This is a genomic window from Streptomyces sp. NBC_01429 (assembly GCF_036231945.1).
GTDB lineage: Bacteria > Actinomycetota > Actinomycetes > Streptomycetales > Streptomycetaceae > Streptomyces.
This window is the reverse complement of sequence record NZ_CP109599.1, coordinates 4,464,007-4,694,692: the sequence shown is the minus strand read 5'-3', so window position 1 is coordinate 4,694,692 and position 230,686 is coordinate 4,464,007. Positions and strand designations below refer to the sequence as shown.

Annotated in this window: 195 protein-coding genes, 1 tRNA gene, 3 rRNA genes and 4 pseudogenes (2 of these 203 running past the window's edge); 79 read left to right on the top strand and 124 right to left on the bottom strand. The window is 71.3% G+C overall.

The features are described from left to right. The 4 genes from OG627_RS20535 to OG627_RS20520 form a co-directional block, all read right to left on the bottom strand. Positions 1-131, bottom strand: the start of a protein-coding gene (locus OG627_RS20535; protein ID WP_329067191.1) for a hypothetical protein. It extends 1,114 nt beyond the left edge of the window; only the first 131 of its 1,245 coding nucleotides appear in the window; its start codon is at positions 129-131; its stop codon lies beyond the left edge, outside the window. 246 nt (positions 132-377) lie between these two features. Continuing rightward, complete coding sequence (locus OG627_RS20530; RefSeq protein WP_329067189.1) at positions 378-1,079, bottom strand: histidine phosphatase family protein; 702 nt, start codon at positions 1,077-1,079, stop codon at positions 378-380. Further along, the gene (gene hemL / locus OG627_RS20525) at positions 1,076-2,407 is read right to left on the bottom strand and encodes a glutamate-1-semialdehyde 2,1-aminomutase (protein ID WP_329067187.1); all 1,332 of its coding nucleotides are present in this window, start codon (positions 2,405-2,407) and stop codon (positions 1,076-1,078) included. The genes OG627_RS20530 and hemL overlap by 4 nt, the downstream gene beginning before the upstream one ends. A 169-nt stretch (positions 2,408-2,576) precedes the next feature. Continuing rightward, the gene (locus tag OG627_RS20520; protein ID WP_329067185.1) at positions 2,577-4,334 is read right to left on the bottom strand and encodes a recombinase family protein; all 1,758 of its coding nucleotides are present in this window, start codon (positions 4,332-4,334) and stop codon (positions 2,577-2,579) included. A gap of 178 nt (positions 4,335-4,512) precedes the next feature. Here OG627_RS20520 and OG627_RS20515 point away from each other — a divergent pair, with 178 nt between their 5' ends. Next, positions 4,513-5,181, top strand: coding sequence for a hypothetical protein (locus OG627_RS20515; protein WP_329067183.1), 669 nt, complete (start codon positions 4,513-4,515; stop codon positions 5,179-5,181). 67 nt (positions 5,182-5,248) lie between these two features. Here OG627_RS20515 and OG627_RS20510 read toward each other — a convergent pair. The 3 genes and pseudogenes from OG627_RS20510 to OG627_RS20500 form a co-directional block, all read right to left on the bottom strand. Further along, positions 5,249-5,472: pseudogene (locus OG627_RS20510) on the bottom strand (site-specific integrase); the annotation flags it as partial. A gap of 543 nt (positions 5,473-6,015) precedes the next feature. Beyond that, on the bottom strand, positions 6,016-6,195 hold the full coding sequence (locus OG627_RS20505) for a hypothetical protein (protein WP_329067181.1): 180 nt from the start codon (positions 6,193-6,195) through the stop codon (positions 6,016-6,018). Positions 6,196-6,455: 260 nt separating this feature from the next. Next, complete coding sequence (locus OG627_RS20500) at positions 6,456-6,923, bottom strand: hypothetical protein (RefSeq protein ID WP_329067180.1); 468 nt, start codon at positions 6,921-6,923, stop codon at positions 6,456-6,458. 261 nt (positions 6,924-7,184) lie between these two features. On the opposite strand from OG627_RS20500, the gene OG627_RS20495 reads away from it, so the two are divergent. Next, complete coding sequence (locus tag OG627_RS20495; protein ID WP_329067178.1) at positions 7,185-7,514, top strand: hypothetical protein; 330 nt, start codon at positions 7,185-7,187, stop codon at positions 7,512-7,514. 96 nt (positions 7,515-7,610) lie between these two features. Next, entirely contained in the window at positions 7,611-8,813 is a 1,203-nt protein-coding gene (locus OG627_RS20490; protein WP_329067176.1) for a hypothetical protein, read from the top strand. A gap of 40 nt (positions 8,814-8,853) precedes the next feature. On the opposite strand, the gene OG627_RS20485 is transcribed toward OG627_RS20490, so the two are convergent. The 4 genes from OG627_RS20485 to OG627_RS20470 form a co-directional block, all read right to left on the bottom strand. Continuing rightward, entirely contained in the window at positions 8,854-13,854 is a 5,001-nt protein-coding gene (locus tag OG627_RS20485; protein WP_329067173.1) for a DNA repair ATPase, read from the bottom strand. Between the two features lie 438 nt (positions 13,855-14,292). Further along, positions 14,293-16,386: a flotillin family protein gene (locus tag OG627_RS20480; RefSeq protein ID WP_329067171.1), complete on the bottom strand. Its 2,094-nt coding sequence runs from the start codon at positions 16,384-16,386 to the stop codon at positions 14,293-14,295. Positions 16,387-16,611: 225 nt separating this feature from the next. Next, positions 16,612-17,229 carry a hypothetical protein gene (locus tag OG627_RS20475; RefSeq protein ID WP_329067169.1) on the bottom strand — a complete coding sequence of 206 codons (618 nt, stop codon included), beginning with the start codon at positions 17,227-17,229 and terminating at the stop codon, positions 16,612-16,614. Between the two features lie 551 nt (positions 17,230-17,780). Continuing rightward, positions 17,781-18,794, bottom strand: coding sequence for an aldo/keto reductase (locus OG627_RS20470; protein WP_329067167.1), 1,014 nt, complete (start codon positions 18,792-18,794; stop codon positions 17,781-17,783). A 136-nt stretch (positions 18,795-18,930) separates the two neighbouring features. On the opposite strand from OG627_RS20470, the gene OG627_RS20465 reads away from it, so the two are divergent. Then, entirely contained in the window at positions 18,931-19,830 is a 900-nt protein-coding gene (locus OG627_RS20465; RefSeq protein ID WP_329067166.1) for an AraC family transcriptional regulator, read from the top strand. Between the two features lie 244 nt (positions 19,831-20,074). Here OG627_RS20465 and OG627_RS20460 read toward each other — a convergent pair whose 3' ends face one another. The 3 genes from OG627_RS20460 to OG627_RS20450 all read right to left on the bottom strand — a co-directional run bounded on the left by OG627_RS20460 (position 20,075) and on the right by OG627_RS20450 (position 22,669). After that, positions 20,075-20,551 carry a DUF4260 domain-containing protein gene (locus OG627_RS20460; protein ID WP_329067164.1) on the bottom strand — a complete coding sequence of 159 codons (477 nt, stop codon included), beginning with the start codon at positions 20,549-20,551 and terminating at the stop codon, positions 20,075-20,077. A gap of 231 nt (positions 20,552-20,782) precedes the next feature. Further along, complete coding sequence (locus OG627_RS20455; protein WP_329067162.1) at positions 20,783-21,526, bottom strand: TetR/AcrR family transcriptional regulator; 744 nt, start codon at positions 21,524-21,526, stop codon at positions 20,783-20,785. A 162-nt stretch (positions 21,527-21,688) separates the two neighbouring features. Further along, the gene (locus tag OG627_RS20450) at positions 21,689-22,669 is read right to left on the bottom strand and encodes an aldo/keto reductase (protein WP_329067160.1); all 981 of its coding nucleotides are present in this window, start codon (positions 22,667-22,669) and stop codon (positions 21,689-21,691) included. A gap of 505 nt (positions 22,670-23,174) precedes the next feature. On the opposite strand from OG627_RS20450, the gene OG627_RS20445 reads away from it, so the two are divergent. Then, positions 23,175-23,609, top strand: coding sequence for an SRPBCC family protein (locus OG627_RS20445; protein WP_329067157.1), 435 nt, complete (start codon positions 23,175-23,177; stop codon positions 23,607-23,609). A 14-nt stretch (positions 23,610-23,623) separates the two neighbouring features. Here the strand turns inward: OG627_RS20445 and OG627_RS20440 are convergent, their stop codons facing one another. Continuing rightward, positions 23,624-23,830 (bottom strand): DUF397 domain-containing protein, encoded by a 207-nt coding sequence (locus OG627_RS20440; protein ID WP_329067155.1) that lies wholly within the window; start codon positions 23,828-23,830, stop codon positions 23,624-23,626. Next, a complete protein-coding gene (locus OG627_RS20435) occupies positions 23,827-24,693 on the bottom strand; it encodes a helix-turn-helix domain-containing protein (protein WP_329067154.1) in 867 nt (288 codons plus the stop codon). Before OG627_RS20435 ends, OG627_RS20440 begins: the two co-directional genes overlap by 4 nt. A 201-nt stretch (positions 24,694-24,894) precedes the next feature. Here OG627_RS20435 and OG627_RS20430 point away from each other — a divergent pair, with 201 nt between their 5' ends. After that, positions 24,895-25,332 carry an ATP-binding protein gene (locus OG627_RS20430; RefSeq protein ID WP_329067152.1) on the top strand — a complete coding sequence of 146 codons (438 nt, stop codon included), beginning with the start codon at positions 24,895-24,897 and terminating at the stop codon, positions 25,330-25,332. A 199-nt stretch (positions 25,333-25,531) separates the two neighbouring features. Further along, the gene (locus OG627_RS20425; protein WP_329067150.1) at positions 25,532-25,921 is read left to right on the top strand and encodes a hypothetical protein; all 390 of its coding nucleotides are present in this window, start codon (positions 25,532-25,534) and stop codon (positions 25,919-25,921) included. A gap of 244 nt (positions 25,922-26,165) precedes the next feature. On the opposite strand, the gene cobN is transcribed toward OG627_RS20425, so the two are convergent. After that, positions 26,166-29,813 (bottom strand): cobaltochelatase subunit CobN, encoded by a 3,648-nt coding sequence (gene cobN, locus OG627_RS20420; protein WP_329067147.1) that lies wholly within the window; start codon positions 29,811-29,813, stop codon positions 26,166-26,168. Positions 29,814-30,250: 437 nt separating this feature from the next. Here cobN and cobG point away from each other — a divergent pair, with 437 nt between their 5' ends. From cobG to OG627_RS20405, 3 genes and pseudogenes are all read left to right on the top strand, one after another. Beyond that, the gene (gene cobG, locus OG627_RS20415; RefSeq protein ID WP_329067145.1) at positions 30,251-31,663 is read left to right on the top strand and encodes a precorrin-3B synthase; all 1,413 of its coding nucleotides are present in this window, start codon (positions 30,251-30,253) and stop codon (positions 31,661-31,663) included. Further along, positions 31,660-32,310, top strand: a complete 651-nt coding sequence (locus tag OG627_RS20410; protein WP_329067143.1) for a precorrin-8X methylmutase — start codon at positions 31,660-31,662, stop codon at positions 32,308-32,310. The genes cobG and OG627_RS20410 overlap by 4 nt, the downstream gene beginning before the upstream one ends. Positions 32,311-32,447: 137 nt before the next feature. Further along, positions 32,448-33,953: pseudogene (locus tag OG627_RS20405) on the top strand (precorrin-2 C(20)-methyltransferase); the annotation flags it as partial. A 133-nt stretch (positions 33,954-34,086) separates the two neighbouring features. Here OG627_RS20405 and OG627_RS20400 read toward each other — a convergent pair. Continuing rightward, a complete protein-coding gene (locus OG627_RS20400; protein ID WP_329067141.1) occupies positions 34,087-34,893 on the bottom strand; it encodes a cobalt-precorrin-6A reductase in 807 nt (268 codons plus the stop codon). On the opposite strand from OG627_RS20400, the gene OG627_RS20395 reads away from it, so the two are divergent. Further along, positions 34,892-36,052 carry a cobalt-precorrin-5B (C(1))-methyltransferase gene (locus OG627_RS20395; protein WP_329067139.1) on the top strand — a complete coding sequence of 387 codons (1,161 nt, stop codon included), beginning with the start codon at positions 34,892-34,894 and terminating at the stop codon, positions 36,050-36,052. The genes OG627_RS20400 and OG627_RS20395 overlap by 2 nt on opposite strands. Positions 36,053-36,278: 226 nt before the next feature. On the opposite strand, the gene cobM is transcribed toward OG627_RS20395, so the two are convergent. The 4 genes from cobM to OG627_RS20375 all read right to left on the bottom strand — a co-directional run bounded on the left by cobM (position 36,279) and on the right by OG627_RS20375 (position 39,852). Next, on the bottom strand, positions 36,279-37,061 hold the full coding sequence (gene cobM, locus OG627_RS20390) for a precorrin-4 C(11)-methyltransferase (protein WP_329067136.1): 783 nt from the start codon (positions 37,059-37,061) through the stop codon (positions 36,279-36,281). Then, positions 37,058-38,479 carry a precorrin-6Y C5,15-methyltransferase (decarboxylating) subunit CbiT gene (gene cbiT / locus OG627_RS20385; protein ID WP_329067134.1) on the bottom strand — a complete coding sequence of 474 codons (1,422 nt, stop codon included), beginning with the start codon at positions 38,477-38,479 and terminating at the stop codon, positions 37,058-37,060. The genes cobM and cbiT overlap by 4 nt, the downstream gene beginning before the upstream one ends. 225 nt (positions 38,480-38,704) lie before the next feature. Further along, positions 38,705-39,601: a CbtA family protein gene (locus tag OG627_RS20380; protein ID WP_329067131.1), complete on the bottom strand. Its 897-nt coding sequence runs from the start codon at positions 39,599-39,601 to the stop codon at positions 38,705-38,707. A gap of 23 nt (positions 39,602-39,624) precedes the next feature. Further along, the gene (locus tag OG627_RS20375) at positions 39,625-39,852 is read right to left on the bottom strand and encodes a CbtB domain-containing protein (protein ID WP_329067129.1); all 228 of its coding nucleotides are present in this window, start codon (positions 39,850-39,852) and stop codon (positions 39,625-39,627) included. A gap of 278 nt (positions 39,853-40,130) precedes the next feature. Between OG627_RS20375 and OG627_RS20370 the strand changes: the two genes are divergently transcribed. After that, positions 40,131-40,862, top strand: coding sequence for a histidine phosphatase family protein (locus tag OG627_RS20370; protein ID WP_329067127.1), 732 nt, complete (start codon positions 40,131-40,133; stop codon positions 40,860-40,862). A 61-nt stretch (positions 40,863-40,923) separates the two neighbouring features. Here the strand turns inward: OG627_RS20370 and OG627_RS20365 are convergent, their stop codons facing one another. Next, positions 40,924-41,187, bottom strand: coding sequence for a GlsB/YeaQ/YmgE family stress response membrane protein (locus tag OG627_RS20365; RefSeq protein WP_329067125.1), 264 nt, complete (start codon positions 41,185-41,187; stop codon positions 40,924-40,926). Positions 41,188-41,320: 133 nt separating this feature from the next. Here OG627_RS20365 and OG627_RS20360 point away from each other — a divergent pair. The 4 genes and pseudogenes from OG627_RS20360 to OG627_RS20345 form a co-directional block, all read left to right on the top strand. Then, positions 41,321-41,752, top strand: a pseudogene (locus OG627_RS20360) (helix-turn-helix domain-containing protein); the annotation flags it as partial. Positions 41,753-41,796: 44 nt separating this feature from the next. Next, the gene (locus OG627_RS20355; RefSeq protein ID WP_329067124.1) at positions 41,797-42,375 is read left to right on the top strand and encodes a GNAT family N-acetyltransferase; all 579 of its coding nucleotides are present in this window, start codon (positions 41,797-41,799) and stop codon (positions 42,373-42,375) included. 159 nt (positions 42,376-42,534) lie between these two features. Further along, entirely contained in the window at positions 42,535-43,380 is an 846-nt protein-coding gene (locus OG627_RS20350; protein ID WP_329067122.1) for an NAD(P)H-binding protein, read from the top strand. A 182-nt stretch (positions 43,381-43,562) separates the two neighbouring features. Then, on the top strand, positions 43,563-44,300 hold the full coding sequence (locus OG627_RS20345; protein ID WP_329067121.1) for a Mut7-C RNAse domain-containing protein: 738 nt from the start codon (positions 43,563-43,565) through the stop codon (positions 44,298-44,300). A 72-nt stretch (positions 44,301-44,372) separates the two neighbouring features. On the opposite strand, the gene OG627_RS20340 is transcribed toward OG627_RS20345, so the two are convergent. After that, positions 44,373-44,909 carry a hypothetical protein gene (locus tag OG627_RS20340; protein ID WP_329067119.1) on the bottom strand — a complete coding sequence of 179 codons (537 nt, stop codon included), beginning with the start codon at positions 44,907-44,909 and terminating at the stop codon, positions 44,373-44,375. 95 nt (positions 44,910-45,004) lie between these two features. Between OG627_RS20340 and OG627_RS20335 the strand changes: the two genes are divergently transcribed. After that, complete coding sequence (locus OG627_RS20335; RefSeq protein WP_329067116.1) at positions 45,005-45,358, top strand: YnfA family protein; 354 nt, start codon at positions 45,005-45,007, stop codon at positions 45,356-45,358. Between the two features lie 169 nt (positions 45,359-45,527). Continuing rightward, positions 45,528-46,301, top strand: a complete 774-nt coding sequence (locus OG627_RS20330; protein WP_329067114.1) for an SDR family oxidoreductase — start codon at positions 45,528-45,530, stop codon at positions 46,299-46,301. Positions 46,302-46,370: 69 nt separating this feature from the next. Here OG627_RS20330 and OG627_RS20325 read toward each other — a convergent pair whose 3' ends face one another. Next, positions 46,371-47,564 carry an RtcB family protein gene (locus tag OG627_RS20325; RefSeq protein ID WP_329067112.1) on the bottom strand — a complete coding sequence of 398 codons (1,194 nt, stop codon included), beginning with the start codon at positions 47,562-47,564 and terminating at the stop codon, positions 46,371-46,373. Between the two features lie 187 nt (positions 47,565-47,751). Between OG627_RS20325 and OG627_RS20320 the strand changes: the two genes are divergently transcribed. From OG627_RS20320 to OG627_RS20305, 4 genes are all read left to right on the top strand, one after another. Continuing rightward, on the top strand, positions 47,752-48,660 hold the full coding sequence (locus tag OG627_RS20320) for a DUF3558 domain-containing protein (protein ID WP_329067110.1): 909 nt from the start codon (positions 47,752-47,754) through the stop codon (positions 48,658-48,660). Positions 48,661-48,804: 144 nt separating this feature from the next. Then, positions 48,805-49,641 carry a DUF3558 domain-containing protein gene (locus OG627_RS20315; RefSeq protein ID WP_329067108.1) on the top strand — a complete coding sequence of 279 codons (837 nt, stop codon included), beginning with the start codon at positions 48,805-48,807 and terminating at the stop codon, positions 49,639-49,641. A 141-nt stretch (positions 49,642-49,782) separates the two neighbouring features. Then, positions 49,783-51,273: a DUF2637 domain-containing protein gene (locus OG627_RS20310; protein ID WP_329067106.1), complete on the top strand. Its 1,491-nt coding sequence runs from the start codon at positions 49,783-49,785 to the stop codon at positions 51,271-51,273. Positions 51,274-51,432: 159 nt separating this feature from the next. Next, positions 51,433-52,890, top strand: coding sequence for a cation:dicarboxylate symporter family transporter (locus tag OG627_RS20305; protein WP_329067104.1), 1,458 nt, complete (start codon positions 51,433-51,435; stop codon positions 52,888-52,890). A 90-nt stretch (positions 52,891-52,980) separates the two neighbouring features. On the opposite strand, the gene lysS is transcribed toward OG627_RS20305, so the two are convergent. After that, entirely contained in the window at positions 52,981-54,717 is a 1,737-nt protein-coding gene (lysS, locus tag OG627_RS20300) for a lysine--tRNA ligase (protein WP_329067102.1), read from the bottom strand. A gap of 140 nt (positions 54,718-54,857) precedes the next feature. Here lysS and argS point away from each other — a divergent pair, with 140 nt between their 5' ends. The 3 genes from argS (at position 54,858) to OG627_RS20285 (ending at position 59,127) form a co-directional block, all read left to right on the top strand. Beyond that, on the top strand, positions 54,858-56,702 hold the full coding sequence (argS, locus tag OG627_RS20295; RefSeq protein WP_329067100.1) for an arginine--tRNA ligase: 1,845 nt from the start codon (positions 54,858-54,860) through the stop codon (positions 56,700-56,702). A 428-nt stretch (positions 56,703-57,130) separates the two neighbouring features. After that, positions 57,131-58,189: a methyltransferase domain-containing protein gene (locus OG627_RS20290; RefSeq protein WP_329067099.1), complete on the top strand. Its 1,059-nt coding sequence runs from the start codon at positions 57,131-57,133 to the stop codon at positions 58,187-58,189. A gap of 140 nt (positions 58,190-58,329) precedes the next feature. Further along, entirely contained in the window at positions 58,330-59,127 is a 798-nt protein-coding gene (locus OG627_RS20285; RefSeq protein WP_329067097.1) for a rhamnogalacturonan acetylesterase, read from the top strand. A gap of 64 nt (positions 59,128-59,191) precedes the next feature. Here OG627_RS20285 and OG627_RS20280 read toward each other — a convergent pair whose 3' ends face one another. The 6 genes and pseudogenes from OG627_RS20280 to OG627_RS20265 form a co-directional block, all read right to left on the bottom strand. Continuing rightward, positions 59,192-60,220: a hypothetical protein gene (locus OG627_RS20280; protein WP_329067095.1), complete on the bottom strand. Its 1,029-nt coding sequence runs from the start codon at positions 60,218-60,220 to the stop codon at positions 59,192-59,194. Beyond that, positions 60,217-60,558, bottom strand: a complete 342-nt coding sequence (locus OG627_RS20275) for a PadR family transcriptional regulator (protein ID WP_329067093.1) — start codon at positions 60,556-60,558, stop codon at positions 60,217-60,219. The genes OG627_RS20280 and OG627_RS20275 overlap by 4 nt, the downstream gene beginning before the upstream one ends. Positions 60,559-60,743: 185 nt before the next feature. Continuing rightward, on the bottom strand, positions 60,744-60,953 hold the full coding sequence (locus OG627_RS35550; RefSeq protein ID WP_443073640.1) for a wHTH domain-containing protein: 210 nt from the start codon (positions 60,951-60,953) through the stop codon (positions 60,744-60,746). A gap of 51 nt (positions 60,954-61,004) precedes the next feature. Continuing rightward, a pseudogene (locus tag OG627_RS35545) lies at positions 61,005-61,133 on the bottom strand (wHTH domain-containing protein); the annotation flags it as partial. Further along, a complete protein-coding gene (locus tag OG627_RS35540) occupies positions 61,076-61,288 on the bottom strand; it encodes a wHTH domain-containing protein (protein ID WP_443073510.1) in 213 nt (70 codons plus the stop codon). The gene OG627_RS35540 and the pseudogene OG627_RS35545, both read right to left, overlap by 58 nt. 88 nt (positions 61,289-61,376) lie before the next feature. Beyond that, a complete protein-coding gene (locus OG627_RS20265) occupies positions 61,377-61,637 on the bottom strand; it encodes a hypothetical protein (protein WP_329067089.1) in 261 nt (86 codons plus the stop codon). A 514-nt stretch (positions 61,638-62,151) separates the two neighbouring features. On the opposite strand from OG627_RS20265, the gene OG627_RS20260 reads away from it, so the two are divergent. Further along, on the top strand, positions 62,152-62,787 hold the full coding sequence (locus tag OG627_RS20260; RefSeq protein ID WP_329067087.1) for a DUF4232 domain-containing protein: 636 nt from the start codon (positions 62,152-62,154) through the stop codon (positions 62,785-62,787). Positions 62,788-62,848: 61 nt separating this feature from the next. On the opposite strand, the gene hemB is transcribed toward OG627_RS20260, so the two are convergent. From hemB to OG627_RS20230, 6 genes are all read right to left on the bottom strand, one after another. Next, positions 62,849-63,838: a porphobilinogen synthase gene (gene hemB, locus OG627_RS20255; protein WP_329067085.1), complete on the bottom strand. Its 990-nt coding sequence runs from the start codon at positions 63,836-63,838 to the stop codon at positions 62,849-62,851. A 137-nt stretch (positions 63,839-63,975) separates the two neighbouring features. Further along, the gene (locus OG627_RS20250) at positions 63,976-65,637 is read right to left on the bottom strand and encodes a bifunctional uroporphyrinogen-III C-methyltransferase/uroporphyrinogen-III synthase (protein ID WP_329067083.1); all 1,662 of its coding nucleotides are present in this window, start codon (positions 65,635-65,637) and stop codon (positions 63,976-63,978) included. After that, positions 65,634-66,602: a hydroxymethylbilane synthase gene (hemC, locus tag OG627_RS20245; RefSeq protein WP_329067081.1), complete on the bottom strand. Its 969-nt coding sequence runs from the start codon at positions 66,600-66,602 to the stop codon at positions 65,634-65,636. The genes OG627_RS20250 and hemC overlap by 4 nt, the downstream gene beginning before the upstream one ends. Continuing rightward, positions 66,599-67,954 carry a glutamyl-tRNA reductase gene (locus OG627_RS20240; protein ID WP_329067079.1) on the bottom strand — a complete coding sequence of 452 codons (1,356 nt, stop codon included), beginning with the start codon at positions 67,952-67,954 and terminating at the stop codon, positions 66,599-66,601. The genes hemC and OG627_RS20240 overlap by 4 nt, the downstream gene beginning before the upstream one ends. Further along, positions 67,951-68,817, bottom strand: coding sequence for a redox-sensing transcriptional repressor Rex (locus OG627_RS20235; protein ID WP_329067077.1), 867 nt, complete (start codon positions 68,815-68,817; stop codon positions 67,951-67,953). The genes OG627_RS20240 and OG627_RS20235 overlap by 4 nt, the downstream gene beginning before the upstream one ends. 366 nt (positions 68,818-69,183) lie before the next feature. Continuing rightward, complete coding sequence (locus OG627_RS20230) at positions 69,184-69,462, bottom strand: glutaredoxin family protein (protein WP_329067075.1); 279 nt, start codon at positions 69,460-69,462, stop codon at positions 69,184-69,186. 159 nt (positions 69,463-69,621) lie between these two features. On the opposite strand from OG627_RS20230, the gene OG627_RS20225 reads away from it, so the two are divergent. The 3 genes from OG627_RS20225 (at position 69,622) to OG627_RS20215 (ending at position 73,370) form a co-directional block, all read left to right on the top strand. Continuing rightward, the gene (locus OG627_RS20225) at positions 69,622-70,572 is read left to right on the top strand and encodes an HAD family hydrolase (RefSeq protein WP_329067074.1); all 951 of its coding nucleotides are present in this window, start codon (positions 69,622-69,624) and stop codon (positions 70,570-70,572) included. A gap of 448 nt (positions 70,573-71,020) precedes the next feature. Next, on the top strand, positions 71,021-71,815 hold the full coding sequence (locus OG627_RS20220; protein WP_329067073.1) for an ECF subfamily RNA polymerase sigma factor, BldN family: 795 nt from the start codon (positions 71,021-71,023) through the stop codon (positions 71,813-71,815). Between the two features lie 313 nt (positions 71,816-72,128). Then, positions 72,129-73,370, top strand: a complete 1,242-nt coding sequence (locus OG627_RS20215) for a DUF5667 domain-containing protein (protein ID WP_329067072.1) — start codon at positions 72,129-72,131, stop codon at positions 73,368-73,370. A 141-nt stretch (positions 73,371-73,511) separates the two neighbouring features. Here the strand turns inward: OG627_RS20215 and OG627_RS20210 are convergent, their stop codons facing one another. The 11 genes from OG627_RS20210 to OG627_RS20160 all read right to left on the bottom strand — a co-directional run bounded on the left by OG627_RS20210 (position 73,512) and on the right by OG627_RS20160 (position 85,661). After that, positions 73,512-74,582, bottom strand: a complete 1,071-nt coding sequence (locus OG627_RS20210; protein WP_329067071.1) for a lysophospholipid acyltransferase family protein — start codon at positions 74,580-74,582, stop codon at positions 73,512-73,514. Next, positions 74,575-75,630, bottom strand: coding sequence for an NAD-dependent epimerase/dehydratase family protein (locus tag OG627_RS20205; RefSeq protein ID WP_329067070.1), 1,056 nt, complete (start codon positions 75,628-75,630; stop codon positions 74,575-74,577). The genes OG627_RS20210 and OG627_RS20205 overlap by 8 nt, the downstream gene beginning before the upstream one ends. 129 nt (positions 75,631-75,759) lie before the next feature. Continuing rightward, complete coding sequence (locus OG627_RS20200; protein ID WP_003948845.1) at positions 75,760-75,858, bottom strand: 30S ribosomal protein bS22; 99 nt, start codon at positions 75,856-75,858, stop codon at positions 75,760-75,762. 110 nt (positions 75,859-75,968) lie between these two features. After that, a complete protein-coding gene (locus tag OG627_RS20195; RefSeq protein ID WP_158575903.1) occupies positions 75,969-76,178 on the bottom strand; it encodes a helix-turn-helix domain-containing protein in 210 nt (69 codons plus the stop codon). Between the two features lie 128 nt (positions 76,179-76,306). Next, entirely contained in the window at positions 76,307-77,122 is an 816-nt protein-coding gene (locus OG627_RS20190; protein ID WP_329067066.1) for a phosphatase, read from the bottom strand. 167 nt (positions 77,123-77,289) lie between these two features. After that, positions 77,290-78,462 (bottom strand): acetoin utilization protein AcuC, encoded by a 1,173-nt coding sequence (locus OG627_RS20185; protein WP_329067064.1) that lies wholly within the window; start codon positions 78,460-78,462, stop codon positions 77,290-77,292. Beyond that, positions 78,431-79,717, bottom strand: coding sequence for an MFS transporter (locus tag OG627_RS20180; RefSeq protein ID WP_329067063.1), 1,287 nt, complete (start codon positions 79,715-79,717; stop codon positions 78,431-78,433). The genes OG627_RS20185 and OG627_RS20180 overlap by 32 nt, the downstream gene beginning before the upstream one ends. Positions 79,718-79,760: 43 nt before the next feature. Then, positions 79,761-80,417, bottom strand: a complete 657-nt coding sequence (locus OG627_RS20175) for an HAD family hydrolase (protein WP_329067061.1) — start codon at positions 80,415-80,417, stop codon at positions 79,761-79,763. Between the two features lie 83 nt (positions 80,418-80,500). After that, a 5S ribosomal RNA gene (rrf, locus tag OG627_RS20170) occupies positions 80,501-80,617 on the bottom strand. Between the two features lie 96 nt (positions 80,618-80,713). Next, positions 80,714-83,836 (bottom strand): 23S ribosomal RNA (locus OG627_RS20165). A 299-nt stretch (positions 83,837-84,135) separates the two neighbouring features. Then, positions 84,136-85,661: ribosomal RNA gene (locus tag OG627_RS20160) — 16S ribosomal RNA — on the bottom strand. The 16S, 23S and 5S rRNA genes sit together here, the layout of an rRNA operon. An 874-nt stretch (positions 85,662-86,535) precedes the next feature. Here OG627_RS20160 and trpS point away from each other — a divergent pair. Further along, on the top strand, positions 86,536-87,531 hold the full coding sequence (trpS, locus tag OG627_RS20155) for a tryptophan--tRNA ligase (RefSeq protein WP_329067059.1): 996 nt from the start codon (positions 86,536-86,538) through the stop codon (positions 87,529-87,531). Positions 87,532-87,611: 80 nt separating this feature from the next. Here the strand turns inward: trpS and proC are convergent, their stop codons facing one another. The 6 genes from proC to OG627_RS20125 all read right to left on the bottom strand — a co-directional run bounded on the left by proC (position 87,612) and on the right by OG627_RS20125 (position 91,928). Beyond that, positions 87,612-88,421, bottom strand: a complete 810-nt coding sequence (gene proC / locus OG627_RS20150; protein WP_329067057.1) for a pyrroline-5-carboxylate reductase — start codon at positions 88,419-88,421, stop codon at positions 87,612-87,614. 137 nt (positions 88,422-88,558) lie between these two features. Continuing rightward, complete coding sequence (locus OG627_RS20145) at positions 88,559-89,368, bottom strand: ABC transporter permease (RefSeq protein WP_329067055.1); 810 nt, start codon at positions 89,366-89,368, stop codon at positions 88,559-88,561. Next, a complete protein-coding gene (locus tag OG627_RS20140) occupies positions 89,365-90,132 on the bottom strand; it encodes an ABC transporter ATP-binding protein (RefSeq protein ID WP_329067053.1) in 768 nt (255 codons plus the stop codon). The genes OG627_RS20145 and OG627_RS20140 overlap by 4 nt, the downstream gene beginning before the upstream one ends. 77 nt (positions 90,133-90,209) lie before the next feature. After that, positions 90,210-90,959, bottom strand: a complete 750-nt coding sequence (locus OG627_RS20135) for a class I SAM-dependent methyltransferase (protein WP_329067051.1) — start codon at positions 90,957-90,959, stop codon at positions 90,210-90,212. Between the two features lie 91 nt (positions 90,960-91,050). Beyond that, the gene (locus OG627_RS20130) at positions 91,051-91,569 is read right to left on the bottom strand and encodes a hypothetical protein (protein ID WP_329067049.1); all 519 of its coding nucleotides are present in this window, start codon (positions 91,567-91,569) and stop codon (positions 91,051-91,053) included. A 59-nt stretch (positions 91,570-91,628) separates the two neighbouring features. Further along, positions 91,629-91,928: a hypothetical protein gene (locus tag OG627_RS20125; protein WP_329067047.1), complete on the bottom strand. Its 300-nt coding sequence runs from the start codon at positions 91,926-91,928 to the stop codon at positions 91,629-91,631. 148 nt (positions 91,929-92,076) lie between these two features. Here OG627_RS20125 and OG627_RS20120 point away from each other — a divergent pair, with 148 nt between their 5' ends. Continuing rightward, positions 92,077-94,434, top strand: a complete 2,358-nt coding sequence (locus OG627_RS20120) for a protein kinase domain-containing protein (RefSeq protein WP_329067045.1) — start codon at positions 92,077-92,079, stop codon at positions 94,432-94,434. A gap of 75 nt (positions 94,435-94,509) precedes the next feature. On the opposite strand, the gene ilvD is transcribed toward OG627_RS20120, so the two are convergent. From ilvD to OG627_RS20100, 4 genes are all read right to left on the bottom strand, one after another. Beyond that, on the bottom strand, positions 94,510-96,360 hold the full coding sequence (ilvD, locus tag OG627_RS20115) for a dihydroxy-acid dehydratase (RefSeq protein WP_329067043.1): 1,851 nt from the start codon (positions 96,358-96,360) through the stop codon (positions 94,510-94,512). A gap of 121 nt (positions 96,361-96,481) precedes the next feature. Further along, a complete protein-coding gene (locus OG627_RS20110) occupies positions 96,482-97,093 on the bottom strand; it encodes a TetR/AcrR family transcriptional regulator (RefSeq protein ID WP_329067041.1) in 612 nt (203 codons plus the stop codon). After that, positions 97,090-98,061: a sugar phosphate isomerase/epimerase family protein gene (locus OG627_RS20105; RefSeq protein WP_329067039.1), complete on the bottom strand. Its 972-nt coding sequence runs from the start codon at positions 98,059-98,061 to the stop codon at positions 97,090-97,092. The genes OG627_RS20110 and OG627_RS20105 overlap by 4 nt, the downstream gene beginning before the upstream one ends. A gap of 96 nt (positions 98,062-98,157) precedes the next feature. Next, positions 98,158-99,090, bottom strand: coding sequence for a Ppx/GppA phosphatase family protein (locus tag OG627_RS20100; RefSeq protein ID WP_329067037.1), 933 nt, complete (start codon positions 99,088-99,090; stop codon positions 98,158-98,160). 40 nt (positions 99,091-99,130) lie between these two features. Between OG627_RS20100 and OG627_RS20095 the strand changes: the two genes are divergently transcribed. Next, the gene (locus OG627_RS20095) at positions 99,131-100,006 is read left to right on the top strand and encodes a hypothetical protein (RefSeq protein ID WP_329067035.1); all 876 of its coding nucleotides are present in this window, start codon (positions 99,131-99,133) and stop codon (positions 100,004-100,006) included. Between the two features lie 143 nt (positions 100,007-100,149). Here OG627_RS20095 and OG627_RS20090 read toward each other — a convergent pair whose 3' ends face one another. Then, the gene (locus OG627_RS20090; protein ID WP_329072825.1) at positions 100,150-102,027 is read right to left on the bottom strand and encodes an RNA polymerase sigma factor; all 1,878 of its coding nucleotides are present in this window, start codon (positions 102,025-102,027) and stop codon (positions 100,150-100,152) included. A gap of 209 nt (positions 102,028-102,236) precedes the next feature. Here OG627_RS20090 and radA point away from each other — a divergent pair, with 209 nt between their 5' ends. Both radA and disA read left to right on the top strand, forming a co-directional pair. Continuing rightward, a complete protein-coding gene (gene radA / locus OG627_RS20085) occupies positions 102,237-103,646 on the top strand; it encodes a DNA repair protein RadA (RefSeq protein WP_329067033.1) in 1,410 nt (469 codons plus the stop codon). A gap of 44 nt (positions 103,647-103,690) precedes the next feature. Continuing rightward, a complete protein-coding gene (gene disA / locus OG627_RS20080) occupies positions 103,691-104,815 on the top strand; it encodes a DNA integrity scanning diadenylate cyclase DisA (RefSeq protein ID WP_329067031.1) in 1,125 nt (374 codons plus the stop codon). 118 nt (positions 104,816-104,933) lie between these two features. Here disA and OG627_RS20075 read toward each other — a convergent pair whose 3' ends face one another. Further along, positions 104,934-105,854, bottom strand: a complete 921-nt coding sequence (locus OG627_RS20075) for a hypothetical protein (protein ID WP_329067029.1) — start codon at positions 105,852-105,854, stop codon at positions 104,934-104,936. Between the two features lie 171 nt (positions 105,855-106,025). Between OG627_RS20075 and OG627_RS20070 the strand changes: the two genes are divergently transcribed. The 6 genes from OG627_RS20070 to cseC all read left to right on the top strand — a co-directional run bounded on the left by OG627_RS20070 (position 106,026) and on the right by cseC (position 111,382). Continuing rightward, on the top strand, positions 106,026-106,676 hold the full coding sequence (locus tag OG627_RS20070; RefSeq protein WP_329067027.1) for a phosphatase PAP2 family protein: 651 nt from the start codon (positions 106,026-106,028) through the stop codon (positions 106,674-106,676). Positions 106,677-106,864: 188 nt separating this feature from the next. Continuing rightward, a complete protein-coding gene (locus tag OG627_RS20065; RefSeq protein WP_329067025.1) occupies positions 106,865-107,884 on the top strand; it encodes an A/G-specific adenine glycosylase in 1,020 nt (339 codons plus the stop codon). 160 nt (positions 107,885-108,044) lie between these two features. Further along, positions 108,045-108,674, top strand: a complete 630-nt coding sequence (locus OG627_RS20060; protein WP_329067024.1) for a SigE family RNA polymerase sigma factor — start codon at positions 108,045-108,047, stop codon at positions 108,672-108,674. A 50-nt stretch (positions 108,675-108,724) separates the two neighbouring features. Continuing rightward, entirely contained in the window at positions 108,725-109,333 is a 609-nt protein-coding gene (locus tag OG627_RS20055) for a hypothetical protein (RefSeq protein WP_329072823.1), read from the top strand. A gap of 10 nt (positions 109,334-109,343) precedes the next feature. Then, positions 109,344-110,048, top strand: a complete 705-nt coding sequence (gene cseB / locus OG627_RS20050) for a two-component system response regulator CseB (protein ID WP_329067022.1) — start codon at positions 109,344-109,346, stop codon at positions 110,046-110,048. Positions 110,049-110,068: 20 nt separating this feature from the next. After that, positions 110,069-111,382: a two-component system sensor histidine kinase CseC gene (cseC, locus tag OG627_RS20045; RefSeq protein WP_329067020.1), complete on the top strand. Its 1,314-nt coding sequence runs from the start codon at positions 110,069-110,071 to the stop codon at positions 111,380-111,382. Positions 111,383-111,429: 47 nt separating this feature from the next. On the opposite strand, the gene OG627_RS20040 is transcribed toward cseC, so the two are convergent. Both OG627_RS20040 and OG627_RS20035 read right to left on the bottom strand, forming a co-directional pair. Next, complete coding sequence (locus OG627_RS20040) at positions 111,430-111,879, bottom strand: VOC family protein (protein ID WP_329067019.1); 450 nt, start codon at positions 111,877-111,879, stop codon at positions 111,430-111,432. 164 nt (positions 111,880-112,043) lie between these two features. Further along, positions 112,044-113,669, bottom strand: coding sequence for an MDR family MFS transporter (locus OG627_RS20035; RefSeq protein ID WP_329067017.1), 1,626 nt, complete (start codon positions 113,667-113,669; stop codon positions 112,044-112,046). Between the two features lie 122 nt (positions 113,670-113,791). Here OG627_RS20035 and OG627_RS20030 point away from each other — a divergent pair, with 122 nt between their 5' ends. Next, on the top strand, positions 113,792-114,370 hold the full coding sequence (locus tag OG627_RS20030; protein WP_329067015.1) for a TetR/AcrR family transcriptional regulator: 579 nt from the start codon (positions 113,792-113,794) through the stop codon (positions 114,368-114,370). 87 nt (positions 114,371-114,457) lie between these two features. On the opposite strand, the gene OG627_RS20025 is transcribed toward OG627_RS20030, so the two are convergent. Next, complete coding sequence (locus OG627_RS20025) at positions 114,458-115,123, bottom strand: M23 family metallopeptidase (protein WP_329067013.1); 666 nt, start codon at positions 115,121-115,123, stop codon at positions 114,458-114,460. 504 nt (positions 115,124-115,627) lie between these two features. Between OG627_RS20025 and OG627_RS20020 the strand changes: the two genes are divergently transcribed. Then, positions 115,628-116,005, top strand: coding sequence for a trypco2 family protein (locus tag OG627_RS20020; RefSeq protein ID WP_329067010.1), 378 nt, complete (start codon positions 115,628-115,630; stop codon positions 116,003-116,005). Further along, positions 116,002-119,130, top strand: coding sequence for an NACHT domain-containing protein (locus OG627_RS20015; protein WP_329067008.1), 3,129 nt, complete (start codon positions 116,002-116,004; stop codon positions 119,128-119,130). Before OG627_RS20020 ends, OG627_RS20015 begins: the two co-directional genes overlap by 4 nt. Positions 119,131-119,179: 49 nt before the next feature. Here the strand turns inward: OG627_RS20015 and OG627_RS20010 are convergent, their stop codons facing one another. Beyond that, the gene (locus OG627_RS20010) at positions 119,180-121,702 is read right to left on the bottom strand and encodes an ATP-dependent Clp protease ATP-binding subunit (protein ID WP_329067007.1); all 2,523 of its coding nucleotides are present in this window, start codon (positions 121,700-121,702) and stop codon (positions 119,180-119,182) included. Positions 121,703-122,299: 597 nt separating this feature from the next. On the opposite strand from OG627_RS20010, the gene OG627_RS20005 reads away from it, so the two are divergent. Beyond that, on the top strand, positions 122,300-122,890 hold the full coding sequence (locus OG627_RS20005) for an SCO3374 family protein (protein WP_329067005.1): 591 nt from the start codon (positions 122,300-122,302) through the stop codon (positions 122,888-122,890). Here the strand turns inward: OG627_RS20005 and OG627_RS20000 are convergent. The 11 genes from OG627_RS20000 to OG627_RS19950 all read right to left on the bottom strand — a co-directional run bounded on the left by OG627_RS20000 (position 122,869) and on the right by OG627_RS19950 (position 131,627). Continuing rightward, complete coding sequence (locus OG627_RS20000) at positions 122,869-123,204, bottom strand: histone-like nucleoid-structuring protein Lsr2 (protein ID WP_329067003.1); 336 nt, start codon at positions 123,202-123,204, stop codon at positions 122,869-122,871. The genes OG627_RS20005 and OG627_RS20000 overlap by 22 nt on opposite strands. A 144-nt stretch (positions 123,205-123,348) precedes the next feature. Next, positions 123,349-123,888: an amino-acid N-acetyltransferase gene (locus OG627_RS19995; RefSeq protein WP_329067002.1), complete on the bottom strand. Its 540-nt coding sequence runs from the start codon at positions 123,886-123,888 to the stop codon at positions 123,349-123,351. Positions 123,889-123,897: 9 nt separating this feature from the next. Then, positions 123,898-124,389: a BlaI/MecI/CopY family transcriptional regulator gene (locus tag OG627_RS19990; RefSeq protein ID WP_329067000.1), complete on the bottom strand. Its 492-nt coding sequence runs from the start codon at positions 124,387-124,389 to the stop codon at positions 123,898-123,900. A 189-nt stretch (positions 124,390-124,578) separates the two neighbouring features. Continuing rightward, positions 124,579-124,773, bottom strand: a complete 195-nt coding sequence (locus OG627_RS19985; RefSeq protein ID WP_329066998.1) for a hypothetical protein — start codon at positions 124,771-124,773, stop codon at positions 124,579-124,581. Between the two features lie 14 nt (positions 124,774-124,787). After that, entirely contained in the window at positions 124,788-125,402 is a 615-nt protein-coding gene (locus OG627_RS19980) for a hypothetical protein (RefSeq protein WP_329072821.1), read from the bottom strand. Positions 125,403-125,553: 151 nt separating this feature from the next. Further along, a complete protein-coding gene (locus OG627_RS19975; RefSeq protein ID WP_329066997.1) occupies positions 125,554-126,351 on the bottom strand; it encodes a type III pantothenate kinase in 798 nt (265 codons plus the stop codon). Beyond that, positions 126,351-127,421 (bottom strand): carboxylating nicotinate-nucleotide diphosphorylase, encoded by a 1,071-nt coding sequence (nadC, locus tag OG627_RS19970; protein ID WP_329066995.1) that lies wholly within the window; start codon positions 127,419-127,421, stop codon positions 126,351-126,353. The genes OG627_RS19975 and nadC overlap by 1 nt, the downstream gene beginning before the upstream one ends. Before the next feature lie 2 nt (positions 127,422-127,423). Beyond that, positions 127,424-129,208 carry an L-aspartate oxidase gene (locus tag OG627_RS19965; protein ID WP_329066992.1) on the bottom strand — a complete coding sequence of 595 codons (1,785 nt, stop codon included), beginning with the start codon at positions 129,206-129,208 and terminating at the stop codon, positions 127,424-127,426. Further along, entirely contained in the window at positions 129,205-130,239 is a 1,035-nt protein-coding gene (gene panC / locus OG627_RS19960; RefSeq protein WP_329066990.1) for a pantoate--beta-alanine ligase, read from the bottom strand. The genes OG627_RS19965 and panC overlap by 4 nt, the downstream gene beginning before the upstream one ends. Further along, positions 130,236-131,243: a Rossmann-like and DUF2520 domain-containing protein gene (locus tag OG627_RS19955; RefSeq protein WP_443073509.1), complete on the bottom strand. Its 1,008-nt coding sequence runs from the start codon at positions 131,241-131,243 to the stop codon at positions 130,236-130,238. The genes panC and OG627_RS19955 overlap by 4 nt, the downstream gene beginning before the upstream one ends. 108 nt (positions 131,244-131,351) lie before the next feature. After that, positions 131,352-131,627, bottom strand: coding sequence for a hypothetical protein (locus tag OG627_RS19950; protein WP_329066986.1), 276 nt, complete (start codon positions 131,625-131,627; stop codon positions 131,352-131,354). Positions 131,628-131,744: 117 nt separating this feature from the next. On the opposite strand from OG627_RS19950, the gene OG627_RS19945 reads away from it, so the two are divergent. After that, positions 131,745-132,845, top strand: a complete 1,101-nt coding sequence (locus tag OG627_RS19945) for a DUF5937 family protein (RefSeq protein WP_329066985.1) — start codon at positions 131,745-131,747, stop codon at positions 132,843-132,845. 85 nt (positions 132,846-132,930) lie between these two features. Here OG627_RS19945 and OG627_RS19940 read toward each other — a convergent pair whose 3' ends face one another. Beyond that, positions 132,931-133,605, bottom strand: a complete 675-nt coding sequence (locus OG627_RS19940) for a response regulator transcription factor (protein ID WP_329066983.1) — start codon at positions 133,603-133,605, stop codon at positions 132,931-132,933. Positions 133,606-133,746: 141 nt separating this feature from the next. Beyond that, complete coding sequence (locus OG627_RS19935) at positions 133,747-134,946, bottom strand: sensor histidine kinase (protein WP_329066981.1); 1,200 nt, start codon at positions 134,944-134,946, stop codon at positions 133,747-133,749. Between the two features lie 51 nt (positions 134,947-134,997). Between OG627_RS19935 and OG627_RS19930 the strand changes: the two genes are divergently transcribed. Then, a complete protein-coding gene (locus tag OG627_RS19930) occupies positions 134,998-136,197 on the top strand; it encodes an SAM-dependent methyltransferase (protein WP_443073639.1) in 1,200 nt (399 codons plus the stop codon). Then, positions 136,194-137,345, top strand: a complete 1,152-nt coding sequence (locus OG627_RS19925) for an NADH-quinone oxidoreductase subunit D (RefSeq protein WP_329066979.1) — start codon at positions 136,194-136,196, stop codon at positions 137,343-137,345. The genes OG627_RS19930 and OG627_RS19925 overlap by 4 nt, the downstream gene beginning before the upstream one ends. Positions 137,346-137,443: 98 nt before the next feature. Here the strand turns inward: OG627_RS19925 and OG627_RS19920 are convergent, their stop codons facing one another. The 4 genes from OG627_RS19920 to OG627_RS19905 all read right to left on the bottom strand — a co-directional run bounded on the left by OG627_RS19920 (position 137,444) and on the right by OG627_RS19905 (position 141,096). Then, on the bottom strand, positions 137,444-138,481 hold the full coding sequence (locus tag OG627_RS19920; protein ID WP_329066977.1) for a hypothetical protein: 1,038 nt from the start codon (positions 138,479-138,481) through the stop codon (positions 137,444-137,446). A gap of 152 nt (positions 138,482-138,633) precedes the next feature. Next, positions 138,634-139,614, bottom strand: coding sequence for an ABC transporter substrate-binding protein (locus OG627_RS19915; RefSeq protein WP_329066976.1), 981 nt, complete (start codon positions 139,612-139,614; stop codon positions 138,634-138,636). A 37-nt stretch (positions 139,615-139,651) separates the two neighbouring features. Next, positions 139,652-140,386, bottom strand: coding sequence for an ABC transporter permease (locus OG627_RS19910; protein ID WP_329066974.1), 735 nt, complete (start codon positions 140,384-140,386; stop codon positions 139,652-139,654). Positions 140,387-140,388: 2 nt separating this feature from the next. After that, positions 140,389-141,096: an ABC transporter permease gene (locus OG627_RS19905; protein ID WP_329066973.1), complete on the bottom strand. Its 708-nt coding sequence runs from the start codon at positions 141,094-141,096 to the stop codon at positions 140,389-140,391. Between the two features lie 156 nt (positions 141,097-141,252). Between OG627_RS19905 and OG627_RS19900 the strand changes: the two genes are divergently transcribed. Then, the gene (locus OG627_RS19900; RefSeq protein WP_329066971.1) at positions 141,253-142,425 is read left to right on the top strand and encodes an ABC transporter ATP-binding protein; all 1,173 of its coding nucleotides are present in this window, start codon (positions 141,253-141,255) and stop codon (positions 142,423-142,425) included. Positions 142,426-142,478: 53 nt separating this feature from the next. Here OG627_RS19900 and OG627_RS19895 read toward each other — a convergent pair whose 3' ends face one another. Continuing rightward, positions 142,479-143,594 carry an alpha/beta hydrolase gene (locus OG627_RS19895; RefSeq protein ID WP_329066969.1) on the bottom strand — a complete coding sequence of 372 codons (1,116 nt, stop codon included), beginning with the start codon at positions 143,592-143,594 and terminating at the stop codon, positions 142,479-142,481. A 145-nt stretch (positions 143,595-143,739) separates the two neighbouring features. Between OG627_RS19895 and OG627_RS19890 the strand changes: the two genes are divergently transcribed. The 6 genes from OG627_RS19890 to OG627_RS19865 all read left to right on the top strand — a co-directional run bounded on the left by OG627_RS19890 (position 143,740) and on the right by OG627_RS19865 (position 148,772). Further along, positions 143,740-145,647 carry a phosphatidylglycerol lysyltransferase domain-containing protein gene (locus tag OG627_RS19890; protein WP_329066968.1) on the top strand — a complete coding sequence of 636 codons (1,908 nt, stop codon included), beginning with the start codon at positions 143,740-143,742 and terminating at the stop codon, positions 145,645-145,647. A gap of 78 nt (positions 145,648-145,725) precedes the next feature. Then, positions 145,726-146,586: a dihydropteroate synthase gene (folP, locus tag OG627_RS19885; protein ID WP_329066967.1), complete on the top strand. Its 861-nt coding sequence runs from the start codon at positions 145,726-145,728 to the stop codon at positions 146,584-146,586. After that, complete coding sequence (locus OG627_RS19880; protein ID WP_329066966.1) at positions 146,583-147,041, top strand: nuclear transport factor 2 family protein; 459 nt, start codon at positions 146,583-146,585, stop codon at positions 147,039-147,041. Before folP ends, OG627_RS19880 begins: the two co-directional genes overlap by 4 nt. A gap of 181 nt (positions 147,042-147,222) precedes the next feature. Further along, positions 147,223-147,582, top strand: coding sequence for a dihydroneopterin aldolase (folB, locus tag OG627_RS19875; protein ID WP_329066964.1), 360 nt, complete (start codon positions 147,223-147,225; stop codon positions 147,580-147,582). Then, positions 147,579-148,193 carry a 2-amino-4-hydroxy-6-hydroxymethyldihydropteridine diphosphokinase gene (folK, locus tag OG627_RS19870; protein WP_329066962.1) on the top strand — a complete coding sequence of 205 codons (615 nt, stop codon included), beginning with the start codon at positions 147,579-147,581 and terminating at the stop codon, positions 148,191-148,193. The genes folB and folK overlap by 4 nt, the downstream gene beginning before the upstream one ends. Before the next feature lie 75 nt (positions 148,194-148,268). Next, entirely contained in the window at positions 148,269-148,772 is a 504-nt protein-coding gene (locus tag OG627_RS19865; protein WP_329066960.1) for a DUF3180 domain-containing protein, read from the top strand. 112 nt (positions 148,773-148,884) lie between these two features. Here the strand turns inward: OG627_RS19865 and folE are convergent, their stop codons facing one another. From folE to dacB, 6 genes are all read right to left on the bottom strand, one after another. Next, positions 148,885-149,490 carry a GTP cyclohydrolase I FolE gene (gene folE / locus OG627_RS19860; RefSeq protein WP_329066959.1) on the bottom strand — a complete coding sequence of 202 codons (606 nt, stop codon included), beginning with the start codon at positions 149,488-149,490 and terminating at the stop codon, positions 148,885-148,887. Between the two features lie 123 nt (positions 149,491-149,613). Beyond that, entirely contained in the window at positions 149,614-151,641 is a 2,028-nt protein-coding gene (gene ftsH, locus OG627_RS19855) for an ATP-dependent zinc metalloprotease FtsH (protein WP_329066957.1), read from the bottom strand. Between the two features lie 225 nt (positions 151,642-151,866). Further along, the gene (gene hpt / locus OG627_RS19850; protein ID WP_329072818.1) at positions 151,867-152,427 is read right to left on the bottom strand and encodes a hypoxanthine phosphoribosyltransferase; all 561 of its coding nucleotides are present in this window, start codon (positions 152,425-152,427) and stop codon (positions 151,867-151,869) included. A gap of 68 nt (positions 152,428-152,495) precedes the next feature. Then, entirely contained in the window at positions 152,496-153,536 is a 1,041-nt protein-coding gene (gene tilS / locus OG627_RS19845) for a tRNA lysidine(34) synthetase TilS (protein WP_329066955.1), read from the bottom strand. A gap of 187 nt (positions 153,537-153,723) precedes the next feature. Beyond that, a complete protein-coding gene (locus OG627_RS19840; RefSeq protein WP_329066953.1) occupies positions 153,724-154,854 on the bottom strand; it encodes a zinc-dependent metalloprotease in 1,131 nt (376 codons plus the stop codon). A gap of 71 nt (positions 154,855-154,925) precedes the next feature. Then, positions 154,926-156,404 (bottom strand): D-alanyl-D-alanine carboxypeptidase/D-alanyl-D-alanine endopeptidase, encoded by a 1,479-nt coding sequence (dacB, locus tag OG627_RS19835; protein WP_329066951.1) that lies wholly within the window; start codon positions 156,402-156,404, stop codon positions 154,926-154,928. Positions 156,405-156,581: 177 nt separating this feature from the next. On the opposite strand from dacB, the gene OG627_RS19830 reads away from it, so the two are divergent. Together OG627_RS19830 and OG627_RS19825 are read left to right on the top strand one after the other, a co-directional pair. Beyond that, complete coding sequence (locus OG627_RS19830; RefSeq protein WP_003968257.1) at positions 156,582-157,076, top strand: inorganic diphosphatase; 495 nt, start codon at positions 156,582-156,584, stop codon at positions 157,074-157,076. A 208-nt stretch (positions 157,077-157,284) separates the two neighbouring features. Beyond that, positions 157,285-158,976 carry a threonine/serine ThrE exporter family protein gene (locus tag OG627_RS19825; RefSeq protein WP_329066949.1) on the top strand — a complete coding sequence of 564 codons (1,692 nt, stop codon included), beginning with the start codon at positions 157,285-157,287 and terminating at the stop codon, positions 158,974-158,976. A gap of 24 nt (positions 158,977-159,000) precedes the next feature. Here OG627_RS19825 and OG627_RS19820 read toward each other — a convergent pair whose 3' ends face one another. Further along, on the bottom strand, positions 159,001-160,326 hold the full coding sequence (locus tag OG627_RS19820; RefSeq protein WP_329066947.1) for a DedA family protein: 1,326 nt from the start codon (positions 160,324-160,326) through the stop codon (positions 159,001-159,003). Positions 160,327-160,603: 277 nt separating this feature from the next. On the opposite strand from OG627_RS19820, the gene OG627_RS19815 reads away from it, so the two are divergent. Then, positions 160,604-161,884 carry an ion channel protein gene (locus OG627_RS19815; RefSeq protein WP_329066945.1) on the top strand — a complete coding sequence of 427 codons (1,281 nt, stop codon included), beginning with the start codon at positions 160,604-160,606 and terminating at the stop codon, positions 161,882-161,884. Positions 161,885-161,998: 114 nt separating this feature from the next. Continuing rightward, positions 161,999-163,435, top strand: coding sequence for a glutamate decarboxylase (locus tag OG627_RS19810; protein WP_329066943.1), 1,437 nt, complete (start codon positions 161,999-162,001; stop codon positions 163,433-163,435). 21 nt (positions 163,436-163,456) lie between these two features. Here the strand turns inward: OG627_RS19810 and OG627_RS19805 are convergent, their stop codons facing one another. The 3 genes from OG627_RS19805 to OG627_RS19795 all read right to left on the bottom strand — a co-directional run bounded on the left by OG627_RS19805 (position 163,457) and on the right by OG627_RS19795 (position 166,569). Next, positions 163,457-164,098 (bottom strand): PadR family transcriptional regulator, encoded by a 642-nt coding sequence (locus OG627_RS19805; protein WP_329066941.1) that lies wholly within the window; start codon positions 164,096-164,098, stop codon positions 163,457-163,459. A gap of 59 nt (positions 164,099-164,157) precedes the next feature. Further along, positions 164,158-165,624 (bottom strand): aldehyde dehydrogenase family protein, encoded by a 1,467-nt coding sequence (locus OG627_RS19800; RefSeq protein WP_329066938.1) that lies wholly within the window; start codon positions 165,622-165,624, stop codon positions 164,158-164,160. 63 nt (positions 165,625-165,687) lie between these two features. Beyond that, on the bottom strand, positions 165,688-166,569 hold the full coding sequence (locus tag OG627_RS19795) for a helix-turn-helix domain-containing protein (RefSeq protein ID WP_329066936.1): 882 nt from the start codon (positions 166,567-166,569) through the stop codon (positions 165,688-165,690). Between the two features lie 316 nt (positions 166,570-166,885). Between OG627_RS19795 and OG627_RS19790 the strand changes: the two genes are divergently transcribed. After that, a complete protein-coding gene (locus tag OG627_RS19790; RefSeq protein WP_329066935.1) occupies positions 166,886-167,380 on the top strand; it encodes an ATP-binding protein in 495 nt (164 codons plus the stop codon). A gap of 107 nt (positions 167,381-167,487) precedes the next feature. Here the strand turns inward: OG627_RS19790 and OG627_RS19785 are convergent, their stop codons facing one another. From OG627_RS19785 to rpmG, 5 genes are all read right to left on the bottom strand, one after another. Then, on the bottom strand, positions 167,488-167,730 hold the full coding sequence (locus OG627_RS19785; protein ID WP_329066933.1) for a DUF397 domain-containing protein: 243 nt from the start codon (positions 167,728-167,730) through the stop codon (positions 167,488-167,490). Positions 167,731-168,045: 315 nt separating this feature from the next. Then, the gene (gene rpsR, locus OG627_RS19780) at positions 168,046-168,288 is read right to left on the bottom strand and encodes a 30S ribosomal protein S18 (RefSeq protein ID WP_329066931.1); all 243 of its coding nucleotides are present in this window, start codon (positions 168,286-168,288) and stop codon (positions 168,046-168,048) included. Between the two features lie 5 nt (positions 168,289-168,293). Continuing rightward, entirely contained in the window at positions 168,294-169,469 is a 1,176-nt protein-coding gene (locus OG627_RS19775) for a CobW family GTP-binding protein (protein ID WP_329066929.1), read from the bottom strand. Then, positions 169,466-169,729, bottom strand: coding sequence for a type B 50S ribosomal protein L31 (locus tag OG627_RS19770; RefSeq protein ID WP_329066927.1), 264 nt, complete (start codon positions 169,727-169,729; stop codon positions 169,466-169,468). The genes OG627_RS19775 and OG627_RS19770 overlap by 4 nt, the downstream gene beginning before the upstream one ends. A 24-nt stretch (positions 169,730-169,753) precedes the next feature. Continuing rightward, a complete protein-coding gene (rpmG, locus tag OG627_RS19765) occupies positions 169,754-169,918 on the bottom strand; it encodes a 50S ribosomal protein L33 (protein ID WP_329066925.1) in 165 nt (54 codons plus the stop codon). Positions 169,919-169,970: 52 nt separating this feature from the next. Between rpmG and rpmB the strand changes: the two genes are divergently transcribed. Genes rpmB through OG627_RS19750 form a run of 3 tightly spaced genes read left to right on the top strand, consistent with a single transcriptional unit; the run spans position 169,971 to position 171,085 of the window. After that, a complete protein-coding gene (gene rpmB, locus OG627_RS19760) occupies positions 169,971-170,207 on the top strand; it encodes a 50S ribosomal protein L28 (protein ID WP_329072816.1) in 237 nt (78 codons plus the stop codon). Then, the gene (rpsN, locus tag OG627_RS19755) at positions 170,207-170,512 is read left to right on the top strand and encodes a 30S ribosomal protein S14 (RefSeq protein WP_329066923.1); all 306 of its coding nucleotides are present in this window, start codon (positions 170,207-170,209) and stop codon (positions 170,510-170,512) included. The genes rpmB and rpsN overlap by 1 nt, the downstream gene beginning before the upstream one ends. Positions 170,513-170,551: 39 nt before the next feature. Then, complete coding sequence (locus OG627_RS19750) at positions 170,552-171,085, top strand: hypothetical protein (RefSeq protein ID WP_329066921.1); 534 nt, start codon at positions 170,552-170,554, stop codon at positions 171,083-171,085. Positions 171,086-171,190: 105 nt separating this feature from the next. Here the strand turns inward: OG627_RS19750 and OG627_RS19745 are convergent, their stop codons facing one another. After that, positions 171,191-172,468 (bottom strand): DUF2786 domain-containing protein, encoded by a 1,278-nt coding sequence (locus OG627_RS19745; protein ID WP_329066919.1) that lies wholly within the window; start codon positions 172,466-172,468, stop codon positions 171,191-171,193. A 157-nt stretch (positions 172,469-172,625) separates the two neighbouring features. On the opposite strand from OG627_RS19745, the gene OG627_RS19740 reads away from it, so the two are divergent. Beyond that, positions 172,626-173,186, top strand: a complete 561-nt coding sequence (locus tag OG627_RS19740; RefSeq protein ID WP_329066918.1) for a sugar O-acetyltransferase — start codon at positions 172,626-172,628, stop codon at positions 173,184-173,186. A gap of 88 nt (positions 173,187-173,274) precedes the next feature. Here the strand turns inward: OG627_RS19740 and OG627_RS19735 are convergent, their stop codons facing one another. Beyond that, positions 173,275-173,838, bottom strand: coding sequence for an ATP-binding protein (locus OG627_RS19735; RefSeq protein ID WP_329066917.1), 564 nt, complete (start codon positions 173,836-173,838; stop codon positions 173,275-173,277). A gap of 153 nt (positions 173,839-173,991) precedes the next feature. After that, the gene (locus OG627_RS19730; RefSeq protein WP_329066915.1) at positions 173,992-174,906 is read right to left on the bottom strand and encodes an NADP-dependent oxidoreductase; all 915 of its coding nucleotides are present in this window, start codon (positions 174,904-174,906) and stop codon (positions 173,992-173,994) included. A gap of 152 nt (positions 174,907-175,058) precedes the next feature. On the opposite strand from OG627_RS19730, the gene OG627_RS19725 reads away from it, so the two are divergent. Then, positions 175,059-176,795: a bifunctional 3'-5' exonuclease/DNA polymerase gene (locus OG627_RS19725; RefSeq protein ID WP_329066911.1), complete on the top strand. Its 1,737-nt coding sequence runs from the start codon at positions 175,059-175,061 to the stop codon at positions 176,793-176,795. A 51-nt stretch (positions 176,796-176,846) separates the two neighbouring features. On the opposite strand, the gene OG627_RS19720 is transcribed toward OG627_RS19725, so the two are convergent. Then, the gene (locus OG627_RS19720) at positions 176,847-177,542 is read right to left on the bottom strand and encodes a MerR family transcriptional regulator (RefSeq protein WP_329066909.1); all 696 of its coding nucleotides are present in this window, start codon (positions 177,540-177,542) and stop codon (positions 176,847-176,849) included. Positions 177,543-177,640: 98 nt separating this feature from the next. Between OG627_RS19720 and OG627_RS19715 the strand changes: the two genes are divergently transcribed. From OG627_RS19715 to OG627_RS19680, 8 genes are all read left to right on the top strand, one after another. Continuing rightward, a complete protein-coding gene (locus tag OG627_RS19715; RefSeq protein WP_329066907.1) occupies positions 177,641-178,132 on the top strand; it encodes a DUF6194 family protein in 492 nt (163 codons plus the stop codon). 361 nt (positions 178,133-178,493) lie between these two features. Beyond that, positions 178,494-181,280, top strand: coding sequence for an AAA family ATPase (locus OG627_RS19710; protein ID WP_329066905.1), 2,787 nt, complete (start codon positions 178,494-178,496; stop codon positions 181,278-181,280). Beyond that, a complete protein-coding gene (locus OG627_RS19705) occupies positions 181,273-182,565 on the top strand; it encodes a serine/threonine-protein kinase (protein WP_329066903.1) in 1,293 nt (430 codons plus the stop codon). Before OG627_RS19710 ends, OG627_RS19705 begins: the two co-directional genes overlap by 8 nt. A gap of 7 nt (positions 182,566-182,572) precedes the next feature. Next, positions 182,573-187,249, top strand: a complete 4,677-nt coding sequence (locus tag OG627_RS19700; RefSeq protein WP_329066901.1) for a hypothetical protein — start codon at positions 182,573-182,575, stop codon at positions 187,247-187,249. Between the two features lie 78 nt (positions 187,250-187,327). Further along, positions 187,328-187,771 carry a J domain-containing protein gene (locus tag OG627_RS19695; protein ID WP_329066899.1) on the top strand — a complete coding sequence of 148 codons (444 nt, stop codon included), beginning with the start codon at positions 187,328-187,330 and terminating at the stop codon, positions 187,769-187,771. Between the two features lie 241 nt (positions 187,772-188,012). Beyond that, complete coding sequence (locus OG627_RS19690; protein WP_329066897.1) at positions 188,013-188,453, top strand: hypothetical protein; 441 nt, start codon at positions 188,013-188,015, stop codon at positions 188,451-188,453. Then, on the top strand, positions 188,450-191,077 hold the full coding sequence (locus OG627_RS19685) for an Hsp70 family protein (protein WP_329066895.1): 2,628 nt from the start codon (positions 188,450-188,452) through the stop codon (positions 191,075-191,077). The genes OG627_RS19690 and OG627_RS19685 overlap by 4 nt, the downstream gene beginning before the upstream one ends. Next, positions 191,074-191,523 (top strand): tetratricopeptide repeat protein, encoded by a 450-nt coding sequence (locus OG627_RS19680; protein ID WP_329066893.1) that lies wholly within the window; start codon positions 191,074-191,076, stop codon positions 191,521-191,523. Before OG627_RS19685 ends, OG627_RS19680 begins: the two co-directional genes overlap by 4 nt. Here the strand turns inward: OG627_RS19680 and OG627_RS19675 are convergent. From OG627_RS19675 to OG627_RS19615, 13 genes are all read right to left on the bottom strand, one after another. After that, a complete protein-coding gene (locus OG627_RS19675) occupies positions 191,477-193,612 on the bottom strand; it encodes a CHAT domain-containing protein (protein WP_329066892.1) in 2,136 nt (711 codons plus the stop codon). The two genes, OG627_RS19680 and OG627_RS19675, sit on opposite strands and share 47 nt — an antisense overlap. A gap of 10 nt (positions 193,613-193,622) precedes the next feature. Next, entirely contained in the window at positions 193,623-194,039 is a 417-nt protein-coding gene (locus tag OG627_RS19670) for an effector-associated constant component EACC1 (RefSeq protein WP_329066890.1), read from the bottom strand. A 153-nt stretch (positions 194,040-194,192) separates the two neighbouring features. Continuing rightward, positions 194,193-194,266 (bottom strand) — tRNA-Thr (locus OG627_RS19665). Positions 194,267-194,364: 98 nt separating this feature from the next. Beyond that, positions 194,365-195,924 (bottom strand): alpha/beta hydrolase, encoded by a 1,560-nt coding sequence (locus OG627_RS19660; protein ID WP_329066888.1) that lies wholly within the window; start codon positions 195,922-195,924, stop codon positions 194,365-194,367. A gap of 116 nt (positions 195,925-196,040) precedes the next feature. Further along, entirely contained in the window at positions 196,041-197,246 is a 1,206-nt protein-coding gene (locus OG627_RS19655) for a DNA polymerase III subunit delta' (RefSeq protein ID WP_329066886.1), read from the bottom strand. 223 nt (positions 197,247-197,469) lie between these two features. After that, a complete protein-coding gene (gene tmk / locus OG627_RS19650; protein ID WP_329066884.1) occupies positions 197,470-200,937 on the bottom strand; it encodes a dTMP kinase in 3,468 nt (1,155 codons plus the stop codon). A gap of 235 nt (positions 200,938-201,172) precedes the next feature. Further along, the gene (gene topA, locus OG627_RS19645; RefSeq protein WP_329066883.1) at positions 201,173-204,034 is read right to left on the bottom strand and encodes a type I DNA topoisomerase; all 2,862 of its coding nucleotides are present in this window, start codon (positions 204,032-204,034) and stop codon (positions 201,173-201,175) included. 389 nt (positions 204,035-204,423) lie between these two features. Then, positions 204,424-204,621: a hypothetical protein gene (locus OG627_RS19640; RefSeq protein ID WP_329066881.1), complete on the bottom strand. Its 198-nt coding sequence runs from the start codon at positions 204,619-204,621 to the stop codon at positions 204,424-204,426. Between the two features lie 266 nt (positions 204,622-204,887). Beyond that, entirely contained in the window at positions 204,888-206,393 is a 1,506-nt protein-coding gene (locus tag OG627_RS19635) for a DUF7059 domain-containing protein (RefSeq protein ID WP_329066879.1), read from the bottom strand. A gap of 113 nt (positions 206,394-206,506) precedes the next feature. Next, on the bottom strand, positions 206,507-207,106 hold the full coding sequence (locus OG627_RS19630; protein ID WP_329066877.1) for a small secreted protein: 600 nt from the start codon (positions 207,104-207,106) through the stop codon (positions 206,507-206,509). Between the two features lie 242 nt (positions 207,107-207,348). After that, positions 207,349-209,706, bottom strand: a complete 2,358-nt coding sequence (locus OG627_RS19625) for a sodium-translocating pyrophosphatase (protein ID WP_329066875.1) — start codon at positions 209,704-209,706, stop codon at positions 207,349-207,351. A gap of 331 nt (positions 209,707-210,037) precedes the next feature. Further along, entirely contained in the window at positions 210,038-210,490 is a 453-nt protein-coding gene (locus OG627_RS19620) for an ATP-binding protein (protein WP_329066872.1), read from the bottom strand. Between the two features lie 98 nt (positions 210,491-210,588). Further along, positions 210,589-210,942, bottom strand: coding sequence for an STAS domain-containing protein (locus OG627_RS19615; protein ID WP_329066869.1), 354 nt, complete (start codon positions 210,940-210,942; stop codon positions 210,589-210,591). Between the two features lie 79 nt (positions 210,943-211,021). Between OG627_RS19615 and OG627_RS19610 the strand changes: the two genes are divergently transcribed. Further along, entirely contained in the window at positions 211,022-213,565 is a 2,544-nt protein-coding gene (locus tag OG627_RS19610; protein ID WP_329066867.1) for a DEAD/DEAH box helicase, read from the top strand. Here the strand turns inward: OG627_RS19610 and OG627_RS19605 are convergent. The 7 genes from OG627_RS19605 to ssd are packed head-to-tail and all read right to left on the bottom strand — an operon-like array spanning position 213,453 to position 218,537. Further along, complete coding sequence (locus OG627_RS19605) at positions 213,453-213,899, bottom strand: Rv3654c family TadE-like protein (protein ID WP_329066865.1); 447 nt, start codon at positions 213,897-213,899, stop codon at positions 213,453-213,455. The genes OG627_RS19610 and OG627_RS19605 overlap by 113 nt on opposite strands. Beyond that, a complete protein-coding gene (locus OG627_RS19600) occupies positions 213,896-214,357 on the bottom strand; it encodes a TadE family type IV pilus minor pilin (protein WP_329066863.1) in 462 nt (153 codons plus the stop codon). The genes OG627_RS19605 and OG627_RS19600 overlap by 4 nt, the downstream gene beginning before the upstream one ends. After that, a complete protein-coding gene (locus OG627_RS19595) occupies positions 214,344-214,562 on the bottom strand; it encodes a DUF4244 domain-containing protein (protein WP_443073508.1) in 219 nt (72 codons plus the stop codon). Before OG627_RS19595 ends, OG627_RS19600 begins: the two co-directional genes overlap by 14 nt. Positions 214,563-214,616: 54 nt before the next feature. Beyond that, a complete protein-coding gene (locus OG627_RS19590; protein WP_329066861.1) occupies positions 214,617-215,399 on the bottom strand; it encodes a type II secretion system F family protein in 783 nt (260 codons plus the stop codon). Next, entirely contained in the window at positions 215,396-216,262 is an 867-nt protein-coding gene (locus tag OG627_RS19585; RefSeq protein ID WP_329066859.1) for a type II secretion system F family protein, read from the bottom strand. The genes OG627_RS19590 and OG627_RS19585 overlap by 4 nt, the downstream gene beginning before the upstream one ends. Before the next feature lie 8 nt (positions 216,263-216,270). Continuing rightward, complete coding sequence (locus tag OG627_RS19580; RefSeq protein WP_329066857.1) at positions 216,271-217,434, bottom strand: TadA family conjugal transfer-associated ATPase; 1,164 nt, start codon at positions 217,432-217,434, stop codon at positions 216,271-216,273. Beyond that, a complete protein-coding gene (ssd, locus tag OG627_RS19575) occupies positions 217,431-218,537 on the bottom strand; it encodes a septum site-determining protein Ssd (protein ID WP_329066855.1) in 1,107 nt (368 codons plus the stop codon). Before ssd ends, OG627_RS19580 begins: the two co-directional genes overlap by 4 nt. A 502-nt stretch (positions 218,538-219,039) precedes the next feature. Here ssd and OG627_RS19570 point away from each other — a divergent pair. Beyond that, positions 219,040-219,876 (top strand): HAD family hydrolase, encoded by an 837-nt coding sequence (locus tag OG627_RS19570; RefSeq protein ID WP_329072812.1) that lies wholly within the window; start codon positions 219,040-219,042, stop codon positions 219,874-219,876. A gap of 349 nt (positions 219,877-220,225) precedes the next feature. Here OG627_RS19570 and OG627_RS19565 read toward each other — a convergent pair whose 3' ends face one another. Continuing rightward, positions 220,226-221,104 carry an oxidoreductase gene (locus tag OG627_RS19565; protein WP_329066854.1) on the bottom strand — a complete coding sequence of 293 codons (879 nt, stop codon included), beginning with the start codon at positions 221,102-221,104 and terminating at the stop codon, positions 220,226-220,228. A gap of 102 nt (positions 221,105-221,206) precedes the next feature. Here OG627_RS19565 and OG627_RS19560 point away from each other — a divergent pair, with 102 nt between their 5' ends. Then, positions 221,207-222,193 carry an ATP-binding protein gene (locus tag OG627_RS19560; RefSeq protein WP_329066852.1) on the top strand — a complete coding sequence of 329 codons (987 nt, stop codon included), beginning with the start codon at positions 221,207-221,209 and terminating at the stop codon, positions 222,191-222,193. Between the two features lie 27 nt (positions 222,194-222,220). Here the strand turns inward: OG627_RS19560 and OG627_RS19555 are convergent, their stop codons facing one another. Continuing rightward, positions 222,221-223,516: a hypothetical protein gene (locus tag OG627_RS19555; RefSeq protein WP_329066850.1), complete on the bottom strand. Its 1,296-nt coding sequence runs from the start codon at positions 223,514-223,516 to the stop codon at positions 222,221-222,223. 305 nt (positions 223,517-223,821) lie between these two features. Here OG627_RS19555 and OG627_RS19550 point away from each other — a divergent pair, with 305 nt between their 5' ends. The 4 genes from OG627_RS19550 to OG627_RS19535 form a co-directional block, all read left to right on the top strand. Further along, the gene (locus tag OG627_RS19550; protein ID WP_329066848.1) at positions 223,822-226,533 is read left to right on the top strand and encodes a SulP family inorganic anion transporter; all 2,712 of its coding nucleotides are present in this window, start codon (positions 223,822-223,824) and stop codon (positions 226,531-226,533) included. 181 nt (positions 226,534-226,714) lie between these two features. Then, a complete protein-coding gene (gene acs, locus OG627_RS19545; protein WP_329066846.1) occupies positions 226,715-228,670 on the top strand; it encodes an acetate--CoA ligase in 1,956 nt (651 codons plus the stop codon). 218 nt (positions 228,671-228,888) lie between these two features. Then, positions 228,889-230,292 carry a Na+/H+ antiporter NhaA gene (gene nhaA, locus OG627_RS19540; protein ID WP_329066844.1) on the top strand — a complete coding sequence of 468 codons (1,404 nt, stop codon included), beginning with the start codon at positions 228,889-228,891 and terminating at the stop codon, positions 230,290-230,292. A 133-nt stretch (positions 230,293-230,425) separates the two neighbouring features. Then, on the top strand, positions 230,426-230,686 hold the 5' portion of the coding sequence (locus OG627_RS19535; RefSeq protein ID WP_329066842.1) for a phage holin family protein. Its footprint extends 234 nt past the window's final position; only the first 261 of its 495 coding nucleotides appear in the window; the start codon lies at positions 230,426-230,428; its stop codon lies beyond the right edge, outside the window.

Genomic DNA, 230,686 nt, shown 5'->3' with positions numbered 1-230,686 from the left:
CCCCCGCTGCCGCCCTTCGCCGCGTCCGGGCGACCTGGCTTGCTCTCCGCGGTGGAGCAGGCGGCGAGTCCGAACGCCGCCGCCGCTCCGATGCCCGCTCCGAGCAGACCCCTTCGGCTGATGTCGCGCATACCGCTCCTTCGCGCTCGCTTACACGTATGCCGCTCATATAAGTCTTACAAGCGGCAATACATGAGATGACGTAGCGAACACGGAGGTTCCAGTACTTGTCATACTTTTACTGATGTAACGACAGCTGTGACAAAAGTCTTCGAGATGCGACAGAAACGATCACAGGGGTTGGTTGACCTGCTGTCGCGCTGACCGGATGTCGTGCTGTCGTCACGGTCGCGAGCGCCCCCCGAGGGGCGGGGCGGTCACGCGCCGAAGGCTTTGGCCCCGCCCTTCACGGGCCGCGCGCCCGGCAGGAGATGGGCGGGCACCAGATCGCGGGCCGGCTCGGAGTAGCCGACGGAGACGATCTTGTTGCCCCGGTAGGTGAAGCTGGTCAGGGAAGCGAGCGAGCACTGCCGCCGCCTCGGGTCGTGCCACAGCCGGCGCCGCTCGACGAAGCTCCGCACGATCCAGATCGGCAGCTGGTGGCTGACGCAGACCGCCTCGTGTCCCCGGGCGGCGTCGCGGGCGGCGGTCAGCGCGCCCATCATCCGTACGACCTGATCGATGTACGGCTCGCCCCAGGACGGCCGGAACGGGTTGGTGAGGTACTTCCAGTTCGCCGGCTGACGCAGCGCGCCGTCACCGACGCCGAAGGTCTTGCCCTCGAAGACGTTCGCGGCCTCGATCAGCCGGTCGTCGGTTTCGATGGTGAGCCCGTGGGTCTTGGCGAGGGGGGCCGCCGTCTCCTGGGCGCGCTCCAGCGGGGAGGCGACGACGTGGGTGATGTCGCGGCCCGCGAGGTGCTCGGCGACCCGGTCGGCCATCCGTACCCCCAGCTCGGAGAGGTGGAAGTCGGGGCGTCTCCCGTACAGCACGCCCTCGGGGTTGTGCACCTCACCGTGGCGCATCAGGTGGACGACGGTCATCTCGCTCTGGGCGCTCTGGGCACTGGTGGCACTCATGCGGCGTTCTCCGGCTCGGTGGCTTGGGCCGCGGCGCGGGCGGCGGCGGGCAGGGCGGCGGCGATCCGCTCGACCGCGCGCTCGTCGTGCGCGGTGGAGACGAACCAGGACTCGAAGGACGACGGCGGCAGGTAGACGCCGTCGGCGAGCATCGAGTGGAAGAAGGGGGTGAAGCGGAACGACTCCTGCTTCTTGGCGTCGTCGTAGTCGCGCACCTCGTCGGCCGTGAAGAAGACGGAGAACATGTTGCTCGCCGTCTGCACGCGGTGCGCCACGCCCTCCTTGGCGAGCGCCTCCGTCACCAGCCCCTGGATCTCGCTCGACACCGCGTCGACCGTGGCGTACGCCGCGTCGTCGAGCAGCCGCAGCTGCGCGAGGCCCGCGGCGGTCGCGACCGGGTTACCGGAGAGCGTGCCGGCCTGGTAGACGGGGCCCACCGGCGCGAGCCGGCCCATGACGTCGGCGCGGCCGCCGAACGCGGCGGCCGGGAAGCCGCCCCCCATCACCTTGCCGAAGGTCATCAGGTCGGGCTCGACGCCGTCGATCCCGTACCAGCCGGCCTTCGAGGTACGGAATCCGGTCATCACCTCGTCGGAGATGTAGAGCGCGCCGTCGGCGGCGCAGATCTCCTTGAGCCCGGCGTTGAACCCGTCCCTCGGCGGTACGACGCCCATGTTGCCCGGCGACGCCTCGGTGATCACGCAGGCGATCTCGCCCGGGTGCGCGGCGAAGGCGGCGCGTACCGCTTCGGGGTCGTTGTACGGCAGGACGATCGTGTCCCCCGCCTGCGCGCCGGTCACCCCGGGGGTGTCGGGCAGCCCGAACGTCGCGACCCCGGACCCGGCGGCGGCGAGCAGCGCGTCGACGTGGCCGTGGTAGCAGCCGGCGAACTTCACGATCTTGGCCCGCCCGGTGAAGCCGCGGGCCAGCCGGATCGCGGACATGGTCGCCTCGGTACCGGACGACACGAGCCGCACCTGGTCGAGGGGCGCGATCCGCGCCACCATCTCCTCGGCGAGCGCGACCTCGCCCTCACCCGGCGTACCGAAGGACGTACCGCGGGCGACCGCGGCCTGGACGGCCTCGATCACTTCCGGGCGGGAATGACCAAGAATCATCGGACCCCAGGAACAGACGAGGTCGACGTATTCGCGACCGTCCGCATCGGTGAGGTAGGGACCGTTACCGGACACCATGAACCGGGGCGTGCCACCGACCGCGTTGAAGGCGCGGACGGGAGAGTTCACGCCGCCGGGCGTCACGAGGGCCGCGCGGTCGAAGAGTGCCTGCGAAACGGGTGCGTCATATCGATAAGGGGGTTTGCTCATGACCTGCGGATCCCTCGCGTCGGGAGTGTGAACCCGTCCAGCGTAGGGGAGGCACGCAAAAGCCCCGGTCACCCCCGCGAGGATGACCGGGGCGTGCGAGCGGACAGGGGCCCCGCTGGTCGGCCTCGCTCGGCGGCGGTACCGCTGCCGACCCTCCTTGGCTGTGCGGTCAGGCGCCGTTCCCCTCCGAGGTCGGCCCGGCGGAGGCCATGGTCACCGTGACGCGCTCTTCCGCACGGCATGCGCGCGCCGTGCCTCCCCGGTACGTGGCCTTCGTGACGACGATCTTGTCCACGAAGAGCTTCACGAGCGTGCGCCGTTCAGCGACCGTCGCGCGTCCCCACCACGACTCCTGTCCGATCGGATCCTCATGACCGGCGTCGCCCCACTCCTCCAGTGGAAGCGCGGGAAGCTCCGGGCACCCCACTTCGACGAGGCGACGGCCGAGGGATTCCAGAAGGATCTCCAGTTGTTCTTTCTCGTCCCGGAAACGCGCACGTCCGACGGGGCCGTCGTAGATCCCGGAATTCAGGTCGTCGTACAGCCTCTCCATCGACCGCGTGACCACGGCCCTCGCACTCACGAGGGACGCACGCTCACCACGAATGCTCGGGTCTTCCGAGAATTCCGCGTATCGCAGGGTGGCTTCCGTGATGATGTCCCGTGTTTCGGGGCTGTCCGAGGCACCGAGAATCACCTCCAGAACGCGGCGGGCGACGTGGTCGTCCAATGCGTCCTGGCTGATCGAGTTACCGCCCTCGTGCTGACCGGGCTCCACAACACCCGACGGCCGGCAGCATTTGTAGATGCGCGGGGATCCCGTCATGGGACGCCCGCACTCGCACTCCAGCCGCTCCATGGCGGTAAGCAGATACTCACCCCTGGTGAGTCCTTTTCCGCGGCCCCGTCCGGACAGCCATTCCTGTAGCTCGAACCATCTGGCGGGCGGGATGAGAGCTTCCCCGATGACGAGGGGATCACCGTGCTCGTCACGCAGGATGCGGTACCCGTCGACGGTGCGCGTCGGCCTGCCGTCCGCGCCTGTGCGGTAGACGGTCTTGGCCGCGAACCCTGCCAGCCGAGGGTCGGACAGGACACGCTTGACCGTCGGCGTACGCCACAAGCCTCCCTGCTGGGTCTTGATTCGGCGCTGGTTGAGCCACGTGGTGAGCGAGTTCACCGATCCGGGGTGCGCGTTCTTCTTGCCGTCCCACGGCTTGTCTTTATGCTCGAAGATTCGATCCACCATCGACACGACCACGCCGCCCTGGTCCGTTCCGTCGTCGGACTTGGGAGTGGGGCGCAGAAATCTGGTGGTGATGGTCACCGGCTTACCATCGATCACCCGGGTTGCCTGTTCGGCGTAGCTCTCCATGCCATAGGGAGGCGTCCCGCCGGTCCAGCCCCCGAACCGCCCCGCCGCGCGCTTCGCTCCCGATGCCGTCTCGCTCTTGTTCTCGCTGCTCTGGTAGGCGGCCTGCAACCGGCGGATCAGCATCATGAGTTCCGTGGGTTTGTCCGGCGTGAACGGGCCCTCGGCCACTGACGTGATGGTGACACCGAGGGAGAACAGTTCCAGGACGACCGGAATCATGTCCTTGGGTTCGCGGCGCGAGAAACGGGTTACATCGAAGACGACGATTTCTTGGATCAGACCGTCCCGGCAGTCTCTCATCAAGCGGTCGAAGCCCTTGCGCTCGGCGTTCGGGTCGTATCCGGATACGCCGATGTCCCGGTAATACCCCTTGAAAGAGCAGCCCCTTTCCAGGGCCTTCCTTTCGGTCGCCTCGTCCTGCGCCCGCGGACTCGCTTCCGATTTGTCCGCCTTGGCCTTTGACTGACGGGTATACCCTGCTGCTACCCGCTGATCAGCCAGGAACTGCTCGGCGGTACCCCCGGCATCGTGTAGTTCCAGCGTCCGACTCACACTCTGACGCTACCCCAACTACATGACACCGGGGCGTCATAGGGGAAGTTCACGCAATCCATCGCGTCAGAGGCTCGGACGTTTCTGCGGACTGGTGTTTCACCGGACGTTCGTGGGGGAGGTCACTGTCACGATGATCGGGTTGCGCGGCCGGGGCTGCGAGTGGTCGGGTGGAGATATGCATCGCGGTGGCGGAGTGGGCGAGGGGACCGACGACCTGGGTCCGGAGCCTGCCCGGGGAAAACACCGGCGCCGCGAGCACCGGGACCGCGAGGCGCGTGAGGCACGTGACGCCCGCGAGATGCGCGGCGCGGGCGAGATACGCGGCGGCGGCCGGACCGGCGACGCACGCGCGGCCGATGAGCAGCTTCCGGGGATGCAGCTTCCGGGAATCAGGAGTGGTGGCCGGGTGGGGGTGACCTACAAGTACTTCGGCGCGCCCAACGGAGCCACGGCAGCCCGTGTCCCCATCTCCATGCGCCCGGAGGAACTGGGCGGCGACGAGCTGGGCATGGGCGGGATGTTCTCCAAGATCAAGCCGGAGACGATAGCCGCGATGGTCCTGACGGGCATACAGGGCATGCCCCTGAACAAGGTCCCCCCGCTCGAACTCGTCGTCCTCCACCCGGATTACGCGGTCGTCCGCCTCCCCATGACCGTCGTGGACCCGCTGCGCGACATAGGCGAGGAATCGGTCGGCGCGGCGGCCTTCATCTGGTCGACGGTGCCGGACCGGGGCGGGCCGAGGGACGCGTACAACGTGTACCAACTGCTGCACGAGTGGCAGGACTTCTCGCACCGGCTGCATGAGGCGGGGCATCAGCCTTACTGTCTGGTGTGGCCCTGACCTTGCGTTTGACCTGCGGCGGGCGGGGCCTTCGGGGCCTCGCCCTTTTCGGTACCGTGAAGCGGCGTCAGGCGCCCAGGGCACATTGAGGGCACATGGGTCTCGCTGCGGACACCGAGTGACCTGGCCGGCGACCGAGTCACCCTCATCCTTCGCCCCGGTGTCCGTGAAGGCGTCGTCGGTCGTTTTGCGGGTCCGGGTCTCGCTGGACGGCAACAGGTGCGTGTACGTGCGCAGCGTGAAGCCGGGGTCCGAGTGGCCCAGAAACTCCGAGAGCGCCTTGATGCTCTCTCAGCGGCGGCGAGGGAACTGGGGGCGCTTCCTGCGCGCTCGCCGTACCCAGACCAGCCCCTGGAGTGGCTGCTGGGGAGTTGCCTGGTAGGGGGTAAGCCGGATCGACCGAGCTGCTGCGAGTGAAGAGTCGCCGGGCCGACCGAAGATAAAGCCGCAGGTCACGAAGTATGGTCCCCGCGCACGCGGGGGTGGTCCGGCCCGCGCGTCTCCCTCCGGCGTCAGCCGTGGGTGGTCCCCGCGCCACGCGGGGATGGTCCGGTGACCTACGCACACCGCCTGGCCGCCGAGAGCATGTTCCCTCGCGCGAGGGATGGCCCCGGGCAGAAGCCCTTCCACGCAGGAGAGGGCGGATGGTCCTCGCACACCTCGCGGGGATGCTCCCGGCAACGGCATCGCCAGCCGCCGCGCTCGCGTGCTCCCCGCCTGCCGCGGGGTCGATCCACACCCGAAGCGCCCGCCGGCACCGCATTGCCGGCGGGCGCTTCAGTAGCCACGGTCCGGGATCGCCCGCGTCACGGTCCGGAACGTCATCAGCTCAGCTCACGGGAACATCGCGATCCCCACGACGACGATCAGAAGGACCACCAGCACGATGGCCAACGTCGTCCATCTTCCGCTGTGCGCCAGCGGAGTCTTTGGGCCGCCGCCTCGGGGGCGGTCCTCGGGGAGGGTCGGGTGTGGCGGTCTGTCGTGGGCGTAGAAGTTGCTGCTGTCAGTCATGAGAACCCCCTCACAGAGGTCGGCGCGTCCCTCCCCATGTGGCAGCAGGCGGCCGATATCAGACACCTACTCCCCTTATGCCACAATTGTACGCTTCGGGCGGGACGCCGGCAGCGTCGCCGTTCACGACAGCCAGGACGACAGTCCACCCGACCCGAGCCATGACCAGGGGGCGCCAGTCGACCCGTACAGCCGCACCCCGCCCCCCAGCCACAGCCCCAGCAGGCCCCAACCCCAGCAGCCGGCAACCGGCCGCCGCGTCAGATGCCCATCGACGCCATTTCAATGGCCGAGCGGTAGTTCAACGCGGTCGCGCTCACGCAGGCGCGGTACGTACGGTCCTGGCTGACCACCAGGAAGTAGTCGCGCAGGTTCTTCCAGTAGCTGACCAGGTAGCCCAGCCCCGGGATGAACCCGGCCGGCCTGGGCACCAGGGCGAACGCCTCCGAGCACTTCAGGATCTCGCCCGTGGCCGTCGACAGGATGTCCGCCACGTCGCTGTTCATGTCCCAACCCGCCGCCAGGCTGTCGCCCCAGATCGCCCCCGCGATCGCGCGGAGCCGCTCCTGCTCCTCCGGCGTCGGCGCGGCGCTCACGGCGGCGGCCTCCGCCGACGCCCGCGCGGCACTCCCCCGGTCCGCTCCCGCGGCGCTCCCCGTACCTACGGCACCCGCCGAGCCCGCCGTGACGGCGACCAGCGCCGCCCCGGCGACGGTCAGCGCCACCATGGATCTCCATCTGGACAACCGCTGTTCGATCATGACGTCCACCCCTCTGAAGCCTCCGATTGAAGCCGTCGAAGCCCCTCAGGCCCAGAAGACCCTGAAGTCCCCGGAGCCAGAGGCCCGTAGGCCAATTCCTCACCAAGGGTCAACGCTCTCGCACCCTCCGTCAACAGGGCCTCGACGCCGGGCGGCCGGACTCGATGCCGGGTGACCGAATGCGGCCAAACGCCCCGCAGGCCCCCTTCGCCCTCATACGCTTCGCCGATGGACTATCGGCAGTTCTTCTCCGACGGCGAGGCCAAGCAGGAGTTCTTCGACCGGTTCGACGAGATCAAGGCCGCGGCCGCCACGCTGGGCGGGCTGGAGGGCCTCGATTCCGGATTGCGTATTGATCAAGTGGCCGACACCGTCGAACGCATGACCGAGGGCGTCTATGTCCCCCAGGACACCGCACTGGAAAAGATCATCAACGAATTCTATCGACCGGTTCATCTCATTCAGGGCGGGACTTTTTCTCTGGCCGCCAACGGATTCCCCACCAGCGACGTGCTTTCGGCCCAACTCAAAAGGCTCGCCGCACCCTCGAAGCGGTGATCTCCAGCGTCGGCCGCATCAATCTGCACAACCACCGGCTGAAGTGGATAGGCACCGGCTGGATGATCGCGCCGCAGCTCGTCGTGACCAACCGTCATGTCGCGGAGGGGTTTTCTACGGCAACTGCCCGACGACGCGCCCCTGACCAACGCGAACGTCGCCGAGTGGATCGAGCCGTTCACCAAGTGGCCCGCCTCGGTGCCGGAGACGGCCCTGCTCATGGACCTCCTCCTGCGGATCGGCGCCTTCCCCCGGGCCAAGGAACTGCTGAAGCAGAGCCTGAACCTGGACGCGGAATCGCATGCCCGGCTGCGCGCCGCCACCCTCGAAGCGTTCCGCGCCGCTGTCCCCGACACGCGCCCGGACGCCCTGAGCCACCAGCGGAGAACCCGGCTGAAACACCTGTCCTCCCTCCTCGTACTGCTGGAGCGAACGGACCGGAGCGACCACAACAACAGCAACCACAACAACAGCGGCGCCGACAACAGCGGTGCCGACAGCAGCGGTACCGCCACCATCGCCCCACAGCCCCTCACCTGGGACGAGCTGTCCGGCTGGATCCGCCGTATCCCCGACGAGGAGACGGTGGCCGCTCTCATCGAACTTCTCGGCATCGGGCTGGAGCGGGAAACCCTCCCGGAGCCACTGCCACAAGTGCGGACCCCGCCACCGGCGGCCGCCCTGGGACTGCTTCGCGAACTGTGCGGCGCCGACATTCCCTTTCTTCCTCGCTGTTCATCCAAGGGCTCCTTCCAGGCCCGGCGGTGGTGTCTGTGGTGGTACGCCAAGTACGGCGCGGCGGCCGACGTGGCCGAGATGTTCCGGCTCGCCTTCACGGAGCCGCTCGACGCCACCGGCCTCATCAAGGTCTCCAGTTATGTCTTTCCGGACCGGCGTCAAAGCCCCCTGGCCGAAGGCCAGTCCACGGATCTGCTGCTCTCCATGGGACGCCGCCTCAAGGAGTGCGGTCTCGGGACCGCGCCCCGTAAGGACATCGCCGCCGCCTGGCGGACGGCGATGTGGTCCTTCCTGCCGAGAAGCGGCCGTGCCACCCAGCTCCGTGTCATCGAGGCGCTGCCCGGACTCGACGACGCGTTCAGCGCGCACCTGGTGCAGTGCCTGTCGCCCAGCCGGGGCCCCGAGCTGTGGGCCGCCCTCCAGCGGATCGCCACCGACCCCGGTCTCGGCGCCCGTACCCGGCGCAATGTCGCCGAGATCCCCGACCTGCACAAGCGCCGGTTCTCCGAGGGCGGCTGGCCCGCCCTGTTCGAGGACCTCGACGCCGTGCGCACCCGATAGCCCCTTCCCCGGTGAGACGCCGTTCGTCGGCGGGGCGTGCTCAGTCGGCGAGCCGCGCCCCGTGCCGGCCCGTTCCCGGCCCGCTCCCCTCCCCCGCCGCCCGGGTGATCGCCGCCTCCACCGCGCTCATCCGGTCCGCGAGCAGCCCCAGGGCGGCCACCGCCCGGGTCAGCGGGTCGCCCTCCGGGCCGCCCAGGGTCAGAGTGCGGACATAGCCCGTCTTGATCTCCGTCCAGCGCGCCGCCCCCGGCGGGGTCAACGTGCCCCGCAGTTCGGCGAGTTTGAGGAGATTGGACTCGGCGCCCGAGGTCAGGGTCTGGGCCTCGCCCGTGTAGTGGTCCTCGATCACGGCGGCGAGTTCGGTGTCGTTCATGACGGCGTCGATCCGGGCCGCGATCTTGTTCATGTTGCGGTACGAGCCCTGGAGGAGGAACGGCGGCTCCGTGCGCGTCGCGTCGGACTGGGCCGCCGAGGATATGTACGCCTCGTTGACCGCGAGGACCGTTTCGCGGGCCGTCAGCAGATGGCGCAGGACGGCGAGCACGCGGTCCAGTTCGGCGGGCGGGTAGGGGTGGGTCAGGCGGTCCGTGCGGGCGGTGGGGTCGTCGGAGGCGAGCCGTACGAGGATGTCCAGGTCGGCGCGGTCGCGGGCGGCGAGCGGGGCGAGGACCGGGTGGGTGGTGAGGGCGTTCTCCACGAAGCTGAGCGCGAAGACGTCCTCCTTTCCGGTCAGGACGTCCCCCAGGTTCCACACGTCGGCGCGGTTGGCGAGCATGTCGGGGATACGGAAGCGGTGGCCCGACTCGGTGTACGGGTTGCCGGCCATGCAGACGGCGAAGCGCTTGCCGCGCAGGTCGTACGTCCGCGTCTCGCCGTCCCGTACGCCCTCGATGCGGCGCTGCGCGTCGCACAGCGAGATGAACTGCTGGAGCAGCTCGGGCGAGGTGTGCTGGATGTCGTCCAGGTACAGCAGCGTGTTGTTGCCCGCCGCCAGGGCGAAGTTGATCTTCTCCACCTCCTGGCGGGCGGTCGCGTTCGGTGCCTGGTCCGGGTCGAGCGAGGTGACGGCGTGGCCGAGAGCCGGTCCGTTGATCTTGACGAGGACCAGGCCGAGACGGTCGGCGACGTACTCCATGAGCGTCGTCTTGCCGTAGCCCGGCGGGGAGACCAGGAGCAGCAGGCCGTTGCTGTCGGTGCGCTTGGACTCGCCGGCCGTGCCGAGCTGCTTGGCGAGGTTGTCGCCGATGAGGGGGAGGTAGACCTCGTCGATGAGCCGGTTGCGCACGAAGGAGGACATGACGCGGGGCCGGTAGTCGTCCAGGCGCAGTCGCGCCCGCTCGGCCGTGACGAGGGCGCCGCGCAGGCGCTGGTAGGCGCGGAAGCCGGGGGCCACCCGGTCGCGGAAGTCCGCCGTGCGGGCGAGGAGTTCGTCGAGGCGGACGGTCAGCCGGCGGCGCTCGATCCTCGGGTGGCTGCCGAGCAGGCCCTCGACGGTCTCGGCCCGCGGCGCCGTCACGTCGTACCGGGCGAGGCCGGGGCAGAGTTCGACGGCGGCGGCCTCCGCCAGGTCACCGGGGTCGATGCCGTCCCGGCCGCCGGCCGCCGCGTACGCGGCGAGCCAGTTCTCCACCAGCTGGCGGCGGGCGGTCAGGTCGTCGCCGAGACCGGCGAGGTCCTCGTCGTACGCGGAGCTGCCGGAGTCCGAGGTGCCCACCGCGCGCCGGAACTTGTCGAGCAGCGTCCGCGCGCCCGCGCTGGTGACGAAGCCGTCCGGTCCTGACGTCAGCTCCTCGAAGAGGTACTCGGCGGCCTGCGGGTGCTCTTCGACCCGTCCCATCGCCGTCGCCAGCTCCGCCTGGAGCGTCTCGATGGCGGGTGCCAGCCCGAAGGTGTCCCTGGCCCGCGCCATCGACACGGCCCGCCGGGTCCACGCCTCGCGCGCCTCCGGTGTGGTGCCGTGCGCCCAGAACAGCTGGGCGGCGGCGCGGGCGGCCGGTGCGTAGCGCAGCAGGCCGGCCTCGGCGCGCAGCCGCAGCAGGGCGCGCAGGATCAGGGCGGCGTCGTGGTCGTGGACGCCGCGCTCGTATCCCTCGTCGTACGCCTCCTCCGCCGACTGCCGTACCAGCGCTTCCAGTTCGGCGTAGGACGCCAGCCCGTCGGCCGCGCGGTCGCCGGTCGCCCGGCCGTCCGCAGCGCGCCCCGCGAGCAGCTTCGCCGCCAGATACTCGCCCCGGTACACCTCCGCCGACTCCGACGGCAGCTCCTGTCCCCAGTACGGCCGGGTCGCGGCGAACTCCGGGTCGGTGACAGGGGCCCGGTAGTCGGTGCCGGTGAGCGCGAAGCTCAGCCCGCCCCCGCCACCGCTCCCGTTCCTGTCCCCGCGCACGTCCCCGCCGCTCCCACTCCCGCCGTGGGGTACGAGGGTGAGGTCGAGCGGCTGTGTGTTGACCGCGAAGCTGTGGCGGCCCAGCCGGATGAGCGCGCCGCCGTCCGCGTACAGGTCGGTGCGGTCCCGCAGCGCGCGGGCCGCCTCCTGGCGGGACGCCTTGATCCGGCCGTCCAGCTCCTCCGCCCTGACCCGGTCGCCCAGTTCGCGCAGCTCGGCGACGGTGCGCCGGACCTTGGCGACCATCGGGTCGGAGGCGAAGTACGTGCTGACCTCGTCGGCGGAGTCCAGGGCCGCCGCCCGGCGCGCGACGGTCTCCAGCACCCGGCCCGCCGAGTCGCCCAGCCGCTCGGCGCGCTGCGCGCGGGCGTCCTGGAGACCCTGCTTACGGGCCGAGAACGTCTCGTAGACCTCGGTGCGCTTGCCCGACAGCTCGGCGAGGAAGTCGTCGGACTCCGCGAAGCGGGATTCGAGGTCCTCCAGCCGCAGCAGCAGCCCGGCGAGCTGCTCGTCGCAGGTCTCCGGGGTGGAGGCGGCGGCCAGCGCGCCCGTCACGGCCTGGCCGAGCAGCGCGAACTCCGCCGCGAACCCGGCCCGTCCCTCCTGCGCGCCCAGCTCCCTGCGCCGGGCGTCCAGGGTGGCGCGGGCGCCGTTGACCCCGCCGAGGACCTCCGCGACGCGCTCCAGGATGGACGTACGGACCGTCGCGTCGCCGATGTCCAGGCCCGCGACGACCTCGGTGACCGTACGCAGCCCCGCCGCCAGCTCGTCGAGCCGCTCGGCGACCGGGGCGGCCTCGGCGGCGGTGACGATCGCGTCGGCCTCGGCCGTCAGCCCCCCGATGTCCTCGTGATAGCCGCTGAAGGCGTCCTCGCGGCTCAGGAACCGCACGGCGCGCCGCGCGAAGGCGGTGAGGTCCTCCGCCACCTCGGCGCCCAGGGTGTCGATGCGCTCGGCGTCCGCGTACCGCTGGTCCTTGAGCGTGAGCAAATGGCCGTGCGCACGCCGCAGTTCGGTGAGGCGCTCGACCCAGCCGGCGGCCGACTGCGGTGCCTCGCCCCGGGTCCTGCGCACCAGCGCGGCGATCCGCGCCGCCGACTCCGCGAACGCCTCGGCGGCCTGGCGGGTCAGCGTCTGCACGGTCTCGAACTCGGCGAGCACCTGCTCGGCCGTCGTCCGCACCCCGGCCAGCGGCTCGCGCAGATCGCCCGCTTCGGCGTCGCCCAGCCAGTGGTAGGTGTCGGCGGCGCGGACGCACGCGGCGAGGAGCGTCTCGTACACCCCGGTCGTCGGCGTGCCGGTCTCGGTGACGGCGCGCGCCAGCGACAGGCAGTCGGAGATGCCGCGCACCAGGTCCGCGTTGCCGATCCGGCCCAGCGGCCCGGCGTCCGCCGAGGCGGAAGCGGCGGCGTAGGTGTCGGAGACGTAGGGCGAGCCCCAGATCTGGAGCGGATGGACGCGGGCCGGCTCCTCCGAGTCCGGGGCCCGCAGGACGACCAGCGCGCCGTCCTCGAAGAGCGCGTACCCCTGGCAGGAGAGCGGAGCGGCGACCTCCTTGCGGATCAGGTTGTACGGGAGGAGCAGGCTGCGGCCCTCGGCGCGGGCGTGGAACGCGTACAGCACGTCCTCACCGTTCGGCGAGCGCAGCTCCCGCTCGAACTCCAGGCCGCCGGTGTCGGTGTCGAACGTCTTGTGCGCGCCGGTGGCCAGGCAGTATCCGCCGGGGAAGATGATCCCCTGGTCCTCGGGCAGCCGGCGGCACGCCTGCCCGATGCCGTCGAGCCGCACCACGGTCCGGGTGACGGTGTTGAAGACGAGGTGGCGCCGGGTCTCCTCCTTGTACGGGCGCACCCGCAGCAGGACCAGCGCCCCCGCCCTGGCGTACTCGACCTCGGCGTCCGCCAGCGACTGGAGCGGCTCGTCCACCGGCTCCGCGTGGACACCTTCACCGGACTCGGTGTCGTTCTCCGTCTTCACGGTGAGCGCGCCGCCGACCGTCGAGACGAAGACGGTGTCACCGGCGATCGAGATGTGCGGATGGCGGCCGAGAACGTGGTCCTCCCGGGCCGTGGCCGTCCACTCCACGTCCTGCGAGGCCGGGAAGACATGGTCGCGCTCGCCGCGCGCGTCCAGGAACTCCGCCGTACCGTCCACGCCGATCGCCCAGCGCAGCACCCGGATGTCGTCGGCCGCCGCACCGGTCTGGAAGACGGCCAGGAGCTTGCCCTCGGTGTGCCGCAGCTGGAGCAGCCGGGCATCACGGAAGTAGCGGTGGAGGTCCGCGAACTCCCGTACAAATGCGGGGTCGTCGAGCAGACCCGGGACCGCGTCGTCCGGCAGCCGGTTCAGCTCGCGGTCGAAGAGGGCGAGGACGTCCCCGACGGCGGACGCCGGCTTCGGTCCCGGCGGCACATTGACGCCGAACAGCAACGCCCCACCGACCGCGACGACGTCCCGGGGCACTCGCGGCTGCTCCGTGCGGATGCGCTCCGTACCGGTGAGGGCCAGCTCCATCGAGCCGAACGCCTCGATCCGGCGGGAGTTCAGCTCCTCGGCGCGCCGCGCCAGCTCCCCGGCCTGCGCGGCGAGCCGGTCGCGCAGCACCTCGTACGTACCGGCGTCCACCGAGGCCGCCGCGGCCGCTGCTGTCTCCATCGGACTTCTCGCTTTCCGTACAAGGCCGTACGAGCCATACCAGCTGTACGAGCCATTTGAGCCGTGCCAGCCATACGAGCCGTGCCAGCCCTGCCAGCCCTGCCAGCCCTGCCAGCCGTAACGTCGTGCCAGCCGTAACGGTCGTATCGGTCGTGCGGCTCCTACGAGCCATTCATGTCGTACCGGGCGCCCGGGTTCTCACCTGGGCCCGCGCGCCCGCCTGCGTCTCCCCCGTGCGTCTCCCCCGTGCGTGTCCCCGGTGCGTCTCCCCCGTGCGTGTCCCCGGTGCGTGTCCCCCGCACGTCCCTCACGCGCATCTCTCACTCGCGTCTCTCACCTACTTCACGCCTGAGACCCCCCACGCGTTACAGGCGAGATCCGGAACCACCGACCCCCGTACGGCGGTTCCGGACCCCACGCTCCTTCGGGCGAGCGCCGTCAGGAGGTCTTGGCCGGGGCGGCCCCGGAACCGTTCAGCGCGGCGATCGGCATGTCCGCCAGCCCCAGCCGGTCCGCCTGCTCCAGCAGCTTCTCCAGCTGCGTGGAGCCCGCGACCCCGGACTTCATCAACTTCACCAGCAGCGCGGACACCGTCAGGTTCTGCACATCGGACGTCGACACCGAGCCGAGGATCTGCTTCAGGTCCTCCGGCAGGCTGGCCGAACCGTCCAGCCACGGCTTCGCGAGCGCCTGCGCCGTCTCCGAGTGGGCCATGAAGCCGTCGACGCTCTTGCCGAGCGAGATGGACGACATCAGCCGGTCGAAGAAGATCGAGTCCCCGCCGACGATATTGATGTCGGAGTTCTCCAGCCCGGTGGCGAGCACCGTGGCCTGCGCCTCGGCGACCTGGCGCTGCACGTCGAGACCCGCGAGCCGGATCTCCTTCTCCGCCTGGAGCCGCAGCCGGTACTCCTCGTGCGTCCGGGACGCCTCGTCCAGCGCGGCCATCGCCGCGGCCTTCTCGGTCAGCCCCGCCGCCTCGGCCTTCAGCTTCTCGCCGATCATCGCGGCGTCCGCCGTGGCCTGCGCCTGCGTGCCCTCGGCGGTCGCGAGCGCCTTGAGCCGCGCGCCCTCGGCCTCGGCCCGCAGCCGGGCCTCCATCGCCTCGGCCTCCGCACGGCCGGCCTTCTCGGCGACGTCCGCCTCCTTCTCGCGGACCTGCGCCTCGGCCAGTCCCACCGCGGCGGCCTCGGCCTGGATGCCCTCGGCGAGCCGCAGCTTGGCTCGCGAGTCGAGGTCGGCCGACTTCAGCCGGGCCTCGGCGAGCGTGAGCTGCTCGGCGGCGTTGTGCTTGGCCGCGGCCTCCGCCGCCTCGGCCGCCTTGATGTCCTTGACCAGCTTCTCCTGGGCCTCCGCCTCGGCGCCGATGATCACGGCCTGGCGGGTGCGCTCGGCCTCCTCGACGATGCGGAGCTTCTTGATGGACTCCTCCTGCTCGGCGACCGTACGGTCCACCGCGATCCGCTCGCGGATGACATCGGCGACCTCGCGGCGCTCCGCCTCGACCTCCTTGTCCTTGGACATGCGGCTCATCTCGGTCTCGCGCTCGCGCCCGATGACCTCCAGGAGGCGGTCCTTCTCGATCCGCTCGTTCTCGATGGCGATGACCCGCTCGCGGTTCTTCTGCGCCACCGCGATCTCACGGGCCTGGTTCTCCCGCTGCACCCCGAGCTGCTCCTCCGTACGGAGGAACGCGGTCTGCGCGCCGAGCCGCTCCTCCTCCTGCACCTTGGAGGTCGCCGCCTCCTCCCGCGCCCGCAGCGTCTCGACCTCGCGGCGCTGCTTGATCTCGGCCTCGGCCTGCCGGCGCTCCAGCTCCAGGATGGTCTCCCGGGCGTCCACGTTCTGCCGGGTGATCTCCTTCTGCTCGGTGCGCTGGAACTCGTTCGTACGGACGTGCTCGACCGCCGTCAGCTCGGTGATCTTGCGGATGCCCTGGGCGTCGAGGATGTTCGCGCCGTCGAGCTGGGTCATCGGCGTCTGCTCAAGGAAGTCGATGGCCGCGTCGTCGAGGTGGTAGCCGTTGAGGTCCGTACCGATGACCCGGATGATCCGGTCCCGGAACTCCTCGCGCTTGGTGTAGAGGTCGACGAAGTCGAGCTGCTTGCCGACCGTCTTCAGGGCCTCGGAGAACTTCGCGGCGAAGAACTCCTGGATGGCGATCTTGTCGCTGGCGCGTTCCGTGCCGATCGCCTGGGCGACCTTGATGACGTCCTCGACGGTCTTGTTGACCCGTACGAAGAACGAGATGTGGATGTCGGCGCGGATGTTGTCCTGGCAGATCAGCCCTTCCCTGCCGGTACGGCGGATCTCGATGATCTTCACCGAGATGTCCATGTACTCGGCCTTGTGCAGCACCGGCAGCACCACGGCGCCCGTGAAGGTGACATCCACCTTCTTGGTCTTGGAGATGATCAGCGCCCGGCCCTGTTCCACCTTGCGGAACAACCGGCTGATCAGCAGAAACGTCGCGATGGCGATGAGCAGGACAACGGCGATCAGCACGCCGATGCCCAAGGAGATGGCATCCATGAGGAGTCCTTGAGGAGCGAGAAAGCGAAAGAGCGGGCTCAACGGAGCGGGCGCGTGCCGCCGTCGGCGGGAGCGCGGGCTCAACGGTCAGTGGTCGTACGGAGTCGATGGTTGTGCGGCGTCAGTAGTCGTGCCGAGTCGGTGGTTGTGCGAAGTCGGTGGTTGTGCGAAGTCAGCGGTCGTGCGCAGTCGATGGCGGTACGGCGTCGTGTCGGCGGTACGGACTCAGCCGGCGGAGCGCGGATCGAGCGCCGCGTCGTACGGCGCGACCCAGAAGAACTCGCCCTCGACATCGAACGCGTACAGCAGGCCCGTACTCCCGAAGCCCATCGCGTCCTCCCCGCTCTGCCTCACCTGGACGAGCGCGGTCGAACCGTCGGCCGCCGCGACCTCGGCCTGACCGAAGTCGGCGGAGACGGAACCGGTACGGATCGTGCACGTCAGCCCGATGAAGTCCAGCCGTGAAGGAGGCGCCTGTTCAGGAACCAGGTCGCGCAATCGGCGCACGAGCAGCCGGGTGACGCCCCAGGCGATCAGTGACGCGGCGACCAGTACGGCGACGGACCAGAGCGTACGAACGGTCCCGGGCTCGACGTGCCGGCGCACCAGCACCGATCCCGCGAGGCTCGCGAACCAGGCAATGGCGATCAGCAGGGACACCGGGATGGTCGCCGGCACTCCGCCGAGGCCGGTGGCGGTTCCGTCGGTGTCCACCTGCGAGTTGAAGGCGTCGTGCTCGGCGGCTCCCGCCAGCACCAGCAGCCAGAAGGCGATCACCACGATCAGGGCGACGCCGAACAGGACTGCGGGGAAGCCCAATGCGGCGGTCAGAAACTCACTCATCGCCCACCTCCCCACATGTCACGCCGGTCCCCGGCGCCCGGTACGTTGCCGTAACCGGGCGCCGGGGTCCGAACCCCCGTTGTTCCCCCGTGCTCCCCCGTTGTGCTGAGACCATTGTGCTTGCAGACAGCACATATGCGCATTGCCGGATCCCGGCAATTTGGACGTTTCCTTAATGCCGGGCCCCGACCCCAAGGGCGATGACCGGTGACGGACCGGAGACCGGTCAACAACGGGCGTGCGACGGGCCCGCGACGCGCCCGCAACAGGCCCGCGACCGAGCCGAGTTGGCGGCCGCAGGGCGGTTCGCGGGCGTCGGCGGCAAAGCCGAGTTGCCCGGCCGCACGGCTGTTCGCCGGTGGTCGGGCAACTCGGTGACGGTCCGCATCGCGAGGGGGCGCCGGGCGACCGCGGGGGCGCCTCGCGCTACGGGCTACGGCCGTACGCAGGCGCCGCGCGCTACGCCCGTACGCGAGCGCGGGCGTGACGACCCGCGCGCTACGCCCGTACACAACCGCAGGGCGCTACGACCCGCGCGCAAGCCCCTGGCGCTACCAGGACGGCATGATGGCGTCCGGGTAGCGGGAGCCGGCCGCGCCGCGCGGCAGGATCTCCCGGACCCGCGCGAGGTCCTCCGGCGTGAGCGCCACGTGCGCGGCCGCCGCGTTCTCCGCGACCCGCCGCGGGCTACGGGTCCCCGGGATCGGCACGATGTCGTCGCCCTGGGCCAGCAGCCAGGCCAGCGCGAGCTGGGTGACGGTGATGCCCTTGGTCTCCGCGAGCGCGGTCAGTTCGCGGACCGCGGTCAGGTTCTTCTCGTAGTTGCCCGGCTGCCAGCGGTCGTCCCAGCTGCGCATGTCGTCCGCCGGGTACTCGGCGGCCGGCTTCACCGCGCCGGTGAGGAACCCCCGGCCCAGCGGCGAGTACGGCACGAACCCGATGCCCAACTCCCGTACCACCGGAAGCACATCGGCCTCGACGGCGCGCTCGAACACCGAGTACTCGGTCTGGAGCACAGACACCGGGTGGACGGCGTGGGCGCGCCGGATGATGTCGGGACCGGCCTCGCTGAGCCCCAGGTAGCGGACCTTGCCCTCGGCGATCAGCTCACCGACCGTGCCAGCGACGTCCTCGATCGGCACGTCCGGGTCCACGCGGTGCTGGTACAGCACGTCGATGTGGTCGGTGCCGAGGTGGCGCAGGCTGTTCTCGGTGACCTCGCGGATGTGCTCCGGCCGGCTGTCCAGCGCGGCTCCGACCGACTCGGGGTCGCTCAGGTCGAAGCCGAACTTGGTGGCGATGACGACTTCGTCGCGGAAGTCCTTCACGGCCCGGCCGAGCAGTTGCTCGTTGCTGCCGGTGCCCATGCCGTACAGCTCGGCGGTGTCGAAGAGGGTGACGCCCAGCTCGTACGCCCGGCGGATGGTGGCGAGGCCGCCCGGTTCGTCGCCGGTGCCGTACGCCATGGTCATGCCCATCGTGCCGAGGCCGATCGCCCCGGCCTCCAGACCCTGGGTACCGAGCGCGCGCTTCGGCAGGCTGCTGCTCTTGTCTTTCTCTGTCATGCCGTCAACGCTAGGGGCGTGCCACCTGCGGAGGCATGGGGCACGGACCGCATAGACTTGCCTAATACTCTCAGTGGATACGGAGCCGGGAGTGGCAGGGAGCGGGGAACGGGGATTGGGGAACGGGGAGCATTCCATGCTGGACGATCTCGCGGCGGCCATCGCCCGGCACAGCGACGGCCTGTGGTCCGATACCGCGGTGCCGCGCCTCACAGTGGTCGCGCTCGACGAGCTCGTCGCGCCCGTCGACATCGTCTACGAGCCGATGATCTGCTTCATAGCCGACGGAGCCAAACGCGGCGTCGCCGGCGACCGGCAGTGGGTGACCGGACGCGGCCAGATGTTCCTCAACTCGCTCGTCCTGCCGGTCACCGCCGTCTTCGAGCGGGTGCCGTACCGCGCCGCGGTGCTGCGGCTCGACAGCGGGATGCTCGCCGATCTGCTGGTCGAGCTGGACGACGCGGAGCCCCCCACGTCGCCCACCGCCGGTGAGCAGATCTCCGCCCCCATACCCCCGCAACTCGTCGACGCGGTCACCCGCTGGGTGCGGCTGCTCGACACTCCGGACGACATACGCGCGCTGGCGGCCCGCACCGAGAGCGAGATCCTCTACCGGCTGCTCAGCGGCCCGCTCGGCGCGGCGCTGCGCCAGTTCACCCTGTCCGGTTCGAGCGCGGCCCGGGTGCGCGCGGCGGCCGCGTGGATCTCGGCGCACTACACCGAGCCGCTCAGCATCGACGCGCTCGCGGCCATGGCGCACCTGAGCCCGGCCACCCTGCACCGCCGCTTCAAGGCCGCCACCGGGATGAGCCCCCTGCGCTTCCAGAAGCAGCTGCGGCTCCAGGAGGCACGTCGACGGCTGGTCACGGGCGACACCACGGCGGCGCTCACCGCGGAAGCGGTCGGGTACGTGAGCGCGACGCAGTTCAACCGGGAGTACCGGCGCGCGTACGGCCTCCCGCCCGCCCAGGACGCTGCCCGCCTGCGCGACCGGCTGACAAACGACCGGCGGACGAGCGAACGGCGGGGCGGCTAGGGCGTGTTTCGAAAGTCCCGCCTGGCTCGCGACGCCTGGCACGCACGCTCGCTGCGTTGTCGGAGTCGTCCAAGTACGTCCAGTACGAGGACGATCCTCCGCCTTGCGATCGCACGCACCAGACGCCGCGAGCCCCGCCCTACGGGCGGACGGCGCTACTTTCGAAACACGCCCTAGGCCCTGTCCGACAAGATCGCCCGGACCGGACAGGGCCCGGGCCTCTCGGCGCGAGAGGCCCCAGCCATCAGCGCTTCCCTGCCACGCCCAGGTGGGTGACGGCGAAGCCGTGGTCGTACTTGAGGCCCGCCTTTATCGCGCGGTCGAGTCCGATGTGGAACAGGCCGATGGCGCCCGCCACGGTCAGCGCGGCGATGTGCCAACCGAGGCCGGCGGCGAGCAGGGCCAGCGGCAGCGGCGCCGAGTGCGCGAGGTTGTAGATCCAGGCGCCAGCCTTCGGGCCCGCGAGATAGCCGAGCATGAACAGGTCGGGGGCCAGGAACAGCGCCGGGACCAGCCACCAGGGCTGCCCGGTGGCGGCGAAGACGGCGAGGCCGGCGGCGGCGGTGGCCAGCGCCTCGACCCGCAGCCAGGCCAGCGGCCGGCCGGTGACCACGCCGGGGGTCTCAGCGGGAGTCTCGGCGGGGGTCTCGGCGGCGGGACCGGTGGCAGGGGCGGTGGCGGAGCCGGCAGCGGTGTCGGTTGTCGAGTCGATGGTGGTCATGTCGGTCGGTCCTCCCGGAGGTGAGAGCGGCCCGAGGAAGAACGGACGGCCACTCAAAGAGAGAGCACTGCTCTCTTACAGGAGCGATAGTCTCCAGGATCAGCGCTCACTGTCAAGAGCAGTGCTCTCGCCCACGTGGCGATGATCACGGGAACTTCGTACGGGACAGGTCAGGCCAGGACGGGGAAGGAGAGGGGACGGTGACGGGGACGGGGACGGGGACGGGGCAGGTCAGGACGGCTCGTTCGACCCCGGGGTACGGGCGCGCCGCGCCGTGAGGCCCACCTCGCGGGCGAGACCCGCACAGGCGTGGACGAAGAACTCTTCCCGGGTCCGGACCTCGATGACCCTCTCCAGTTGCCCGAACACCTCGAACCCGATGAGGCCGAACAGCTGCGCCCACGCGGCCACCAGGGAGGTGGTGTTGGCGGCGGGCAGCCCCGGAGCCAGCTCGGCCGCGAGCCGATCGCCGTCGGACCGCACCTCGGACGGCGGCTCACCGGCCGGCGGCGGGGCCAGCTCACCCGCGGCGTGGGCGTCGGAGGCGATCCGGAGCAGGATCCGGGCCAGGCGCGAGGCGTGGGCGACGGTGTCCTGCGGGGCCGCGTAACCGGGCACGGGAGATCCGTAGATCAGCGCGTACTCGTGCGGATATGCCAGCGCCCAGGCGCGGGCCGCCCGGCACACCGCGATCCACCGGTCGGTGGGGGCGGCGTCCGGGGCGGCGGCGCGCAGGGCCTTCTCGGCGTGCCGGCCCAGCTCGTCGTAGGCGTCGATGATGAGCGCGGTCAGGAGTTCGTCGCGGCTCGGGAAGTACCGGTAGACGGCGGACGACACCATGCCGAGTTCGCGCGCCACCGCTCGCACCGACAGCTGAGCCGCCCCGGTGGCGGCGAGCTGACGTCGCGCCTCGTCCTTGATGCTCGCCGTGATCTCGCTCCGGGCCCGCTCCCTGGCCCCCTTGATCGCTCCCATGCGCTCAGCATGCCACCGGCCGGAGCACCGATCAACGGCGAGAACAGTGCTCCAAGGCCCCGACTCGGGGTCCGGGGTCCGGCGTCAGACATCAGGCGTCAGGTGTCTGGCGTCAGGTGTCACGCGTCAGGTGTCCGCGCGGTCGGGCGGGCGGGCGCCTCCTCACCGCAGCAGTTCGGAGACCTCGGAGAACTGGGCCGCGGACAGGGGGCCGAGCTGGAGGGCCGTCGCGTTCTCCTCGGCCTGGGCGACGCTGCGGAAACCGGGGATCGGCACCGTCCGCGGACTGCGCGCCCACAGCCAGGCGAGGGCGCCCTGTGCGAGCGTGCGGCCGTCGGCGGTGAGCACCTCCCGTACGGCATCGACGCGCGCCTCCCACTCCGGCGCGGGCACGCCGCCTTCGTCGAACCAGTTCAGCCACGCGGGCGGCAGCGAACGGATGTCGCCCGCCGCGCCACGGCCGGAGGATCCCCGCTTGCCGGTGAGCAGGCCCATGGCGAGCGGGCTGCGCACGATGGACGCGAGTCCGCGCCGCTCACAGAGCGCCAGCATCCCGGGCGCGTCCGTCAGCACATTGCACGCGTGCTGGACGCCCGCGCAGTGCTCGCCCCGGGCGAAGAACGCCGCCCGCTCGGGGTCGTCGGTGCTCCAGGCGTACGCGCGGATGAGTCCTTCCCGTACGAACTCGTCGCAGACCGCGCGCAGTTCATCCGCGTCGGCCAACGACGCGTCGCCCAGATGCAGTTGGTACACGTCGATCCAGTCAGTACCCAGCCGCCGCAACGACGCGACCAGCGCCCGGCGCGCGTACGCGGCCGTCGCGTCCGCACCGGTCCGCGTGCGCGTCTCCTCGTCGAAGACGTTGCCCCACTTCGTGGCGATGACCACCTCGTCCCGCCGGCCGGCGAGCGCCCGCCCCAGCACCCGCTCGCTGCGGCCGGTGCCGTACACGTCCGCCGTGTCGAAGAAGGTGACCCCCAACTCCATCGCCCGCCGGATCGCCGCGACGGACTCCCCGTCGTCGACCGTGCCCCACCCGAGGGGGTTTCCGTCGGTGTCCTGCCACTCACCGCCGATGGCCCAGCACCCGAACCCCAGCGCACTGACCTGGATCTCGCTGTCTCCCAGCGTCCTGTTCTCCATGCCTGAGGACAGTACGAGTTGGAGTGCACACGACGGCAAGGCCGCCGAGCGGCACCGGACGCGGGAGGGGAGAGAGGGCAAGGAGGACGAGGCCGGAAGGCCCCCGGGGGCGTCGCCGGCGACCGGAACTTCACACTCGGCAGGGAGAACCTGGGCATCCCCTTCGGCTCGTTCGGCTGCTTCGGCGCGTCCAACTCGGCCCGGTGGGTGCTGTCGGCCTGCACCGTGACGATCGGAACGCCATGGGGCGCGACCGCGTGCGCTCCACGGGCCATGCCACACACGAGAGCGATTCACTCCGTGAGGCTCCCGCTTTCCAGCGGAACCACTCCGCGTTCCCACCTGCGACAACCACCAGAACGCGGAGCGGCTGATCCTCGCGGCCAGTTCCCTCGTCAGCCGTGGGCGCTGGAGAAAGCCCGACCTCGGCTCGTACGGAACGCGAGAGCGCGAGCGACCGTTTTGTTCAAGACCAGGCCGGCAGCCGCTTCGTACCGTCGTGGTCATGGAAACAACTGCTTCGGCCCCGCCCCTTGCCTCGGCCCTGGCCTCGCGCCACATCAGCACGCATATCGATCGCCCCGCCAAGGAGGTCTACGACTACGCGTCGGACCCGTCCAACCTGCCGGAGTGGGCGCATGGGCTGGGGAACCCCGTCGAAAAGGCCGGTGAGCAATGGATCGCGGAGTCGTCACCTCTCGGGCGGGTCGTGGTTGCCTTCGCCCCGGAGAACGAGTTCGGAGTGCTCGATCACGATGTGACCCTGCCTTCGGGCGAGATCATCTACAACCCGGTGCGTGTGATCACTGAGGGCGCCGGATGCGAGGTGGTATTCACGCTTCGCCGACAGCCCGGGATGAGCAACGAGGAATTCGAACGCGACGCGGACGCGGTATCCGCCGACCTGGCCGCGCTCAAGCGGGTGGCGGAGCGGGCGTAGCCCGAGAACAGCGGTCACGCGCTCCGAACGCCGTCCTCGGCTGCGGCCAGGACCAGGAAGGTCTGCCACTGCGCACGGGCGAAGCCAAGGGACGGTCGGCTGTGGTTCTTGCTGTCGCGTACGGCACAGCCGCCGTTGGCGGTCGGGGCTATTTCGACGCAGTTGTTGTTCTGGCCCGAGTACGAGGACTTCCGGTACGGGCCTACAACATCAGAGGTCACGATGCTTCTTCCTTGCTGCTCCGCAGTACACGCCGGATGAGCCGGGCGCTCGCATCCGGTGACAGAGCTTCCGATCGTAGTTGGTCGAACGCACTGGCGTAAGCCGTCAAATCGTCTGTTGCCTCAAGGACCGATGCACCCCGCAGGTTGTCAATGGCGACAGCTTCCACGTTGGGCTGGCTGTCGAAAGAGAACGAGGAGAACGGGTAGGTGATGCCCGCCGCAACTCCCGCAGACAGCGGAAGGATCTGGATCGATACGTTGCTCCGCTTGCCAACGCCGAGAAGATGCTCCAGTTGCCCCCGATGGACATCGTCAGGAACGAGCGGGAGCGCCACAACGGGTTCCCAGACAATGACCGCGTAACTGGTGCCGCCCTCCTCGATCTTCGCCTGCCGCCCCTCACGCACCTTGACGAACTGGGCCACGACGTCCGGCGGAATGCGGTTCGGACCGACCCTGGACGTCTGCTCTGCGTAAGCCGGCGTCTGCAAGAGGCCAGGAACCAATACCGTCTGCCACTCCCGGATGAACGTCGCGTCATCCTCCAGCGAGATGTGGTCGCGGTAACCGTCCGACAGTTCTGGGAAGTTGAGCCACCAGCCCCGGTGGCCGGAGTTCTTCGCCAGCCACACCAGGTGGTCGCGCTCCGTCTCGTCCGTGATGCCGTACCGGTCCAGCAGGAGCAGCACTTCCGCGGGCCTGGCCGTGGTGATGCCGTCCTCCATGCGGCTGATCTTGGAGCGCGATCCATGGATGAACTGCGCCGCCTGCGCTTGATCGAACCCGGCACCGACCCTGTGCCGCTGCATCTTGCGGCCGAATCGCCTGCTGCGCACAGTCGGCTTTCCACCTGCGGGCATCTCGTTGCCTCCCTCTCAGTTCGGCCCAAGTCTGCCTCCCCGGAGGCCGCTTGGTGGCCCGTCACACGATCGAGCTAATCATGCACGTGTGCACAAGATGCAGTTGTGGAAGTTATCAATCCCACCCTAGTCTCGGCAACGCGCCGCCGCCATCCAGCCACACGGCGCAACTCCAACCACGCGCCAGCTGGGGGTCCAGCCATGCCCACCACCCTTTCCGCGGAGCCGCTTCGCGCCACCTTCCGCATTCCGAAACGCAAGAAGCACGTGCCGGCCGTGCGGGCCCGGGTCAGGGAGACCCTGGCCGCGTGGGGGCTCGAACGGCTCGTCCCGGACGTCGAGTTGGTGTCGTCCGAGCTGGTCACCAACGCTGTCGTCCACTGCCGGGTGAGCTTCGCCGAGGTCGAGGTGACGCTGCACGTGGACTGGGGCGAGCTGGTGTTGGAGGTCTCCGATCCCGACCGTGCGAGGCTGCCGCAGCTCGGCCAGTACTGCCCCGAGGGCGACGAGGAGGGCGGGCGGGGACTGTTGCTGGTCGCCGCGCTGTCCGAGTCCTGGGGGTGCCGGGAGCTGAAGTTCGGGAAGTGCGTGTGGGCACGGTTCCGCGCGGACCGGGACACTGCTGAGGACTCGACGTGAGGGAGTGGAGGTGGCTGCGCCGCACCCTCGGGTGGCGGCGGCACCGGTGGCGTACGGATGCGCCCGAGCCCGTGCGCGTACCCGTAACTCCCCTCCCGACGGCGCCCGCACCTACGACACCGGAGATGTGGGACGCGCTTCTGACACTCGCCCGGCATCACCGCGCTGAGCGGCGCCGGGGCCGGGGCCGGGGAGAGCGGTGGCGTACATGGAAGGGCTGACCATCGGGATGGTGGTGTACGACCGGACGTTCGACATGCCCGGCCAGATCACCAGCTTCGCCGGAGAGCGGGTCTGCCTGGAGCGTCCCACCGGATTCGCCTGGGTGGCCCGGCTGAGCGCCGTACGACTCGCAACGCCGTGGGAGCGGCGCCAACTCGCTGCCATCGGCAGGCTCCACGGCCGCCAGCGCCACTCCACGTTTCCCGCGTCGCGCTTCGGCGTCTGCGGGAACTGCCACGGCAACCGGCTGCTCCGCGCCTTGCGCGGCGGGCGGATCGCGATCATCGCGTGCCGCTTCTGCCGGGCCACGGGACGGAGCGGTGGCGCCGGGGGCGGGGGCGGGGGCGGGGGCGGAGCCAGGCCGTAGCCGTGTCCCCGTTGCCCCGCCTCCGGACACTGGGATGCCCTGAACGCAGGTGCGTTGCAGGCAGGTTCACTTCCGCCTTCGCGGGGAGCACGGGATGACAGCCCCGGACGACAGACCCCGAACCGGTTCACCCCCGCCCGCGCGGGGAGCACGGGCGGCAGGTGTCGGCGCACTATGCGGCCGCCGGTTCACCCCCGCCCACGCGGGGAGCACGCCCCACACCCACTCCCACCCCCGCGCAAGCTCAGTCGTCCTCCCCCTCCAACTCCCCCTCCGTCTCCAGGAACACCTTCCGCAGCGCGTCCAGCACCCCCGGGTCCGGCTTCTCCCACATTCCGCGCGACTCCGCCTCCAGCAGCCGTTCCGCGATGCCGTGCAGGGCCCACGGGTTGGCCTCCTGGAGGAAGGCGCGGTTCTCCGGGTCCAGGACGTACGTCTCGGTGAGCTTGTCGTACATCCAGTCCGCGACCACGCCCGTCGTCGCGTCGTAGCCGAAGAGGTAGTCGACCGTCGCCGCCAGCTCGAACGCGCCCTTGTAGCCGTGGCGGCGCATCGCCTCGATCCACCTCGGGTTGACCACGCGGGCGCGGAAGACGCGGGAGGTCTCCTCGACCAGGGTGCGGGTGCGGACCGTTTCCGGGCGGGTGGAGTCGCCGATGTACGCCTCCGGGGCTGTGCCCTTCAGGGCGCGGACCGTCGCGACCATGCCGCCGTGGTACTGGAAGTAGTCGTCGGAGTCCGCGATGTCGTGCTCGCGCGTGTCCGTGTTCTTCGCGGCGACGGCGATGCGCTTGTACGCGGTCTCCATCTCCTCGCGCGCCGGGCGGCCCTCCAGTTCGCGGCCGTACGCGTAGCCGCCCCACACCGTGTAGACCTCGGCGAGGTCCGCGTCCGTGCGCCAGTCGCGGCTGTCGATGAGCTGGAGGATGCCCGCGCCGTACGTGCCGGGGCGGGAGCCGAAGATGCGGGTCGTGGCGCGGCGTTCGTCGCCGTGTTCGGCCAGGTCGGCCTGCGCGTGGGCCCGTACGTGGTTGGACTCGGCGGGCTCGTCCAGCCCGGCGACCAGCCGTACCGCGTCGTCCAGCAGCCCGATGGCGTGCGGGAACGCGTCCCGGAAGAAGCCGCTGATGCGCAGGGTGACATCGATACGGGGGCGGTCGAGTTCCGTCAGGGGGATCGGTTCCAGGCCCGTCACCCGCCTCGACGCGTCGTCCCACACCGGGCGCACGCCCAGCAGCGCCAGCGCCTCCGCGATGTCGTCGCCGGACGTGCGCATCGCGCTCGTACCCCACAGGGAGAGCCCGACGGAGGTCGGCCAGTCGCCGTTGTCCGTGCGGTAGCGGGTCAGGAGCGAGTCGGCGAGGGCCTGGCCGGTCTCCCAGGCGAGCCGGCTCGGCACGGCCTTGGGGTCGACGGAGTAGAAGTTGCGGCCGGTCGGCAGGACGTTGACCAGGCCGCGCAGCGGCGAGCCCGACGGGCCCGCCTGGACGAAGCCGCCGTTCAACGCGTGCACGACGTTGTCGATCTCGTCCGTGGTGGCCTCCAGGCGCGGAACGACCTCCTCCGCCGCGAACTCCAGGATCGCCGCGACCTGTTCGGAATGGCCCGACGTCACGCCCGCAGCGACACCCGGCACCGCCGCCGGGTCCCACCGCGCGTCCTCCATCGCCTGGACCAGCGCGCGGGCCGTGGCCTCCACCGCGTCCGCGTCCGCACGACCCGGCGCCGACTCGTCCAGGCCCAGCGCCTCGCGCAGGCCCGGCAGGGACGTCGTACCGCCCCAGATCTGCCGGGCGCGCAGGATCGCCAGCACCAGATTGACCCGCGCCTCGCCCTCCGGCGCGCCGCCCAGCACATGCAGCCCGTCGCGGATCTGCGCGTCCTTGACCTCGCACAGCCAGCCGTCGACGTGGAGCAGGAAGTCGTCGAACCCGTCGTCGTCGGGCCGGTCCTCAAGACCCAGGTCGTGATCGAGCTTGGCCGCCTGGATCAGCGTCCAGATCTGGGCGCGGATCGCGGGCAGCTTGGCCGGGTCCATCGAGGAGATCGCCGCGTACTCGTCGAGGAGCTGCTCCAGGCGCGCGATGTCGCCGTACGACTCGGCGCGCGCCATCGGCGGTACGAGGTGATCCACCAGCGTGGCGTGGACGCGCCGCTTCGCCTGCGTACCCTCGCCCGGGTCGTTGACCAGGAACGGGTAGATCAGCGGCAGGTCGCCCAGCGCCGCGTCGGGCGCGCAGGCGGCCGACAGGCCCGCGTTCTTGCCGGGCAGCCACTCCAGGTTGCCGTGCTTGCCCAGGTGGATCATGGCGTCGGCGCCGAAGCCGCCGTCGTCGGCGGGGGCCTGGATCCAGCGGTAGGCGGCCAGGTAGTGGTGCGAGGGCGGCAGATCGGGGTCGTGGTAGATCGCGATCGGGTTCTCGCCGAAGCCGCGCGGCGGCTGGATGAGGATCAGCAGATTGCCGCGCCGCAGGGCGGCCAGGACGATGTCGCCGTCCGGGTCACCGCCGTTCCCGACCCGGCTGCGGTCCAGGAACATCTCGCCCGGCGGCGGCCCCCAGTGCCGCTCGACGGACTCGCGCAGCTCGGCGGGGAGCTTCTCGTACCAGCGCCGGTAGTCGGCGGCCGGGATACGGACCGGGTTACGGGCGAGCTGCTCCTCGGTGAGCCACTCCTGATCGTGGCCGCCGGCCTCGATCAGGGCGTAGATCAGCTCGTCGCCGTCGCCGGACTCCAGGCCGGGGACCTCTTCCGTACCGAAGTCGTAGCCCTGGCCGCGCAGTTCGCGCAGCAGCTCGACGGCGCTGGCGGGGGTGTCGAGGCCGACGGCGTTGCCGATGCGGGAGTGCTTGGTGGGGTACGCGGAGAGGACGAGCGCGATGCGCTTGTCGGCGTTCACGATGTACGAGAGCCTCGCGTGGCGTACGGCGATCCCGGCGACGCGCGCGGCCCGCTCGGGGTCGGCCACGTAGACCGGCAGCCCTTCGGGGTCCAGCTCCTTGAAGGAGAACGGGACGGTGATCAGCCGGCCGTCGAACTCCGGCACGGCGACCTGCGACGCCGCGTCCAGCGGCGAGAGCCCCTCGTCGCTCTCCTCCCACGCGGCGCGGCTGGAGGTCAGGCACAGCGCCTGGAGAATCGGTACGTCCAGCGCGGCGAGCGCGCCCGCGTCCCACGCCTCGTCGTCCCCGCCCGCCGACGCCTCGGCCGGCTTGGTGCCACCGGCGGCCAGCACGGTGGTGACGATGGCGTCGACCCCGCCCAGCGCCTCCAGCAGCTCGGGCTCGGGGGAACGCAGCGACGACACGAAGATCGGAACGGCGCGGCCGTTCGCCGCCTCGATGGCGTCGCACAGGACGTCCACGAAGGCGGTGTTCCCGCTGAGGTGGTGGGCGCGGTAGTAGAGCACCGCGACGAGCGGCCGGTCCCGCTCGGCGAGCGGCCCGGCGGGGAAGGCGGAGCGCCGCTCCATCCGGCCCCAGGTGGGCGAAGCGGCGGGTGGCTCGAAGCCGTGGCCGGTCAGCAGGACGGTGTCGGCGAGGAACCGCGCGAGCTGTTCGAGGTTGGCGGGGCCGCCGTGCGCGAGATAGCCGTGGGCCTCGGCGGCGATCCCGATGGGAACGGTCGACGCCTCCATCAGCTGCGCGTCCGGGGCCTGCTCGCCGGTGAGGACGACGACGGGCCTGGGGCCCGCGAGAAGCTGGTCGATCCCGTCCTGCCAGGCGCGCAGCCCGCCCAGGAGCCGTACGACGACGAGGTCGACGCCCTCCAGCAGCGCGGGCAGCTCGTCGAGCGCGAGCCGGGCGGGGTTGGCGTACCGGTACGGGACCGGGCCGCCCGCCGCGCGGGCGCTGAGCAGATCGGTGTCGGACGTCGACAGGAGCAGAAGCATGCGGCGTCTGGCCTTCCTCGGGGTCCGCGCCCCGGGCGGGGTGAGTGGACGGCGGGAGTTCCTGACTCGTCCGGCGTCGTGACGTGTCGCGCCGCGCTACGGCTGCGCGCGTCGCCACGTCGCCGGGCTCACAGTGGCGGGACCGCGCCGGGTTCGCACCGGGCTTCCTCCCCAAGACGCCGTCGCTGGCGATGGCGGCGGGCCGTGGAACCCGCCGTCTGCATAGTAAGTGCTGAGGTCACGGGCGGGGAGGGCGCCTGTCGTGGACAGCGGAACGGCAGGTGGGACGCGAGGGCTACGTGGGTATGCTCGCGGCCATGCCGCCCACCCCGCCAACACCCGCGAACCGGGACGAAGCCCCTGCGCGGGCCGTCGTCGCGGCTCCTGTACGTGTCGAGACCGCTGTACGTGAAGCGGCCGCTCCCGTACGCGAGGCCATGACCCCGGTACGTGCGGCCGCAGCGCCCGTGCGCGAGCGCGGGGACGCCTGCCCGGGGGCGCTGCGGCTGCACGCGGCGGACGACGGCCGGCTGGCCCGACTGCGGCTGCCCGCCGGACATCTGACGTACCGTCAGGCCCAGACCCTGGCGACGGCGGCGGAGCGGCTGGGCGACGGCCATCTGGACATCACCTCCCGGGGGAACGTCCAGCTGCGGGGGCTGGACGCGAGCTGCGGCGGCGAGCTGGCGGAGCTGCTGCACGGGGCGGGCCTGCTGCCCTCGCAGGAGCACGAGCGGGTACGGAACATCGTGGCGTCGCCGCTGTCGGGGCTCGACGAAGTCCCCCCGGCGGACGTCTTCTTGTGGGCCCGGGAGCTGGACGCTCTGCTGTGCGCGAGCCCGGCGGCGACCGCCCTCTCGGGCCGTTTCCTGTTCGCGCTGGACGACGGCCGGGGCGATGTCGCTTCCCTCGGCGCGGATGTGACGTTGCTCGCACGACGGGACGGCACGGCGACCGTTCATATCGGCACAAATCACCTGGGGCTCCCGGTCGCCGCCGAAGACGCCCCGCGCGCCGCGCTGCTGGCGGCGGAGACGTTCCTCACGGTGGCGGCGGCGAGCGGCTCGGGCGCGTGGCGGGTGGCGGAGCTGCCCGCCGAGCAGGGCCGGGCACTGCCGGGGGCGGTGGCGGCGCGGCTGGCGGAGGCGGGGATCGCGGCGGAGGCGGGGTACGGGCCGGGGACGGGGATCGCGGCGAAGGCGGGGTACGGGCCGGAGGGCGCGTATGTCCGCGCCGAGCCCCCGGCCCCCGGTCTCGTCCACTCCCCCGACGGGACGGCGGCGGTGTCGGTGTACCCGCCGCTGGGACGGCTGAGCATGGCGCAGTGGCGACATCTGCTTTGTAAGAGCAGCGCACGGCACGAGATACGGCTGACCCCCTGGCGCGGCGTGATCGTCCCCGGCCTGGAACCGGCCGCCGCCGCCGGCCTCCTCGACCGGCTCCGTACCGCCGGGCTGATCACCACCCCCGACTCCCTCTGGAACGGAGTCGGCGCCTGCACGGGACGGCCCGGGTGCGCGAAGGCGCTGGCCGACGTACGGTCCGATGCGGCGGAGGCGCTGCGGGGAGTGAGCCGCGACGCGCTCCCCGTGTACTGGTCGGGATGCGCGCGGCGCTGCGGCCATCCGCAGGGCGACCACGTGAACGTGATCGCGACGGCAGGGGGCGACTACACCGTGTCCGTCACAGGGCCCGTATCCGCACCCGCACTCGCACCCGCCCCCGTATCCGCACCCATACCCGTACCCGTATCCGCGTCGGAACTCGCCGCGACAGTGGCGACCGCACGCACACCCAGAGCGACAGCGACAACAGCGAAACCGACAGCGACAGCTGTAGTGACGAGATGAGCGAGACCGGAGTGTCCACAGTGTTCGACTACGAGAAGGACGGCGCGGAGATATACCGCCAGTCCTTCGCCACGATCCGCGCCGAGGCGGACCTCGCCGGGCTGCCCGCCGACGTCTCCCAGGTCGCGGTGCGGATGATCCACGCCTGCGGCATGGTCGACCTCGTGCGCGATCTCGCCTTCACGCCCACCGTGGTGGCCCGCGCCCGCGAGGCCCTGCGCGCGGGCGCGCCGATCCTGTGCGACGTCTCGATGGTCGCCAGCGGAGTCACGCGCAAGCGGCTGCCGGCCGGCAACGACGTCGTGTGCACCCTCTCCGACCCCGCCGTCCCCGCGCTCGCCGCCGAACTGGGCACCACGCGCAGCGCCGCCGCCATGGAGCTGTGGCGGGACCGGCTGGAGGGCTCGGTCGTGGCCGTCGGCAACGCGCCGACCTCCCTCTTCCGGCTGCTGGAGATGATCGAGGCCGGCGCCCCGCGCCCGGCGGCCGTCATCGGCGTACCGGTCGGCTTCATCGGCGCGGCCGAGTCCAAGGACGCGCTGGCCGCGCACCCCTCGGGGCTGGAACACCTGGTCGTACGGGGGCGGCGCGGCGGCAGCGCCATCGCGGCGGCGGCCATCAACGCGATCGCGAGTGAAGTGGAATGACCGAGAACAGCAACAGCGCCAACGAGTCCGGCGGCCCGGGACGCCTGGACGCCGACGAGTCCGGCGAGGGACTCCCCGCAGGACTCCCCGTGGGCCGCCTGTACGGGGTCGGCCTCGGCCCCGGCGACCCGTCCCTGATGACCGTACGGGCCGTCCAGGTCATCGCCGAGGCCGAAGTGATCGCGTACCACAGCGCGCGCCACGGCCGTTCCATCGCGCGTTCCATAGCGGCGGAACATCTGCGCGCTGACCACATCGAGGAACCGCTGGTCTATCCGGTCACCACCGGCACCACCGACCACCCCGGCGGCTACCAGGGCGCGATGGACGAGTTCTACGCCGAGTCCGCCGCCCGGCTCGCCGCGCATCTCGACGCCGGGCGCACGGTCGCGGTGCTCGCCGAGGGCGATCCGCTCTTCTACGGCTCGTACATGCACATGCACAAGCGGCTGGCCGACCGCTATCCGACCGAGGTCATCCCCGGTGTGACGTCGGTGAGCGCCGCCGCCGCGCGGCTCGGCACCCCGCTGGTCGAGGGCGAGGAGGTGCTGACGGTCCTGCCCGGCACGCTGCCCGAGGAGGAGCTGACGGCCCGGCTGGCATCGGCGGACTCGGCCGTCGTGATGAAGCTCGGCCGGACGTTCCCGGCCGTGCGGCGGGCGATCGAGCGGGCGGGCCGGCTGGCGGACGCGCGGTACGTGGAGCGGGCCACGATGAGCGGCGAGCGTACGGGTGCGCTGGCCGACACGGATCCGGAGTCGGTGCCGTACTTCTCGGTGGCGGTGCTGCCGAGCCGGGTGGACGCGAAGCCCTCGGCCTCCTCCCCTTCCTCCCCTTCCTCGGCTTCCTCGGCTTCCTCGGCCGCTTCGGTTGCTTCGGTTGCTTCGGTCGGCGAGGTCGTGGTCGTGGGGACGGGCCCGGCGGGTCCGCTGTGGCTGACGCCCGAGACGCGCGGCGCGCTGGCCGCTGCCCAGGACCTGGTGGGCTACACCACCTATCTGGACCGTGTTCCGGTCCGTCCCGGCCAGGAGCGGCACGGATCCGACAACAAGGTGGAGTCGGAGCGCGCCGAGTTCGCCCTCGACCTGGCCCGGCGCGGCCGGCGCGTGGCCGTCGTCTCGGGCGGCGACCCGGGAGTCTTCGCCATGGCCACGGCCGTGCTGGAGGTGGCGTCGGCCGATCCGTACCGGGCGATCCCCGTACGGGTGCTCCCGGGCGTGACCGCCGCCAACGCGGCGGCGGCGCGGGCCGGAGCCCCGCTGGGCCACGACTACGCCGTGTTCTCGCTCTCCGACCGGCTCAAGCCGTGGGAGGTCATCGCGGAACGGCTGCACGCGGCGGCGGGCGCCGATCTGGTGCTGGCCCTCTACAACCCGGGCTCGGGCAGCCGCACCTGGCAGGTCGGCAAGGCCCGCGAACTGCTGCTGGAGCACCGCGCCCCGGACACCCCGGTGGTCGTCGCACGCGATGTGGGCGGCGCGGGCGAGCGCGTACGGATCGTACGGCTGGCGGACCTGGACCCGGCCGAGGTCGACATGCGGACGATCCTGATCGTCGGCTCCTCGCAGACGGTGACGGTACGGCGTGGCGGCGAGGAGGGCGGCGGCGAAGAGATCGTCTGGACGCCGCGCCGCTACCCGGAGAGCCACGCCCCCGGGGAGCCGCTGCCCGCAGCGCCGCTCACCGCCGAGCCGCCGCTCGCCGCCGGGCTGATCCCCTCCGAGCCGCCCACCGCCGAGCCGCTCACCTCAGAAGTGAGCCACCCCGAGAAGTGAGCTATCCGCAGAAGTGAGTCACCCACTCCACCGCGTCCTCGACGGTCTCCGCGACGGCCACCCCCTCCGGCACGGGCGGCCGTCGCACGACCACGACCGGGACCCCCGCCTCGCGGGCCGCGGTGAGCTTGGGCGCGGTGGCCGCACCGCCGCTGTCCTTCGTCACGACGGCGTCGATGCGATGACGGCGCAGGATCTCGCGCTCGCCGTCGAGGGTGAAGGGCCCTCTGTCCAGCAGGACTTCCGTCCGCGCGGGACAGGGCGGCTCCGGGGCGTCCACGGACCGTACGAGGAACCAGGGGCCGTCGAGGTGCGCGAAGGCGGCCAGCCCCATGCGCCCGGTGGTGAGGAAGACCCTGCGGGCACCGAGTCCGCGCAGCGTCTCGGCGGCCTCGTCCAGGGAGCCGACCGTGCGCCAGTCGTCGCCCGCGACCGGTTCCCAGGAGGGGCGGCGCAGCGCGAGCAGGGGAACACGGGCGGAGGCGGCGGCGAGGGCCGCGTTGTGGCTGATGGTCGCGGCGAAGGGGTGGGTGGCGTCGATGAGCGCGTCCACGCGGTGTTCGCGCAGCCAGCGCGCCAGTCCGTCGGCGCCCCCGAACCCGCCGACGCGCACGTCCCCGGGCGGCGGCACGGGCCGGGCGACGCGCCCGGCGAGGGACGTGGTGACGCGGAACCGGGTACGCCTGTGAAGCGCCTCGGCCAGCCGGCGCGACTCGGTGGTCCCTCCGAGGATCAGCAGGTGGAGCGGCTGTTCACCGGTCTCGGGCACGGTCTCGGGCACGGTCACGGTCACAGGGAGGTCTCTCATGGCTGAAGGGGAACGGGGCACGGGCGGGCAGGCCGCGGGCGAGCGGGTTACGGATGAACGGGTTACGGGCGGACGCGACGCCCAACTCAAGCACACGGGGCTGCGCCACGGCTGGACGACCGGTGCGTGCGCGACGGCCGCGACGACGGCCGCGTACACGGCCCTGCTCACGGCGGAATTCCCCGATCCGGTGACGATCACCCTGCCCAAGGGCCAGACCCCGGCGTTCGCGCTGGCGGCGGAGGAACTCTCCGCCGGGTCCGCGACGGCGGCCGTCGTCAAGGACGCGGGCGACGACCCGGACGTCACCCACGGCGCCCTCATCCGCGTCACCGTCCGCCCGCTGCCGCCGGGCGCGGGCGTCGTCTTCCGCGCGGGCCCCGGCGTGGGTACGGTGACCCGCCCCGGCCTCCCCCTGGACGTCGGCGAACCGGCCATCAACCCCGTACCCCGCGAACTGATGCGCGCCCACGTGGCCCGCGTCGCGGCCCGGCACGGCGGTACGGGCGACGTCGAGATCACCGTCTCCGTCGACCACGGCGAGGAGATCGCCCGCTCCACCTGGAACCCCCGGCTGGGCATCCTCGGCGGACTGTCGATCCTCGGCACGACGGGCGTCGTCGTCCCGTACTCCTGCTCGGCGTGGATCGACTCCATCCGCCGGGGCGTGGACGTGGCACGCGCGGCGGGCCGCACCCATGTGGCGGGCTGCACGGGCTCGACGTCCGAGAAGACGGTCCAGACGGTCCACGACCTCCCCGAGGACGCGCTCCTCGATATGGGCGACTTCGCGGGCGCGGTACTGAAGTACCTCCGCCGCCACCCGGTCGACCGCCTCACCATCTGCGGAGGCTTCGCCAAACTCTCCAAACTGGCGGCCGGCCACCTGGACCTCCACTCGGCCCGCTCCCAGGTCGACAAGGGCTTCCTGGCCGAACTGGCGACGAACGCGGGCGCCGACGCCGCCCTGGCGGCAGAGGTGGCGGCTGCCAACACGGGCCTGGAGGCGCTGCGCCTGTGCGAGTCACAGGCGGTGCGGCTGGGCGACGCGGTGGCGGCGCGCGCGAGGGACGAGGCACTGGCGGTGCTGCGGGGGGCGCCGGTGGAGGTCGACGTGATCTGCATCGACAGGGCGGGGGCGGTGGTGGGACGGGGCTGAGCGGGACGCCCGGTCACACCGCTCCGCCCACGCCGCCCTTCGGCCCCGGCAGCGAGCCCCGCACGCGCGGGGAGCACCACCGCCTGTCGGCCGGAGAGCACCGGTGGACGGGACCATCCCCGCACGCGCGGGGCGCACACTGCCTGGCCTGCGACCCTACGCGCCGCCGTCGCCGCCCACGCCCCGTTGCACCGCATCCGGCATTCACCCCGAGGCGGGACAATCCTCAGCACTCATGGCCGCCGCCACCGCCACCCCCGTCGTCCCCGCCCCGGTCCCGCGCCGCCGAGTACAGATGGCTGTCACGGAACTGCTCCGCCCCCAGCGTGCGCCCCACCAGAATCACCGCCGTGCGCACCACGCCCGCCTCCCGCACCCGGTCCGCGATGTCGGAGAGCGTGCCGCGCAGGACGAGTTCGTCGGGGCGGCTGGCCATCGCCACGACGGCGGCCGGGCAGTCGGGGCCGTAGTGCGGGAGGAGTTCGGCGACCACCCGGTCCGTGTACCGCGCCGCCAGGTGCAGCACCAGCAGCGCGCCGCTCTTGCCGAGCGTGGCGAGGTCCTCGCCCTCCGGCATGGGTGTGGCCTGCTGGGCGACGCGCGTGAGGATCACCGTCTGGCCGACCGTCGGTACGGTCAGCTCGCGCTTCAGCGCGGCGGCCGCCGCCGCGAAGGCGGGGACCCCCGGGACCACCTCGTACGGCACGCCCGCCGCGTCCAGCCGCCGCATCTGCTCGGCCACGGCGCTGAAGACGGACGGGTCGCCGGAGTGGAGACGGGCGACGTCGTGGCCCTCCTCGTGCGCCCGCACCAGCTCCGCCGTGATGCCGTCCAGATCCATCCGCGCCGTATCGATCAGGCGCGCGTCCGGCGGGCACTCGGCCAGCAGCTCGCGCGGCACGAGGCTGCCCGCGTACAGGCAGACCCCGCACGCCGCCAGCCGCCGCGCGCCCCGGATCGTGATCAGGTCGGCGGCGCCCGGACCCGCGCCGATGAAGTACACCGTCATCGTTCTTCTCCCGCTCCTTCTGAAAGCGGCTCCGAAGGCGACTCCGCAAGCCCCTTCTTCTGCTCCGCAAGCCCCTTCGTCACCGCCCACTGCGTCACCGGCATCGCCTGCCGCCACCCCGTGAACCCGCCCACCGGCACCGCGTGCGCCACCGCCAGCCGTACGAGGTCCCCGCCGAAACGGCGGTACCACTCGGCCAGCAGCGCCTCGGACTCCAGCGTCACCGTATTGGCCACCAGCCGCCCGCCCGTGGGCAGCGCCTCCCAGCAGGCGTCCAGCAGGCCGGGCACCGTGAGCCCGCCGCCGATGAACACCGCGTCCGGCACCGGCAGTTCCGCCAGCGCGGCGGGCGCGGCGCCGGTGACGACGCGCAGCCCGGGGACGCCGAGCGCCCGCGCGTTGCGGCCGATGCGCTCGGCGCGCTCCGGATCGCGTTCCACGGAGACCGCACGGCAGGAATGGTGCGTACGCATCCACTCCACCGCGATCGAGCCCGACCCGCCGCCGACGTCCCAGAGCAGTTCCCCCGGCGCCGGCGCCAGCGCGCCCAGCGTCGCGGCGCGCACATGACGCTTGGTGAGCTGACCGTCGTGCTCGTACGCGTCGTCCGGCAGCCCGGGTACGGCGCCGAGGCGCGGCGCGCCGGGCGCGCGACGGCAGTCGACCGCCACGACGTTCAGCGGTTCGCCCTCGGGCTCCGCCCACTCCTCGGCACGGCCGTCCACGCACCGCTCGCGGTCCGCGCCGAGCTGTTCCAGTACGCGCATACGGCTCGGCCCGTACCCCCGCTCACGCAGCAGCCGCGCCACCTCGGCCGGTGTGGCCGCGCCCGCGCTGAGGACCAGCACCCGGCGTCCGTCGTGCAGCGCGGCGGCGAGCGTCTCGGTGGGGCGGCCGACGAGTGTGACGACCTCCGTGTCCTCCACCGGCCAGCCGAGCCGGGCGCAGGCGTACGAGACGGACGACGGATGCGGCAGAACACGCAGCGCCCCGGCGCCCACCGTCCCAGCACCCGACGCCCCGGCGCCCACCGCCCCGGCGCTCACCACCTCGGCACCCACCGCCCCGGCGCCCATCACCTCGGCACCCATCACCTCGGCGAGGGCCCGCCCGATCCCGTAGAACATCGGGTCACCGCTCGCCAGCACGGCGATCCGCCGTCCGGCATGGGCGGCCAGCAGCCCGGGAACGGCCGGGCGCAACGGCGACGGCCACGCCACGCGCTCACCCGCGCACTCCTCGGGGAGCAGCTCCAACTGGCGGGGCCCGCCGATGATCACCTCGGCCGCCCGCAACGCCTCCCACGCGCCGCCGGACAGCCCCGTCCAGCCGTCGGCGCCGATACCGACGACGGTCACCGGCGGCAGGGGGGACGACTCGGCGTCCGACGCGGGAGCCTCGTGGGGCGGGACACTCACTTCCGTACACCTCTGAGCTGGGAGAAGACCGACCCCGAACTCTACTGGCCGCCCCCTCGCCCTGCCCCGGCGGCGCGATGCCCGTCAGTACGTACGCCACGTGACGTACGCAACGGGGGCGGGGTCGGGGTCAGCGACCGACCCCGACCCCGGCCTCGAACGCGCAACAGCTCAGCACGACGGCTCAGCGCAACCGCTCAACGCGCGACGGCTCGACGCGACGGCTCAGCCGGACGACCCGGCAGGCTCCGACGCGACACCAGCCGCACCTTCCCCGCCCGCCGTTTCCCCGCCCGTCGTCTGCCCGGCCCGCCCCGACCGGAGCGCCCCGCCGGCAAGCGCGCCGAAGATCAGCCCGAAGGCCGTCCACAGCACCGCCTGTACGGCGATCGACGACAGCCTGAACTCCCAGAGCAGCGCCGCCGGGAACGTCCCCGGTATGGGGTCGGTGTTGGCCGGCAGCACCAGACACGCCACGGCCACGGCGACGACATAGCCGCCACCGGCGGCGAGCGACGCGTTCCAGTTGCCCAGCCGCGGCGCGAGACGTCTCCCCACGATGATCGCGGCGACCGCCAGCAGGACGCTCAGGAGGATCATCAGGAAGTACAGCGCGGTGCGTCTGCCGATGGTGTCCGGATCACCGACCGCCGGAGGGTTCGCCGGATACTTCAGAAACGGCACCAGACAGACCGTGACGAACGCGGCCCCCGCGATCATCGCCGCCGTCGCTCTCGGGCCGAACCGGCCGATCCGGCCCAGGCCCACGGCGAAGACCAGCGAGGCGATTCCGCCCACGGCCACCCCGTACACCAGAACTCCGGTGGCCAGTCCGAACGTCGACTGCACCGGCCTGCTGACCAGCTCCTCCTCCTCGTCACCATGCTGGTGCGCCTCTGCCCCTGCCCCTGCTTCTGCTCCTGCCTGTGACTGTGAATCGGCTGAGTCTTCCTCCGCTCCGCCGTGCTGGTGCGCCGGCGCGGAGTTGGCCTCCTCCTGCGCGATCGAGTCCCGTACGGAGGGCTCGCCCGCGAAATAGGCCAGCGCGAACGCGAAGAGTCCGGCCAGCACGCCCGCGATCATGCCGCGGACCAGGAGGTTTCTGACGGTGGAGGCATGCATGTGCGTGATCTCCGTCGTCGGTGTCAGTGGCAGGGGAAGCCGAGCAGATGACGGCCGTCATGCACCCACTCGTGCACCCCCGCACCGGAGAACACCGACGTCGCGCCCTGTTCCGCGCCGACGAAGTAGAGCAGCACCAGCATCAGGGTGCCCACGAACACGGCCCACGGCAGCACCGCGCGCAACGGAAGCGGGGTCACCGGGGCATCGGCGGCGGGAGAAATGACCGGATGCGTTATGGACTGAGCCATGGCACAACCTCCTTGGGGAACTCGCGTCCCATTAAGTGGAGCCCGTACGACGGCCATCGGGTCTGACTTACCGGGCTCCCCCCGCGCCGTGCGCGATCGGATCCCGGCATACAGTGGCGCGACCGTGCCGGACTCTCACCGGACTTCCGTCTCGCCGTCGTGGATATCGACGTGAAGGTACCGCGAACCGACAGGTGGGCCAAGAGGCCCTCTCGCGTCCCCGGCCCGAACGAGGTTGGCTTCAGCGCATGACCACGGGACACACGACGACACGAGTCATGCTCATCTCACCCGCCATGAGCACCGCCCTGCGCGAAGCCCGCTTCCCCGGCCCGGCCGGGGACCATCCGGCCGGAGACGACGATCTGGACGCCACCGGTCTGCGCCAGGCCGAAGCCGTACGGGAGGACTTCCCCCGCACCGCCGCCGTGTACGTCTCCCCCACGCGCCGCTGCCGCAGGACCGCCCGCGCGCTCGGACTGACCGCCGACCCGCTGGACGGCCCGGCACCGGACGGTCTCGTACCGGACGGCCTCGCGCCGTGCGCCATGGGCCACTGGCAGGGCAGGACCCTGGACGAAGTCGCCGCCGCCGAACCCCAGTCGGTGGCCGCCTGGCTCTCCGACCCGGCCGCAGCCCCGCACGGCGGCGAGTCCCTGCTCGACTTCCACGTACGCGTCGCTCAGTGGCTGGAGGCAGGGGGCGGGCTGGAGGCAGGGAGCGCCGATCATCGCGGAGACGGAGACGGAGGCGGAGACGGCGCCGACACCGGCACGGACACCGGGCCCGGGGCCGCCGGGAGTGCCGGTGGCCCCGGGCGGCGCATCGTCGTCGTGGCGGAACCGGACATCATCCGCGCGGCCACGGTCCACGCCGTCGGCGCGCCCCCGTCCGCGTTCTGGCGGATTGACGTACGTCCGCTGTCCGTCACCGAACTCAGCGGGCGGAACGGCCGCTGGAACCTGCTCAGCGGCCGTCCTCTTACTTCACACCTGAGCCCCGAACTCTGAGCTCCTGAATCTGAGACCTGAACTTCAATCCCTGAGACCTAAGCTCTGAGGGCGGCGGGTGTCAGCCCCGGCCCTTCACCCGGTCCAGCGCGGCGACACCCACCGCGGCGAGCCCGATCTGGATTATCAGCTCGATCCAGTCGAACCCCTTGGTGTCCGCGACACCGAATCCGGCCGCGACAGCCGTACCGATCAAGGCCGCGACGACGCCGACCAGAATGGTCAGCAGTACACCGATGCGCTGCCGCCCGGGCACCACGAGCCGACCAACCAGACCGATCACGGTGCCGACCAGAATGGCCGTGATGATGTTGGTGATCTCCATGTCCCCTCCTCCTCGCACAACCGCTACGGACGGTGGTGCATGCCAAGACGTCTGCCCGCCAAACACCCGTCCAGTCCACCGTTGCGAGTGTTCGCCAATCCGGTTTAGCCGCCGCGCACCGCGGTACGCCGACGATGACGACGACGCGCGCGTGGCCGCGCTCGACGCGTATCTGCTGCGGCTCGCCCCGGAGCCGGATCCCCAGGCCACGTACGCGATGGCACTGGCGGACCGGATCAGGACCGACCGTACGATCCGGCGCGTCGGCCTGCTGGCCGAGGCCGAAGGCGTTTCGGTGCGCTCCCCGCAACGGCTGTTCGCCGCGTACGTGGGCGTCGGCCCGAAGCGGGTCATCCCGCGCTACCGCATCCACGAGGCACTGGAACGGGCGGAGTCGAACGAACCGAATGAGCCGAACGAGCCGAACGCAACGGAGGAGCCGAAAGAAGTCGACTGGGCGCGGCTCGCCGCCGAACTCGGCTACAGCGACCAGGCCCAGCTCGTACGGGACTTCACCACGACGGTGGGCGTGCCGCCGACGGCGTACGGCCGCACGGAGGCATAGCCTCCGGCCCACGACTGTCGTACCCGCGTCCTACAGTGCCTGACATGGAGTCCACGACACCGCACGTTCGGCTCGAACCCTGGTCGGAGAGCGATCTCGGCCTGCTCCGCGCGGCCAACGCGCCCGAGCTGATGCGCCACCTCGGCGGCCCCGAGACCGAGGAGCAGCTCCTCAAGCGGCACAAGCGGTACGTGGCCCTGAGCACCGACCGGAAGAGCAAGGGGCGGATGTTCCGGATCGTGCTGCCGTCCGGCGGCGAGGCGGTGGGCACCATCGGGTTCTGGGAGCAGACCTGGCAGGGGCTGAAGGTGTACGAGACGGGCTGGGCGGTGCTCGCCGCTTACCAGGGCCGGGGCATCGCGGTGGCGGCGGCAGCGGGGATCGTGGACCGGGCGCGGGCCGAGGGGAAGCACCGCTATCTGCACGCCTTCCCGTCCGTCGACAACCCTCCCTCGAACAGGCTGTGCCGCAGGGTGGGATTTTCCCTCCGGGACGAATGCGACCTCGAATACCCGCCGGGCCGTCCGATGCGCTGCAACGACTGGCGGCTCGACCTGCGCGACGACGGCCTCCGCGGCGAGGCCCCACCCTCCTGGAGGCCGAGCCCGCCCGCCCGGCACTGACGGAATCCGGCCCCGGCCCACCAACGGAACATTCGAGTGGTCCCCCGGCCGTGGGGAATGCACGATCGATCACAAGGCCCGCTCATGGACTCCATCAGAAGCGATCGGGTCAGGAAAATTCGATCGTCTCGTCTCGTCTCGTACGGAAGGCCCCTCCCCATGACCGTCCTCGTCACCGGAAGCTGCGGCCGTGTCGGCGCCTCCCTCATCAGCCTGCTCCACGCCGAGGGCCATCCCGTGCGCGCCGCCTCACGGGCCCCCGAGGAGGTGACCGCGCCGCCCGGCGTCCCCACCGTGGCGTGCGACCTCGGTTCGCCCGCCACCTTCCCCGCCGCCCTCGACGGCGTCGACTCCGTCTTCCTCTACGCCGACCCCGGACACATCGACGCGTTCATCGAGCAGGCGCGTACCGCCGGGGTACGGCACATCGTGCTGCTCTCCTCAAGCTCCGTCCTCGACCCCGGCGCGGCCGACAACCGGATCGGCGCCTTCCACTTGAACTCGGAGCGCGCCCTGGAATCGGCACCGATCGAGGCGACCTTCCTGCGCCCCGGCGACTTCGCCACCAACGCCCTGCAATGGTCACGGCCGGTGCGGGCGACCGGCGCGGTCGATCTGCCCCAACCTGACGCGTACGGCAGCCCGATCCACGAACGGGACATCGCCGACGTGGCCTTCGCGGTCCTCACCCGCCCCGGCCCCGGGATGCGCGGCACGGGCCACCATCTGACCGGCCCCGAATCGCTCACCTTCACCCAGCAGGTCGCGGTCCTGGCCCCCGCCACGGGCCGGGACATCAAGGTCAACACCGTGACGCCCGAAGCGTGGAAGCGGTCGGTCGCGGCCCATGTACCGGCCGAGATCGCGGACGCGCTACTCGCCCACTGGGCCGGAGCGGGCGCCGCGCCGACCGTCACCACCGACACGGTGGAGCGGCTGACCGGCCACCCTGCCCGTACGTTCGCCGACTGGGCGAAGGACCACGCGGACGCGTTCCGCACCTGAGAAATCGCGTAAGTCCCGGCAGGCCGAGAGCCGAGGACCGCATGACGGCAGGACGGCAGGACCGCAGGACCGCAGGACGGCAGGCGCGGCGCGGCCCGTGTCGCACACCCACCGCACACCCACCGCGCACCCACCCCGGAAACCCATGGCCCCCGGCACGCGACCAGTGACATCCTGGCAGCGTGAACGGACCGGAGATCCAGATCGATTTCGCCGCCGAACTGCGCCTGTTCGTCCCGGCCGAGCGGCGTCAGGGACGTACGGCCGTCCGCACCGACGGCTCGTCCACCCTCGGCCACGCCGTCGAGTCGCTGGGCATCCCGCTCACCGAGGTCGGCCCGCTGCTCGTCGACGGCCACGAGGTGCCGGTCTCGCACATCCCCGCGGCGGGCGAATCCGTCGAGGTACGCGCCGTACGCAGGCCGCAGCGGGTGCCCGGCGCGCCCCTGCGCTTCCTGCTCGACGTCCACCTCGGCACCCTCGCGCGCCGGCTGCGGCTGCTGGGCGTCGACGCGGCGTACGAGAGCGAGGACCTCGGCGATCCCGCGCTGGCCACGCTCTCCGCCGCCGAGCGCCGGGTGATGCTGTCCCGGGACCGCGGGCTGCTGCGGCGGCGCGAGATCTGGGCCGGGGCGTACATCTACAGCGACCGCCCCGACGACCAACTCCGCGACGTACTCGAACGCTTCGCCCCCGTCCTCGCGCCCTGGACCCGCTGCACCGCCTGCAACGGCCCGCTGGGCCCGGCCGACAAGGAGTCCGTCCAGGGCCGGCTGGAGCACGGCACGCAGCGGGGGTACGACGTCTTCGCGCAGTGCGCGGCGTGCGAGCGGGTCTACTGGCGGGGCGCGCACCACGCGCGTCTCGCGGCGATCGTCGAGGACGCGGTACGGGAATTCGGCGACGGCGCCGCCGCGTAACACCGCAACGCCGCCGAGTCCCGCACACGGGACTCAGCGCACACAACAGGCGCTCCTGCGCGCCGCCGCGTGTCAGAAGGCGTACGGATCCCCCGTGGCCGGCACCAGCACACGGTGCCGGTGGTTCTCGGGGTTCGGGTCGCTCGCGCCGCCGTTCCAGGCGGTGTCGACGCGTACGACGACCTCGGCCGGATCGCCGGACAGCTCCAGTTCGAGCACGGTCTCGCGGCTCCTGGCGACCGGCCGGAGCTGACCCGTACGGCACAGCACCGTCCGGTCGCCGCTCCAGAGGCAGTTGGCCGGGAGGGCCTGGCCCGGCGCCGCGGCAGCGGAGAAGTCGATCCGCACGGTCGCGTCGGACAGCCGGGACGGACCGTGGTTCTCGGACTCCAGCCGGACGGTCAGCCGGCCGCTCCACAGGGAGACATGGCCGTGGTGGGAGAGGTCGGCCTCGGCCGCGAAACTCTCGGCCGCGCGGCCTTCCCCCCGACCCTCCGCGCGGGAGCCGCCTTCGGGCCCGGCGGACGCGGCGGGGCTCGTACCCGCACCCATCACCACCGCCGTGGCGGCGGCCAGCACGACCCACAGGAATTTCGGCATCACAGACATGGCGGGAACATACCGATGATCACACCGCGAATCCGGCCACCCCACCGCCCCGACGCGCCTCGATCACCCGAACACCCGCGTGACAAGCTGTCCGCATGCTCGTGCTCCGCTCCGTAGCCCTCTTCCTCCTCGCCGCCGTCTTCGAGATCGGCGGCGCCTGGCTGGTCTGGCAAGGGGTGCGGGGCGACGGATCGGGGGGCCCCGGGCGCGGCTGGATCTGGATCGGCGCCGGGGTCGTGGCCCTGGGCGCGTACGGCTTCGTCGCGACGCTCCAGCCGGACGGTGAGTTCGGCCGCATCCTGGCGGCGTACGGCGGGGTCTTCGTCGCGGGCTCGATCGCCTGGGGCATGGTCGCCGACGGCTACCGCCCGGACCGGTGGGACGTCACGGGGGCGCTGGTCTGTCTCGCCGGGATGGCGTTGATCATGTACGCGCCGCGCGGCCACTGACCGCGCGGCCGCTGAAGAGCTGCCACTGCCGCGCGGCCACTGAAGGGCCGCCGCTGAAGGGCTGCCACCGAGGCCCGTCCGCGCTCCGGACACCGGGAACGGCGCCGCGCACGCCCACCTATCCTGACCGTGAACGGACCAGCAGACAGCACTGAGCGAGGAGTACGCCATGACCGCCCCGGCCACCCCCATCGCCGTCATCACCGGAGCGAGCAGCGGCATCGGCGCAGCCACCGCGCGACAGCTCGCGGCCGCCGGCTACCACGTCATCGTCACCGCCCGCCGCAAGGAACGCATCGAGGCGCTCGCCGCCGAGATCACCGCCGGTGGCCACCGGGCCACCGCTCACGCCCTCGACGTCACCGACCGCGCGGCCGTCGACGCCTTCGCCGCCGGGCTGAGCGAATTCCCCGCCGTGAACGTCCTGGTCAACAACGCGGGCGGCGCCCTGGGCGCCGACCCCGTGGCCACCGGCGACCCGGCCGACTGGCGCCGGATGTACGAGACGAACGTCATCGGCACCCTCAACCTCACCCAGGCCCTGCTCCCCGCCCTCACCGCCAGCGGCGACGGCACGGTCCTCGTCCTCTCCTCCACGGCGGGCCACGGCACCTACGAGGGCGGCGCGGGCTACGTGGCCGCCAAGCACGGCGCCCACGTCCTCGCCGAAACCCTCCGCCTGGAGATCGTCGGCACCCCGGTCCGCGTGATCGAGATCGCCCCCGGCATGGTCAAGACCGAGGAATTCGCCACCACCCGCTTCAACGGCGACACCGAAAAGGCCGCCAAGGTCTACGCGGGCGTGGCCGAGCCCCTCACCGCCGAGGACGTCGCCGACTCCATCACCTGGACCGTCACCCGCCCCAGCCACGTCAACATCGACCTCCTGGTCATCCGCCCGCGCGCCCAGGCATCCAACAGCAAGGTCCACCGCGAGCTGTGACGCCGAAGGGCGGCGGGGCGGACCACGCGTCCAGCCCCGCCGCCCTTCGGCCCCCTGCCCCGCTGCCTTTCAGCCCTTCACACAAATGACCTGCTTCAGCTTCGCGACCACCTCGACCAGGTCCCGCTGCTGATCGATCACCTTCTCGATCGGCTTGTACGCGCCCGGGATCTCGTCCACGACGCCGGAGTCCTTACGGCACTCCACACCCCGCGTCTGCTCCTCCAGGTCCTGGGTCGAGAAGCGGCGCTTCGCCGCGTTGCGGCTCATCTTCCGGCCCGCGCCGTGCGAGGCCGAATTGAACGACGCCGCGTTGCCGAGGCCCTTCACGATGTACGAACCGGTGCCCATCGAGCCCGGGATGATGCCGAAATCGCCGCTCCCGGCCCGGATCGCGCCCTTACGTGTGACCAGCAGGTCCATGCCGTCGTACTGTTCCTCCGCCACGTAGTTGTGGTGGCAGGAGATGACGTCGTCGAAGGTGACCCGGGCCTTCTTGAATTCCTTCCTGACCACGTCCTGGAAAAGCCCCATCATGATCGCGCGGTTGTACTTCGCGTACTCCTGCGCCCAGAAAAGATCGTTCCGGTACGCCGCCATCTGCGGGGTGTCCGCGATGAAGACCGCCAGGTCACGGTCGACCAGCCCCTGGTTGTGGGGCAGCTTCTGCGCCTGGCCGATGTGGTGGTCGGCCAGTTCCTTACCGATGTTCCGGGAACCGGAGTGGAGCATCAGCCAGACAGAATCCGACTGATCAATACAGAATTCAACGAAATGGTTTCCGCTTCCGAGCGTTCCCATCTGCTTTATGGCGCGTTCCTGACGGAATTTGACCGCCTCGGCGACCCCGTCGAACCGCCCCCAGAACTCGCCCCACCCCGCCGTCGGGAACCCGTGCAGCCGCCCCGGATCCACCGCGTCGTCGTGCATGCCGCGGCCCACCGGGATCGCCTGCTCGATCTTGGAGCGCAGGCGGGACAGGTCGCCCGGGAGGTCGTTCGCCGTCAGGGACGTCTTGACGGCGGACATCCCGCAGCCGATGTCCACACCGACCGCCGCCGGGCAGACCGCGCCGTGCATCGCGATGACCGAGCCGACCGTCGCGCCCTTGCCGTAGTGCACGTCGGGCATGACGGCGAGGCCCTTGATCCATGGCAGGGTGGCGACATTGTGGAGCTGCTGCATCGCGCCGCCGTCGACCGTCGCGGGGTCGGCCCACATCCGGATGGGCACCTTCGCGCCCGGTATCTCTACATACGACATAACTCCTCGATTCCCCCGAAAGTTCAGAAAACGCAAAAACCGGAGCCAGGGCCGTCATAGAGGACGGCCGACCAGCATCGACGGCTTCGCGTGCGATAGACATTGTGTCCATCAGCCGTCTTGCGGCGGCAACCAGTTTTCGCGCGGAGCTCCGCGCGTCACCCCGTACAGAAGGGAGCCAGGGACCGTGCAGCCAAAGGCGCGCCACGCGTACGTCCCCGGCCTGGCGGCGCTTCTCGTGGTGGCCGTGGCCGGCTGCTCGGGCGCCAGTGACGGCGACGGTTCGGCCTCCGACTCCAAGCCGGGCGGCCCCACCAGTGCCACCGTCGCGCAGCCCGGCAAGTACCGCACCCTCCGGGAAGCCTGCGGAACCGTGCCGCGCTCCACGATCAAGGAGCTGCTCCCCGGCACCGCCACGCTCCCCGAAGCCGAGCAGACCAAGGCCTACCGGGGCACGCCCTCCGTCACGTACGACACCGATCGCCGCGTCGGGTGCAGCTGGAAGGCCGACGCCCCGGCCGCCTCGCACCAGTTGGTGATCGACCTCGAACGCGTGGTGTCGTACGACCCGGCCGTGAGCGACGCCGACCGGGCGCAGGAGGTCTACGCGAAGCAGGAGACCGCCGCGGACCTGCCACTCCCCAGAGGCGGCGACGGTACGGGCAGCACGAGCGGCACGGGCGATACGGACAGCCCTGGGGCCGGGACGCCGAGCGGCTCGCCCTCCGAGACGGGAGCCGCCTCCGGCAAGGGCTCCGAGTCCGGCTCGGGCACGGACTCCGGCACCGGGGCCAGGACCCAGACCGCCTCGGCCTCCGACAGCAGCTCCGACAGCGCCTCCGAAACCCCCGACGGCCTTGAGCCCCGCGTCCTGGACGGCCTCGGCGACGCCGCCTTCCTGGACGATGTCCTCACCCGCTCCGGTTCGGCCACCCAGCGCCGCACGGTCAGCGTGGTGTTCCGCACATCGAACGTGATCGTGACCGTCCGGTACAGCGAGCAGCCGGCCCGCTCCTCGGCCGTCCCGGACAGCCAGGAACTCCAGGAAAAGGCCCGCGACCTGGCCAGGAAGCTCGTCGACCAGCTCAACGCCTGACGCCCTCCGCGCGCCCTCACCGACGAGGAACGGTGCAGGGCGGGGCGGCCCACGAACCCCGTTCGCCGGTTACCGTGGCCGATCGGACCGTGCACCCGGCACACCCGGCACACCCCCGGCGACTGAAGGAACACTGAAGGAACCATGCACCGATCAGCCTCGCGACTCACCCGCATACTCGCCTGCGCAGCCGTTCCGGTGATGCTCGTCGTCGCCGGCTGCTCGTCCGACTCCGGTGACAAGAGCGACGCGGACGGCTCCGCGACGAGCCCGACCACCGCGCCGTCCCCGACCGTCGTCCCGGCCAAGTTCGCCGGTCTCCCGGACGCGTGCAAGACGATCAGCCGCAAGACGATCGACTCGCTCGTCCCGAAGGCGAAGTCCAAGGGCGGCACGGCCGGCACCTCCAGCGACACCGCCACCCGGGGCAGCTGCTCCTGGAACGGCCTGGACGACAACGGCGTGAAGGGCTCGCAGTACCGCTGGCTCGACGTCTCCCTCATGCGGTACAACTCCGACGTGACCCTCGGCAGCGGCGCCAAGCGCGCCGACGAGTACTACACGAAGGAGATCGCCGGCGCCCGCGGCACGGAGGGCGCCAAGGACGTCAAGGCGGCTCCGACGACCGGCATCGGCGACCAGGCGACGACGGTCACGTACTCGCTCAAGAAGTCCAGCGCGGACTTCGCGTACGCCACGATCGTGACCCGTACGGAGAACGTCGTCATCACCCTCACCTACAACGGCGCGGGCCTCGCGGGCGCCGGCTCGCCCAGCGTCGCCGATCTGACGAAGGACGCGGTCAAGACGTCGAAGGAGGCCGTCGCTGCGATCGCCGCCGACGCCAAGGACTCCGGCTCCAAGGACAGCGGCTCCAAGGACAGCGACGCCACCGACGGCGGCTCCAAGGAGAACGGCAGCTCCGAAGGCGTCGGAGCGAGCCCCGAAACCTCCTCCTCGAAGGACTCCAAGACCGAGTAGCAGGGCCCGTCCGCGCGGGGGGCCAACTCCCCCCGCGCCGCGCGCATCCGCACACATGTGCCAGGCTGTGCCCGCCAGATGCCGAGTACGGCGTCGCACCCGGCCCCTACGGGCGGGTCCGCACAGGGAGGGGATTCGCGCGTGGCCGCGATGCAGCTGACACGCACGCACCGCATACTCATCGGGGTCGTGGTCTTCGGAGCGGTGATCATCGCCGCCATCGGGTTCGCGGGGTCCTACGCCGCCGTGCGCGAACTCGCCGAACAGAAGGGCTTCGGGCAGTTCTCGCTGGTCTTCCCGATCGGCATCGACGCGGGTATCTGCGTCCTCCTCGCGCTCGACCTGCTCCTCACCTGGATGCGCATCCCGTTCCCGCTGCTGCGCCAGTCGGCCTGGCTGCTGACCGTCGCGACCATCGCGTTCAACGGCGCCGCCGCCTGGCCCGACCCGCTCGGGGTCGGAATGCACGCGGTGATCCCGCTCCTCTTCATCGTCTCCGTCGAGGCCGCGCGGCACGCCGTCGGCCGGATCGCGGACATCACCGCGGACAAGCACATGGAGGGCGTGCGCCTGACCAGGTGGCTGCTCTCGCCCATACCCACGTTCAAGCTGTGGCGCAGGATGAAGCTGTGGGAGCTGCGGTCGTACGAGCAGGTCATCAAGCTCGAACAGGACCGGCTCATCTACCAGTCGCGCCTTCAGGCCCGCTTCGGCCGCAACTGGCGCCGGAAGGCGCCCATCGAGGCGCTGATGCCGCTGCGGCTGGCCAAGTACGGTGTGCCGCTGGCCGATACGGCGCACACGGGACTGGCCGCCGCCGGTATCGAGCCGATGCTGCTGCCCCCGGCGCCGGAGCCCGCGCAGCAGCCGGCGCCCGTGCCGCTGGCCACGGCCAAGGTGGCCGAACTCCCGCAGGGCCAGGGACAGGGACAGGGACAAGGCCAGAGCGAGGGCGAGACCCAGAGCCAAGGCCGAATACCCGCCGCCGCCCAGCCGCAGGAACAGCCGCGGGAACAGCCGCGGGAGCACGGGTCGGAGCAGGCGCAGGAACAGGCGCAGGAACAGCCACAGCAGCCGCAGCCGCAGCCGCAGCCGCAGGACCAACTCCCCCCGCAGGCAACGGCCGCCGCCCCTCAGATCAGCCCGTGGTTCGCGGCGCCTCTCGTGCAGGAGGCCGCCTACGAGGGCGCGTACAACCCGGCGTACAACCCCCCGCAGAGCGAGAGCCCCGATCCGGCCCAGATCATGGTCCCCTCCGGCCCCGGCCGCAGCCGCGCGCTCGGCCGGATTCCGGGCCAGAGCCAGGGCCCGCAGCAGACGGACCCGACCGACGAGGGCCCGGCGTCCACCACGGGCTCCTTCCCGCTCCCCGGCCAGGACCAGCCCGAGGAAATCCCCGTACCGGGCCTGCCCGACGGCCTCAGCCGCGAGGACGCGTACTTCGGCGCCTTCCGCAAGTACGTCAACGAGAACGGCGACTTCCCCAACGGCCGTCAGTTCGGGCTCTACTTGATGGATCTGTACGGCCTCAAGGGACGCAACGGCGGCCCGCTGAGCGAGAGTTCGCTCCGGCCGCACCTCAAGAGCTGCAAGGACCGCTACCAGTCCGAGATGGACGAGTACATCGCGTAACGCACGGGAGGGGGCCGGGAGGGGGTGAGGGGGCGCCTCCGTCGCCCCCGACACACCTCGTTTACCGCTCGGACTCCGCCATGTGACCGCACTCCAAGAAACTCTCCGGAACCCTTCTTCCATCATTCGGAAGTCGAGCCGCCGAGGAGTGATTACGCCATGCCCCCCACACCGGTCCCGTCCGAGCCCCGAACGCCACCGTCGCGCACGCCACCGCCCCGGGCGTCCCTGCCCCGGGCGCTGCTGCGCTCCCCCTTCGTCCACGTACTCGTCGCGATCCTGCTCGGGATCGCGGTCGGTGCCCTCTGGCCGGGCAGCGCGGACAGCCTCAAGCTGATCTCGGACGGCTTCCTGCGGCTGATCAAGATGGTGATATCGCCGCTGGTCTTCTGTGTCGTGGTCCTGGGCATCGCCAAGGCGGGCGACCTCAAGTCGGTGGGCCGGATCGGAGTGAAGGCGCTCATCTGGTTCGAGGTGGTGACCACCCTGGCGCTGCTGCTGGGCCTGGTCATCGGCAACGTCTTCCAGCCGGGCGCCGGTTTCGCGGGCGGCCATCCGCACCTGGACGAGAGCGCCGTGGAGGCCACGACGGGCGGCGCCGAACTGCCCGGGGTCTCCGGGTTCCTGCTGGGCGTCATCCCGGTGAGCGCGGTCAGCGCCTTCGCCGAGAACCAGCTGCTCCAAGTGCTGCTGCTGGCCGTGCTGGTGGGCGCCGCGATCCTGCACGTCGGCCGGCAGAGGGCACCGCTGGTGCTCAACCTGATCGACCAGACCGGCGAGGTGATCTTCAAGCTCGTCGGGTACGTCATGAAGCTGGCCCCGCTCGCGGCCTTCGGCTCCGCCGCGTACCTCATCGGGCAGTACGGACTGAGCGCGCTCTCCTCGTACGGGAAGCTCCTCGCGGCCTGCTACGGCGCCGCCCTGCTCTTCATCATCGGGCTCGGGGTGCTGCTGCGGGTCTTCACCGGGCTGAGTCTGTGGCGGTTCCTCGTCTACACCCGCTCGGAGTTCTCGCTCGCCGTCGCCACCGCCTCCAGCGAGTCCGTGATGCCGCGCATGATGGAGAAGCTGCGGGGCGCCGGCTGCGCCCCGGCGCCGACCGGTCTGGTGCTGCCGACCGGCTACTCCTTCAACCTGGACGGCGCCTCGATCTACCTCTCACTGGCCACGCTCTTCATGGCGCAGGCGGTGGGCGTCGACCTCTCCCTCGGGCAGCAGCTCACCGTGGTCCTCGTGCTGATGCTCACCTCGAAGGGCATGGCCGGCATACCCGGCTCCGCGTTCCTCGCCCTGTCGGCCACGGTGGCGGCGCTGGACGTGGTGCCGGCGGGCGCGGTGGCGCTGCTGCTGGCCGCCGACCGGCTGATGGACACCATGCGGGTGGTCACCAACCTGCTCGGCAACTGCGTCGCGACCTTCGTCGTCGCCAGGTGGGAGGGGATGCTCGACCTGGAGGCGGCACGGATCGCACTGACCACGGGCAAGCCGGTGGCGGAGGTGCCGGACCAGATGCCGGACCAGATGCCGGACCAGGTACCGAACAAGGTGCCGGATACGGCTCCGGAACCCCCGCACGAGGCTGCGCAGGCCAAGCTCGTGGGCCCCGCGCGCCCCTGAAGCCGGACGGCGAAGGGCCCCACCCGCCGGTCACCGAGCCGGGTGGGGCCCTTCCCTGCCAGTCGATCTCTCGACTTCTCGACCTGTCGCTCAGGCGCCGAGCAGCTTGCGCACCCGGTCCGCCCCCACCGCCAGCAGCAGCGTGGGCAGCCGGGGCCCGGTGTCGCGGCTCACCAGCAGCCGGTACAGCAGCGCGAAGAAGGACCGCTGGGCGGTCTTCAGCTCCGCCGTCGGCTTGGCGTCGGGGGCCAGCCCCGCCATGACCTTCGGCACGCCGTAGACGAGGGTGCTCAGACCGTCCAGCGACCAGTGGCTGTCCAGGCCCTCCAGGAGCAGCCGCAGCGACTCGCGGCCCTGCTCGTCCAGCGAGCCGAGCAGCTCGTGGTCCGGCTCGGCGCGCACGATGGTGCGCGCCTCGGCCGGGACCTGGCTGGTGATCCAGTTCTCCGCGCGGTCGAGGCGGGGGCGCGCCTCGTCGAGCGAGGTCAGCGGGTGCGCCGGGTCCAGCTCGCTGAGGATGCGCAGCGTCTGCTCCTCGGCGCCCGCCGTGATGTCCACGACCGAGGCGATGGTGCGGTAGGGCAGCGGGCGCGGCGTGCTCGGCAGCTTGCCGGCCGCCGTACCGACGGCCCGCGCGTAGGCGGCGGCGTCGGCCGGCAGGACGGAGCCGTCGGCGACCTTGCGCTCCAGCGCGTCCCACTCGTCGTACAGCCGCTGGATCTCCTGGTCGAAGGCGATCTTGAACGACTGGTTCGGCCTGCGGCGCGCGTACAGCCAGCGCAGCAGCGGCGCCTCCATGATCTTCAGCGCGTCGGCCGGGGTGGGGACGCCGCCCTTGCTGGAGGACATCTTCGCCATGCCGGAGATGCCGACGAAGGCGTACATCGGGCCGATGGGCTGCACTCCGTCGAAGATCTCGCGCACGATCTGGCCGCCGACGACGAAGGACGAGCCGGGCGAGGAGTGGTCGACGCCGGACGGCTCGAAGATCACGCCCTCGTAGGCCCAGCGCATCGGCCAGTCGACCTTCCAGACCAGCTTGCCGCGGTTGAACCCGCTCAGCGCCACCGTCTCCGAGAAGCCGCAGCCGTCGCAGGTGTACGTCAGCTCCGTCGTCGCGTCGTCGTACGCGGTGACGGTGGTGAGGTCCTTGCCGCAGCCGCCGCAGTACGGCTTGTACGGGAAGTAGCCGGCGCTGCCGCCGCTGCCGTCGTCCTCGGCGGCGGCGCCGGAGCCCTCGGCGGCCTCCAGCTCGGCTTCCTCGGCCTTCTTCTGGCTCTTGGGCTGCGTCTTCGGCTTGTCCTTCGTCCGGTACCGGTCGAGGACCGCGTCGATGTCCGCGCGGTGGCGCATCGCGTGCAGGATCTGCTCGCGGTAGACGCCCGACGTGTACTGCTCGGTCTGGCTGATGCCGTCGTACGCGACGCCCAGCTCGGCGAGCGCCTCCGTCATCGCGGCCTTGAAGTGCTCCGCCCAGTTCGGGTACGGGGAGCCCGCCGGGGCCGGTACGGACGTGAGGGGCCTGCCGATGTGCTCGGCCCAGGAGGAGTCCGTACCGGGGACGCCCGCGGGCACCTTCCGGTAGCGGTCGTAGTCGTCCCAGGAGATCAGGTGGCGTACCTCGTACCCCCGGCGGCGGATCTCGTCCGCGACCAGGTGCGGGGTCATGACCTCGCGGAGGTTCCCCAGGTGGATGGGGCCGGAGGGCGACAGCCCGGACGCGACCACCACCGGTTTGCCGGGTGCACGACGCTCCGACTCGGCGATGACATCGTCCGCGAAACGGGAGACCCAGTCGGCCTCGGTGCTCGGAGCCACGATCGGCACGTCCTTCTTCTTTCTCGTACGCCCAACAAAACCGGCGAGAGCCATTCTCCCAGGTACCTACGACAGAGCGAAAATGGCTTGTTACCGCGTGGGATACTGGACACGTTTCCCCACCACACCAACAGGAACGGCACCAGCCCATGGCCCCGGTCACTTCCCTCGCTTCGACCGTCGATCAGCGCATCGCGGACGCCCTCTCGGCAGCCCTGCCGGAGGCCGGTTCCGCGAGTCCGCTGCTGCGCCGAAGCGACCGGGCGGACTTCCAGGCCAACGGCATCCTGGCGCTCGCGAAGCAGCTCAAGGGCGCTCCGCGGGAGCTGGCGACCCGGGTCGTGGCGGCGCTGACCGCGCCCGAGCTGATCGCGGACATCGAGGTCTCGGGCCCCGGCTTCCTCAACATCACGCTGACGGACCGGGCGATCACCGAGACCCTGGCGGCGCGGGCGGCCGACGGCGACCGGCTCGGCGTCCCGTACGCGGAGCGGCCCGGCACGACGGTCATCGACTACGCGCAGCCGAACGTGGCCAAGGAGATGCACGTCGGGCATCTGCGGTCCGCGGTGATCGGCGCGGCCATGGTCGAGATGCTGGAGTTCACGGGCGAGAAGGTGATCAGGCGCCACCACATCGGCGACTGGGGCACCCAGTTCGGCATGCTCATCCAGTATCTGATCGAGCACCCGCACGAGCTGGACCACAAGGGCGACTCCGAGGGGACCGGCGGCCGGGACACCGGCGACGGCCGGGACACCGGCGGCGGCCAGGACACCGGCGGCGGCCAGGACATCGACGGCGAGACCGCGATGTCCAACCTCAACCGGCTCTACAAGGCGTCGCGCGCGCTCTTCGACTCCGACGAGGAGTTCAAGGCGCGCTCGCGCGACCGGGTGGTGGCGCTCCAGGCGGGCGACAAGGAGACCCTCGCCCTCTGGCAGAGGTTCGTCGACGAGTCGAAGATCTACTTCTACTCGGTCTTCGACCAGCTGGACATGGAGATCCACGACCCCGACGTCGTGGGCGAGTCCGGCTACAACGACATGCTGGAGGAGACCTGCCGGCTGCTGGAGGAGTCGGGCGTCGCCGTCCGCTCCGAGGGCGCGCTGTGCGTCTTCTTCGACGACGTGAAGGGCCCGGACGGCAACCCCGTCCCGCTCATCGTGAAGAAGACCAACGGCGGCTACGGTTACGCGGCCACCGACCTCTCCGCCATCCGCGACCGGGTGGGGAAGCTGTCCGCGACGAACCTGCTGTACGTGGTCGACGCGCGGCAGTCCCTGCACTTCAAGATGGTCTTCGAGACCGCCCGCAGGGCCGGCTGGCTGAGCGAGGAGGTCCAGGCCGTCCAGCTCGCCTTCGGTACGGTGCTGGGCAAGGACGGCAAGCCGTTCAAGACCCGTGAGGGCGAGACCGTACGGCTGGTCGACCTGCTGGACGAGGCCGTGGAGCGGGCGACGGCGGTCGTGCGGGAGAAGTCCGAGAAGGCCGGCCTCAGCGAGGACGAGATCGCCGAGCGGGGCAAGCAGGTGGGCATCGGCGCGGTGAAGTACGCCGACCTGTCAACCTCGGCGGCCCGTGACTACAAGTTCGACCTGGACCAGATGGTCTCGCTGCACGGCGACACGTCGGTGTACATCCAGTACGCGTACGCCCGGATCCAGTCCATCCTCCGCAAGGCGGGCGACGCCACCCCGGCCGCCCACCCGGAGCTGGCCCTGGCCCCGGCGGAGCGGGCGCTCGGCCTGCACCTGGACCAGTTCGGCGACGTCCTGGCGGAGGCCGCGGCGGGGTACGAGCCGCACAAGCTGGCCGCGTACATCTACCAACTGGCCTCGCTCTACACGACCTTCTACGACCAGTGCCACGTACTGAGCGACGACAACCCGGCCGAGGTCGTGGAGAACCGCCTCTTCCTCTGCGACCTCACGGCCCGCACGATCGAGCGGGGCCTGGCGCTCCTGGGCATCCGGGCGCCCGAACGGCTCTGACCGCGGCGTAGCGCCGTCTCCGCCCCCGTAGTTCGCCTGATGGGTGACTACGGGGGCGGAGTGCTGTCCGCGGGCAGCCGCCCGCGCCCGAGCGCCCCGCTCCCACTACTTCGCGCTGCCGCCGCGCCCTTCCACCGATCGTTCCCGTCCGATAGCTTTCGGACACAGAGAGTTACTTCACCGTGTAAAGGGCGACCGATCCCATGAGTGGCAGCCACGGCGGCGAACCGGACACCGCCGGGAGCGACGGACACAAGCCCGACAAGCCGTTCCCACCGGCCGACCCGAAGCGCCCGGAGACACCGAAGAGGTGAGCCCGGAAACCTCACCGGCCACCCTCGCCGAGCAACTGGCCCGAGCGGGTCATCTCGCCCCGGCGTGGACCGACACGTTCGCCCGGGTCGACCGCGCGCGGTTTCTGCCCGACCGTGTCTGGCATCCGCGCCGAGGACGGTGCGGACGGCTACCGCCCCGTCGACCGTGCCGCCGACCCCGCCCGGTGGCACGCCCTCGCGTACGAGGACCGGGCGCTCGTCACACACGTCGAGGACGGCGAGAGCGACGGCGGGACAAGAGCGCGCGTCCCGACCAGTTCCGCGAGCATGCCGCGCGTCGTCGCCCGCATGCTCGACGCCCTCGCCGTCGCGGACGGCGTGAGCGTGCTGGAGATCGGCACGGGCACCGGCTACAACGCCGCGCTCCTCGCCGAGCGGCTCGGCGACCGCCAGGTGGTCTCCGTGGAGGTCGACCCCCGTATCGCGGACGCGGCCCGGGCCAACCTGAAAAGCACCGGATACGCGCCCACCGTCGTCACCGGCGACGGCAGGCTGGGCTCCCCCGCGCACGCGCCGTACGACCGTACGATCGCCACCTGCGCCCTCCATACGGTGCCGTACGCCCTGGTCGAGCAGACCGCCCCCGGCGGAGTCATCGTGCTGCCCTGGGGGACCGGCCTCTACAACGGCGTCCTGCTGCGCCTCACCCGGGCCGGGGACTCCACCGCGAGCGGCCCGGTCATCGGTGACTCCGCGTTCATGTGGAATCGGGGTGAGACGCCGCACCGCGACGTGATGGCCACCGTACGGGCGCGGTCGCAGCCCCCTGCGGCCACGACCACAAGCCTCGACCCGCGCTCCGTCTTCGGCGACGAGGACGCCACGTTCACCGCCGGCGTCCTCGTCCCCGACTGCCGCTACAGCGTCGGCCACGGCCCTGACGGCGAGTTCACACTCTGGCTGGCCGACCATGCCACCGGCTCCTGGACGAGCGTGGACTTCGTCCCGGACGGACGGACCTCGTACGGACTCCGGCAGCACGGCCCGCGCGCGATCTGGGACGAGGTGGAGGCCGCGTACGCGTGGTGGCGGGAGGCGGGGTCACCGGTCCGTACCCGGTACGGCCTCACCGTCACCCCCGCCGGACAGCACCTCTGGCTCGATGAGCCCGGCTCCCCGGTACGAGCGCCGAGGCTGCCGGGCCCCGTATGAGGACAGCGGTGGTACGGCTGGCCGAACGGGCCGGGCCGTCAGCCGTACCATCCGGACCGCAACCTTTTCCGCCCCGGCGGCGACAACCTCCTGACGACGGCTCCATCCCCCTCTCTCCCCCACCCCGTCAGGAGTTCCGGATGTCCCCCATCAGCCGCAGAAGCTTCCTCGCCGGTACCACCGCCACCGCCGTGGCCTTCGGCCTCTCCGCCACGGCGGCGACGGCCGCGAGCGCGGACACCCGCGCCACCGGCACGCTGTACATCGCGAGCGACTCCACCGCGCAGACGTACAACTCCGGGTACTACCCGCAGGCCGGCTGGGGGCAGACGCTGGCGCCGTTCTTCACGTCGAACATCACGGTCGCCAACCACGCCATCGGCGGCCGCAGTTCGCGTTCGTTCATCGAGCAGGGGCGGCTCGCGGCGATCCATCAGGTGATCAAGCCGGGCGACTGCCTCTTCGTGCAGTTCGGCCACAACGACGCGACGGTCGGCAACGCCGAGCGCTACACGTCGCCCGCCGACTACAAGGAATATCTGCGCAACGACTACATCCGGGCCACCCGCACGCGCGGGGCGACCCCGGTGGTGGTGACTCCGGTGTCGCGGCGTTCGTACAACGCGTCCACCGGGCAGTTCAACGTCTCGTTCCCGGCGTACGTGGACGCCGCCAAGGCCGTGGCCGCCGAGGAGGGCGCGCCGCTGGTCGACCTGTCGGCGCTCAGCCGCACGTACCTGAACGGGATCGGCCCCGAGGCGGCCAAGGGGGTCTTCCTGTGGCTGAGCCCCGGCCAGTACCCCAACTTCCCGAACGGCGTCTCCGACGACACCCACTTCCAGCAGTACGGCGCCACCCAGATGTCCCGCCTGGTCGCCCAGGCGACGTCCCGGCTCGGGCTGCCGATCTCCGGTGAGGTGAAACCGACCGCCGGCTGACCGGGCCGTACCGGTGCGGAGTGGCCGCCTCGGGGAGGAGGCGGCCACTCCCGGGAGGAAGAAGTCACGCCCGGGAGGAGGACCGTGACCGCCTGCTCACTACGCAGCTGACGAGTATCGCCAGTTCCACCGCGACGGCCGCGCAGCCCACCATCACCTGCCAGACCGGCAGACCGGCCCTGTAGGCGGACACCGTCAGGCCGACGGTTATGAACAGGCTCAGCACGGACGAGCGGACGCCGTCGCGCAGCCACCAGCGTTCGTGGGACGTGGAGTCCTCGTCGGACAGCCGCACCGCGTACGGGCCCACCGGCCCGAACTCCTCCTCGGGCCGTCCCCCGGAGGCCCGCAGATGCTCGGCGGCCTCGGCGGTGAGCTCCGCCGCGCGGGCGGCGCGGATCCCGTGCTCCTCCTTCAGCAGCCGCGTCAGCTCACGCAGCCAGCCCTCGGCCCCGGTACCGAGGTCGGCCTGAGCGGGCGCGCCCTTGCCGGAGCCCGAGTCCGAGTCCGGGTCCGAGTCCGAGCCGTGCTTCACCCCCCAGTAGAGGAGCGTAATCCCCAGTACGGACACGGCGAGGGCGGGTATCCGGCCGAGGCCGGTGGCGGGCAGGGTGGTGAAGGCGATGGCGGCGAGCACGACCAGGACAGCGGTGGCGCTCCCCCAGCAGACAGCGGCGCGCACCCGGGAACCGGAGAGGGTGAACGCCACGTTGCCACCCGTCAGGGCGAGACCGACGAGCACCGCCCCGACCAGCCCGGCCACGGTCACCGGGAGCATGGCGCCCTCGATGATCCAGAGGACTGGACCGGCCAGGAGGGCGACGCAGCCGGTTCCCATGAGCGCGGCGCCGACGTGCTCGGCGTGCGTGCCGGTGCTCCCGGCCCGGTCCTCGGGCGGGACGCGCTCCTTCACGACGGTGTCCGCGTACTCCTCGGCGGAACCGAATGCCTCCTCGGGCGTCTCGCCGGTGGCCGCGCAGTGCTGGGCGACCTCGTCGAGCACCACGTCGGCGGTGCGGTGGTCCACCGAGCGGGAGGCCAGGGCCAGCCGCACCCGGGCGTTCCAGCGGGCATCTGTGTCGGTGTCGGTCACGACGACTCCTCCGTGTCGGATTCAAGCAGTTGGTCCATCGCGGCGGAGAACTGCTGCCAGCTCTCTGCCTCTTCCTTCAGGCGAGCCCGGCCCGCCTCGGTGAGCCGGTACACCTTGCGGCCAGGACCGCCGTCCCCCGGTTCCCAGCGGGCCTCCACCAGCCCGTCGGTCTCCATCCGGCCGAGTACGGGATACAGCGCGCCGCCCTTGACGGAGCCGAAGCCCCGCGCGGCCAGCTCCTGCACCAGCGCGTAACCGTGCTGATCGCCCCGGGCGAGGATGGCGGCGAGCGCCAGGGGCAGCGTTCCGCGCAGCCAGCTCGCCGCAGGATCCTTCATGGACACGCTGTAGTCACCACCTCAAGCTACTCGCATATATCGACTAGTTCTTTTTCAGAGTAGTGGATCCGGGCCGCCACGTCCAGGCACGGAGAGAGGAGACAGACAGAGGGGACGGACAGAAGACACAGACAGAAGAGAGGCGCGGGGCAGAACCCCCGCGCCTCTCTCCACCACCGCCCCCGCTACCCCGCGCCCCGCACCTCCGGGTACTCCACCTCGTCCGGCAGCCGGTACCCGAGGGCCGTCAGCCGCGACGCGACATCCGCCGGGCTCCTCCCCGTCAGGCTCGCGGCGCGCAGCACGTGCTCCAGGTGGACGTTGTCCAGCAGAGAGCGCGTGGGCTCGACCGCCGCCAGCAGCCGGACGTCCGCCTCGTCCGCGGCCTCCGGCATCTGCGCGTTCCCGGGCAGCCGGTGGCCCATCGAGGCCGGCCGCTCCGCGATGTCCGCGGGCGTCCGTCCCGTGGCGAGGGCCGCGCGCAGGACGTGGCGCGGCCGCACGCCGACCGCCCGGTTCACGTGCGACCACGGCCGCCTGCCGTCGAGTTCCTCGCTGAGGATGACGAAGTCGTCCGGCTCCGGGGTCTCCGGTACGTCGCCCCCGTCGCGTACAGGACATGTCCGTACGGCACCGTGGCGTCGGACGTCCGCCAGGGACTCCCGCCGTCCAGCCGGAGACTGGTGATCCGGAGGTCGTCCGGGTCCTCGAACCCGGGGGTGTGCCTCATCGCGAAGCCTTTCGGGACGGTACGGAAACGGTGGCGGCAGCGGGGGCAGGGGCAGGCGCAGGCGCAGCAGGGGCAGCGCGTCCGGTGCTCATTCGGCCACCGCGATGTAGCGGCCGTCCTCGTCGTCACCCATGTAGGGCATGTCGCCGTAGTCCTCGGGCTCCTGTTTCCCGATCAGGTTCACCCGGACCCCGGCCGGTTCCAGCTCCGTCCAGATCCGCGGCATCATGGCGTGGCCGAGGAAGTGGTGGGAGAGGTCGAGTTCCCTGAGATGGGTGAGCGACTGCCCGCCGAGCAGCGCCTCTGCGCCGGCGCCCTCGAAGTCGTACCAGGGGTACCCGAGGATCACCGCCCGTACCTTCTCCAGCTCGACCGACGTGGTGAAGCGCTCCCAGCAGACGTCGAAGGGCTCGTCGGTCGAGTACGGCCCGCACTGGAACCGCCAGGCGACGTCCCCGGGGTCGGGCAGCTCGTCGGGGTGGGCCTACGGCGGAAAGGTGTAGGCGGGCAGTCCGTAGAGGTGCTGGACGTGATGGACGGACACGGTGAGGCTCCCGAGGCGCCGGAGACGTGGGTGACGATGCGCCACGTTCTACCAGCGGCCACCGACAACCGGCCTCCGCCCCAGGTCGGCCCAGCCCCGTACGGTCACTCTCCGGCGTCAAAAGGAGTGCGCGGCGCGGGACTTGGGACGCCGAAGAGGGGCCGGGCAGCGGCCGCACGAGGGCCGATCGCCGTTACACAGGGCTCTGCCGACGGGACAGAATCCGGACATTCGCGAGATCGTTTCATGAACACCTCAGCCCTAGAGTTGGCGATGTCAGCAGGTCGCAGCCTTAACCACCAAGTCGATGGAGATCCCCATGCGTTCGCTCCTCGCCAACCGTTCCACCCGCGTCATCCTGGCCGTCACCGCCACGGCGGCACTCGCCACCGGTCTCACCGCCTGTGACGACGACGACCTCGCCGCCGGGGACTCCACGAACCCCCCGGCCTCGACCACGGGCGGCTCCGGAAGCTCCGGCAGCTCCGGCGGCTCCTCGGACAAGGGCACCGACGCCGACAACGCCAAGGAGGAGGGCGTCGGGCAGACTTGCGGCACCAACGACCTGGACTTCACGATCGCCAAGTCGGAGGTCACCGGCTACCTCCTCGTCACCGCCAAGGCGCAGTCGGGCATCACCTGCGAGCTGGCCGGCAGCGCCCCCCTCGTCCTCTTCAGCTCCGCCGAGAAGACCACCGCCTACCCGGCCGAACTGATGAAGACGCCCGCCGACGACTTCATCAAGCTCTCCGGCTCCACCACCGCCTACGCCACCCTCATTCCCAACACCACCAGGGCCGAGGGCACGCCGGAGTTCAAGCAGGTGGACATCACCGTGGACGCCAAGGACTCCCACACCGCCGCTCTCGACCTCCCCGGCTCCTACGCCGTCGACGACGCCGCCGTCACCAGCTGGTACAGCAGCGCCGCCGCGTCCACCCCCGACGCCAACTGACGTGACCCACGCGTGGCAACCCGCGTCGAACAGCCGAATCGCGGGCTGTTCGACGTCTGCCTCACAGCCGCCGCGCGGCCTCCGTCGCCCAGTACGTCAGGATCACGTTCGCGCCCGCGCGCTTGATGCCCGTCAGGGTCTCCAGGATCGCCGCGTCCCGGTCGATCCAGCCCTTCTCCGCCGCCGCCTCGACCATCGCGTACTCACCGGAGATCTGGTACGCCGCGACCGGCACGTCCGTCTCGGCGGCGATACGCGCCAGGATGTCGAGGTAGGGCAGGGCCGGCTTGACCATGACCATGTCGGCGCCCTCCGCCAGGTCGAGCGCCAGCTCGCGCAGCGACTCGCGGACGTTCGCCGGGTCCTGCTGGTACGTCTTGCGGTCGCCCTTGAGCGAGGAGCCGACGGCCTCGCGGAAGGGGCCGTAGAAGGCGGACGAGTACTTCGCGGTGTACGCGAGGATCGACACGTCCTCCTTGCCGATCGTGTCGAGCGCGTCGCGGACGACCCCGACCTGGCCGTCCATCATGCCGCTGGGGCCCACCACATGGGCGCCCGCGTCGGCCTGGACCTGGGCCATCTCGGCGTACCGCTCCAGCGTCGCGTCGTTGTCGACCCGGCCCTCGGCGTCCAGCACCCCGCAGTGGCCGTGGTCGGTGAACTCGTCCAGGCACAGGTCGGACATGACGAGCAATTCGTCACCGACCTCTTCCCTTACCGCGCGGATCCCGGCCTGGAGGATGCCGTCCGGGTCGGTGCCCGCCGACCCCGTCGCGTCCTTCTTCTCCTCCTCGGGAACGCCGAAGAGCATGATCCCGGAGACCCCGGCGGAGACCGCCTCCACCGCCGCCTTGCGCAGCGTGTCGAGGGTGTGCTGGACAACGCCCGGCATCGAGGAGATCGGGACGGGGGCGCTGATCCCCTCCCGCACGAACGCGGGGAGGATGAAGTCCGCCGGGTGCAGCCGGGTCTCGGCCACCATGCGTCGCATCACCGGGTTGACCCGCAGCCGCCGGGGGCGCGCGCCGGGGAAGGATCCGTACTCAGTCATCCTTCGACGATAGCCCCGGCCGCACCGTGCGCTTGCCGACAGCGGGACCGGCAAACGCGAGAGGGGCCCGGCCGCTTTCCCCGCGGCAGAACCCCTCTCGTCACCTCTTGTTACCTCACGTAACCGACTGCGGCCGTTCAGGTCGTCGTCCGCCGTCTCCTGCCGCCGGGACGCCGCTCACTCGGGCGAGTGACCGTTTCACCGGCCTCCTTCGCCGCCTCCCGGCGCTGTGCGCCGAACGCGGCGAGCGCCTCCGTCAGCTTGTGCACGGACGGCTCGGGCGACAGGACGTCGACCCGCAGGCCGTGCTCCTCGGCGGTCTTCGCCGTCGCCGGGCCGATACACGCGATCACCGTCACGTTGTGCGGCTTGCCCGCGATGCCGACCAGGTTCCGTACGGTCGAGGACGAGGTGAAGAGCACCGCGTCGAACCCGCCGCCCTTGATCGCCTCACGGGTCTCGGCCGGCGGCGGCGAGGCGCGCACGGTGCGGTACGCGGTGACGTCGTCGACCTCCCAGCCCAGCTCGATCAGGCCCGCCACCAGCGTCTCGGTGGCGATGTCGGCACGCGGCAGGAACACCCGGTCGATCGGGTCGAAGACCGGGTCGTAGGGCGGCCAGTCGTCCAGCAGCCCGGCGGCGGACTGCTCGCCCGACGGTACGAGGTCGGGCTTGACCCCGAAGTCGACGAGCGAGGCTGCGGTCTGCTCGCCCACGGCGGCGACCTTGATCCCGGCGAAGGCGCGCGCGTCGAGTCCGTACTCCTCGAACTTCTCCCGCACCGCCTTCACCGCGTTGACCGAGGTGAACGCGATCCACTCGTAGCGCCCGGTGACCAGGCCCTTGACGGCGCGCTCCATCTGCTGGGGCGTGCGCGGCGGCTCGACCGCGATGGTCGGCACCTCCTGCGGGACAGCGCCGTACGACCTGAGCTGGTCGGAGAGCGACGCGGCCTGCTCCTTGGTGCGCGGGACGAGGACCTTCCAGCCGAACAGCGGCTTGGACTCGAACCACGCGAGCTGGTCGCGCTGTGCGGCCGCGCTGCGCTCACCGACCACGGCTATGACCGGCCGGTGCCCCTCCGGGGAGGGCAGCACCTTGGCCTGCTTGAGGATCTGCGCGATGGTGCCGAGCGTGGCGTTCCACGTGCGCTGCCGGGTGGTGGTGCCGGCGACGGTGACGGTCATCGGGGTGTCCGGCTTGCGGCCGGCCGCGACCAGCTCACCGGCGGCGGCGGCCACCGTCTCCAGCGTGGCGGAGACCACCACCGTGCCGTCGCTGACGCCGATCTCGGACCAGCAGCGCTCGCCGGCCGTTCTGGCGTCGACGAACCGTACGTCCGCACCCTGTGCGTCGCGCAGCGGTACCCCGGCGTAGGCCGGCACACCGACCGCGGCGGCGATGCCGGGGACGACCTCGAAGGGAATGCCCGCAGTGGCGCAGGCGAGCATCTCCGTGCCGGCGTCGCCGTCGAGGCCGGGGTCGCCCGCGACCGCACGGACCACCCGCCTGCCGCCCCGCGCGGCCTCCATGACAATATTGGCCGCATCCCGGATCGCGGGGATCCCGGCGGCTGCTGACACATCGTCAACAACCGTCAGCGCAGGGGTGCTTACTCCCGCCCTCGCATGGCTTCGTACGACGTCGAGCACATCAGGCTCGGCGATCAGTACATCAGCGCCCGCGAGCGCCTCGACGGCGCGGAGTGTCAGCAGACCCGGATCTCCGGGTCCGGCACCTAGGAAGGTGACGTGCCCCGATGCGGAGCAGGCCGGAAGGTCAGAGGTGGTGGGGCTCAAAGTGCTCGCTCCCCCATAAGACCGGCCGCACCCTTGGCGAGCATCTCGGACGCGAGTTCGCGACCGAGCGCGAGAGCGTCGCTGTGCGACGTGGGTACGGGACCGGTGGTGGACAGCTGCACCAGCGTCGAGCCGTCGGTCGTGCCGACGACGCCGCGCAGGCGCATTTCGTTGACAACCTGTCCGTCGGCCAGCAGGTCGGCCAACGCACCCACAGGTGCGCTGCAACCGGCCTCCAGGGCGGCGAGCAGGGAACGCTCGGCGGTCACGGCGGCCCGGGTGTACGGGTCGTCGAGTTCCGCGAGCACAGCGGCGAGGTCCACGTTGACCGCGGCGCACTCGACAGCCAGGGCCCCCTGGCCGGGGGCGGGCAGCACGGAGTCGACCGACAGGAACTCGGTCACCTCGTCCGTCCTGCCGATGCGGTGGAGCCCGGCGGCGGCGAGCACGACGGCGTCGAGTTCCCCGCTGCGGACATAACCGATGCGCGTGTCGATGTTCCCGCGGATCGGTACGGTCTCGATGCTCAGCCCGCGGTTGCGGGCGTACGCGTTGAGCTGCGCCATCCGGCGCGGCGACCCCGTACCGACGCGGGCGCCGGCGGGCAGCTCCTCGAACGTCAGCCCGTCGCGCGCCACCAGCGCGTCCCGGGGGTCGGCGCGCGGCGGTACGGCGGCCAGCGTCAGCTCGTCGGGCTGCGTGGTCGGCAGATCCTTCAGGGAGTGCACGGCGAAGTCGACCTCCCCGCCGAGCAGCGCGTCGCGCAGCGCGGTCACGAAGACGCCGGTGCCGCCGATCCGCGCGAGGTGCTCGCGGGAGGTGTCCCCGTACGTGGTGATCTCGACCAGCTCGACGGGGCGGCCGGTCAGCTCCGTCACCGCGCTCGCCACCTGCCCGGACTGGGCCATGGCCAGCTTGCTGCGCCTGGTGCCGAGCCTCAGTGGCCCCAGTGCCTTCTCGGTCATACTCGCCCTCTGCCTACACCGTCGGTGTCATTCAGGTCGGCCCGGCTGACGGCGGCGACCGTCTGCGGGTCGAGGTCGAAGAGTTCACGCAGCGCGTCCGCGTACCCGGCGCCGCCGGGTTCGCTGGCCAGCTGCTTGACCCGCACGGTGGGCGCGTGCAGGAGTTTGTCGACAACGCGGCGCACGGTCCTGGTGACTTCGGCGCGCTGCTTCTCGTCAAGATCGGGGAGCCTGCCTTCGAGGCGCGCGACCTCGCTGCTGACCACCTCGGCGGCCATGGCGCGCAGCGCGACCACGGTCGGGGTGATGTGAGCGGCGCGCTGGGCGGCTCCGAAGGCCGCCACCTCGTCGGAGACGATGGTGCGGACCTGGTCGACATCGGCGGCCATCGGCGCGTCGGCGGATGCCTCGGCCAGCGACTCGATGTCCACGAACCGGACGCCGCCCACCCGGTGCACGGCGGCGTCGATGTCGCGCGGCATGGCCAGGTCGAGCAGGGCTTGCGGGGCGGTGCGGCCGTGCACCCCGGCCTCGACGGCGTCGGCGCTCAGCACCAGGCCCGTCGAGCCGGTACAGGAGACGACGATGTCCGCGCGGGTCAGCTCGGCGCCGAGGGCGCTCATGCCGACGGCGCGCGCGCTGACGCGGGCGGGTCCCGGCTGGTTGAGGATCTGCACGAGCCGCTCGGCACGCGCGGGCGTGCGGTTGGCGACGACGATCTCCTTGACGCCGGTCCGCGCGAGCGTGGCGGCGGCCAGCGAGGACATCGAGCCGGCGCCGATGACCAGCGCGCTCCTGTCCTTGGCCCAGGCTTCGACGGCGGCGCCGGCCGCGAGCTGCTCCAGGCCGAAGGTGACCAGGGACTGCCCGGCGCGGTCGATACCGGTCTCGCTGTGGGCGCGCTTGCCGACCCGCAGCGCCTGCTGGAAGAGGTCGTTGAGCAGCCGGCCCGCGGTGTGCAGCTCCTGGCCCAGCGCCAGCGCGTCCTTGATCTGCCCGAGGATCTGGCCCTCGCCGACGACCATCGAGTCCAGCCCGCAGGCCACCGAGAAGAGGTGGTGGACGGCCCGGTCCTCGTAGTGCACATAGAGATAGGGGGTCAGCTCGTCCAGGCCGACGCCGCTGTGCAGGGCGAGGAGCGTGGACAGCTCGGCGACCCCGGCGTGGAACTTGTCGACGTCGGCGTACAGCTCGATGCGGTTGCACGTCGCGAGGACCGCCGCCTCGGTGGCGGGCTCGGCGGCGAGCGTGTCCCGCAACAGCTTGATCTGCGAGTCGGTGGGCAGCGACACGCGCTCCAGCACGCTCACCGGCGCGCTGCGGTGGCTCACTCCGACGACCAGGAGACTCATGCCGGCATCACCGCCGGAACGTCCCCGTCGGGTCCCTTCCGGTCGGCCGACGTGGTCCCTGCCGACGGGGTCTCCGCCGACGCGGTGTTCCCCGACGTCGTGTTCGCAGCGCCGGACGACGTACCGGAAGCGGTGCTCGTACCGTCCGCCGCGCTCTCGCGCGCCGCGGGCGGCAGGGCGGCCTCGGCCGCCGCGGCTCCCTCGCCCGCCTTGCGCTGCTCGTGGAAGGCGAGGATCTGGAGTTCGATGGAGAGGTCGACCTTGCGCACGTCCACGCCCTCGGGCACGGAGAGCACGGTCGGCGCGAAGTTGAGGATCGAGGTGACCCCGGCGGCGACCAGCCGCTCGCACACCTGCTGGGCGGCGCCGGCGGGGGTGGTGATGACCCCGATCGAGACGCCGTTGTCGCTGATGATCTTCTCCAGGTCGTCCATGTGCTGGACGGGCATGCCGGCGACCGGCCGGCCGGCCATCGCCGGGTCGGCGTCGATCAGCGCGGCGACCCGGAAGCCACGGGAGGCGAACCCTCCGTAATTGGAGAGCGCGGCGCCGAGATTACCGATCCCGACGATCACGACCGGCCAGTCCTGCGTCAGCCCCAGCTCCCGGGAGATCTGGTAGACGAGGTACTCGACGTCGTAGCCCACCCCGCGGGTCCCGTAGGAACCGAGGTAGGAGAAGTCCTTGCGCAGCTTCGCGGAGTTGACCCCCGCCGCCGTCGCGAGCTCTTCGGAGGAGACCGTGGGCACGGAACGCTCGGACAGAGCGGTCAGCGCCCGCAGATACAGCGGAAGCCGGGCGACGGTGGCCTCGGGGATTCCTCGGCTACGGGTCGCCGGTCGGTGTGTTCGGCCAGTTGCCACGGTGCTCCTGCGGGATGAGCGGGGCTGTAGGCGGCCGTATGTCCCAGGACCGCCCCGTCGAATGCAGGCTATGTCTTTGTGAACGCGTGCACAAAGATGGTGTCCGCTTTGTCCGAGCAAAGTGACCGGGGTCACGCGATCCGATCCGGCGATCACGGAACCGCCGGCCGCTTCAGCCCGTTGCACACACGAAGGGGGCAAAGCCGTACACACTCCTCACGAATACGCCCCCGAGACCGCTTCGCGCGCCCTTCCGGGACCGATCTCCGGCTCCCCCGCGACAGCCCCCGTACCGCGTGCGCGGCGGGGAGCGTGATCACCGGAGGAAACCCAGCAAAGCGCCCACGATGGTAACCGTCTTTCCCTTCAGCCCCCCAGTTCTCTACGGAGCCGATCGGCGTCCACACGCCAGAACGTGTGCTGCTCGCCGTCGACCAGGACCACCGGAATCTGCTCCCAGTACGCCCGGTACAGCGCCTCGTCCTGGGAAATATCCTTTTCCTCCCAGGATGCACCGGTCTGCTCGCACACCTCCGCGACCACCGCACGCGCGTCGTCACACAGATGACACCCCGGCTTCGAGACAAGCGTCACCACCCGCTCGTCCGCCTTCTTCTTCGTCGTACGCCGCAGCAGAGGACTCATACGCGCCATTCTCCGCCCGCGCGCCCCGCGGAGCCGCCGGTTGTCCACAGGGGGACCCCATCCGCATGATCGCCGGATTTACACACCGGTCGTGGAGAGTTCACCCCGCCGCGGCCCTACGCGTCCATGGACGCCCAACGGACTGGCTATGCTCGCCACATGGCCGCACTGGGATGGCTCACTCCTCGTAGGCGCTCCGCCACAGCACGGAGCGTGCTCGCGGGCGAGGCCGCAGCCGAGGCAGGGCTGAAGTCCACGCAGGAATCACCGGAATCGTCCACCCCCCGGGAGGACGGCGAGTCGGGCGCCCACGAGGTGCCGGACTTCCCCGTCTTCGGGGACGACCGCGCCGCCGCCTTCTTCGATCTCGACAACACCGTGATGCAGGGCGCCTCGATCTTCCACTTCGGCCGGGGCCTGTACAAGCGGAAGTTCTTCCAGCGGCGGGAACTCGCCCGGTTCGCCTGGCAGCAGGCGTGGTTCCGGCTGGCCGGGGTCGAGGACCCCGAGCACATGCAGGACGCCCGCGACAGCGCGCTGTCCATCGTCAAGGGCCACCGCGTCTCCGAGCTGATGTCCATCGGCGAGGAGATCTACGACGAGTACATGGCCGACCGCATCTGGCCCGGCACCCGCGCCCTCGCCCAGGCCCACCTGGACGCCGGCCAGCAGGTCTGGCTGGTGACGGCCGCGCCCATCGAGACCGCCACGATCATCGCCCGCAGGCTCGGCCTCACCGGCGCCCTCGGCACCGTCGCCGAATCGGTCGACGGCGTCTATACGGGCAAGCTCGTCGGCGAACCGCTGCACGGCCCCGCGAAGGCCGAGGCCGTCCGCGCCCTGGCCGCGACCGAGGGCTTCGACCTGGACCGCTGCGCGGCGTACAGCGACTCGCACAACGACATCCCGATGCTCTCGCTCGTCGGACATCCGTACGCCATCAACCCGGACACCAAGCTCCGCAAGCACGCCCGCCGGCTGGAATGGCGGCTGCGCGACTACCGGACCGGCCGCAAGGCGGCCAAGGTCGGCATTCCCGCCGCCGCCGGAGTCGGCGCCATCGCGGGCGGCACGGCCGCGGCGGTCGCCCTGCACCGCCGCCGCCGCTGACGCCACGCCGAAGCCCTCCGTATCCGTAGGGGCCCGTCCACACCCGGACGGGCCCCTACGGCCGTGCGCCCCGGCACGAAGAGCCGCGGACGGCACCGGAAAAAGCCCTCGTACGGCGACAAGCCCGCACATATGCGCGTACGTACAGATGCCCGTGACCGAGCCCGGCGTTCTAGCCGCGGGGGCCGCGCGGTCGTCACTCAGACACAACCCATCACGAGAGCAAGCAGATCTTGACTCAATCCGATCAGTAAATGGTCACCACGTGCGACTAGATACGCCGCATAGGCGTCACGGAAGCGACGTAATCGATGATTTGAGCAACTGGGTGTAGCACTGCCTGTACGAAGCGTTATTCTCCTCAGACGCATACCGGACCCCACCCGTCGCTACGACGAGTGAACGGTCCCGCACTGCACGTGATGGAAGCTCTGCCTCTGGGAGTCCCGTGTACCCACACGTCGGGGTTGACGCCTCGGGCCTGGCTACGCTGCGCGCAACGGTCCTCGACCGCTTGCGCGGCTTCGTCCCCACCGCGTACGCCGTCCCCGCCCTCGCCGCACCGGCCCCTGCCGTGAGCGGCCCTATCGGTCCTTGTTATGCCCTGGCGAACGGTGGTGCGGCAGTCGGCAGACGGGGAAGCCGAAGCAGCACCACCGCCTCGACCACCGCCCGCCGGCCGGCCGCCGACAGCGACAGCGCCCGCATGATGGAACTCGTCGAGCGCGCACAGGCCGGTGAGGCCGAGGCCTTCGGCCGGCTGTACGACCAGTACAGCGACACCGTCTACCGCTACATCTACTACCGCGTGGGCGGGAAGGCGACCGCGGAGGATCTCACCAGCGAGACGTTCCTGCGCGCCCTGCGCCGGATCTCCACGTTCACCTATCAGGGCCGCGATTTCGGCGCCTGGCTGGTCACCATCGCTCGGAACCTGGTCGCCGACCACTTCAAGTCGAGCCGGTTCCGCCTCGAAGTGACCACAGGCGAAATGCTCGACGCCAACGAGGTCGAGCGCAGCCCGGAGGACTCCGTCCTGGAGTCCCTCTCCAACGCGGCGCTGCTCGAAGCCGTACGGAAACTCAACCCCCAGCAGCAGGAGTGCGTCACACTGCGCTTCCTCCAGGGCCTCTCGGTCGCCGAGACCGCCCGGGTCATGGGCAAGAACGAAGGAGCGATCAAGACCTTGCAGTACCGGGCCGTACGCACCCTGGCCCGGCTGCTCCCGGAGGACGCCCGCTGACCGGTGGCGCCCCTCAGCGCCACCGGCCGCCGCCGTCCGCCGGCGCACCCCCGTCAGCACCCCCGCCGAGCCGGCCTCCCGGGCCCGCCCCAACAGGAACCCAACTCACAGTCGGTGACGCCTCGATGACGCACTGGTCCGATCATCCTCCGTGCGTAACCCAAGTGCCGCGCCGCTCGTTGTGCGGGATGCAGGCTCCCTGCGGTCACGCCATGCCCGCGGCCACTCACTCATTCGTGTGGAGGCGCTCAAGGCGTGCAACCTTCCGGACCCCCAGGGGAGTCGATCGTCATGACGAGAGGAGGTGCCGCCAGTGATCGCGAACGTTTCGGGGCACCGGCGGGCGAACGCCTTCGCCCAGTCCCTGGAAGACCAGACGGTCCAGGGAGCGGCGGGGGACCAGCCCGCCGAGTCGGTCGAACCGGCCGAACAGGGGCGGCTGTTGGCCCTGGCGCGTGGTCTCGGCGAACTGCCGAGACCCACGCTTGATCCCGAGGTCAAAGTGGTGCAGCGAGCCCAGCTCGTGGCAGCCATGGAGGCCATGCTTCAGGAGGGCACAGCCGCCGGGGAGGTGTCTCCGGGACCTACGGTGCCGGAGCAGCGGACCTCCGGCCGGGGTGCGCACCGGGCCTCCCCGCTCCGCAAGCTGCGGCCGAGATCCCGGTGGACCAAGGGCCTCGCGGCCGGCGGGCTCACCGTGGGTGTGGCGGCCGGAGCCTTCGGCGGGGTGGCCGCTGCCAGTTCCGACGCCCTGCCCGGTGATTCGCTGTACGGGCTGAAGCGCGGCATGGAAGACATCAAGCTCAATATGGCGGGCGACGAGTCCGACCGTGGCGAGCTGTATCTCGACCATGCCTCGACCCGGCTCAGCGAAGCCCGCCGGCTCATGGAGCGCGGCCGTTCCGGTCCGCTCGACCACGAGTCGCTCGCCGAGATCCGGCGCACGCTCAGCGGGATGAAGCACGACGCGACCGAGGGCCACCGCCTGCTTCACCAGGCGTACGAACGGGACGGCTCCATCGGCCCGATCGCGACCCTCTCGTCGTTCTCCGCCTCGCACCGCCAGGCGTGGAACGGGCTGCGCGAGCGGCTGCCCGTCCAGCTGACGGACGTGGGCAACGAGGTCAGCTCGGTCTTCGACGCCATAGACGAAGAGGTCGCGCCGCTCAAGTCACTGCTGCCCAAACCGCCCGAGAAGCACCAGAGCACCACCCGCCCCGGCTCCCCGGCGGACGCCGGCGGCTCCAGCCACACCGAGAAGTCCCCCGCCACGCCGTCCGCCCCCGCCAAGAGCAACGAGGAGGGCGGCGCCCCCGGCCCGCACACCGGCGACAAGCCCAAGCCGTCGGGCCAGGACTCCAGCAGCCCGTCGGAGGAAGGGCTGCTCGGCGGCAGCACGGGCGGCCTGCTCGACCCGCCGCCCAACAGCGTCATCCCGTCGCCGTCGGAGAACAGCAAGGAGAACCCCGAGCGTCCGGCGCCGAATGTCACGATCCCCCCGCTGCTGCCGGATCTCCTGCCGGGACTCGGCATCAAGGCGGAGGACGCGGACTGAACCACCCACCACGATCGCCGGACGGGTCCCCCGCGACCCCGTCCGGCGATCACCCATGTGCGGGTGCGCGGCACCCGTCACGCGCGGGCGCGGCCCCGGAAACCCGGCCCGGCCGGAAGAACGTCAGAAGAACGAAGAACGTCAGAAGAACACGGACCGCCGCTGGACGAGCAACTTGTACAGCGTGTGCTGGATCTGCTCCCGCACCTGATCCGTCAGATTGAACATCAGCATCGGATCCTCCGCCGCCTCCGGCGGATACCCGTCCGTCGGAATCGGCTCTCCGAACTGGATCGTCCACTTCGTCGGCAGCGGCACCATGCCCAGCGGCCCCAGCCAGGGAAACGTGGGCGTGAGCGGGAAGTACGGCACCCCCAGCAGCCGCGCCAGCGTCCGCGCGTTGCCGACCATCGGATAGATCTCCTCGGCGCCCACGATCGAGCAGGGCACGATCGGCACCCCCGCCCGCAGAGCCGTCGACACGAACCCGCCCCGGCCGAAGCGCTGGAGCTTGTAGCGCTCGCCGAACGGCTTGCCCAGCCCCTTGAAGCCCTCGGGCATCACCCCGACGACCTCACCGCGCCGCAGCAGCCGCTCCGCGTCCTCCGCGCACGCGAGCGTGTGCCCGGCCTTCCGCGCCAGCTCGTTGATCACCGGCAGCATGAACACCAGATCGGCGGCCAGCAGCCGCAGATGCCGGTCCGCCGGATGGTTGTCATGGACGGCGACCTGCATCATCAGCCCGTCCAGCGGCAGCGTCCCCGAGTGGTTGGCCACCACGAGCGCCCCGCCGTCCGACGGGATGTTCTCGATGCCCTTCACCTCGACCCGGAAGTACTTCTCGTACAGCGGCCGGATCAGCGACATCAGGACCTGATCGGTCAGCTCCTCGTCGTAGCCGAACTCGTCGACCGGGTAGTCGCCCGTGACCCGCCGGCGCAGAAACGCCAGCCCGCTCGCGATCCGCCGCTCCCAGTCGCCGCCGCCGTCCCCCGCGGGCGGGACGTCAGCCCCGTCCGCAGGCTCCTCCGCCGCTTCCCGCGCGCCCGGAGCCGCAGGCTCCGGTACGGGCGCCAGCGGGCCGCCCTGCCGCCCGGACGAGCGCTTCGCGGCGGCGTCCTTCGCGTGCTGCCGGCGGCCACCTCCGCCGCCGGTGGCACCACGACGGGGCCTCGGATCATCACCGAAGGGGAGAACCTTGGCGTCAGCCATGTCGGATGCGCTCCTTGTTGGCGAGGGTGACGAGACGGGAGAGCCGGTCGACCGTGCGCGCCGCGGTCTCGGGCGGTACGAGACCGGCGCCCCGGCCGCGCGCGAAGTCCGCGAACGCCTCGGCGGTCGAGTACGAGGGCGTGAAGCCCAGCGTCTCGCGCATCTGGTCCGTACTGACCACCCGGCCGTGGGTCAGCAGCCTGATCTGCTCCGGCGCGAAGTCCGTCACGCCCACCGCCCGGAGCGCCGAACCGACCCAGGTGACGGCGGGCAGCACGACGGGCACCGTGGGCCGCCCCAGCCGCCGCGCGCACTGCGAGAGCAGCAGCACACCGTCACCGGCGATATTGAACGTCCCGCTGTTGAGCGTGCCCCTCCTCGGCCCGTCCGAGGCGATCATCAGCACATCGACGACATCGTCCTCGTGGACGAACTGGAGCCGCGGGTCGTAGCCGAGGACCGTCGGCAGCACGGACAGCGAGAAGTAGTCGGCGAGCGGGGTGTCCGCCGCGGGGCCCAGGATGTTGGCGAAGCGCAGCACACAGACCGCGACATCGGGTCTGCGCCGCGCGAAGCCGCGTACGTACCCCTCGACCTCCACCGCGTCCTTGGCGAAGCCGCCGCTCGGCAGCGACTTGGGCGGGGTGTTCTCGGTGAAGACCGCCGGGTCGCGGGGCGCCGCGCCGTACACGCTCGTGGTGGACTTCACCACCAGCCGTTGGACCGTCGGCGACTTCTGGCACGCGCCGAGCAGCTGCATCGTGCCGATGACGTTGGTCTCCTTGACCGCGGCCCGGCCACCGGTGCCCAGCGGCGTCCCCGTGACGTCGAGATGCACGACCGTGTCGACACCGTATTCGGCCAGCACCCGCGCGATGGCGGGCCTGCGGATGTCCGCGCGGACGAATTCCGCGTCGTCCAGTGGATGCCCGGGAGGGACGGCGTCCACCGCGATCACCCGGTCCACCCCGGGTTCGCGTTGAACACGCCGTACGAAACGGCCTCCGAGCTGCCGGGCCGCTCCGGTCACGAGCACGACCTTGCCCAAGATCAGCGCCTTCCTCTGGCTCCCGAAAAGGACTCCGTACGCGTCACCGTAGCGCTTCGGGTACGACAGCACAGAGGCCCTCCCACCGGGAATCGGTGGAAGGGCCTCTGATGCACGAACAGCTGCCGCTTACTTCTTGTTGCGACGCTGAACGCGGGTGCGCTTGAGCAGCTTGCGGTGCTTCTTCTTGGCCATCCGCTTACGCCGCTTCTTGATAACAGAGCCCACGACTACCCTCGCTCACTTCTCTTCACTCGGTGCGGGGCGTCTGGGCCCACACGACCTACGTCGGCCTAGCCTACCCGCCGCCGAGTGAGGGACGTAATCCGAGGGAACTCCTAGGCCGACTCGACCCCCACAAAGGACTCGCGGAGGTACTCGTGAACCGCTTGCTCCGGAACCCGGAATGACCTGCCCACCCGGATCGCCGGCAGATGACCGCTGTGCACCAAGCGGTACACGGTCATCTTCGACACTCGCATCACCGAGGCGACCTCCGCCACGGTAAGGAACTTGACCTCGTTGAGAGGCCTCTCGCCAGCAACCATGATCCACCTGTACCTTCCGCACCCGACGGCCACCGGCTTCCCCTCCGGTAACTCTTCGTCGCTGTGCGCTCACAACCCAGACTAGGGGCGGGTGATACGAGTGGGGAAGAGGAGCAGCCTCCGGCCGTTTACTGTGACAGACACGCCCGATTGAGTACATAGCGCGTAAGTGGCCGGTAGGCCGTGGAGCGCGCGGCGTCGTCAAGCGGAACGACCACGGACACCCGCCCCTCGGCCTCGCCGACGAACAGCGCGGGGTCGTCCGTATCCGCCGGACCGATGGCCTCAATGCCCAGCTGACCTGCCCCGCAGACCCATCCGTGGTCCCCGACGACCAGTGCGGGCAGGGGTCCGCCGGCCTCCGCCAGAGCGTCCAGAACGACCCGAACCGGCAGCGGGGAATGGGTATGTGCGCCGGTGTCACTCCCCGGGGCCCGCGCGCCGGGTTCCCGCACCAGCGCGACTCCCCGTACGTAGTCAAGGTTGCACGTACGTACCCCGAACCGGGTCGTTATGTCGATACATCGGCCCTGCGCGGGGGTGAGGACGAGGCACCCCGCCGCCGACAAAGCGTCTGCCAGCTCCGCGTAGAACCCGAGGAGCCGGTGCGGATGCCCCGTTCCGAACAGCACCGGAACCCGCCGCGCCGCCGCCGAGCGCAGCCGTTCGGCGAAGGCGTCCAGCGCGGTCATGGTGCGCTCGGGGTCGATGGTGTCGGGCCCGGACACATGACGGGAATCGTCGGAAACCCCGCACTTGTCGGCCATGAGTCTGAGCAAGTCCTTCTCGTTCCATGCCCATTCTGGATCGAGTCCGAGCGTCACACGAGGATCGCGCTCGACGAATAGACGGTAACTGCGCAGACTCTCCTCGCGCGAAGTGGCCACAGGACCGGCCAGCCTGGCCGCCAGCAGATGCGCCCGCAGGGCTCCCTTGCTCAACACCCCGCCGATGCTGCCGCCCCGGCCCCGGCCCGGGGCCGGAACCCCGGACAGACCGCACAGTTGGCGTAACGAACGTGACGGACGCGGGCCGCGCGACGCGGGCGGCGGGCGGGACGCGGGCCGGCAGGCAGCCGGGCGAGCGTGCGAGCGGGTGGCGGAAGACCCGGTTACGCGAGCAGCCCCCGCAGCGGGAACACGGCCTTCCGCGTCGCCAGCACCGCCTGGTCCAGCCGGTCCGCCGGATCGTAACCGGCGTCCCACGGCTCCCAGCCGGGCGTCCGCCCGTCCGTCATCCGCCCGGGGCCCAACTGCCGCGTCCGCGCGTACACCTCGTCCCGCCACTCGGCCGGCACCAGCGATTCCGGATCGACCGGCGCGTGCGCCGCGATCCCCACCAGATGGGTCCAGGAGCGCGGCACCACGTCCACCACCGCGTAGCCGCCCCCGCCGAGCGCGACCCACCGCCCGCCGTCCACGTACTCGTGGGCCAGATCGTGGCAGGACGCCTGCACGGCACGCTGCGCGTCGAGCGACACCGCCAGATGCGCCAGCGGATCCTCGAAATGGGTGTCCGCCCCGTGCTGCGTCACCAGCACCTGCGGCCGGAAGTCCGCCAGCAGCTCGGGCACCACCGCGTGGAACGCCCGCAGCCACCCCTCGTCCCCGGTCCCGGCCGGCAGCGCCACATTCACCGCGCTGCCCTCACCGGCCCCGGCGCCGGTCTCCTCCGGCCGGCCGGTCCCCGGAAAAAGCGTACGGGGATGCTCGTGCAGCGAGACCGTCAGTACGCGCGGATCCTCCCAGAACGCCGCCTGGACACCGTCCCCGTGGTGCACGTCGACATCGACGTAGGCGACGCGCTCAGCCCCCAGCTCCAGCAGCCGGGCCACGGCGAGCGCGGCGTCGTTGTAGACGCAGAACCCGGCGGCCGCCCCCGGCATGGCGTGGTGCAGACCGCCCGCGAAGTTCACCGCGTGCGCGCACTCGCCGCGCCACACGGCCTCGGCCGCGCCGACCGACTGCCCGGCGATCAGCGCCGACGCCTCGTGCATCCCCGCGAACGCCGGATCGTCCACCGTGCCCAGGCCGTACGACATGTCGGCGCCGCGCGGATCCGCGGAAGCCCGCCGTACCGCGTCCACATAGTCCTGGTGGTGGACGAGCCGCAGCGTCGAGTCCCCGGCGGGCGGCGCCGCGACGACGTCGACCTTCGCGTCGAGCCCGCAGGCCCGCACCAGCCCTCTGGTCAGCGACAGCCGCACCGGATCCATCGGATGGTCCGGGCCGAAGTCGTATCCCGTTACCGCGTCATCCCACATCAACCGCGCGTGGCCGCTCATGCCCGCCACCGTATCGGTCCGGCTCCGCCCCGAACGAGCGGGCGTACACGAGGGTCACCAGGACCATCACCATCGGTACGAGCATCGCGCCCCGGTAGCTCCAGGCGTCCCCGAGCGCCCCCACGAGCGGCGATCCGACCAGAAAACCCACGTAGTTGAAGACATTGAGCCGGGCCACGGCGGCGTCGCTGCCCCCGGGGCTGTTCCGTTCCTCCGCGAGCCGCCCGGCGGCCGCGAAGGTCTGCGGCACGATCACACACAGCCCGAGCCCCAGCATCGTGAACCCGAGGATCCCCACCCAGGGCCCCGAGGCCAGCGCCACCACGGCGAACCCCGCCCCGGCCAGCACCGACCCGCACCGCACCACCGCCACGGGCCCGAACCGCCGCACCCCGAGATCCCCGACCGCGCGCCCCAGCAGCGTGGTGACCATATAAGCGTTGTACGGGACGGTCGCCAGCTCCTCCGAGCCGCCGAGGACGTCCTGGAGATACTTGGCGCTCCAGTTCGAGACCGTGGAATCACCGATATAGGCGAAGGCCATCACGAGACAGAGCGGCAGCAGCAGCCGGAAGGCGAGGGGGCTGACGGGAGCGCCGGAAGTGCCGGGAGTGCCGGGAGTGCCGACGCTCGCGGCCTCCCCCTTGCCGGCGTCCTGCCCTGGGTGCCTCCCCGCGTCGGCGCCCGCACTCGGCGCGGAGTCCACGTACCAACGGCTGCCCACCAGCGCGGCCGGCAACAGCACGGCCACCACCGGGAGATACGACATCAGCAGCGGCAGCTGCCAGTGCGCACCCGCCCAGGCGAGCGAGGCCCCGGCCATCCCGCCCAGGCTGAACGCCGCGTGAAACCCGAGGATGATGCTGCGCCCGTACGCCCGCTGGATGCTCACGCCGAGCATGTTCATGGACGCGTCCAGCACGCCGACGGCCAGCCCGAACGCGGCCAGCGAGGCTCCGAGCTGCCAGACCTCGTCCCCGGCTCCGACGCCCAGGAGGGCCAGCATGACGACGGGCTGGGACCAGCGCAGCAGCGTCCCCGGCCGCACCCGCGCGACGAGCTTCTCGGTGGCGACACTGCCGACGCCGGCCAGGACCGGCACGGCGGCGAGAAAGGCGGGGAGCAGTCCGTCGGATATCCCGTACCGGTTCTGGATGGCGGGGATACGGGTGACCAGCAGGGCGAACGTCACCCCCTGGACGAAGAAGCCGAGCGCCAGTGAGACCCGGCCGTGCCGCAAACGCGCATCCGTCATGGCCGCACAGCGTAGGGCTCCGCGCTACCCATGGGTAGATGGATCAGGTCACGGATCGGCCGAGCAGTCCGGGAAGTTCGGCCATGCCGGCGAAGTGGCCGGTGGCGTCGGACAGCTTCTCGACGGGTGTCATCGCCGTGAACGCGTACACGTCCATGCCGGCGGCCCTGGCGGCGGCGACTCCGTGCGGGCTGTCCTCGACCACGACACAGCGTTCGGGCGCGACGCCCATCCGCTCGGCGGCGTGCAGGAAGAGGTCGGGCGCCGGCTTGCCCCGGCCGACGTCCTGGGCGCTGAAGATGACCCGGTCCTCGAACAGCCGGTCCAGCCCGGTCTTACGGTGTCCCACCCGGATCCGCTCATGGCTCCCGGACGAGGCGACGCAGTACGGCACCCCGTCGGCGGCCAGCTTCTCCACGACGGCGACGGCGCCCTCCACCGGGCGCAACTCCCTTTCGAAGGCGGCGAAGACCCGGGCGTGCAGGACATCGTCGAAGTCCGCGGGCAGAGCACGCCCGGTCCGCTCCCGCACGAGGTCGTGTACGCGATGGACGGCGGCGCCCATGTAGTCCCGCAGGCAGTCCTCGTAGGAGGTGGGATGGCCCAGCTCGGTGAGGTAGGCGGCCAGGATGGTGTTGGAGATCGGTTCGCTGTCGACGAGCACGCCGTCGTTGTCGAAGATGACCAGTTCGTAGCGCATGCCCTGAGCCTACTGAACGTGAAAATGCCCCTGAACGCAGAAATGCCCCGCACCATAAGGTGCGGGGCATCCCCACAATAATTGTTCGGCGGCGTCCTACTCTCCCACAGGGTCCCCCCTGCAGTACCATCGGCGCTGTGAGGCTTAGCTTCCGGGTTCGGAATGTAACCGGGCGTTTCCCTCACGCAATGACCACCGAAACACTATGAAGTTAAACAAACACCGGATACGCATCTAATTAAAGACGGTCACGGCTGTTCGTTACTTCAGAACTAACACAGTGGACGCGAGCAACTGAGGACAAGCCCTCGGCCTATTAGTACCAGTCAGCTCCAACCGTTACCGGTCTTCCACATCTGGCCTATCAACCCAGTCGTCTACTGGGAGCCTTAACCCCTCTAGGAGGTGGGAGTCCTCATCTCGAAGCAGGCTTCCCGCTTAGATGCTTTCAGCGGTTATCCTTTCCGAACGTAGCCAACCAGCCATGCCCTTGGCAGAACAACTGGCACACCAGAGGTTCGTCCGTCCCGGTCCTCTCGTACTAGGGACAGCCCTTCTCAAGACTCCTGCGCGCGCAGCGGATAGGGACCGAACTGTCTCACGACGTTCTAAACCCAGCTCGCGTACCGCTTTAATGGGCGAACAGCCCAACCCTTGGGACCGACTCCAGCCCCAGGATGCGACGAGCCGACATCGAGGTGCCAAACCATCCCGTCGATATGGACTCTTGGGGAAGATCAGCCTGTTATCCCCGGGGTACCTTTTATCCGTTGAGCGACGGCGCTTCCACAAGCCACCGCCGGATCACTAGTCCCGACTTTCGTCCCTGCTCGACCCGTCGGTCTCACAGTCAAGCTCCCTTGTGCACTTACACTCAACACCTGATTACCAACCAGGCTGAGGGAACCTTTGGGCGCCTCCGTTACTCTTTAGGAGGCAACCGCCCCAGTTAAACTACCCATCAGACACTGTCCCTGATCCGGATCACGGACCCAGGTTAGACATCCAGCACGACCAGAGTGGTATTTCAACGACGACTCCACCTGAACTGGCGTCCAAGCTTCAAAGTCTCCCACCTATCCTACACAAGCCGAACCGAACACCAATATCAAACTATAGTAAAGGTCCCGGGGTCTTTCCGTCCTGCTGCGCGAAACGAGCATCTTTACTCGTAGTGCAATTTCACCGGGCCTATGGTTGAGACAGTCGAGAAGTCGTTACGCCATTCGTGCAGGTCGGAACTTACCCGACAAGGAATTTCGCTACCTTAGGATGGTTATAGTTACCACCGCCGTTTACTGGCGCTTAAGTTCTCAGCTTCGCCAACCCGAAGATTGACTAACCGGTCCCCTTAACGTTCCAGCACCGGGCAGGCGTCAGTCCGTATACATCGCCTTACGGCTTCGCACGGACCTGTGTTTTTAGTAAACAGTCGCTTCTCGCTGGTCTCTGCGGCCACCCCAAGCTCAGAGTGCAAGACTCATCACCTAGAATGGCCCCCCTTCTCCCGAAGTTACGGGGGCATTTTGCCGAGTTCCTTAACCATAGTTCACCCGAACGCCTCGGTATTCTCTACCTGACCACCTGAGTCGGTTTAGGGTACGGGCCGCCATGAAACTCGCTAGAGGCTTTTCTCGACAGCATAGGATCATCCACTTCACCACAATCGGCTCGGCATCAGGTCTCAGGCTTGTGCTGTCCGGATTTACCTGGACAACGCCCTACACCCTTACCCCGGGACAACCACCGCCCGGGCTGGACTACCTTCCTGCGTCACCCCATCGCTTACCTACTACCACCTTGGATCAGCGGCTCCACCACTCCCCTTTGCCCGAAGGCTCCAGGACGGCTTCACGGCCTTAGCATTAATGGATTCGATACTGGGCGTTTCAAAGCGGGTACCGGAATATCAACCGGTTGTCCATCGACTACGCCTGTCGGCCTCGCCTTAGGTCCCGACTTACCCTGGGCAGATCAGCTTGACCCAGGAACCCTTAGTCAATCGGCGCACACGTTTCCCACGTGTGTATCGCTACTCATGCCTGCATTCTCACTCGTGAACCGTCCACAACTAGCTTCCGCTGCTGCTTCACCCGGCACACGACGCTCCCCTACCCATCACAGTCCCCGTTGGGGGTATGTACTGCAATGACACGACTTCGGCGGTACGCTTGAGCCCCGCTACATTGTCGGCGCGGAATCACTTGACCAGTGAGCTATTACGCACTCTTTCAAGGATGGCTGCTTCTAAGCCAACCTCCTGGTTGTCTCTGCGACTCCACATCCTTTCCCACTTAGCGTACGCTTAGGGGCCTTAGTCGATGCTCTGGGCTGTTTCCCTCTCGACCATGGAGCTTATCCCCCACAGTCTCACTGCCGCGCTCTCACTTACCGGCATTCGGAGTTTGGCTAAGGTCAGTAACCCGGTAGGGCCCATCGCCTATCCAGTGCTCTACCTCCGGCAAGAAACACACGACGCTGCACCTAAATGCATTTCGGGGAGAACCAGCTATCACGGAGTTTGATTGGCCTTTCACCCCTAACCACAGGTCATCCCCCAGGTTTTCAACCCTGGTGGGTTCGGTCCTCCACGAAGTCTTACCTCCGCTTCAACCTGCCCATGGCTAGATCACTCCGCTTCGGGTCTTGAGCGCGCTACTATACCGCCCTATTCGGACTCGCTTTCGCTACGGCTTCCCCACACGGGTTAACCTCGCAACACACCGCAAACTCGCAGGCTCATTCTTCAAAAGGCACGCAGTCACGACTGTATGTGCAAGCACATACAGCGACGCTCCCACGGCTTGTAGGCACACGGTTTCAGGTACTATTTCACTCCGCTCCCGCGGTACTTTTCACCATTCCCTCACGGTACTATCCGCTATCGGTCACCAGGGAATATTTAGGCTTAGCGGGTGGTCCCGCCAGATTCACACGGGATTTCTCGGGCCCCGTACTACTTGGGTGTCGCACAAACGAGCCGTACAGATTTCAGCTACGGGGGTCTTACCCTCTACGCCGGACCTTTCGCATGTCCTTCGCCTATCCATACGGTTTCTGACTCGCCCAACAGCCGGCAGACTGCTGAAGTACGATCCCACAACCCCGTATACGCAACCCCTGCCGGGTATCACACGCATACGGTTTGGCCTCATCCGGTTTCGCTCGCCACTACTCCCGGAATCACGGTTGTTTTCTCTTCCTGAGGGTACTGAGATGTTTCACTTCCCCTCGTTCCCTCCACACTGCCTATGTGTTCAGCAGCGGGTGACAGCCCATGACGACTGCCGGGTTTCCCCATTCGGACACCCCCGGATCAAAGCTCGGTTGACAGCTCCCCGGGGCCTATCGCGGCCTCCCACGTCCTTCATCGGTTCCTGGTACCAAGGCATCCACCGTGCGCCCTTAAAAACTTGGCCACAGATGCTCGCGTCCACTGTGCAGTTCTCAAACAACGACCAGCCACCCATCACCCCACCCTTACAGGCGAGTTCACTGGGGCCGGCAACCCGAAGGACGAGCAACGCTCGTACCCTCAGACACCCAACAGCGCGCCCAGCACACCCGATCCCGAACCTGTTTTCCACGCCGAAGCAGTACTCACAGTCCCAAAACCCGATGTGCCGAATAGTCAACGTTCCACCCATGAGCTGACCACCGTCGAACATTTGCCGACGTAGTGGCTCTGGATTCCTTGCGGAATCTAGATGCTCCTTAGAAAGGAGGTGATCCAGCCGCACCTTCCGGTACGGCTACCTTGTTACGACTTCGTCCCAATCGCCAGTCCCACCTTCGACAGCTCCCTCCCACAAGGGGTTGGGCCACCGGCTTCGGGTGTTACCGACTTTCGTGACGTGACGGGCGGTGTGTACAAGGCCCGGGAACGTATTCACCGCAGCAATGCTGATCTGCGATTACTAGCAACTCCGACTTCATGGGGTCGAGTTGCAGACCCCAATCCGAACTGAGACCGGCTTTTTGAGATTCGCTCCGCCTCGCGGCATCGCAGCTCATTGTACCGGCCATTGTAGCACGTGTGCAGCCCAAGACATAAGGGGCATGATGACTTGACGTCGTCCCCACCTTCCTCCGAGTTGACCCCGGCAGTCTCCTGTGAGTCCCCATCACCCCGAAAGGCATGCTGGCAACACAGAACAAGGGTTGCGCTCGTTGCGGGACTTAACCCAACATCTCACGACACGAGCTGACGACAGCCATGCACCACCTGTACACCGACCACAAGGGGGCGACCATCTCTGGCCGTTTCCGGTGTATGTCAAGCCTTGGTAAGGTTCTTCGCGTTGCGTCGAATTAAGCCACATGCTCCGCTGCTTGTGCGGGCCCCCGTCAATTCCTTTGAGTTTTAGCCTTGCGGCCGTACTCCCCAGGCGGGGAACTTAATGCGTTAGCTGCGGCACCGACGACGTGGAATGTCGCCAACACCTAGTTCCCAACGTTTACGGCGTGGACTACCAGGGTATCTAATCCTGTTCGCTCCCCACGCTTTCGCTCCTCAGCGTCAGTAATGGCCCAGAGATCCGCCTTCGCCACCGGTGTTCCTCCTGATATCTGCGCATTTCACCGCTACACCAGGAATTCCGATCTCCCCTACCACACTCTAGCCTGCCCGTATCGAATGCAGACCCGGGGTTAAGCCCCGGGCTTTCACATCCGACGTGACAAGCCGCCTACGAGCTCTTTACGCCCAATAATTCCGGACAACGCTCGCACCCTACGTATTACCGCGGCTGCTGGCACGTAGTTAGCCGGTGCTTCTTCTGCAGGTACCGTCACTTGCGCTTCTTCCCTGCTGAAAGAGGTTTACAACCCGAAGGCCGTCATCCCTCACGCGGCGTCGCTGCATCAGGCTTTCGCCCATTGTGCAATATTCCCCACTGCTGCCTCCCGTAGGAGTCTGGGCCGTGTCTCAGTCCCAGTGTGGCCGGTCGCCCTCTCAGGCCGGCTACCCGTCGTCGCCTTGGTAGGCCATCACCCCACCAACAAGCTGATAGGCCGCGGGCTCATCCTTCACCGCCGGAGCTTTCAACCCTCCCCCATGCGGAGGAAAGTATTATCCGGTATTAGACCCCGTTTCCAGGGCTTGTCCCAGAGTGAAGGGCAGATTGCCCACGTGTTACTCACCCGTTCGCCACTAATCCACCCCGAAAGGCTTCATCGTTCGACTTGCATGTGTTAAGCACGCCGCCAGCGTTCGTCCTGAGCCAGGATCAAACTCTCCGTGAATGTTTACCCGTAATCGGGTCGACACGCACGAGAGCCGGAACCACCGGTCGGAATAAGACCAGTAGTTCACAGCATCCTCGCTGTGTTTTTTCTTCAAAGGAACCTCAACCCACCAAATAACTCGGTAGGTCGGGGTATCAACATATCTGGCGTTGACTTTTGGCACGCTGTTGAGTTCTCAAGGAACGGACGCTTCCTTTGTACTCACCCTCTCGGGCTTTCCTCCGGGCGCTTCCCTTCGGTGTTTCTTTGTTTTGTTTCCGTCTTGCGTTTCCGACTCTATCAGACTCTTTCGTGTCCGATTCCCCGTCGGAGCGGGGCTTGCTTTCCAGTTCTTCGCTTTCGCGCTTTCCCTTTCCAGCGGTTCCGACTCTACCAGATCCTTTCGGGCCTGATTCCCAGTCAGAGTGGGCTGCCATCGGGGCTGTTGGGCCCTTCCGACGAGTGAGACTTTAGCGGAATCACCGGCTCCGACGCTAATCGGGGCTGCGTCCCTTCGAACGCGGATTCCTCATTTCGCAAACTCACACGCGAAAGCTGCTGCCACCGAAAACGGTCGCACTGCTTCTTGTATGGCCCTGCGGAGTGGCTGTCCGGGGCCGACCTGGGCCGGTGCTCACGTCGGACAGCTCGGAGAACATTACGGATCCGCGTTTCCCGTGTCAACTCGGTGGTCGGACGCTACTCTGAGGCCATGACCTCGCGTACGCATCCCCTGAAGTGGCGGGCCGCCTGACGGCGGCCCTCGCTCCTCACGTACGCGTGCAACGGCCGCCGCTTCGGCGGCCGTTCGTGTTTCTCCCCTCCTGGGAGTCCGGCCGTCGGTGACGGTGGCCGACTCGGATCAACTCGATCAAGAGGGTGAGCAGAAGACATGACACGGATCTTCAGCGGGATCAAACCCACCGGACATCTGACGCTGGGCAACTACCTCGGTGCCCTGCGCCGTTGGGTCGAGGTGGATCAGCACCGGGCAGACGCGCTGTTCAGCGTCGTGGACCTGCATGCCCTGACCGTCGAACACGACCCGGCACGGGTGCGCAGACTCAGCCGGCAGGCGGCCACGCTGATGCTGGCGGCGGGGCTCGACCCCGCGCTGTGCACCGTATTCGTACAGAGCCACGTCGACGAGCACACCCGGCTGTCGTATCTGCTGGAGTGCACGGCCACCGACGGGGAGCTGCGGCGCATGATCCAGTACAAGGAGAAGAGCGCGCGGGCGCGGGCGTCCGGGGAGAGTGTGCGGTTCTCGCTGCTGTCGTACCCGGTGCTGATGGCGGCGGACATCCTCGCCTACCGGACCGATGAGGTCCCGGTGGGTGAGGACCAGACTCAGCATGTGGAGCTGACGCGGGATCTCGCCCTGCGCTTCAACCAGCGTTACGGGCACACGTTCACCGTGCCCCGGGCGACCCGGCCGCCGGTGGCCGCGCGGGTGATGGATCTCCAGGATCCGACGTCGAAGATGGGGAAGTCGCACGATTCCGGCGCCGGGATCGTCTATCTGCTGGACGACACCGACGCCGTGCGGAAGAAGATCATGCGCGCCGTCACCGACAGCGGGCGCGAGGTCGCGTACGACCGGGATGCCAAGCCCGGGGTGACGAATCTGCTGGAGATCCTCGCGGCGTGCACGGACCGGGACCCGCAGGAGCTGGCCGGTGCGTACGACTCGTACGGGGCGCTGAAGCGGGACACCGCCGAGGCCGTGGTCGAACTGCTGCGACCGATGCGGGCGCGGCACGCCGCCCTGGCCGCGGATTCCGACTCCGTGGAGCAGGTGCTGCGGGAGGGGGCGGAACGGGCCAGGTCGATGGCGCGGCCCGTGGTCGACTCGGCTTTCCGCGCCATCGGGCTGCTGCCCGCCTGACCGGTCCCGACTCGGGAGCGGCCGGTCGCTCGGTCCGGTCGGCCGGTCGGCCCGGCCGACCGGTCCCGGGACCCGTGCCGTCAGCCGTTGCCCGTGGCCAGGGCGCGGCTGCGGTCGCGGGCCGCTTCGATGGCGGCGATGAGGGCTGCCCGTACCCCGTGGTTCTCCAGTTCCCGGATGGCGCTGATCGTGGTGCCGGCCGGGGAGGTCACCGCCTCGCGGAGCTTGACCGGGTGTTCGCCGCTGTCGCGCAGCATGACCGCCGCGCCGATGGCGGCCTGGACGATCAGATCGTGCGCCTGGGCGCGGGGCAGGCCGAGGAGGATGCCGGCGTCGGTCATCGCCTCGACCAGGAAGTAGAAGTACGCCGGGCCCGAGCCGGAGAGCGCGGTGCACGCGTCCTGCTGGGACTCCGGGACGCGCAGGGTCTTGCCGACGCCGCCGAAGATCTCCTCGGCATGGGCCAGATGCGCGGGGAGTGCGTGGCTGCCGCCCGAGATGACGGACATGCCCTCGTCCACCAGGACGGGGGTGTTCGGCATGACGCGTACGACGGGGGTGCCGAGGGGGAGGCGCTCCTCGATGAAGGAGGTGGTGATTCCGGCGGCGGCGCTGATGATCAGCCGGTCGGCGGTGACGTGCGGGGTGAGTTCGTCGAGCAGCCGGCCCATGTCCTGGGGCTTGGCGGCGAGGATGAGGATGTCGGCGCGCTTCGCGGCCTCGGCGTTGGTGACGGCCTCCACGCCGTAGCGCGAGCGCAGCTCCTCGGCGCGCTCGGGGCGGCGGGTGGTGGCCAGCAGGTCGGCGGCTCGCCAGCCCGCGCGGATCATGCCGCTGAGCAGGGCCTCGCCGATTTTTCCGGTGCCGAGGACTGCGACTGTCTGGGGCATTGCGGGGTCACCTCGCCGGTGGAAATGGGGTGTTGCTGACGTCCGTGTCCCATCCTCGCACCGGGGTCGGACAGCGGGCGGGCGTGTCCGAGGAGCGGTACGGCGTGGCGTGGCGCTGCCCCCGTGGGCGCGGGTGGTCAGGCCGTACGGCGGCGGAGGGTCGCGGCGCCCAGGCCGAGGACGAGTACGGCGCACCCCGCGACGATCACGGCGTCCCGGACGAAGTCTCCGGTGACGTCCGGGTGGCTCAGGACCTGGTCCATGCCGTCGACCGCGTACGACATGGGCAGCACGTCGGAGATCGCCTCCAGTACGGGCTGCATGGTGGAGCGGGGAGCGAACAGGCCGCACAGGAGGAGCTGCGGGAAGATCACCGCGGGCATGAACTGGACGGCCTGGAACTCGGATGCCGCGAACGCCGAGACGAAGAGGCCGAGGGCCGTGCCGAGCAGGGCGTCGAGGAGGGCGACCAGCAGGAGCAGCCAGGCGGATCCCGCGACGTCCAGGCCGAGGGCCCAGAGGGCGAGGGCCGTGGCGAGGACGGACTGGACGACGGCGAGCGCGCCGAACGCCAGGGCGTAGCCGAGGATCAGGTCGCCCTTGCCGAGCGGCATGGCGAGCAGTCGCTCCAGAGTGCCCGAGGTGCGTTCGCGCAGGGTGGCGATGGAGGTCACCAGGAACATCGTGATCAGCGGGAAGATGCCGAGCAGCGAGGCCCCGATGGTGTCGAAGGTGCGCGGGTCTCCGTCGAAGACGTACCGGAGCAGGAGGAGCATCACGCACGGGACGAGGATCATCAGCGCGATCGAGCGGGGGTCGTGGCGCAGCTGGCGCAGGACGCGGGCGGCGGTGGCGACGGTACGGGCGGCGGAGATCGGGGCCGTGGCCGCCGTGGGCTCCGGGCCGGTGGCCGGGGGCTCGGTCGTGACCGGGGTCGTGGTGGTCATCGGGGGCTCTCCTGGGTTGCGTCGGCCTCGTCGACCAGGTGGAGGAAGGCGGCTTCGACGGTCTCGGTGCGTGTGCGGGCGCACAGGGCGGCGGGGGTGTCGTCGGCGAGGATCTGGCCCTGGCGCATGAGGAGCAGCCGGTGGCAGCGTTCGGCCTCGTCCATGACGTGCGAGGAGATGAGGATCGTCACGGCGCGTTCGGCGGCGATGCGGTGGAAGAGGTCCCACAGGTCCCGGCGGAGTACGGGGTCGAGCCCGACGGTCGGCTCGTCCAGGACGAGGAGTTCGGGCGCGCCGAGCAGGGCGACGGCGAGGGAGACGCGGCTGCGCTGGCCGCCGGAGAGCCGGCCGGCGAGGGAGCCGGCGTGGGAGGCGAGGTCCACGTCGGCGATGGCCGCGGCGACGGCTTCGCGGCGGGCGGCGCGGCGTCGGCGTCCCGGGTCGAGGACGGCGGCGAAGTAGTCGAGATTCTGCTCGACCGTCAGATCGTCGTAGACGGAGGGTGCCTGGGTGACGTAGCCGATGCGGGCGCGCAGTTCGGGGGCGCCGCCGGGCTTGCCGAGGACGTCCAAGGTCCCGGTGACCTGGGCCTGGGTGCCGACGAGGGCGCGCATGAGGGTCGATTTGCCGCAGCCGGAGGGGCCGAGCAGTCCGGTGATCCGGCCGGAAGGTACGGAGAAGTCGAGGCCGCGCAGGACGGTGCGGTCGCCCCGCCTGACGGTGAGGCCGCGGGCGTGGACGGCGGCCGTCGCCAAATTCATCATGTGATGAATAATGCGCGCGCGGCGGCGCCCCCGTCAAGCGTTCGGCCGGTGTGCGGGGGCGCCGCGGCGGTGCGGCCTCAGCGGTCGTTCACGACGACCGTCAGATCGACCACGTACGCCTCCTCCAGGGTCCCGTCGGGGAAACGCGCGAGGAGCGCGGCCCGCTCGGCCGCGAGGAAGGCTCCGGCGTCCGGTGCGCCGCGCATCTGGAAGACCGAGTGGCTGCCGAGGTTGGCGAGGTGGGCGTCGACGGTGACGCGGCGGGTCCAGGGCACCCGGCGCTCCACGGGTTCCAGCGACTCGGGCAGCCCGTCGCCCCGGCCGTGGGCGCTGTGCGCGCCGTGCGCGCCGTCCCCCGCCCATGCCTCGATCCGCGCGCCCTGCTCAGCGATCCAGGGGACCGAGCCGTCGGAGACGTTCCACCACAGGGCGAGCGCGCCGCCGGGGCGCAGTACGCGCAGCGCCTCGGGCAGCGAGCGGGCCGGGTCGGTCCAGTGCCAGGACTGGGCGTACGTGATGAGGTCGGCGCTGCCGTCGGCGATCGGCAGGGCGTCGCCGAACGCCCGGACGAGCGGGACGCCGGGGAGCGTCCGGCGCAGCCGGGCCGCCATGGCGGGGCCCGGCTCGACGGCGGTGACCAGGGCGCCGCGTTCGCGCAGTGTGCGGGTGGCGATACCGGTGCCCGCGCCCACGTCGACGACGCGGGCGCCCCGCAGGGGGCGGCCGGCCAGTTCCTCGACGGTGTCGAAGAGGGCGGCCGGATAGCCGGGGCGCGCGGTGTCGTACTGGTCGGCCACGGCGTCGAAGGAGAGGGCGCGAAGAGTCATGCGTCCTATGCTGCGCCAGGTGCGGGCCGGCAGCCCCATAGAGATCCGAACGAAAGATCCTGAGACCGACCACCCCCATGTGCCGGTCGGTCTAAGTGCCCTTGGGGCCCCGGCGGGCGGCCGGGTTGCCCGTGCGGGCGGCGCGGCGGCGCTCGTACTGGACGACGGCCGTCTCGTACTCCCGGCGGCGCAGGCCCTCCCCCGGGGCTTCGGCCAGCGAGCGCAGGAAGTACGCGATCAGTGAGCCGATGAAGCCGATCGTCTTGAGGCCGCGCAGCGACTCCTCGCGGGCCGGGTCGGCCGGGCGGCGGCCGAAGCCCTCCCAGGTCCTGCGGAACGCGATGGCGCCGCACACCGCGAACACCACCACGACCAGTATCCCGACGAAGGACCCCACCGCGGCGATCTCCAGCCCCTGGTAAGCGAGTCGGAACAGCAGGCAGGCGGCGAAGGCGGTGGTGAGGGAGCCGACGGCGACCGCCGCGCGGCGCGCCGCGTAGCCGCCGTCGTGGCCGACCCAGGTCGTACCGAAGAAGCGGATGGCCTCCGGCTCCGGGCCGCCGCGGCCTTCGCCCGTTACCTGCTGACGCTGTGCGGGATGTTCGCTCACCGGGCGATTATCGCCCGGTGAGCGCGCGTCGTCACGATCAGAGGCGGCCCGGCGGGCTCTCAGCCGCAGCGCACCGCGACGTAGCCGCTGCTGCCGGTGTAGACGTACGCGTCCGAGATGTACTCGCCGTTGGCGATGTTGTCCCAGATGTTCGTCGTGCCGTACGGGCCCGCGACGGACTCGCCCGGCCGCTGGCAGTTGATCGGCACGCTCACGCCGTACGCCAGGACGCGGACGAGCGAGTACTTGGTGCCGGGGCCGCTGCGGACGTTCACCCGGTAGTTCGGGTGCACGGCGTACCGCTTGGCCGCGATCGTGACCCGACTCTCGCTCCGGCTCTCAACCTCTTCGACTGACATTCGGTCCTCCCCCATTGAAGGTGTCGCGTCCCCGCCCACGGGCGGGGATCTCCGCGCCGCGCACGCTAGCAAGCCATGGCTTGATCGCACGCACCATCGACTAGGCTCCGTGCGTCGCGCTTGCGCACGAATTCATCGGGGGTGGGCGGTGCCACCACTGCGCAATACCGGGCAGGCCCCGGAAGCGGAGCATCCGGATCACGCCGGTCGCTATCTGCTCGAATCAGCCCTGGGTTCGGGCGGAATGGGTGTGGTCCATCTGGCCACCTCCGCTTCAGGACTGCGCCTGGCCGTGAAGGTCATCCACACCAACCACGCCTCGGATCCCGAGTTCAGGGCACGGTTCCGACAAGAGGTCGCCGCCGCGCGGCGGGTGAGCGGGGCCTTCACCGCGCCCGTCGTGGATGCCGATCCGGAGGCCGGACGGCCCTGGATGGCAACGCTGTTCATCGACGGCCCCACACTGTCCGAGCGGGTGAAGCGGAACGGCCCGCTGGGCTACGGGGAACTCGTCAGGCTCGGTGCGGGACTGGCCGAGGGGCTGCGGGACATCCACCGCGCCGGCGTGGTGCACCGCGATCTCAAGCCGAGCAACGTCCTGTTGGCGTCCGACGGGCCCAAGGTCATCGACTTCGGCATCTCGCGGCCCGTGGACAGCGATCTGCGCACGGAGACGGGCAAGCTGATCGGCACCCCGCCGTTCATGGCCCCCGAGCAGTTCCAGCGCCCGCGCGAAGTCGGCCCCGCCGCCGATGTGTTCGCCATGGGCGCGGTGCTGGTCCACGCGGCGACCGGGCGCGGGCCCTTCGACTCGGACAGCCCGTACATCGTCGCGTACCAGGTCGTGCACGACGAACCGAATCTGGCCGGGGTCCCCGAGGGGCTCGTACCGCTGATCACCCGTTGTCTGGCGAAGGATCCGGCGGACCGGCCGACACCGGACGAGCTGATGGCCGCGCTGCGGCTGGGCGACCGGGGCGGGGCGGGGCAGGGCGCTGCCGACTGGGGCGGGAGCGGTCGGACCGAGGGCGGCCGGGAGACCGGGGCGCCGCACGGCGCGAGTCCGCTCGTACCCGCGCAGCGCCGCCCCGGCGCTGACGAGTCCCTGACCCCCGCGCCCGCCGCCGGCGCCACCCACTCCCCCGCCTCCAGGCTCGGGACCCGGCTGCCGCAGACCGTCCAGTCCCTGGCCGGGGCCCGCCGAGGGGTGCGCTGGGCGGCGGCGGGTGCGGCGGTGGTCGCGCTGGCCGTGGTCGGTGTCGTGGGTGTGGTGGCGGTACGGGCCACGGGCGACGACGCCGCGCCTCCCGCCCCCGCGCGGACCGGCACGGACGGATCGCGGTCGGGCCGGGCGTTCCAGCCCTGGCGCACGGAGCTGCACGCGGGACTGCCCGTCTGTTCGGCCGGCGGTTCGCGTGCGGGCACCGGTACGAGTACGGGCGCGGGGGTCTACTGCGCCGCTCCCGGGGTCACGGCGGCCCGGCTCGACCCGGACGACGGCGAGGTCCGCTGGACCGTGCCGACCGTACGGGCGTCGAAGGGCGCGGGGTCCGGCGACGGCGGGGCCGACGGCGAGGTGTCCGACAACGGCGCGGCGCCGGTGCTCTCCGGTGGGCTGCTGCTGGTCGTCGAGCCCGCCGGGTCCCGGCTGAAGGCCCTCGACCCGGCGTCGGGCGCCGAGCGCTGGGCGGTCGGCGTCGCCTCGTACGCCAGCGTCCGCTACACGGGGAGTTCGGTGCTGCTCGTGGCGTACGACGGGACGGTGCGCGCGCTGGACAGCGCGACCGGGACCGAGCGCTGGACCGCGCGGCACGGCGGGACCGGCACGGTCTGGACGGCGGCGGGCGACGGTTCGGGCGACTCCGGCGGTGACAGCGGTGGCGGCAGCTCCGGCGGTCCGCTGTTCGCCGCGACCCCGTCGGCCGACGGTACGGCGACCGGGATCAGGTCCGTCGACCCGGCCACGGGCGCCCTGCGCTGGGAGAAGCGGCTGCCGGGCACCCTCACCCCGGCCGGTGCCGCCTCCGGCGCGCTCTTCCTGCTCTCCCGCGACCTCGACGACCGGACCGACGCCGTGGTGCGGGTCGACGCGTCGACCCGCACCGTGCGGCGCGTCCCGCTGGACGCGCCGGTCGAGCAGGCGCAGGCCACCGTGGACGGCGACACGGTCTACGTCATGGGGTACACGGGATCGCTGCTCGCCGTCGACACCCGTAAGGGGAAGGCCGGGGGCGTGCGCTGGCGCCTGGAGACCTCGGTCACCCGGGCCTCGCGCCCCACCGCCACCGGGGACCGGGTCTATCTGAGCGCGGGGGACGGACGGCTGCTCGCCGTGGACGGCGCGCGGGGGAGGCTGCTGGGGCAGACGAAGCCCCGGATGGCGACGGGCTCAGGGACGCTGGTCCCCAGTCTGGCCGCGCCGGTCGCCGTGGCGGGCACGGTGTTCGCGAGCGCGCCCGACGGGTCGGTCTTCGCCGTCGACGGCCGCGATCCGGCGCGCTGGTAGCGCCGGGCTCCGCCGCACCACGTGCCTTATGTACCCACGTGACTCGTGTACGGCGGAGCCCGTCCGCAACCGCTGTCAGCCGAGCAGCGAGATGTCCCGGACCGCGCCCTTGTCCGCGCTCGTCGCCATCGCCGCGTACGCGCGCAGCGCCACCGAGACCTTGCGCTCGCGGTCGGCGGGGGCGTACACGCCGTTCAACGCCTCGCGGCGCGCCGCGAGTTCCTCATCGGCGACCAGCAACTCGATCGAGCGGTTCGGGATGTCGATCCTGATCCGGTCGCCGTCGTGGACCAGCGCGATCGTGCCGCCCGAGGCCGCCTCCGGCGAGGCGTGCCCGATCGACAGGCCCGACGTACCGCCGGAGAAGCGGCCGTCCGTGACCAGCGCGCAGGACTTTCCGAGGCCCCGGCCCTTCAGGTACGAGGTCGGGTAGAGCATCTCCTGCATGCCGGGGCCGCCGCGCGGGCCCTCGTAGCGGATGACGATGACGTCGCCCTCGGCGATCTCCTTACGGAGGATCTTCTCGACGGCGTCCTCCTGCGACTCGCAGACGACGGCCGGGCCCTCGAAGGTCCAGATGGACTCGTCGACGCCCGCGGTCTTCACCACGCAGCCGTCCACGGCCAGGTTGCCCTTGAGCACCGCCAGGCCACCGTCCTTGGAGTAGGCGTGGGCGACATCGCGGACGCAGCCGCCGGCGGCGTCGGTGTCGAGCGTGTCCCACCGCTCGGACTGCGAGAACGCCTCGGCGGAGCGGACGCAGCCGGGGGCCGCGTGCCACAGCTCGACAGCCTCCTCGGAGGGCGAGCCGCCGCGCACGTCCCAGGTCTCCAGCCAGTCCTTGATGCTCGGCGAGTGGACGGTGTGCACGTCCTCGTTGAGCAGGCCGCCCCGGTACAGCTCACCGAGGATGGCGGGGATGCCGCCGGCCCGGTGGATGTCCTCCATGTAGTACGTACCGCCGGGGGCGACGTTCGGCGCGACCTTGGACAGGCAGGGCACCCGGCGCGAGACCGCGTCGATGTCGGCGAGGTCGTAGTCCAGCTCGGCCTCCTGGGCGGCGGCGAGCAGGTGGAGGATGGTGTTCGTGGAGCCGCCCATGGCGATGTCGAGCGCCATGGCGTTCTCGAAGGCGGCGCGGGTGGCGATGTTGCGCGGCAGGACCGACGCGTCGTCCTGCTCGTAGTGGCGCTTGGTGATCTCGACGACCGTCCGGCCCGCGTTCTCGTACAGCGCCTTGCGGGCGGTGTGCGTGGCGAGCACCGAACCGTTGCCGGGGAGCGAGAGGCCCATGGCCTCGGTCAGGCAGTTCATCGAGTTGGCGGTGAACATCCCGGAGCACGAGCCGCAGGTCGGACAGGCGTTCTCCTCGATGCGGAGGATGTCCTCGTCCGAGATCGACTCGTCGACCGCGTCCGAGATCGCGTTGACCAGGTCGAGTTTTCGGACCGTGCCGTCCACCAGGGTGGCCTTGCCGGCCTCCATCGGGCCGCCGGAGACGAAGACCGTGGGGATGTTGAGGCGCAGCGCGGCCATCAGCATGCCCGGGGTGATCTTGTCGCAGTTGGAGATGCAGATCAGCGCGTCCGCGCAGTGCGCCTCGACCATGTACTCGACGGAGTCGGCGATCAGGTCGCGCGACGGCAGGGAGTAGAGCATGCCGCCGTGGCCCATCGCGATGCCGTCGTCCACGGCGATCGTGTTGAACTCGCGCGGCACGGCGCCCGCGGCCTTGATCGCGTCGGAGACGATCCGGCCGACCGGCGCGAGGTGGGTGTGGCCGGGCACGAACTCGGTGAAGGAGTTGGCCACCGCGACGATCGGCTTGCCGATGTCCGCGCTCGCTACGCCCGACGCTCGCATAAGGGCGCGTGCGCCCGCCATATTGCGGCCGTGGGTGACAGTGCGGGACCTCAGCTCGGGCATCGCCGTTCGCTCCTTCGACAGATCCTTCGGCAGAAAAGACTCTTTCCGAGCGTACGCCTCGGATCCAAGATCTGGACACGGCGTCCGGAATGCGGGACGCCCGTTTCAGCTCTCGGTCAGGTCAGCTCTCGGTCAGGTAGCGCTGGAGAGTGGGCGCGACCAGGGCGATGATCTCCTCGGGGTCCACGGACGCCAGCGGCTCCGCCTTGATCACGTACCGGAGGAACGCCGTCCCGATCATGTGGGAGGCGGCCAGCTCGGCGCGGAACTCCGGGTTCGGTACGTCCAGCTCCTTGGCGAGCCGGGACAGCAGCCTGCGCAGGACGAAGGTCCGCAGGACCGTCGCCGCCGCCTCGTGGGTCAGCGCGGACCGGATGACCGCCAGCAGCGGGGCCCGGGTCACCGGGTTCTCCCAGACGCCGAGGAAGTGGCGCGCGAGCTGCTCGCCGATCCGCTCGCGCTCGCCGTTCAGCACCTCGGAGATCAGCAGCGCGGGCTCGAAGGAGATCTCGATGGCCGCCGCGAAGACCTCGTCCTTCGTACCGAAGTAGTGGTGCACGAGCGCGGGGTCGACCCCCGCCGCCCTGGCGATGCCCCGGACGGAGGTCTTGTCGTAGCCGCGCTCGGCGAATTCCGTACGGGCCGACTCCAGGATCTTCTGCCGGGCACCGGGACCCGGTCCGGCGTCCTTGCGGGCGGGACGGCCGCGGCGGCGCGGGGTCTCGGCGGTCATGACGGCTCGGAGGTCCGCGGGGGACCCGGGGGACGCGGAACCGGCGAGGACCTCGGGGGACCTGAGGTGCCAGAGATGCCAGAGGTACCCGGGGCGCCCGGGGCATGCGCGGTACGTGGTGCCTGAGGGGTACGCGGGGCCTGGGGGGTACGAGGGGCGCCCGTCTCCCCGGCCAGGTGGTGCCGGGCGAACGCCAGCGCCTCCGCGAGATCCGCCTCGCGCTCGGCCCCCGACATCGCGCGCCGGGTGTTGACCTCGATCACCACATGGCCGTCGAACGCGCTGTCCGCGAGCCGCTCCAGCAGTTCGGCGCACGGCTGGGTGCCGCGCCCCGGCACCAGGTGCTCGTCCTTGGCCGAGCCGTTGCCGTCCGCGAGGTGGACGTGGCCGAGCCGGTCGCCCATCCGGTCGATCATGGCCATGGCGTCGGTGCGGGCGGTCGCGGTGTGCGAGAGGTCGACGGTGAAGTGCCGGTACTCGTCCTTGGTGACGTCCCATTCCGGGGCGTACGCGAGCAGCTCGCGGTCCCGGTAGCGCCAGGGGTACATGTTCTCGACGGCGAACCGTACGTCCGTCTCCCCCGCCATCCGCCAGATGCCGGAGACGAAGTCGCGCGCGTACTGCCGCTGCCAGCGGAACGGCGGGTGCACGACCACCGTGCTCGCCCCGAGCCGCTCGGCCGCCGCCCGCGCCCGCTGGAGCTTCACCCACGGATCGGTCGACCAGACCCGCTGGGTGATCAGCAGACAGGGCGCGTGGACGGCGAGGACCGGGACCCCGTAGCGGTCGGAGAGGCGGCGCAGCGCGTCGATGTCCTGGCTGACCGGATCGGTCCAGACCATGACCTCGACACCGTCGTACCCGAGGCGCGCGGCGATCTCGAAGGCCGTCGCCGTCGACTCCGGATAGACGGAGGCCGTCGACAGCGCGACCTTCGCGGCCGGGGTGCGCACCACTGGTTCTGCCACGGAGACAGCGTACGGGCACGCTCCGGGCGACCCGTAAACCCCTTACGCCGCCGGGAGCCGGTCCGCCGGTGCCGTCCTGCGTCGTCCTGCGTCGCCCTACGTCGTCGGGAGCTGGTCCAGCCGGCGCAGGATGACGCCCTCGCGCAGCGCCCAGGGGCAGATCTCCAGCGTCTCGACGCCGAACAGGTCCATCGCTCCCTCCGCGACCAGCGCTCCCGCCAGCAGCTGGGAGGAGCGGCCCTCGGAGACGCCGGGGAGGGCGGCGCGCTGGAGGGCGTTCATGGTGGAGAGCTTGGGGACCCACTCCTCCAGGGACGCGCGGCTCAGTTCGCGCTGTACGTAGAGGCCGTCGGCGGAGCGCGCGGCCCCGGCGAGGCGGGCCAGTTGCTTGAAGGTCTTGGAGGTCGCCACGACATGGTCCGGGGTGCCGAACCGGGAGAACTCGCCGACGGTACGGGCGATCTCCGCCCGTACATGGCGGCGCAGCGCCTTCACGTCGATCGGGTCGGGCGGATCGCCGGGCAGCCGCCCGGCGGTGAGCCGGCCAGCGCCCAGCGGGAGGGAGACGGCGGCGTCCGGCTCCTCGTCCATGCCGTACGCGATCTCCAGCGAGCCGCCGCCGATGTCCAGGACCAGCAGCTTCCCGGACGACCAGCCGAACCAGCGCCGGGCGGCGAGGAAGGTGAGCCGGGCCTCCTGCTCGCCGGTGAGGACCTCAAGATCCACTCCGGTCTCGCTCTTGACCCGCCCGAGCACCTGGTCGGCGTTGCTGGCCTCGCGTACGGCGGAGGTCGCGAAGGGCAGTACGTCCTCGCATCCCTTGTCCTCGGCGGCCTGGAGGGCGTCGGCGATGGTGGCCACCAGCCGGTCGACGCCCTCGGGGCCGATCGCGCCGTCCGCGTCGAGGAGTTCGGCGAGCCGCAGCTCCGCCTTGTGCGAATGCGCGGGCAGCGGGCGGGCGCCGCGATGCGCGTCGACAGCCAGCAGGTGCACCGTGTTCGAACCGACGTCGAGGACTCCGAGTCTCATGAGCGGAACGCTACTGCGAGCGCGCGCATACGCTGGACCCGTGCCAAAGACGAACAAGGCGAAGCCGGGCAAAGCCAAGGGCCCCAAGAAGCAGGACGAGCGGCGTCGGGAGGTCCGGGTCGCGGCTCCGGACACCCCGGACGAGAAGGGTCTGGACTTCGCCCGCGCCTGGGTGGAGTTCCCGGATCCCGCCGACGACGAACAGGTCTTCCGCTGTGATCTGACCTGGCTCACCTCGCGCTGGACCTGCATCTTCGGCAGTGGCTGCCAGGGCATCGAGGCGGGCCGCGCGGACGACGGCTGCTGCACGCTGGGCGCGCATTTCTCGGACGAGGACGACGAGAAGCGGGTCGCGGAACATGTGGCGCGTCTCACTCCCGACCTGTGGCAGTTCCACGGGGAGGGCACGCGGACGGGCTGGACGCAGACCGACGAGGACGGCGACCGGCAGACGCGGCGCTGGGAGGGTTCGTGCATCTTCCAGAACCGTCCCGGTTTCGCGGCGGGCGCGGGCTGCTCGCTGCACATCCTGGCGCTGCGCGAGGGGCGCGAGCCGCTGGAGACGAAGCCGGACGTCTGCTGGCAGCTGCCGGTCAGGCGGACGTACGACTGGATCGACCGGCCCGACGACACGCGGGTGCTCCAGGTGTCGATCGGGGAGTACGACCGGCGCGGCTGGGGTTCCGGCGGCCACGACCTGCACTGGTGGTGCACGTCGGCGACCTCGGCGCACGGCGCGGGCGAGCCGGTGTACAAGACGTACCGGCCCGAGCTGACGGAGCTGATGGGCAAGGAGGGGTACGAGCGGCTGGCCGAGCTGTGCGAGCGGCGGATGGCGAGCGAGCTGCCGCTGCTCGCGCCGCATCCGGCGGATCCGGCGACTCCGGCGGATCCGGTGCGTCCGGCCGGGTCGTGAGCGGTTCCTGAGTCGGTGGGCGGTTCCTGAGCGATGAGCGGTTCCTGAGTCGGTGGGCGGTTCCTGACCGGCCTCGGAACCGTTTCCTCGGAACGTTTCTTCGGGTCTCGGAACGTTTCTTCGGAACTGCGCCGGGTCCTGTCTCAGCCCGACGGCGGCGGGTCGTCGGGGCCGCTCGTCGGCGGATCCGGACTGCCTGGGTCGGGGTCCGGGTCCGACGGGGCCGGATCGGACGGCGACGGGTCAGAGGGGCCGGTGCTGGAGCCGGGGTCGGAGGGGCCGGGCCCGCCGGGGTCCGAGGGCGCCGGGTCGGTGGGCCGGGACGGGCCGGGGCCGGAGGTGCCGGGCGGCGAGGTCGGTCTGGTGGTCCCCGGGGAGCCGGGGGAACCCGGGGAACCGGGAACGGTGGGGCGGCCGGGACTGCCGGTGTGTCCGGGACGGCCGGACGCGGGCGGCCTGGGGCCGTAGCCGTGGATCTTGACCACCGCCCCCGCCGGATAGAGCGCGATCCGCGCGCTCCAGGGCCCGGAGGGCGCGCGCCGGTGGTCCACGGTGACGCGGACGGTGGTGGACCCGCCGGGCGCGAGCGTGCCGTAGTGGCTGCTCAGCCGGAGCCAGGGGGCCTCCGTCCCGGCCGTCCAGGAGACCGGCTCGCCACCGGACGCCCGGAGCGTGATCAGCGTCGTGTTCCCGGTGGGGTGCGCCTCGACCGTGATCCGGCCGGGGTTCGAGCGTCCCGGGCCCACCGGCGGCACCCCGACGCCGTCGCTGATGACCTCGACGGAGACATCGGGCGCGCGGCTGCCCTCGATGAAGCGGGAGCCCTTCCCGTTCTGGGCGCTGCCGGCGTTCTCGTAGTGCTCGTAGGGCTCGCCGTCCGCGCTGTCCGGTGCCTCGGTCTCGCCCGCGGTGACCGACGAGCCGCTGTGGCCCTCGCCCGTCTGCGGAACGCCCCGGTGCGCGGCCCAGAGGGCGAGCACGGGGGCGGCGACGACGGTCGCGACGACGGTGGTGGTCACGGCGCGCGCCCGCAGCCGGTCGCGGCGGGCCGCGCGGTCCTTGGGGTCCATGGGGAAGCCGCTGCGGTCGAAGCGCGGCGCGCTGGCGCGGGCCCGGGGCGCCCGGGTCATGGCGGCGTACGCGGCGCTCCGGTCCACGGTGACCAGCGGCAGGACGTCGGGCGAGCCGGCGGGCGCGCCCTCGGAGGCGGACGCGGCGGCCGTACCCGTACCGGCCGTGCCCGTACCGGCCGTGCCCGCAGCGCCCGAGGGGCGCGAGCCCGGCCAGGGGCCGGCCGCCTCGACGCGCTCGGCGGCGCGGCGGCAGCGCGGGCAGTCGTCCACGTGCCGGACCAGTTCGCGCCGGAGCGCGGCGGAGAGCAGCACCTGATGATCGCCGGTGAGCCGGGCGACGGACGGACAGTCGCCGGTGTCGACGACGGCGAGCGCGGCGCGGGTGCGCTCCACCTCGCAGGCGGCGGAGGAGAGCAGCTCACGGGCGGCGGGCGGCTCCATGGAGACCACGGAGGCGACCTCGTCCGGGGTGAGCCGGTGCCGTACGGACAGCTCCAGGACCTCGCGCTGCTCGGGGGTCGTGCCGGCGGCCTCCGGCCAGGCCAGCAGCGCCAGTTCGCGCCGGTGGCGCGCGGCGGTCTCCGGCACGGGAGCGGGCGTCGTCTCCGGCTCCGGCGCGCGGTTGCCCGCGTGCGCCCCCTGGCGGCCGCGCCGCTGTTCGGTCACCTTGCGCAGACAGGCCCAGCGGGCGATCGCGTACAGCCAGGCTCTGCGCTCGCCCGCCTCGGAGGGGCAACGTCCTTGCTGCCGCTCGGAGATGGCGAGCACGTCACCCAGCACCTCGGTGGCCGCGTCGTGGTCGCACAGCACGGAGAGGCAGTAGGTGAACAGGCCGTCCAGATAAGGCTCGTACCGAGCGGGCGGATGCTGCGCCACCGACTGGGGCGCACGACGGAGCGCGCGGTGTGCGCCGGTGGTGTGCGTGGGGGTCTCGTGGCTGCTGCTCATCACCCGGCGACGGTAGACATTCGGGCCCGCGCGCTTCACACCCCTTGAGCCTATTTAATCCTTACGGGTGAAGCTATCCCTCAAAAGGGGACACGAACGTCTACTTCCGTCGCCTTCCCTCACTCTTCCGGGCTGTCCGCCGGACCGGCGGTCCCACCGGCGCACCCGCCCCGGTCGGGACTGTCGGTGGACCCCTATACGGTGACGCCATGGCTGCCCGTACGAAATCCGCGAAGGACCGGCCGTCCTACCGCTGCACCGAGTGCGGATGGACGACCGCCAAGTGGCTCGGCCGCTGCCCCGAATGCCAGGCGTGGGGGACGGTGGAGGAGTACGGCGCGCCCGCGGTGCGGACCACGGCGGCGGGCCGGGTCTCGACCGCCGCGCTCCCGATCGGCGAGGTCGACGTCCGTACGGCCACGGCGCGCTCCACCGGGGTGCCCGAGCTGGACCGGGTGCTGGGCGGCGGTCTGGTGCCCGGCGCCGTGGTGCTGCTGGCGGGCGAGCCGGGCGTCGGCAAGTCCACGCTGCTGCTCGACGTCGCGGCGAAGGCGGCCGGCCCCGAGCACCGCACGCTTTATGTGACGGGCGAGGAGTCCGCGAGTCAGGTGCGGCTGCGCGCCGACCGGATCAAGGCGCTCCACGACGATCTGTATCTCGCCGCCGAGACGGACCTCTCCGCCGTCCTCGGCCATCTCGACGCGGTCAAGCCGTCGCTGCTGATCCTGGACTCCGTACAGACCGTGGCCTCGCCCGAGATCGACGGCGCTCCCGGCGGGATGGCGCAGGTGCGCGAGGTCGCGGGCGCGCTCATCCGGGCCTCGAAGGAGCGCGGGATGGCCACCCTGCTGGTGGGCCATGTCACCAAGGACGGCGCGATCGCCGGTCCGCGGCTGCTGGAGCACCTCGTGGACGTCGTGCTGTCCTTCGAGGGCGACCGGCACGCCCGGCTGCGCCTCGTCCGCGGCATCAAGAACCGGTACGGGGCGACCGACGAGGTCGGCTGCTTCGAGCTGCACGACGAGGGGATCACCGGGCTGACCGACCCGTCGGGGCTGTTCCTGACCCGCCGCGACGCGCCGGTTCCCGGTACGTGTCTGACCGTCACCCTGGAGGGCAAGCGCCCGCTCGTGGTGGAGGTGCAGGCGCTGACGGTCGACTCGCAGATCCCCTCGCCCCGGCGCACCACCTCCGGTCTGGAGACCTCGCGGGTCTCGATGATGCTGGCGGTGCTGGAGCAGCGCGGCCGGATCAGCTCGCTCGGCAAGCGGGACATCTACAGCGCGACGGTCGGCGGGGTGAAGCTGACCGAGCCGGCCGCCGATCTCGCGGTGGCGCTCGCGCTGGCCTCGGCGGCGAGCGACACCCCGCTGCCGAAGAACCTGGTCGCGATCGGTGAGGTGGGGCTCGCGGGGGAGGTCAGACGGGTCACTGGAGTGCAGCGCAGGCTCGCCGAGGCACACCGTCTGGGCTTCACCCAGGCGCTTGTTCCGACCGACCCGGGGAAGATCCCCGCCGGTATGAAGGTCACGGAAGTCGCTGATATGGGTGATGCTCTGAGAGCGTTGCCGCGCCGGGGTCGTGCGGACGCCCCACGGGACGACAACGCTCGCCGGTAGACTTTGCCCTGGTCTCGCCCATCCGTACGAGCCGGAGGAGTGCAGTGGCAGCCAACGACCGGGCATCAGCTCCCGGAAAATCCGGCGCGGGCTCCGGCAACGAAGCGCTGATGCGCGCCACCCTGAGCGCTGTCGCGCCGGGTATGGGCCTGCGCGACGGGCTAGAGCGGATCCTGCGCGGCAACACCGGCGGTCTCATCGTCCTGGGCATGGACAAGACCGTCGAATCGATGTGCACGGGCGGCTTCGTGCTGGACGTGGAGTTCACCGCGACGCGCCTGCGCGAGCTGGCCAAGCTGGACGGCGCGCTCATTCTCGACAAGGACATCACCAAGATTCTGCGGGCCGGCGTGCAGCTGGTCCCGGAGTCCTCGATCCCCACGGAGGAGACGGGCACCCGGCACCGCACGGCGGACCGGGTGTCGAAGCAGTGCGGCTTCCCGGTGGTCTCCGTATCGCAGTCGATGCGGCTGATCGCGCTGTATGTGAACGGGGAGCGCCGGGTCCTGGAGGAGTCGGCGGCGATCCTGTCGCGGGCGAACCAGGCGCTGGCGACACTGGAGCGGTACAAGCTGCGGCTGGACGAGGTCGCGGGCACGCTCTCCGCCCTGGAGATCGAGGACCTGGTGACGGTCCGGGACGTGACGGCGGTGGCGCAGCGGCTGGAGCTGGTGCGCCGGATCGCCACGGAGATCGCCGAGTACGTGGTGGAGCTGGGCACCGACGGCCGGCTTCTCTCGCTCCAGCTGGACGAGTTGATCGCGGGCGTGGATCCGGAGCGGGACCTCGTCGCGCGCGACTACGTTCCCGAGCCGACCGCGAAGCGCTCGCGCACGGTCGACGAGGCTTTGGTCGAGCTGCACGGGCTCACCCATCCCGAGCTGCTCGAACTGCCCATCGTGGCGCGGGCGCTGGGCTACAGCGGCTCGCCCGAGACGCTGGACTCGGCGGTCTCGCCGCGCGGTTACCGGCTGCTGGCGAAGGTGCCGCGGCTGCCGGGCGCCATCATCGAGCGGCTGGTCGAGCACTTCGGCGGGTTGCAGAAGCTGCTGGCGGCGAGTGTGGACGATCTCCAGACGGTCGACGGTGTCGGCGAGGCGCGGGCCAGGAGCGTGCGCGAGGGGCTGTCGCGGCTGGCGGAGTCGTCGATCCTGGAGCGCTACGTGTAGCGGCGGTACAGATACAGGTCAGTACAGGCGAACGCCCCGGCCGTGCGGCCGGGGCGTTCGTGTGTGCCGGGCGTTCGTGTGTGCCGTGCGCCGTACGGCAGGCGCGCGGGTGGGTGGGTCAGTCCTTCTCCAGGCGGATGGACTGCTGCCCCTGCTTCACCGAGGCACCCGCCGTCTTGGCCTCCACCAGATACGTTCCGGGGCCGACCGCTCCGGGCGGCGGGGTGGCGCACTTCGACGTGCTCTTCTTGCGGTCCCACTCGACGGTCCGGGTGACGGTGCCGTTCGCGGGGACCTCGAAGAGCGACGCGCCGGTCTTCGGGCAGTCCTTGGAGGACCAGACCTGGTCGTCGTCCGTGTCGGTGATGGTCAGCACGATGGCCTTCGGGCCGAAGTCCGCCTTGCAGCTGGTGCTGGAGGTGTTGGTGGCGGTCAGCCGGAACGCGGGCTTCTCGCCCGGCGCGTAGGCGACCTTCGTGGTGGCCAGGCGCAGGGTGAGGGAGTTGGGGGCGCAGTCGGGGAGCGCGGAGCCGGCCGGCAGCTGGCGGCCCGTGCCGGTGGAGCCCGTGGCGCCGCCGGAGCCGGTGCCCGTACCGCCGCCGGAGCCGGCCGAGCCCGCCGAGCCGGCGCCGTCCGACGCGCCGCCCGAACCCCCGTCGCCGGACGAGCCGTCCGAGCCACCGGAGCCGGAGCCGTCCGAGCCGCCGGTGTCGCCGTTCTTGCCGCCGTCGCTCTTGCCGCCGTCGCCGCCCGCGTCGGCTCCGCTCGTACCGCCGTCGCCCGAGCCGCCCGAATCGTCGCGCCCGCCCGGCTGTTGGCTGATGGCGGGGCCCGAGCCGGAGGGGCCGGGGCCGATGGTCTTGGTGGGGTTGGCGCCGTCGGAGGTGTCGCCGGTCTTCTTGTTCCCTCCGCCGCCGCCGAAGCTGACGACCCATACGACCAGCAGGGCGAGCAGCGCGATCAGAGTCGCCGCGACAGCCCTCCGTCGCCAGTAGATGGTGGAGGGAAGCGGCCCGACCGGATTGCGCAAAGATCCCACGGCGCAAACTGTACGAGAGATCGGCGCCAACTCCCGCCCCCCATGCCGCTCGTCTTGGCAAGTTTTACGGATCATCATCCCGGCGGGGCGGTATCGGCCCTTCGGGCGGCGGAAAACGGGCAGAGGAAGGCGCGTGCGGGGAACCCCGGGTGAACTCTGTACGTTCTCCCCATGGACAGCAGCGCAACCAGCGATCTCTATCTCGACATAACCGACTTCGCACGCACGACCCCCTCCTGGTTCCAACACCTGGCAGAGCTGTGGACGGAGGCCGGACTGCTGTTGTTCGGCGTTCTCTTCGTGGCGGTCTGGTGGTTCGCCCGGCCCTCCGGCACGCGCGCCGTGGCCGTGGCGGTTCTCGCTCCGCTGGCGACAGCCGTCGCCTATGTGTGCAGTGAGGTGCTCAAGACCTTCTTCACCGAGGACAGGCCGTGCCGCGCGGTCGTGGGCGCGGGAGCGTCGCTCGTCGCCTGCCCGCCGGTCGGCGACTGGTCGTTCCCGAGCAATCACTCCACCATCGCCGGGGGCGCCGCCATCGCGCTCGCCCTGGCCCGTCCCGTGCTCGCCTATCTCACCGTGCCCATGGCGATCCTGATGGCGTTCTCCCGGGTCTTCGTCGGGGTGCACTACCCGCACGACGTCGCGGTGGGCCTGGTGCTCGGCGGGCTGATGGCCACGCTCGTCGTCCTGCTGGCCGCCCGGCCCGTACAGACACTGGTCGGGACGATGCGGACCAGTAAGTCGGGGCTCGCGCTCTGGCTGGCCGGCACGGGCGAGCGGGTCGGGGTCGAACGCGGCCGGCACAGCGCCGGCCGCCGCTGACCGCACGGCGGATCACGCACGCGACGGATCACACGAAAGATACGGAAGGGACGCGGGAGACGAACCGGGAGCGGTACGGAACGGACAGGGAGCGCGGACGCGGGCGGACCCGGGCGTGTGACAACCTCCGGCGCACGCCCGCCTGCTGCACCGTCCACGCTCCCGGTCGTGCCAGGATCGGTGGTGCCATGACTGCTACCCCCGCGCACACCTCGGACGACGCCGCGTACGCCCCGGACGGCGCGCTCCCGACGCCCCTCACACCCCCCACGACGACCACCGACACCACGACGGCCACGGTCCCCCTGACGGGCCCGGCCACCACCTCGGTCGACCCGGCCCAGCTGCACACCCCCGTCCTCGCCTGGTTCGAGAGCCACGCGCGCGATCTGCCCTGGCGCCGCCCGGAGGCGGGCGCCTGGGGGGTGATGATCAGCGAGTTCATGCTCCAGCAGACCCCGGTCAGCCGGGTGCTGCCCGTGTACGAGCAGTGGATCGCCCGCTGGCCGCGCCCGGCGGATCTCGCCGCCGAGGCCCCCGGCGAGGCCGTACGCGCCTGGGGACGGCTCGGCTACCCGCGCCGCGCGCTGCGGCTGCACGGGGCCGCGCAGGCGATAACGGAGCGGCACGGCGGTGACGTACCCCGCCGGCACGCGCAGCTGCTCGCCCTGCCCGGGATCGGCGAGTACACGGCCGCCGCTGTGGCCTCCTTCGCGTACGGGCAGCGCCACGCCGTCCTCGACACGAACGTCCGCCGGGTCTTCGCCCGCGCCGTGACCGGCGTCCAGTACCCGCCGAACGCGACGACGGCCGCCGAGCGCAAGCTCGCCCGCGCGCTGCTGCCCGAGGACGAGGAGACCGCGGCGCGCTGGGCCGCCTCCTCGATGGAGCTGGGCGCGCTGGTCTGCACCGCGAAGAACGAGAGCTGCGCGCGCTGCCCGATCGCGGCGCGGTGCGCCTGGCTGCTGGCCGGGAAGCCGCCGCACGAGGGCCCGGCGCGGCGCGGCCAGACGTACGCGGGCACCGACCGCCAGGTGCGCGGCAAGCTCCTCGCCGTGCTGCGCGACACGGTCGGTCCCGTACCCCAGCGGGCCCTGGACGCGGTGTGGGACGAGCCGGTGCAGCGCGCCAGGGCGCTGGACGGGCTGGTCGCCGACGGGCTGGTCGAGCCCTTGGAGAACGGCGTGTACCGGCTGCCGCAGGGCTGACCGGGCGGGTCGCGCCGCCTCGCCGGGGCCTCCGTTACACAACCGATGGACAGCCGTGCGTCCGCCGACGGCTGTCCCGCACAGCCTCGTGACAAGTGCTCCGTAATTTCAATGCCGTAAGGGAACGGCGGAGTTGGTCACGGGGTCGGAGGCGGTTGGCATGGCGCAGGGTGAGGTGCTCGGTTTCGAGGAGTACGTGCGTACCCGGCAGGAGGCCCTGCTGCGCAGCGCCCGGCGTCTCGTGCCCGACCCGGTGGACGCGCAGGACCTGCTCCAGACCGCGCTGGCCCGTACCTACGGCCGCTGGGACGGCATCGCCGACAAGTCCCTCGCCGACGCGTATCTGCGCCGCGTCATGATCAACACCCGTACGGAGTGGTGGCGGGCCCGCAGGCTCGAAGAGGTCCCCACCGAGCAGCTGCCCGACGCGAGCGTCGAGGACGGCAGTGAGCAGCGCGCCGATCGGGCGCTGCTGATGGACATCCTCGGAGTGCTGGCTCCCAAGCAGCGCAGCGTGGTCGTGCTGCGACACTGGGAGCAGATGAGTACGGAGGAGACGGCGGCGGCGCTCGGCATGTCGGCGGGTACGGTGAAGAGCACGCTGCACCGCGCGCTGGCCCGGCTCCGCCAGGAGCTGGAGAGCAGGGCGGCCGAGGGCCGGGAGCCGGAGGTCCGCGCCGTGGGGCGTGCGGAGACGCGCCGTGACAGGTGTGACGGCCGGGGCGGCCCCGAGGCGCGTGGCGGCCGGGGTGGCCATGAGGAGATGGGGCGGGAAAGGTGCGCGGCCTGACAGGCCCCGACCGGCCGGGGGGCGGATCGCTGGCGGCGAGCGGCACGGTGATGGCCGGGCTCGCCGCACTCGGCCTGCTCGCGGGCGGCTGTTCGACCGGGGGGACCGGGACCAGGGACGAGGGCGCGGCCGTGACCGCTCCGGTCGAGCGGGGCGTGCCCACACCGGGAGCGGCCGCTTCGGCGCCCGCCAGGACGGTCGATCCGGTCGCGCTGCTGCGCGACGACCCGGCGGTCAGCAGACGGATCAAGGCCGACCTCAGGCCCTGCTCCGCGGACGCCTATCCGGTGGACACGTCGTACGGAAATCTCACCGGCGGCGCCTCTCCGGATGTGGTGATCAACGTGCTGACGTGCGGCGACTCGGTGGGTATCGGGACATTCGTGTACCGCTTCAGGAACGAGGCGTACGAGAATGTCTTCGCGGCCGAGGAGCCGGCGGTCTACGCCACGATCGACCGGGGCGAGCTGGTCGTGACCCAGCAGGTGTACGCGAAGGGCGACCCGCTGTCGTTCCCCTCGGGCGAGGACGTGGTGACGTACAGCTGGGCCGACACCAAGTTCAGCGAGCGCTACCGGGTGCGCAACGACTACAGCAGGGCGGTGGGCAACGGCGACGGCAACGCCGCCGAACCCAGCGTCGACCCGCACGAGAACTGAGAGCCCGGGGATGACCGAGACCCACGTCCTGTTCGTCGAGGACGACGATGTCATTCGCGAAGCCACCCAGCTGGCGCTGGAGCGTGACGGCTTCGTGGTCACCGCCATGCCCGACGGGCTGTCGGGCCTGGACGCGTTCCGCGCCGACCGGCCGGACATCGCGCTGCTCGATGTGATGGTGCCCGGCCTGGACGGCGTCAGTCTGTGCCGGCGGATCCGCGACGAGTCGACCGTGCCCGTGATCATGCTGTCGGCGCGCGCCGACTCCATCGATGTGGTGCTCGGCCTGGAGGCCGGCGCCGACGACTACGTGACGAAGCCCTTCGACGGCGCGGTGCTGGTCGCCAGGATCAGGGCCGTACTGCGCCGCTTCGGGCACGCGGGCCGGCCCGCCGGCGAGCGGGGCGGGCCCGGGGAGCCCGCTGAGCAGGGCGTGCTGACCTTCGGCGATCTGGAGATCGACACGGAGGGCATGGAGGTGCGCAGGGCGGGCGTGCCGGTGGCCCTGACCCCGACCGAGATGCGGCTGCTGCTGGAGTTCTCGGCGGCGCCGGGCACCGTGCTCTCGCGCGACAAACTGCTGGAGCGGGTCTGGGACTACGGCTGGGGCGGTGACACCCGGGTCGTGGACGTCCATGTCCAGCGGCTGCGCACCAAGATCGGGCAGAACCGGATCGACACCGTCCGTGGCTTCGGCTACAAGCTCAAGGCCTGACCGTCCACGCGAGGAGCACGATGAAGCGGCTCGTCCTGCGCACCGGGGTCAGGTGGAAGATCAGCATCGCGATCGCGGGCGTCGGCGCGCTGGTCGCGGTGGCGCTGAGCCTGGTGGTGCACAACTCCGCCCGGGTGTCCATGCTCGACAACGCGCGCGAAGTGCAGCTGGAGCGGCTGCTGTTCGCGCAGCGGATGTACGACACCACCAAGGAACCCAAGTTCGGCACGAAGATAAACGACCCCGCGCTGCCGCGCGATCTGCACGAGAAGATGAAGCAGGGGCGGCGCGCGACCTTCGTGCACGAGACCCCGAGCGGGGTGCCGGACGTCTGGGCGGCCGTGCCGATGAGCAACGGCACGGTGCTCTCGCTGCACAGCAAGTTCGCCGACCGCAGCGCCACGATCATGACGGACCTGGACCGCTCCCTGATCATCGGCTCGGTCGCCGTGGTCTTCGGCGGCTGCGCCCTGGGCGTGCTGATCGGCGGCCAGCTCTCGCGCCGGCTGCGCAGGGCGGCCGCGGCGGCGGTCCTGGTCGCGGAGGGGAACACGGACGTACGGGTCGGGGAGGCCATCAGCGGGGTCGTGCGCGACGAGACCGACGAGCTGGCCCGCGCCGTGGACGCCCTGACGGACGCGCTGAACGAGCGCATCGAGGCCGAGCGCCGGGTCACCGCCGATATCGCCCACGAGCTGCGCACCCCCGTCACCGGGCTGCTCACGGCCGCCGAACTGCTGCCGCCGGGGCGCCCCACGGAGCTGGTGCGGGACCGGGCGCAGGCCATGCGGACGCTGGTCGAGGACGTCCTCGAAGTGGCCAGGCTCGACAGCGCGTCGGAGCGCGCGGAACTCCAGGAGATCGCGCTCGGCGAGTTCGTCGAGCGGCGGGTGTCGCTGCTGAACCCGGACATCAGGATCCAGGTGGTGCACGAGTCCTGGGTGAACACCGATCCGCGCAGGCTGGAGCGGATCCTGGGCAATCTGCTGGCCAACGCGGCCAAGCACGGCCGAACGCCGGTGGAGGTGACCGTCGAGGGCCGCGTCGTCCGCGTACGCGACCACGGTCCGGGCTTCCCCGAGGCGCTGCTGCGCGAGGGCCCGAGCCGCTTCCGTACGGGCGCCACGGACCGCGCGGGCCACGGCCACGGGCTGGGCCTGACCATCGCGGCCGGCCAGGCCCGCGTCCTCGGCGCCCGGCTCACCTTCCGCAACGCGGCTCCGGAGGGCACGACGGGCCGCGACGGCCGCGGCGGCGCGATCGCGGTGCTCTGGCTCCCTGAGCACGCCCCGACGGCCACGGGCAGCTTCCCGATACCGCACCTGCCGGACTGACCCCTTCTCGACCGGCCCCCTTCCCGTCCGGGGGCTTCGCGGGGCGGTCAGGAGGCCCACTCCCGGGTCAGGTCCAGGTCGTCGCTCTCGCGCCGCTGCGTGAAGGAGAACCAGTTGCCCGAGTCGTCGCGCAGGATCGCCTCCGTGCCGTACGGCCGTTCCTGGGGCGGCTGGACGAACTCGACGCCGCGCGCCCTGAGCCTCTCGTAGTCCCCGTGGACATCGTCCGTGGCCAGCGCGCCCGCGCCCAGCACGCCCTTGGCGATCAGCTTTCTGACCTCGGCGGCCGACTCCTCGTCCATCGCGGGGGCGCCGGGCACCATGAGGGTCAGCATCAGGTCCGGCTGGTCCGGCGCGCCGACCGTCACCCAGCGCATCCCGCCCTCGCCCAGCGTCATGTCCGCGCGCAGCTCCAGACCCAGCTTCTCGGTGTAGAACTCCTTCGCCCGGTCATGGTCCAGGACCCAGACGGCGGCGATCGAAAGACCTTTGATCATGGCTCGCTCCCTCGGTGGTGACCGGCGCTCCCCCACGACCGATGCTGACACGCGCCACTGACAACGGCTCCCCGGCGCGGTGTGCGCGCCGGGGAGCCGTTGTCACTCCTGCGACCTGGTGTACGTCGTCACCGAGGGCCGGTGCCGTTCGGGCGGCGCCGGGGTCACGCGGGCTGCGGTACCTTGCCGTCCGCCGCGGGCGTCTCGCCGGGGCTCTGCGGCCCCGCGCCCCTGAGCGGGACCTCCTTGACGAAGAACGCCGCCACGAGGCCGATCACCGCGATGGACGCGCCCAGCGTGAACGCCGCGTGCGTACCGGACGACACCGCCTGCTGGTACGCCTCCCGCGCCACGTCGGGCAGCTTCGCCAGGCTCGCCGCGTCCAGCTGCGCGGACTGCGAGGCCGCGCCGGCTGCGGAGCCGCCGAGCTTGGACATCTCGTCCTGCACCCGGTTGGTGAACAGCGCGCCCATGATCGCGGCGCCGAAGGAGCCGCCGAGCGTACGGAAGAGGGTGGTCGTCGACGAGCCGACGCCCATGTCCTTCATCTCGACGCTGTTCTGCGCGACCAGCATCGTGATCTGCATCAGGAAGCCCATGCCGGCGCCGAGCACCGCCATGTAGAGGCCGGAGGTCAGACGGGAGGTGCCGGTGTCCATCTGCGCGAGCAGGAACAGCCCGACGACCATCAGCGCGCTGCCCATGATCGGGAAGATCTTGTACCGGCCGGTGCTGGTGGTGACCCGGCCCGCGACGAGCGAGACGAGCATCATCGACAGCAGCATCGGCAGGAGCAGCAGCCCGGAGTTGGTGGCCGAGGCGCCCTGGACGGCCTGCTGGTACAGCGGCAGGAAGAGGACCGCGCCGAACATCACGAAGCCGGTCAGGAAGCCGATCACCGACATCAGCGAGAAGTTGCGGTTGTTGAAGATGTGCAGCGGCATGATCGGCTCGGCCGTCTGCCTCTGTACGGCGACGAACCCGACGAGCGAGGCGACACCGCCGAAGATCAGCACCAGGATCGTCGCGGAGTCCCACGCGTACTCGGAACCGCCCCAGGTGGTGACCAGCACGATCGCGGTGATGCCGACGGTCAGCAGTCCGGCGCCGAGATAGTCGACCTTGGCCTTGGACCGGTCCTTGGCGGGCAGATGCAGTACGGCGGTGATCATCACCAGCGCCACCGCGCCCAGCGGCAGATTGATGTAGAAGCTCCAGCGCCAGCCGAGGTGGTCGGTGATGGTGCCGCCGACCAGCGGTCCGCCGATCATGGCGAGCGCCATCACGCCGGCCATCATGCCCTGGTACTTGCCGCGCTCCCGGGGCGGGATGAGGTCACCGATGATCGCCATGACACCGACCATCAGACCGCCGGCGCCGAGGCCCTGGACGGCCCGGAAGCCGATGAGCTGGCCCATGTCCTGGGCCATGCCGCTGAGCGCGGAGCCGATCAGGAAGACCACGATGGAGGTGAGGAAGACGCTCTTGCGGCCGTAGAGGTCGCCGAGCTTCCCCCAGATCGGGGTGGAGGCGGCGGTCGCCAGGGTGTACGCGGTCACCACCCAGGACAGATGTGCGAGTCCGCCCAGTTCGCCGACGATCGTGGGCATCGCCGTACCGACGATCATGTTGTCCAGCATAGCCAGCAGCATCGCGATCATCAGCGCGAGCAGCACCACGCGCACGCTGCGGGGCTGCGGACCGCTCTCCGGTGCGGCCGGTGCCGCCTGCTGGGCCCCGGCGGCCACATTCCTTGGAGTCTCCTCCGCCTGCTGATCGGTTGTACTCATCTTTCCCCACTCCCCTGGACACTGCCCCTGGACTTACTTGCCGCCCGGCAAGCTGACTACACTGGGGGAAGGTAGACCTTTACTTGCCGGGCGTCAAGTAAGTTAATCCTCGGGAGAGCAGCATGGGCAGCACCCAGCACCCGCGACGGGGCGACACCCGTCAGCGCATCCAGGACGTCGCGCTGGAACTCTTCGCCGAGCAGGGGTACGAGAAGACCTCGCTGCGGGAGATCGCGGAGCGGCTGGATGTCACGAAGGCGGCGCTCTACTACCACTTCAAGTCCAAGGAAGACATCATCGTCAGCATCTTCAAGGATCTGACGCGACCGGTGGACGAGCTGGTGGCCTGGGGACGCGGCCAGCCGCGGAGCCTGAAGACCAAGCGCGAGATCCTGCGCCGCTACAGCAGGATGCTGACGGACGCGGCGCCGATGTTCCGCTTCCTCCAGGAGAACCAGGCGAGCCTGCGCGATCTGCGTATCGGCGCGCCCTTCAAGGAGCGCATGACGGATCTGCGCGAGCTGCTGGAGGAGCCGGACGCGCCCCTGACCGACCAGATCCGCTGCCTGAGCGCGCTCTTCACGATCCACGCGGGGATGTTCGCCCTCAAAGACACCGAAGGAGACCCCGAGGAGAAGCGCGAGGCTGTCCTTGAGGTCTCCTACGAGCTGGTGAACCGCGCGCACGGCGTCACGGAGTGACGCGCACGCGGTACGGAGTGACGCGCACGCGGTACGGAGCGGGGCTCACGCGGTACGGAGCGGGGCTCACGCGTTACGGAGCGGCACTCACACCTTCACGCCGACCGAGCGCAGGAAGTTCACCGGGTTGACCGCCGAGCCGTAGTTCGGGGTCGTGCGGATCTCGAAGTGCAGGTGCGGGCCGCTGGAGTTGCCGGTGTTGCCGGACAGGGCTATCTGCTGGCCCGTCTTGACGGACTGGCCGACCTTCACCTGGACCTTCGAGAGGTGCGCGTACTGCGAGTAGGTGCCGTTCTTGTGCTTGACGACGATCGCGTTGCCGTACGCGGGACCGTCACCGGCGCCGTTGGGACCGGCCTTGACGACGGTGCCGCCGTGCGCGGCGTGGACGGCCGTACCGATCGGCACCGCGAAGTCCTGGCCGGAGTGCTTGTGCGACCACCTGGAGCCACCGAGGCCGAAGCTCGCGCTCAGCGCGTACTTCTTGACGGGGCCGGTCCAGGAGGCGGCCTTCTTGGCGGCGGCCTTCTTGGCGTCCTTGGCGTCCTGCGTACCGACCGTGGTGACCTGCTGGTGGACGGAGCCGGCGGCGGCCGTGACGGGCGAACCGGAGTGCACGTCGCCACCGCTGGTCGCGGCGAACGCGGATCCGGCCCCTACCGCCATCGACACCCCGAGTCCGGCAGCCAGGACACCGGCACGGGTACGAAGGGCGGACGGGCGGGAGAGACGGGAGAGCACACGCTGCGACATACGAGGAGAACCTCCGGGCGTAAGGGGACCCGGCACTCGAAGCACCGGGCTTGCTCCACCTTGGTAACCCGGCCCCCGCCACATCCCAAAACACCCCATCTACGACATCACGTCGTAGGAATCGCCACGGCCCTCCGCCCCTTGACGCTTCAACCACCCCGCCCGCAGCCCTCGGCGCATATGCCGCTCCGGACGCGTCCGGCCCCGTACGGAGCGGTACGGAACGAATGACCGGCCAGGGCCGGGACGGTGGCCGGCCACCCGTCGCGAAGGTCCCCGGGGCCGCCCGGCCGAAGGTCCCGCCCCCGGCCGGAGCGGCTGACTATTCCGGCTAGTAGAGCCGAAAACGCCTGTGCGCCTTGTCACGGCCACCGGGTACGAAGGCCGTCCGTTTCGGGACGAAGGTCCTGGCGGAAAGCGCGGGTACGGGACGGCGCGGAACCCTAGGCTCGACCGCGATCGGCACGTCACCGCAGGCAGCTCACCCAGGGGGACAGACCGCACATGACCGCCCAGACGAACGGCGACGACGACGGCGACAGCCGCGACCACGACTTCGACGGCATCGAACTCGCCGACGCCATCGAGTCCGTACGCGACCAGCTCCTCGACGCCGCCACCCGCGCCACCGGCCGCCCCCTGGCCTTCGAGGTCGGCGACATCGAGATGGAGTTCACGCTCGAACTCCGCAAGGAGGTCAAGGGCGGTCTCAAGGTCAGGGCCTGGGTCGTGGAGGCGGGCGCGGACGGCGCCCGCACCAGCGGCCACACCCACAAGGTCGCCTTCACGCTGAAGCCGCGGGACGCCCGTACCGGCGCGCCCTGGCAGGTCGGCAACCCGGACCGGGGCAGCACGGCCGGATTCGGGCGCGCGGCGCGGTGAGCGCCGCCCGGGTCGTCGCCGTCCTGGGCGAAACCCAGGGCACGGGGGTGCTGATCGCCCCGCACCTGGTCCTGACCTGCGCACATGTGGTCGGCGAAGCGAAGCGGGCGATGATCGCCCATCCACGCCGCCGGGGCCGGCTGTCCGCCGAGGTCCAGTGGCTCGACCGGGGCCGCGACACGGCGCTGCTCGCCACCACCGAGGCGGTCCTCGACGCCGAGCGGGCCGCACCGCCGGGCCGGCTCCGTATCGGCTCGCTCGACACCGAGTCACCGCTGCCGCACTGCGAGATCATCGGCTTCCCCGACAGCCAGCGGTACGGGGCCGACGGCGCCCTGGAACTCGACCAGTACCGCGCCACCGTGCTCCCGGCGGCGGGCTCGCTGCGGGGAGTGCTGGTCTGTGAGCTGGACCACCCGGCGGCGGCCGAGCGCCATGACGGCGGCTCCCCGCTCCAGGGGCTCTCGGGCGCGCCCGTCTTCGCCGGTCCCGTGCTGCTGGGGATCGTGGCGCGGGTCCCGCGAGGCCGGGAGCATCTGCGGGTGGAGGGGATCCCGATGGACCGGATCCTGGACGCGAGCGACCTCGGCAACTCGTTCCGTATCGAGCCGGTGACCGACGTCCACCCGCGGGACCGGCGTTTCGAGGAGGGATACGCGAGGGCCGTCAAGGCCCGCTACCGCAAAACGCGTATCTTCGGCATCGACGAACTGGGCACCAATGAGGCCACCTGGGACCTGGATACGGCGTACCTGAGCCTGGAGGCCGGACACCGGGAACGACTGGCCCCGGACCCGCATACGTCGTACAGATCCCCCGCCGCCCAGCCACGCCGGATCGACGAACTGCTGGGCAGCCGGCCCCGGGCCCTGCTGCGCGGCGAGGCGGGCGCGGGGAAGACCACCCTGGTCTGGTGGCTCGCGGCCCACGCGGCCTGCGGCACGCTGGGCCCCGACCTGGCCGACCTCAACGGCCTGGTGCCCTTCGTGGTCCCGCTGCGCACGGTGCACGCGCGGGGCCTCGGCATGCCGGCACCGGCCCAACTGCCCGCCGTCGCCCAGGTCCTGGCGGACGAGGCCCCACCGGGGTGGGTACGCCGGGTACTGGAGGCGGGCCGGGGCTTCCTCCTGCTCGACGGCGTGGACGAGGTGCCCCCGGCGGAACGCGAGAACGCCCGGGTCTGGCTCGGCGAGCTGCTGGACCTCTACCCGGCCACCCGCTGCCTGGCGACCGTGCGCCCCCTCGCGGTCGGGGCGGACTGGCTGCGCTCGGAGAGATTCGACGAACTCCAGCTCCTGCCCATGCGGAACGACGACATCCAGGCGTTCGTAACCGCCTGGCACAGGGCGGCACGGCTCGAATGCGACGCGTACGGGGACGGGCGGCGCGCGGACGCCGAGCGTGCCGAACTGGACAGCCTGGAGACGGAACTGCGCTCCCGGTTCCGGCAGAGCATCGCCCTGTGGACCCTCGCCCGGACTCCCCTGCTCTGCGCCGTCATCTGCGCCCTCCACCGCCGCAGGGGCGGCCTGCTCCCGGACACCCGCTGGGACCTCTACCGCGCCACGCTCGCGATGCTGCTCGGCGGCCGGGACACCCAGCGCAGGATCGGCAGCCCCGAGGGCATCACCATGGGCTTCGAGGAACACCAGGAGCTGTTGCAGTGCCTCGCGGTCTGGCTGGTGCGGGGCAAGCAGGCGCAGCTCTCCCGCGCGGACGCGGGGCGGCAGATCGAGGTGGCGCTGCGGCGGCTGCCCAAGGTCAGAGAACAGGGCACGGCGGCAGCGGTTCTCACGCATCTGCTCAACCGCAGCGGGCTGATCCAGGAACGCGCGGACGACGAGATCCAGTTCATCCACCGCACGTTCCAGGACTATCTGGCGGCCCGCGCGCTCATCGAGGGCGGCTCACTGCCCGAGCTGCTCCAGAACGCCCATGACGAGCAGTGGCAGGACACAGTCCTGCTGGCCGTGGGCCACTGCCGGCCGCACGAGGTACGGAGACTGATCGAGGGGCTGCTCTCGGACGGGGCGGCCTCGTCCTACGGCGGCAGACGCGCGAGCCTGTATGTCCTCGCGGCGCGCTGTCTGCTCGACACGGTCGTGGTGGACGGGACGGTGAGCGAACTGGTCGCCGACCGGATCCGTACGCTGGTGCCGCCCCGGGGCAGGGGGCACGCAGACGCACTGGTCTCGCTCGGGGCCTATGTGCTGCCGCTCCTCCCCGAACCGTCCGGCCTCGGCTCCAAGGACGCCGGGGAGGTGGCCGAACTCATCTGCATGGTCGGCGGATCCAGCGCCATTCCCTACGCCAGACGGTTCTCCCTGCACGAGAGCGTGCGGGTACGTTCCACCATCGCGACGGGCTGGTTCGAGTTCCCGACGGAACGGTACGCGCGTGAGGTACTCGCCGGCATGTCTCTGACGGACTTGGTCATCGACGTATCCACTCCGGACCAACTGCGGCTGCTCCCCATCCTGCCGCCTCTGTCGGCTGTCGGTGCCTTCGTCGACGCCACCGCCTCGCAGCTGGGTGAGTACCTCCCCACCGTGGGATGCGAAGTGCTGAACGTCTGCGACAACGCGGTGCTTCGGGATGTGTCCTTCCTCCAGGGACTCACCGGTGTGCGAAGTCTCGGTGTCGCCGGATGCCCCGCGCTGGAGGACCTGTCCGGGCTGGTGAACACGTCGCTCACCGCTCTGGAACTGGAGGTGGGCCTCCTGCTCAGTGAGGCAGAGCTCGACGCTGTCCACCGGATCCCGCATCTCCGGTATCTCAAGCTCGACTACGGCCCGTCGTCTCTCGATCGACTGCCCGCCGCCCACCCCGAGGTGAGCCACCTCCGCCTGGACAGCGCAAGACCGCTCGACCTCTCGTCCCTGTGCGAGTGGTCCTCACTGCGGAACCTCCACCTGAGCATCGGCTCGTGCACATCGCTCACCCACGGCACCTCCGAACCCGTCCCCGCTCCCCAAGTCACCTCGCTCAGGCTCGACCTCACCACGGACCATGCCGGAGTGGCCCACCTGGCCAACGCGTTTCCGTCCCTCACCACTCTCGACGTCTTCACCCGAGTACGGGATCAGCCGCTGGACCTGCCAAAGGGGCTGCCCCGGACCGTATAACCGGTTCCGGGGCAGCCCCTTCGCACTGCTCAGCGTGACGCGGTAGCCGTCACGCCTCCTTCGTCAGGTTCGGGCCGCCGCCCGCCGCCTGCTCGATCGGCGGGGCGTCCGGGAGCGGGGACTTCTCCTCGCCCCGGAAGGTGAACTCCTTGGCGTCACCCTCACCCGTCGTGTCCACGACCACGATGTGACCGGGGCGCAGCTCGCCGAAGAGGATCTTCTCGGAGAGGACGTCCTCGATCGACCGCTGGATCGTCCGGCGCAGCGGCCGGGCGCCCAGGACCGGGTCGTAGCCCTTCTTGGCGAGGAGCGACTTCGCGGACGGGCTCAGCTCCAGGCCCATGTCGCGGTCCTTGAGGCGCTCGTCGACCTTGTCGACCATGAGGTCGACGATCTGGATGATGTCTTCCTCGGTGAGCTGGTGGAAGACCACCGTGTCGTCGACACGGTTGAGGAACTCGGGCCGGAAGTGCTGCTTCAGCTCTTCGTTGACCTTGTTCTTCATCCGCTCGTAGTTGGTCTTGGTGTCGCCCTGGGCGGCGAAGCCCAGGTTGAACCCCTTGGAGATGTCCCGGGTCCCGAGGTTGGTCGTCATGATGATGACCGTGTTCTTGAAGTCCACGACCCGGCCCTGGGAGTCGGTCAGGCGACCGTCCTCCAGGATCTGGAGAAGGGAATTGAAGATATCGGGGTGGGCCTTCTCGACCTCGTCGAAGAGGACGACGGAGAACGGCTTCCTGCGCACCTTCTCGGTGAGCTGGCCGCCCTCTTCGTAACCCACGTATCCGGGGGGAGAACCGAAGAGGCGGGAAACCGTGTGCTTCTCGCTGAACTCCGACATGTCGAGAGCGATCAGCGCATCCTCGTCACCGAAGAGGAATTCGGCGAGCGTCTTGGAAAGCTCGGTCTTACCGACACCGGAAGGACCGGCGAAGATGAACGAGCCACCGGGGCGCTTCGGGTCCTTCAGACCGGCTCGCGTACGGCGGATCGCCTGCGAGAGCGCCTTGATGGCGTCCTTCTGGCCGATGACCCGCTTGTGCAGCTCGTCCTCCATGCGGAGCAGCCGCGAGGACTCCTCCTCGGTGAGCTTGAAGACCGGGATGCCGGTGGCGGTCGCCAGGACCTCGGCGATCAGGTCCTCGTCCACCTCGGCGACGACGTCCATGTCGCCGGCCTTCCACTCCTTCTCCCGCTTGGTCTTCGCGGCCAGCAGCTGCTTCTCCTTGTCGCGGAGGGAGGCTGCCTTCTCGAAGTCCTGGGAGTCGATGGCCGACTCCTTGTCGCGGCGGACGCCCGCGATCTTCTCGTCGAACTCGCGGAGGTCCGGCGGCGCGGTCATCCGGCGGATGCGCATCCGGGAACCGGCCTCGTCGATCAGGTCGATCGCCTTGTCCGGCAGGAAGCGGTCCGAGATGTAGCGGTCGGCGAGCGTCGCGGCGGCGACCAGCGCGGAGTCCGTGATGGACACGCGGTGGTGCGCCTCGTAACGGTCGCGCAGACCCTTCAGGATCTCGATCGTGTGCGGCAGCGACGGCTCCGCGACCTGGATGGGCTGGAAGCGGCGCTCAAGGGCCGCGTCCTTCTCCAGGTGCTTGCGGTACTCGTCGAGGGTCGTCGCACCGATGGTCTGGAGTTCACCGCGGGCCAGCATCGGCTTGAGGATGCTGGCGGCGTCGATCGCGCCCTCGGCGGCGCCGGCACCCACCAGGGTGTGCAGCTCGTCGATGAACAGGATGATGTCGCCGCGGGTGCGGATCTCCTTCAGGACCTTCTTCAGGCGCTCCTCGAAGTCACCGCGGTAGCGGGAGCCGGCGACGAGCGCGCCGAGGTCGAGGGTGTAGAGGTGCTTGTCCTTGAGGGTCTCGGGCACCTCGCCCTTGACGATGGCCTGCGCCAGTCCCTCGACGACCGCCGTCTTGCCGACGCCGGGCTCGCCGATGAGGACCGGGTTGTTCTTCGTACGGCGGGACAGCACCTGCATGACCCGCTCGATCTCCTTCTCGCGCCCGATGACCGGGTCGAGCTTGGATTCACGAGCGGCCTGGGTGAGGTTCCGGCCGAACTGATCGAGGACCAGGGACGTGGAGGGCGTGCCCTCGGCAGGACCGCCCGCTGTGGCGGCCTCCTTGCCCTGGTAGCCGGAGAGCAGCTGGATGACCTGCTGCCGCACCCGGTTGAGATCGGCGCCCAGCTTCACGAGGACCTGGGCGGCGACGCCCTCGCCCTCGCGGATCAGGCCGAGCAGGATGTGCTCCGTGCCGATGTAGTTGTGGCCCAGCTGAAGGGCCTCGCGGAGCGACAGCTCCAGGACCTTCTTGGCACGGGGGGTGAAGGGGATGTGGCCGGACGGGGCCTGCTGCCCCTGCCCGATGATCTCCTCCACCTGCTGGCGGACCGCCTCGAGCGAAATCCCGAGGCTCTCCAGGGCCTTAGCGGCGACACCCTCACCCTCGTGGATCAGGCCCAGGAGGATGTGCTCGGTGCCGATGTAGTTGTGGTTGAGCATCCGGGCTTCTTCCTGAGCCAGGACGACAACCCGCCGCGCGCGGTCGGTGAACCTCTCGAACATCGTTAATCGCTCCTCAGAGCGGTCAGGCAGTAAAGGGGTCGGTCCCCTCCCTGTCCTTCCGCAGCTTAGTCCCGCAAGCGGGGACCGCTCATTCCAACTGCTGACACCTGTCCCAGGCTCTCAGCCCTGAACGTCGGACACCAGCTCCAACCCGATGGTCCGAGACGATGTTCCCGCAGGCCAGGCGGATACCCCCGCCATCAGTACGCCGATGGCGAACGCGCGCCGCCCGAAACCGCGTGTCGTCCCACTCCCACACGTGCCGCGACCGGCGCGGTCCGGCCCGGAGAAGCACCGTCCTTCGCGGGCGATCGAGCGGCGGCCGGAGGCCCTTGCAGCGAAGCTACCTGGGCTTTTGGCCAACGCGGCGAACGTGCGTGCTGAACGGTGCGACGGGACGGGGCCTGCCGGGAGAAGCACTCGACAATGTCTTACCCGCAAGCACGGACACTCCATGCGGCGCACCCCCGTCCCCTCCGCTACGGGCGAACACCCTTGCGCTCGCGAGCGCCCCCGCACGCCCCCGGAACGGGCACGCTGAGCGACATCGCGCCGACACAGCGTAACTCCGGGTCGGGTTCGGGAGTTGCTCCGGGTATGGCTCCCACCGTCCCGCACCCCCGCGCCGCGCCCGAAGGCGATCTCGCGCGGTGGTACGAGGAGAAGCTCGGCTGGTCCACGGCGGCGGGGCCGCCGGTCCTGCTGCTCACCGGGGTGCGGTTCGACGCGCTGGAGCTGCCCGCCGACGCGGGGGCCGCGGTGCTGCGGCGCGTCGGCGCGACGGGCCCCGTGGCACTCCAGGGGGACCGGATGCGGCTGCTGGTGGCCCCGGGAGGCGCGGACGAGCTGCCGGGGCTGCTCGACTGGCTGGAGTGGGGCGGCGTCCCGCTGGGACTGACCGCGCTCGGCGCTGACGGACATCTGCCGGCGCCCGTACCGCCGGGGTGGCGGGGCGCCATTGCGCAGGGGGCCGCCGTATGGCTGCGACCCCCCGAGCCAGGACGCGAGGTGGAGGCGACACTGCCGGCGCTCGTCCCGTTCGGAGGCGGCGGCGGCAGCGGGGGCAGCGGTGGGGGTGCCCCCGATCTCGTACGCCTCGTGGGCGCGGCGGCGCTTGAGTGCCACCGGGCCCGGCTGCTGCGCAGAAATGCGTTTCGTACGAATACTCAGCCGTTGGCCTTCTCGTAGGCTTCACGGATCTCGGCGGGAACACGGCCGCGGTCGTTGACGCTGTAGCCGTTCTCCTTGGCCCACTTGCGGATTTCCGCGGTGTCCTTGTTGCCGCCCGCCGCTACCCGGCCCTTGCCCCGGCTGCTCGCGCCCCGGCCACCGGTACGCCGGCCGCCCTTGGTGTACGCGTCGAGCAGACCCCGCAGCTTGTCCGCATTGGCGGTCGTGAGGTCGATCTCGTAGGTCTTGCCATCGAGAGCGAACGTGACTGTCTCGTCCGCCTCGCCGCCGTCGAGGTCATCGACAAGAAGGACCTGAACCTTCTGTGCCACCGGATTTCCTTTCATCGAAAATGCAGTACGCGGAAAGGAAACCGCTTTTCTCAGGAAAACACAAACCCCCGGCAGAGGTTCAGTGGGGCGACCGCGCGGGAAACGTGCGCGATTCGGACATAGGACTCTCGTCGGGTGCGGCGATCACAGGTGCAGAAGCATCCGGCTGTTGCCCAAGGTGTTCGGCTTCACCCGTTCGAGACCGAGGAACTCGGCAACGCCCTCGTCATAGGAACGCAGCAGCTCTCTGTAGACATCTCCGTCGACCGGCGTCTCACCGATCTCCACGAAGCCGCGCTTCGTGAAGAACTCGACTTCGAAGGTGAGGCAGAATACGCGCCGCACTCCGAGCCAGCGGGCCGTCTCCAGCAGCTTGTCCAGAAGAAGATGGCCGACGCCCGCCCCCTTGACCGCGGGATCCACGGCGAGTGTGCGCACTTCGGCGAGGTCTTCCCACATCACGTGCAAGGCGCCGCAGCCGATGACCGTGGCGTCCTCGTCGCGTTCCGCGACCCAGAACTCCTGGATGTCCTCGTAAAGCGTCACCGGCGCTTTGTCGAGCAGGATGCCTTCACTGACGTAAGGGTCGACAAGGCGGCGGACAGCCGGAACATCCCTGGTCCTGGCCCGCCGGACGGTGAGGGCATTTGCTTCGGCATTGGGAACCGGAAGGGCTGTGGGCATGGCTGGACGCTATCGCCCCGTCCCGCCCGGCTCGTCGGCGCCCTCGGCCGGTTCTTCCACTGCCTCATCCTCATCCCGTACCGCTTCCGCGCCTTCCGGGCGGGTTTCCGCGTCTTCGGGGCGGGCTTCCGCGTCTTCCGGGCGGGCGCGGACCATACGGACCGCGTCCTCCAGTGAGGTGCGCTGCTCCGGCGACATCATGCCGAAGAAGGCGACCAGGGCCGCTGCCGGGTTGTCACTCTTCGACCACGCTTCGTTCATGAGGGCGGCGGCGTAGGCGGCGCGGGTGGAGACCGCCGTATATCGATAGGCGCGGCCGTCGACTTCCCTGCGCACCCAGCCCTTCTGATGGAGATTGTCCATTACGGTCATGACGGTGGTGTAGGCGATGGACCGCTCCCGTTGAAGGTCTTCCAGGACTTCCCGGACAGTGACCGGTCGGTTCCATTGCCAGACGCGGGTCATGACGGCGTCTTCCAGGTCTCCCAATTGACGGGGCACAGCGCCACCATAGTGCGAGATGTCCGAATGGCCGGTTATTGACGTAACAAAAAGGACGTACGACTGGGAGTCAGTCGTACGTCCAGGTCATACGTTCGGAAGCGGGGCACCGTATTCGGGCGCCGCCGCCCTGGCGCCGTTCGCTCAGGCGCCGTTCACTCAGGCGCCGTTCGCTCAGGCGGCTTTCGCTCAGGCGCCGTGGGCGGCGTCCGGGGCGGGGCCGCCCGGCCGCCGGTCGGCCTCCGCGCGGGAGAACGCCGCGTCGACGGCGGCGTCCTCCTTGAACTTGTTGGGGCCGCCCTGGCTCTTGACGATCGTCACGACCAGGCCGATGAAGAAGGCGGCCATCACCACGGGCGGCAGAAGCGCGGATACGTAGTCCATGCCGCCCAGCGTAGCTATCCGGCGGCCAGCCGCTCCGGCGGGGGCGCGGGGCGGCGGCGCGGCGGGAAGACCTCGGACGGCTTGGGCATGGGCTTGCCGGGCACCTGGGGCTTCGGCGAGGCGGGCTCGCGGGGCTCGGCGGGGTGCTGGGGCTCCTTGGGCCGCCGGGGCTCGTCGGCGGCCCGGCCGCCGGGGATCGAGAGGAGCCGGGTGCGGGGCGCGGGAGCCGTGAGGGCGACCGGCGCGGCGGTGGCTACGCGGCCGGCGAGCCGGGCGCGTACCGACTGCTCGGCGCGGACCCGGCAGCGCTCCAGCAGCGCGGCGGCGGTCGGGCTGCCGCGCAGGGCGCGCAGCGCGGCGAGGTCGTCGGGGAGCGGGACGTACCCGGCGGCCAGAGCGTCCTGGAGCAGCTCCAGATAGCCCGTGAGCGAGCCGGGGAGGGCCTGGCGGTACCTGGCGAGGTCGGCCAGGAGAAAGTCCCGCAGCCGCCCGGCCTCGCGCATCGCCTCGTCCACGGACTCGGCGAGCCGCAGACATGCCTGGATGTCCCCGTCCGGGAGCGGGGTGGGATGGAGGGCAACGGCGAGGGCACGTCGGAGCACACGCAGCTCGTCGGTGCCGAAGGCCATGCCGCCGCGGGATCCGTATGGCGTGGGCATGCGGCGACAGTACGCGCCAAAAGGACAAAATCCTCTTAACGCCCCTCTGCTGGCGCGGCCCGCGCCGCCGAACGGATGACGGCGGCGCGGGCGCTCCCCCCCTGGTACCGGGGGGCGGGCGCTACATGCGCGAGACGTTGCGCTCGTACACCAGGCGCAGCCCGATCAGGGTCAGCCAGGGCTCGTGCTCGTCGATCACGGACGCCTCGCCGAGGACCATGGGGGCGAGGCCGCCGGTCGCGATCACCGTGACGTCCTCGGGGTCGTCGGCCAGCTCCAGGGCCATCCGGGTCACCACGCCGTCGACCTGGCCGGCGAAGCCGTAGAGGATGCCCGACTGCATCGCCTCGACCGTGTTCTTGCCGATGACGCTGCGCGGCCGGGCCAGTTCGATCTTGCGGAGCTGGGCGCCCTTGACGCCGAGGGCCTCGACCGAGATCTCGATGCCGGGGGCGATGACGCCGCCCGTGTACTCGCCGCGCGCGCTGACCGCGTCGAAGGTCGTCGCCGTACCGAAGTCGACGACGATCGCCGGGCCGCCGTACAGCTCGACGGCGGCGACGGCGTTGATGATGCGGTCGGCGCCGACCTCCTTGGGGTTGTCCATGAGGATCGGCACACCGGTCTTGATGCCGGGCTCCACGAGGACGGCGGGGACGTCGCCGTAGTAACGGCGGGTCACCTCGCGCAGCTCGTGCAGGACGGAGGGGACCGTCGAGCAGATCGCGATGCCCTCGATGCCGTCGCCCAGTTCGTCACCGAGCAGCGGGTGCATCCCCATCAGGCCCTGGAGGAGCACGGCGAGTTCGTCGGCGGTGCGGCGGGCGTCGGTGGAGATGCGCCAGTGCTCGACGATCTCCTCGCCGTCGAACAGGCCGAGGACCGTGTGGGTGTTGCCGACGTCGATGGTGAGCAGCATCAGGCGTCCGCCCCGCCCGTGCCGGTGGCCTCGCGCAGGTCGAGACCGATGTCGAGGATCGGCGAGGAGTGCGTCAGCGCGCCGACGGCGAGGAAGTCCACACCCGTGTCCGCGTACGCGCGCGCGTTGCCGAGGGAGAGCCGGCCGGAGGACTCCAGGACGGCGCGGCCCGCGACGACGGCCACGGCCTCGGCGGTCTGCTCCGGGGTGAAGTTGTCCAGCAGGATCAGATCGGCACCGGCCTCCAGCACCTCGTGGACCTGGTGGAGGGTGTCGACCTCCACCTCGACCGGTACGTCGGGGAACCGCGTGCGTACGGCCTTGAACGCCTGCGCGACGCCGCCCGCCGCCACGACGTGGTTGTCCTTGACCAGGGCCGCGTCCGAGAGCGACATACGGTGGTTGACGCCGCCCCCGCAGCGCACCGCGTACTTCTCCAGGGCGCGCAGTCCCGGGGTGGTCTTGCGGGTGTCGCGGACCTTGGCGCCGGTGCCTTCGAGGGCGTCGGCCCACGCGCGCGTGGCGGTCGCGATGCCGGAGAGCCGGCACAGGAGGTTGAGGGCGCTGCGCTCGGCGGTGAGCAGGTCGCGGGTGCGGGTGGTCACGCTCAGCAGCTTCTGGCCCGCCTCGACGCGGTCGCCGTCCAGGACGTGCCGCTCGACCTCGAACGCCTCCGTACAGACGAGGGACAGCACGGCCTCGGCGATGTGCAGCCCGGCGACCGTGCCGCTCTCGCGGGCGGTGAAGTCGCCGGTGGCGACGGCGTCGTCGGGGACGGTGGCGGCGGAGGTGATGTCCTCGCCGCCGTCGAGGTCCTCCTCGACGGCGACATGCGCGATGTCCTCCACCAGGACGGGGTCGAGACCGGCGTCGGCGAGGAGCTGGGCGAGGGCCGGGTCGAGACCGCACTCCAGACCGGCGAGGTCGAGTCCGTCAGCGTCGGCGCCGGCCGAGCAGCCGCAGCCGTCGCCGCAGCCGCCCGCCTCGGCCCGCGCGGCGGCGGGGGCGCCGATCTGGATGAGCGGTACGTCCACGGGCTCGGGGAGTGGACTGTCTTCGTGCGTGCTCACGGTTACGGCTCCCTGGGGGCGTCGGCGGGGGGCTGGGGTACGTCGGTGGGGATGAGTACGGGGCTGACGGGCGGGAAGCCCGCCGTGCCGGTACGGCGGAGCACGAGGCGGCGCTCGGGCGTCAGCCGGACGACGAGATGGCGGCGCCAGTCGGTGTCGTCGCGCTCGGGGCGGTCCTCCCGCCAGTGGCAGCCACGGGTCTCCTCGCGCTCCAGCGCGGCGGCGACCAGCACGCGCGCGACACAGAGCAGGTTGGTGGTCTCCCAGGCGTCGACGCCGGGAACGGCTGCCTTGGCGCCGGGGGCCAGCGGCTCGTACGCGTCCGACTCGACGGCCTCCAGGCCGCGCGCGGCCTCCTCCAGGCTGCGCGCCGAGCGCAGGACGCCCGCGCCCCCGGACATGATCCGCTGGATCACGGGGCGCGCCTCGGGGGCGACGAGCGGCAGTCCGCCGACGTTTTCCGCGCCCTCTTCAAGAGGATGGCGCTCCGTCGGCACAGGACGGTGCTCCGCCGGTCCCGGGGGCTCCGCAGCGACGATGTCCGCCGCGATGCGCTCCGCGAAGACCAGGCCCTCCAACAGGGAGTTGGAGGCCAGCCGGTTTGCTCCGTGCACGCCCGTGCAGGCGACCTCGCCGCACGCGTACAGCCCCGGGACCGTGGTCCGGCCGCGCAGGTCCGTACGGATGCCGCCCGAGGCGTAGTGGGCGGCGGGCGCCACCGGGACGGGCTCGGTGACCGGGTCGATGCCGTGGGAGCGGCAGGCGGCCAGGATGGTCGGGAAGCGGCTCTCCCACATGGCGGCGCCGAAGTGCCTGGCGTCCAGATACATGTGCTCGGCGCCCTGTTCGAGCATCCTGCGCATGATCGCCTTGGCGACGATGTCGCGCGGCGCCAGCTCCGCCAGCTCGTGCTGGTCGAGCATGAAGCGGATCCCGTCGGCGTCCACGAGATGGGCGCCCTCGCCCCGGACCGCCTCGGAGACCAGCGGCTGCTGGCCCTCGGCGCCGGTGCCCAGGAAGAGCACCGTCGGGTGGAACTGGACGAACTCCAGGTCGGAGACCTCGGCACCGGCCCGCAGCGCGAGCGCCACGCCGTCGCCGGTGGAGACGGCGGGGTTGGTCGTCGCGGAGAAGACCTGGCCCATGCCGCCGGTGGCGAGGACCACGGCGGGCGCGTGGACGGCGCCGACGCCGTCGTGCTGGCCCTCGCCCATCACATGGAGGGTGACGCCCGACGTGCGGCCGTGCTCGTCGTTAAGGAGGTCCAGGACGAGCGCGTTCTCCACGGTGCGCAGCGCCGCGTCGCGGACCGCCTCGACCAGGGCACGGGAGATCTCGGCGCCGGTCGCGTCGCCGCCCGCGTGGGCTATCCGGCGGCGGTGGTGGCCGCCCTCGCGGGTCAGCTGGAGCTCTCCGGAGGCGGCGGTGTCGAAGTGCGCGCCGGTGTCGATCAGCCGGCGCACGGCGGCGGGGCCCTCGGTGACCAGGGTGCGTACGGCGTCCTCGTCGCAGAGTCCCGCGCCCGCGACGAGTGTGTCGGCGAGATGCTGCTCGGGGGTGTCGCCCTCGCCGAGGGCGGCGGCGATGCCGCCCTGCGCCCAGCGCGTGGAGCCGTCGTCGAGCCTGGCCTTGGTGACGACGACGGTACGGAGCCCGGCGGCGGTGCAGCGCAGGGCCGTGGTGAGACCGGCGACGCCGGAGCCGACCACGACGACGTCGGCGTCGATCGCCCAGCCGGGGGCGGGGGCGGACAGCCGTATTCCGGTTCCGTTCGCTGGTCCGGTCATCGGTGGTCTCCGAAGGTCAGGGTGATGTTGTCGATCAGCCGGGTGGTGCCGACGCGCGCGGCGACGGCGAGGATCGCCTCACCGGTGTGGCCGTCGGGGACCTCGGTGAAGTCGTCGGGGTCGACGAGCGCCAGATAGTCGACCGTCAGCGGCGGCAGGGTCCTGCCCGCCCCGTCGAGCACGGCGCGGGCGGCGGCCCGCACGGCGTCGGCCCCGCAGGGGCGGCCCGGGGCCCGCGCGGCGGCCGGGGGCGCGGCGGCGGCCAGCGCGTGGGCGTCGGCGGCGAGCCGGGGCTCGCCGAGGGCGGAGAGCCCGGCGGCGCGGGCGCCGGGGGTGGGCGCGGACTCGGCGCGGGCGCGCAGCGCGTGCTGGGCGCCGAGCCGGTCGCGGGCCGCGAACAGGGCCCGGGAGAGGGCGAGGGCGGTGCGGCGCTCGGCCGGGGAGAGATAGCGGTTGCGGCTGGAGAGCGCGAGACCGTCCTCCTCGCGGACCGTCGGTACGCCGACGATCTCGGCCGGGAAGTTCAGATCGCGGACCATCCGGCGGACCAGGGCCAGTTGCTGCGCGTCCTTGGTACCGAAGAAGGAGGCGTCGGCGCGGGTGAGGTGCAGCAGCTTGGCGACGACGGTGAGCATCCCGTCGAAGTGGCCGGGGCGCGAGGCGCCTTCGAGCCGCTCGCCCATGGGCCCGGCCGCGAGCGTCACCAGGGGCGCCCCGTCCGGGTAGACCTCGTCGGCGGACGGGGCGAAGACGGCGTCGGCCCCCGCTGCCCCGGCCACTTCCAGATCGGCTTCCAGGGTGCGCGGATAGCGGTCGAGGTCCTCCCCCGCGCCGAACTGGAGCGGGTTGACGAAGACGGTGACCACGACGAACCCGTCCGGCCCGACGTGGGCGCGCGCCGCCCGTACGAGCGCGGCGTGGCCCTCGTGGAGCGCGCCCATGGTGAGCACGGCGGCGGTACGGCCCGGGGCGGCGCGCCGCTCCAGGAGCTTGTCGAGATCCACGCGCGCGGAGGCGAGTGCGAGGCTCATCGGGCGCCCCCCGCGCCGCCTCCGCGCGTGTCCCCGAGGCTGTCGCCGTCCGCGAGGACGCCGAGGAGGTCCTCGGCCAGCTCGGGTTTGAGCAGCCCGTGCGCGAGCGCCCGGTCGGCGGTGGTGCGGGCCATCGCCAGATATCCGGCGACGGCGCCGGGCGCGTGCGCGCGCAACTCCGCGACGTGCGCGGCGACCGTACCCGCGTCGCCGCGCGCGACCGGTCCGGTGAGCGCGGCGTCGCCGGAGCGCAGCGCGTTGTCCAGGGCGGCGCCGAGCAGCGGGCCGAGCATCCGGTCGGGGGCGGCGACCCCGGCCGTACGGAGCAGCTCCATGGCCTGGGCGACCAGGGTGACCAGGTGGTTCGCGCCCAGGGCCAGGGCGGCGTGGTAGAGCGGGCGGGACTCCTCAGCGATCCACTCCGGCTCGCCGCCCATCTCGATGACCAGCGCCTCGGCGGCCAGCCGCAGCTCGTCGGGCGCGGTGACGCCGAACGAGCAGCCCGCCAGCCGCTGGACGTCCACCGGGCTGCCGGTGAAGGTCATCGCGGGGTGGAGGGCGAGGGGCAGGGCCCCGGCGCGCAGGGCCGGGTCGAGCACCTTGACGCCGTACCGCCCCGAGGTGTGCACGAGCAGCTGTCCCGGCCGTACGGCACCGGTCTCGGCGAGGCCCTCGACCAGCCCCGGCAGCGCGTCGTCGGGGACGGTCAGCAGCACCAGGTCGGCGCGGGCGAGCACCTCGGCGGGGGTGACCAGGGGGACGTCGGGCAGCAGCGCGCCCGCTCGGCGCACCGAGGCGTCGGAGACCCCGGACACGGCGACGGGGCGGTGCCCGGCGAGCCGCAGCGAAGCGGCGAGGGCGGGGCCGACCCGGCCGGCGCCGACGACTCCGACGGACAGCCGGGCGGGGCGGTCACGGGGATCGAAGGGGTCCTGTGATGGTGGGTTCACGCGGCGGGGCCTTCCGTTCCAGTCCGCAGGGGGTACCGGACGATTTCTCGCCATGCTACGCCAGCGTTTCGCGGAGCCACCGGGTTGTCCACAGCCTGTGGGCCGCCCACTGCGGAAGGCCGCGGGCCGGTCTCCCCGTACCGCCCGGAACCGCCCCGGCGCTCAGCGCGCCCCCGCCGCGGGCGGCCGGCGGCGCGGGTGACGGAGCGGGTGGCGGAGCAGCCGCGCCAGCCGGGCGAGCGGCGCTCGCGGACCGGCGCCGCCGGAGCCTCCGGGGGCGGCGGCCCCGGCCGAGGACCCGGCGACTTCGCGCACCAGCCGGTACTCACGGATCGTGCGCAGCGTCTCCCGGTCGTACCGACCGGGCGGCGGCGGCCCCGGCTCGCCCCGGAGCATGGCGCGGTAGCTGTCGAGCATGTGCTGCTGAATGGCGTCCATGCGCCAACCCTGCGCCGGGCGGGCCGCCCAGGGCTCTTCGATTGACCGGCACCGTCAATTGACCGGCGCCGTCAATCGAATCGCCCGTTGTCGGTGGGGGGAGGCAGCATGGAGGCCATGAGCGTGCACATCGACATCACCGGGCTGCCCCAGGAGCGGATCACCTTCACCCCCTCCCCGCTGGCCGAGCTGGCCGCGGCCCTGCACGCGCTGTCCGAGCCCTCCCACCACGCCAGGCTGCACGGCTGGACCACCGCCACCGCCGCCTCCCTCAAGCCCGAGCTGGCCGACCGGCTGCACGAGGCGGACTTCCTGTGGCGCGCCGCCCGCGCCGACATCCTGCTGCCGCCCGCGCCGCGCGAGACCCTCGCGGAGGAGCTGGACGACCTCGACCGGATGGACGACGAGCGGTACGTGGCCGCCGCGCTGGAGATCTCCTGCGCCAGCCGGTACGACGAAGGCATTCCCTCACCGCTCGTCGACGCGGCCGTGCGCAAGCGCGCCCTGGAGCTGGCGGCGGCCCGGGGCCCGCGCCAGGCCGCCTTCGCCCGTCGCATGCTCGACGACCCGCCCGCCGTCAGGGCCTGGATACGCCGGCTGTTCGAAGAGTGCGACGAGGCGTTCTTCGCGGACACCTGGCGGCGCGTCCGGGTCCAGCTCGCCGCCGACGCCCGCCACAAGACGGAGCTGCTGCGCCGTCAGGGCCTCGCCGAAGCCATGGCGGCGGTCTCCCCCGCCGTCACGGTCGAGCGGGACGGTCCGCGCACCCGCATAGCGGTGGACAAGCTCGGCCACGGCCGGACCACCGCCTCCGCCTCCGGTGTCGGCTCCGGTCTGACGCTGCTGCCCACCGCCTTCGGGTGGCCGCACCTGATCGCGCTGCACGCGCCGGGCTGGCAGCCCGTCGTCCAGTACCCGGTCTCCGGCCGCGAGCTGGCCGGCGCCACCCCGGTCGACACCGTCAAGCTGCGCCTGGAGGCCGTCGCCCACCCGCTGCGGATGCGGCTGTGCCGCCACCTCGCACGGGGTACGTACACGACGAGCGAGCTGGCCGACGCGAACGGGATCACCGCGCCCGAGGTGTCCCGTCATCTGGCGGTGCTGCGCAGAGCGGGGCTGCTGACGACCCAGCGGCGCGGCCGCTACGTGCTGCATCAGCTGGACGTCGCCGTGGTGGCGCGGCTCGGCAGCGACTTCCTGGAGGGGATGCTGCGCTGAGCGCGATCAGTGCGACGGGCGCCGCATGCCGCGGGCACTCCGTACCCCGGGCGTCAGTGCCCCGGGCACTCCATGCCCCCGGCGCTCAGTGCCCAGGGTTGCCACCTGCGCGCACCAGCCCGGTCTCGTAGGCGAGGACCACGACCTGCACGCGGTCGCGCAGACCGAGCTTGGTGAGGATCCGGCCGACGTGCGTCTTCACTGTCGCCTCGGAGAGCACCAGCCGGCCCGCGATCTCGCCGTTCGAGAGCCCTTGCGCGACCAGCAGCAGCACTTCGCTTTCGCGGGCGGTCAGCCGGTCCAGCTCCTTGTGCCGCGGCTGCGTGCCGCCCGGCAGCATCGGCGCGAAGCGGTCCAGGAGCCGGCGCGTGGTGGACGGGGCGACGACCGCGTCGCCGCTGTGCACCGCGCGGATCGCGGTCAGCAGCTCGCCCGGCGGGACGTCCTTCAGCATGAACCCGCTGGCGCCCGCCTTGAGGCCGGAGAACGCGTACTCGTCGAGGTCGAAAGTGGTCAGGATCAGCACTTTGGGGGCGCCGGGCTCGGCGCAGATCCGGCGGGTGGCCTCGACGCCGTCGAGGCGGGGCATACGCACGTCCATCAGGACGACGTCCACCTTGGTGGAGCGGAGGTTCTCGATGGCCTCCGCGCCGTTGCCCGCCTCGGCGACGACATCCATGTCCGGCTGCGCGGCCAGCACCATGCGGAAGCCGGTGCGCAGAAGTACCTGATCGTCGACGAGCATCACGCGAATCGACATATGGGGGGTCCTTGTCCTGTAGGCCGGGTGGAACGGGAAGGCGGGAAGGCGGGAAGGGACGACGGGAAGGGATGACGGAACGGAACAGCGGCGGGGCGGACGACGGGACGGGCCGCGCGGCGGGCCCCGGCCGCTCCCCGCTCAGTCCGCCGGCTTCAGCGGCAGCAGCGCGCTGATCCGGAATCCGCCGCCGGGCCGCGGCCCGGCGTCCAGCGTGCCGCCGACCATACCGATCCGCTCCCGCATCCCGATCATCCCGTGTCCCCGGCCGTCGGCGCCGCCGTCCGCGTACAGCTCGTGGGCCGCGCCCCGGCCGTCGTCCTCGACCAGCAGCCCCAGTCCGTCGTCGAAGTAGACGAGCCGCACGCTGGCACCCACGTCGGGGCCGCCGTGCTTGCGGCTGTTGGTGAGGGCCTCCTGCACGATGCGGTACGCGGTCAGCTCGACGCCGCTGGGCAGCGGGCGGGCGGTGCCCTCGATCCGGAAGTCCACGGCGAGGCCGGCTTCGCGCACCTTCTCGATCAGCTCCTCGATCTGGCCGACATCGGGCTGCGGCACGTACTCGCCGCTCTCCTTGGCATCGCCGGTCCGCAGCACCCCGAGCAGTCTGCGCATCTCGGCGAGCGCCTGCCGGCCCGTGCTGGAGATGGTCTCCAGCGCCTGTTTCGCCTGGTCGGGCGCTGCGTCCAGGACATAGGCGGCGCCGTCGGCCTGAACCACCATCACCGAGACGTTGTGCGCGACGACGTCGTGCAGCTCACGGGCGATCCTGGCGCGCTCGGCGGCGACCGCCACCTTGGCCTGGGCCTCGCGCTCCTTCTCCAGCCGGGTGGCGCGCTCCTCCAGCTGTTCGAGGTAGGCGCGCCGGGTCCTGATGGAGTCGCCCAGCACCCAGGCGAGGACGAACGGCACGGCCAGCACGACGGCGGCGAAGACCCGGCCCGGCGTGCTGTCGTCGCCCGTCGGCCAGCGCAGCTGCGACAGCGGCGCGGCGAGCAGCCCGCCGATCAGCGCGAACCGGGAGGCCCAGCGTGGTCCGCCCTCCGAAGCGACGGTGTAGATGATCATCAGCATCGCGAGGTCCGCCGGGTTGACGTCCACGTCCAGCACGAGCTGCGCGACGCCCACGGCGGTCACCAGGAGCAGGATCTTCGCCGGGGCCCGACGGCGCAGCGCCACCGACAGGCTCAGCAGCAGGACGGCCGCCATCGCCACCAGCCGGGGTGCGACGCCGAGGTTCGCCTGGACCGCCCACAACAGGGAGAACCCGAAGAGGAGGACAGCCAGAAAACTGTCGACACTCGTCGGGTGTCCGCGGAGGAAGTCGTAGAAGCGCTGCACGTAACCCAGCGTAGGGAGGCGGAAACGGGGGGCGGGTCAACCGGAGGGTCGATCCGGTCGGCGGAAGCGTACTCCCCAAGGTGGAGACTTGGCGTCGTGGCGGATGATGCGGCGCACGAGACGGGCCGGGCGCGGGGTGCGCGAAGCGGTAGGTACGGGACGGAAACGGAACGGCTTCCCCCGACGGAGGCGGAAACCCGCTCGCACACGGCGGGAGCCAGGTCGCGTACGCCGGAGGGAACGCGCTCGCGTACTCCGGCGGAAACGGAAGCCGTCCGGTGGCGCACGGCGGCCGAAGCGGCGCTCTACGGCCCGGACGGCTTCTATCTGCGCCCCGAGGGCCCCGGCGCGCACTTCCGTACGTCCGTGCACGCCTCCCCGCTGTTCGCCACCGCCGTGGCCCGGCTGCTGGCCGGGACCGCGCGGGAGCTGGCGACCGACGAGATCGCCGTCGTCGACCTCGGCGCCGGCCACGGCGAGCTGCTGACCGGGATCCTGGCGGCGGTCCCCGACGGCCTCACGGTGCGTCCGTACGCCGTCGAGCGCGCCGCCAGGCCCGCCGGTCTCGACCCGCGGATCGAGTGGTGCGCGCGGCCGCCGGAGGGGGTGCGGGGGCTGCTGTTCGCGAACGAGTGGCTCGACAACGTGCCCGTCGATGTCGCGGAGACCGGCGAGGACGGCGTGGCGCGCTACGTGCTGGTCCGGCCGGACGGCTCCGAGGAGCCGGGCGAGCCGGTCGAGGGCCCCGACGCGCGCTGGCTGGAGCGCTGGTGGCCGCCGGCCGGTCCCGGGACGAGGGCGGAGATCGGCCGCCCCCGCGACGAGGCGTGGGCGGCGGCGGTGGCCACCCTGGAGCGGGGGCTCGCCGTCGCCGTCGACTACGCGCATGTGCGGGACGCCCGGCCGCCGTTCGGCACCCTGACCGGCTTCCGGGCGGGCCGCGAGGTGGCCCCCGTACCGGACGGCGGCCGCGATCTGACGGCCCATGTGGCCCTGGACGCCTGCGCGCTGCCCGGCGCGCGGCTGCTCACGCAGCGCGAGGCGCTGCGCCGGCTCGGGGTGAGCGGCGCGCGCCCGCCGCTCTCCCTCGCCGCCACCGACCCGGCCGGGTACGTGCGGGCGCTGTCGGCGGCCGGGGCGGCGGCGGAGCTGACGGCGCGCGGCGGGCTGGGCGACTTCGGGTGGCTCGTGCAGCCCGTCGGTACCGATCCCGGTGGCCCGGACGGCGCTCTGAGAGACTGTGGCCCATGACGGAGACCACCCGGACGACGGTCGGCATCGGCGGCGCGGCGGAGAGCACCGACATGGTGCTCAATATCGGTCCGCAGCACCCCTCCACCCACGGTGTGCTCCGGCTGCGCCTCGTGCTGGACGGCGAGGTGATCCGGCACGCCGAGCCGGTGATCGGCTATATGCACCGGGGCGCGGAGAAGCTCTTCGAGGCGCGTGACTACCGGCAGATCGTGATGCTCGCCAACCGCCACGACTGGCTGTCGGCGTTCGCCAACGAGCTGGGTGTGGTGATGGCCGTCGAGCGGATGCTCGGCATGGAGGTGCCCGAGCGCGCCGTGTGGACCAGGACGCTGCTCGCCGAGCTGAACCGGGTGCTGAACCATCTGATGTTCCTCGGCTCGTACCCGCTGGAGCTGGGCGGCATCACCCCGATGTTCCACGCGTTCCGGGAGCGCGAGGAGTTGCAGGCCGTGATGGAGGAGGTCTCCGGCGGCCGGATGCACTACATGTTCAACCGGGTCGGCGGTCTCAAGGAGGATCTTCCGGCGGGCTGGCAGGGCCGCGCCCGGCACGCGATCGCCGAGGTGCGCTCGCGGATGGACGTGTACGACCGGCTGGTCCTCGGCAACGAGATCTTCCGGGGGCGCACGCGCGGCGTCGGGGTGCTGTCGCGGGAGGCGGTGCACGCGTACGGGGTGTCGGGGCCGATCGCCCGCGCCTCGGGGGTGGACTTCGATCTGCGCCGCGACGAGCCGTATCTCGGCTACGGCGAACTGGGCGGCGTCCTCAAGGTGGTGACCCGCGAGGAGGGTGACTGCCTGGCGCGCTTCGAATGCCTGCTGGACCAGACGCACAACGCGCTGGCCCTGGCGGACGCCTGTCTGGACCGGATCGCGGAGCTGCCGCCCGGGCCGATCAACCAGCGGCTGCCCAAGGTGCTGAAGGCCCCGGAGGGCCACACGTACGCCTGGACGGAGAACCCGCTCGGCGTCAACGGCTACTACCTGGTGTCGAAGGGCGAGAAGACGCCGTACCGGCTGAAGCTGCGCTCGGCCTCGTTCAACAACATCCAGGCGCTGACCGAACTGCTGCCGGGGACGCAGGTGGCGGACATGGTGGCGATCCTGGGGTCGCTGTTCTTCGTCGTCGGCGACATCGACAAGTAGGCGGGCAGGCCCGCACCGGTTTGTCGGCCCGCTGACCCGCCGGGCTCACGTCAGCCGGTCAGCCCTTCAGCACGTCAGCCTTCCCGCACGTCAGCCCTTCAGGAGCCGACGGCGCCGCGCAGCTCGCCGAGTTCGAACCGCTCGGTCTCGTCGTGCGCGGTCAGGTCGATGACCTGTCCGACGCCCCGGTCCTCGGACCTGCGCCGCTCGGCGAGCGCCTCCTCGCCCACCACGTCCGCGAGGTCCTCGCGCTCCAGGCGGGCCGCCGGGCCGGGCCGGTCGCCCTCGGTCTCCCCGGACGGCGCCTCGTCCCGGGGCGGTTCGGTTCCCTCGGGCGGGCTCTCCGCGCCGAAGAAGTCGAAGCCGGCCTCCGGCCGCACCGGGCGGCGCAGCGTGGAGTACGGCACGATCGCGGACGCGGTCGGCACCCGGGTGGCGGGCAGGGCGGACGCCGGGCGGCTGTGCTGCTCGGCCCCGGCGGCCGCCGCGTGCTTCCCCCGCTGGTCCTCGGCCTCCGTGGCCCGCTCGGCCAGATCACGGGCGCGGGCCGCCTCGACGGTGCGCCTGGCCTGCTGGGCGGCCCCGTTGCGCGCCAGCTCGTCCAGCGCGCGGGCGGCGCCGAGATAGGCCGCCGCGGTCGCCGTACCGCTGCTCGCGGCGGTCAGCGCCTTGGGCTCGGCCGCCGCTTCCAGGGCGAGCTGACGCCGTCCCTCCAGCGCCGTGGCCCGCTCGGTCTCCGCCGTGGCGTAGCGCCGCAGCAGCGCGGCGTGCTCGCCGCGCAGCTTGGCCAGCTCGACGCGCTTGGCCCGGAGCTTGGCGTCGAGCTTGCCGCGCAGCTCGCGCGACTCCTCGACGTCGGCCTCCAGTTCGGCCACGCGCTCCTCGGTCTTCCAGTGGTCGCTCTCGCGTCCGCGCGCCAGCTCGGCGACCCGGCGGCCCGCGCTGCGGTCCCAGCCGCGCATGACGACCGCGCCGGTGAGGGCGGCGACCGCCGTCGCGGCGACGAGCCCGCGCAGCACCAGCGGATCGGCGAACAGCCAGGCGCCCGCGGCGCAGAGGACCGCGGCTCCGGCGACCGCCGTGGGCGGCAGAAGCTTGTGGAGGGGTGGGGAATGGCGGTGGCGTCCACGTGGCATGGCCTGAAATTTACCGTGCGTGGGGACCGAATGGGGCGCCGGTCGGACAATCTTTCCCGGTCCGTGGCCGGGCCCCCGCCCTTCCTCTTCCGTTTCCGCTGGAGAACTCCTTTATGCCTGTTGCGGGTTACCTCGCGATGGCCGCGCGGGAGCTACTTCTTGACCAGACCTTTGGACTCCAGATACTCCTTGGCGACATCCTCCGGCTTCGCCCGCTCCCCATCGACCTTGAGGTTCAACTTCGCGAGATCCTCGGTCGTCAGAGCATCCGTCAGCTTGCCCAGAACATCGGCGATCTCCTGCGAACCGGCGTCCTTGGCATTGACCACCGGCACCACGTTGTCGGCGTTCTGGAGCTTCTTGTCGTCCTCCAGCACCACCAGTCCGAAGCTGTCGAGTGTGCCGTCGGTGGTGGAGCTGAGGACCAGTTGGTCCACGCCGTCCTTGACGGCCTGCTTGGACTGCGGAGTGCCGACGCCCTTCGGGTCGATGCCCGTGACATCGATGCCGTACGTCTTCTTGAGGCCGGGCGCGCAGAACGGCCGTACGGCGCACTCGTCACCTGCGGCGATCTTCACTTTGATCTTGCTCTTGCCAAGGTCGGAAAGCGTCGTGAGCTTGTTCTTCTCGGCGAATTCCTTGGTGACCGCGAAGGCATTCTGGTCGACGGCCTGCCCGGCCGGGAGCACCTTCAGCCCGCGCGGCTCGGCGAGCTTCTTCAGCTCGGCGACGGTCGCGTCGGCGTCGCTGGAGGCGAGGGGCTTCGCCTCGGCCGCCTTGGCGCCGTTCACCTTGGCGTTGAGGAATTCGGTGATCGTCGCGGCGTATTCCGGCACCACGTCGATCTCGCCCTTCTCCAGGGAGGGTTCGTACAGCTCGCGGTTCTTCACCGTGGTGACGGACGTGGAGTACCCGGAGTCGGCGAGGATCCCGGCGTACAGCTCGGCCAGCACCTTCGACTCGGTGAAGGCCGCCGCGCCTATGACCAGCGAGCCCTTCTTCCCGGAGCCGGACCCGGAGTCCGAGGACCCCGCGTTGTCCTTCTCCAGGCTGTCGCCGCCGCACGCGGCGAGCGAGACGGTCAGTGCGACCGCTCCCAGGGCCGCACCCGCGATGCGCGAGGTCTTGCTCATGATGTCCACCATCTCCAAGAGGCCAAAAGGTCGGTCGTCACGCGGTCTTGCGGGCGGGGGCCGGGCCGGCCGGGGCCGCCGTACGGTCCGGGGCCGGTGCGGCCCCGGCTATGGACGGCGCCGGGTCGATGATCCGGTCGATCGCCACCAGCGCGCCCTCGACGAGCAGCGCGAGCAGCGCGACCAGGAGGGCGCCGGCGACCACCTGCGCGGTGTTGTACGTGTTGAATCCCGCGGTGATGACGCGGCCGAGCCCGCCCTGCCCCACCATCGCCGCGATGGTCGCGGTGGCGACCACCTGCACGGAGGCGGACCGGAGCCCGGTCATGATCAGCGGGTACGCGAGGGGCAGCTCCACCCGTACGAAGAGCTGGCGCCCCGACATCCCCATCCCGCGGGCGGCCTCCACCACCGCGCGGTCCACCGCCCGCATCCCCACGTAGGCGTTGGTCAGCAGCGGCGGCACGGCGAACAGCACCAGCGCGATCACGGTCGGCACCGAGCCCGCGTTGCGCAGCGGGGAGACCATGAAGAGCGCGAGCACGGCGAAGACGGGGATGGCCCGGCCGGCGTTGGAGATATTGATCGCGAGGGAGCCGCCCTTGCCGAGGTGGCCCAGCCAGAGGGCCACCGGCAGGGCTATCGCGCAGGCGAGGACGAGCGAGAGCCCGCTCACGTACACATGCTCCTGGAGCCGGTGCCACACCCCGCCGTCGCCCGTCCAGTTGGCGGCCGTGGTCAGCCAGGACCACGCCTCTCCCAGCACACCCATGGTCAGGCCACCGCCTTCGCCGACGCACGCGCCTTCTCGGGCGTGCGTATCCGGGTCCAGGGCGTGAGCAGCCGCTGCACGCCCAGCAGCAGGAGATCGGCGACGACCGCGAGCAGCACGCAGAGCACGGACGCCGCCAGCACCTGCGCCTTGAAGAAGCTCGACAGCGCGTCCTCGATGAGATTGCCGAGCCCGCCCCGGCCGACGATCGAGCCGACCGTGGTCAGGGCGATCGTGGAGACCGTGGCGATGCGCAGCCCCGCCATCAGCGCGGGCAGCGCGAGCGGCAGCTCGACCTCCCAGAGCAGCCGTCCCGGCCCGTATCCCATCCCGCGCGCCGCTTCCCTGGCCTCTTCCGGAACGGATTCCAGCCCGGCCATGATGTTCCGCACGAGAATCGTCAGCGAATACAGCACCAGGCCGGTGATCACCAGACCGGCGGAGAGACCGAACAGCGGCAGCAGCAGCGAGAACATCGCCAGGGAGGGAATCGTGTAGAGCAGGGTCGTCAGCCCGAGCACGGGACCGGCGAAAGCGGGCCTGCTCCGCGCCAGCAGCGCCAGCGGAAATGCCACCACCAGGCCGATGGCGACCGAGACCACCGTGATCCACACATGCTGGACCGTGGCGTCGGTCAGCTCCTGGCTGCGGGAGCGGAGATATTCGCCGCAGATCCAGTCGTTCGCCGCCAGGCATCCTCGCGCACTCATCCGTCCCCGCCTCCCCCGTCTTCCCCTGGGTATGTGTGCCGTGCGTATGTGCGGCACCTATGTCCGGCGACCCTATCCCCGACCACTGACATTCGCGGAAGGCCGCCACATTCCAGCAACATGGCCTTCACACAACTCGCAGCACAATGGGGAACCATGATCCGATTCGAGCACGTCACCAAGCGGTACCCGGACGGCACGACCGCTGTCGACGATCTCTCCTTCGAGGTCGCGCGCGGTGAACTGGTCACGCTCGTCGGACCCTCCGGCTGCGGCAAGACCACGACCATGAAAATGGTCAACCGTCTGATCGAACCGACCGAGGGACGGATATTCCTCGACGGCGACGACATAGCCACCATCGACCCGGTCCAGCTGCGGCGCCGGATCGGCTATGTCATCCAGCAGGTGGGGCTCTTCCCGCACAAGACGGTCCTGGAGAACACCGCGACCGTCCCGCACCTCCTTGGCTGGAAACGGGGCAAGGGCCGCGAGCGCGCGGCGGAACTCCTCGACCTGGTCGGCCTCGACCCGTCCGTCTACGGCGACCGCTACCCCGAGCAGCTCTCCGGCGGCCAGCGCCAGCGCGTCGGGGTGGCCCGCGCGCTCGCCGCCGATCCGCCCGTGCTGCTGATGGACGAGCCGTTCGGCGCCGTCGACCCCGTGGTGCGCGACCACCTCCAGAGCGAGTTCCTCCGGCTCCAGGAGGCGGTCGACAAGACCGTGCTGTTCGTCACGCACGACATCGAGGAGGCCGTCAGGCTCGGCGACCGCATCGCCGTCTACGGCCAGGGCAGGATCGAGCAGTTCGACGCCCCGGCCGCCGTCCTCGGCGCGCCCGCCACCCCGTACGTCGCGGACTTCGTGGGCGCCGACCGCGGCCTCAAGCGGCTCTCCGTCACCCCCATCGAGGAGGGGGACCTGGAGCAGCCGCCCGTACTCCACCTCGACGACCCGCTGGGGCGGGCCTCGGCCAGGCTGGCCGAGGAGGGCGCGCGCTGGGCCGTCGTGCTGGACTCGGACGACAATCTGCACGGCTGGATCTCCACCGACCGCACCGGCGCCTCCGGGACCGTACGGGAGCACGCCCGCCGGATGGAGGCGTGGCTGCCCGTCGGCGCCTCCCTCAAGCAGGCGTTCGCCACGATGCTCCAGCACGACGCCGGCTGGATCGCCGTCATCGACAAGGAGGAGACGGGCCGCTTCCTCGGCGTCCTCACTCCGGCCCGGCTGCACGAGGCGCTGCGCCGGTCGATCGACGCGGACGTGCGGGCCGTCCCCCGTACGGAAGTGGAGCTGGAGACCGTCAGCAAGGCCGCCTCCGCCTGAGCGGCTCCTCGCCCTGAGCGGGGCCTTCGCGTGCGCCGGACCGCGCGGCCGGATCAGGCGCCGCTGAGCCGGCCGCTCATCCACACCAGGGCCGGCGGGATCTCGCGGCGCCAGGTGTTGAAGTTGTGCGCGCCGCTCGGCAGGATGATCGACGAGACCTGGGACGGCGCCTTGACCTTGCTGATGAACGTCTCGGTGTCCTTGAGGTTGCGCTCGCCCTTCCTGGAGCTGGTGACGAGCAGCGACGACTCGCCCTGCGGCAGGTGGTCCAGGCTCCACAGCAGGTCCGACCGGTTCCTGAGGTTCCTGTCGCCCTGGAAGAGGTCGCCGGTCGTCGGGTCCTCGGCCGCCTTGTAGTACGCGGAGAGCCCGACGCCCACCGAGAACTGCTCCGGGTGGCGCATCGCGATCTTCAGCGCGCAGTAGCCGCCGGTGGAGTTGCCGATGACGCCCCAGCTGCGCGGCACGTCCTTCACGCGGTAGGCGCGCGACACCGCCGTCGGCACGTCCTTGGCGAGGAAGGTCTCGGTCTGCGGACCGCCGGGGACGTCCACGCACTCGGTGTCCCGGGGCGGCGCCACGGTGGGCCGCAGCATCACCAGGATCATCGGCTGCATCTTGTTGGCCTTGGCCAGCTGCCAGGCGGTCGTCGGGTAGTTGAGCCCCTTGATCAGGTTCTCCGCCACCCCCGGGTAGCCGGTGAGCACCACGGCCGCCGGGAACTTCTGCTTCTTGAACTGCGGCTGGAAGTACTGCGGCGGCAGGTAGACGTACGCGGTGCTGTCGATGCCCGATTTCCGGCCGCTCACGGCGATCTTCTGGATCTGCCCGGAGACCGATGGCTGCCGGCTGCCCGGTACGGGGGCGTGCTGGGTGTCCATGACCGTGACGTTCTTGCCGTCGGCCGCGGCCCGGCCCACGACCGCCCCCAGTTGCTGTTCCTGGCCGAAGAGATCCCCCCACGTCCCGTAGAAGAGGAAATACTGATTGGCGACGAGCGCGACCGCGGCGAAGATGGACACCTGCGTGGCGAACAGCAGCCCGACGCGCCCGGCCACGGCCCGAGGCGTACGGCGGGACAGCCGCGGCCACAGCCAGACGGTCAGAACGAACAGCAGTACGGCCAGCACGACCGCCAGAGCCAGGACTTTACGGCTGGTAAGACCCATGTCGACCGGAGCTCTTCCGTGAGATTTTCCCGAACACAGCGGAACCCGCACCCCGAAAGCCACGTCCTAGAGGTCGCAAAATGTCCGGCCCGCACCAAAACAGCGGACTGGACACCACACTCTCTCGCGGAGCCACGGGGAAGCGATGTCTGTGACGCTAGATGGGGATAAATCGGGATCGGTTCCGGATCGGTTGAATCGTTCGGCCGGCACGGTGGCCGCCTCGCCGACCGGTCGTCTGCCCGACCGGGCACGGCGGCTGTTCGGCGGCCCCCGGCCCGACTCCGTACCGGCGCTGGTCGGCACCGCGTGCGCGTTCATCGGCCTGATCGACATCGCCGCCGGCGTCTTCCCCCGCTTCCGCCACAGCCGGATGCACACCCTCGCCGAGGTGCTGCCGGGGGCGCTCGGCCCCTTCGCCGCCGCGCTCGCGCTGAGCACCGGCGTACTCCTGCTGCTGCTCGCGCACGGCCTCAAGCGCCGCAAACGGCGCGCCTGGCGCGCGGCCGTCATCCTGCTGCCGGCCGGCGCCGTCGCGCAATTCGGCTACCGGCACTCGATCGTCGGCGCCCTGTTCTCGCTGACCCTGCTCGCCCTGCTGCTGTGGCACCGCGGCGAGTTCGCGGCGCTGCCCGACCCGCGCAGCCGGTGGCGGGCACTCGCCAACTTCGTCCTGATGGGCGCGGGCTCCATCGGCCTGGGGCTGATCATCGTCAGCGTCCATCCGCACCGGACCGTGGGCAACCCCAGCCTGACCGACCGTCTCGAACACGTGCTGTACGGCCTGTTCGGTCTCGAAGGACCGGTCGAGTACAGCGGCAGCGTGGACTGGACCGTGGGCTACTCGCTCGGCGCCCTCGGCCTGCTCACCGCCCTCACCACCATCTACCTGGCCTTCCGGCCCGAACACCCGGCGGCGCGGCTCACCGAGGAGGACGAACGGCGGCTGCGCGCCCTGCTCGCCCGGCACGGCGCCCGCGACTCCCTCGGCCACTTCGCCCTCCGCCGCGACAAGGGCGTGGTCTTCTCCCCCAGCGGCAAGGCGGCCGTCTGCTACCGCGTGGTCTCCGGGGTGATGCTCGCCAGCGGCGACCCCATCGGCGACGTCGAGGCGTGGCCCGGCGCCATCGAACGCTTCATGGACGAGGCCAAGGCGCACTCCTGGACCCCCGCCGTCATGGGGTGCAGCGAGACCGGCGGCGAGGTCTGGACCCGCGAGACCGGACTCGACGCGCTGGAGCTGGGCGACGAAGCGGTGGTGGACGTGCCGGATTTCTCCTTGCACGGACGGGCCATGCGCAACGTACGCCAGATGGTGAAGCGCATCGAGCGCGCCGGCTACGAAACGCGAGTACGGCGCGTCCGTGACCTCTCCGAAGGAGAGCTGGAGCGGGTCCGCCGCGCCGCCGACGACTGGCGCGGCACCGACACCGAGCGCGGCTTCTCCATGGCCCTCGGCCGAATCGGCGACCCCGCCGACGGCGACTCGGTGATCGCCACCGCCCACAAGCCGGGCGAGGACGCCCCCGGCCCCTACGGCGACCTGAAGGCCGTCCTCCACTTCGTGCCGTGGGGGACGGACGGCATGTCCCTCGACCTGATGCGCCGCGACCGCTCCGCCGACCCCGGCATGAACGAGCTGCTCATCGTCGCCGCGCTACAGGCCGCGCCCCAGCTGGACGTGGTGCGGGTCTCGCTCAACTTCGCGATGTTCCGCTCGGCGCTCGCCCGGGGCGAGAGACTGGGCGCTGGACCGGTGCTGCGCTGCTGGCGTGGGCTGCTCGTCTTCCTCTCCCGCTGGTTCCAGATCGAGTCGCTGTACAAGTTCAACGCCAAGTTCCAGCCGCGCTGGGAGCCGCGGTACGTGGTCTTCCGCTCCACCGGCGACCTGCCCAGGATCGGCTTCGCCGCGATGCAGGCCGAGGGCTTCGTCACGCTGGCGCTGCCGCGTCCGCTGCGCCGCCTGGGCGCCGGCCGGCCCGACCGGCGCGACCGTCCGGGCGGACACCCGACCGCCCGCACGCCGTCCGATCACGAGGTCCGTACGGCCTGAAGCGTGGACGCGGGGCGTATCGCCAAGCCGCGCGTGCTCCCCCCGGCCAGGTCACCGGACACCCCATAGGGTGGGCATATGAGTACGTTGCGCGGGCGTGGCACGGTCGAGGGACTCCCCCGGTGGGACCGCTGCGCGGTCATGGGGGTCGTCAATGTGACGCCCGACTCCTTCTCCGACGGCGGGCGCTGGTTCGACACCACCGCCGCCGTCAAACGCGGCCTCGGGCTGGCCGCCGAGGGCGCCGACCTGGTGGACGTCGGCGGCGAGTCGACCCGCCCCGGCGCGTCCCGGGTCGACGAGGACGAGGAGCTGCGCCGGGTCGTCCCCGTCGTGCGCGGCCTGGCGTCCGAGGGCATCACCGTCTCCGTGGACACGATGCGCGCCTCGGTCGCCGAGCAGGCGGTCGCGGCCGGCGCCGCCCTGGTCAACGACGTCAGCGGCGGGCTCGCCGACCCGGCGATGGTGCCTGCGGTCGCGGCGGCGGGCGTGCCCTTCGTGGTGATGCACTGGCGCGGCTTCAGCGAGGGCATGAACAACCGCGCCGTCTACACGGACGTCGTCGCCGAGGTCGTCGCCGAGCTGCGCGCCCGGATGGACGCGGTGATCGCCGGTGGTATCGCCCCCGAACGCCTGGTCATCGACCCGGGCCTCGGCTTCGCCAAGAGCGCGGAGCACGATCTGGCGCTCCTCGCCCACCTGGCCGAGCTGCGGTCCCTGGGCCGCCCCCTGCTGGTCGCGGCCTCCCGCAAACGGTTCCTCGGCCATGTCCTCGCGGACGGCGAGGGCTCCCCGCCGCCCGCACGCGAACGCGACGCGGCCACGGCCGCCGTCTCCGCGATCGCCGCCCACGAGCGGGCCTGGGCGGTCCGGGTCCACGAGGTACGGGCGACGGCGGACGCGGTACGGGTCGCGCGCGCGGTGGAGGTCGCCGAATGACGGCGCGCACGGACACCGAGCAGGTCGAGCTGGCCAACACGGCCTTCTACGAGGTGATGGAGCGCGGCGACTTCGAGTCCCTGTCCGGGCTCTGGCTGGAGGGCGACGACGACGGCGTCTCCTGCGTGCACCCGGGCTGGCCGGTGCTCTCCGGCCGCGGCGAGGTGCTCCGCTCGTACGCCCTGATCATGGCGAACACGGAGTACATCCAGTTCTTCCTCACCGATGTCGAGGTCTCCGTCTGCTCGGACACCGCCCTGGTCACCTGCACGGAGAACATCCTGAGCGGCGGCCCGGCCGAGGAGAGCGGGGAGCTGGGCCCGCTCGTCGGCCAGCTGGTCGTCGCGACGAACGTGTTCCGGCGCACGCCGGAGGGATGGAAACTCTGGTCGCACCACGGTTCCCCCGTACTGGCGGAAACCGATGAGGAGCCGGAGGAAGAGACACCCGCGTGAGTGGGTAGGTCCCCGTTGTGGATTGACCCCGCCGCGCCCGGGGTAGGGGGGCGTGGCTGCCCCGGGCGTCACCCCCGCAGGAGAGCACTGTCGGTGCCCGCGGGTAGATTCGGAAGAGGGTACGGAGCCGCCCGTACGCGGCCGGGTGCCCCTACGACCAACGACAGCAGGAGTGATTCGCGTGGACCGTGTCGCGCTGCGCGGCCTCAAGGCCCGTGGGCACCATGGCGTCTTTCCCCGGGAGCGCGAGGAGGGCCAGACCTTCATCGTGGATCTGGTGCTCGGCCTCGACACCCGCCCCGCGGCCGCCGCCGACGACCTGTCGAAGACGGTGCACTACGGGATCGTGGCCGAGGAGGTCGTGGAGGTCGTCCAGGGGGAGCCGGTCGATCTGATCGAGACCCTGGCGGAGCGCATCGCCCAGCGGTGCCTGAAACACGACGGCGTCGAGGAGGTCGAGGTGGTCGTCCACAAACCGGACGCGCCGATCGCGGTGCCCTTCGACGATGTGACCGTCACGATCACCCGGAGCCGAGTATGACTGTGTTTTCCGCCAGTGGGCCGCAGAGCGACCCGACCGTTCAGCCGGTGCCCGCCTCGGTGGTCGCCCAGGTCGACGCCGCGGACAGCACGCTGTCCAACCCGCAGTGGGCCGTGGTCGCCCTCGGCTCCAACCTCGGCAACCGGCTGGAGACGCTCCAGGGCGCCGTCGACGCCCTGGAGGACACCCCCGGCCTCCGGGTCAAGGCGGTCTCCCCGGTGTACGAGACGGAGCCGTGGGGCGTGGACCCGGGCTCCCAGCCGTCGTACTTCAACGCGGTCGCCGTGATCAGGACGACGCTGCCGCCGTCCTCGCTGCTGGAGCGCGGCCAGGCCATCGAGGAGGCCTTCGACCGGGTCCGCGAGGAGCGCTGGGCGCCGCGCACGATCGACGTGGACATCGTGGCGTACGCGGACGTCGTGTCGGACGATCCGCTGCTCACCCTCCCCCACCCGAGGGTCCACGAGCGCGCCTTCGTCCTGGCCCCCTGGTACGACGTGGATCCGGGGGCGCTCGTCCCTGGACGTGGCCCGGTCGCCGACCTGCTGGCCGAGGTCGGCCGCGCGGGCGTCCATCCCCGGACCGACCTGGAACTGCGCCTGCCCGAGTAGTCGTTGTAGGGCGAAGTAGGCTCGGCGGACCGGTGCGGGACGGATGAGTACGGTGCGAGGCGGAGGACTTTCTCGGTGAAGCAGTTGCGGTTCGGCGTCCTCGCCGGCCTGTTCGTGGTGGCGGGCGTGCTCTCGTGGGCGGCCGCCCGGCTCTGGGACGCGTTCGGCACGCTGCCGAGCGTGCCCCTCGCGGCGCCCATCGTGCTGGCGGCGATCGCCGCCGTACTCTCCGCGACCGCCCTCTCCCTGCGCTCCCGGCTCCGCGCCCAGCGCGAGCGCCGCCCCGAGGCGAGGGGCGTCGACCCGCTCATGGCGGCCCGCGCGGTCGTCTTCGGCCAGGCGAGCGCGCTGGTCGCGGCCCTGGTCAGCGGGGTCTACGGGGGCGCGGGCGTCTTCCTGCTGGGCTCGCTCGACATCCCCGTCCGCCGGGACCAGGCCATCTACGCCGGCTTCTCGGTCCTGGCGGGCATCGCGGTGATCGCCGCCGCGTTCTTCCTGGAGCACGTCTGCAAGCTCCCCGACGACTCGGACGACGACCACCCCGGCGGAAACGGCGCGGCCCCGGCGGGACCGGCGTAGGGACCCCCGGGGCCATCCGGTCCGCGTTCCGGTTCCGTTCCCGGTTCCGTTCCCGGTTCCGTTCCCGGTTCCGTTCCCGGTCTCGGCCGGCCGTTTCTCAGTCGGCCGTTTCTCAGCGGGCCATGATCAGGCTCATGGCCTCCGCGCGCGTCGCGGGCACCCGCATCTGACCGCGGACCGCCGAGGTGATCGTCTTGGCGCCCGGCTTCCGTACCCCGCGCATGGTCATGCACATGTGCTCGCACTCGACCACCACGATCACCCCGCGCGGATCGAGGATCTCCATCAGGGAGTCGGCGATCTGCGTCGTCAGCCGCTCCTGGACCTGCGGCCGGCGGGCATAGACATCCACCAGTCTGGCCAGCTTCGACAGTCCGGTGATCTTCCCGTCGGCCGACGGGATGTAGCCGACATGAGCGACCCCGGTGAACGGGACCAGGTGATGTTCACAGGACGACATCACTTCGATGTCCTTCACGAGGACCATCTCGTCGTGGCCCAGGTCGAACGTCGTGGTCAGCACGTCCTCCGGGTTCTGCCAGAGCCCCGCGAATATTTCCTTGTACGCGCGGGCCACCCGGCCGGGGGTGGCCCGCAGCCCCTCGCGGTCCGGGTCCTCGCCGACCGCGATCAGCAGTTCCCGCACAGCGTCCTCGGCCCGCTTCTCGTCGAACTCGCGGACCGGGCTCGCGCCGTCCAGCGTCACCGGGTCGGTCATGGGTGCCTCGTTCCTGTGCCGTGCCTGTCGCATGGGCCGTCGCATGGATATACGAATGCCGCGTCCCCCAGGCTAGAACCTGGGGAACGCGGCATCCATTCCGGGCCCGGCGGGGCGCCCGGGTCAGCTCTCCGGACGGTCCTCGGGGACCGCTTCGGTCGGCGTCTCACCGGTCGTCACCGCGGGGAGCCCGCCGTTCGAACCGGCCGCGCCGTTGGTGAGCGCCAGCTCCTTGGGCGAGAGCACCGGCGGACGCGTCGAAGGCGTACGACGCGACGAGCCGGTCCACGCCGGACGGGAGGGACGCTTGACGATGGTCGAGAAGACCTCGGCGATCTGCTCCTTGTTGAGCGTCTCCTTCTCCAGGAGCGCCAGGACCAGATTGTCGAGAACGTCACGGTTCTCGACGAGAATCTCCCACGCCTCGTTGTGCGCGGTCTCGATGAGCTTCTTGACCTCTTCGTCGACCAGCGCGGCGACCTCTTCCGAGTAGTCGCGCTGGTGGCCCATCTCACGGCCGACGAACGGTTCGGTGTTGTCGCCGCCGAACTTGATCGCGCCGAGCCGCTCGGTCATGCCGTACTGCGTGACCATCGCGCGGGCCGTGGCCGTGGCCTTCTCGATGTCGTTGGCCGCGCCCGTCGTCGGGTCGTGGAAGACCAGCTCCTCGGCGGCCCGCCCGCCCAGCATGTAGGCGAGCTGGTCGAGCATCTCGTTGCGCGTGGTCGAGTACTTGTCCTCGTCGGGCAGGACCATGGTGTAACCCAGGGCCCGGCCGCGGGACAGGATCGTGATCTTGTGCACCGGGTCGGAGTTCGGAGACGCCGCGGCGACCAGGGCGTGGCCGCCCTCGTGGTACGCGGTGATCTTCTTTTCCTTCTCGGACATGATCCGGGTCCGCTTCTGCGGACCCGCCACGACGCGGTCGATCGCCTCGTCCAGGGAGTGGTTGTCGACCAGCTTCTTGTCGCTGCGCGCCGTCAGGAGCGCCGCTTCGTTCAGCACGTTCGCCAGGTCCGCGCCGGTGAAGCCGGGCGTACGACGGGCAACCGCGCCCAGATCGACGTCCGGGGCGACCGGCTTGCCCTTCTGGTGGACCTTGAGGATCTCCAGCCGGCCCTGCATGTCCGGGCGGTCGACCGCGATCTGCCGGTCGAAACGTCCCGGGCGCAGCAGCGCCGGGTCGAGGATGTCGGGCCGGTTCGTGGCGGCGATCAGGATGACGCCGCCCTTCACGTCGAAGCCGTCCATCTCGACGAGCAGCTGGTTCAGCGTCTGCTCGCGCTCGTCGTGGCCACCGCCGAGGCCCGCACCGCGGTGCCGGCCGACGGCGTCGATCTCATCGACGAAGACGATCGCCGGAGCGTTCGCCTTGGCCTGCTCGAAGAGGTCACGCACCCGGGAGGCGCCGACACCGACGAACATCTCGACGAAGTCCGAGCCGGAGATCGAGTAGAACGGCACGCCGGCCTCACCCGCGACGGCGCGGGCGAGCAGCGTCTTGCCCGTTCCGGGCGGGCCGTAGAGCAGCACGCCCTTCGGGATCTTGGCGCCGACGGCCTGGAACTTGGCCGGTTCCTGGAGGAATTCCTTGATCTCGTGGAGTTCCTCGACGGCCTCGTCGGACCCCGCCACATCGGCGAAGGTGGTTTTGGGGGTGTCCTTGGTGATGAGTTTGGCCTTGGACTTCCCGAACTGCATGACGCGGGAGCCGCCGCCCTGCATCTGATTCATCAGGAACAGGAAGACCACGACGATCAGCACGAAGGGCAGCAGCGAGAACAGAACCGAGAGGAACGGGCTCTGCTTCGTCGGCGAGACGGTATAGCCCTTGGAGATGTCGCCGTTCTGGAACTTCGTCTGAAGGGTCTGGGCCAGCTGGGAACCCTGGCTGCCGATATAGCTGGCCTGGATCTTGTCGCTGCCCTTGACCTTGACGCCGCCCTTGAGGTCGACCTTGATGACCTGGTCATCACCGGTGGTCAGTTTGACCTGCTCGGCCTGGTTCTTGCTGATCGCCTGGACGACCTCGCCGGTGTCCACCGTCTTGTAGCCGCTGCCCGAGCCGACGACATTCATCAGCACGACCACGGCGAGGACGGCCAGCACGATCCACATGACCGGCCCACGGAAGTATCGCTTCACGTCCATCCATACGAGGCGAAGTCGCCCCGTCCCTCCTGCCCGTAGGTAAATGCTGCTGTGAGAAAAGAGTGTTCTTCGGACGGTACCCCAGCATCATGGCCCGCGACCGCACGGGACGGCTGACAAACCAGTCTTCCCATGCTCCAACGGTGCGAAGGGGGCTGGGGTTCCCGGCCACGACGAAGCCTTTCGGTAACGCTTCGCCGCACCGGGGTGGGTCCGGCCCCTCCGCTAGCCGCCGTAGACGTGCGGTGCGAGCGTGCCGACGAAAGGCATGTTGCGGTACTTCTCCGCGTAATCCAGGCCGTATCCCACGACAAACTCATTGGGAATGTCGAAGCCGATCCATTTCACGTCGATCGCGACCTTTGCGGCATCCGGCTTACGGAGCAGGGTGCAGACCTCCAGCGAGGCCGGCTCCCGGGATCCGAGGTTGGACAGCAGCCACGACAGCGTCAGACCGGAGTCGATGATGTCCTCGACGATCAGGACGTGCTTGCCCTTGATGTCGGTGTCCAGGTCCTTGAGGATCCGGACCACGCCGGAGGACTGGGTGCCCGCCCCGTACGAGGAGACGGCCATCCAGTCCATCGTCACGGGGGTGGACAGGGCGCGTGCCAGGTCCGCCATGACCATCACGGCACCCTTGAGGACCCCGACCAGCAGGAGGTCCTTGCCCGCGTACTCCGCGTCGATCTTCGCCGCCAGGTCGGCCAGCTTCGCGTCGATCTCTTCCTTGGTGATGAGCACCGACTGGAGGTCTTTGCCCATGTCCTTGTCGTCCACCCGCATCGCTTTCGTCGTCGGCCAGAGGTCCGGGACCAGCGGCCCCGGAGACACAGCCGTAGTGCATCCGCGCTTCAGCCCTGCCGGATGACCAGTCTGCCACCCTGCCTCCTGGCCTCCACGCGGCCGGGCAGATTGATGGCTCCCTGGCCGCGCCAGCCGGTGATCAGGCGGTCGACCTCTTCGATGTGACGGGCGAACAGGGAGCCGGCGGGGGCGCCCGCGGCGATGGCGGCCCTGCGCAGCACCCGGCGGCGGACGGCGGGCGGGAGCGCGTAGAGCTTGGCGCACTCCAGCTGTCCCGACTCGTCCCGTACGCCCGCTTCCGCGGCGGCGGCCCAGTCGTCGAGGGCGTCGGCGTCGTCGCGGGAGAGCTGTGCCGTACGGGCCAGGGCCTCGACCACGCCCTTGCCGAGCGCCTTCTCCAGCGCGGGCAGTCCTTCGTGGCGCAGCCGGGAGCGGGTGTAGGCGGGGTCGGTGTTGTGGGGGTCGTCCCAGACGGGGATCGACTGGACCAGGCAGGCCTTGCGGGCGGTCTGCCGGTCGAGCCGGAGGAAGGGGCGGCGGTAGCGTCCGGTCGCGCCGGAGACGGCCGCCATGCCGGACAGGGAGCGGGTGCCCGAGCCGCGGGCGAGGCCGAGGAGCACGGTCTCGGCCTGGTCGTCGCGGGTGTGGCCGAGCAGGACGGCGGCCGCCCGGTGGCGCTCGGCGGCGGCGTCGAGCGCGGCGTAGCGCGCGTCGCGGGCGGCGGCTTCGGGCCCTCCGTCGCGGCCGACGGTCACAGCGACCGATTCGACGGGGTCGAGCCGCATCGCGCCGAGCCGGCCGACGACTTCGGCGGCGCGGAGGGCGGAGCCGTCCTGGAGGCCGTGGTCGACGGTGACGGCGCCCGCGCGGACGGAGAGCCGGGGGGCCTCGAAGGCGAGGGCGGAGGCGAGTGCCATGGAGTCCGCGCCGCCGGAGCAGGCGACGAGCACGAGCGGCGGTTCGCCCGGGGCGGAGGGGGAGGCGTGGGGGGAGGCGGCGGAGTGCGTCTCCGCCCGTTCGGTGAGGATGTCGTGGAGTACGCGGCGGACCGCCAGGCGTATCGCCGCGACCGCAGGATGGGGACCCATATCCGGTGCCCTTCGTGATGTTATTTGGGGGGTGCCTCGGTCGGAGTAAGGACGGAGAGCGTCACTCAGAGTGCGTCGATGGTGACAGAACCGAGCCATTACCCGAGCATTGCACGCCTATCCCTCACCCACGGTCCCTCGGATGGGTGATACCTGGGGCGTCCTTCTGCCAAGGGTGCGATTCGGGTCAGGAATCGGCCTTACGGTGCACCCTCGCGACCCAATCCGCCGGTTTGGCGATCTCCGCCTTGGTGGGGAGGGTGTTCGGCGAGGTCCAGACGCGGTTGAAGCCGTCCATGCCGACCTCCTCGACCACGGAGCGTACGAACCGCTCCCCGTCCCGGTACTGGCGCAGCTTGGCGTCGAGGCCGAGCAGCTTGCGCAGCGCCTGGTCGAGCCGGCCGGCGCCGCTGGCCCTGCGCTGCTGGAACTTCTCGCGGATCTCGGCGACGGAGGGCACGACCTGCGGTCCGACACCGTCCATCACGAAGTCGGCGTGACCTTCGAGCAGGGACATCACGGCCGTGAGCCTGCTGAGGATCTCGCGCTGCCCGGGGGTCTGGACCAGCTCGACGATGGAGTGGCCGTCCTCGTCCCGCTCTCCCTCGGGGCGGCCTCCGGAGAGCGACTGGGCGGCCTCGCGGAGCCGTTCGACCACGGTCATCGGGTCGACGTCGGTCTCGTCCAGGAACGACTGGATCTCGCCCTGGAGGTGGTCGCGCAGCCACGGCACGCCGGTGAACTGGGTACGGTGCGTCTCCTCGTGGAGGGCGACCCAGAGCCTGAAGTCGTGCGGGTCGACGTCGAGTTCCCGCTCGACGTGGACGATGTTGGGGGCGACGAGCAGCAGTCGGCCGCCACCGTCGGCGGCGGCCGGGAGGTCGCGGGTGGCGGGGGCGAAGGTCTCGTACTGGCCGAGCACGCGGGAGGACATGAAGGACAGCAGCATGCCGACCTCGACGCCGGTGACCTTGCCGCCGACGGCGCCGAGCACGGCGCCGCCCGGGGTGGCGGAGCGCCGGTCCTTCATCTTCTCGAACAGCGGCTTGAGCAACTCCCGGAAGCCCGCGACGTTGGCCTTGACCCAGCCGGCCCGGTCGACGACCAGGACGGGGGTGTCCGGTGGCTCGTGGCCCTCGGGGATCATCCGGGTGTACCCCCGGACGTGCTCCTCGGCGGCCTTGGCGTGCCGCCGCAGTTCGGCGACGATCTCGCGCGCCTCGTCGCGGCTGACCTCGGGCCCCGGCCGTGCGAGGCGGGTCGCGGTCGCCACCGCGAGGTTCCAGTCGACCATCTCTGCACCACCGATGCTCGTCATGCGTCAACCGTACGTGCTCGCATCGCGGAGCGGTGAGGTGAAGGAGACCCGGTTCTTCCCCCGTTCTTCCCCTAGGGGGCCGGGGAAGCAGCGGCGTTCTTCGCCGGGACCAGGGCCGCCGAGAGCCGGTCCAGGGCCGCCTGCGCGGTGTCGGGGGCCTCCGTGGAGCCCGCCATGAACGCGAAGGCCAGCAGCCGCCCCTCGGCGTCCACGACCGTCCCCGCCAGGGTGTTCACCCCGCTGAGCGTGCCCGTCTTGGCGCGGACGAGCCCGGCCGCCGCCCCGGCGTCCGCGTAGCGGGTGCGGAGCGTGCCGGTGAACCGGGCGACGGGCAGTCCGGTCAGGACGGGGCGCAGCTCGGGGTGGTCGGGGGAGGCGGCGCGTGCCAGCAGGGCGGTGAGCAGCGAGGCGCTGACCCGGTCCGTGCGGTTGAGTCCGCTGCCGTCGTCCAGCACGGCCCCGGTGACGGGCAGTTCGAGCTTCCTGAGCTGTGCCAGGACGGCGCGGCCCGCGCCGTCGAAGCTCGCGGGCTCACCGGCGGCCAGGGCGGTCTGCCGGGCCAGGGATTCCGCGATGTCGTTGTCGCTCTCGGTCAGGGCGCGTTCCACCAGGGCGGACAGGGGGCTGGAGTAGGTACGGGCGAGGAGCTGCGAACCCTTGGGCGCTCTGCTCCGTTCGGGTGCGTCGGCGGTACGGACGCCCCGTTCGCGCAGCAGCGCGGCGAAGACCCGGGCGGCGTCGCCGGCCGGATTTCCGCTGCGCGGCGCGGGTCCCGCGGCCGACTTGTCGAGCCGCCCCTGCCGGGACATCAGCGCGACGACGGGGGCGATGTTGTCGTTGGGGCCGATGGGGTGTTCGCGGGGGCCGGAGTAGAGGGACGTGTCGTAGCGCAGCTCGACCTCGGTGACGCCCCGGTCGCGCAGGGCGCGGACGGTGTCGTCGGCGAGCCGGGCGAGGCCCGTGCGGTCGAGGGTGGCGTCGCCGCCGCCGACCAGGGTGATCCGGCGGCCGTCCGGGGTGGCCCTGACGGTGGTGGCGATGCGGTGGTCGGGGCCGAGGGCGGTGAGGGCGGCGGCCATCGTCGCGATCTTGACGGTGGAGGCCGGGGTCATCGGGTTGCCCTCGCCCTTCCCGTACAGCCGCTCGCCGGTCGCGGCGTCGACCACGGAGGCCGTGCGCACCGGGCCGAGCGCGTCGGCGTCGAGGAGCGGTCCGAGGGTCTTCGCGAGCCGGGAGGCGAGTTCCGGCGGGAGCCGCGAGGGCTGTCCGGGCACGTCCTTCCCGGACGCCTTGCCCTGGCCGACGGCCCCCGTACCGGAGCCGCTCAGTCCGGCGAGCACGGCGGCGGCGCTGGGGGCGGGCGCGGGCGCGCGGGGGGCGGATCCGTCGTGATCTGCGCCACCCGTACGGCTCTGGGCGGCCGCCCACTGCCGCTCGGCCTTACGCTGACCGGAGTCCCAGGGGCCGGTCGCGGCCACCACCACGGCGGCGAGCGTCAGGCCCACGACGACGGAACCCGCCGCGAACTGCCACGCTTTCGGCTCAACCATGGCTGACCAGCCCCTTTCGCGATCACACAGCTGCGTGGGGGACACTTAATCACTGCGCCCTGCCACGAGCACGGCACCCCGGCCACCAGCCGTCCGTCAGGCCGGGCGTTCGGGGGGTCTTCTCCACGCGCGGACGCAGCATCACCGACATATGTGTTGATCATGGAGGAGCCACCCGTGGAGTTCGACGTCACCATCGAGATCCCGAAGGGTTCGCGGAACAAGTACGAGGTGGACCACGAGACCGGTCGGATCCGCCTCGACCGTCGTCTCTTCACCTCGACCAGTTACCCCGCCGACTACGGCTTCGTCGAGAACACCCTCGGCGAGGACGGCGACCCGCTGGACGCGCTGGTCATCCTGGACGAGCCCACCTTCCCCGGATGTCTCATCAAGTGCCGCGCGATCGGCATGTTCCGGATGACCGACGAGGCCGGCGGCGACGACAAGCTGCTGTGCGTCCCGGCGTCCGACCCCCGGGTGGAGCACCTGCGCGACATCCACCATGTCTCGGAGTTCGACCGCCTGGAGATCCAGCACTTCTTCGAGGTCTACAAGGACCTGGAGCCCGGCAAGTCCGTCGAGGGCGCCGACTGGGTCGGCCGCGCCGAGGCCGAGGCCGAGATCGAGGCGTCGTACAAGCGGCTCGAAGCGCAGGGCGGCGCGCACTGAGCGCCTGAGCGGGCCCTGTCCGGACGGACGACGGGCGGCGCACCCCTCGTGGGTGTGCCGCCCGTCCGCGTGTGTCCGCCCATGTCCCTGCCCATACTGGGCAGACGGGGGGACGAGTGGGCTCATCCGTGTGACGTGTGGGCAGGGCGAGCAGGGCGAGCGGTGTGGGGCCGGGCAGGGACAGGGACAGGGAGCGAGGAAGCAGACAGTGGTGGCCGAGCCGGACGGTCCGGAGGACCGAAAGCCTCAGTCGGACGAGGCGCGCAGCGCCTTCACTCCACCCCTCGGGGTGGAGCAGCCGCCGCTTCCCGAGGACGACCAGCCCACCTCCGAGTTCGCGCTGCCCGAGGGGCTGGAGGGGCTGGCCGAGGTCGCCCCCGAGCCGGAGGGCTCGGCCTTCGACCTGCCGGGCGGTACGCCGCTGACCGGCCCGGGGCCGCTCGGCGGGCGGTCGGCGGGGGCGTTCACCCCTACGCACGGTCTTCCCCTGGCGATGCTGCCGAAGGACGCGCCGTGGCAGGACCGGATGCGCACGCTGCTGCGGATGCCGGTCGGGGACCGTCCCGTACCGGAGACGGTCCAGCGGCACGACGACAACGGGCCGGCCGTGCCCCGCGTGCTGGACCTGACGCTGCGTATCGGCGAACTGCTGCTGGCGGGCGGCGAGGGCGCCGAGGACGTGGAGGCCGCGATGTTCGCGGTCACGCGCGCGTACGGCCTCGACCACTGCGAGCCGACCGTCACGTTCACCCTGCTGTCGATCTCCCATCAGCCGTCGCTGGTGGAGGACCCGGTGACGGCCAGCCGGACGGTCCGCAGGCGGGGTACGGACTACACGCGGCTGTCCGCCGTGTACACGCTGATCGACGACATCACGACCGAGGACACGGACGTCACGCTGGAGGAGGCGTACCGGCGGCTGGCGGAGATCCGCCGTAACCGGCACCCCTACCCCGGCTGGGCGCTGACGGTGGCGAGCGGGCTGCTGGCGGGGTCCGCGTCCGTGCTGGTCGGCGGTGACGCGGTGGTGTTCGTGGCGGCGGCGCTGGGCGCGATGCTCGGCGACCGGCTGGCCTGGCTGTGCGCGGGGCGCGGGCTGCCGGAGTTCTACCAGTTCGTGGCCGCCGCGATGCCGCCCGCCGCGATGGGGGTGGCGCTGACGCTGCTGAGTTCGGCCCTGCACTGGGGCGGCCGGCCCTCGGCGGTGATCACCGGTGGGCTGTTCGCGCTGCTGCCGGGGCGGGCGCTGGTGGCGGGGGTACAGGACGGTCTCACCGGGTACTACATCACCGCGGCGGCGCGGCTCCTCGAAGTCATGTACTTCTTCATCGCGATCGTCATCGGTGTGCTGATCGTGCTGTATCTGGGGGTGCAGCTGGACGCGCAGCTCAACCCGGACGCGGCGCTGCACACCGTGGAGCGGCCGTGGGTGCAGATCCTGGCGGCGGTGGCGCTGAGCTTCGCGTTCGCCATCCTGCTCCAGCAGGAACGTTCCACCGTGCTGATGGTGTCGCTCAACGGCGGGGTGGCGTGGATCATCTACGCCGCGATGGCGGACACGGGCAAGATCTCGCCGGTGGCGGCGACGGCGGTCGCGGCGGGGCTGGTGGGGCTGTTCGGGCAGCTGTTCTCGCGCTACCAGTTCGCGTCGGCGCTGCCCTACGTGACGGCGGCGATCGGCCCGCTGCTGCCGGGCTCAGCGACGTACTTCGGGCTGCTGGGCTTCGCGCAGAACGAGCTGGACCGGGGGCTGGCGTCGCTCTCCAAGGCGGTGGCCCTCGCACTGGCGATCGCGGTGGGGGTGAACCTCGGTGGAGAGGTGTCGCGGCTGTTCCTGAAGGTGCCGGGCTCCGGCCGGGCGTCGAGCCGCCGCGCGGCCAAGCGGACGCGCGGCTTCTGACGCCGAGACCGGTGCGGGGGCGCGTCAGTACCTGGCGTGCCTGCCGTGCGGGTCACCGGGACCGTCGGGCGAGTCGTCGGGTGCGGCGGGCCCCTGGTGCGTGTGGGGTCCGTGGGGCGCCTGGTAGGGGCCGGGAGCCTGGTAGCCGCCGGGGCCCTGGTAGCCGTTCGGGTCCCGGTAGGCGTTCGGGTCCTGGTAGGCGTTCGGCTCCTGGTAGCCGCCGGGCTCCTGGTACGGGTTGGGGGTCCCCTGGTACGGGTTGGGGGTCTGGTACCCGCCGGAGCCCTGATAGCCGCCCTGCTGGCCCTGCTGGCCCTGCTGCCCCTGCTGGCCGCCGGGAGCCGGGTAACCGCCCTGCTGCTGCTCCGGGTAGCCACCGGGGGTCTGGTAACCGCCCGGGGTCTGGTACGGGTTGGGGGTCTGCCGGCCGCCGGGCGGCTGGTACGGGCCGGGGGCCTGACCGGCACCGGGGGCCTGGTGGCCGCCGGGAACCTGGTACGGGTGGGGGGCCTGCTGACCGCCGCCCTGGCCGCCGCTCTGACCGCCGCCCTGCGGGCCGGACGTCCCCGCCGGGATCTTCGGGAACCGCATCGTCTCAGCGCCGGGCGTGCCGGGGGCCGGGGCACCGGGGGCCACCGGGGCTCCGTACGCCGCCGGGAACGCGTCCGTCGCCGCCGTACCGGGGCCGACCAGGCCGTCGTCGACGCCGGGCTCCCGCGCGGCGGCCTTCTTCGACTTCGAGCGCGCCCGCAGGAACTCGATCACGATCGGCAGCACCGAGATCAGCACGATCAGGATGAGGATCATCTCGATGTGCTCGTGCACGAAGTCGATCTTGCCGAGCGCGGCGCCCAGCAGCGTGACCCCGGCGCCCCAGAGCACGCCGCCGATGATGTTGAAGGTGATGAACGAGCGGTAGTTCATCCGGCTCACACCGGCGATGATCGGCGTGAACGTGCGGATCACGGGGACGAAGCGGGCCAGGACCAGCGACTTGGGACCGTGCTTCTCGAAGAACTCGTGGGCCTTCTCCACGTTCTCCTGCTTGAACAGCTTGGAGTCCGGCCGCCGGAAGAGCGAGGGCCCGACCTTGCGGCCGAAGAGATAGCCGACCTGGTCACCGGCGATCGCCGCGAGCACGACCAGCAGGCAGACCAGCCAGAGCGGGGACTTGAGCGTGCCCGCCGTCACCAGCAGGCCGGTGGTGAAGAGCAGCGAGTCGCCCGGCAGGAAGAAGCCGATGAGGAGACCGGACTCAGCGAAGACGATGACCAGGACACCGATCAGCCCGAAGGTCCCGATCAGATAGTCCGGGTCCAGCCAGCTGGGGCCGAGCGCAAGGGTGGTCACGGGTTCCGGACTCCTGAGTCGTTGGTCGGTCGATCGTCGAATCGGCGTGGTCGGCCGCGCACAAGCTATCAACGCCTGTCCGCACCTCCAGGTTCCACCCCGCCCCGGTATCCCGCCTCCGGCCCGCTCCTCCACCCCGCCGCGACCCGCCCCGTACCCGTATCGGCGCCCCTGTCCCTTACGCGCCGCGGCGGGCCGCGAGCGCCGGTACCGGGTGCCGGCCCGCGGCCTCCCGTGACGTGAGGTGCGAGCCCGGCCGTGCGGTTACGTTGAGTGCGTGAATGCCGACGCTCCGTCCGCCCCGCCCGCCCCCGCGCCCTCCGCGCGCGCCCTGCTGCCGCTGGTCGCGCCCGCGCTGCTGGTGGGAGTGGCCTCGGCGCTGGTGCTGCTCGGGGTGAGCGTGGTCGCCGAGCGGTTCGAGGACGTGCTGTGGGGGACGCTGCCGGACGCGCTCGGGGTGGGGCGCTACTCCGCGCTGTGGATCATCGTCATGCTGACGGCCACCGGCCTCACGGTGGGGATCGTCGTACGGCAGGTGCACGGACACGCCGGGCCGGATCCGGCGACCACCGGGCTCGTCGACGCGCCGATGCCGGCCGGGGTGGTGCCGGGGCTGCTGGTGGTCACCGTACTGGCCCTGGCCGGCGGGGTGAGTCTCGGTCCGGAGAACCCGATCACGGCGGCCAATATCGCGCTCGCCTACTGGCTGGGCCGCAGGGCGGCGCCCGGGGCGCCGGCCGCGCTGTGGGTGGGGCTCGGCGCGGCGGGCACGATCGGGGCGCTGTTCGGCACCCCCGTGGCCGCCGCGCTGATCCTGACGGAGACCATGGCCGCGCGGCCGGGGCCCGGCACGCTGTGGGACAAGCTGTTCGGGCCGCTGATCGCCGCCGGCGCGGGCGGGCTGACCACGGTGCTGATCGCCCGGCCGACCTTCGACCTCGGCCTGCCGAAGTACCCCGGGACCCACTGGGGCGACCTGCTGACGGCCCTGGTGATCGCCCCGCTCGCGGCGGCGCTCGCAATGGCGGCCGTCTACGCGTTCCCGTACGTCCACGCCCTCTTCCGGCGGCTGCGGCATCCCGTCCTCGCGCTCACGGCGGGCGGTCTCGTGCTCGGCCTGCTGGGGGCGCTGGGCGGGCATCTGACGCTCTTCAAGGGGCTGTCGGAGGCCAGGACCCTGGCGGAGCGCCCCGACGGCTGGTCGGCCGGCTCGTTCGCCCTGATGGCCGTGGTGAAGCTGGCCGCCCTGCTGACCGCCGCCGCCTGCGGCTTCCGCGGCGGCCGGATCTTCCCGGCCGTCTTCGTCGGCGTCGCCCTCGGCCTGTGCGCCCACGCGCTCGTCCCGGCCGCCCAGCCCACGCTCGCGGTGGTCTGCGGCGTCCTCGGGGTGCTGCTCGCGGTCACCCGGCAGGGGTGGCTGAGCCTGTTCACCGCTGCGGTCCTGGTCGCGGACCCGAACGTCCTCCCGCTGCTCTGCGTGGCCACCCTGCCGGCCTGGCTGCTGGTCACCGGCCGCCCCCGGATGCAGTTGCGCGAGTACGGCACGGCGCTGCGGTGACCCCCGGCGCCCCGGAAGGCACCGGCACCACCCGACGGGCGCTGTGCCCGGTACGTCCGTATTCTCGCCACGGGGGCGCCGTGCCCCGCCGTACCAGCGCGAGGAGACCAGCCGATGTCACTCCACCGAGGCACGGACCGGGCGGCGAAGGTGCCCGAGGAGGAGCGGGCCGAGCTGCGCAGGCTGTCGCTGAACCCGTTCTACGGGGAGGCGGACCCGGTGGGCGAGATGACCTCGGCGCCGCCCACGCACCGGCTGCCCGACGGTCCCACGCCGCCCGCCACGGCCTATCAGCTGGTCCACGACGAGCTGATGCTCGACGGGAACTCACGGCTCAACCTGGCCACCTTCGTCACCACCTGGATGGAGCCGCAGGCGACGGCGCTGATGGCGGAGTGCCGGGACAAGAACATGATCGACAAGGACGAGTACCCCCGTACGGCCGAGCTGGAGCGGCGCTGTGTGGCGATGCTCGCCGCGCTCTGGAACGCCCCCGACCCCTCGACGGCCGTCGGGTGTTCGACCACCGGGTCGAGCGAGGCGTGCATGCTCGCCGGGATGGCGCTCAAGCGGCGCTGGGCCACCCGCAATTCCGCCCGCTATCCGGGCAGCGCCAAACCGAATCTCGTGATGGGCGTCAACGTCCAGGTCTGCTGGGAGAAGTTCTGCGCCTTCTGGGAGGTGGAGGCGCGCCAGGTGCCCATGGACGGCGACCGCTTCCATCTCGATCCCCGGGCGGCGGCGGACCTCTGCGACGAGAACACCATCGGCGTCGTGGCAGTCCTCGGCTCCACCTTCGACGGCTCCTACGAACCGGTCGCCGAGCTGTGCGCCGTGCTGGACGCGCTCCAGGAGCGTACGGGGCTCGATGTGCCCGTCCACGTCGACGGCGCCTCCGGCGCGATGATCGCGCCGTTCCTCGACGAGGACCTCGTCTGGGACTTCCGGCTGCCGCGCGTCTCCTCGATCAACACCTCGGGGCACAAGTACGGGCTGGTCTACCCGGGCGTCGGCTGGGCGCTGTGGCGCTCCCCCGCCGAACTCCCCGAGGAGCTGGTCTTCCGGGTGAACTACCTGGGCGGCGACATGCCCACCTTCGCGCTGAACTTCTCCCGGCCGGGCGCGCAGGTGGTCGCGCAGTACTACACGTTCCTGCGGCTGGGCAGGGACGGTTACCGGGCCGTCCAGCAGACCGCCCGCGACATCGCCACGAGGCTGGCCGAACGGATCGAGGCGCTGGGCGATTTCCGGCTGCTCACCCGGGGCACCGAGCTGCCCGTGTTCGCCTTCACGACCGCCCCCGGCGTGACGAACTTCGATGTCTTCGACGTCTCGCGGCGGCTGCGCGAACAGGGCTGGCTGGTGCCCGCCTACACCTTCCCGGCGAACCGTCAGGACCTCTCCGTCCTGCGGATCGTCTGCCGCAACGGCTTCTCGGCGGATCTGGCCGCGCTGCTCATCGCTGACCTGGAGCGGGTACTGCCGGAGCTGCGCCGCCAGGAACGCCCGCTGGACCGCGACAAGTCGGCCGCGACGGCCTTTCACCACTGACGATCCGGTGCACGCGCCTGATCAGCGGCGGTCGCCCGGGTGGGGCGTTCCCGTCGCGTACGGGTTCTTCTCGTCGTCGGCGAGCACCGCCACGAAGGGCTCGCCCTCCCCCGCGAAGGTGTAGGCCCCGCCCTCGACGCGCTTGATCAGGCCGCGCGTCCACTGCGCGCCCGCGTCCGCCGAGTGGACCCACAGATTCATGATCTCGCCGATGTGGCCCAACTGCTCGGGCCCGTCCTCCGGTACGTAGTGCTCGGTCACCTCGGCCCGCCACGCCTCGATCGCGCGCACCCGCTCCCCGAGCAGCTCCACGGCCTCGGCGCGCGGCAGGTCGACGATGGCGCCGATGCCCGCGGAGAGCACGTCCATCTTCTGGTCGTACGTGGTCAGCGCGGCGCGCACCAGCCGGAGGTACTCCTCGCGGCCGGCCTCGGTCAGCTCGTACTCGGTGCGCGGCGGACCGCCGACCGTGCTCGGCGCGACCTCGTGCGCCAGCAGGAGTCCCTGCTTCGCCAGCTGCTTCAGCGCGTGGTAGATCGAGCCCGGCTTGGCGTTGGACCACTCGTGGGCGCCCCAGTACTCCAGGTCGCCCCTGACCTGATAGCCGTGGGCACGCCCGCGCTGGCGGACCGCGCTGAGCACGAGCAGACGGATCGCTGACATCCCTCCAGGCTAGGGCCTGCCCTGGAAGCGGCGCCGTCCGCCCGGCGGTGAACCGAGCCCTACAGAGGGAACTCCGTACGGCCGTGCTGCACCGAGATCCACTTCTGCGTGGTGAACGCCTCCAGCGCCGAGTCCCCGTTGAGCCGGCCCAGGCCCGAGGCGTTCTCGCCGCCGAAGGCCACCATCGGCTCGTCCCGCACGGTCGCGTCGTTGACGTGCATCATGCCGGCGACGATCCGGTCGGCGAACGCCACGCCCCGCTCGACCCGCGCGGTGTGGACGGCGCCGCTCAGTCCGTACGGAGTGTCGTTGGCGAGCCGTACCGCCTCGTCCTCGCCGTCGAACGGGACCAGCAGCACCACGGGGCCGAAGATCTCCTGCCGCATGAGCGGGGAGTCCGGCGCGAGACCGGTCAGTACGGTCGGCTCCACGAGGTTGCCGCGGGTGTTGCCCCGTACGAGCGCGGTCGCGCCCTCCGCGAGGGCCTGGTCCACCAGCGCGGTCAGGGCGTCCGCGTGGGAGCTGTTGATGACCGGGCCGATCTGGGTCTCGGGATCGCGCGGGTCGCCGGTCCTGAGCGCCGCCACCTTCGCCACGAACTTCTCGGTGAACTCCCGCTCCACGGCACGGTCCACCAGGACGCGGTTGGCGGCCATACAGATCTGGCCCTGGTAGAAGAAGCGGCTGAAGACCGCCGCGTCCACCGCGTAGTCGATCCCCGCCTCGTCGAGGTCGTCCAGCACCACCAGCGCGCTGTTGCCGCTCAGTTGCAGCAGGGCCCGCTTGAAGTGGCCGCCGGCGACCGCCCCGACATGGCGGCCCACCCGGTCGGAGCCCGCGAAGGAGATCACCTTCGGGACGGGGTGCTCGATCAGCGCGTCACCGATCTCCGCGATGTCCGTGACCACCACGTTGAGCAGTCCGGCCGGCAGCCCCGCGTCCTCGAAGAGCCTGGCTATGAGTCCGCCGCCGGTCACCGGCGCGTTCTGATTGGGCTTGACCACCACGGCGTTGCCCAGCGCCAGCGCGGGCGCCACCGACTTGAGCGTCACCAGGAACGGGAAGTTGAAGGGGCTGATCACCCCGACGACACCGACCGGCAGCCGGTGGACGCGGTTCTCCCTGCCGTCGACCGGGGAGGGCAGGATCCGGCCCTCGGAGCGCAGCGCGAGCCGGACGGCCTCGCGCAGGAACTCACCGGCGGCGGCCACCTCGTACACCGCCTTGGTGCGGGTACCGCCCAGCTCGTCGATGATCGCCTCGACGATGTCGTCGGTGCGCTCCTCGACCAGCCGCAGCACCCGTTCGAGAACGGTCCTGCGGGCGTACGGGTTGGTCGCGGCCCAGCCGGGCTGCGCGCGCTCGGCCGCGCGGTACGCCTCGTCCACCTCACCGGCCGTGGCGACCGTGATGGCGGCGAGCTTCTCCCCGTTGTACGGGTTGAAGTCGATGATGTCCCACGAGCCGCTGCCGGTCCGCCACTCGCCGTCGATGTACTGATGGGCCAGGTCGGTGAAGTAGGACATGCGATCCCTTACTGCGGGTGCTACAGGCGCAAACTCCTGATGTGGTGTCATCGTACTGATGCCTCAGATCAATTGGAGCAGTCCGCGCAGGACATCTCGGCTCTCCTCCGGTCCGGGGCTGTCCTCCTGGAGCCGCGCCATCACCCGTTCGTACTGGCCGACCTCCTCGCCCTTGTCCAGATAGAGCGCGCTGGTCAGCTGTTCCAGGAAGACGACGTCCGAGAGATCCGACTCGGGGAAGCTCAGCATCGTGAACGCGCCGCTCTCGCCCGCGTGCCCGCCGAAGCTGAACGGCATCACCTGAAGGGTGATGTTCGGCTGCTCCGAGATCTCGATCAGATGCCTCAGCTGGCCCTGCATGACGGCACGGTCGCCGTACGGGCGGCGCAGCGCCGCCTCGTCGAGGATGGCGTGGAAGCGCGGGGCGCGTTCGGAGACGAGGACCTTCTGCCGCTCCAGCCGCAGGGCGACCCGGCGCTCGACCTCGGCGCAGGGGGCGTCGGGCTGGCCGCGGGTGACGACGGCGTGCGCGTACGCCTCTGTCTGGAGCAGTCCGTGCACGAACTGCACCTCGTAGATGCGGATCAAGGAGGCGGCGCCCTCCAGACCGATGTACGTCTGGAACCAGCCGGGCAGCACATCGCCGAAGCTGTGCCACCATCCCGCGACATTGGCCTCCCGGGCGAGACCGAGCAGGGCAGCGCGCTCGCCCTCGTCGGCCACCCCGTAGAGGGTCAGCAGGTCCTCGATGTCTCTGGCCTTGAAGCTCACCCGTCCCAACTCCATACGGCTGATCTTGGACTCGGAAGCGCGGATCGAGTAGCCGGCGGCTTCACGGGTGATGCCGCGCGTCTCGCGCAGCCGCCTCAGTTGTGAGCCCAGCAGGATGCGCCGCACCACGGAACCGCCCGATTCGGCTGCGGTCACGTCTCCAACCCTCCCCATCACATGTGGTTCTCCCTGGAGCACCCCCGAACTCCAAGTGCCGGATTCTGCCATCAAAACGCTTCAGCCCGTACTCATTCGATTACGGAAATAAGAAGGCTTTGCGGAGAGGGCAAAACTGGTCACGAGGAGAAAAGATACTGAACCGGTACGGGAACGGTGAAGTCCGGCGCGTGCACGTGCATCTGCCCTTGCATCTGCCGTGCGCATTCGGAACCATGGGCCCCGCGCACCTGCGTGCTCGTTCGTGATTGACGTGTTGTGACGCTGGACCACCGCAGTATCGCTACGGCCGCGAATCCCGGGAGTGCCTCGCATGGGGATGAATGGATCGACCATGCTCTGGCCTTTAAGGCAGGGGCTTCCTCCCACCGACCTCGCTGGAGCGGCCGGTTCGGCTTCGTGTGCCCTGCCCGCCCGCTACGAGGCGGTGCGCGGGGCACGCCAGTTCACCAGGACCACGCTGTCCCAGTGGGAGCTGAGCGAGCGCTTCGACGATGTCGCGCTGGTCGTCTCGGAACTCGTCACCAACGCGCTGCGGCACGCGCTGCCCGCCGACACCCCGCGCGAGCCGCACGAGCCCCCGGTCCGGCTGCATCTGATGCGCTGGTCGTCGCGGCTCGTCTGCGCGGTACGGGACCCGAGCCACGCGAGCCCGGCGGCGCGCCGGACGGACGAGGACTGCTCGGCCGAATCGGGGCGCGGGCTGTTCCTGGTGGAGTCGTTCAGCGACACCTGGGGATGGCACCCGCTGGCCGGATCACTGCACGGCAAGGTGGTCTGGGCGCTGTTCCGGCTGGAAAAGGACTGACGAGCGGGTTCCCGGGGCACGGTCGACGGCCGGATCAAGCCTGTCGACCGAAGGTTGGCCGAAAACACCTGTGACCAGAGCCACCTGACGCGCTGCCGCCGCAGCCGTCAGGTGGCCGATATCAGGTGGTCGAACTCCCCTGCCTTCGCGCCGATCAGCATGGACTCGATCTCGGCAGGGGTGTACACGAGCGCCGGTCCCTCGGGGTGGCGTGAATTGCGTACCGCCACTTCCCCGCCCGGCAGCTTGGCGAACTCCACGCAGGATCCCTGGGAGTTGCTGTGCCTGCTCTTCTGCCAGACGACTCCGTGAAGCTCTGTGGCCGCCATGCCGTTGTACACGTGGTGCACAGGACGCTCCCCGAGTTGCAAGGTGCAGGTGTCAACTGTCTCGGATCATAGCTGTGTTTCATGTGCTGATGCATGAGCAAATGCACGTGCACACGGGGTGTTCCCTTGGTTACAGACCTGGTGACAGAGTCACCGCGGTGGTCCACCGACGCACCCGTGCCGACCGTCGCTCTGGGTAGAGACGCAATTCGTGGCTCCCAGGATCCCTTCCAGCCCCACTCCGCGGGAATTGGTACCCGCCTACGCCCATGTACCCGCCCTCGCGTGGTTCAGGCCCCTGCCCCGCGTGGTGCGGGTGCGGTGGAGCCGGGCCGTTCAGCGCGGGGACGAACCGTACGGCAGCAGCGCCATCTCCCGGGCGTTCTTGATGGCGCGGGCCAGTTGGCGCTGCTGCCGGGCGCTCACCCGGGTCACCCGGCGGCTGCGGATCTTGCCCCGGTCGGAGAGGAACTTACGCAGCAGGTCGGTGTCCTTGTAGTCGACGTACGTGATGCCGTCCCGGTCCAGCGGGTTGGGGCGGGGGGCGGGCGGCTTGCGGGGCGCGCGGCGGGCGGACAAGGGGATCAGACCTCCAGGAGGGAGTCGAAGGCGGGCGGCAGGCGCTTCCAGGCGGCGCGGCCCGCGGTGTATTCGGCGTCGGTGAGCAGGCAGGAGTCGAGCAGGCTCTCGATGCCCTCCCGGTCGAGACCGGGCGAGGTGAAGACGAGGTGCTGGCAGCGGTCGCCGTGCGGGGGATGCCAGTCCAGGGAGGCGGCGGCCCGGCGCAGCGGCGGGACCTTCTCCCACTCGGAGTCCGGCAGCGACGCCAGCCAGGGGCCGGCGCTCTCCACGCAGAGCGCGCCGCCCGCCGCGTCCCAGTGCAGCAGGCTGTCGTGGTGGTCGGCGAGCCAGAAACGGCCCCGGCTGCGGGCGGCGGCGCAGGTCAGGTCCTCCAGCGCGCGGTAGAGCCGCTCGGGGTGGAAGGGCCGGTCGCGGTGCCAGACGTAGGTACCGACCCCGCACTCGTCGGCCTCCTGGGGCAGCAGCGCGCAGGCGGGGTGCTGGCGGGCGGCGGCGGCCTCGACGTCGAAACCGGCGAGGGCGGCGGCGGCCAGCTCGCCGGGGCCGGCCGCGCCGCTGCCGCTCGCGGGGTCGATCCGTACCTGCTGGGCGGTGGGGTGCAGTTGGGCCAGCAGCGCGCGGTCCTCGTCGTCGGCCAGCGGGCTGTCGGCGATGGCGAGGACGGGCGCGTACTCCAGTTGTCTGGCCCAGGTGTCGGCGACCGTGCGCCGGTCGGTGGCCGCGGCGGCGAGCCCGACGTCGGCGAGGTCGTCGCCGTTGCCGAGGTACGGGAGCAGCAGCGCCGGGTCGACGGCGGTCAGCACCGAGCTGACGGCCAGCCGTTCGCCGTGGGCCGCGATGACCTCGGCCATGGCCCGCGGCTCGACCGAGTCCCACAGCTCGACGATCGCGAGCCGGGTCGTCCCGTCGTCCGCGAGCCGGTTCAGCTCGGGTACGAGGTCCTCGCGCAGCGCGCAGCAGGCGCAGTCGTTGACGAGCGGCGCCTCGCCGGAGGAGAGCGGTCCCGTGACGTCGCGGACGGTGCGTACGACGGTTCCGCGCGCGGCCGTCGACAGGTCGTGGTGGAGGGCGACGCTGCCGGGCACGGTGGCGAGGAGCCGGCGCACGGTGGCCTCGCGGGCGTCGGAGTGCAGGCCGCAGACGAGGGCGACGGGGAGCCTGCCGTCGGTGTCGCTCATGGCCGGGCCTCCGGGGCGCGGCGGCCGTAACGGCGCTCGAAGCGCTCCACGCGGCCGGCGGTGTCGAGGACCCGGGCGGTGCCCGTGTAGAAGGGGTGGCTCGCCGAGGAGATCTCGACGTCGATGACGGGGTAGGTGGCGCCGTCCTCCCAGACGACCGTCTTCTCGCCGGAAGCGGTCGACCGGGTGAGGAAGGCGAAGTCGGCGGCCTTGTCGCGGAAGACGACGGGCCGGTACGCGGGGTGGATTCCTGGCTTCATCTGCTGCTGGTTCCTTCGCTTCTCTCAGCGCTCTTCGCGGAAGTCGACATGACGGCGGACGACCGGGTCGTACTTGCGCAGCGTCATCCGGTCCGGGTCGTTGCGGCGGTTCTTGCGGGTGACGTACGTGTAGCCGCTGCCGGCGGTGGAGCGGAGTTTGACGATCGGGCGTAGTTCGTTGCGTGCCATGGGGTTAGTATATGGAAATGATTTCCATTTCCAAAGAGAGGGGTGTGTGACCTTGTCCGCCCACTGCCAACTGACCGGGGCCGAGCCCGGCTTCGGCAACCGGATCTCCCACTCGCACCGGCGCACCTCCCGCCGCTTCGACCCGAACATCCAGCACAAGCGCTACTGGCTGCCGAGCGAGGGCAGGCAGGTGCGCCTCACCCTGAGCGCCAGGGCGATCAAGACCATCGACTCGATCGGCATCGAGGCGGCGGTCGCCCGCATCCGCGCGCGAGGAGTGAAGGTCTGATGGCGAAGAAGAGCAAGATCGTCCGCAATGAGCGGCGCAAGGAGATCGTCGAGCGCTACGCCGGGCGCCGTGCGGAGCTGAAGGAGATCCTGCGGAGCCCCGGCACCCCCGAGGGGGAACGGATCGCGGCGGAGCGCGAGTTGCGACGTCAGCCGCGTGACGCGAGCGCGACCCGGGTAAGGAACCGGGACAGTGTGGACGGCCGGCCGCGCGGTCACCTCAGGAAGTTCGGGCTCTCCCGGGTCCGGCTGCGCGAGCAGGCGCACGCCGGATTCCTCCCGGGAGTGCGGAAATCCTCCTGGTAGTTTGACCCCCGTTCGGCCACTGACAAGGGGGATTTGATCGTGCGGAACCAGCTCGTACGGACCGGCTCGGCCACGGCCGGCCTCGCCGTCGCACTCACGCTCGTGCTCGCGGGATGCGGCGGGGGCGGGGACAGCGGCGACAAGGACAAGGGCGGCTCCGCCCCGTCCGCCACCGCCTCCGGCGACGCGGGCTCCGGCTCGGACTCGGACACCGCGAGCGTCGACGGCACCTGGGCGGCCGTCACCGACGGCAAGCCCGTCGCCATGTCCGTCACCTCCGGCAAGGTCACTCTGGCCGCCGAATCCCACCTCTGCGAGGGCGAGGTGGCCGACATGGGCGGCGAGCCGATGTTCTCGCTCACGTGCGCGGACGGGAACAAGGACCGCGCCATGGGCACGATCGAGTCCAACGACGGCAAGACGCTCGTGGTCTCCTGGGACGGCGGCAAGAAGGACTCGTTCACCAACGGCGGCGCGGGCGGCCTGCCCACCGCTCTGCCGTCGGACTTCCCGACCGACCTGCCGACGACCCTGCCGACCGATCTCCCGACGGACCTGCCGACGTCACGCTGAGGCGCGGGACGGGCCACCGGTGCTTGTTGTCCGGGGCCCGGGAACCCCGGGCCCCGGACACGGTCGCGTCCCCGGGCACGGTCGCGGGCAGGGCCCCCGGCGCGGTCAGCGGCCGGGACGGATGCGGTCGCGGCCGCGTCTCTGACCGTGCGTGGCGGGCATATGGGCCGCGTCCGCCGCTGACGTGCCGCGGTCCCAGCCCTCGGCGTCGGTCACACCACGGACGCGGGTCGCGACCGTCTCCGGGAACATCCGGTCCGTGTGCTCGGTCACGGCCACATCGCGCGCCGCGAGCACGGGCAGCAGCCCGGGGCCGGCGGGCGCGCCCTCCGAGCCCTCCGCAGGCCCCCCGCCCGCCGAGGCTTCCGCCGCTTCCGCTGTGGCGTGTTCGGCGGCCAGGGCGAGGCGTTCGCCCAGGCGGTGGGCGTACGCCATGAGGAACGACTGCCGGAAGGTCTTCGTCCGCTTCCGTCCCGACGCGCGCTGGTCGGCCTCCGCACGCGTCATCGCCGAGGTGCCCTGCACCAGCAGGGAGGTGTGGAGCAGCTCCACCGCGTCCAGGTCCGGTTCGAAGCCGACGACCGTGGAGAAGCCGTACGCGCTGTTCCACACGGCGCGGCAGCGGTTGGCCGAGGCCACGGCGTCGAGCAGGATCGCCTTCGCCGTCTCGTACGGGGCGTCCACACCGATCCGGCACGCGCCGGGGACATCTCCCCGGTGGGTGCGGTCGGCCAGGAGCGCCTCGTCGATGCTGTGGCGCGCCATCAGCTCCTGCGCCTTGGCGGTGAGCGCCTCCGCCTCCTGCGGGTAGCCGGTCGCCTCCGCCTTCGCCAGCAGCGCCCGGATCCGGGTGAGCATGCGCGGCTCGCCCTCCACGGGAGCCTGCTGGACGGCCGCCCCGGGCACCGGCCCGGCCGGTTCGAGCGGGGGCAGCCGGGCGAGCAGCAGATACAGCTCCAGTACGGCGGTGGCGTACGAGAAGCGGTCGGCGCGATACGGCTCGCCACCGGCGACCGCGACGGCCCCGGCGCCGCCACCGCCCGCACCGGGGGTGAAGCCCACGCCGATATCGGCCAGTTGCGCCGTCCAGCGCGACGGCAGCCGCTCGTACCGCCGCACCTCCCCCGCGATCAGCTCGGCGAGCAGCCGGGCCTGCGGGTCGCGCAGCTCGCGGCGGACGAGCCGGGCGACGTCGGCGGGCTGCCAGCCGCGCTCCCACGCCAGCCGTATGTACCCCTCGCCACGGCGTCGCAGCTCCTCGTCGGCCGCCGGGTCCGCGGCCAGCAGGGACGCGGCCAGGTCCAGGCCGTCTCCACCGCGCGCACCGGCCCCGCCGCCCGTGGAGAGCAGCGCGGTGATCGCCCGCTCGACGGTGTCACTCATGCGGTCGCCCCCTCCGGCGTACGGATGTCCACGCCCCGATGATCCCAGATCCCGGGTCGCGGCCCGATTTCTGTCCACAGGCTGTGGATATCCTGCCCGCACTCCCGCCCCCATTACGGTGGCCACCTCCGACGGACGAGCGCACGAGGGGGCACCCATGGGCGAGAACAAGCGGCGCATGCTGGCAGGCGACTGGTACATCCCGGACGACGAGGAACTGCTCGCCGACAACGAGCGGCGCTTCGCGCTCTGCGCCGCCTACAACGCGAACGGCGGCGCCGCCCGCGCCGACCGCGCCGGGATCCTGGCGGAGCTGCTGGGCTCGGTGGGCGAGCGGGTCGACATCAGGCCGCCGTTCCAGTGCGACTACGGGACATACATCAGCGTCGGCGACGGTACGTTCATCAACTTCAACGCCGTCTTCCTGGACGCCGCGCCGATCAGCGTCGGGTCCGACGTGCAGATCGGACCGAACGTCCAGCTCCTCACCCCCCTCCATGAACTGGCCGCGGAACGCAGGCGGGCGGGCTGGGAGCGGGCCGCGCCGGTGACGATCGGGGACAACGTCTGGCTGGGCGGCGGGGTGATCGTCTGCCCGGGAGTGACCATCGGCGAGAACACGGTGGTCGGCGCGGGATCGGTGGTGACGAAGGACCTCCCGCCGGGCGTCCTGGCCGTGGGAAACCCGGCGCGGGTGGTCCGCTCGCTGGAGGCGTGAACGGGGCGGTGGACGAGGGCGCGCGGGGCGCGGGGCACGGGCGACGGAAAGGCGAACCGGGGCGCGCGCGTGGACGCGCGCCCTCGCCTCAGCGGCAGGCACCGCCGCCCGTACCCCCCGTACCTCTGCCCGTACCCCCGCTCCCGCCGCCACTCCCGTCGGCGCCGCCACCCGCGCTCCGCGCCTCGAACTCGCACCACACCACCTTCCCCCGCACCGGTCCCGCGCGGTCGCCCCAGTCCGCCGCGAGGGCCGTGACCAGCAGCAGCCCGCGCCCCTCCTCCGCCTCGGCGGCGGTCTCCGCGTCGACCGACTCGATGCCCGTGGGCCATCTCGGGGGCGTACGGGAGGGATCGGCGACCTCGACGCGCAGCCGGCCCTCCGCGCGCAGCAGCGCCAGGGAGACCGGACCGCGGGTGCAGCCGCAGAGACAGACGCCGTGCCGTACGGCGTTGGTGACGAGTTCACTGACCGCCAGCTCGACGGCGGCGGCCAGCTCGCCGTCCACCCGGCGGAGCGCGAGCACCTCGCGGGTGTGACGGCGGGCCCGGGGAGACGCCTCCGGCCGGTGCGGAAGCGGTATCCGGGTGAGCGGAAGCCAGGCGGGGCCGGAGTCGTAGACATCGTGCGCAAGTCCACTGTCAGTGAGCATCGTTACTCTCGGACATCAATAGGTCACCGAAAGCAACCCATGGTGCCCGAGAGGAGCCCTGTCATGCCACATCCCCGATCCCGGGCCCTGTCGGATCGGCGCGGGCCGACACGCCGGACGCGGAGTCGGGCGGGCCCCGCCGGGTCCGCCGTTTCAGGGCGTGATCACCAGTTTTCCGCCGGCGTGCCCGTCTTCGCTCGTCTCCTGCGCCGCCGCCGCCTCGGCCAGCGAGAACGTCCGTGCGACCTGTACCCGGAGCGCGCCCTCTGCCGCCAAGCGGGCGTTCTCGGCCAGTCCGGCGCGCTTCTCCTCGGCCGTCGTGCCGCCGGAGGAGAAGACCACTCCCAGCTCGCCGGCGGACATGTCGGCGATGGTGACGATCCGGTCCGTGGTGCCGCCGCGCAGCTCGATCGAGTCGGGCAGCGCCCCCTTGCCCGCCGCGTCGAAGACGGCGTCCACACCCTCGGGCGCGACGGCGCGCACCCGCTCGACCAGCCCGTCGCCGTACACCACGGGGACGGCGCCCAGGGAGCGCACGTAGTCCTGGTTGGCCGGGGACGCCGTGCCGATCACCGTGACGCCGCGCGCCACCGCGAGCTGCACGGCCAGCGCGCCGACCCCGCCGGCGGCGCCGTGCAGCAGCAGGGTCTCGCCGTCCCGTACGGCGAGTTGGCCGAGCACCCGCGCGGCGGTCTCCCCTGCGACCGGGATCGCCGCCGCCTCCGCCCAGCCCAGGGCGGGCGGCTTGGCGACCACGGTCCCGGCCAGGGCGTACTGCGCGTAGGCGCCGGTCGCCGACCAGCCCAGCACGTCGTCCCCGACGGCGACCCCCGTGACCCCCTCGCCGATCTCGTCCACGACCCCGGCGAACTCGACGCCGGGCACGGCGGGCAGCGTGGTCGGCGAGAGCTGTTCCATCCAGCCCCGCCGGATCTTCCAGTCCATCGGGTTGACGCCCGCGGCCCGCACCGCCACCCGGACCTCGCCGGGACCCGCGTGCGGTTCGGTCACGTCCTCGGCGCGCAGCACCTCGGGCCCGCCGAACTCATGGAAAACGATCGCTCGCATAGCAGCCTCCACAGCCTGTGGTCATGGATCAGTAGCGTGTGCTCATGGGCCGGGATCAGGTGGCCCCGGCCCCCCATCGATCCTCCCGGTCATCGGCCGGGACCGCCTGCCGGGCAGGGCCGTTGTCAGACCCTCCTGCGAGACTCGGCAGCATGAGCGAACGATGGGCGCTGGCTCCGGTGGAGGGCGGCGGCGCGCTGCTCGCTCCGCTGGGCGCTGACGGGCTGCCCGCCGGGCCCGTGCTGCGCGAGCCGGATCTCGTCGCGGCGGTCAGGGACCGCGAGCCCGAGGTCGGGCGGTGGGTCTGGCGGTCGACCGCCGAGCTGTATCCGCGGCTGCTCGCCGCGGGCGTGCGCGTCGAGCGGTGCTACGACATCGAGGCGGGCGAGTCGCTGCTCCTCGGCCACGAGGGGCGGCTCGGGGAGCCGCGTTCGGCCGCCGCCGCCTGGGCCCGGCTGCGGAACGCGCCGGTGCCGCCCGACCCGCCGCCCCGGTCGGCGGTGCCCGGATCGCAGTCGTCGCTCTTCGAGCCGCACGCGGGCACCGACCTGCCCTTCGAGGCGCTGCTTGAGGTGTACGCGGAGCAGAGCCGCCGCCATGACGCGGCCGAACACCCCGCTCGGATGCGGCTGCTCACCGCCTCCGAGTCGGCGGGGATGCTGGTCGCCGCCGAGATGCACCGCTCGGGGCTGCCCTGGCGGGCGGATGTGCACCGCGAGGTGCTGGCCGAGCTGCTCGGCGAGCGGTACGCGGGCGGGGGCGAGCCGCGGCGGCTGGCCGAGCTGGCCGACGAGGTGTCGCGGGCGTTCGGCCGGCGGGTGCGGCCCGATCTCCCGGCCGATGTGGTCAAGGCGTTCGCCGGCGCCGGCATCAGGATCAAGTCGACCCGGCGCTGGGAGCTGGCGGAGATCGACCATCCGGCGGTGGAGCCGCTGATCGAGTACAAGAAGCTGTACCGGATCTGGACGGCGCACGGCTGGAGCTGGCTCCAGGACTGGGTGCGCGAGGGCCGCTTCCGGCCGGAGTTCCTGCCGGGCGGCTCGATCTCCGGCCGCTGGACGACCAATGGCGGCGGGGCCCTCCAGATCCCCCGGGTGATCCGGCGCGCCGTCGTCGCCGACCCGGGATGGCGGCTGGTGGTGGCCGACGCCGACCAGATGGAGCCGCGCGTGCTGGCCGCGATCTCCCGCGACCCGGGGCTGATGGAGGTGGCGGGACACGACGGCGATCTGTACACGGCGCTCTCCGACCGCGCCTTCTCCGGCGACCGCGACCACGCGAAGCTCGCGCTCCTGGGCGCGATCTACGGCCAGACGTCCGGCGACGGCCTGAAGAACCTGGCGGCGCTGCGCCGCAGATTCCCGCTGGCCGTGGCCTATGTGGACGACGCGGCGCGGGCGGGCGAGGAGGGCAGGCTCGTACGGACCTGGCTGGGGCGCACGAGCCCGCGGGCGGCGGGAGCCGAGGACTCCGACGAGGCGGGCATCCCCCAGGACCTCGCCCCGGCCGACGGTCCCGGCGCCGGTTCCCGCTCCGGCGGCGGCTCCGGCCCGGCGGACGGACCGGCCGGTTACACCCCGGGCTACGCGTCGGCCGGCGGCCGGGCGCGCGGCCGGTTCACCCGTAACTTCGTCGTCCAGGGCAGCGCGGCCGACTGGGCGTTGCTGATGCTGGCCGCGCTCCGGCGCGCGCTCGCCGGGATGCGGGCCGAGCTGGTCTTCTTCCAGCACGACGAGGTGATCGTGCACTGCCCGCGGGAGGAGGCGGAAGAGGTGGCACGGGTCATCCGCGCGGCCGGGGAGCTGGCCGGGCGGATCGCCTTCGGGGAGACGCCGGTGCGCTTCCCGCTCACGACGGCGACGGTCGAGCGGTACTACGACGCGAAGTGAGGGGGGCGGAGAGGCGGCCGGCACCCCTCTCCGGGGGGTGCCGGCCGGCTCTCACGCCCGCGTCGCGGTGAGGAGCGCGCCGAGCGGCGCGGCGGCGTCGAAGAGGGCGCGGGAGCGGGCCGCGATGTGCGCGTCCCGCGCCGCCAGCGCGGCGTCGACGTCCTGCCACCGGCGCCCCCGGCGCAGCTCCGGCATCAGCGCCCGGAGCGGTTCGACGCGGTACCCGGCGCCGCGCAGCTGGTGCACGATCCGGGCGTCCCGGATATGGGCCGGTGCGTAGCGTCGCGTGCCGCGCGGCGGGAGCCGGTCGGGGACGACAAGCCCCTCGGCGTCCCAGTGGCGCAGGGTCGACGGGAGCACTCCGAGCGCGGCGGCCAGCTCCGAGACGCTCATCGCGTCCGACGTGCGTACGTCGTCGACCGGCTCGGCGGAGATCGCCTGCGCCGCCGCCCTGGCGAGCCCCAGGTCCGTGCGCTCCCGGTCGAGTCCGGCGTGGGCCGCGTCGAGGAGTGCGAGCAGCTCCGGGACCGGGCGCCCGTGCGCGGCCCGGACGATCCGCTTGGCCTCGACCGGCCCCGTACCGGCCGCGAGGGCCCGGTAGGCCAGCGCGGAGTGCAGCTGGGTCTCGCCGTAGACCCGGTGGCCCGCCGCCGTGCGCGTCGCCGGCGGCAGCACACCGTCGCGTTCGAGATTGCGGATCTGCTGGACGGAGTACCCGGCCCGGCGCGCGACATCGACGGTACGCATGGCCGGCGAATGGAGAGTCGGCACGTTCCACACCCCCCGTATCCCGGTGTCCTGTGGCTCCAGGTCTCCACACGCACCTTAATGAAACGCTTGAGCACATGACCATGGACGAGATCATCGGCTTCACAGCGGACCTCGACGGAGTACTGGCCGTCAGGCCGGGACCCGGCGACGGCTCACCGGAGATCAGCTGGGGCGACGCCTACTTCTTCTACGCGCCCGACGGGGCCGTACCGACGGCGACCCAGCCGTTCGCCACGATCGTGACGAAGGACGGTCCGGGCGACGAGGCGTCGCGGCTGGACCGCCCGGACACGTTCCGTCTGAACGTCGCCGCCGGGAGGGAGTCCTTCATCGCCCGGACCGGCCACGCACCGCGCGAACCGGCCCCCGCCGACGGCCCCGGCACCCCCGACCCGAGCGTCGCCGACGCCGTGATCGCGCACCCCGTCTACGGCTCCCTCGGCTGGCTCGCGGTGGTGAACCCGGGCCCGCGGACCGAGCCGGCCGTCCGCGAACTGCTGCGCCGCGCCCATCACCTCGCCCGTACCCGCCATGAGCGGCGCACGGGGCCGACGGCGGGCGGATGACGCGCGGCAGGAGTTGACGCCGCTGCCACCGGCGGTACGGGTACGAGTGGCGCCGCCCGTACCCATATCCCCGATTTCCCCGGCCGGGGAAATCGATCTTCAATGTGATCTTCTCGTCGAGCTTTCGACGAGGCTGTCGCGAACCCGCGGATCCGGATGACGCGTTCCATAGGGAAGCGGGCGCCGCCACACCCGTGCCAAACTATGAATGCGACGGGGGAAACGGTGGCCGACTCCGGCATTCCCCGTGCACACGACGCACAGGTAACGGGTACGGGGGGCAGCCGTGTTCTCACTCTTTCCGGAAGGAATCTTCACACCGCACGCGCTTCTGGACGAACGCGCGGTCGATATTCTTTCGGTGTCAACTCAGCGCTGTTCGGGGGCGGTCCGCCCGAGCGATATTCTCCACGCCGCGATCGACTCCGGTGACCAGGGAGTTCTGTCCGTACTCGCGCTCACTCTCGCCGAAGGCGCCCAGCCGCGGCATCTGCTGGAAACCATCACGGTGTACAACCCGGGGAGCCAGGACGGGCTGGGATTCGATTTCGACGGACGCCGCGAGCGCTTCACCCCGGAGACGCTGGCGGCCCTCGACCACTTCGCCGCGGAGTTCGCCCAGGACGAGGAGCGGCTGCGCCCGGTCTGTCTCGAACTGATCGTCGCCTCCGTCCTGGACCATCTCGACTCCGCCGACCGGCGGTTCCTGCGGATCCTCGACACGGAGGCCGCCGCGCGGACCCTGCGGGACCAGGCGCGCGTCAGCACCGAGCCGCCGCCCGCCCTGCTGGACGACACCGGACGGCTGCGCTCCGAGGAGTTCTCGGCCGACGCCTGGGCGGTTCTGGAGCAGGCGGCCGAGCGCGCGGGCGAGCTGGGGTACGACCGCCTGCTGCCACCGCACTGCTTCCTCGCGCTGCTCGGGGAGACGGAGGGGCTCACCGAGCGTCTCGTCCGGCTCCAGATCCCGCCGCAACTGGGCCTGGCGAAGGTCGCGGAGCTGCTGAGCGGCGCCTTCCGGCTGTCGCAGCACGGAAAGGACGCGCCGCCGCTGCACCGGGACGGCCTGGGCGAGCCGCTGCTCGCCCTGCTCCGGCGCGCCCAGCGGGCCGCCGTGGTCTGGGGCGCCGAGCTGATCGACACCCCGCAGCTGCTCGACGCCCTGCTGGAGGATCCACCGCCGAGGCTGGCGTCGGTGTTCCGGACGGAGCCGCTCCGGGTGGACCTCGCCCGGATGCGTGAGCTGCTCGCCCAGGCCGTCAGGGAGGCGCGTACGACGGGACCGCGCGAGGTCTCCTTCCGATTACCGCCGGAGTCACCGCCCTCCGAGGACCTCACCTGGCTGGCGCGGACCCGCGGCATCGCGCCCGCCCGTCATCTGGACCGCTACTTCGACGCCCTGGGCCGGGCCCTGCACCGTACGACCGACAACCATGTGCTGATCACCGGGCCCGCCGGGGTCGGCACCACCACCCTGGTACGTGAACTGGCCAGGCGCGCGGCGGCCGGGGAGCTGCCCTTCCTGCGGCGCAAGCGCCTGCTGCGCGTCGACTGCCGTGACGTACCGAGCGCCGAGAGCGGTGCCAAGCTCGCCCGGATCATCGCCCATGTCGCCGGGCGCACCGATCTCATCGTCTGCCTGGACGGGCTCGGGGCCATGCTGCGCGGCCCCCACGGCACCGACCACGTACAGGTCCTGCGCAGCGCGCTGAAGGAGCGCCGGATCCACCTCGTCGGGGTGCTGTCGGGCCAGGAGTACGACGATCTGCTGGGCGCCGACCACGCCCTGCGCGAACTCACCACCCGTATCGACATGACCGAGCCGGACCGGGCCTCGGCGCGGGACATGGTCCGGCAGGCGGCGGACGCGCTGGAGGCGGAGTTCAGGACCGAGGTCGACGACCGTGCCGTCGACCGGGCGGTGGTGATGTCCGGGGACTACATCCTCAACCAGCGGCTGCCCCTGGCCGCCGTCAAGGTGCTCCGCCGGGCCTGCGAGGACCTGGACTACCGCCGTACCCAGCTCGGCGACGCCCGGTCCGTCGTGACCACGGAAGACGTGGTGCGGGTCATCGCCGAGGTGTCGGGGGTGCCCGCCGGGCAGATCGCCGGCACGGGCGGCGAGCGCACCGACTACGAACAGGCCCTGGGCGGCTCCGTCTTCGGCCAGCGGGAGGCGCTCACGGTCGTCGCGAGCGAGCTGCGCCGCATCAAGTCGGGGCTGGCGGGGGCGAGCGGCGGGCCCGCCTCGGTGATGCTCTTCGCCGGGCTGACCGGGACGGGCAAGACCGAGCTGGCGAAGGCCGTCGCGAGTTTCTACTCGTCCTCCAAACGCCTCCAGACCTACCCCATGGAGAACTTCTCCGAGGCCCACAGCGTGTCCGGCATCATCGGCTCCCCGCCGGGATACATCGGCTACGAGCGCGGTGGCCGCCTCATCAACGAGCTGAACGCGGACCCGTACTGCGTCTTCCTGCTCGACGAGGCGGAAAAGGCCCACCCCGAGGTCTGGCGGCCCTTCCTCAACCTCTTCGACGAGGGCTGGATCGTCGACCAGCGCGGCGTCAAGGCCCACGGCGACCGGGCGATATTCATTCTCACCAGCAACGCGGGCCAGGAGCTGATTTCCCGGATGGCGCGGGAGGGCCGGTCCGACGAGCAGATCGCCGCCAGGATGAAAGAGGAACTGCTCCAGATCGGGAACCGTTCGCGCGGCGGCCCTGTCTTCTCTCCTGAATTCGTGGCGCGTATCCGCCGGATCATCGTGTTCCGCCCGCTGGATCTGGACGCGATGACCGGGATCTGCCGCAAACTGGTCGACCGGCAGTGCGAATTCTGGCGGGACAAACGGGAAAAAGAACTGATCGTTCCCGAGGCACTGATCCATTACGCCGCCGGGCGCGGACATCTGCTGAACGAGAGGTCGGACGGCCGGGAGGGCGGCCGCGTCATCGCGAAACTCCTGTCGGACCTGGTCGAGAATCCCATCCTTCTCGAACAGGAGCGCCGGGAGGAGGAGTTCCGGCGGTGCGCCCGTATCGAACTCGGCTTCCGCTCCGCCGGTCCCGAGGGGCCCCGGACGGACGTTCGCTTCAGCCCCGGTCCGGAGACGAGAACGGCGCGGGAGGCGGGAGCGGGCCATGACTGACCAGGGTGCGGGGACCGACCTGCGGTCCTTCGAGGGCCGGGTGATCAACGACCGCTATCTGCTGACCAAGTGGATCGGCGGCGGGGCCTTCGGCGCGGTCTTCCTCAGCGAACAGCGCATCCTCGGCCGCCCGGTCCGCCGGGTCGCCTGCAAGATCTCCCGGGACACGGGGATGACCGAGGCGGACGCCCAGGAGCGGTTCGCCGACATCCTGAGACTGGCCGAGGCGATGGACGGGCTGACCGACTCCGAGGCGCGCCGCCACCTCGTCCACGTGTACGACGGCGGGCTGGCCCACGACGCCGGCGGCCGGGCGTTCCTGGTGATGGAGTTCATCCAGGGCACCACGCTCGCCGCCCAGTTCGAGACCCTGAAGACGGTCCCCGCCAAACTGCTGTTCACCTGGGCGCGGCAGATCTGCGTGGCGCTGCGCGGACTGCACGCCCTGGAGCAGCCGCTGCTGCACCGGGACCTGAAGCCGGACAACGTCCTGCTGGGCTCGGACCTGACCGTGCGGCTGATCGACTTCGGCCTCGCCGCCCGGCTGCTGGAGTCCGGGACCGTGCCCGGGGTCGCCGGCACCCTCACGTACATGGCGCCCGAGACCTCCCAGGGCCAGAGCGTGCCCGCCTCCGACCTGTACTCGCTCGGGGTGCTGATGTACGAGGGGCTGACCGGCCGGCTCCCCTTCGCGCACCTCATACCGCCCCCGGGTCTGCCCGACACGCTGCACGGGGACTGGCTGTACGAGCAGCGGAAGGCGGGCCGCACGGCGGCGCCGCCGTCCCGGCTGAACAACACCGTGACGCGCGAGACCGATGCCGTGGTCCTGCGCTGCCTGGAGTTCGATCCCGCGCGGCGCTTCCGCAGCGCGGTGGAGCTCCTGGAGGCGCTGGCCGGGGCCGAGGCGGGGGCCCACCGTCCGCCGCCCGGCGAAGGCGTGCTGGAGCAGGCCCGCAAGCAGGCCGCCGACGGCGATCCGGCCGGCGCGTGCCACACCCTGCGCACGTTCCTCGACGCCGGTTCGGGGGATCTGCCGCCCGCCGTCCGGCTGACGCTGCTGACCGAACTCGCCCGCCTGCTCGACACGCAGGGCGACTCCGCCGGCTCGGCGCGGCAGCTCGCGGCCGCCTGGCAACTGGTGCGCGACAGCGCCCTCCTGCGGACCCGGCGGGAGCGCTGCGCCCTGCTGTCGCGTACGGCCGACACCTACCGGCGGGCCGGGAACGCCTTCCAGGCGACCTACTTCGAAGACCTCCTGCGACGCGAGAGAGGCAGGGGGTGAGGAGCGGGTGAGCACAGCGAGCGGCATGAGCCCGCCCTCGTCCGTCGGCGACCTCCTCACTCCTTCGGGGCGGCTGCGCAGACAGTGGAACGCGGCCCTGGAGGATCCGGACCCGCACAGCGGCCTGGAGCGGCTGCGCGAGGTCTGCGCGCGGATGGAGAAACGCCCCGACAGGGCCGCTCCGCTGTGGCCCGGCTTCCTGCCGTCCATGGTGGGACAGCCGTTCCGGCCGCTGCTCACCGAGGCCGACTTCGAGGCGCTGGAGCGGACCGGCGCGCATGTCGCGCTGGTCGGCTCCCTCCCCCTCGACCAGGCGCTCCGGCCGCTGGTCATGGCGCGCCTCGGGCGGGGCGAGGGGCGGCAGGCGGGCGAGCTGCTGAGCAGGCTGTACTGGGCGTGGTCGATGAAGGACGCGCCCAGGGCCGCGCTGGCGGACGATCTGGCCCGGCTGGGCCTGCGGGACGTCCCCCGGCTCGACATCTACGCGGACCTGCTGGGCCGGGCCGGGCCACGGCCCCCGGCGGTCCTCGCGCTCGCCGCCGAAGCGCTGCGGGTGGACTTCGACTCGGACCCGGCGCGGCTGCGGGAGGCGGCCGCGCTGGCGGGAACGGGACTCCCGGGCGCCGACCGCGCGGCCGGACTCCACCGGCTGCTGGTCACGGCGGAACCCGACACGGCCGGGGAGCACTTCCTCGCCGCCTGCGCGGCGGACCCCCGCGACGGGACCGCGCTCCTCGGGCTCCTGGTCAGCCATGTACGGTCCGGCCGGTCCTTGAGCATTCCAGAATGGGCGTTCGACGCGGCCCGCGCGGCGGCGCCGGACGTCGCCGCGATGGCCGAACTCGCCCGGGTGCTGGCCTGGTTCGACTCCGACACCGACCGGCCGCCGCCCGCCTCCGCCGCCCGGCTGGCCGCGCTCGGCCCGAGCCGCGAGGCGGGCCCCTGGCTCGCCTACGCCCGCGGCCGGCTGCACCTCCTGTACGGGGACGCCGCGCGGGCCCGCGATCTGCTCGTACCCCTGACGGCGGACGATTCGGCGCTCCCGCAGTGGCGTTACCACGCGGCCTGGTCCCAGCTCCTGTCCGGCGACCGCGCCGGGCTCCGGCCGCTCATCGGCACGATGACCCGGCGTCCGGACGACTGGGCGCTCGCCTGCCTCCTGCTGGACACCGAGCCGGACGCGGTGCCCGGTACGCACGCGGAACACGCGGCGGCCGCGGTGCCGCCCGGCTACGAGCGGATCGCCGAGGTCCGCCGCGACCTGGCCAGGGGCGGCCGGCCGGGCGCGGCCCCGGAGCGGCCCGGCTCCGGACGGTCCGGCCCCGGACGGTCCGGGGAGGGCGGCGGCGCGCCGGAGCGGCTGGAGGCGCTGCGTACGGCCCTGGGCGAGGCGTACGGCCGGGCGGCGGGGGCCGGGGACATGGCGGCGCTGCTGAGGGAGCCGCTGTACCGGCGGCTGCCGCGGGCGGACCGGCTGCTGTGGTCGGGGCTGCTGGCGCTGCGTACCGAGCCGGAGGAGGGACGGCGGCTGCTCGGGGCGGCGCTGACGCTCGGGCACGAGCGGGCGGCGCTGGTCCTCGCCGCGCATCATCTGGAGAGCCGCCGCCCGGCCAGGGCGCACCGGCTGCTCGCGGGGCGGAGCGGGGCGAAGGCGGAGCTGCTGAGCGTGTGGGCCGAGGCGGTCGGGGGCGCGACGGACGACGCGGTCGCGGACCGGCTGGAGCGTCTGGAGCGGCTGGACCGGCGGGCGACCCGTCGGCTGCCGCAGGTGCCGTACGTACTCGGCGCGATCGGGCTGCACCGGATGGCCGGGGAGGGCAGCACGCTGCACCCGGACGACGCCCCCTACCACGCGCGGGAGGCGGCCCGGCACCTCGCCAGGGCCGTCGCCGCCGGGCCGGGCGCCGCTCCCCGGGACGCCGCCGTACTGCTGCGGGCCGCCAGGGCCGTCGCGTACGGGACCGTCGCGGTCGATGGGCCGGGGGAAGGGCCGAGCGACAGGCCGGGCGACAGGCCGGGCGACGGGCTGAGTGCGCTGTGGTCCTCCGTGCAGCGGCACTCCTGGGAGGAGTGGGTCCTGGGGCTGGCGCTGCTGGCCGAGGACCCGGAAGCCGTCGGCCCGGAGCTGTGCGGGCGGCTGGCGGCCCTGGCCGGGGAGGCTGGAGGGACTGGGGAGGCTGGAGAGGCCCGGGAGGCTGGAGAGGCCGGGGAATCTGGAGAGGCCGGGGAGGCCGGAGAGCCGTCCGCGCGGGCCGTCACCGGGCTGGCCACCGCGCTCACCGCGGCGGGCATGCGCAGCGCGGACCCCCGCCGCCGGGACGCCTTGGCCCGGCTGACGCTCGGCCTCGCCGACCGGCACGCCCTGCCGGAGGTACGGATGCTGGCCGCGCGGGTCACGGCCTCGGCGATGGTCCTGCCGGTGGCCGGCCGGCCACCGGTGCGGGCGGCGCGGCTGCCGGGACCGGTGCAGCCGACGCTGGCGCTGGCCCGCGCCGTGGAGGACCTCGCGGGCGGCGACCGGGCTTCCGCCGTACGGCAGTTGAGGGCGGCGCCGGACGACAGCGGCGTATGCGGGCTGCTCGCCGATGTCCTGGACGGCCGGCCGCCCGCGGCGCCCCCGCCCGACGGGACCGGGGAGCGGGCCGGGCTGGTCCGGGTCGTCCATGCGGCGGGGCTCGTCGAGAGCGATCCGGGGCGCTGCCTCGACCTGCTCTCCACGGCGGCGGCCGACTGCGATCTGGCCACGGTCACCGACATCGCCCGGCTGCTGCCCGCGCTGCTCATCCCGGCGGGCGGCAAAAGGAGCAACTCCGGCGGCGCCCCACGCCGTTCCGGCCGGCCCCACCCGCTGGCCGGCGTGGTCAGGCGGCTCACGGACGACGGCGCGCTCGGGCTCGACCGGGCGCTCCTGGCCGGTTGCGCGACCGCAGTGCAGGACTACGCGTCGGCGGAAGCGCTGTGGCGGCGGGCCCTGGACCAGGCGGACCAGGAGGGGCGCGACTCCGCCCAGGTCAGGGCGGAGTACGCCCGGTTGCTCTGCCACCGCGCGGTGACCGCGCGCACCACGGAGGACCCGTTGCGGAGCCCGGAGATCCTGCGCCGGGTCGCGGACGTCCTGCCGAAGGCCGGGCCCCCGGTGAAACGCCTCCCGTCCCGTACCGGAGCCAGGTCGCTCGCCCGCGACCTCGAACTCGACGTGTGCGTGGGCCGCTTGCTCGACCAGGTGTTCCCCGGCGCCGAGCGGGAGCCGGTTCCCTGGGAGCGGCCCGGCCGTTACCCGGCTCTGGAGGCGGTCGTCGAGACAGACGGCGGGCTGTACCGCGCCCTGGTGGAGGGCGCAGAGGGAGCGGAGAGAACGGAGAGCACGGACGAGGAGGGGACGGGCGGGGCCGAGCAGAACTGGGCGCGATGCCTGGAGACCCTGGAGTACGACGTCCGGCTCCACCACACCCTGGCCGTGCTGTACCGGGACATGGCGCTCGGCGCACCCGCGCCCACCGCACGCGCGGGCGGGGCCCTCGCCCACGCGACCGTGCTGTGGGCCCTTCTGCTGGGCTCATGGGGATTCTGGGAGCAGCACGGCGAGGAGCCCGCCGGGCCCGGGACTGAGACGCGGCTGCGCGGCGCCGTGTGCCGGGAACTGTTCGGCATGCACCGCAGGCTGGGGGCCGAGGCCCTCCGGGCGGGGGACGCGGACACCGCCCGGCTGCATCTGCTGGTACTGGAGTCCGCCCGGGAGGGCGGCTCCGCCGTCCGCGGCCTGCTGCGGGACTTCGGCATGCCCTGGTCTCCGGCCGTCGACGCACGGCGCTGGGCCGAGATCTCGGCTCTGGCCGGTACGGTCACCGACGAATGGTGCGCGGAGGTCGTCAGGACCGCCGAGAAGGCGACCACGAACACGGCAGCCATCGCGGAACTGGCCGAGGGAATCGACAAGGACTACGAGTCCGGGATCCGCGGACTGGAACCGATGATCGGTCTCGGTATTCCGCTGCCACGCCTTCTGCGGACCGCACTCGAATGGCACAACGGGCTACAGAACTGCTTTTACCAGATGGGGAGCGGCGAGGATGTCCGGAAGGTGACCGGAAGGGCCCGTAAGCTCGCCGACGCACTCGTTCCGCTCTGTGTTCCGGGCAAGGGGCACGTCCCGGACAACCGTGCGCTCGGCATGCATTTCGTGGACCGCGGACTGTTCGTCGCGCAGGACAACCGCGCCGCCATCGCGCTGTGGGAAGAGGCGCTGAAGTGGGATCCCGGCAACACCAGCGCGCACCAACTGCTCGCCAGGAAACGGGAGGCCGTACGGATCTCCGACGCGCTGGAGTCGGCCGAACGGAACCTCGACGCCGGACGGTCCGACCTGGTTCTCCGCGAGCTGAGCCCGCTGGTCTCGGACCCGACCTTCGGTGAGCGCGTCCGTCAGCTCGTGTACAGCGCGCATCTTGACCGTGCCGTCGCCGCGCTGAATTCGAGCGACCATCCTCGGCTGCTGAGCGCGGCGAAGGAAGCGTACGAAGTGGCCGACAGCGACAAGGCCCGTTCACTGACCCTGGTCTTTCAGGCCCTGAGCCACATCAACTCCGGAAATCCGTCCGAAGCCGTTCCGTTGCTGGCGATGGCCGTCCATCTCGATCCTTCCTCCGAGACGGCCGGCTCCCTCTACAACCGCTTCCTGAATTGACCATGAGGAAGGCGAAGAGGGCGATAAGGCAAACGAAGAAGAAAGCAAGAAGGAATCCAGAGGAGAACGAGGAGACGTATGAAGCCGAATCCCTTCCATGTCCTCGGACTTCCCGTGTCGGCGAGCGACGAGGAAGTGGCGGAGCGCTTCCGGGAACTCGCCCTGACCGGGACGCAGGACGCGGGCGCGCTGGCCGAGTGGGCCAAGGACGAGTTGATGGGCCTTCCGGAGACGCGGGAACTGCACGTACTGCTGGAGGTGCCGGGCACGGACTACCGGGGCGAGCGGTGGGAGGACTTCGCCCGGCAGTACGGGCGTCCTCCCGTCGCGTTCGACGCGCGGTCCGGACCGGCGGAGCCGCCCCGGGCGGCGGACTTCGACCTCACCGCCGTGGCCCGGCGGCTGCTGGACGGGATGCTGACACCGCCCGCCGTGGACATCCGCGCCGCCCTGGACAACGCGCCGGTGCCGCTGCGGCTGGAGCGACCGCCGCTGGAGGTGCGTGATGTCCTCTTCGGCTGATTCCTCTTCGGTTGATTCCTCTTCGGCTGATTCCCCCTCGGCTGATTCCCCCTCGGCCGAAAGCTCCTCGGCCGAAAGCCCGCCGCCCGCCGGGACCCGCCCGGCAGCGGCCAGGGCCGACTGGGACGAGTTCGAGGAGCGCCCGGTACCGGGAGGACCGGAAGAGACACCCGGACCGGGCGGGCCCGGCGAGCCGCGCGGGCCCGGGCGTCTCGCCCCGCCCGCCAGCCCGGACCGGGAGATGGCCGCCCTGCTCCAGCGGTACTGGTCCGACCTCCAGGACGAGAGCAACAGGGTGCGCAAGGAGACCGCGGCGGCGCGCAAGGTCCTCACCGAACTCGCCGTCCACGTCGCACGGTTGGACGGCCTGCTCCAGGAAGCGGCCGCTCCGCTGGAGACGGCGGGCGCCAAGTCGCTGGGCCGCCGCCTGCACGTGGCCAGGAAACAGGTGCTCGAACCGCTGCGCGAGATGGACATCACCACGCGGGACCCCACCGGCGAGCGCTACGAATCGGTGGCGGATGTCGTCGACATCACCGGCTGGCGCTACGGGCCCGAGTTCACCGCCGAGGTGGTGGCGGAGACCGTGGAACCGATCGTGTACGACCGCGGCGCTGTCGTACGGCTGGGACAAGTGATCATGGGCGCCCCGTCGAGCGCCGGAACGGAGAACGACTCGTGACGCAGTACGTGAGCAAGGCCGTCGGGATCGACCTGGGGACCACCAACAGCGCGGTGGCGGTGATGGACCCGTCCGACACCGGCATCGTGATCCATCAGGGCGGCATGAACGCCCGGACGACACCGAGCTGTGTGTGGCGCAACCCCGGCAACGGCGAACTGGTCGTCGGCCGCAAGGCGTTCGCGCGGGTGGGCAGCGAGCCGGAGCCGGTCACCTCCGTCAAGCGCCTCATGGGATCACGCAGGACGGTGACCCTGGCGGGCGAGGAACGCACGCCCGTCGAGATCTCCGCCGAGATCCTGCGGGAGATGAAGCGGCAGATCGAGCAGGACGTGGCGGAGTTCGACACCCCGGACGTGCGCTGGGTGGTCGACCGGGCCGTCGTCACCGTACCGGCGTACTTCGACCAGCCGCAGATCGACGCCACCCGCAAGGCGGCGGAGAGCGCCGGGCTGCGGGTGGTGGACCTGCTGCACGAGCCGACGGCCGCCGCGAGCTACTACTGCTGGCGGACCGGCACCCGGGACGGCACCTTCCTGGTCTACGACCTCGGCGGGGGCACCTTCGACGTGAGCGTGGTGCGCTGCAAGGCGGCCGACTTCAGGGTGCTCGGCATCAGCGGCAACACCATGCTCGGCGGCGACGACATCGACACCGCGCTCGCCCGCCACCTCCAGCGGCTGATCCAGGAGGACGACTGGGCGATGGACCTGGACCTGGAGAACGACGCGGAGGACCGGCTGCGCTTCCGGCGCCTGAGGTCCCTCGCGGAGTCCGTGAAGAAGGGGCTGTCGGACCGTACGGAGTTCATGCTCCGCGACTCCGGCGGGCTGACCGACAAGGACGGGCAGCGCATCGTCATCGACACGGTGATGGAGCGCGCGCAGCTGGAGCAGATCGCCCGGCCCCTGCTGGAGCGCACCTTCCAGTACTGCGACGAGGCGCTCGACCAGGCGACGGAGGAGGCCGGGGTCACCCTGGCCGACGTGGACCAGATCATCCTGGCCGGCGGCTCCACCCATCTGCCGCTGATCCGGGAGATGGTCAGAAGCCGGTTCTGCTCGCCCGCCCCGGGCTCCCCCGACCCCGGCTCGCCGCGCGCCAAGTGCGCCGAGCCGGTGTACGAGCAGGTGGACACGGTCGTCGCGCTGGGCGCCGCGGTGCGCGCCTCGGCGGTGGGCGGCCTGGACATCCTGAACGAGGAGCGGACGGTCCGGGTGAGCTTCCGCGGCACCGTGGTCACGGCATCGGACCGTACCGTCGTCGGCGGGACGGTCGAGGCGCTCGACCCCGACCTCGATCTCACCGGCGGCTCGGTGCGGCTGCGCACCGAGGAGTACGAGGACGAGGCGCGGCTCGAACCGGGCGGCGGCTTCGCGTTCCGGCGCATTCCCGTACGGCCGGACGCGCAGGGCAAGCTCACCGTCGAGGTGTTCGACGCCGAAGGCGAGTTGCGGGCGACCGTCGGGCGCGCGGTCGTGCACGACCGCGTCGCCGGGGACCGGCCGGAAGGCACCACGCGAGGAGCGGCCATCAACGCCAAGCCGATCCTGCTGGAGGTGACCCGCGAGGGGCGGACCCAGCGCGACGTGCTGATCCCCGCGCTGCGGCCGCTGCCGTTCAAGGACCGCTACGACTTCAGCCACCCCGGTGACACCGCCTCCGTGGAGTTCCGGCTGTACCAGCAGGCGCGCCAGATCCAGGTCATCAAGGTGCCGGTGCCGCCCTCCACGCCCCGGGGCACGGTCATCGACCTCGACGTGGAGATGGACGTGCACTCGCTCATCACCGTGCGCGGCTCCATCGGCGAACATCCCTTCGAGGCGGTCGTCGAGGTGCCGCCGGAGGCCGAACTGCCCGGCGAGGAGCAGGTCGGCGACTTGAAGCGCGGCTTCGAGCAGGGCGTCGAGTTCCTGCCCGCGGGCGAGCGGGCGGTGAAGACCGCCAGGATGGAGATGGCGCAGGCGGCCTTCGCCGCGGCCCGCGCACGCGGCGACAACGCGCTCACGGTCCACGAGTTCGAAGAGATGCAGGCGATCGCCGACTCCGTCGGCAAGCCGACCGGGGAACTGCGGCCGCCCAGGGCGGACTTCGAGGAGCTGGTCAAGGACTGCGTCGAGCTGAACCAGTACGTGGCCACGTTCGGCGCCGAGGCCGAGACCCCGCACGACGACCGGGAGATCGCGCAGGCCATCGAGGTCCAGCGGGACCAGGGCGAGCGGGCCCTGAGCAGCGGTGACCAGAGGTCGTACTCGGAGGTCATCACGCAGTTGCAGCACTTCTTCGACCACCTCAGGGCGCTGGCGTACCGGCATCAGCAGAAGGGCCAGCCGGTCGCCGAGACGGAGATGGCGGCATCGCGGCTCCAGAGCGCCATGGAGCTGCTGCAACAGGTACGGACGCAGGCCCAGGCGTCCACCACCTCCACGGCCGGCCACCACAAGGAGGTGGAGGAGATCGGACAGCGGCTCGCCGGCCTACAGGCCCTCCTGGCGCAGGACCCGCACCGGGTCCAGCAGGAGGCCGGGCAGGAACGCCAGCGCCTGATCCGGCTGAAGAGCATCCTCTCGAACGCGTCCGACGAACGGGACGGCGCGAGCGACATCCCCGTGGCCAACTCATGACGGCCGCGACGACGGGCGTCCGCTGCCCGGTGGCCCTGTGCCGCAGGGAGAACGTGTACGGGGCGGAGGTCTGCGCGGGCTGCCGCACGCCCCTGTCCGGCTACGCGCGGCTGCACGCCCACCCTGCGTACCTGTTCAACCGGGGGCTCGCCGCGGCGCGCGAGGGGCGCATCGCCGCCGCGCGCGACTGCTTCGCCGCGGTGGTGCACTGGTGCCCCGGCGACACCGAGGCGCGCAACGCGCTGGCCCTGGCCGGTCTGCGGCTCGGGGACAGCGACGAGGCGCGCCGGCAGTGGACGGAGGTGCTGGAGCGCAGGCCGGACGACCCGAAGGCGACCCGGGGGCTGACGGAACTCGCCCCATCCGGTGGGTCCGACGGGGCCGGTGGGTCCGACGGGGTCAGTGGGGCCGAGACGGCGGGCGGGCCCGGTCCATCGACCGGATGAGCAGCTCGGGATCGACCCCGAGCTTGCGCATCAGCTCGCGCCCCGACGACTCCTCGTCCTCAAGGAGGGCGAGGAGGAGCGCGGCCTCACCGACGCGCCCGGACGAGGCGGGGCCGGACGAACTGAGGCCGGACGAAATGGACTCGGCGGCGGTACGCAGCCTCGCCCGGTCCAGTACGTCGTGAACGCGGGGGGACAGGTCGCGGCCCCGGGGGGTGAGCATCCCGGAGAGCCGCCGGAAGGCCCGCTCACCGGCGGGCCCCTGCTCGTACATGCCGCGCCGCAGCACCTCGCTGCCCATCGCGCCGAAGGCGAGCAGGAGCGTGTACGTGCCGATGACCTGGCCGCGCGATTCGGCCAGCAGATTCGCGAGCCGTAGTACGCCGACGGCGCTGCGGCTCAGGTCGTCCATCGGCAACCGCTCGTCACCGGTGCGCGCCGCCGCGCCCGGGTCCGGGTCCGGCGCGTCCTCCGGAGGGACATGCTCCGTGGTGGCGTCGTCGCTGTCCGGCAGCAGCCGGGCGAGCGGAACCCCGCACAGCTCCAGCAGCCGGGAGGAGACACCGCCGCCGACGGCGACGAAGGCCGCCGTGATGTCGGCCGTGGTGACGGCGCTCCGGCCGTCGGCGACGGCGCGCGTGGCGGCGTCCGCCAACACGCGCTCGACGGTGTCGGACAGGACGCCGAGACGCACCGTTCCGGAGCCGGAGCCGGAACCACCGGCGTCCGTACCGGAATCGGAATGGGAATCGGAACCGGAGCCGGAGCCGGAATCGCCGTCCGTGCCGGAGCCCCGGCTGAGGACCTGGTGGATCACCTGGTCGAGGGCTTCCATGGCGTCCGCCCCGATGCTCTCCTCGATCCGTTGGCGGATGTCGGCCTCGCCGAGCAGCCCTTGCAGCAGATCGACGGAGGCGACCCCGGCCCGGTCGGCGGCGGACGCGCGCACCCGCCGCATCAACTCCCGTGCGTCGGGGGCGAGAGGGAGCGTCAGGTCCTCGTCGGGCGGTTCCGGCTGGGCGGGGATCTCCGCCGTCGCGTCCTTGGTGATGCCCGCGGCCGGGTCGCCGTACAGGATGAAGGACGCCCAGGCGGCGTCCGGCCGTTCGCGCAGCGCGACGCGCGCCGCCCGGACGGCGGCTCCGGCCGGCTCGCCCGCGAGGAGCCGTCCGTAGAACTCGGCGGCGAACTGCCAGGCGCCGTCGTCCGCCACATCGGCGCGGGTACCGATGACGGTCTTCGCGCCGAGGACCATGTAGGCCGTGCACATGCTGGCCACCGCGCCCTCACCGGCGGAGGCGCAGCCGTTGATGAAGGTCACCGGTGGCGCGCCCCGCGACGAGAGGGTCTGTAGGGCCACCTCGCCGAGCAGTTGACGGTCGTGCATCATCAGTCCGGTCGTGCCGGAACCGGTGCCGACGTGACCGCAGAAGTGGAAGAGATCGTACGGCGTCTCCTCCGAGGCCAGTTCCGTGACGACGTCGAGCAGGGTGGCGTCCTGCCCCAGCAGCACCTTGCACTCGATGCCACGGCCGCCCAGCCACTGAGCGACCTTCCCGGCCTCCTCGCGGGCGGAGGCGAGGTCGCCGAGAGTGTCGCCCACGATGAGCGCCCGGCCGACCCGGCTGATGCCGCGCCCGCCGACGACCGGCCGCTTGCCCACCAGCCGGCGTCCGAGATCATGCTTGAGCCCGAGGAAGTCCACACCGTCGTGCAGCAGTTCCCAGGGAACCTCCTGCTCGTTCGTACGCACCAGGACGGGACCGGTCGACGCCCGCAACTGGGTCACCAGCCCGGCCACACTGCCCTGCACCTGCTGGAACAGATGCTCGTAGAGCAGCTTGCCCCATTTGGCCAACTCCTTGGCCAGGCCCGAATTCGGCGCGGACTCGCCGTCGCTCGCCCTGCGCAGTGCCTCGTCGATCCGGGTGCGGCAGCCCTTCACCAGCCCCGGGTCGACCTCGACCGTGTACTCCATCTCCTGGGCGGGAGCGTCGGGCCCGGTGCCGCCGGCCCGCAGGTCGTAGTCGTAACGAACGGTCAGCCCCTGCGCGGTGACCCGGACGTTCAGCGTGGTCGGCTCACTCATGAGGGCCCGCTCATGACGGGCTGTGCCGCCGGACGAACGCCTCGACGAGCCGCTCCTCGGCAGCCGTGGACGGCTGGATGATCTCCACCTGGTCGTCCCCCATGATCACGGTGATCGAGGTGACACCGGCCCCGTCCGCCCCGCCCGCCCCGCTCCCGGAAGGGCTGTTGCGCCCCTCGGTCAGCCAGCCCCGGATCGTGTCGATGACCGCGATGAGCGTCCCGGCCGAGGTCACCACGAGGGTGGCCACCTCCACCACACCCCCCGCCCGCCGCCCGGGCGCGGGCCGCGAGGCATGAACCGGCACCACCCGCACGGCCCCGTCCTCGAACAACCTCCGCCCCAGAGCCGCGGGCGCGTCCACACGTACATCCCCGTTGAGAACCAGTTCGCACGCGAATCCCCCGCCGGGCTTCCGCTCCACCACGTACGACCTCCTTCTTCTACCCACAACCCTATGACGCACCGTGGCGACGCGGGAACGCTTCGGTCACAGCGGGAACAGGAGAGGCACAACAAAGAGACGGGCACAAAAGCAAAAGCCCCAGGTCACGGCGAGTGAGTCCTGAGGCTTCTACAGAGCCGCCTTCGGGATTCGAACCCGAGACCTACGCATTACGAGTGCGTTGCTCTGGCCAACTGAGCTAAGGCGGCGCTGCCGTGTGCACCATGGTGCGATCAGCGGCGCGGCCAAGTCTACACAGTTTCCGAGGGTGCTTCGTACACGCCGGGTGGGATGGCCTTTGCGCAGGTCAGGAGCATTTCTTGGCGGCGGTGGGGGGTGTGCCCTCAAGGAGGTAGGTGTTGATCGCGGTGTCGATGCAGTCGCTGCCCCGGCCGTACGCGGTGTGGCCGTCGCCGTTGTAGGTGAGGAGGGTGCCGGAGGAGAGCTGTTCGGCCAGGGACCGGGCCCACTTGTAGGGGGTCGCGGGGTCGCGGGTGGTGCCGACCACGACAATCGGTGCCGCGCCCTTGGCCTCGATGCGGTGGGGGGAACCGGTGGCCTTGGTGGGCCAGTAGGCGCAGTTCAGGGAGGCCCAGGCGAGGTTCTTGCCGAAGACCGGGGATGCCTTCTCGAAGGAGGGGAGGGCCTTGGTGACTTCCTCGGGGCCGGTGAAGGCGGGCGGGAGGTCCAGGCAGTTCACGGCGGAGTTGGCGAACATCAGGTTCTGGTACGAGCCGTCGCTGTCGCGTTCGTAGTACGAGTCGGCGAGGGCGAGCAGGGCCGCGCCGTCGCCGTCCATAGCGCCGGCCACGGCCTCCCGGAGCTGGGGCCAGGCGGACTCGTCGTACATCGCGGCGATCACACCGGTCGTGGCGAGGGACTCGCCCAGTTCGCGGGTCTCTCCGGTCGGGACGGGCTTGGTGTCCAGGCCCTTGAAGAAGGCGTTCATCCGGGTCGCGACCTCGGCCGGAGACTTCGTGTCGAAGGGGCAGTCGGTCTGCTTGACGCAGTCCTGGGCGAAGGACTGGAAGGCGGTCTCGAAGCCGGCGGTCTGGTCGCGGTTGAGTTCACGGGCCGGGAGGGACGGGTCCATCGCGCCGTCGAGGACGAGACGGCCGGTGCGCTCGGGGAACAGTTCCGCGTAGGTCGCGCCGAGGAAGGTGCCGTACGAGGCTCCTACGTACGACAGCTTCTCGTCACCGAGCACCGCGCGGAAGATGTCCATGTCGCGCGCGGTCTCGACCGTGGAGACATGCGGCAGGATCGCGCCGGACTTCTTCTCGCAGCCGTCCGCGAACTTTTTGAAGGCCCCGGTCAGCCGCGTGATCTCGGCCTGGTCGTCGGGCGTCTGGTCGACCTGGGTGTACGCGTCCATCTCCGGGCCGGTGAGGCACTCGATGGGCTCGCTGCGGGCGACACCGCGCGGGTCGATGGCCGCCATGTCGTACTGGGCGCGGACCGGCGCCGGGTAGCCGATGGCCGCGTACCCCTGGAGGTAGCCGATGGCCGAGCCGCCGGGGCCGCCCGGGTTGACGAGGAGGGAACCGAGGCGCTTGCCGGGGCCGGTGGCCTTCTTGCGGGACACGGCCAGGTCGATCTGCTTGCCGTCCGGCTTCGTGTAATCCAGCGGCGCCTTCATCGTGGCGCACTGGAAGCCGGCGACTCCGCACGCGCGCCATTTGATCTTCTGACCGTAGAACTTCTTCAGCGCCGCCTGATCGACGGAGACCGAGCCCGAACCCGTCGCCGAGCCGGCGCCCTCGTCCGACGAACCGGAGGACGAGCTGCCGGAGCTGCATCCGGTGACCAGCAGACCGACCGCCACGAACGCGGCGGCGGAGATACGGAACAGGCGCCTGGATTCCATTCAGGGAGCCTAGCCGCCCGGCCTCGCCCGTCGCGTCTCCACGCTCGTACGGGTGAGTCCCGGCCGCACAGACCGCGCGGCGGACGGCGCGGCGGACCGTTCAGCCCGCTCCCCGTTCAGCCCGCTCTCAGCGACACCGCCATCGCCTCCACCGCCAGCAGCGGCGCCACGTTGCGGTCCAGCGCCTGGCGGCACGCGCCGATCGCCTCTATCCGGCGCAGCGTCCGCTCCGGCGTCGAATCGCGGGCGATCCGCTCCAGCGCGTCCCGTACATCGCCGTTGGCGAGCGCTACCCGGGAGCCGAGCTGGAGGGCGAGCACATCCCGGTAGAAGCCGGTCAGGTCGGTGAGGGCGAGATCGAGGCTGTCGCGCTGCGTACGGGTGGAGCGCCGCTTCTGGCGGTCGGCCAGCTCCTTCATCACCCCCGCCGTGCCCCGGGGCATCCGGCCGCCCGCCGAGGCTCCGAGAGCGGCCTTCATGTCCTCCGTCTCCTTGACGTCGACGTCCTCGGCGACCTGCTTGGCGTCCTCCGTGGCCGCGTCGATCAGCTCCTGCGCCGCCTTGAGGCAGCCCCCGATGTCGGCCACGCGCAGCGGCATCTTGAGCACCGTGGCGCGCCGGGCCCTGGCCCGGTCGTCGGTGGCGAGGCGGCGGGCCCGGCCGATGTGCCCCTGGGTGGCCTGGGCGGCGGCCTGGGCGGCGGCGGGCTCGATGCCGTCGCGTCGGATCAGGACATCGGCGACGGCCGCGACGGGCGGGGTGCGCAGGACGAGGTGACGGCAGCGGGAGCGGATCGTGGGCAGGACGTCCTCGAGAGAGGGCGCGCAGAGCAGCCAGACCGTACGGGGAGCGGGCTCCTCCACCGCCTTCAGCAGGACGTTGCCCGCGCCCTCGGTGAGGCGGTCGGCGTCCTCCAGGACGATGACCTGCCAGCGGCCGACGGCCGGGGAGAGCTGAGCGCGGCGGACCAGCTCACGGGTCTCCTTGACCCCGATGGAGAGCAGGTCGGTGCGGATCACCTCGACGTCCGCGTGCGTGCCGATCAGACTCGTGTGGCAGCCGTCGCAGAACCCGCATCCCGGCTCGCCGCCCAGCGCCCGGTCCGGGCTGGTGCACTGAAGGGCCGCGGCGAAGGCGCGGGCCGCGGTGGAACGGCCCGACCCAGGCGGTCCGGTGAACAGCCAGGCGTGCGTCATCTTGTTCGCCTCGGGCGGTGCGGTCCCCGTGGCGTCGGCGGTCACGAGCGCGTCGGCGTCGCGGGCCGCCGCGGCGAGCGCGACGTGCACGCGGTCCTGCCCGACCAGCTCGTCCCATACGGTCATGCGCCGTCACCCGCCCCGTGCCTGTCGTGTCGTGTTTGCGTCGTGTCGTGTTGCGTCTTGTCTGTCTTGTCGCGTCCGGCCGCGTCGCGTCGTGTCCGGCCGTACCGTCCCGAGCTTGCGTCGCTCGGAATCCATTGTGGGGCCGGGGTCTGACATCCCGGCCCCACTGGCGTCAACACGCCACACTTGTTCGACCACAGATGTGGGGTCGAACAGACCGCCGCTACCGGCGGCGCCCGCCCTTGCCCTCGTCGTCGTTCTCGTCATGCGAGCCGAGCAGTTCGTCCGCCAGGGTCGGGAGATCGTCCAGCGGAGTCTCCTCCGCCCAGTCGGAACGCCGACGCGGGCGCTCCGGCTGCCGCCCAGGACTGGCCTCCGGGTCGATCTGCGGCAGCTCCCGGGTCCGCTCGTTGCCGCCTTCGGCGGGCGCCGGCCGGGCGTCGTCCCGGAAGAAGCCGCGCGGCACCCGGTCCGCCGGATCGGAGTTCCGTACGGGCGGGAGCACGGCGGTCTCGTCGGCCGCGCGGGCATCCCGCGAGCCACGCGCGTCCCGTGCGTCCCGGCCGTCCCGTGCGCCCTTCGCGTCCCGGCCGCCCGAACGGTTCCCGTCCCGCGGCTTCCCGTCCTGCGGCTTGTCGTCCCGCGACTCGTCGACCCGCGGCCTGTCGTCCCGTACCGGCGGGAACACCGCCGTCTCGGCGGCATCGGACGGACCCGCACCCGGCCGGGGCTCGGCCTTCGGGCGCAGGTTCTCCGGACGTACCGCCGGAACCTCCTGCGTCACATCATCGGGAGCGACCGTCCGCTTCCGGACGACCGGCGTGGGCACGGTCAGCTCGTTCGGCGAGTGGGCCGGCGGCTCCGGGTGCTCCGGGGACTCCGCTGCCGCCGCGGCGGCAGCGGCGGCGGCCGCCGACTCCTCAGCGACCCGGCGCGCCTCCTCCGCCCTGAGCAGGGCCTCCTCGGCCTTGCGCTGCTTCTCGCGGCGCCGTTCCTCGGCCTCCACGCGGAGCCTGGCCTCTTCCTTGGCCTGCTTCCGCAGCCGTTCCTGCTCGGCCTCGTACGCCCGCTCCTCGGCCTCGCGGCGCTTGCGCTCCTCCTCGGCCTTCCTGTGCTCCTCCTCGGCGCGCTGCCTGGCCTCCTCCGCCTGCCGCTCGGCCTCGCGCTGCCGGGCCTCCTCCAGCTCCCGGCGCTTGCGCTCCTCCTCCTCGGCACGGAGCTTGGCGAGCTGCGCCTCGCGCTCGCGCGCCAGCCGCTCCTCCTCCGCCTTGCGCGCCGCCTCTTCCTCGGCCTTGCGCCTGGCCTCCTCGATGGCGGCCCGGCGCGCCTCCTCCCGGGCCTCCACCTCGGCCTCGGAGAGCGGCAGCAACTGGTCGAGCCGGTGCCGCACGACCGTGGTGATCTCCTCCGGCAGCTGGCCGGCGTCCACGACGAGATAGCGCGCCGGATCGGCGGCGGCCAGAGTGAGGAAGCCGGTGCGCACCCGCTGATGGAACTCGGTGGGCTCGGACTCCAGCCGGTCGGGCGCTTCCGTGAAGCGCTCGCGCGCCGCCTCCGGGGAGACGTCGAGCAGCACGGTCAGATTCGGTACGAGTCCGTCCGTCGCCCAGCGCGAGATACGGGCGATCTCGGTCGGCGAGAGATCGCGGCCCGCGCCCTGATAGGCCACGGACGAGTCGATGTAGCGGTCCGAGATGACGATCGCACCGCGCTCCAGGGCGGGGCGCACGACGGAGTCGACGTGTTCGGCGCGGTCGGCCGCGTACAGCAGCGCCTCGGCGCGGTTCGACAGACCCGCGCTCGACACGTCCAGCAGGATCGAGCGGAGCCGCTTGCCGACCGGGGTGGCACCCGGCTCGCGCGTGACCACCACTTCGTGGCCCTTGGCCCGGATCCACGCCGCGAGCGCCTCGACCTGGGTGGTCTTGCCGGCGCCGTCGCCGCCTTCCAGCACGAGGAAGAAGCCGGTCCCGGCCGGGACCTGCGCCGGGTCGGCGCCGCCGCGCAGCGCGTCGCTCAGGTCACGGCGCAGCGGCACTCCGGACCGGTCGTCCGTCTTGGCGAGGACCACCGCAGCAAGCGGCAGCAGCAGCGCGCCGACCAGCATCAGGGTGAAGGCGGCGCCGTCGTGGGCGAAGACGAAGGTGCCGCTCGCGAGGCGGTGCGGGCCGATGGCCGCGGCGACGAGAGGGGCGATGACCACGCCGAGTGCGACGAAGGCCCTGACCACGGCGTGCAGGTGTTCGGTGACGCGCGGACGACGGGAGTCCTCGGTCTCCACGTCGATGAGAGCGTGGCCGGTGTTCGCCACCACACCGGCGGTGAAACCGGTGAGCAGCGCGAGGAGCAGCACCGTCGCCGTGTCGGGTACGAGCCCCATGGCCAGCAGCGCGACACCGGTGACCGCGATCGCCAGCGCGAACAGCCGCCGCCGCGAGAGCGCGGGCAGCACCTTGGCGGCGTTGCGGATGCCCAGCCCCGCACCGCCGGTCAGCGCGAGTACGAGGAGCGCGAAGGCGACGGGCCCGCCGCCGATGTCCTTGGCCTGGAGTACGGAGACGGCCACGGCGGCCGCGACGGCCGCCGCGATGGCGGCGCAGGCCAGCACGAGCAGCGGCACCGCGCCCGTACGGCCCTTGTCCCCGGCGGTCCCGGCCGCGGCGCCGCCGGGGCCCCGCAGCCCTTCGAGCGGGGAGCGCGGCCGGGGCGTGTGCCCGTCGGGCAGCTCCAGGAAGTACAGCGTGGAGACGGAAGCGGCGAACAGCCCCGCCGCGACATAGGAGCCCAGGGCCGCCTGATGCAGCGAGAACCAGTCGATGCCCGTGCCCAGCAGATTGCCGATCAGGGTGGCGACGAGCAGGACCGCCGCCGCGGCGGGCACCGCGAGGAACGTCGTGCGCTGGGAGAGCCTGCGCAGGGCGTCGAGGTGGTCGGGCAGCGGGCGCACCGCGGCGCCCTCCAGTGGAGGCGCGGGCAGCAGGGCCGGCGCGGCGCTCTCCTTGGCGACCGTCCAGAAGCGCTCGGCGACGCCGAGGACGAAGACGGTGCTGAGGAGGATCGGAAGGGCGCGCTCAGGGGTCCAGTCGAGCCACAGCGGCGCGACGATGAGCAGGCCGAGACGGAGTACGTCCGCGACGATCATCGTCCAGCGCCGGTCCAGCGGCCCGCCGTCCCGCTGCGGCTTCGCGGCCTTGCCCGAAGCCGCCGAAGCCGCCGGAGCACCCGGAGCCGCCGAAGCCGCCGGAGCGACCGATGCGCCGAAGAGGTTCGTCTCGCCGGAAGTCCCCGGAGCCGTCTTCTCCGCCGAGGTCGCGGGCTTCACCAGCCGTACCGGCTTGGCGGGCCGGGTACCGGTGCCGGGCGCGGTCAGCGCCGACAGCGGACCGAGGAGCACCGCTCCGAACAGCAGCGTCGCGAGGATTCGGGCGCCGAACACGGCGGCGACGGCGAACGCCGCGCCCCGGTATCCAGCACCGAACGAGCCCTCGGCGATCGCCGCCTGCAACGACAGCAGCAGAAGCACGAGTACGGCGAGTACGTCGCCGGTCCCGCCGGCGAACTGGGCGCCCCACAACCGCCGCAGCGGAGGAAGGCGCAACAAAGATCGTACGGCGCGCTCTCGTGAGTCTGCGGCAAGTGCGTCGGAGTCGGAGGTGGGGCTCACGACCGTTGGCTGCTCGGCTCGCGTCATCCGCCCAGCCTATCCGGCCCCACTGACTCCCCGACGCCCCCGTCCGAACATACGAACGTGTGACCCGGGGGATGGACCGGTCCACGGCGTGAACAGGCAGAACGGAGCGAGGCCCGGCGCGGTGCCGGGCCTCGCCCTCCGAACGTCGATCGCCAAAGAAAGCGCCGGGAAAGCGTCGGCAAATCGCCCGGCAACCGCCAGGAAGCCGCCGAAAACGAAAGCTTCTGGCTGTCGGCTAGCTGTCGGCGTTCGCCGCCGACGACTTGGCAGCCGTCTTCTTCGCCGTGCCCGTAGCCGTCTTGGCGGACGTCGTCTTCTTCGCGGTGGTCTTCTTCGCCGTCGCGGTCTTCGCCGCGGTCGTCTTCTTGGCCGCCGTCTTCTTCGCCGGGGCCTTCTTCGCGGGAGCCTTCTTCGCCGCCTTCTTGGCGGTCTTCTTGGCCGGCGCCTTCGCCCGCTTCTCCGCGAGCAGCTCGTAACCCCGCTCCGGAGTGATCGCCTCGACGCTGTCGTCGGTCCGCAGGGTCGCGTTCGTCTCGCCGTCCGTGACGTACGGGCCGAAGCGGCCGTCCTTCACCACGACGGGACGTTCGCTCACCGGGTCCGTGCCCAGCTCCTTCAGCGGCGGCTTGGCCGCCGCGCGCCCGCGCTGCTTGGGCTGGGCGTAGATCGCCAGCGCCTCGTCCAGCGTGATGTCGAAGAGCTGGTCCTCGGCCGTCAGCGACCGCGAATCGGTGCCCTTCTTGAGATACGGGCCGTACCGGCCGTTCTGCGCCGTGATCTCGACGCCCTCGGCGTCCTTGCCCACCACGCGCGGCAGCGACATCAGCTTGAGCGCGTCGGCGAGCGTGACCGTGTCCAGGGTCATCGACTTGAACAGCGAGGCGGTACGGGGCTTGACCGCGTTCTTGCCGGTCTTCGGCGTGCCGTCCGGCAGGATCTCGGTCACGTACGGGCCGTACCGGCCGTCCTTGGCGACGATCTGGTGGCCGCTTTCCGGGTCGGTGCCCAGCTCGAAGTCGCCGCTCGGCTTGGCGAGCAGCTCCTCCGCGTACTCCACCGTCAGCTCGTCGGGGGCCAGCTCCTCGGGCACATCGGCCCGCTGGTGGCCCTCTTCGTCCTTCTCACCACGCTCGACGTACGGTCCGTAGCGCCCGACGCGGAGCATGATCCCGTCCCCGATGGGGAACGAGGAGATCTCCTTGGCGTCGATCGCGCCGAGGTCAGTGACGAGTTCCTTGAGACCGCCGAGGTGGTCCCCGTCGCCGTTGCCCGCGCTCGAAGCGGCGCCGGCGCGGTCGTCGCCCTCACCGAAGTAGAAGCGCCTCAGCCACGGCACGGCCTGGGCCTCGCCCTGGGCGATCCGGTCGAGGTCGTCCTCCATCTTGGCCGTGAAGTCGTAGTCGACCAGCCGGCCGAAGTGGGTCTCCAGCAGGTTGACCACGGCGAAGGAGAGGAAGGACGGGACGAGCGCCGTGCCCTTCTTGAAGACGTAGCCGCGGTCGAGGATGGTGCCGATGATCGAGGCGTAGGTCGACGGACGGCCGATCTCGCGCTCTTCCAACTCCTTGACCAGCGAGGCTTCGGTGTAGCGGGCCGGCGGCTTGGTGGCGTGCCCGTCGACCGAGACCTCCTCGGCGGAGAGCGCGTCGCCCTCGGCGACCTGCGGCAGCCTGCGCTCGCGGTCGTCCAGCTCGGCGTTCGGGTCGTCGGCGCCTTCGACGTACGCCTTCATGAAGCCGTGGAAGGTGATCGTCTTGCCGGAGGCGGAGAATTCCGCGTCCCGGCCGTCGCTCGACCTGCCGCCGATCTTGACGGTGACGCTGTTGCCGACCGCGTCCTTCATCTGGGAGGCGACGGTCCGCTTCCAGATCAGCTCGTACAGCCGGAACTGGTCGCCGCTCAGCCCGGTCTCCGCGGGGGTACGGAAGCGGTCGCCCGAGGGACGGATCGCCTCGTGCGCCTCCTGCGCGTTCTTGACCTTCCCGGCGTACGTGCGCGGCTTGTCCGGCAGGTAGCTCGCGCCGTACAACTGCGTGACCTGCGCCCGGGCGGCCGAGACGGCGGTGTCGGAGAGGGTGGTGGAATCCGTACGCATGTAGGTGATGAAGCCGTTCTCGTACAGCTTCTGCGCGACCTGCATCGTGGACTTCGCCCCGAAGCCCAGCTTGCGCGACGCCTCCTGCTGGAGGGTCGTCGTGCGGAAGGGCGCGTACGGGGAGCGGCGGTACGGCTTGGACTCGACCGAGCGGACGGCGAAGGAGGCGTTCGCCAGCGCGGTCGCCAGCGCCCGCGCGTTCTCCTCGTCCAGATGGAGCACCTGGTCGGACTTGAGCCGGCCGTCGGGACCGAAGTCGCGGCCCTGGGCGACACGCCGGCCGTCGACGGAGTTCAGCCGGGCGACCAGCGAGGACGGATCCGAGGCGTCGCCCGCGCGGCCGGTGGAGAACGTGCCGGTCAGGTCCCAGTACTCGGCGGAGCGGAACGCGATGCGCTCACGCTCGCGCTCGACGACGAGCCGGGTCGCGACGGACTGGACGCGGCCCGCGGACAGGCCGCGCATGACCTTCTTCCACAGCACCGGCGAGACCTCGTACCCGTACAGCCGGTCGAGGATGCGGCGGGTCTCCTGGGCGTCGACCATCCGCGTGTTCAGCTCGCGCGGATTGGCGACGGCGGCCCTGATCGCGTCCTTGGTGATCTCGTGGAAGACCATCCGGTGGACCGGGACCTTGGGCTTCAGCACTTCCTGGAGGTGCCACGCGATGGCTTCGCCCTCGCGGTCCTCATCAGTGGCGAGGTACAGCTCGTCGGACTCGGCCAGCAGCTCCTTGAGCTTTCTGACCTGGGACTTCTTGTCGGCGTTGACGACGTAGATCGGCTGGAAGTCGTTCTCGACGTCGACGCCGAGCCGGCGCACCTCACCCGTGTACTTCTCGGGCACCTCGGCGGCCCCGTTCGGGAGGTCACGGATGTGCCCGACGCTCGCCTCGACGACATAGCCAGGGCCGAGGTAGCCCTTGATCGTCTTCGCCTTGGCGGGCGACTCGACGATGACGAGTCGACGGCCGCCGTGTGCGGTCTCGCTGGTCGGGGACAACTTCGCTCTTCTCTCCGGTCGACGCTCGGTGGGCCCGTACGGGAGTACGGCAGTGCGGTACGGCGGGGCCGGGTGCGGCCCAGCGGTGACGCTGCTTCGCTGCGGAGTGTGACGGTACAACCCGCCCCCGTGTCAAACGGCAAAAGCCCGCAGCGGCCACTCGAACGGTAACCCGACTCCGGGCGTTCCTGCCGCCCGGACCCCCGTGCCCGTCGCGTCGCACCGTACGGCGGGCGATTCCGCGTGGGCGCGCCGAGGCCACCGGCGGAGCGGACCGCCAGGCCGGTCCCCCGCAGGTCCCGCCCAGGTCCGGGGCCCTGTCGGGGCCGTCCGGCCGGGCGGTTCGATCATGGTCGGGAGGTTCCGGTACGGCCCGCCGGACGTTTGGATCACATACGTCCGAAGCACCACACGCCGAGGGCGAGAAAGACCACGCCCGAGAGTGTCGCGCTGATGAGGGACGCCGAGGGCCGGACCCCGAGGGCCACCGGCTCGCGGTGCAGGACGCGCGCTCCCGTCCACAGCAGGAGCCCGGCGCCGAACAGCGCGAACGTCGTTCCCGCGAAGATCGCCGGCCCACTCTCCATCGGTCCGCCCCCGTCCTCCGTGGCGCCCGCCTCGGGGCGCCGAGATCTCTCGAAGGCCGAGGCTGGCACCCCGGGGCGTCACCGGCGCGAACGCCGGGTGAACGACGCACGCGGATTGCCCCCGCCGCGCGGGTCGTCCCCGCCCACGCGCCCCCGCGCCGGGGCTCCCGAGGTCAGGGCGGCACGGGCGGGACGGCGACACGGCAAGGCGGGCGGCGGCGACGCAGCCTGCCGGCGCGGCTCCCCCCGTCAGCGCGGCTTCGCCATCAGCGCGGCTCCGGAACCGGCTCCAGGAAGCCCTCCTCCACCAGCAGCCGGATCGCCTGCGGCGTACGGTCGCGGAGCAGCACCGCGTCCTCCCCCGTCAGCTGCGCGATCGCGTCCAGAATCCGCCCGGCGCTCAGGGTCCCGTCGCAGACTCCCGCGAACCCCGCCCCGACCGTGTCGACCTTGGTCGCCCGGCGCATGCCACGGTTCTGACGGAGCACCACATGCTCCGGGTCCTCGGCCCCCGGCAGCCCGACCTGCTCCTGGACCACCTCGGGCGCCAGCGTGAAATGGCCGGCGAGGAGCGCGGCGTCGTCGTGCGTCCGCAGATAGTCCTGCCGCTCGAAATGCGCCCGGACGGTCGGGCCGAGCGGCTGCTCCACCGGGTGGGGCCACTCCTCCGCGACGACCGAGGGCCGCTCGCTGTCCGCTTTCCTGAGCGTGATCCAGCCGAACCCCACCGCTTTGGTGCCGCGCGCCTCGAACTCGTCCAGCCAGGCTTCGTACCGCGCGGCGTACGCCTCCGGGTCGCCCCGGTGGTCACCGCTGTCGCGCAGCCACAGCTCGGCGTACTGCGTGATGTCCTGGACCTCGCGCTGCACGATCCAGGCGTCGCAGCCGCGCGGCACCCAGGAGCGCAGCCGGTCCTGCCACTCCTCCCCCTCCACGTGCTGCCAGTTGGCGAGGAAGTGGGCGAACCCGCCCGCGTTCAGCCGCTCGCCCGCCTGCTGAACGAGCGTGCGGCACAGATCGTCCCCGCCCATCCCGCCGTCCCGGTAGGTGAGCCGGGCGCCGGGGGAGATCACGAACGGCGGGTTGGAGACGATCAGGTCGTACGTCTCGTCCGCGACCGGCTCGAACAGCGAGCCCTCGCGCAGCTCGGCGGGCGGCGCGTCGGAGAGGGCGAGGGTCAGCCGGGTGAAGCCGAGCGCCCGCGGGTTGAGATCGGTGGCGGTGACCCGGGTGGCGTGCTGGGCGGCGTGCAGCGCCTGGATGCCGGAGCCTGCGCCGAGGTCCAGCGCGCTGCTCACGGGCGTACGGACCGTGAGCCCGGCCAGGGTCGTGGAGGCGCCGCCGACGCCGAGCACCACGCCCTCGCCGTGGCCGCTCGCGCCCGAGGCGCCGCCGACGGCGCAGCCCAGGTCGGAGACGATGAACCAGTCCTGCCCCTCGGGTCCGCCGTACGGCCGTACGTCCACCGTGGCGCGGACCCCCTCCCCGTCCCGTACGACCCAGCCGTCGGCCAGCGCCTCGTCCAGCGGCAGCGCGGCGCGCGCCGCCGCGTGCGGGACGGAACCCTGGAGAAGGAAGAGGCGTACGAGCGTTTCGAGCGGGGTGTCGCCGCGGGTGGCGCGCAGCGCGGGCACGGTCTCGCTGCGGGCCAGCGCGGCGTAGGCGGAGGCACCGAGCAGGTCCAGCAGACCGTCGGCGGTGAAGTCGGCGGCGAGCAGGGCCGCGCGGAGTCGGGACGAGTGGTCGGACGCGGGAAGGCTGGTCGTACTCACCCGCCCATTGTGGCCGCTCCCACTGACAACGGCCCGCGGCCCGGCTCCCGATTCGGGGGCCGGGCCGCGGATTTCACCTGCGGTGGGATGCGGTGGGGTGGGATCGGAGCCCGTCAGGACTCGCTGCCGGCCGCCGTCGGGGAGCTGGAGGCGCCCGTCGAGGCCGTCGGCTTCTGGCAGCCGGGCTGCCGGGCCATGGCCTTGCCGACATCACCCGACTGAAGGCGCTGGAGGGCCTTGTCACCGCTCGTGCCGAGCTTCTCCAGCTCGTCCGCGACGCCCTTGAGACCGTCGGCGAACTTCGCCTGGTCCTTCGTGTCGAGCGCATCGACCTTGGTCTTGAGGCCCGCGTACGCCGTCGAGGTGGCGTTCAGCTCCTTGACGGCCTCCTGCTGGGTCTTCTCGCCCTCGTCGCCGGGCGGGGCGCCCGCGCTGTCCACGGCGGTGCCCAGCGCCTTGTACGCCTGGGAAATCGACTGGAAGGCGGCGGAATCGGTCTCCTGAACCTCGGCGGGCTTGCTGCGGTCCGAGGTGGCCTGCTGAATCGAGGTATTGGCACTCGCGATCTTCGTCAGCTGCGGCTGAACCTGATCACAGACCTTCTTCGCCCAGTTGTTCACCTTGCTGTCAGTGTCGTCGCCACCACTGCAGCCGGACAGCGCCATGAGCAGTACCGCACCGCCGGACAGCGCGGCCACAAGCTTCTTGTTCACCGGTTGGGTCCCTTCCAAGGCTCTCGGCCCCGGAACATACACGCCGAGGGGGTGCCAACCACGCGCCGGACGTCCGATCCGTATGCTATTGCAGCCATTTGCACCAAGGGAGAGACACCTCACGCTCACCGTGCGTTCCGCCCGGCGCGAACAGGGGCGGAACAGAGGCGGGTGGGGCGGACTTCGTCCCGGTCCACCCCACCCGCCCCGCCCCGCCCGGTGCTACATCGCGGGCGACGGACTCATGACACCGGCACGCTGTCGTCCACCGTGACCGAGCGCCGCTTGGACACGTACACCGCCCCGATGATGACGAGGAGGGCGAGGACCGCCACCAGGGCCCGGAGTCCCGCGTTGGCGTCGGCGCCGTAACTGAACTGCACGACCGCCGGGGCGATGAGCAGCGCCACCAGGTTCATCACCTTCAGCAGCGGGTTGATGGCGGGGCCCGCCGTGTCCTTGAACGGGTCCCCGACGGTGTCTCCGATGACCGTGGCGGCGTGGGCGTCGCTGCCCTTGCCGCCGTGGTGGCCGTCCTCGACCAGCTTCTTGGCGTTGTCCCAGGCGCCGCCGGAGTTGGCGAGGAAGACGGCCATCAGCGTGCCGGTGCCGATCGCGCCCGCCAGGAAGGACCCGAGCGCCCCTACTCCGAGCGAGAATCCCACCGCGATGGGGGTGAGGACGGCGAGCAGACCGGGGGTGGCCAGCTCGCGGAGCGCGTCCTTGGTACAGATGTCGACGACACGGCCGTATTCGGGCTTCTCCGTGTAGTCCATGATGCCGGGGTGCTCGCGGAACTGGCGCCGCACCTCGTAGACCACGGAACCGGCCGACCGCGAGACCGCGTTGATCGCCAGTCCGGAGAAGAGGAAGACCACGGCCGAGCCGACGATCAGCCCCACCAGGTTGTTGGGCTGCGAGATGTCCAGACTGAGCGTCAGCCCGCCCACCCCGGTGCCCACATCGGCCACGGCGGTGGCGATGGCGTCCCGGTACGAGCCGAAGAGCGCCGCCGCCGCGAGTACGGCCGTGGCGATGGCGATGCCCTTGGTGATGGCCTTCGTGGTGTTGCCGACCGCGTCGAGGTCGGTGAGCACCTGCGCGCCCGCGCCCTGGACGTCGCCGGACATCTCGGCGATGCCCTGGGCGTTGTCGGAGACCGGGCCGAAGGTGTCCATGGCGACGATGACGCCGACGGTGGTGAGCAGCCCCGTACCGGCCAGCGCCACCGCGAAGAGGGCGAGCATGATCGACGTACCGCCGAGCAGGAACGCCCCGTACACCGCAAGCCCGATCAGCAGCGCCGTGTAGACGGCCGATTCGAGGCCGATGGCGATGCCAGCGAGGACCACCGTGGCGGGGCCGGTCAGGGCCGATTTCCCGATGTCCCTGACCGGGCGCCGGGTGGTCTCGGTGAAGTATCCGGTCAACTGCTGGATCAGCGCGGCGAGGACGATGCCGATGGCGACCGCGACCAGCGCGAACACCCTCGGATCGCCGGGGTGGCCGAGGATCGCGCGGTCGCTCACCCCGTCCAGCTCGGCGTAGGTGGACGGCAGGTAGACGAAGACCGCCACGGCCACCAGGACGAGCGAGATCGCGGCGGAGATGAAGAAGCCGCGGTTGATGGCCGTCATGCCGCTGCGGTCGGTGCGGCGCGGGGAGACCGCGAAGATCCCGATCATCGCGGTGATCACGCCGATCGCCGGAACGATCAGCGGGAAGGCCAGCCCGAAGTCCCCGAACGCCGCCTTGCCGAGGATGAGCGCGGCGACCAGCGTCACGGCGTACGACTCGAAGAGGTCGGCGGCCATGCCGGCGCAGTCGCCGACGTTGTCGCCCACGTTGTCCGCGATGGTGGCGGCGTTGCGTGGATCGTCCTCGGGGATGCCCTTCTCCACCTTGCCGACCAGATCGGCTCCGACATCGGCGGCCTTGGTGAAGATGCCGCCGCCGACACGCATGAACATGGCGATGAGGGCGGCCCCGAGCCCGAAGCCCTCCAGCACCTTGGGGGCGTCGGCCGCGTAGACCAGGACCACGCACGAGGCACCGAGCAGTCCGAGCCCCACCGTGATCATGCCGACCACGCCACCCGTTCGGAACGCGATCTTCATGGCTTTGTGGGAAACCGTGGTCAGATCCTTTTCCGGCTCGCCCTCCGCCGGTGTCGCCTCCCGCGCGGCGGCGGCCACCCGCACATTGCTGCGTACGGCGAGACGCATGCCGATGTAACCGGTGGCCGCCGAAAAGAACGCACCCACCAGGAAGAACATCGAACGTCCCGCGCGCTGCGACCAGTTGTCCGCCGGTAACAGCATCAGCAGAAAGAACACCACGAAGGCGAAGACTCCGAGGGTACGCAACTGACGCGCCAGATAGGCATTGGCGCCTTCCTGTACAGCCGCCGCGATCTCTTTCATGGAACTGGTGCCCTCGTCGGCGGCCAGTACCTGGCGCACCAGCAGTTGGGCGACGAACAGGGCCGCCAGCGCGACGACCGCGATGACGATCACGATCAGCCGGTTGCCGTCGGTGAGTACCGCGGTCGCGAGAGAAGTGGGGTGCTCGGACAGGTGTGGATGGAAGTGCCCCGCCATTCGTCCTCCTTGACGCTCAGCGTTCAAGATGGACGGATTGTAGGGAGCCGGAACCGATCAAAACAGAGCACGCCACAGGACAGCGTCATTGATGAATGATCAATAACCCGGGAATTTCATCGGGAAATGAGGAAAGACCCTGCTCGGCAGGGTCTTTCTCAAGATCGGAAGGATCTTTCCGAAGAATCGATCACGCGAAGAGATCGCGGGAACGGATCATTCGCCCGGCATCGGACGGACGCAACCGGACGACGCAACCGGACGGACGCAACCAGTCGGGACATGAACCGGTCGGGCATGAACCGGCCGGCCCCCATCAGGGCAGACATGATCAGGGGAGCGTGACGGCCGGCGTGGTGGGCCAGCTCATCCGGATGACGCCACCGTCGGCATCGGAGGTGACTTCCACATCGTCGACGAGGCCGCTGATGACCGCGAGGCCCATCTCGTCCTCGCCCTCCGCGTCACTCTCGTGGAGGCCGTCCGACGAGGCTCCGTCGCCACCGGACGATTCCCCGGCGCCGCCGCCCGAGCCGGACACCCCGTCGCCGACCTCGATGGAGAAAACCTTCTCCTCCTCGGTCAGGACGACCCGCACCGGGGCGGTGATGCCATGCCCCCGGTGCAGCCCGACAGCTCGGCTGCACGCCTCACCGACGGCGAGTCTGACCTCGTCCAACACAGCCTCATCGACGCCCGCCCGACGAGCCACGGCAGCGGCCACCAGACGGGCCGTCCTGACGTGTTCGGGCTGGGCGCTGAAGCGGAGTTCAACGGTGGCCATGCGATCCCCCTCGAACGTACGAGCGTGCGAACTCACAGGCTCGGGCATCCGGGCGTGGCGCCCGGTGCCTCTGCCTCTTCCTCCGGAAGGCCGCGACCTCAGTCGGTGGCGTTCACGGCCTCGTCGACCGAGTTGTGGATCGGGAACACCTTGGTCAGACCGGTGATCCGGAAGATCTTGAGAATGCGCTCCTGGTTGCAGACCAGACGCAGCGAGCCCTCATGGGCACGCACACGCTTCAGTCCGCCCACGAGCACGCCCAGACCGGTCGAGTCCAGGAAGTCCACGCCCTCCATGTCCACTACCAGGTGGTAGCTGCCGTCGTTCACCAACTCGACCAACTGCTCGCGCAGCTTGGGCGCGGTATACACATCAATCTCGCCACCGACCTCGACGACCGTACGGTCGCCACCAGGGCCGGACACATTGCGAGTCGACAGGGACAGGTCCACGGATCCTCCAGCACCTTGCTATCGAGCGGTCGCCCCTCGGGTCTCCCCGACGGAGCCTGGGGACGTATCGCCAGCCGCGTTGGCATTCAATCACTTACCAGCAGTCATGCACGACGCCTTCGGACCATTGTCCGTCACACCAGTGACAGACTCGGTGCCGATGGCAACGAATCAGCGCCCCGGTGGACGCCCGGAGAGCGGGGGCGACAGCCCCTCCCCCAGAACGATCCTGGACCGGCTCGCCACGGGGGCGGGCCGCGCTGCGCGCATCACCCATACGGAGCACCTGCCCCCGCGTGAGGGACGTCATGCGGTCTGGCCCGATCGCATCCGCCCGGAAGTGATCAACGCCATTCGGCTGGCCGGGATCGACCATCCGTGGACCCATCAGGCGCAGGCCGCCGAGCACGCCCTCGACGGCGAGTCCGTCGTCATCGCCACGGGGACCGCGTCCGGCAAGTCCCTGGCCTACCTGGCGCCCGTGCTCTCCACCCTCCTCGACGGCTCGGAGGCCGCCAACGGCCGGGGTACGACCGCGCTCTACCTGGCCCCGACGAAGGCCCTCGCCGCCGACCAGCGCCGCGCCGTCAAAGCGCTCGCGACGCCACTGGGCAACGGCGTGCGCCCCGCCGTCTACGACGGGGACACCCCCGTCGAGGAACGCGAGTGGGTCCGCCAGTACGCCAACTACGTACTCACCAACCCCGACATGCTCCACCGGGGCATCCTGCCGTCCCACCCCCGCTGGGCCTCCTTCCTGCGCTCGCTGCGCTATGTCGTCATCGACGAGTGCCACACCTACCGGGGCGTCTTCGGCTCCCACGTGGCACAGGTGCTGCGGCGGCTGCGCCGCGTCTGCGCGCGGTACGGGGCGGAGCCGGTCTTCCTGCTCGCCTCGGCCACCGCCGCCGAGCCCGCCCGGTCCGCGGGCCGGCTCACCGGTCTGCCCGTCCACGAGGTCGCCGACGACGCCTCCCCCCGGGGCGAACTGGTGTTCGCGCTCTGGGAGCCGCCCCTCACCGACCTGCACGGGGAGAAGGGCGCCCCCGTCCGCCGCAGCGCCACCGCCGAGACCGCCGACCTCCTCACCGACCTGACCGTCCAGGGCGTCCGTACCGTCGCCTTCGTACGCTCCCGGCGCGGCGCCGAACTCGTCTCGGTCATCGCCCAGGAGCGCCTGGCCGAGGTCGACCGCTCACTGGCCCGCCGGGTCGCCGCCTATCGCGGCGGCTATCTTCCCGAGGAGCGCCGCGCCCTGGAGAACGCCCTGCACTCCGGCGAGCTGCTCGGCCTGGCCGCCACCACCGCCCTGGAGCTGGGCATCGACGTCTCGGGTCTGGGCGCCGTCGTCATCGCGGGCTACCCGGGCACCCGCGCCTCACTGTGGCAGCAGGCCGGCCGGGCGGGCCGCTCGGGCCAGGGCGCGCTGGCCGTCCTGGTCGCGCGGGACGACCCGCTGGACACCTTCCTCGTCCACCACCCCGAGGCGCTGTTCCGTCAGCCCGTCGAGTCGACCGTCCTCGATCCCGACAACCCCTATGTGCTCGCCCCCCATCTGTGTGCCGCCGCCGCCGAACTTCCGCTCACCGAGGCCGATCTGACGCTCTTCGGCCCAGAGGCCCCCGGCCTCCTCCCGCAACTGGAGGCGGCGGGGCTGCTGCGGCGCCGCGCCTCCGGCTGGTACTGGACCCGCCGTCAGCGGGCCGCCGACCTCGCCGACATCCGGGGCGAGGGCGGCCGTCCCGTCCAGATCGTCGAGGCGGGTACGGGCCGGCTGCTGGGCACCGTCGACGAAGCCGCCTCCCACACCGCCGTCCACGAAGGCGCCGTCCACCTCCACCAGGGCCGTACCTACCTGGTGAGGCAGCTGGATCTCACCGACTCGGTCGCCCTCGTGGAAGAGGCGGTCCCGCCGTACTCCACCACCGCCCGCGACACCACCGCCATCTCCGTCCTCGAAACCGACACCGAGGTCCCGTGGGGCGAGGGCCGTCTCTGCTACGGCTCCGTCGAAGTCACCAACCAGGTCGTCTCCTTCCTGCGCCGCAGGCTCATCACCGGCGAAGTGCTCGGCGAGAGCAAACTGGATCTGCCGCCACGGACCCTGCGCACCCGGGCCGTGTGGTGGACGGTCACCGAGGACCAGCTCGACGCGGCCCGGGTCAACCCCGAGCAGCTGGGCGGCGCGCTGCACGCCGCCGAGCACGCCTCCATCGGGATGCTGCCCCTCTTCGCCACCTGCGACCGCTGGGACATCGGGGGCGTCTCCGTGCCCCTGCATCCCGACACGCTGCTGCCGACGGTCTTCGTGTACGACGGCCACCCGGGCGGCGCGGGCTTCGCCGAGCGGGCCTTCCGGACAGCCCGTGAGTGGCTCACCGCCACCCGCGAGGCCATCGCCTCCTGCGAGTGCGAGGCGGGCTGTCCCTCCTGCGTCCAGTCGCCCAAGTGCGGCAACGGCAACGAACCCCTGCACAAACGCGGTGCCGTGCGCCTGCTGACCGAGCTGCTCAAGTCGGCCCCCGAGGAGGCGAAGCCGGTGGAGAAGCCGAAGGACGAGGCGGCGGTGGACGAGGCGGCGGCAGCGGACCTGGAGGGTCCGGTGGACCCGCCCGGGCCCTGACCATGGGCGCGTACGGCCCGAAGGCGGCGCGCGCCGTGACGTCGGAGATCTCCCCGCTCAGGGCGCACCGCACCACCTCACCGCCCTGGGCGGCCGCCACCTCCGCCGCCCGGCGGCACGCCTCGGCCGGTCCGGCGAGCGCGTGGTCCGCCGCCGCGAGCGCGGCCAGGTCGGCCACCGCGCCCGCCCGGTGCCGGGCGGCGACCGCCTGTCCCATGGCGAGCACCACCGCGAACACCGCGCACATCGTGGTCGCCGCCATGGCCACCCACACCGTCGCGGACCCCCGGTCCCCAGTGTTCCCAGCCCTGCTCGCGGCTCTGCTCCCGGTCATGGAGCCACCCCCACGGCCGGGCCTTCCGCTCCCGCCCCCAGGGCATCGGGAGCGTCCTCCGCCGACGCGACGGCCTGGGCCGTGAGCGTCAACGCCAGCGCCCCGGGCCCCGGCGTCGGCGCTTCCACCCGCACCCGCCACAGACCGCCTGTACGCCCCAGAGTGACCCTGGCACCCGCCGGGGCGGCCGAGCGGGCGACGGCCATCGCGGCGGCCTCCGGCTCCGACCTGGCCACCGCACGGGCCCCCGCACGCGCCGCGTCCACGCACTGGATCTGCGCGGAGGCCGCCGTCAGCGCCCAGACCAGGGCCATGGTGAACACCACCAGCGCCGGCACCGCCACGGCCGCCTCCGCCGTCACCGACCCCCGGTCGCCCCGGCGGCCGGCGCGTCCCACGGCCGAGAGGCCCGGCCCCTCGGCATCGGCACTCGCCCTTCCGTGCTCAGAACTGCGCATCGAGCGCCTTCCCGATGAGCGACTGCAATGCTCCGGACACGGGACCGCTCGTCACCACCTTGTACAGCACCGCCGCGAAGGCACAGGCGGCGATCGTCCCGACCGCGTACTCGGAAGTAGTCATTCCCGTATCGGCACCGAACCGGCGCGCCCATGCCCGGCGCGCTCGTCGCGTCTTCCTCCACATCCGCACGCACATCCGCATGTCGGCCTCCCGTTTCTTGGTTCGGAGGCCGGGCAAAGAGCCCGGCCGAAATGTTCAATCGCCGGTCAGCAGCGCGCTCGCCAGGCCGATGACCACGGGCGCCACGCCCACCGCCAGAAAGGCGGGAAGGAAGCACAGCCCCACCGGCGCGGTGATCAGCACCTGGGCGCGCTGGGCCCTGGCGACGGCGGCCCGGGAGCGCTCCGCTCTCAGGCCCTCGGCCAGCCGGGACACCGGCTCGGCCGCCGGCGCCCCCGTGGCACCGGCCCGTTCCAGACAGCGGGCCAGCCCCGCCGCTCCCGGTACGGTGCCGAGCCGCCCCCACGCCTCGGCCGGTTCACCGCCGAGGCGCAGCTCGGCCGCCGTACGGGCCAGCCGGTCGCCGACGGGGCCGCCCAGGGACTCGCCGACCGCCTCCGCCGCCTCGCGCGGGCCGGCGCCCGCGGTGAGGCAGGCGGCCAGCAGATCGGCGGCGAGCGGGAGCTGCCGCGCCGCCTCGGCGGCCCGGGGCCGGTCGGGATCGTCCGTCCTTCGGGTGCGCAGCCGGCGGCGGGCCACGTACGCGCCCGCAAGCCCCATGGCCCAGCCCGCGACCCCGCCGATCAGTACCCAGCCGGTGATCACCACGCCGAGGGGCGGCCCCCAGCGCACCCCCCACTGCCTCGCCCTCGTCCATGGCACGGGCCCCGCCCGCCCGTGACCGGCGTTCAGCAGAGCCGCGAGCCGTCCGCGCACCCGGCGCTCGCGACGCCGGGCCGCTATCGCGAGGGCCAGACAGCAGACGGCGGCGAGCAGCGGGAGAAGCATCCACAGCCTGGGGGCGAACTCTCCGCTCATGGCGCCTCCCCGCTCCGTACGACCCGGGCCGCCCACCACAGGCCCGCGGCCTCCAGCAGCCCGCCGACGGCCAGACATCCCAGGCCGGCCGGGGTGTGCAGCAGGACGCGCAAGGGATCGGCGCCCAGCGCCGCGCCCATCAGCAGCCCCACCACCGGCAGCAGCGCGAGGACCACCACCGTCGACCAGGCGCCCGCCAACTGGGCCCGCAGTCCTTCCCGCTGGTCCTTCTCCGCCCGGAGGGCGGTCTCCAGACGGTCCAGTCCCGCGGCGAGACCCGCCCCGCTGTCCACAGCCACCCGCCAGCAGGCCGCGAGCCCCACCAGGCCGTCCGCTCCCGGTTCGTGTGCCGCCCGCCGCAGCGCACCGGGCACGTCGCCGCCGAACCGCGCGGCAGCCAGCACCGCGGCCTCTCCGCGTCCCAGCCCGCCCGTGGGCCCGGCAGCGGTCAGCAGGGCCTGTACGGGCTGGGAACCGGCTCTCAGCTCCGCCGCCGCCACCCCGCACAGCGCGAGAACCCCGTCGGCGCGCCGCTCCCGCGCCCGTCTCAGCTCCCGGGCCCTGAGCCGGCGCCCCACCAGAGGCACCGCCAGGGCTCCCCCGGCCAGCGGCAGCACCGAGTCACCCCACAGGGCGAGCAGCAGCGCGGGCGGCAGACACCACCATTCCCGGCCCAGCCGCAGCACCCACGCACGCGCTCGCCACAGCCAGCGCTCCCAGGGAGGCGCTCCCGGCGGCGGCGCGCCCGCGGTCCCGGCCCCGGCGAACAGCGCCCCGGCCCTGCGCAGTCCCCGCTCATGACCGGCCATCAGCCAGGCCGCCGCCCCCGCGCACATCACCGCCGCGAGCACCACGGCCGTCATGGCCGGCGTCACAGCGCGCCCCCGATCAGTCCCAGCAGCCTCGGCCAGCCCCGCTCCCGCGCGAATCCCCCCGCGTCCCAGCGCAGCGCGGGTACCGGCACCACCAGCCCCGCGGCGTCCCGCTCCAGCACATGCACCTCGGCGACCCGCCGGAGCCCGTTTCTGTCCCGCACGAGATGGATGACGACCGACAGAGCGGCCGCCAACTGGCTGTGCAGCGCGGCCCGGTCGAGGCCAGCCGCCGTGCCGAGGGCCTCCAGCCGCGCGGGCACGTCCGCCGCCGCGTTGGCGTGGACCGTCCCACTGCCTCCTTCGTGGCCCGTGTTCAGAGCGGCCAGGAGTTCGGTGACCTCGTGTCCCCTGACCTCGCCGACGACCAGTCGGTCCGGCCGCATCCGCAGTGCCTGTCTGACCAGATCCCGCAGGGTCACCAGGCCCGCGCCCTCCTGGTTGGCGGGCCGGCCCTCCAGCCGCACCACATGCGGATGGTCGGGCCTCAACTCGGCCGAGTCCTCGGCCAGCACGATCCGTTCACCCGGCCCGACGAGGCCGAGCAGCGTCGAGAGAAGCGTGGTCTTGCCGGTGCCGGTGCCGCCACTGATCAAGAAGGACAGCCTGGCCTCGATCAGCGCTCGCAGCACCCGCTCCCCGCCGGGCGGCAGGGTCCCCGCTCCGGTCAGCTCGGCCAGCGAGAACGCCTTGGGCCGCACCACCCGCAGCGACAGACATGTACAGCCGACGGCCACCGGCGGCAGCACCACGTGCATCCGGGTCCCGTCGGGCAGCCGGGCGTCCACCCAGGGTCTTGCGTCGTCGAGCCGGCGTCCCGCCGTGGCGGCGAGTCGCTGCGCCAGCCTTCTCACCGAGGCGGCGTCCGCGAAGGACACCGCTGTGAGCTGCAAGCCGCCGCCACGGTCCACCCAGACCCGGTCGGGCGCGGAGACCAGCACGTCCGTCACCGTCGGGTCGGCCAGCAGCGGTTCCAGCGGCCCTGTCCCCACCAGCTCGCACCGCAGCTCCTCCGCGGCGCCGAGCACTTCCGTGTCGCCCAGGAGCCTTCCCTGAGCCCGTAGCGCCGCCGCCACCCTCGCGGGTGTGGGATCGGCGCCGCTCTCCGCGAGCCGCTGGCGTACGGCGTCCAGCAGCCCGCCCGCCGGCGCGCCGACGCTCATGAGGGCACGCTCTCTTCCCCCGCCAGCGCCTGCTCCCAGAAGGCCGTGCAGAACGCGGCCAGCGGCCCGCGCCTGCGGGAGCCCGGCGGCTCCCCGCCGTCCTGGGCCTGCGACAGGCCCGGTTCCAGTGGGAGTTCGCCCGCGAGCGGGAGCCGCAGCGCGTCGGCGATCCACTGCTCGTCGAGTCCGGCGGCGTACGGCCCGCGCACCACCGCCCGCAGGTCCGGGAGCACCATGCTCACCATCGAGGCCACCCGCCCCGCCGCCGCGACGGCGCGCAGCTCGGCGGGGACCACCAGAAGCCCCACATCGAGCTGGGCGAGAGCCTCCGCCACGGCCTCGTCCACCCGGCGCGGGAGATCCACCACCACGATGCCGCCGCGCCTGCGGGCGGCGGCCAGCACCGACCTCATGGCCTCAGGCCGCACCATCACGGAATCCCCGCGATCCCAGCTGAGCACGCGTAGTTGATGAAGACGCGGCAGCGACTCCTCCAGGGCCCCGCCCGCGACTCGTCCTTTGGAGGCGGCGAAATCAGGCCAGCGTCTGCCGTCCGTCTGCTCGCCGCCGAGCAGCACGTCGAGCCCGCCACCGAGCGGATCTCCGTCGATGAGCATGGTGCGCCGGCCCTCGCGCGCGGCGGTGACGGCCAGGGCACAGGCCAGGGTGGAGGCCCCGGCTCCGCCTCGTCCGCCGATCACGCCGACGGTCAGGGCCGGCCGTCCCACGCCCTCGGCGGCGTCCGCGATCCGGTCGACCAGCCAGCTTTCCGCATCGGGCAGCCGCAGCACGCAGTCGGCGCCGATCTCCACCGCCCGTCGCCACACGTCGGGGTCGTCCTGGTCCCGGCCGACGAGCATGACGCCCCGTCTGCGGGAGGCTCCGCGGCAGCGCGCCGCCGCGTCGTCCCCGACGAGGACCATCGGCGCTTCCTCCCAGGAGCCCTTCCGCTCCGGGACGGAGTGGTGCACCTCCGGCTCGGCGCCGGCCGCTGCGCACAGCCGCAGCAGATCGTCGAGCAGCTCCACGTCCTCGGTGACGATCAGCGGTCCCGCCCGGCGCTCTTCCGCCGGCGACCGATCGGATGTCGTGGATCCAGCCATGATGCCCGCCCCCTGTCTCTGCCTCGATCCGGTATCCGCGAGTGCCCCTATCGGAGATCTCGCGGTGATCCGGTATCCGTGATTCCGGCTTCCGCGAACTTCGCGGCCGGAATCACCCTGGACGGGAACAGGAAATCGTGTGGATCTTGCTGGAAAACTGTGGACAACTCAGCAGTTGTGAATATCCCGGTAGCTCATACCGGTGACTTCCGGAGTGCAGCGCATCGACTACTCGCAGTGACGGGCATGCTGGCGAAGACAGCAGCGGGCACGGAGATCGAGAAGAGGAGTGAGTCGCGATGCGAGAGCCGAAAACGGGTCCGGACATGCGACGACCCCCGCCGGGGGGGAGAGCGGGGGTCGTCCCCACGGCCGGCTCGGGGGGGGGGAGGAGCCGGACCGGGTGAGCACGGTCGCGAACGATCCGTGACTTCCATGGTGTACCCGACAGCCTTCTCAGGCAAACCCACGCGCCATGGCTTACGCCGAATGGTGGGCGCATATGCTCGGCATCGTGGAAAACCACTCCTTGCCGCGTACAGCAGCCTTCTTCGACCTGGACAAGACGGTCATTGCGAAGTCATCGACGCTGACCTTCAGCAAGTCCTTCTACCAAGGCGGCCTGATCAACCGCCGGGCAGTTCTGCGCACCGCATACGCGCAGTTCGTCTTCCTCGCCGGAGGCGCCGATCACGACCAGATGGAGCGCATGCGGGAGTATCTGTCCGCGCTCTGCAAGGGCTGGAACGTCCAGCAGGTCAAAGAGATCGTCGCCGAGACACTGCACGACCTGATCGACCCGATCATCTACGACGAGGCGGCGTCCCTCATCGAGAACCACCACACCGCGGGCCGCGATGTGGTGATCGTCTCCACATCGGGCGCGGAGGTCGTCGAGCCGATCGGGGAACTGCTCGGAGCGGACCGGGTCGTCGCCACCCGGATGGTCGTCGGCGCCGACGGCTGCTTCACCGGCGAGGTGGAGTACTACGCCTACGGCCCGACCAAGGCCGAGGCGGTCAAGGCGCTCGCCGAGTCCGAGGGGTACGACCTGTCGCGCTGCTACGCGTACAGCGACTCCATCACCGACGTCCCCATGCTCGAATCCGTCGGTCATCCCCACGCGGTCAATCCGGACCGCGCGCTGCGCCGCGAGGCAACGGCCCGCGCATGGCCGATTCTCGTCTTCAGCCGCCCCGTTCGACTCAAGCAGCGACTGCCCGCCTTCTCGATGCCGCCCCGCCCCGCACTGGTCGCGGCGGCAGCGGTGGGCGCGGCGGCCGCGACGGCGGGCCTGGTCTGGTACGCCAGCCGACGCCGGCAGTCCACGCTCGGCTGAACCCCTGCCACCTGCGCCTTTTGCCCTTATTTGAAGGCAAAAGTAAAGAAGTGGGGCCAGGGGTTCCGCATCCCGACGGACAGGAGTACAAAGGAGTCAACGGCCCGCGAGACCAAGGACATCCGAGAGGATCACCTGTTTACGCACCAGGCCCCACGGACCGAACATGAAAACCGGGCACCCACGCGACGTCGACCCGTCGATTACGGGCCAGCCGCACCAGGTGACGGGCCGAGTTCCCGACCTGATGGGCAAAATTTCGAGGACGCTTGGTAACCCGGTGGACATGTCAGCGGCGGCGCCAGGACGGCGTCGCCGCGACTCTGTCCGCGCCCGCGCGGGACTCGGATCAGGCCGCGCCGCGCTGAAGCGCCTCGCAGACGGCCGTCGATTCCCGCACTCCCAGCTCAACCGCGCGTCCACAGTGGGTGATCCACGCCGTCATGCCGTCCGGCGTGCCCGACAGATAACCGTCAAAGGCCGCCGCGTACGCCGCGCGCCCCAGCTCCGCGTGACCCACCTCGGCCGGGCAGATCGACTTGGGATCCAGCCCACTGCCGACCAGCACGATCCGCTCGGCCGCCCGCGCCACCAGCCCGTTGTACGAGCCGAACGGGCGCAGCGCCAGCAGTTCCCCGTGCACCACCGCCGCCGTCACCAGCGCCGGCACCGCACTCGTGGCGAGCACCAGCCGGGACAGCCCGTCCAGCCGCCCCGCCACCTCGTCGGCGTCCGGCAGCGGCAGCTCGGCCAGCGGTCCGGCCACTTCGGCACCGGGCGTCTCGGCCACCGGTTCGCCGGCCAGCCGGGGCCGCCCGACCGTCTCGTCGGGGATGCCGGTTCCGCCCGCGGCCACCAGATGGAGCCGGGCCAGCACCCGTAGCGGCGACTGTGCCCAGACGGAGAGGAGTTGACCGGCCTCGGCGTTGAGCCGGAGGGCGGCACCGACCGTACGGGCCTCGGCCTCCGAGCCGAAGTCGCTGCGCCGGCGCACCTCTTCGAGCGCCCAGTCCGTGCCGGAGAGCGCGGCGGAGCCCCGCGCGGCGCGCAACGCCGCTTCCGAGGTGACCTCGTTGCTGCGGCGCCGCATCACGCGGTGGCCGTACACACGGTCGACGGCCTTGCGTACGGAATCCACCGCGTCCGGCACCCCCAGAAGGGAGGCCAGCGCGACCAAGGGGTCCCCCGGCCGCGGCGCGGAGGAAGCGTCAGAGGCTGTCGTACTCATAGGTAGGGAGGCTACGCGCCCTGGACGCGCGCCCCACCTTGGAGTGGTCTTCCTCACCGAAGCCCCTCACCTTGCGCGAGATTGCCGCTACGGTACGTGAACATGAAGATCGCTTTCGTGGGCAAGGGCGGCAGTGGCAAAACCACGCTGTCCTCGCTCTTCATCCGTCATCTGACCGCCAACGAGGCCACCGTCGTCGCGGTGGACGCCGATATCAACCAGCATCTGGGGACCGCCCTCGGCCTCGACGAGGCGGCGGCCGCCGCGCTGCCCGCGATGGGCGCGCACCTGGGGCTGATCAAGGACTATCTGCGGGGCAGCAACCCTCGGATCGCCTCCGCCGACGCGATGATCAAGACCACGCCGCCGGGCGAGGGATCGCGGCTGCTCAGGATCGGCGAGAACAATCCCGTGTACGAGACCTGTGCCCGCGAGGTACGGCTGGACGACGGCGAGATCCGGCTGATGGCCACGGGCCCCTTCACCGAGTCGGACCTCGGGGTCGCCTGCTACCACTCCAAGGTCGGCGCGGTCGAGCTGTGCCTCAACCATCTGGTGGACGGCACCGACGAGTACATGGTGGTCGACATGACGGCGGGGTCCGACTCCTTCGCCTCGGGGATGTTCACCCGGTTCGACATGACGTTCCTGGTGGCCGAGCCGACGCGCAAGGGCGTGTCCGTCTACCGCCAGTACAAGGAGTACGCGCGGGACTACGACGTGCCGCTGAAGGTCGTCGGCAACAAGGTCCAGAACCAGGACGACCTGGATTTCCTCCGTGACGAGGTGGGCGACGACCTGCTCGTGGCCGTGGGCCACTCCGAGTGGGTCCGCGCGATGGAGAAGGGCCGCCCCCGGCGCTTCGAGCTGCTGGAGGCGGACAACCGCTGCGCGCTCCAGACGCTCCAGGACGCGGCCGAGGACTCGTACGAGCACCGCGACTGGGAGCGGTACACGCGTCAGATGGTCCACTTCCATCTCAGGAACGCCGAGAGCTGGGGCAACGCGAAGACGGGCATCGACCTGGCCGCCCAGGTCGATCCCGCCTTCGTGCTCAGCGAGGCACTCGCCGTCCCCCAGCCCTCCTGACCACTGCCCCCGGCGCCTTCCGCGCGGTCAGTGCTTCTCGGAGCGACCGGCCGGGTGGGCCGCCGGGGCCGCCGGTGAGGCGGCGGAGCCCGAGGACATGCCGGTGGCGGCGGTGAAGGACGGCCAGCCGGTCTTCGGCGCCTGGCCGACCCGCAGAGTCCGGAGCTTTTCCAGGGTCGCCGGGTCCTGCGCGTCGAGCCAGTCGGCGAGCTGGCGGAACGTCACACACTCGACGTCCTTCTGCACACAGACCGTCTTGATCGTCTCCTCGACGGCGCGCATGTAGGTTCCGCCGTTCCAGGACTCGAAGTGGTTGCCGATGATCAGCGGGGCGCGGTTTCCCTCGTAGGAGCGGTCGAACGCCTTGAGCAGGCCGTCACGCATCTGGTCGCCCCAGTACTCGTGCTGCGAGGGGTCGCCCTGGGTTGTCGTCCCCGACTGGTTGAACATGAAGTTGTAGTCCATGGAGAGCGTCTCGAATTCGCGGCCCGGCACCGGGACCAGCTGGAGCGGAAGGTCCCACAGGCCGTCCTTCTTCTTCGGCCAGACCTGGTTGCCGATGCCGCTGGAGTCGTAGCGGAAGCCCATCGTCCGGGCCGCCGCCATCATGTTCTTCTGCCCTTCCAGACAGGGCGTACGGCCGCCGACCATCTCCTTGTCGTAGTCGAAGGGCAGCGGCGCCTCGCCCGCCAGGCCGGTGTTGGTCTTCCAGCCCTTCACGAAGGACTTGGCCTGATTGATCTCGCTCTTCCACTCCTCGACGGACCAGGTGCCGACACCGCCCTCGTCACCGCAGAAGTGACCGTTGAAGTGCGTGCCGATCTCGTTGCCCTCGTGCCAGGCCGCGCGCACCTCCCGCAGGGTGTCCTTGATCCCCTGGGTGTCGTTGAAGCCGATGTCGGAGCTGCCGGGTGCGTGCTTCGGCGGGTCGTACAGCTTGGCCTTCTCCTCGGGGAGCAGATAGACGCCGCTCAGGAAGTACGTCATCTTCGCGTCGTACTTCTTGGCCACCTGCCGGAAGTGGGAGAAGAGCTTCTGGCTGTCCTCACCGGCGCCGTCCCACGAGAACACCACGAACTGCGGGGGCTTCTGTCCCGGCTTCAGACGCTGCGGGGTGGTGGTGAACGGCTGGGTCCCGGTGTACGCGGTCGAGCCGTCGCCGATGAGCCGGACGGCGTTCTCGGGGGCCTTCTTGGCGCCGGCGGCACCCTTCTTGCCCTCCCCCTTGGCTTCCTGCCCACCGGACCCGGAGCAACCGGCGAGACCGACGGCGAGCGCCGTGACGGCAGCGCCGAAGGCGATTCTCTTTGTGGCGGCCAGCATCCGCACACCCTCTTCCTTCAGGTTTCAGTACCGAAGTGCCGAGCGGCGACTGCCGGCACGGCGCCGAGCGCCGACAACCTCGCACTGAGACTGAAGATGTGAATAAACGACAAGCCGGACAAAATCACTAATCACCATCCCGAGTGAAAGCTTGCCCCATTTGCCCGAAAAGTAATGTCCCATTCTTTACTCTGCATTACGATCCATTTACCGAGAGTTGAGTTACGCATCCCGCCACTGCATGCCGTGACCCACGGCCGCGACCCACGTTCCGCGACCGCGCTGCCCTGGAGGAGACGGGAAATATGTCTGCCGGCGTCCCCACTCGCACCACTCCCCCCGTCCGCACGCCGCACGGCCCACCACCGGGCGGCCGCAGGTTCCGCATCGCCGGAGCCGACCTGTCCGCGTCCATCTCCGTCTTCCTGATCGCGCTGCCGCTCTCGCTGGGCATCGCACTCGCCACCGGCGCGCCACTCCAGGCCGGCCTGGTGGCGGCCGCCGTGGGCGGCCTGGTCGTTGGCCGGCTGGGCGGGGCTCCGCTCCAGGTCAGCGGCCCCGCCGCCGGGCTCACCGTCGTCACGGCCGATCTGATCCAGCGGTACGGCTGGCGCACCACCTGCGCCATCACCATCTGCGCGGGCGTCGCCCAACTGGGCCTCGCGGCGCTACGGGTGGCCCGCTCCGCGCTGGCCGTCAGCCCGGCGATCGTGCACGGGATGCTCGGGGGCATCGGCGTCACGATCGCGCTGGCCCAACTCCACATCGTTCTCGGCGGTACGCCGCAGAGTTCCGCCGTCGACAATGTCCGCGGGCTGCCGGCCCAGTTGGCCAACCCGCATCCGGGCGCGCTGTCGGTGAGCGCGCTGACCGTCGCGGTACTGCTGCTCTGGCCGCGTGTTCCGGGCCGCGCGGGCCGGATCGCACGCAAGCTCCCGGCGGCGCTCGCGGCCGTGGCCCTAGCCACGGCACTCGCCGCGCTCGCGGGGATCCGTCTGGAGTACGTCGACCTGCCGTCCTGGAGCAACCACGCCCTGCCCGAGCTGCCCGAGGGGCCGGTACTCGGACTGCTCGCCGCCGTCCTCACCGTCACCCTGGTCGGCAGCGTCGAATCACTGCTGTCCGCGGTCGCCGTGGACAAGCTGACGGCAGCGCGCAAGGAGCCGCACGTCCGGATCCCTCGCGCACGTCTCGACCGGGAGCTGGCAGGACAGGGAGCGGGGAACGTCGTCTCCGGGGCGCTCGGCGGGCTGCCCGTCACCGGGGTCGCCGTGCGCAGCGCCGCCAATGTCGCGGCGGGCGCCGTCAGCAGAAACTCGGCCATGTTGCACGGCCTGTGGGTGGCGGTCGCCGCCCTGTTGCTGGTGCCCGTGCTCGATCTGATCCCGCTGTCGGCGCTGGCCGCGCTGGTGATGGTGGTGGGGATCCAGATGGTGAACCTGACGCATATGCGCAGCGTGCGGCGGAACCGCGAAATGCTGGTGTACGCGGTGACCCTGGCCGCCGTCGTACTGACCGGCGTGCTGGAGGGCGTCATGATCGGGATCGCGGTCGCGGTGGCGGTGGCGCTGCACCGGTTGACCAGGACACGGATCACCGTGGAGGAGAAGGACGGGGTGCATCGTGTCCGCGCCCGGGGGCAGTTGACGTTTCTCGCCGTGCCGAGGCTCAGCCGGCTGCTGCACCAGGTGCCGCAGGGCGCCGACAGCGTGGTGGAGCTGGACGGGTCGTTCATGGACCACGCGGCGCACGAGACCCTGCACGACTGGCAGACCGCGCATGTCGCGCAGGGCGGCAGGGCCGAGTTCACCGGCCGGGCGGGCCGCCGGATCGCCGAGCCCACCGCCGAGGCCCACACCTGCTGCCGCCCCTGGACTCCCTGGCGCAATCACCACTGCGGCGCGCACCCGGGCGGGGAGCGGCCGATGGCCGGGGCGTCCGCCGCCTCGGCGCTGGAGGAGAGACACACCGCGGAGGAACAGGCCGCGGAACACCCGGGCGGGGCCGCCCTCCCGGGCATCAGACCGCACGCACGCGCGGACTCGGACGCGGACGCGCACCCGGAATCGAACACCGCCCTGGACGCGGACAGCGGCGCGGACAGAGACCGGGTCGCGGAGAGCGACACGACCGAAGGTGCGGATACGGGCGCAGTCGCCGGCCCGATTTCGGGCACCGGCATCGGCGTGGGCACGGGACAGGCGTCGAGGCAGCCGACGTCGAACACGTCCTCGGCACCGCCCGTCGGCCGGCCGGGCGGCAACGGGCTTGACGGCGCGGCCCGTTCGCCGGGCGGTCGTCAGCTGGCCAGCGGACTCAGCTCCTTCCAGCGCAATACGGCGCCACGGGTGCGCGGCGAGCTGGCGCGGCTGGCGCGCGAGGGGCAGCGGCCCTCGCAGCTCTTCCTCACCTGCGCCGACTCCCGGCTGGTCACGAGCATGATCACGTCGAGCGGTCCGGGCGATCTCTTCACCGTACGGAACGTGGGCAATCTGGTCCCGCTGCCGGAGGCCGACGGCGCGGACGACTCGGTGGCGGCGGCGATCGAGTACGCCGTGGATGTGCTGCGGGTCGCGTCCATCACCGTCTGCGGGCACTCGGGGTGCGGCGCCATGCAGGCCCTGCTCAACACCCCGGAGGACGCCGGGGAGCCCCGTACCCCGCTGCGGCGCTGGCTGCGCCACGGGCAGCCCAGCCTGGAGCGGATGAGGAACCGTCACCACCCCTGGGCCAGGATCTCCGGACGGCTGCCGGCCGACGCCGTCGAGCAGCTCTGTCTGACCAATGTCGTCCAGCAGCTGGACCATCTGCGAGCCCACGAAGCGGTGGCGCGGCGGCTGGCGGAGGGCAGCCTGGAGCTGCACGGGATGTACTTCCATGTCGGTGAGGCGCAGGCGTATCTCCTGGCGGACGGGGTCGCGACCGCCGGTGCCGACGCGGGCAGCAGGGGCGTGGGCGGGGACGCGGAAGTGTTCAACCGGGTGGCCCCGACCGCGTTCGAGGAGTCGCGCGCCTGAACCTTCCGCGTACCGCATCCGTGAGATTGTGTGGCCCCCTTTCCCGTCCGCTCGGGGAGAGGGGGCCGGAAAAGAGCACCTCATAGGTCTAAACCAATTTTTGGAAGCCCCTTGTCACCCGGGCATCCGACTGATGAGCTAGGGCCGGGACACCTAGGACGCCCTGGGAAAGGGAGATGTCGTGAGCAACGAAAGCCTGGCCAACCTGCTCAAGGAAGAGCGGCGATTCGCACCGCCGGCCGAGCTGGCCGCACACGCCAACGTGACGGCGGAGGCGTACGAGCAGGCCGCGGCGGACAGGCTTGGCTTCTGGGCCGAGCAGGCGAGGCGGCTCAGCTGGGTCACCGAGCCGACCGAGACGCTGGACTGGTCGAACCCGCCCTTCGCGAAATGGTTCGCGGACGGCGAGTTGAACGTCGCCTACAACTGCGTCGACCGTCATGTGGAGGCCGGGCACGGCGACCGGGTGGCGATCCACTTCGAGGGTGAGCCGGGCGACAGCCGCGCGATCACCTACGCGGAGCTGAAGGACGAGGTGTCACGGGCCGCCAACGCCCTGACCGAGCTGGGCGTCCGGGCGGGTGACCGGGTCGCCGTCTATCTGCCGATGATCCCCGAGGCGGCCGTCGCCATGCTGGCCTGCGCCCGGATCGGGGCCGCGCACTCCGTGGTCTTCGGCGGCTTCTCGGCCGACGCCGTGGCCTCCCGTATCCAGGACGCCGACGCCAAGCTGGTCATCACCTCCGACGGCGGCTACCGCCGGGGCAAGCCGGCCGCCCTCAAGCCCGCCATCGACGCGGCGGTCGCCAAGTGCCCCCAGGTCGAGCACGTACTGGTGGTGCGGCGTACCGGCCAGGACACCGCGTTCGACGATTCCCGGGACGTGTGGTGGCACGACATCGTCGGCCGCCAGTCCGCCGAGCACACTCCGGAGGCGTTCGGCGCGGAGCACCCGCTGTTCATCCTCTACACCTCGGGCACGACGGGAAAGCCGAAGGGCATCCTGCACACCTCGGGCGGCTATCTCACCCAGGCGGCCTACACCCACCACGCCGTCTTCGACCTCAAGCCCGAGACGGACGTGTACTGGTGCACGGCCGACATCGGCTGGGTGACGGGCCACTCGTACATCGTGTACGGACCGCTGGCCAACGGCGCCACGCAGGTGATGTACGAGGGCACTCCCGACACCCCGCACCAGGGGCGGTTCTGGGAGATCGTGCAGAAGTACGGGGTGACGATCCTCTACACGGCGCCGACGGCGATCCGTACGTTCATGAAGTGGGGCGACGACATCCCCGCCAAGTTCGACCTGACCTCCCTGCGGGTGCTGGGCTCGGTCGGCGAGCCGATCAACCCCGAGGCGTGGATCTGGTACCGCGAGCACATCGGCGCGGGCAAGACGCCCATCGTGGACACCTGGTGGCAGACCGAGACCGGCGCCATGATGATCTCCCCGCTGCCCGGCGTGACGGAGACCAAGCCGGGCTCGGCCCAGCGGGCCCTGCCGGGGATCTCGGCCACCGTCGTGGACGACGAGGCCCGCGAGGTGCCCGACGGAGGCGGCGGCTATCTCGTCCTCACCGAACCGTGGCCGTCGATGCTGCGCACCATCTGGGGCGACGACCAGCGGTTCATCGACACCTACTGGTCGCGCTTCGAAGGCAAGTACTTCGCCGGGGACGGCGCCAAGAAGGACGACGACGGCGACATCTGGCTGCTGGGCCGGGTCGACGACGTGATGCTGGTGTCCGGGCACAACATCTCCACCACCGAGGTGGAGTCCGCCCTCGTCTCCCATCCCAAGGTCGCCGAGGCCGCCGTCGTCGGCGCCAATGACGAGACCACCGGCCAGGCCATCGTCGCCTTCGTCATTCTGCGCGGCAGCGCCTCCGTCGACGACGGTCTGGTGGCGGAGTTGCGCAACCATGTGGGCACCACGCTCGGCCCGATCGCCAAGCCCAAGCGCATCCTGCCGGTAGCGGAGCTGCCCAAGACCCGCTCGGGCAAGATCATGCGCCGGCTGCTGCGGGACGTCGCGGAGAACCGACAGCTGGGGGATGTCACCACCCTCACGGACTCGTCCGTCATGGATCTGATCCAGACACAGCTGCCCAGCGCGAGCAGCGAGGACTGAGCAGCGAGCCCGAGGCCCCGCTCCAGGTCCGCTCCTGGGGCGGGGCCTCGGGCATCGCTCATGCCGGGTCCCGCTCCGCCGTGCCGGGGTGACCCGCTCTACGGGCGTCCGGGTAGTGTGGGCGACGCGTCAACAACACAACAAGCTTTTCAAGGTGCGCCGGGAAGTCTGGTCGGCAGGTGTTTCGTCCTGCCCGCAAAACGACCGGAGGCCGCTTCGTGCCCGCGCCCACCCACACCCCCACCCCTCGTAAGTTCCTCGGCCGGCTCCCGCTGCCCGAGCGGAACTACATCTCCGACGCGCTGCGCACCGAAACCGTCGGCGGCGTCCTGCTCCTCGCCGCCGCCATCGCCGCGCTGATCTGGGCGAACACCCCGCTGAGCGGCAGCTACGGATCCGTACGCGACTTCCACGCCGGCCCCGCCGCGCTCGGTCTCGATCTCTCCGTACAGCACTGGGCCGCCGACGGGCTGCTCGCCGTCTTCTTCTTCGTCGCCGGTGTCGAGCTGAAGCGCGAGCTGGTGGCCGGGGAGCTGCGCGACCCGAAGGCCGCCGCCCTGCCAGTGATCGCGGCGCTCTCCGGTATGGCCGTACCCGCGCTGGTGTATGTGCTGGTCAACACGGTCGGCGGCGGTTCCCTGGGGGGCTGGGCCGTGCCCGTCGCGACGGATATCGCCTTCGCGCTCGCCGTCCTCGCGGTCCTCGGCACCTCACTGCCCTCCGCGCTGCGCGCCTTCCTGCTCACCCTCGCCGTCGTCGATGATCTCTTCGCGATTCTGATCATCGCGGTCTTCTTCACCAGCGAGCTGAACTTCCTGGCGCTGGGCGGCGCCGTGATCGGGCTCGCGGTCTTCTGGCTGCTGCTGCGCAAGGGCGTCCACGGCTGGTACGTGTATGTCCCGCTGGCCCTGGTCATCTGGGGGCTGATGTACAACAGCGGCGTCCACGCCACCATCGCCGGTGTCGCGATGGGCCTGATGCTGCGCTGCACCAGGAACGAGGGCGAGTCGCAGTCGCCCGGCGAGCACATCGAACATCTGGTGCGCCCCCTGTCCGCCGGGCTGGCCGTCCCCCTGTTCGCCCTCTTCTCCGCGGGTGTCTCGGTCTCCGGCGCCGCGCTCGGCGGGGTCTTCACCCGGCCGGAGACGCTGGGGGTCGTCCTGGGGCTGGTGGTCGGCAAGACGATCGGCATCTTCGGCGGCACCTGGCTCGCCGCGCGCTTCACCAAGGCCGAGCTGAACGAGGATCTCGCCTGGCCCGACGTCTTCGCCGTCGCCGCGCTCGCCGGGATCGGCTTCACGGTCTCGCTGCTCATCGGCGAGCTGGCCTTCACCTCGGACCCGGGCCTCACCGACGAGGTGAAGGCCGCGGTGCTGACGGGCTCGCTGATCGCCGCCGTGTTCTCGGGCATTCTGCTCAAGCTCCGGGTCCGTAAGTACCGCGCGCTGTACGAGGAGGAGGAGCGCGACGAGGACCACGACGGCATCCCCGACATCTATGAACAGGACGATCCGGGGTACCACCTGCGCATGGCCGCTCTCCACGAGGCGAAGGCGGCGGAACACCGGAAGCTGGCGGAACACGCGGGGGCAACGCGCGAGGACGACGACGGTCCGGCATGATCGGACAACGAGTCCGTGCAGCGCGGGCGGGACAGTACGTCCGCGGCACGGAGTCCGTCGCACGCGGCCGTGGCACGAAGCCCCGTCGCGCAGTCCACTGGCCAGAAGAGCGAGAAGGAAGAGGGAGTCACCGATGAGCGACACCGGCACGCAGACCGCCGACGCCGTCCGGACCGGCACCATTGTCGAAGCGGGCAACGCCGAGCGGAGCATCGGGCAGTTGGTCGCGTCGGCGACCGCCGAGATGTCCGCGCTGGTGCACGACGAGATCGCCCTGGTGAAGGCCGAGGTACGGCAGGACGTCAAGCGTGGCGTCATGGGCAGCGCCGCCGGTGTCGTCGCGGGGGTGTTCATCCTCTTCTCGCTGCCGGTGTTCAGCTTCGCCGCCGCCTAC

Excerpts from the sequence above, each read along its gene's own strand:
- OG627_RS20530 (WP_329067189.1), bottom strand. The coding sequence starts at position 1,079 with ATGAGTGCCACCAGTGCCCAGAGCGCCCAGAGCGAGATGACCGTCGTC.
- hemL (WP_329067187.1), bottom strand. The coding sequence starts at position 2,407 with ATGAGCAAACCCCCTTATCGATATGACGCACCCGTTTCGCAGGCACTC.
- OG627_RS20515 (WP_329067183.1), top strand. The coding sequence starts at position 4,513 with ATGCATCGCGGTGGCGGAGTGGGCGAGGGGACCGACGACCTGGGTCCG.
- OG627_RS20505 (WP_329067181.1), bottom strand. The coding sequence starts at position 6,195 with ATGACTGACAGCAGCAACTTCTACGCCCACGACAGACCGCCACACCCG.
- OG627_RS20500 (WP_329067180.1), bottom strand. The coding sequence starts at position 6,923 with ATGGTGGCGCTGACCGTCGCCGGGGCGGCGCTGGTCGCCGTCACGGCG.
- OG627_RS20495 (WP_329067178.1), top strand. The coding sequence starts at position 7,185 with ATGGACTATCGGCAGTTCTTCTCCGACGGCGAGGCCAAGCAGGAGTTC.
- OG627_RS20490 (WP_329067176.1), top strand. The coding sequence starts at position 7,611 with ATGTCGCGGAGGGGTTTTCTACGGCAACTGCCCGACGACGCGCCCCTG.
- OG627_RS20485 (WP_329067173.1), bottom strand. The coding sequence starts at position 13,854 with ATGGAGACAGCAGCGGCCGCGGCGGCCTCGGTGGACGCCGGTACGTAC.
- OG627_RS20480 (WP_329067171.1), bottom strand. The coding sequence starts at position 16,386 with ATGGATGCCATCTCCTTGGGCATCGGCGTGCTGATCGCCGTTGTCCTG.
- OG627_RS20475 (WP_329067169.1), bottom strand. The coding sequence starts at position 17,229 with ATGAGTGAGTTTCTGACCGCCGCATTGGGCTTCCCCGCAGTCCTGTTC.
- OG627_RS20470 (WP_329067167.1), bottom strand. The coding sequence starts at position 18,794 with ATGACAGAGAAAGACAAGAGCAGCAGCCTGCCGAAGCGCGCGCTCGGT.
- OG627_RS20465 (WP_329067166.1), top strand. The coding sequence starts at position 18,931 with ATGCTGGACGATCTCGCGGCGGCCATCGCCCGGCACAGCGACGGCCTG.
- OG627_RS20460 (WP_329067164.1), bottom strand. The coding sequence starts at position 20,551 with ATGACCACCATCGACTCGACAACCGACACCGCTGCCGGCTCCGCCACC.
- OG627_RS20455 (WP_329067162.1), bottom strand. The coding sequence starts at position 21,526 with ATGGGAGCGATCAAGGGGGCCAGGGAGCGGGCCCGGAGCGAGATCACG.
- OG627_RS20450 (WP_329067160.1), bottom strand. The coding sequence starts at position 22,669 with ATGGAGAACAGGACGCTGGGAGACAGCGAGATCCAGGTCAGTGCGCTG.
- OG627_RS20445 (WP_329067157.1), top strand. The coding sequence starts at position 23,175 with ATGGAAACAACTGCTTCGGCCCCGCCCCTTGCCTCGGCCCTGGCCTCG.
- OG627_RS20435 (WP_329067154.1), bottom strand. The coding sequence starts at position 24,693 with ATGCCCGCAGGTGGAAAGCCGACTGTGCGCAGCAGGCGATTCGGCCGC.
- OG627_RS20430 (WP_329067152.1), top strand. The coding sequence starts at position 24,895 with ATGCCCACCACCCTTTCCGCGGAGCCGCTTCGCGCCACCTTCCGCATT.
- cobN (WP_329067147.1), bottom strand. The coding sequence starts at position 29,813 with ATGCTTCTGCTCCTGTCGACGTCCGACACCGATCTGCTCAGCGCCCGC.
- cobG (WP_329067145.1), top strand. The coding sequence starts at position 30,251 with ATGACCCCGGTACGTGCGGCCGCAGCGCCCGTGCGCGAGCGCGGGGAC.
- OG627_RS20410 (WP_329067143.1), top strand. The coding sequence starts at position 31,660 with ATGAGCGAGACCGGAGTGTCCACAGTGTTCGACTACGAGAAGGACGGC.
- OG627_RS20395 (WP_329067139.1), top strand. The coding sequence starts at position 34,892 with ATGGCTGAAGGGGAACGGGGCACGGGCGGGCAGGCCGCGGGCGAGCGG.
- OG627_RS20400 (WP_329067141.1), bottom strand. The coding sequence starts at position 34,893 with ATGAGAGACCTCCCTGTGACCGTGACCGTGCCCGAGACCGTGCCCGAG.
- cobM (WP_329067136.1), bottom strand. The coding sequence starts at position 37,061 with ATGACGGTGTACTTCATCGGCGCGGGTCCGGGCGCCGCCGACCTGATC.
- OG627_RS20380 (WP_329067131.1), bottom strand. The coding sequence starts at position 39,601 with ATGCATGCCTCCACCGTCAGAAACCTCCTGGTCCGCGGCATGATCGCG.
- OG627_RS20375 (WP_329067129.1), bottom strand. The coding sequence starts at position 39,852 with ATGGCTCAGTCCATAACGCATCCGGTCATTTCTCCCGCCGCCGATGCC.
- OG627_RS20370 (WP_329067127.1), top strand. The coding sequence starts at position 40,131 with ATGCTCATCTCACCCGCCATGAGCACCGCCCTGCGCGAAGCCCGCTTC.
- OG627_RS20365 (WP_329067125.1), bottom strand. The coding sequence starts at position 41,187 with ATGGAGATCACCAACATCATCACGGCCATTCTGGTCGGCACCGTGATC.
- OG627_RS20355 (WP_329067124.1), top strand. The coding sequence starts at position 41,797 with ATGGAGTCCACGACACCGCACGTTCGGCTCGAACCCTGGTCGGAGAGC.
- OG627_RS20350 (WP_329067122.1), top strand. The coding sequence starts at position 42,535 with ATGACCGTCCTCGTCACCGGAAGCTGCGGCCGTGTCGGCGCCTCCCTC.
- OG627_RS20340 (WP_329067119.1), bottom strand. The coding sequence starts at position 44,909 with ATGTCTGTGATGCCGAAATTCCTGTGGGTCGTGCTGGCCGCCGCCACG.
- OG627_RS20335 (WP_329067116.1), top strand. The coding sequence starts at position 45,005 with ATGCTCGTGCTCCGCTCCGTAGCCCTCTTCCTCCTCGCCGCCGTCTTC.
- OG627_RS20330 (WP_329067114.1), top strand. The coding sequence starts at position 45,528 with ATGACCGCCCCGGCCACCCCCATCGCCGTCATCACCGGAGCGAGCAGC.
- OG627_RS20325 (WP_329067112.1), bottom strand. The coding sequence starts at position 47,564 with ATGTCGTATGTAGAGATACCGGGCGCGAAGGTGCCCATCCGGATGTGG.
- OG627_RS20315 (WP_329067108.1), top strand. The coding sequence starts at position 48,805 with ATGCACCGATCAGCCTCGCGACTCACCCGCATACTCGCCTGCGCAGCC.
- OG627_RS20305 (WP_329067104.1), top strand. The coding sequence starts at position 51,433 with ATGCCCCCCACACCGGTCCCGTCCGAGCCCCGAACGCCACCGTCGCGC.
- argS (WP_329067100.1), top strand. The coding sequence starts at position 54,858 with ATGGCCCCGGTCACTTCCCTCGCTTCGACCGTCGATCAGCGCATCGCG.
- OG627_RS20285 (WP_329067097.1), top strand. The coding sequence starts at position 58,330 with ATGTCCCCCATCAGCCGCAGAAGCTTCCTCGCCGGTACCACCGCCACC.
- OG627_RS20275 (WP_329067093.1), bottom strand. The coding sequence starts at position 60,558 with ATGAAGGATCCTGCGGCGAGCTGGCTGCGCGGAACGCTGCCCCTGGCG.
- OG627_RS35550 (WP_443073640.1), bottom strand. The coding sequence starts at position 60,953 with ATGCCGGAGGCCGCGGACGAGGCGGACGTCCGGCTGCTGGCGGCGGTC.
- OG627_RS35540 (WP_443073510.1), bottom strand. The coding sequence starts at position 61,288 with ATGAGGCACACCCCCGGGTTCGAGGACCCGGACGACCTCCGGATCACC.
- OG627_RS20260 (WP_329067087.1), top strand. The coding sequence starts at position 62,152 with ATGCGTTCGCTCCTCGCCAACCGTTCCACCCGCGTCATCCTGGCCGTC.
- hemB (WP_329067085.1), bottom strand. The coding sequence starts at position 63,838 with ATGACTGAGTACGGATCCTTCCCCGGCGCGCGCCCCCGGCGGCTGCGG.
- hemC (WP_329067081.1), bottom strand. The coding sequence starts at position 66,602 with ATGACCGAGAAGGCACTGGGGCCACTGAGGCTCGGCACCAGGCGCAGC.
- OG627_RS20240 (WP_329067079.1), bottom strand. The coding sequence starts at position 67,954 with ATGAGTCTCCTGGTCGTCGGAGTGAGCCACCGCAGCGCGCCGGTGAGC.
- OG627_RS20230 (WP_329067075.1), bottom strand. The coding sequence starts at position 69,462 with ATGAGTCCTCTGCTGCGGCGTACGACGAAGAAGAAGGCGGACGAGCGG.
- OG627_RS20225 (WP_329067074.1), top strand. The coding sequence starts at position 69,622 with ATGGCCGCACTGGGATGGCTCACTCCTCGTAGGCGCTCCGCCACAGCA.
- OG627_RS20210 (WP_329067071.1), bottom strand. The coding sequence starts at position 74,582 with ATGGCTGACGCCAAGGTTCTCCCCTTCGGTGATGATCCGAGGCCCCGT.
- OG627_RS20195 (WP_158575903.1), bottom strand. The coding sequence starts at position 76,178 with ATGGTTGCTGGCGAGAGGCCTCTCAACGAGGTCAAGTTCCTTACCGTG.
- OG627_RS20185 (WP_329067064.1), bottom strand. The coding sequence starts at position 78,462 with ATGAGCGGCCACGCGCGGTTGATGTGGGATGACGCGGTAACGGGATAC.
- OG627_RS20180 (WP_329067063.1), bottom strand. The coding sequence starts at position 79,717 with ATGACGGATGCGCGTTTGCGGCACGGCCGGGTCTCACTGGCGCTCGGC.
- OG627_RS20175 (WP_329067061.1), bottom strand. The coding sequence starts at position 80,417 with ATGCGCTACGAACTGGTCATCTTCGACAACGACGGCGTGCTCGTCGAC.
- trpS (WP_329067059.1), top strand. The coding sequence starts at position 86,536 with ATGACACGGATCTTCAGCGGGATCAAACCCACCGGACATCTGACGCTG.
- proC (WP_329067057.1), bottom strand. The coding sequence starts at position 88,421 with ATGCCCCAGACAGTCGCAGTCCTCGGCACCGGAAAAATCGGCGAGGCC.
- OG627_RS20145 (WP_329067055.1), bottom strand. The coding sequence starts at position 89,368 with ATGACCACCACGACCCCGGTCACGACCGAGCCCCCGGCCACCGGCCCG.
- OG627_RS20140 (WP_329067053.1), bottom strand. The coding sequence starts at position 90,132 with ATGATGAATTTGGCGACGGCCGCCGTCCACGCCCGCGGCCTCACCGTC.
- OG627_RS20135 (WP_329067051.1), bottom strand. The coding sequence starts at position 90,959 with ATGACTCTTCGCGCCCTCTCCTTCGACGCCGTGGCCGACCAGTACGAC.
- OG627_RS20125 (WP_329067047.1), bottom strand. The coding sequence starts at position 91,928 with ATGTCAGTCGAAGAGGTTGAGAGCCGGAGCGAGAGTCGGGTCACGATC.
- ilvD (WP_329067043.1), bottom strand. The coding sequence starts at position 96,360 with ATGCCCGAGCTGAGGTCCCGCACTGTCACCCACGGCCGCAATATGGCG.
- OG627_RS20110 (WP_329067041.1), bottom strand. The coding sequence starts at position 97,093 with ATGACCGCCGAGACCCCGCGCCGCCGCGGCCGTCCCGCCCGCAAGGAC.
- OG627_RS20100 (WP_329067037.1), bottom strand. The coding sequence starts at position 99,090 with ATGAGACTCGGAGTCCTCGACGTCGGTTCGAACACGGTGCACCTGCTG.
- OG627_RS20090 (WP_329072825.1), bottom strand. The coding sequence starts at position 102,027 with ATGAGCAGCAGCCACGAGACCCCCACGCACACCACCGGCGCACACCGC.
- radA (WP_329067033.1), top strand. The coding sequence starts at position 102,237 with ATGGCTGCCCGTACGAAATCCGCGAAGGACCGGCCGTCCTACCGCTGC.
- OG627_RS20070 (WP_329067027.1), top strand. The coding sequence starts at position 106,026 with ATGGACAGCAGCGCAACCAGCGATCTCTATCTCGACATAACCGACTTC.
- OG627_RS20065 (WP_329067025.1), top strand. The coding sequence starts at position 106,865 with ATGACTGCTACCCCCGCGCACACCTCGGACGACGCCGCGTACGCCCCG.
- OG627_RS20060 (WP_329067024.1), top strand. The coding sequence starts at position 108,045 with ATGGCGCAGGGTGAGGTGCTCGGTTTCGAGGAGTACGTGCGTACCCGG.
- OG627_RS20055 (WP_329072823.1), top strand. The coding sequence starts at position 108,725 with ATGGCCGGGCTCGCCGCACTCGGCCTGCTCGCGGGCGGCTGTTCGACC.
- cseB (WP_329067022.1), top strand. The coding sequence starts at position 109,344 with ATGACCGAGACCCACGTCCTGTTCGTCGAGGACGACGATGTCATTCGC.
- cseC (WP_329067020.1), top strand. The coding sequence starts at position 110,069 with ATGAAGCGGCTCGTCCTGCGCACCGGGGTCAGGTGGAAGATCAGCATC.
- OG627_RS20040 (WP_329067019.1), bottom strand. The coding sequence starts at position 111,879 with ATGATCAAAGGTCTTTCGATCGCCGCCGTCTGGGTCCTGGACCATGAC.
- OG627_RS20035 (WP_329067017.1), bottom strand. The coding sequence starts at position 113,669 with ATGAGTACAACCGATCAGCAGGCGGAGGAGACTCCAAGGAATGTGGCC.
- OG627_RS20030 (WP_329067015.1), top strand. The coding sequence starts at position 113,792 with ATGGGCAGCACCCAGCACCCGCGACGGGGCGACACCCGTCAGCGCATC.
- OG627_RS20025 (WP_329067013.1), bottom strand. The coding sequence starts at position 115,123 with ATGTCGCAGCGTGTGCTCTCCCGTCTCTCCCGCCCGTCCGCCCTTCGT.
- OG627_RS20020 (WP_329067010.1), top strand. The coding sequence starts at position 115,628 with ATGACCGCCCAGACGAACGGCGACGACGACGGCGACAGCCGCGACCAC.
- OG627_RS20010 (WP_329067007.1), bottom strand. The coding sequence starts at position 121,702 with ATGTTCGAGAGGTTCACCGACCGCGCGCGGCGGGTTGTCGTCCTGGCT.
- OG627_RS20005 (WP_329067005.1), top strand. The coding sequence starts at position 122,300 with ATGGCTCCCACCGTCCCGCACCCCCGCGCCGCGCCCGAAGGCGATCTC.
- OG627_RS19995 (WP_329067002.1), bottom strand. The coding sequence starts at position 123,888 with ATGCCCACAGCCCTTCCGGTTCCCAATGCCGAAGCAAATGCCCTCACC.
- OG627_RS19985 (WP_329066998.1), bottom strand. The coding sequence starts at position 124,773 with ATGGACTACGTATCCGCGCTTCTGCCGCCCGTGGTGATGGCCGCCTTC.
- OG627_RS19980 (WP_329072821.1), bottom strand. The coding sequence starts at position 125,402 with ATGGCCTTCGGCACCGACGAGCTGCGTGTGCTCCGACGTGCCCTCGCC.
- OG627_RS19975 (WP_329066997.1), bottom strand. The coding sequence starts at position 126,351 with ATGCTGCTCACCATCGACGTCGGCAACACCCACACGGTCCTCGGCCTG.
- OG627_RS19965 (WP_329066992.1), bottom strand. The coding sequence starts at position 129,208 with ATGACCGGACCAGCGAACGGAACCGGAATACGGCTGTCCGCCCCCGCC.
- panC (WP_329066990.1), bottom strand. The coding sequence starts at position 130,239 with ATGAGCCTCGCACTCGCCTCCGCGCGCGTGGATCTCGACAAGCTCCTG.
- OG627_RS19955 (WP_443073509.1), bottom strand. The coding sequence starts at position 131,243 with ATGGCGAGAAATCGTCCGGTACCCCCTGCGGACTGGAACGGAAGGCCC.
- OG627_RS19950 (WP_329066986.1), bottom strand. The coding sequence starts at position 131,627 with ATGGACGCCATTCAGCAGCACATGCTCGACAGCTACCGCGCCATGCTC.
- OG627_RS19945 (WP_329066985.1), top strand. The coding sequence starts at position 131,745 with ATGAGCGTGCACATCGACATCACCGGGCTGCCCCAGGAGCGGATCACC.
- OG627_RS19940 (WP_329066983.1), bottom strand. The coding sequence starts at position 133,605 with ATGTCGATTCGCGTGATGCTCGTCGACGATCAGGTACTTCTGCGCACC.
- OG627_RS19925 (WP_329066979.1), top strand. The coding sequence starts at position 136,194 with ATGACGGAGACCACCCGGACGACGGTCGGCATCGGCGGCGCGGCGGAG.
- OG627_RS19920 (WP_329066977.1), bottom strand. The coding sequence starts at position 138,481 with ATGCCACGTGGACGCCACCGCCATTCCCCACCCCTCCACAAGCTTCTG.
- OG627_RS19915 (WP_329066976.1), bottom strand. The coding sequence starts at position 139,614 with ATGAGCAAGACCTCGCGCATCGCGGGTGCGGCCCTGGGAGCGGTCGCA.
- OG627_RS19910 (WP_329066974.1), bottom strand. The coding sequence starts at position 140,386 with ATGGGTGTGCTGGGAGAGGCGTGGTCCTGGCTGACCACGGCCGCCAAC.
- OG627_RS19905 (WP_329066973.1), bottom strand. The coding sequence starts at position 141,096 with ATGAGTGCGCGAGGATGCCTGGCGGCGAACGACTGGATCTGCGGCGAA.
- OG627_RS19900 (WP_329066971.1), top strand. The coding sequence starts at position 141,253 with ATGATCCGATTCGAGCACGTCACCAAGCGGTACCCGGACGGCACGACC.
- OG627_RS19895 (WP_329066969.1), bottom strand. The coding sequence starts at position 143,594 with ATGGGTCTTACCAGCCGTAAAGTCCTGGCTCTGGCGGTCGTGCTGGCC.
- OG627_RS19890 (WP_329066968.1), top strand. The coding sequence starts at position 143,740 with ATGTCTGTGACGCTAGATGGGGATAAATCGGGATCGGTTCCGGATCGG.
- folP (WP_329066967.1), top strand. The coding sequence starts at position 145,726 with ATGAGTACGTTGCGCGGGCGTGGCACGGTCGAGGGACTCCCCCGGTGG.
- OG627_RS19880 (WP_329066966.1), top strand. The coding sequence starts at position 146,583 with ATGACGGCGCGCACGGACACCGAGCAGGTCGAGCTGGCCAACACGGCC.
- folK (WP_329066962.1), top strand. The coding sequence starts at position 147,579 with ATGACTGTGTTTTCCGCCAGTGGGCCGCAGAGCGACCCGACCGTTCAG.
- folE (WP_329066959.1), bottom strand. The coding sequence starts at position 149,490 with ATGACCGACCCGGTGACGCTGGACGGCGCGAGCCCGGTCCGCGAGTTC.
- ftsH (WP_329066957.1), bottom strand. The coding sequence starts at position 151,641 with ATGGACGTGAAGCGATACTTCCGTGGGCCGGTCATGTGGATCGTGCTG.
- hpt (WP_329072818.1), bottom strand. The coding sequence starts at position 152,427 with ATGCGGGTGGACGACAAGGACATGGGCAAAGACCTCCAGTCGGTGCTC.
- tilS (WP_329066955.1), bottom strand. The coding sequence starts at position 153,536 with ATGGGTCCCCATCCTGCGGTCGCGGCGATACGCCTGGCGGTCCGCCGC.
- OG627_RS19840 (WP_329066953.1), bottom strand. The coding sequence starts at position 154,854 with ATGACGAGCATCGGTGGTGCAGAGATGGTCGACTGGAACCTCGCGGTG.
- dacB (WP_329066951.1), bottom strand. The coding sequence starts at position 156,404 with ATGGTTGAGCCGAAAGCGTGGCAGTTCGCGGCGGGTTCCGTCGTCGTG.
- OG627_RS19810 (WP_329066943.1), top strand. The coding sequence starts at position 161,999 with ATGTCACTCCACCGAGGCACGGACCGGGCGGCGAAGGTGCCCGAGGAG.
- OG627_RS19805 (WP_329066941.1), bottom strand. The coding sequence starts at position 164,098 with ATGTCAGCGATCCGTCTGCTCGTGCTCAGCGCGGTCCGCCAGCGCGGG.
- OG627_RS19800 (WP_329066938.1), bottom strand. The coding sequence starts at position 165,624 with ATGTCCTACTTCACCGACCTGGCCCATCAGTACATCGACGGCGAGTGG.
- OG627_RS19795 (WP_329066936.1), bottom strand. The coding sequence starts at position 166,569 with ATGGGGAGGGTTGGAGACGTGACCGCAGCCGAATCGGGCGGTTCCGTG.
- OG627_RS19790 (WP_329066935.1), top strand. The coding sequence starts at position 166,886 with ATGGGGATGAATGGATCGACCATGCTCTGGCCTTTAAGGCAGGGGCTT.
- OG627_RS19775 (WP_329066929.1), bottom strand. The coding sequence starts at position 169,469 with ATGAGCGACACCGACGGCAGGCTCCCCGTCGCCCTCGTCTGCGGCCTG.
- OG627_RS19770 (WP_329066927.1), bottom strand. The coding sequence starts at position 169,729 with ATGAAGCCAGGAATCCACCCCGCGTACCGGCCCGTCGTCTTCCGCGAC.
- rpmG (WP_329066925.1), bottom strand. The coding sequence starts at position 169,918 with ATGGCACGCAACGAACTACGCCCGATCGTCAAACTCCGCTCCACCGCC.
- rpsN (WP_329066923.1), top strand. The coding sequence starts at position 170,207 with ATGGCGAAGAAGAGCAAGATCGTCCGCAATGAGCGGCGCAAGGAGATC.
- OG627_RS19745 (WP_329066919.1), bottom strand. The coding sequence starts at position 172,468 with ATGAGTGACACCGTCGAGCGGGCGATCACCGCGCTGCTCTCCACGGGC.
- OG627_RS19740 (WP_329066918.1), top strand. The coding sequence starts at position 172,626 with ATGGGCGAGAACAAGCGGCGCATGCTGGCAGGCGACTGGTACATCCCG.
- OG627_RS19735 (WP_329066917.1), bottom strand. The coding sequence starts at position 173,838 with ATGCTCACTGACAGTGGACTTGCGCACGATGTCTACGACTCCGGCCCC.
- OG627_RS19730 (WP_329066915.1), bottom strand. The coding sequence starts at position 174,906 with ATGCGAGCGATCGTTTTCCATGAGTTCGGCGGGCCCGAGGTGCTGCGC.
- OG627_RS19725 (WP_329066911.1), top strand. The coding sequence starts at position 175,059 with ATGAGCGAACGATGGGCGCTGGCTCCGGTGGAGGGCGGCGGCGCGCTG.
- OG627_RS19720 (WP_329066909.1), bottom strand. The coding sequence starts at position 177,542 with ATGCGTACCGTCGATGTCGCGCGCCGGGCCGGGTACTCCGTCCAGCAG.
- OG627_RS19715 (WP_329066907.1), top strand. The coding sequence starts at position 177,641 with ATGACCATGGACGAGATCATCGGCTTCACAGCGGACCTCGACGGAGTA.
- OG627_RS19705 (WP_329066903.1), top strand. The coding sequence starts at position 181,273 with ATGACTGACCAGGGTGCGGGGACCGACCTGCGGTCCTTCGAGGGCCGG.
- OG627_RS19695 (WP_329066899.1), top strand. The coding sequence starts at position 187,328 with ATGAAGCCGAATCCCTTCCATGTCCTCGGACTTCCCGTGTCGGCGAGC.
- OG627_RS19690 (WP_329066897.1), top strand. The coding sequence starts at position 188,013 with ATGGCCGCCCTGCTCCAGCGGTACTGGTCCGACCTCCAGGACGAGAGC.
- OG627_RS19680 (WP_329066893.1), top strand. The coding sequence starts at position 191,074 with ATGACGGCCGCGACGACGGGCGTCCGCTGCCCGGTGGCCCTGTGCCGC.
- OG627_RS19675 (WP_329066892.1), bottom strand. The coding sequence starts at position 193,612 with ATGAGTGAGCCGACCACGCTGAACGTCCGGGTCACCGCGCAGGGGCTG.
- OG627_RS19660 (WP_329066888.1), bottom strand. The coding sequence starts at position 195,924 with ATGGAATCCAGGCGCCTGTTCCGTATCTCCGCCGCCGCGTTCGTGGCG.
- OG627_RS19655 (WP_329066886.1), bottom strand. The coding sequence starts at position 197,246 with ATGACCGTATGGGACGAGCTGGTCGGGCAGGACCGCGTGCACGTCGCG.
- tmk (WP_329066884.1), bottom strand. The coding sequence starts at position 200,937 with ATGACGCGAGCCGAGCAGCCAACGGTCGTGAGCCCCACCTCCGACTCC.
- OG627_RS19640 (WP_329066881.1), bottom strand. The coding sequence starts at position 204,621 with ATGGAGAGTGGGCCGGCGATCTTCGCGGGAACGACGTTCGCGCTGTTC.
- OG627_RS19625 (WP_329066875.1), bottom strand. The coding sequence starts at position 209,706 with ATGGCGGGGCACTTCCATCCACACCTGTCCGAGCACCCCACTTCTCTC.
- OG627_RS19620 (WP_329066872.1), bottom strand. The coding sequence starts at position 210,490 with ATGGCCACCGTTGAACTCCGCTTCAGCGCCCAGCCCGAACACGTCAGG.
- OG627_RS19605 (WP_329066865.1), bottom strand. The coding sequence starts at position 213,899 with ATGACCGGGAGCAGAGCCGCGAGCAGGGCTGGGAACACTGGGGACCGG.
- OG627_RS19600 (WP_329066863.1), bottom strand. The coding sequence starts at position 214,357 with ATGCGCAGTTCTGAGCACGGAAGGGCGAGTGCCGATGCCGAGGGGCCG.
- OG627_RS19595 (WP_443073508.1), bottom strand. The coding sequence starts at position 214,562 with ATGCGGATGTGCGTGCGGATGTGGAGGAAGACGCGACGAGCGCGCCGG.
- OG627_RS19590 (WP_329066861.1), bottom strand. The coding sequence starts at position 215,399 with ATGAGCGGAGAGTTCGCCCCCAGGCTGTGGATGCTTCTCCCGCTGCTC.
- OG627_RS19585 (WP_329066859.1), bottom strand. The coding sequence starts at position 216,262 with ATGACGGCCGTGGTGCTCGCGGCGGTGATGTGCGCGGGGGCGGCGGCC.
- OG627_RS19580 (WP_329066857.1), bottom strand. The coding sequence starts at position 217,434 with ATGAGCGTCGGCGCGCCGGCGGGCGGGCTGCTGGACGCCGTACGCCAG.
- ssd (WP_329066855.1), bottom strand. The coding sequence starts at position 218,537 with ATGGCTGGATCCACGACATCCGATCGGTCGCCGGCGGAAGAGCGCCGG.
- OG627_RS19570 (WP_329072812.1), top strand. The coding sequence starts at position 219,040 with ATGCTCGGCATCGTGGAAAACCACTCCTTGCCGCGTACAGCAGCCTTC.
- OG627_RS19565 (WP_329066854.1), bottom strand. The coding sequence starts at position 221,104 with ATGAGTACGACAGCCTCTGACGCTTCCTCCGCGCCGCGGCCGGGGGAC.
- OG627_RS19560 (WP_329066852.1), top strand. The coding sequence starts at position 221,207 with ATGAAGATCGCTTTCGTGGGCAAGGGCGGCAGTGGCAAAACCACGCTG.
- OG627_RS19555 (WP_329066850.1), bottom strand. The coding sequence starts at position 223,516 with ATGCTGGCCGCCACAAAGAGAATCGCCTTCGGCGCTGCCGTCACGGCG.
- OG627_RS19550 (WP_329066848.1), top strand. The coding sequence starts at position 223,822 with ATGTCTGCCGGCGTCCCCACTCGCACCACTCCCCCCGTCCGCACGCCG.